This is a genomic window from Epibacterium sp. Ofav1-8 (assembly GCF_022348185.1).
In the GTDB taxonomy this organism is placed as follows: Bacteria; Pseudomonadota; Alphaproteobacteria; order Rhodobacterales; family Rhodobacteraceae; genus Epibacterium.
The window spans coordinates 166,144-357,213 of the sequence record NZ_JAKRFD010000005.1 but is presented as its reverse complement, the minus strand read 5'-3'; the positions used below and the strand labels follow the sequence as shown (position 1 = coordinate 357,213).

Below are 191,070 nucleotides of genomic sequence, written 5' to 3'. Positions count from 1 at the left end.
TCCACCGAGGCCACCGGCCCCAGCATCAGCTCCACCGATCCACCCGCCCCGGGCACATGAGGAAAGCTCTGCTGCCAGACCTGATGCACCAGTGCGAGGCCCAGTTCGCCATCGTCGCCGTCAAACTTCGCCACCGCCACCTCCAGACAATGCTGCAGGTGGCCATCCTCTTCGCCCTCTTCCAGCCGCAGATGCGCGCGCAGTTGGGCGAGATCCACCGGCGCCTCCGCCGGTGGGACAAGACGCTCCATCGCCATGGCTCAGGCCGCTTTCATCTGCAGGACCTTGATGGCCTTGCTCTGCGCCGGGGCCCCATCGATGCGATGCACCCCCATGATGGCGAGGTTGGGGAAGAACTTCTCGCGCGCCACGCCAAGGAGCGGATTGCCCACCTTGCGCACGTAGTATTCCGAGAAGTCACCGTAAGCGATGGGTTTGGTGCCCGCGCCGATCTGCGCCATCGCCTGGTTGAAGGACACGGGCCGCCCGTTGAGCGTCGCCGGCACGCCCTTGGTGACATCCCCATCGGACCACAGATAGCGGCCATTGCCATCCTTGAGTTTGCGCAGCGCCTTCACCGACTGATCATGCATCTGGTAGCGCACCTTGGGCCCGCCGCGATAGGCCGGGTCGACGGAGTGCTCCAGATCGAAGATCTCATCAAAGGTAATGGCATCCGTGGCGGTGGCCACATGGCCCACCGGCGCGCCGGTCACAAAGCCCAGGGGCTCATTGTTGCCGTTGCCGGTGGTCAGCCAGGCATTGCCCTTGCGCCCGATCCGCTCGCCGATCAGCTTGCCCAGCAGTGGCTCAAAGCCAAAGGCGGAATCCTGCGCCAGCTCAAAGGACCATTTGATCCAGGGCGTGGCCAGCGCATAGGCCAGCAATGTGGTCTTGCCAAGCGCGATGTCGCCGCTGTCATCATCCACGCCCTCATCGCCCTCGCTGTGCGGATTGGCCTCCTGGTCGGTGTCATCCACCGTCGGCAGGTCAAACGGCGCGCCATTGGCGAGGTTGATCTCGGTGGCGATCTGCCCGTCCATCATCGGGCCATGGGCGGCCGCGGCTATATTGATAAAGCCCGCCAGCGTGGTGGGCACCAGAAAGCCCCCCTGCGCCCCGGTGCCGGCGTTTTGCGCCCGGTCCTCGCGGTAGCCCCGGCGCAGCGCCGCGCGCACGTCCCGGTCCAGCTCCGACAGATCCGCCCCGGTGGCGAGGTAAAGCCGGAAGGCCTCGCGGTATTCCTCGCTCACATCCCCATCGGGCTGATGGCGGCTCTCTTCCTGGCCCGGACGGCGGCTCTCGCGCTCTTCGCGCTCCTGCTGTTCCTGGCGCGCCTCGGCCTCGCGCTGCGCCTTCAGGGCCCGCTCTTCGCGATCCGCCTCTTTTACCAGGGCGTCATATTGATCCATCATCGCGTCGAACTTGTCATTGGCGGCGCGCGCCTCTTCCTCCGGTGTTTTGTCAGTGATCCCGTCGCGCAGGCTGGTGGCCTCGGTCAGAACGGTTTGCGCCTTCTCGCGCAGCTCTTTGATCTTGCTCATGATATCCTCATTGAATGTGGGGGTGTGCGCTTGCCCAGGGCGCGGCATGGAAAAGGGCAGGACAAAGCGCCAATCAGCGCAGCCCCGACAGACGCCCGCGCATCTGCATCTGGCGGCGATAGCGCTGCGCGCCGCCGCCAAGGGCCGCCGCTTTGGAGCGAAGGCCAATCTCTGTGCCCTGGTAGGCAGGGTCGGTGACAATCGAGACATCAAAGAGCCGCACCGAGCCGATGCTGCGCAGCGCATGCGCGCCGCTCTCGTCCCAGGACTCTTTCTCGGCAATGAAGGCAAAGCTCATCTTGGAGAGATCGCCGCGCCGCATCTTGGGCAGGATCCGCTGCACATCCGGATCCTGCGGATCCAGCTCCGTCTCCACCCGCAGACCGCGCTGATCCTGCGACAGCATCAGCGTGCCGGAGCTGGTACGCGCCAGCGGCAGCCCCTCGTGGTCGATCAGAAAGGTCACATCATCGCGCCGGTCCAGCGCGGCGCTGAAGGCTCCGGCCTCCACCACCTCTTCCCAGCCCCATTTGTCGAGCGGGCCGATGGCGGTTCGTTCGCCAAAGACCGCCGCATAGCCAAGCACCCGCAGGGGCTGGCCGCTGTCCTCGCGCAGCTCTATGGGCGCGACGGCGCAATAGCGCACCTCGCGTGTTGGATCGCTCATCCAAGCCTCCGTCAGTTTGTGTTGGGTTCCGCGTCGCCGGCGTCCGGTTCAGGCGCGGCATCGTCATTCAGGTCTGGCGCAGCCGCGCCCCTGGCAAAGGCCTTGCCCGCCAGCTCAATCGGCACGGTGGCGCCCTGCACCAGAAGCACATCGCCCCCGGCCTTGGGCGCGCGGTTTTCCAGCGCGCGGCCCTCGTTTGGGGTCATCAGCCCGTTCTGGATCGCTTTGACAATCGCCTCGATCCGGGTCTTGAAGTCGCCCCGCATGATGCCATCGAGGTTCAGTTTGACATAGCGTTTGGAGCCGCGCCCGAAGATCTTCAGCGTCAGCTCCTGTTCGAACTTCTTCACCCAGCGCCGCAGCGTGTGTTTGACCAGGTGAAGATCCTGATGCTCGATATTGTTGTAATTGCCCTTGCTCAGCTCCTGCAGGAACACCGGCGGCAGCTGATAGATCCGCGCCACCTGCCCCACCGCAAAGACCTGCACCGGCGTGAGCTGCATCTTTTCCGGATCATCGCCGAGCCGCTTCAGCTCATGCCCCGCCGGCAGCGGCAGCACCGGCTTGCCCTCATCCGCCGCCCGCCGCGTCACCCGCATCAGATCCGCCGCCGAGCGCATCATCTCCCTGGCGGCCTGGAACGGCCCCGTCAGCACATAAGGCGGCACGCCGTTCTTGCCAAAGACTGTCAGCGCATAGCGATTGGCATTGAGCCCCTGGCGGATGGCGCTGGCGCAGGTCATCACCGGGTTGTGGCTGCCCACATGATCCGGTTTGAGCAAAAAGGCGATGTCGATCACATCCCGACCCGGGTAGGTCTTCACCCGCCCCGAGGGCTCGCGGTAGTCATAATAGAGCCGCCCCTGCTCCTTGCGCACCGTGGTTCGGTGATACTCCATCGGAAAGAGGTTGATCACCCGTCCCTGTGCGTTGCGCTCGATGTAGGTATAGGCGCGCCCGGGGCCAAAGACCTCGGCAAAGAAAGTCTCGCGCCAGCTGAAGGACGTGGTGCTGTCATTCACCGCCGCGCCCAGCACATCCACCACACCGCCTTTGAGCTTCCTGTCGCCGCCCTCATCAGAGGTCGCTTCAAAGACCTCGATGGGCAGACCGGCCATGGCCGCCGACAGGAAGTTGATCGCAGCCCAGACCCCGGGCAGCGACAGCGCCTCGCGCATGCTCACCCCTTCGCCCACCTCGCCCGAGAGCACCTGCGCAATGGCGGTCTCGCCACTGTCCACCACCTCGGCGCGCTGTTCTGGCGGGCCTGCCTCTTGCGTCGCCGCGCGCCGACGCCACCCCATCAATCCCACAGCATATCCTCCAGAGAGTAGTCCTCATCGCCCCAGGGCGAGTGTTCCTTGCCCGCCCGCTCGCGGCACAGCGCAATCCCCGCCGACATCGCCAGCGAGACCATGCCGTCGATGCGGCCATGGGCCTTTTCCTTGTCAAACATCCGGTGCCCGGTGCGGTTCTCCGCGTAGGTGACCGAGGCCGCCATACTGTCCAGCAGCGGGTTCTGCGCCACGGTCTGGCGGCCGTCATAGATGGCGTTCTCCAGCTTGTTGATGGAATCCGGCATCCACAGATATATCTCCACCTCCTGCCCCGGATTGGTGGGATCCGGCACCTTCTCCAGCACCCGTTTCTGGAAGCCTTGCGGATGCACCTCGGTGGGCAGCACCAGGCCTTTTTCCGTCAGACTGTCTTTGAGCCGCTCCAGCCCATACTGATCGCAGGCGATCACCTCCGGCTGATAGCGGGAGGTGAGATCCGCCAGCGCGTCGGCAAGCCAGGGATATTTAAGCCGATCCCCCGGCACCGCCTCGATGAACCCCTGCCGCACCCAGAGATCATAGGGGGCCTGATCCCGCGCCGCGCGCTCCATCAGCGTGCCCTTGGGCGTCCAGAACCAGGTCTTGGAGACCAGGCGCTCGGCGTCCTTGGTGGCATCGAGCACCCATGTGAGGGTCAGCGCCGAGAAGTCGCGCACCTGGCTCAGGTCCAGCCCGCCAAAACAGGGATAGCCCTGCGCGGTCAGCTCTTCGGGATCCACCGCGCCGTGACAGGCCACCCAGGCCTCGCGCCGGATCGCCGCCGTCACCGATTGCGTCCACTGGCAAAAATGCAGCCGCGCAATGCCGTTGCGCTTGCCCGGCATCATCTTCGCCTGGTTCACCACCTTGGCGAGATATTCCTCATCGATGGTGACCCCCAACAGCGGGTTCACCTTTACCCAGCAGCTTGGGTCATTCTCCCAATCATCGCCCTCATCCAGCGAACAGATGAAGGCAAATGTACTGTCATCCTCAATGGCGCCGGTCACCACATTGACGCCGTGCTGGTGCTCTTCCCAGCAGATCGATTTTTTGTCGGTGCCGGAGTTGGTCGCCATGCACAGGAGCGGCTGTTTGCGGAACTTGAAGCCCCGCTCCAGCATATCGATCACATCCCGGTTGGGATGTTCATGCACCTCATCGGTGAGCGCACAATGCGGTCGCGGGCCGGATTGGGCTTTCTCGGCCGAGAGCGGTTTGAACTTGCGCTTGTCGCCCCCGCGCCCCCGGTAGGTCATTTGCCAGACGGGGTTTTCCCCTTGCTGCTGCACTTTCCGCTTCAGCACCGGCGACTGATCCACCATCGCCACCGCATCCTGGAACAGGATCCCCGCCTGGTCCTTCTTGGCCGCCGCCGCATAGATCTCGGCGCGCGGCTCGCCATCGGCCACCATCATATAAAGCCCAATGCCGCCCAGCATCGGCGATTTGCCGTTGCCCTTGCCTTCCTCATCGTAAAACCGCGTGAACCGCCGCAGCCACGCCTCGTGCTGGGCGCTGTATTTTTGCCAGCCAAAGAGCGAGCCGATGCGGAACGCCTGGCTCGGGTGCAGCTCAAAGGGCCGGCCCTCAAACTGCCCGCCATTGAGCCGCAGCACCTGCGGAAAGAACCGGATCGCCCGCAGCGCCGCCGCCAGATCCCATTTGAGCCCGCGCTTGGGCCCCTCCACCAGATCTCGCAGATGCCGATCCGCCGCCGCCCGCACATAGGGCCCGGCCACAACCTCGCCGGCCTCGACCGCTCGCGCCCAGGCTGTCACCGGATCCTCGCTGGCCGAGACCCAGTCAGAGGATGCGCTCACGTCAGATAGCTCTCGGGCCCATCGGGGTCGGCAAAACTGAACCCCATCTGCCCTGCCCCCGACAGCCCCCGCTCCGCCGCCGGCGTCATGCCAAAGTCATTGGCCAGGCCGCGGATCTGACGAAAGGTCTCATTGAGCTGCGCCACCTCGGGCCGCGCCTTGATCTGCACCCCGTTGCGCGTCTCGCTCTCATAGGTCTCGCCGGTCTCTTCCAGTTCCAGCTCCAGACGTTCAAACCGCAGCACCGCTTTGCAGAGCTGTTTGAACATCATCACATTGCTGGGTTTGAGCCGGTCCACGGTCGGGTGACACAGCGGCAGCGCCAGCCGGTCAAAGGTCCAGCGCAGCTCGCCGGTCAGCCCCTCGGGCCGGATCTCCTCCAGGCGCAGCCGCGCCCGCTCTTCCAGATTGTGAAGCGGCGCGCCCTCTTCCGCGAGGGCCACAACTTTTTCCTCTGCCGGTCTGCGCCCTCGCATATCCCGATCAACTCCTTGTTCATGTGGCTTTTTCTATTCAATTTCCACTTTGCACAGACAAAGGCTCCCCCTCCGGTTGCCACCACATCCGGAATTCCTTCGAACCCTCCCCCCGGGGCATTCGCCCCGCTGCGTCAGCGGTTGGCGGGGTGCTGTGGATCCACCGGCCAGCCATCCGCGCCGCGCTCTTCCGAGTACCCGCGCGCCTCCAGCCGTTGTTTGTTCTGATCATGATCATCCGGGCACAGCGTCTGCAGATTGCCCGGATCCAGAAACAGCGCCGGATCGCCCCGATGCGGGATCACATGATCCACCACCAGGCGGCAGCGCTTTGGGTTACCTTGTCGTGTGCCCGACGCCGTCAGGGTTCCGTCATTGACGATCCCCCGCCGTAGACACGCCCGGCACAGCGGCTCCCGCGCCAGATGCTGAGGCCGCAGCCGACGCCGCCACGCAGACAGGTTGTACAAATGGTGATACTCGCTCCGTGCCGTCATACCATACCCCCGGAACGCAAAAGCGCCCGCCGGTTTCCCGTGGGCGCAATCAGTGATGATGCATATTTAGTGGCACGCCGGTGACAACTGCGTCAAGGGGGAGAAGGAGTACGCAGTTAGAAAAGTTAGGCACTTTTTCCTGCTACCTGCCTGTCGAAATCCGTCTTATGCGGGGGTTCGGCTCCTAGCAGTCCAGAAAAAATGACCTTGCCGCGAAGAATGGAGCTTCCGTAATTTTCGAGCTGCCTCTTCCGCGGTGATCTCCCCTGCTGCGTGGGCCTCACGGATCTTTCGCGCCTCTTTTTTGATTTGGTACAAGTGATTTGAGCGGCTTGATCCAGCTGATTGTACTACCCACTGGCCACTTTCACCTGTTTTTTTCAAAAGGCCCGGCATATTTCTCTCCCTAGAACTGCTCTTCTATATGGTTGATTAGAGGTTCAGTTGTAACCACCAACTGGTCGGCAATGTTCCCATGGAACGCATGCGGTCGGTCACAGTCAATCGAGACAAACCCTTTGATTCGACCGTTTCCAAGCGCTGTGATTGGCAAAATTACTATCGAGCGGTAGGTGCACTTAGACTGCGTTGGACTAAAAAATGCCTCCTTTCCGAACGACTTCAAGTCTGGGACGACACGAGGTTGAGGGCCTGTCTGACATGCAATATGCCCCATCACCTTTTCTAAGTGCTTAAGCCTGCGCCCTTTTGGGCGCTCGTTCCCAGGATTGCGATGACGGATTTTCATGCTTTTGGTGCTCTTCCCATCGTACAGCGCCAAGCTAACAGAGATTGATCGTTTTGGCGACTTTGTAATTTGTCTGGCGTAGGCTTCGATGACGCCCAGAGCCGCTGTGAGCGTGTCTTCTTTGTTCGCCGCCAGTGTGGCTGAAGATTTAACAGAAGTTATGAGGTCGCCGATCCTAACCCAGGCTTCAACCGAAGCCTGTTCAGCAGCGTTGTTTTTAGCCTGCGATCGCTTGTCTAGTAAGCTGCTAAAACTAAAAAGAAAAAACAGAACTCCGGTCGCGATAGTAGCTTGCAAACCATTGATCCGTTCATAAACAAAGTATGCTAGAAAAGGAGCAGACGCGATGAGGCTAAACTTGGCTAGGAAGTGCGTGATGCCAAAAAAACGCAGGCCTCGAGGAACTTTATTGTGCCACCAAAATAATACGCTGTTCTTTAAACTTTGAAACCAGCTTGGGTCTTCTTGGATCCAAGTTTTTATCTTGCGTTCAAATTTATCCAACTTGGCTTGCCTGTTGATTATCTCGGCGCATTCAATCGCAATAAACAGAAAACGCCACCTCTACGACGTCGTTCTGTTAGCATACGCACAAACTGGCAATCAAGGTCAGCACTCAAAGGCTCGAGGTAAAGCTGGAGCGACCGCTTTGCGCGGCTTTGATCCATCACATCCGCTCCAACACCTCCGCCAAAGCCTGCCGCAACGCCCCGACCGTCTGCCCTCGGACACTCCACCCATGCGCCCGCAGCACCGCGCTGATCGGCTTGTCCTCCAGGCACACCATATCCACCAGATGCTGATCCGTGATGTTCACGCGTGAGCCCCGTTTTGAAGGTCTGATCTTGCGCACAGCCATGGCAGTGCCTGTGCCGATGCGCCTGCGGATCCGCTCGATTTCTTCGCGATCCCGCAGCACCGCATCGATGAAGCTGCCATTGCCACCACCGCCACTGCGGAGGGCCTCAACAGACGAACACCGGACACCGGCACACGCGTGGCGTTCGACCAGATCCCGGTAATACCGCCCTGCAGCCACCTGCGCGCGGGTAAAGGGCGCGGGCTTGCCGTTGCTGGCCGCCTTGGCCGCCATGACGTCGAAGACGTCCGCCCGCTGCATTGCCGACCGGCCACGATAACCCGAAGGGCGGGCGACCCAGTCGTTTTCACCTTCGGGAAACAGGCTCATCGGTTGGAACACGCGGATGGCTCCCCGGGCCGGTGCCTCGGGGATCGCATCGCCACAGATCTCCGGCACCTGCCCCCGCGCTTTCACGGCTTCTATACGTTCCGCATCCGCCTGCAGGCGCAGCTGGCGCGCTGCCATGAACTTTGCCACCGGGGTCAGATCTGCCACGCCATCAGATGCCACGATCACAACATGCTCACTCATGCTGCTGCACCCCGCTGCGCCTTGTCTGCAATCTCCCGGCATTTCTGCAGCGCTTCAGACCGCCGCGCGCGAAAGCTCTCATCCTCCATCGACAACCGATCCCCACGGCCAGCGCGCATCTCGATATCCGCCATCCGGCGCACAGCCCCATCCGCCTCATTGCGGATCTGGGTGATTGTGTATGGCCCTGGCCAAACGCGCGCACCGCGCAGGTAACGCAGCAACTCCGGTGCCCAACCCTCAGCAAGTGCCTTATGTCCAAGTTCGTCTGTAAAGGCCTTCAACAACAACGGCGAAGGCCCGCTGTCCGGTAACTGGATATCGCGCGCCTTGTTCAGGATCTTGAGCCCAATGGGGAACCTGTCCTTATCCTTACCGCCCGGGTGCGCCTCAACCCAATCCCGCAAGATCGCAAGGTTTGCCGGGGTCATATACGCCAGCTTCTGACGCAGCTCACGGAGCATCACCGCAAACTGCGCCTTGGTCAGCGTGGAAGGCCGTGCCAGTCCCAACGCCTCCAGCGGCGTGATCAACAAATCCTGCACTCGCGCCTCACCGGCGGCCTGTTCTTTCGTATTCATTCCTGCACCTCTTTTTCTCAGCGTTCCGACATATCCACAGGCTGCTCGGCCCGAGTGGGAGCGGAACGAAATCTCATTTCATATTCTCTCATTTCATTTCCTCTCTTATGTCTGGAACTGTTCCATTCTGTTCGGAACTGTTCTGGTATGTTCCGTTCTGTTCCGCCCACAGGTGGCCGGATTTCTTCAATGATTTCAGGGGGCGCGGCGTGGGCGACCCACAATGCCCTCAGATACGGCCTCTTTGAGGGCACGTCCGATGGAGGCTTGGAACTGCGGCATACGCCTCTGACCGGGGTGGTGTTTGAGCAGCCAGTCATCCACCCAAGCCACGGCCAGCTCATCGGAACACAGATCCTCGCTGCAGCCGATGTCGCGCAGCACCTCGATCAGCCGTTTGCGCCGCGCATAGACCGCCTTGTCTTCATTGCTGGCCTTGTGCTCCAGATGACCGCGTAACGCGCCCTCCATCACCTCTTGCACCACCGGATGCGCCAGGCGAATTTCACCGTTGTCACAGCGCACCGGGTGCCAGTTATAGAGGGGGTTAAACGCCCGCTCTTTCAGCGGGATCCACCGCTCCAGCGGCAACCCCAGCAGAAAGGCCAAGCTGTCATCGTCGCTGGGCAAGGTCCCCAAGGGGGCCTCACCATGCGACTTGAAGAACAGCTCCATACCGAAAAAGCCGACTTCCGGGTCACGGTAGGCCTTGCGCCGGAAGTCGCTGCGATCATAGCGATCATGGTTGAACGGCATGAAGTAATGCGAGTCCAACCGGCTTTCCGCCGAGATCGGGTATTCCGGAAGATCCGAGGCCTCCACCAGCTTGACCTGCGCAACCTGTGTCATTTGACCCTCACCAGGTTACGCGGGCCAACGGCGTCTTTGATCTGATCCAGAGTTTTCGCCATCGAGGACACGCGACCAATAACAGCCTCCAGGCTCTCCACCTCCAATTTCGCAGCGGTCAGACGCGCCTGCGTGTCCTGCATGAACTTGCGGATTTCATCGCCAAGGGCGGCCATGTCGTCATTGCTGCCTCCCGGCCCAAAGAACTCATCGCGGATACTCGCGACCCAGCCGGGCATGACATTCAGCACCTTGGCCACCGTGTCATCGGTTTCGCCACCGCAGTAGCACTGCCGATCATGATCATAGACCTCGCTTAGGATTTCCATGATCTCGCGCTTTTGCACCCGCGTGGGTTCACGCGGGGCCGTTTCGGCAGGTGTTTTCTGCTCTGTTTTTGCTGCCATCTTTTCCACCTTTCTTTTTGCCTCACAGGTGCCGCACCGCAGTCGTTTGCCGATATAGGACCACCCCAACCGTTGAATTTTGGACACCGCCTGGCCGTGCCCGTCGCTGCCATCTCGCCCATGGCGGGCCGCGACCGTGTCCTCGCGCCCGCAATCATCGCAAATGCAGCGGTAGCGTGGTGCGCCGCGCGCATCTCGAACTGGATCAAGCGCCATAGCGGCCCCCTGTTGCGCACAACATCAGGCCGCTTCCCCGAACAGGGCTGACAGCTCGCCATCCAGCGCCTCGATCATCCGCGGGCCGCTCTCTGCCGCGGGTCTCTTCACCATCTTGCGATAGGCCCCGGCCCAGCCGCGATAGCGGCAGATCTGGGTGCAGGTGCGTATCGAGGCGCCGGTAAACTCCGCCATATCTTGCAGGGTGCATTCGCCGGCACTGTCCTGGATCAGCCACCAGATCTGATAGGCAATCCGCTCGATCCGGGGTGAGGAATTCCGTACCATCATGCGGCCCTCGCCAATTGATCCTGAAAGAACGCCGCCGCGCCAGGATCGGTGAGGATCATCAGCAAGGCGGTATGGCTGGCGGGCGCTGTCACCGCGCCCCACCAGTTGAGCGCGGTCTGAAACGAGACATCGCAAAATAGCGCCACCTCTCGCGGACTATGAAACCGCGCGTGGAAATAGGCCGACCAAAGGTCAGGCGCGCTGACCTTCAGCGCATGAGGGTCCAACTGATTTGACCAAGACGCTTGGTCAGCGGACGTGCCAGGCTGGTCGCATGGCACATCATTGTTCACGATCAGGGTTAGACGCGGGCGGCTCATGCGGCTGCGTCCTTTGCATCATTTTCACCCGCAACTGCAAGAAATGAGAAGAGACCTCGATTTGGTTCACAAACCTCAGCCTCCACTGCCATCACACAGAGTGCATCATACCAAGCCGCAGGTAGGACGCCCGCCTGCATATGGGTGTGTACTGTCGTCGGACTCTTGCCGAGACGTGCAGCGACGGCCCTGTACCCGCCAAGCTCATTGATCAGATTTCTTGTGCTCATGCACAACCGATAGTCCGAATTATTCAGACCATCAAGATCCGACGATGAGAAAGTTCAATTTATTCGGACCTGAAGTAGATAGTCCCTATGAACATCGACACCAAAGAACGCCTAGCCCGCACGGGCGATGTATCGCCCGAAGCTATTCGAGTGCGCCTTCTGGCCGCACGCAATTCTCTTGGACTGCAGCAGCTAGAAGTCGCGAAGCAACTTGGCTTGAAGAAGACTACATTCCACAGCCAGGAGAGTAGAGGCGCTCCAAGCATTGCCACCATGAAGTATTACTACCGGCAGCATCGGATCGACTTTAATTTCATCCTCCATGGTGACTTTGCTCAACTTCCGCAGGACGTTCAGGACAGACTCTTCTCAGCACTGCAAGACGAATAGCCCAAAGCGGATCACAAATAAGGTTGAGATCCACCCCAATACGGCGCGCCAACGCCAACACCTGTAACAAACTTACCTCTCCGATTCCCGAATGTTCTGTTTTTGTTCTCATATAATCTAAACTTCCGAACGAACGCCAACAGTAAATTATCCGAATTTTTTGAACCACTGACTTGATCAGTTCACATTTTTCGGATTACGTCATCCCCATCAACCGATGGAGGATTGAATGCAAGACAGACTGGAAACCGTGCTGCGGGACGCGCAGCAGATCGCAGGCTCGCCCGAGGATCACCTCGACAGCCCGCATCTCTTCACAACAGCCTGGGCAACACTGAAGGCCGCGCGCGGCCAGGGCTTTGACCCGGCACGCCTGCGGGCTGCGCATTTGGTCGAGCGCCCGGCGCCGACGCCAGAGCCGACCGAGCAGGTCTTGGAGCGTGTCGGCCACAAGGTGCGCCGCGTCATGGCGGATCGCCAGATCACCCCGCACGGCCCCCATGCGGCGTAAGGCGAGGCGCACCCGCAATGACACACCCTATCTCTCAAGGTTCCGCACCCATGGCGGACGACCCCCACGGGCTCCGCCCGTCTGAGGTCAGTGAACACCTGAGCCGCGTTGGAGGATTGCGCGGCGCAGCCAACACCGAGGTTTCGCATCGCTCCTGCGATGCGGATCTGGCGCGGGCGGATCAATCCTCCAAGTTGCCCACCGCCCGCGCATCATCCGCCGCGATCAACACCCTCGCGCTATATGCCGCGACGGAGACGCTCAGAGCTACACCGATGCATCAGAGGTCCGAACAGTTCACGGATCTTGGCGGATGTATCACTGCGCCCGTGTCAGACGCATGGGTCTATGACGAGGCGCTTTGGCTGGTGGATCTGATGGGCATTCAATGCAGCGGAACATCCCGCCAAGGCGCGCTGAACGGCTGGATCAAGATCGCCTCTGCGCGCGTGTCCCGCCGCGCCAGCGATGGCCGCCCGGATTGCCCATACAGCGGCCAATCTTTAGCGCCAGCAACGCGCTGAACACCACTCACGATACAAACCAAAGACATGATTGCTCCCGCAGCAATGAAGGATAGCATATGACCCAACAACTCATCGCGGTTGATGCTGGCGCGCTCAGTGACCTCATTGATCGCCTCACCAAGATCGAAAAGCTGCTTGCATCGGCAGAGCTGTCGCGTCGTGAGGATTGGCTTTCCATACCCGAAGCTGCCCGCATCTTGAAATGCGATCCGTCCACTATCCGACGCAAGATCAATAGCGGTGAGCTGAAAGCGAGCGGAAGCGGCAAAACCCGCCGCGTCCAACTCAGCTGATCAGACTGTGGCAAAAAGCGAAGAGCGAAATCTCCCTGTATCAACGCTGTTAATGGCCGGTCTGTCAGCGCTGGCGAGCAAGCTCTATCCCTGACGTGAATTCTCCGATCGTTTCAGACTACGGATGTGGGAGACTAACCTGCTGGGTGAAGCAGCCGATACATCCCATTAACGGACCTCCGACCTGTCGCATAGTCGCGACGGGTTCGCATGCAGGTGGGCGGAAACGGGGCTTTCGCTGCAGGAGCGTCGAAATTTGGAGTAACTTGTGGAAGCAGTCACTGGCGAATACTGTGGAAGTCATTGAGCACTTGAGGTTAACTGCTGATATTGTAGCAGCTTGGCCTGGAGACCGTTAGCATTGGCGAGCAAAGAGGCAACGGCCAGAATAAAAATTAATAGGCTCCTAGAGAATGCGGGGTGGCGGTTTTTCGATGATAGTAACGGCCCCGCCAATGTTGTCTTGGAGCCAAACGTAAAGATCACACAAAACGATCTGGATGCACTCGGCAAGGACTTGGAAAAGACCGCCGATGGCTTTATCGATTTCTTGCTCTTGGACGGAAATGGTAAACCTCTCATCATCTTGGAGGCGAAATCCGAAGATAAGAACCCGCTTGTCGGCAAAGAGCAAGCTCGACGCTATGCTCGGTCTCAGAACGCCCGATTTGTCATCCTGAGTAACGGGAATATTCATCATCTGTGGGATCTAAGGCAGGGAAACCCCACAGTGATTTCCGCGTTTCCAGCGCCAGAAGAGATCGGAAACCACTACAAATTCGAGCCTGATGCTGAGCGCTTGGCCAACGAACACGTTGACGAGGACTACATCGCCCTCACACAGATGCCTGGTTTTGTTCAAGAAGCAGCGTGGCGCGTTGAGGCTGAACGTGCCAGCTTCGTTGAGAAGAATAAGCTCCGCTTTTTGCGAAAGTACCAGCTCGGCGCTGTGCGTAGCGTCCAAGATGCTGCAAAGAATGGGGCAACTCGGTTTCTTTTCGAAATGGCTACGGGCACAGGCAAGACGTTAACTTCTGCCGCCTTGATCAAGCTGTTCCTTAAAACCAGAAATGCCAAGCGTGTATTGTTTCTGGTTGATCGCCTTGAATTGGAGGTGCAAGCAGACAAAGCCTTTAAGGGATATTTGAAGAACGATTTCACATCCGTGATCTACAAAGAGCAAAAGGATGATTGGCGAAAGGCCGATATAGTTGTGACGACGGTGCAATCGCTATTGTTCAACGATAAATTCCGTCGTCACTTCGCGCCCACAGATTTTGATCTCGTGATTTCGGATGAAGCTCACCGTTCCATCGGTGGCAACGCGCGAGCTGTCTTCGAATACTTCATCGGTTACAAGCTGGGTTTGACCGCTACACCGCGTGACTATCTGAAAGGTAGCGAGAAAGACCGTGCTGAACGCGACCCACGTGAGACCGAACGGCGCTCGATGCTCGATACCTACAGGACTTTCGGATGTGCGTCGGGCGATCCAACCTATCGCTACTCCCTCATTGATGGGGTGCGAGACGGATTTCTGATCAATCCCTATGTTGTCGACGCTCGTACGGGTGTGACAACCCAACTCCTCTCCGACGAAGGTTTCGTTGTTGAGACTGTCGATGAGGATGGGAATGAAGCCAAAGAAGCGTTTGCAGGCAGGGACTTCGAGAAAAAGTTTTTTGCTGAAGCAACCAACTTGGCATTTTGCAAGACATTGTTGGAGCATGGTCTGCGAGATCCGATCTCCAGAGAGTTTGGCAAGACCATCGCATTTGCTGTAAGCCAAAACCACGCGGCAAAAATTACCCAGGTACTGAATGAAATGGCCGATCAGCTTTGGCCGGGGCGATACAACTCTGATTTCGCCATGCAGGTGACGAGCCACGTCCCTGATGCCCAGCGTATGACCGTGAACTTTGCCAACAACAACCTTGGTGGCCATAGCGGCTTCTTGGAGAACTATCGCACATGCAAGGCGCGGGTCTGCGTTACTGTCGGCATGATGACCACGGGTTACGATTGCCCTGATCTCTTGAACCTCGCCCTGATGCGGCCTGTGTTCTCGCCGTCTGATTTCGTGCAGATCAAAGGACGTGGCACTCGCAAGCACAACTTCGTTGAAGAAATGTTCGATCCTGCCGAGAAAGCGGCACTTGGCGATGTCGCGAAAGACACGTTCAGGCTGTTCGACTTCTTCGCCAACTGCGAGTACTTCGAGGAGAAGTTCAAATACGACGAGGAGTTGACGCTCCCTCCCACACCTTCAATGCCGTTATCTACGGGCGGAGAAGGGGGTGAAGGTGGTACCACGCACGGTGGGATCGGCACCTACGAGCATTTCGATCCTGATGAAGTCGTCTCGCAGGTTGAAACCCAGATCGGCACCGACGGGATGCGGATTGATCGTGAACTGTTCCGCAAGTTTGAAGAACGCGTACGAGGCGACGATACGCTTTCCCAACTGGTGGATGCGCAAAATTGGGAGGCCGCCACTCGCCACGTGATCGAAGAAATCTTCGACAAACCGAGCGAGTACTTCAACCTTGAGAAACTGCGCCGTGCCGCAGGGGTGGACCGCCGTATCTCGGTGCGCGAGCTGATCGAAAAAGCGTTCGGCTTCATCCCCAAATTCAAGAGCAAGTCTGAGCTGATCGAAGACGAATTCCAGAAGTTCCTGACCGACCAGCAGCCCGAGGAAGGCGACCGCATCCGTGAAATGCGTTATTTCTTCGAGGCCTACATCCGTGATGCTCACGTTCGCGCCAAGATCGACGCTGGCCAGTTCGCGGACCTCAATGTACATCCCACCTTCACCACGCGCGATCTCAAGGACGTTCCTCAAGAGTGGCGCAAACGCATCCCCGAATACATCAAGGACTACGTGTCCCTGAACCCGTTCATGTGACGAAAGACCTGCAATGCTCGACGCCGAAACAAAGAGAAGAATTGATACCTGCCGCGACATCCTCGTGGGCAAAGTGCCGGACCCGAAGAGCCAGGTCGAACAGATCACCGTCGCACTGATCTACAAGTTCATGGACGATATGGACCTTGAGGCAGAGGAGATGGACGGCAAACCCACCTTCTTCACTGGCGAATATGAAAAATTCCGCTGGTCCAAGCTGGTCGCACCCGGTGTCACCGGGCAGGACATGCTCAACACATATTCCGAAGCGTTGACCAAGATGGTCGAGAATGACGGTCTCCCCGCGCTCTTCCGACAAATATTCCGCAACGCCTATCTGCCCTACCGCGACCCCGAAACGCTCCGCTCCTTCCTGCGTGAGATCGACAGCTTCAACTATGATCACAGCGAACGGCTGGGCGATGCCTTTGAATACTTGCTGTCCGTCCTCGGCAGTCAAGGCGATGCGGGCCAGTTCCGCACCCCGCGCCATATCATCGACTTCATGGTTGAGATCATCGACCCGCAGAAAAACGAGGTCATCATGGACCCTGCTTGCGGCACAGCGGGCTTTCTGATCTCGGCCTACAAGCACATCCTGAAAATGAACTCCTCGGATGTGGTGAATGGCAATGGGGCCGAGAACGCGGGCGATGCTGCCGAGCAAGCCATCGAGAACCCGAAGCGCTTCAAGGGCGATCTGCTCAGCCAGGAGGACCGCCAGCGTCTTGCCCACAACATCAAAGGTTATGACATCTCACCCGATATGGTTCGGCTCAGCCTTGTGAACCTTTACCTGCATGGCTTTCCCGACCCCAAAGTCGAGGAATACGATACTCTCACGTCCGAGGACAAATGGACGGAAATGGCGGATGTCATCCTCGCCAATCCGCCGTTTATGTCGCCGAAAGGTGGGATCAAACCGCACACCAAGTTTCAAGTGCAGTCCAAGCGCAGCGAAGTGCTGTTTGTCGATTACATCGCTGAGCACCTAACGCCGAATGGCCGCGCGGCGATTGTCGTGCCCGAGGGGATCATCTTCCAAAGCCAGAGCGCCTATGTCGCCCTGCGCAAGATGCTGGTGGAGAACCACCTTGCCGCTGTGATCTCGTTGCCTGCAGGGGTGTTCAACCCCTATTCGGGCGTGAAGACCTCGATCCTGATCCTTGATCGCGCGGTGGCCAAGGCCAGCAAGCATGTTGCCTTTTTCAAGATCGAAAACGACGGTTTCCAGCTTGGGGCGCAGCGCAAGGCGCAGAAGGCATCACAGCTTCCAAAGGTGAAGGCCGAGCTGACCGCATGGATGCAGGCCGCGCGGGGCGGGGCTGGGGAAGAGCTGGAGAGCGTTTTAGGTTACTCCGTTGAGCGTAAGGTCATCGGGGACGACGGCGAGTTTAACCTGAGTGGCGAAAGATACAGACCGGAGAATGACGATCAATTCGAAATCCCGCGTGTGCCAATTGGAGAGATTTGCACCCTTAACCCGCCAAAGCGTGAGGTTCGCGATCTCCCCAGCGACACCGTGGTTTCGTTTGTTCCAATGGCTGACTTGCGCGAGTGGGATATCTCGTTTCGCCCGTCAGAGACCAAGGCGCTCGGGGAAGTCGGGAACAGCTACACCTACTTCGCTGACAATGACGTTTTGCTCGCGAAGGTCACCCCCTGTTTCGAAAACGGTAAAGCCGGGATCGCCAAAGGCCTTGAGAGCGGTATCGGCTTTGGCTCGAGCGAATTCTATGTTCTGCGTTCTGGGGAGCAGGTCTTGCCCGAATGGGTCTATCGTTGTGTGACGCATGAAGCGTTTCGCGCTCAAGCCATCCCGCAGATGACAGGCACGGGTGGGCTGCAGCGTGTTCCAAGAGCGTTCGTTGAGCGTTTCAATATCCCCCTGCCGCCGCTTGAGGTGCAGCGGGAGATTGTGGCCGAGATCGAGGGCTATCAGCGCGTCATCGACGGTGCTCGGGCCGTCATCGACAACTACCGCCCCCACATCCCGATTGATCCTGAGTGGCCAATGGTCCCAATAGCAGAGGCATGCGAACGAATAACGAAAGGCTCATCGCCGAACTGGCAAGGCGTGGAATATACAGATGCAGCAAAGGGCATTCTCTTTGTGACAAGCGAAAATGTTGGTGCGGGGAAACTGCTTCTTTCAAAAAGGAAATATGTTGAACAACGCTTCAACGAGATTGAACAGAAATCGATATTACAGAACGGAGATGTTCTCACGAACATTGTAGGCGCGTCCATCGGCAGGACCGCGATTTTCGAGTTGGATGAAGAAGCAAACGTGAACCAAGCTGTATGCGTGCTTAGAGCAAACCGCGCAAAGTTGGTGCCGCGATATTTAATGACCCTTCTCAATACGCCTGACTACGTCTCTTTGTTGCTTGGTAATTCTGTCGAAAATGCCAGAGCTAATGTGAGTATGGGTGTGCTCGGGAAAATACTCATCCCGCTTCCTCAGCTTGATGTTCAACAAGCTGTCATGGCCGAAGTTGAAGCCGAGCAGTCAATCGTTGATGGCAATCGCGACCTGATCACCCGCTTCGAAAAGAAGATCGACGCCGCCATTGCCCGTGTCTGGGGTGAGGCCAAGGCGGACGAGGAGGCAGCGGCATGATCGAAGGGGCGGAAACGATCCACGATTACCTGCCAGTGTCCTACGACACCGCCAAGGAACGCGACTATGTCCGCTTTCTCTGGGAAGCGTTTGAAACCAACGTCGAGCACGACAAATACCAGTTCGCTTTCCTCGCCTACCACATGCTCGTGATGAGCTTTGTCTATTTCAACATCTGGCAGATCAAGCTGATCCGTCCGGTGCAGTTTGAAACCGCGATGGTCGGGTTCAACAAAAACATGGAAAAGGACCTGATGGCCGCGACATCGCCGTTTGTTTTCAGCGTGGTGAATGAAAGCACGGTATTGCGCTTCCTAAAGTTGATCCAATGTGACAACAGCAAGATCGGGACCTATGCCAAGCTTGTGGGAGAGCGCAACAACACTGCCCATGCCAACGGCAACATCTTCTTCAACTCCGAAAGCGAGTTCGAACGGAAGGTGCGGGACGTGCTGCGAACGGTGGCAGAAATCCAGCGCCACAGCGAAGAGATCATCAAGGAAGGGTACCGCGACTTCCTCATCGCCTCGCAGGATGACGAAGAACGTGAATATGTCGATGTGGCCGAGCAGATCACCGAAGTCCTCGTAAAGCAGCTTTATATGTCGGCTAGCGATTTGGCCTTTTGTCGGGACTACGACATCACCGAGTTGGCCGATCACCCGCGCTTTGACCAGATCGAAGCCCTGCACGCCGCGCTGGCGGAGCAATATCCGCCAGAAGAGGTAGAGGAAGCCGCATGACCTCGCTCTATGCCATATCGGACGGAAAGCTGCGCCCTGCAGTGCGTCGCGCACTCAGCAATGAAAAGCTGATCGAAGATTGGGTGGAGGCTGACCCGAGCCTTCTGGGCCTCGACGCGATGATCATCGGGCGACAGGTGCCAACCGACCACGGAAAATTCATCGACCTTCTGGCGATGGATGCCACCGGCGGGCTGACCATCATCGAGTTGAAGAAAGACCGCACCCCGCGTGAGATCGTGGCTCAAGTGCTCGACTATGCGTCATGGGTGCGTACCCTCAACACGCCAGAGGTTTACGAGCGTGCTGAGAAATATCTGGGCACCCGTCTTGTGACAGCCTTCCGGGAAAGGTTTGGTGAGGGCATTCCCGAACGTTTGAATGCCTCGCACTCCATGCTAATCGTCGCCAGTGAGTTGGACGCAGCGTCGCGCCGGATTGTTGAATATCTCTCTGAGGAGCACGGGCTGGCCATCAACACGGCCTTCTTCAACGTGTTCGAGGCGGATGGCCGCGAATGGTTGACGACTGATTTCCTGCTGGATCAAGACGAGGTGGAGGAACGGTCAGAGCGCAAAGTTCGCGCTCCTTGGTCAGGCTACTATTTCGTGAATGCAGGGCTGGGCGAGCATCGCTCGTGGGAGGACATGAAGCGCTATGGCTTCATCTGTGCCGGTGGCGGCGAATTCTATTCCAAACGCCTGCAACAGCTCAGCGTAGGCGACGAGGTTTTCGTCTATGATAAGGGCAACGGGTATATCGGCTATGGTGTGGTGACGAGCGAGGTCGTGCCTGCCGCCGAGTTCATGACCTCGGATGGCCCGCTGTTCGATCAGCCGCTTGCCGAGCCACGAATGAAGCGGCCCGGAGCCGCGCTGGAGGAAGCTGAGCATGTGGTGGGTATCGAATGGCGCAAGACCGTGGACCCCAGCCACGCCAAGCGTTTCAAGGGTGCGTTTGCGAACCAGAACATCGTCTGCAAGCTCAGGGACGAAGCGACCATAGACTTCTTGATCGGCGAATTTGACGTGGGAATTGCGTGAGTTCGAGTGCGCTAAGATTGCGGCACCGCGGCGAAAGTCGGCTTTGACGGGGCGCGCCGCAGCGACAGTAGTGTTAGGTGGACGGTAGCTCTGGGCTGGTCTGGTTCCGAAGGACGAAGACGGTTCGCAACTTTGCAGCGGCAGCTTCCTGCGCTCAGCGGACCTTTGAGCAAGGTGCAGCATCTAGGTAGATGGATGCTCCGCCAGCAGTCATCTATATCAGGATTACGAGCCGGCGCGCAGACAGATTCCGATAGCATGTAACCACAATCGCTAGCTTCCCACGTTTTATGGCCGATGAAACAACCGTCAATCAGCCATCAAGCCGCTTCGCCAGGTCTTCGGCGCTCTCGTTGTAGTAGGTCAGAAGCTGATTTACATTTCGATGTCCCACCATGCGCGCCAGATCCATAACATCGAGTTTCTTGGCGAGCTGCGTGATCGCCCAATGCCGTGAATCGTGAAACGTTAGTCCCTCAACTGCAGCCCGATCTCTCACCTTGCGCCACAAGACATCCAGTTGCCGTGAATCGAGTGCGAACACAGGATCAGCCTCTGGTAGCCTCTCCAGCATCTCCACGGCGCGGCGCGAAAGCGGAACCTGGCGTGAGGTTCCGTTTTTGGTCATAGGCAGATCCACTACCCGGCGCTCAAGATCGACGTGCTCCCACTTCATGTCGACGATTTCCCCGGCTCGCATCGCGGTTTCTCCGGCAAACAAGAATGCGTGAAACGCGCGGGCTGTCGCATTGTTGAGGTCATTGCCTGCGGAGAGCTCAAGCCGCTCCAGTTCTGCGCTCGTCGGCAAACGATCCCTCGGAGCTGCTTCTTGCGGCTTGCGTACATCGGTCAGAGGCGAATCTCCTATCACCCCCCACTCCCGCCGAGCCACGGAGAACACAGACCCCATGAGAGTCATCTCTCTCCGCACTGTTGAGGGCGCCACTTTTTGCAACCGGGCGTCACGCCACGCAGCGAAATCTGCAGGCGAGAGTTCGGAGAGGCTCTTTTCCCCAAGATCGGATTTGCCCCACCGGTTCAAGCGAAGCGCTTCCCACTTATAGCCGCGTTTCTTCGAGCTCACCTCGCGGGAATACCGCTCAAAGAGGTCACGCAGCTTCATCTTGGCGGAGATCTTCGACCCGTTCAGGATCTCATATTCCTTGCGGCTGGCCCAATCTTGCGCTTCTCTTTTTGAGGGAAAGACCTTGCTGGCACGAACACCGGCCCGTGCTACTTCAGCTCGCCATCCTGTCTTGGTCTTACGAAAAGTTGCCATGAATTACGCACTACTCTCTAAATGCGGAAAATATGCGTAACAACATGCGCGTTTTTACGCTTCATAGGCAAGCGGCAGTCGCGCAACCTTACCAATAACCCATATTTTGCAGATATTTGAGTAAGATTGGCCACCATCAAAAGAGTGGGTGGTGCCTCAAGAGGGACTCGAACCCCCGACCTTGTCCTTACGAAGGACCTGCTCTACCAGCTGAGCTATTGAGGCGGATCGACGGTGGATTTAAACCCAACGGAGCCTGCTTTCAAGCTTAGAATTCAGCGCTCTGGGTGAACCCATGTTTTCCATTTCCGATGGGTAACCGCGTTACCGCTTGGCGATGCGCCAAACTCAAAGGGGCGCGAATGCGCCCCTTTGCAAACTTCGGACATGCCGGGATCAGGCCGCAGCTTCGCCCGGTGTCTTGCCAAGAATGATCATCGACAGAAGATCATCATCGGTCACATCGTCAATGTCGACGGTGCCCACAAGCTGGCCGTTCTTCATGACAGAGGCCCGGTCGCAGAGTTCCATCACCGCATGCACATCGTGGTCGATCAGGAAGATCCCGATGCCCTGCGCCTTCAGCTGTTGGATCAGTTCCGCCACCATCTGCGTCTCATGCGGACCCAGCGCCGCGGTGGGTTCGTCCATGATCAGGATCTTGGCGTTGAAATAGACCGCCCGCGCAATCGCCACCGATTGCCGCTGCCCGCCCGAGAGGGCCGAGACTGGCTCGTTGAACTTGCGAAAATTCGGATTCAGGCGCCCCATGATCTTGCGGCACTCGGCCTCCATCGCGGCGTCGTTTACCAGCCCTGTTGCGGTGACGATCTCGCGCCCCAGAAACAGGTTGGAGGCCGCATCGAGATTATCCGCCAGCGCCAGCGTCTGATAAATCGTCTCGATATTGTGGCTGCGGGCATCGCGGGGGTTGGTGATCTCCACCTTGTCGCCGTTGATGCGGATCTCGCCCGAGTCCATCTTGTAGGCGCCCGAAAGCACCTTGATGAGGGTCGATTTCCCGGCGCCGTTATGGCCCAGCAGGCCGACGACCTCGCCGGGATGCAGATCGACCGAGACGTCGTCCACCGCCTTGATGCCGCCGAACGAGATCGAGATATTGTTCATCTCCACCATCGGAGTTGCGCCGGAGGCGCGGAGTTCCTTGGGAGTGGTCATTATTTGGCCCCCACACGTTTGCGATAGACGATGTCGATATAGACGGCGGCGACGAGCACGGAGCCGACAACGATGTTCTGGAACGGCGCATCGACGCCCACCATGGCCATGCCGGACTGGAGGCTCTGCATGATCAGCGCGCCGAGGATGGCGCCGTAAATGGTGCCAAATCCGCCAGAAAGCGCGGTGCCGCCAATCACGGCTGCCGCGATCACCCGCAACTCGTCCAATGTGCCGATGTCGTTGGAGTGGTTGGCCAGACGGGCCGAGGCCACCACCGCCGACAGCGCGCAGAGGAAGCCCATGATGGCAAAGATCTTCACCGTAAGAAGGCGGGTGTTGATACCCGACAGCTCTGCCGCGTCCGGATTGCCGCCGGTGGCAAAGATATACCGCCCCAGACGGGTGCGGCGGGCCACAATGGTCATCACCACCGCCACTGCGATCAGGATCAGCACGGAAATCGGCAGGCCGTAGCCTTGGGTAAAGCCTTCGGGCATCACCTCGCCGCGGGCCTCGAACATGCGTTCCAGACGACGGGTCGGGATCTCATAGGCGTTCAGGGTGCCGACAAACCCCAGAATGGATGCGGCAATGATCGCGGCCAGCACGCCCTCGGCCCAGAGAGGTTTCACCGGGAAGTCATGTGCCAGCTTGGCGCGGCGGCTGTTCCACAGCGTCAACAATGCAAGCGCGGTCGCCACGAGCCCCAGCACCCAGCTTGCGGTGATCCCGAGGGTGCCGTTGGTGCCGCCAAACATCAGGAAGGTGGAATCGAGCGGGCCAATGGTCTGACCGTCGGTCATGTACCACGCCACGTTGCGCCAGACGAGAAACCCGCCAAGGGTCACGATGAAGGCGGGGATTGTCAGATAGCCGACCATCCAGCCATGAAACGCCCCGATCAGGGTGCCCGCGACCAGGCCGACCACAACCGCAACCGCCCAGGTGATCGGATGGTTGAGGCCCAGCCCCAGCACATTCGGCACGAACTCGGTCTGCGTCATCGCCATGATGGCGGAGCAGGTCGCCAGCAGCGCGCCGACGCTCAGGTCGATGTGGCGGGTGACGATTACAAACACCATGCCGGAGGCCATGATCGCCACGGAGACGGTCTGGATCGTCAGATTGAAGATGTTGCGCGGCGTCAGGAAGCGCCCATCGGTCACCAGGTTGAACCCGATGCAGAGAATGATGAAGGCACCAATCATACCCAATAGCCGCACATCCAGCTCAAGCTGCTGGAAGACATTGCGCTTGGTTTGGGGGGTGATTGGCTGAGACGTGGTGTCGGTCATATCCGGCTCCAGTATTCAGCGAAGTATATCAGAAAAAGGGGGTGGATGGTCCGAAAAACTCCGGACCATCCGATTTGGTTAGATCAGTTGCAGGGGGCCGGGCCGTTTTCCACGCCCTGGCAGAGCGCTTCCTGGGTGATCCAGCCAGCATCCACAACAGCCGACAGGTTGTCCTTGGTCACCGGAACCGGCGCCAGGAATTTGGCGGTCATGGTGGTGCCCGCCGGCGAGGTCCAGGACACGGCACCGTCGATGTTTTCCATCGCTGTGCCGCCGGCCATGGCGACGGCGATCTCGCCTGCGGCATGGCCGAGGTCACGCGCGTCCTTCCACACCGACACGGTCTGAGTGCCCTTGGCAACGCGGTTCAGCGCAGCGTGGTCGCCGTCCTGACCGGAAACCGGGATACCTTCCATGCCTTGTGCGGTCAGCGCCGCCACGACACCGCCCGCGGTGCCGTCATTGGAGGCCACAACCGCGTCGACATTGTTGTCGTTGGCGGTCAGGATCTGCTCCATGTTGCGCTGTGCGTTGGCGGGCAGCCAGCCATCGGTGTAGGCCTCACCAACGATATTGATGTCGCCCGCATCAACCGCGGCCTGAATGATCTCCTGCTGACCACCGCGCAGGAAGTCCGCGTTGGGATCGGTGGGCGAACCCTTGATCATCACGTAGTTGCCCTTGGGCATCGCCTCGAACACCGCGCGCGCCTGCATGCGGCCAACCTCGACGTTGTCGAAGGTCAGGTAAAAGGCGCGGTTGTCCTCGATCAGACGGTCATAGGCGACCACCGGAATGCCTTCATCAGCAGCGGCCTGCACGGCCGGGCCGATCGCCTGGGAATCCTGGGCGAGGATGATCAGCGCATCCACGCCCTGGGCGATCAGGCTTTCGATGTCGGAAAGCTGCTTGGCAGACGAGGACTGCGCGTCGGCGGAGATATATTCAGCACCGGCTTCCTCCAGGGCGGACACGATGGCCGCTTCGTCGGTTTTCCACCGCTCTTCCTGAAAGTTTGACCAGCTGACGCCGACGGTCAGATCCGCGGCAAAGGCCGAGGATGCAGCAAATGCACTGAGTGCGATAACGGAAAGTCCGTTCAAGAATTTCATGTCTTCCTCCCTTGTCATGCAGGCCAATTGCTTTGCCGGGCCCACACTGTGAGTCGTGTGTAGCAATATTTTTTTTGAGTTTCAAATTAAATCATGTAGGCTGCGACTAGGGAGAGATTGCCGGAGGCATTTTATGGTGCCATAACGTGGCGCTGCCGCGTGGAGACGGCATGGGAGGAGGATCAATTTGGCACGATCAGGACGGCTGTCGTCGGGCAGCGACCAGCGTGAAAGCGGACGGCAGCAGATCCTGGACGTGATCCGTGCGGCCGAAAGCATCGCCCGCATCGACATCGCCAAGGCAACCGGCGTCAGCCCGGCAACGGTCACCGCCATCACCGCCGAGTTGCTGGCTGCCGGTCTGATCGAGGAAATCGCACCGGACGGATCTTCCGAAACCAAGCGCGGACGCCCGCGCGTCGCGCTCAAGATCCGCGGGGATGCGCATCGGATTGCCGGTTTGAAGGTGTCGCACCATGTGATCTCCACCGTCATCACCGACTTTGTCGGCACGGAACTGGCCAGCCACGAGATGCCCTTGGTCAAGGGCAACATGCCCGTCCCGGACCTCTGCGCCCAGATCCGGCGGGCGCTGGAGTATACCTGCAAGAAGGGTGGTTTCGGGATCGACGACCTGTCCGGCGTCGGGCTGGGCATGGCCGGCATGATCGATGCGGAACGCAGTTTCATCTACTGGTCGTCCTCGCTCGAGGAGCGCAACGTGCAGTTTGGTGCGGCAATCGCCCGGGATCTGCCCTGCCCGGTCTTCCTCGACAATGATGCCAATCTGGTCGCCAAGGCCGAACACCTGTTCGGCGAGGGCCGCACCTGCGACAATTTCATCGTCATCACCATCGAACATGGCGTCGGCATGGGCATCGTGATCGACGGGCAGATCTACCGGGGCACCCGCGGCTGTGGCGCTGAATTCGGGCACACCAAGGTTCACCTCGAAGGGGCGCTGTGCCAATGCGGGCAGCGCGGCTGTCTGGAGGCCTATGTGGGTGACTATGCGCTCCTGCGCGAGGCCAATATCTCCAGCGGCAGTGAGCGCCACAGGACCATCGCCTCTCTGTTTCAATCGGCCGAGAATGGCGATGCGATGGCGCAATCGATCCTCGACCGGGCGCGGCGCATGTTTGCCATGGGACTGGCGAATGTGGTGAATATCTTTGATCCCAGCAAGATCATCCTCGCAGGCGCACGGCTGTCGTTCGACTATCTCTACTCCGACAAGCTGATCGAGGAGATGCGCCAATGGGTCGTGCAGGTGGATGCGCCCCTGCCCGAGGTGATCGTCCACGATTGGGGCGATCTGATGTGGGCCAAGGGTGCCGCCGCCTATGGCATCGAGGAAGTCACCTCACAGACAGTGAAGGAGTTGGCCAATGCTGCGGCCTGACGCGTGTGCCCTCGCCCTGTTGATGCTGGCCCATCCCGCCCAAGCCGAACCACCGGTGCCAGAGTTCACACCGGTGCCCATCGCAGAGCATGTCTATGACGGCGGATGGGAGCATTACGTGGGGGGCGGGCTGGCGGTGTTCGATTGCAACGGCGACACGCTACCGGACCTTTATGCTGCGGGCGGGGCCAATCCGGCACAGCTCTTTGTCAATGCCACGGCTGAACCTGACGCATCATTGGCGTTTTCCCCACAAACACCCCCGGCGCTGGCGCTCACGGGGGTCACCGGCGCCTATCCCTTGGATATCGACGGCGATGGGCTGGGCGACCTCGCCATCCTGCGCGCGGGGCCAGATGTGCTGATGCGCGGCCTCGGACAGTGCCAGTTCGAACCCTTCGACACGCTGGGCTTTGTCAGTGGCGACCATTGGACAACCGCGTTCTCCGCCACCTGGGAAGGAGACAACGCCCTGCCGACGCTGGCTTTTGGCACCTATGTGGACCGCACAGATCCGGAGGGGCCATTCGGAACCTGCGACGACACGCTGCTGTTTCGTCCCGCCGGAGCATCCTATGCCCCGGTGCAACGGCTGTCGCCGGGGTACTGCGCGCTCTCGCTCCTGTTCAGCGACTGGAACCGCAGTGGTCGCGCCGATCTCAGGGTGTCGAACGACCGGCATTATTATGTGCGCGGCGGACAGGAACAGATGTGGGCGATGGAGGCAGCACCCCGCCTTTATGACGCCGAGGACGGCTGGCGCGAGTATGCGCTCTGGGGCATGGGGATCGCCTCCCGGGACATGAACGGCGACGGGTTTCAGGACGTCTACCTGACCTCGATGGGCGACCAGAAGTTTCAGCTGCAAACCCCCGACACGGACGGCCCGGTCTGGGAAGACGTGACCTATGGTTTTGGCACCACCGCGCACCGGCCCTATACCGGCGGCGATGGGCGCCCCTCGACCGGGTGGCACGCAGCATTCGGGGATGTGAACAACGACGGGCGCGATGACATCTTTGTCACCAAGGGCAATGTCGAGCAGATGCCCGATGCCGCCCAGAAAGACCCAAACAACCTGATGCTGCAACGGGCAGACGGCAGCTTTGTCGAGGTTGGCGCGACGGCGGGCATCGACAGCCTGCATCGCGGGCGCGGCGGGGCTTTGGTGGACCTGAACCGGGACGGTCTCCTCGATATTGCGGTGGTCAATCGCCGTGCGCCTCTGGAGGTCTGGCAGAACACAAACTCCGCAGGTGGCAACTGGCTGCTGCTGCGCCTCAAGGGCGCGGCGCCAAACACCCATGCCATCGGCGCCTTTGTCGAGATGGAACTGGGCGATAGGGACGTCAGCCGCGAGGTGACCGTCGGCGGAGGCCATGCGGGTGGCGATCTCGGTGCCTTGCACTTCGGTCTGGGACCTCACGCCCGTGTGCGGGTCCGCGTGAACTGGCCGGATGGGTCGATCTCTGACTGGCAAACCGTCGCTGCCAATCAACAGATCACCCTGACGCAGTAGTCCGATCTAGCGATCCACCGGCAGCCCGCTGGGGACCTGTTCCGGCACCCCAAGACGGCCCGCCGCGGCGACATCGTCCGTCAACGCGTGCAGGAACGCGACAATATCCGCGATGTCCGCTGGCGTGAGGCGCACCGGCGCGTAGCTGATCGCTTGTGCAAGCGCCTGACGTTCGGATGCGGACTCGTGCACAGCCCAATCCTGTTGTCCGGGCAAGTCAGGCAGGATCGCGGCTGATGTGTCGTAATTATTCAATGATTTCCCCGGATGCAGGTGATGCACCACAATGCCCTCCAGTGTGGCAAATGCACCGGAATGGCCATAAGGCGCGGTCAGGCCAATGTTGCGCAAAGAGGGCGTGCGAAAGGCAAAGGCATCCTGCGCGGCGCCCGTGACGCGGATGCGGCCTTCGTCGCGATTGTGGGTTTCAAACCGCGCCGCCTTGCCCGGCCCGAGCTGCGGCACCGCCAGCGCATGAAAATCATGATCGGTCTGGAACCAGCCGGAGTGGCACTGGCTGCAATTGGCCTTGCCGTAGAACAACTCCATTCCGCGCGAGGCGGGCGCAGGCAGATCGCCCTGCCCCAGCATATAGGCATCAAAGGGGCTCATATCGGCGCGCCACTCGAACCGGATGAAATCCGCCAGCACATTGCCGATGTCGGCAAAGGTGATGGGCGCGCCCTCCCCCAGCACCGCATCAAAACCAGCGCGATAGGCGGGGATGGCCTCGACACGCGCGGCGATCCGGTCCCATGCGCCGCCGGGTGTGGACAGTTGCCCCAGCCGCACCGCCTCTGCGACCTCGTTTTCCGAGTAATGCCCGGCCATCTCATCGGCAGAGAGCACCGGGAACATCGCCTGTGCGGCAAGCGCGTCGTCAAAGCCTGCAACCATATCCTCGCCCAGAGGCGTGCGGATACCGCCGGGGTGATCGGGGTGATCCTCCAGCCGCCCATCGTGAAACATCACGGTGAATTCCGGTGCACCAAGGTTCCACAGACCCGGCGCATTCCGCGGGATGCGCTGCTCGGGCAGATTGGCGGGATCAGCGCGGCGCTCGGGGCCAAGGCCGATACCGCCCTCGCCCAAGCCCAGCGACAGACCGTCGCCGGTGCCAAAGCGCGGGTGGTGGCAGGTGGCGCAAGAAATGTTGCGATTGCCCGACAGGATCGGATCGTAGAACAACAGCTGCCCCAGCTCCACCGCCGCCATATCCGGTGCCGGGAACTGCGGGCGCGGGCCAAGGTCAGGGCGCATCTCCGCCTGTGCGGCTGTGGCTCCCAAGAGGGCAAGCGCGATCATCCGGTGCATCAGATCCTCCCGAGTTCAAGACGCAGGCGTTGACGGTAGGGGTGATCCGGGGTCGCGATCACGCTGGGAAACTGCGGCAGGTTCACCGCGTTGGGAAAGCCCTGCGGCTCAAAACAGACTCCCATGGCGGGGCCGATCTGCTGTCCTGACAGAGCACCGGACTGGGGCGGCAGGGCGGCGGCGGTATAGATCTGCGCGCAGGGCTGATCGCTGACGATCCGCATCTGCAGCCCATCAGGTGCGGTCAGTGTCGCCACCGGCAATTGCGGATCACGGCAGGTGTCGAACACAAGCGCCACATCGCTGCCCCGGTGCTCCGGGTCGAGGTCGGCAAAACTGCGCCCCAGACGAAGGTCATGATGGCTGCCATCCAGCGCTGCAATTTCACCGGTCGGGACATTGGCGTCGTCCAACACGAGAAAGCTGCTGGCGTCCACTTGCAGGCGGTGATCGTGGATCGGCTGCGTACCGCCCATCAGGTTATAATAATTGTGCTGCGCGAGGCTGATCGGGGTCGCTGCGCTGACTTCGGCCCGCATGTCATAGACAATCGCCAGCCCGTCCAGCGTCACGGTCAGCGACACATCCACTGCACCGGGGAACCCCGCCTCCCCCTCCGGTGAGTGGTAGCGCAGGCGCGCGCTGGCGTCAGAGAGCAGTTCAATCTCCCAGAACACATGAGAAAGCCCCTGTGCCCCGCCATGCAGCAGCGTATCGCCTTCATTGGCGTCGAGGTGGTAGCTCTGCCCATCAAGGGCAAAGCGCGCGTTCTTGATCCGCCCGGCCACGCGGCCCGCAATCACGCCGAGATAGCCCGGGTTGTACAGATAGGCGGCCGGGTCCTCAAACCCGAGGATCAGCGGGCGGTCGTCGTACAACAGGCGCAGATCGCGGGTTACGGCACCAAAGTTCAGCAGGCTGACGGAAAGGCCCGCGCTGTGCAGCCGCGCCTCTCTCAGCATGTGGCCTTGGTGGAGGCCGTGATCCACGATCTGCGCGTTGCTCATTCAGACAAACCGGTTGATGACATTTTCCAGATATTCCTGCCGCCCGGACCGCGGTTTCGGGTTGATGTCTTCGACCTCGACCCGCTTTGCGATATCCTCCAGTGACAGCTTGCCCGAGAGCATATCCTGCGCGTCGTCCCGCTGCCATCCGGCGTAGCGGTCGGTGACGAACTGATCCAAAGTGCCGTCCTCGATCATCGCCGCAGCGGCCTTGAACCCACGGGCACAGATGTCCATACCGCCGATATGCGCCATCAGCAGATCCTCCGGGTCGATGGACTGGCGGCGCAGCTTGGCGTCAAAATTGGTGCCGCCCGAGGTAAAGCCGCCGTGTTTCAGGATGTGGTAATAGGCCAGCGCCACCTCCGGCGTGTTGTTCGGGAACTGATCGGTGTCCCAGCCGGATTGATAATCGTTGCGGTTCATGTCGATGGAGCCAAAGACGCCCAGCGCCTGTGCGGTGGCAATCTCATGCTCGAACGAATGTCCCGCGAGGATTGCGTGGCCCTGCTCCAGGTTCAGTTTGACCTCGTTTTCCAACCCGTGGCGCTTGAGGAAGCCATAAACCGTCGCCGCGTCGTAGTCGTACTGGTGTTTGGAAGGTTCCTGTGGTTTCGGCTCCACCAGGATCGCGCCCTTGAAGCCGATCTTGTGTTTGTATTCGACCACCATGTTAAGCATGCGGCCCATCTGCTGGTCTTCTTGCGCAAGATCGGTGTTCAGCAGCGTTTCATAGCCCTCACGACCGCCCCAGAGCACGTAGTTTTCGCCGCCGAGACGGTGGGTTGCATCCATGCAGGTCTTGATGGTCGCCGCAGAGAAGGCAAAGACATCCGGGTCCGGGTTGGTCGACGCCCCCGACATGAACCGCGCGTTGGAAAACAGGTTGGCGGTGCCCCAGAGCAGTTTGACGCCGGTTTCTTCCTGCTTTTGCGCGAAATACTCGACGATCTCATTCAGGTTGCGGGTGTTTTCCGCAAAATTCGCCCCCTCCGGTCGCACATCCGCGTCGTGGAAACAGTAGTAGGGCGACTGCAACAGGGTGAACATCTCAAACGCCACATCGGCCTTGAGCTTGGCGGCCTCCATCGTGTCCTTGAACCATGGGCGGTCAAAGGTCTGGCCGCCAAAAGGATCGCCGCCCGGCCACACAAAGTTGTGCCAGTAGCAGGTGGCAAAGCGCAGATGCTCTTCCATCCGTTTGCCGAGGATCACCTCGTCGGGGTTGTAGTGGCGAAAGGCCAGCGGGTTGGTGCTGTCTGCGCCTTCATATTGGATTTTGGAAACGTCGCCAAAGAAGCCGGTGGTCATGTCATCAGTGCCTTCATGTTGGGATAGAGCGCGCGATACCGGGCGTAGGAGGCATCATAGGCCTCGGTCAGGTCGCGGCGTGGATCAATGGTGTGGGCGATGGGCGGTGCAGTCATCACGGCGGAAACGTCGGCGCCGGTGGCCGTCATCGCCAGTCGGGCGGCGCCCAATGCCGCGCCAAACTCGCCCTTGTCGGGAATGTCGAGGGACACGCCAAGAACGGTCGCGAGGGTTTCCACCCAATAGGGCGACCGGGTGCCACCCCCCACTGCAAGCAGGCGCGTGAGGTGGGTGTCGGTGCCTTTGAGCGCCTCAAGGCAATCGCGCAGCGCAAAGGCCACGCCTTCCATCACCGCCTGTGTCAGCTTTGCCGGGCCATCGCCAATATCAAGACCTGCAAGCGTGGCGCGAATGCGGGCATCGTTATGCGGTGTGCGCTCGCCAGAAAGATAGGGCAGGAACGTCACCGAAGAGGGTCCGGCGATCTGGTCCGGCAGCAGTCCCGCCAATGTCGCCGGGGTCTGCCCAAGCGTGCGCGACAGCCAATTGAGACAGTCCGTCGCCGCAAGGATCACCCCCATCTGATACCACGTATCCGGCACCGCGTGGCAGAAGGTATGCACAGCCGAGGCCGGGTCAGGTTTGTAAGCGGCTTTTGCGGCCAGGAGCACGCCGGAGGTGCCAAGGCTCACAAAGCCCTCACCTTCACGGAAACACCCGGCCCCGCAGGCGGCAACCGCATTGTCGCCACCGCCCCCGGCAATGATCACCGGGCCGTCGATGCCCCATTCATCGCGAAGCACGTCACGCAGATCGCCACCGGCGGCGGAGCCTTCGACGAGATCGGGCATCTGGTCGCGGCGCATGCCGGACGCGTCCAGCAGCTGCTCCGACCAATCCCGCGCGCCTACATCAAGCCACGACGTCCCGGCGCTGTCTGACATGTCAGAGACATAGGCGCCGGTCAGCCAGTAGCGCAGGTAATCCTTTGGGAGCAGAACCTTGGCGACCTGGGCAAAGATCTCCGGCTCATGCGCCTTGACCCAGGCCAGTTTCGGCGCGGTGAAGCCGGGAAACACGATATTGCCCGACAGATCCCGCACGCCTTCTGTGCTATCCAGCTGGGCCGCCTCGGCAGCCGAACGCGTGTCGTTCCACAGGATACAGGGGCGCAGAACCTTGCCCGCCGCATCCAGCAGGGTTGCCCCGTGCATGTGGCCGCTGAGGCCGATGCCGCGCAACGCGGCGAGCTCGGTCGGGTGGTCCCGACGCAGCGCTGCAATCGCGGTCTGACAGGCGGTGATCCAGTCCTGCGGGTCCTGTTCGCTCCACCCGGTATGCGGGTGTGAGACCCCGTAAGCTGCATCCGCCACGCCAATGACATTGCCACCCTCATCGGCCAGCAACGCGCGCAGCCCCGACGTCCCCACGTCAAGACCCAGAAACATTCGATGTCCTCCCAATCGCCCGACGCGCACGACCGCCGGGGTCGTACACATATTTATTTCGGCGATTAAAATAAAACAGAATCTCCGCGCGCTGTCAATCGCGATAGCCGACGCGCCCGATCGCCCCGGCCTGATGGCCCCCGGCCGTGATCGCCAGACGCCAACCGGCGCAGCCTCCGCAGGGCAGCAGCGGTTGAGTTCGCATCTCAAAGCGCCTATGTCGAAGCCAGCTCGCCAGAACCAACCGCAACCAAGGATCGCCCCGTGGCCACGCATCTTTATTCGCAAGATCTTCCGGACGGACTCGACCTTGGACCGGTTGTCGCCATTGATTGTGAAACCATGGGGTTGAACCCCCATCGGGACCGTCTTTGCGTGGTGCAAATGTCGGGCGGCGACGGCAATGCCCATATCGTGCAGATCGCAAAAGGGCAGACGTCCGCGCCAAACCTGACCCGGATGCTGGCCGACCCGAAGGTTCTGAAGCTCTTTCACTTCGGGCGTTTTGACATCGCTGCCCTTTATCATGCCTTTGGGACATTGGCGGCGCCGGTCTATTGCACCAAGATCGCGAGCCGCCTGGTGCGAACCTATACGGATCGCCACGGCCTGAAAAACCTGACCCAGGACCTGTTGGGGCAGGATATTTCCAAACAGCAGCAGATGAGCGACTGGGGCGCCGAGACCCTGACCCAGGCTCAGCTGGATTATGCCGCTTCCGACGTTCTCTATCTGCACCGCTTGCGCAAGGAACTGGACAAGCGCCTGGCACGTGAAAGCCGCACGGAGATCGCTCAGGCGTGTTTTGACTTTCTGCCGGTGCGCGCGCAGCTTGATCTGGCTGGCTGGCCGGACACGGATATATTTGCCCATTCCTGACGGTGCCCGCCGCACCCCGACGACGCCCTGATCCGCAACCCCAACACAGGAAGGACGAGCCATGGATCGCTATTCGCGCACTGTCGCCTACCTGAAGGTTGTGCTGCCGCTGGCGTCGCTCGGGCTGCTCTCCACCCTGTTTCTGATCTCGCGCGGCGTGGAAAACGAACCTGCGATCCCCTTTGCCCAGGTCGACATCGAAAACCGGCTCCGGGGACAGCAGGTCACAGCACCATTTTTCACCGGCACCACGGACTCGGGTCACGAGATCACCATTGCCGCTGCAAAAGCCCTGCCTGATGGCGATCAGGGCACGGCCTCTGCCACCGACCTTGAGGCCGAAATAAAGACCACGGAAGGAAACAGCATTCTGCTGCTGTCCGACTCCGGGTCGATCCGGCCCGACAAGGGGACCGCTACACTCACTGGGAACGTGCGTATCCTGACCGCAAATGGCACCCGGGTCGAAACCGACACACTGGAGGCGCTGCTGAGCGGCATCGAAGCCCGTAGCCCCGGCGCAATCACCGCCACTGGTCCTTTTGGTGACTTTTCCGCTGGCGCCATGCGGATCTTCACACAATCGAAGAACAGTCCCGTACATATAGAGTTCACGGACGGCGTGAAGCTGGTGTACGATCCTGCAAAAGTAGAAAGATAACCCGTGCGACGACTGACATTTGTTATGCTCTTTGGTTTGATGGCCCTGGGACAGGCCCCCGCCGGTATGGCGCAGGGGACAGGGGTATCCTTTGGGATCCTGCAGACGGACACGTCGCAACCTGTCGACATCACCTCCGACAGTATGCGGGTGAACCAGGAAGACGGCTCTGCCTTGCTGACCGGCAGCGTATTGATCATTCAGGGTGATATGCGGCTGAGCGCGGATAATGTTTTGGTCATCAGACGGGCCGAGGGCAACGGGATCAAACGGCTCGAGGCGCGCGGCAATGTCGTGCTTGTGAGCGGCGAGGATGCCGCCGAAGCGCGCGAGGCCGATTACACCATCGAAAGCGGCACGGTGGTGATGCGGGGGGATGTGCTGCTGACCCAGGCCGGCAACACCCTCGGCGCAGAGACCATGACGGTCGATCTTACCACCGGCAACGCGACGCTCAGCGGCCGGGTTCGGACCACCCTCGGCGGCGGTAGCAATAACTGATGACCCATCCAAATCTGACAGTCACCACCGGGTCGTCGGGGCTGCGCGTCAACAAGATGCGCAAGAGCTACCGCAAGAAGGTCGTCATCCGCGATGTCTCGATGGAGCTCAACCGGGGCGAGGTCGTCGCGCTGCTGGGTCCAAACGGATCGGGCAAAACCACGAGTTTCTACACGATTGCCGGGCTGGTGTTTCCCGAGGCCGGCAGCGTCACCATCGACGGGCAGACCGTGACCTCGCTGCCGATGTACCGGCGCGCGCGCTTGGGGATCGGATACCTGCCGCAGGAAATGTCGATCTTTCGGGGGCTCTCGGTCGAGGACAATATTTCCGCGGTGCTGGATATTGCGGTTCGCCACGAACACAAACGGCGCGAACGCCTGGAGGAGCTGCTGTCCGATTTCTCGATCGAACATTTGCGCCGCGCGCCTGCTCTGGCGCTCTCTGGTGGCGAGCGTCGCCGGGTGGAAATCGCCCGTTGCCTGGCGGCAGATCCGAAATATCTGTTGCTTGACGAACCCTTTGCCGGGGTTGATCCGATTTCGGTTGGCGACATCCGCAATCTGGTTGCCGAGTTGAAAACGCGGGGCATCGGCGTGCTGATCACCGATCACAACGTGCGCGAGACCCTGGAAATCGTCGATCGCGCCTACATCCTGCACGACGGTCAGGTGCTGATGTCCGGCACCCCGGAAGAGGTCGTTGAAAATGAAAACGTCCGCCGCGTGTACCTGGGCGATAACTTTCGGATTTCCTAAACACCCCTGACGCAAGATATTCCGGCAAAGGCTCGCCGACTGGTTGTTTGAACCAACGCGATGCACGTGGAATTGCATTGACTCCGTGCCGGGTTTGTCATCGAATTGTGTCATGGCAAACATGCGTCCCGATGCAGTCCCTCCTTTGACCCTGTGTTCAGGGTCCGGCGGGCTGCACGCTGCAGGGTTTGCCCATCCTTCCTGGCGATCCTGATACCGACACCACAGCCCTGCTGTGTCCATTGGTGCGGGCCCAGGCAACACAAAAAGGAGATCACATGCGTTACAAAGTCAGCGGAAAACAGATCGACATCGGCGAATCTCTGCAAACCCACGTGGAGACGGAACTGAGTGCGATCCTGGAGAAATACGCAGGCCGACCGACCGATGCACAGGTCGTCTTCTCCCGCAGTGCGCATGAATATGTCTGCGAAGCAATCGTCCACCTGTCCACCGGGCTGACATGCCAAGCCAAGGCCCATGCCACTGAAATCTACGCCTCTTTCGAGGCCTGCCTGGAAAAAATGGACAAGCAGCTGCGGCGCTACAAGCGTCGTCTGAAGGACCATCACCGGGATCGGGCCGAACCGGTTGAACTTATGGGAGCCAGCTCGTATATCCTCGCGTCTGAACAAGCGGAGTCCGCCGACGAGCCGGACTCACTGCAACCGATTATCGTCGCCGAGATGGAGACAAAAATTCCCTCCTTGTCTGTTGGCGAGGCGGTGATGCAGATGGAACTGGCTGGCTCACCCGTGCTGGTCTTCCGCAATGAAGGCAAGGACGGGCTGAACGTGGTGTATCGGCGTGAAGATGGCAACATCGGCTGGATCGATCCCTGATCGAGAACTGAATGACCAGAGGGGGCCGGCAACAGGCCCCTTCGCCCTGAGTGGAGCAGAGGCAATGCAGATTTCCAACATCCTCACGCAGGAGGCCGTCCGGGTCATTGGTGCGGCATCGAGCAAGAAACGCCTGTTTCAGGAAATCGCAGAAGTCGGCCAGGCCGCCTACAACCTGGATGCCCAGGCCACCGTCGAAGCCCTGCTCGACCGCGAAAGCCTCGGCCCCACCGGCGTGGGCCATGGGGTCGCCCTGCCCCACGCACGGCTGAGCGACGTGGATCGCGTCGTGGGGGTGTTTGTCTCGCTGGAAAAGCCACTTGATTTCGGCGCCGTGGACCGTCAGCCGGTCGACATCGTCTTTGCGCTGTTTGCACCTGTGGACGCGGGTGTCGAACACCTCAAGGCGCTTGCACTTGTCTCCCGCACCCTGCGCGAACAGAGCTTCTGCACCAAGCTGCGGGCCAACCCCGACCCGGCCACGCTGCACACCATCCTGACCGAAAGCCAGTCGGTGCAGGCCGCCTGAGCACCGCAGCGGCATCGGACTGACGGTACAATCCTGATCTGCAGCCCCCCTGTGGCAGGCGCCCTGTGGTAGGCACTCTGTGACACCTGCGACCACATCGCGGAGCGCTCCCCATGCACGCAAAGGGAGCGCATGCGCAGAGATCCTCAGATACCGTAAGCCTTGCGCACAAATCCTGCGCCAAATTCCTGCCCCATCAAGCGGTCGCAAATCCCGCGCATCAGTTTGAAACTATCTGCGCGCAGCGTCTTCTCGCCATCCTTCAGGGCTTTGTCGGTCACCGTCGCATCCTTCTTCACGTAATGCGCAACCAGCGCCTTGTTGGCGTGGTGACCGATATTGTAGTCGTTCCGCGGCCCGTATTTCTTGACGGCCTCGGCGATCTTATTTTTCTTGTGAACCAGGATGTAGGTATCCAGAAAAGGCTCGTCATGGGTCGCCTTCAGCAATGCCGACAGGGCGTTGGTCAGCTTGCTGTCCTTCAGGATCATATCCACCGTCGGCTTATCGGACAACTTGCTCATCTTGCTTTCGAAGGCATGCCGCTTGAGCAGATCGCTATGCGTGTCATCCGCGACCTTCAGGTAGTTGTCCAACCCCGCAATGGTTCCCTTGTGATCGCCGATCTGCTTCTTGCAGACCTTGATCGCCGCCATGATCTTCAGCTTGAGCTTGCCCACGACCATGATTGCATGTTCGACATCCTTGAGGATCGCGGCAAATGTCCCCACCGAATAATTGGCCTTGGCAATGTGTTTCTGCCAGTCATCCAACGCCGCGCCCACACCAAGCCCCTTGAGGAACAGGGGCCGGTTGTCCTGCCACTCCTTGCGGGTCATCTTCTTTGGTTTGAATGATTTGTCCATTGTCTGTCCCCATTGCAGTCTGCAGGAATGATACGATCCCGCGCGATGGTTCCGACGCTAAAATCACAGAAAATTCGAACAGATCAGGCCCAGTCGCCAAACCCCAGCGTCATGTAATCCCGGGCATAGATCGAGCGGCTCAGGGACTCGAGCTTGGCGTCGTAAATGTCCTGCAGGCTGTAAGGGCGGTCCGCCACAACCCGTGGTACCGGCCCCGGCGACAGGCGCCCCAGCTTTCTGGCCAACCAGGGCAGATCATCGGCCATCTCGTGATCGCGAATGATCAGATCCGGCGAACCGAGCTCGGCAAAACCAGCGATCACCTGTGTCTGGCTGGCCCAGCGCGCATCCACGCGGATCGCCGTTTGCCCTGCCAGGTTCGCCTTCAGAAACAACAGGAACTGCTCGAAGGCCGCCCGATGATCCTCCCGCGTGTAGGTGTCATCCGGTTCTGTCGCCGGAATCTGCAGGTCAAACCGACGGCGCAGGGTCTTGCGGATCTGTCCCAGACTGTCAGCCCCGGTGCTGAGGATGCTGCGGCAGAATATCGAATGCGCCCGCGCCAGAGGGTGCCGCACCACGGTAAAGCTCCGGTGCGCCGGATTGTGCTTGCGCCATTGCCGCAACTGCTTCTGGCTCATTCCCGAGATCAGCCCATCGGGTTCGACCTTGTCCAACGCGCCGATCCAGCGGGTGACATCGGCCTCCACCCCGCATTTGATCGGCATATAGAGGATTGGCGTCACCACCCCCGCCACATAGCCCGGCACCGCCGGACCACGCCGGGGTTCGAAATTCGGCGTCCGGGTCAGATTGAACCGATCCAGCCCGGCCACGGCCTCCATCATCTCCTCCGGATTGCTGACCTTTGACACCACCGGCGCCGGGTTCTGGCGCTTCAGACTCTCGTCCAGCGCCCCCAACCGGGCGGAAGTGCCCAGCCATGCCGCAAGGCCGTTCATCACGTCGAGATCCTGAAGATCCTCATAGGCAATGTAGAACGCGGTCTGCCCGTTCCGCTGCAGGCGATTCAGGATGGTGACCTGAAACTCCTGGACCGCCTCCACATAGGCCCCGAATTCGGCGCCATCAAATTCGGCTTTGGCGTCCTTGCGACGGGCAACGTTGGTCAGCTTCCACTGACCGGTGCTCCGCGCGATCTTGAGCGACACATAGCTGTCGAGCGGGTTGCGGGTGAGGACAATCTTGGCGATCCGGGGATCGTCCAGAATGCAATCCAGCACCCGGGGATCATGATCGTGAAAATAGCGAAATCCGCCGAGCACGCCCGGCTGGGATCGGATCGCCGTAAGCACCTGCATCGGGTCGCTATCGCGCACATGTTGGGACACCCCCAGAATGTCATCCTTGTTGGGATAGCCGATGAAATGCGGATTGAATGCCTCCCCATGGCAGGTGACACCCTCCAGTGCATTGAGGTTGGCCTCGAGGAAATTCGATCCCGTGCGCATGTCTGCGAGCACGACAAAGGAGTGGAAGGCACCAGTCATCGGACCTCACTTCACCAGATAGGGTTTGCGGCGCGGGGGCGCACTCTGCTGCGCAAGGCTCTGAACCGGGAAGTCCCCCATGAGATAGGGATGCATGCCCTGGTTTTTCAGGTTTTGCAGGAACTGACCAAACCCGCTCAGGTCGACCAGGCGCGGCGCGGCGCTGAGATGGCCGCCGGTCGATCCGATTTCATCAACAACTGTCTGCAGGTTTTCCATCGGCGCTTCGATGAATTCCGCCATCGACCAGATGCGGATACGCGCCTTGGCCCAGTGCGACCGCAGGATCTTCAGATGCTCCGACTCGATCCGCTGCAACCGGGCGGCCTCCCGCCTCAGGTCGGCAAAGTTCCGGTTGGACTTGAACAAGGGCACCGCCCACGCGCCCGAGATCACCGAAATCTGCGCGTTGGTATCCCGCGCCATGAACCAATTCGCCTGCTGGGTGTCGCCCGGGCCAAACTGAAAGCACTGCCGCTCACCGCGGGTGTTCCAGATCAGATTGCTCAGATAGCTCTCGGGATTGTAGTCGCGCAGCGCCGCCGTATCGCTGAGGCAGCCATTTATCAACTCCTGCCCGCCCGCGAGTTCGGCCCGTCCGGGCGCAAACACATGGCCATGCACCCTGGCCCCCGTGGCACGCGCCAACCAGGTTTCGAAATCCTCGAACAATTCGGTAAACCCTTGCAGCACCGAATAGGGCCCCGACGTGAGGCCGTTTTCCTCGCCGTGCCGCGGATAGCGGCTTTGCATATAGAGCCCCTTGCGCCCCCGGGTGCGACGTTCGACCGCTTTGGCAAAAATGCGGTCGATCTTGCCCGGATTGGGTTCTTTCCGCGTGCCAGCGCCAGCCCCATCCGTCAGAAACGCCTGATAGAGCCGTTCCGCATGTGGCCAGATCTTACGCGCCACAAAACAGTCTGACCGACGCAAAAGCTGCAAATGGTCATCGTAGAAAATATGCGGTTTGCCCTGGTAGTCGAACTTCGACAACGTCAGCGAGCGGCTCTCGATCTGATCGGAATAGAGCCGCGCAAGTGTCTGATAGTAGCTCTCGTCAGGGATCCACACATGCCGGAAATAGGCATCATGCCGGGGCCGCTCCGGATCCTCCAGGATCGCCGACAGGGTTCTGCGCGTCAGGCACCACCATTGGCTGCCCATATGCGGCACCAGCCCCGCCGGTATACGACGGCGCAGTTTGAACCGGCGCTGCAGCGCGACATAGGCGTCAAACAGCTTGCGATGCCGGCGCCAGGAAAACGGGAACCTGAGGGTAAACCGCTCTGCACTGAGCCCGCCCACGATCCACGGCACATCCGCAGTGGTGGCACTTTCGATGAAATCCGTGGCCGGGCGTACATCGAGATAGTCGATCAATTCCTGCACGGGCCGCAGCGGCAGGCACGACCCGGACGCCAGAAAGACATGACGCACCTCCGCAAACTCCGACAACATGTATTCCGAGGCAGCTTGGGATGCGGCAACGATGCCCCAGGTTCCCCATTCGCAGCGGTGGCGCCGGCTGAACCGGATCAGCGGATCATCGGCAAGCGCCCCGCGGAACGCCTGAAAGGTCTTGCGCGGGACATTGCGATCCACATGCAGCACTACCGGGCACCCGGCGGCGGTCCAGTGGCGCGCCACCTGTTCGGCGCGCTCCAGTGCCGTATGCACCAGCATCACGATGCCGACAGTGCTCATGCCCAGTTCCCCTTGGACATCAGCCCCATGATCTCCAGCTGGCGCCAGTTGATGTATTTCTCGCTCCACTTGCACCAAAGCTCGGGGCGATCCTTGAGCGAATTGGCATAGGCCGTGTATTCGACCGACCTGCCATAATGTTGCCGCCGCTTGATCTCCTCCGCGGCCTTTTCGCCGAAGGTATCGAGAAACTTGGTATGCAGGAGTATTCCGCTGGCCTTCTCGCCGCCATTGGTTTCATAGACCTGGTTCAACCCGCGCGGCAGCAGCATGTGCGTTGAGCTCACAAAAGCATATTTGCGATGCCATTTCACCAGCGGGATCTTGTTCAGCGCTGGGGCGAGCTTTGGCTTGTCGGCAAAAAACACCCGTGCGCGCGGGCCACCCTGTATCCACAGGTTGCCGTAGCGATTGTTCCGCTTGATCGTGTAGTTGCCACCATCGAACCAATGCGCGATCTCCAGCGGATCCTGTCCCGCCTGATAGGGCACCTCGTCGATCCGGCCCTTGGGATACATATCCAGCAACATCGCCGCAAAGCTGCGGATCTGCGATGTATCAAGCCAATCCGTCAGCGCGCGGATCGGGCGCGTATCGCAGAACGGGTAGATAAAGAACTCATCCGGATCAACGACCAGGGACCAATGGCCGTGCGCATAGCGCCGCAGCAGGTAGTTGATCCAGTCGACGCCATAGGTTGCGCGTTTGTAGCTGCCGCGGGTGTGCCACACCGAGACATCCGGCATATCAGACAGATACCCCTGCACCCCATCAGTCGAGTCATTGTCGACAAACAGAAAGTGATTGACCCCCAGGCTGCGGTAATACTGCAGGAAATAGGGCAGGCGGATTTGCTCATTCCGGACCGTTGTCGCGAGCAGGATGTCACCGGGGCGGATCCGGTGGGTATTGTCCTGCATGCAGCGCAACTCTCGCGACTTTCGCAAGGCGCGCAGGACCCGACGCTTGCGCCTGATCCGCATCTGGTAGGAATCCCAAAGCCCCAAATAACTGCCCTCAAGTTTCAGGATCGGCCCCACGACCCTGGCACAGGCTTAATGCGCCCGCACAGGTGCAGGCAATATGTCATGTCCACGTTATCGAAACAATGCGTTTAGAAATGGTTACATAGTCGACGAACCGATCGGCATTACCAGGTGATGCGGCTGCACAACCCCAGACCCACCAGCTGCTCCGGTCCCTGATACCGAAGCGCACCCGGATGCCACAGATCCGGGTATTTTTGAATTTCGTTATAATAGTCATCAAAGAGGTCGGGCATGTGAAAATGCTGGCGACGTCCCTGTTCAATCCCGGACTTCTGCACGACCTCCGGCAGGAACTTGGTATGCAACAACACGCCGGACGGCCCGGGCGCACCTGGACCTCCGTAGAGCATGTTCAGATGGCGTGGCAGCAGAGCATGGGTGGAGTTGGTATAGGCGTACCGCCGGTTCCAATGGATCAGGGGGATCTTGTTCAGCGTTGGCGCACGATCCGGGCTCTGCGCAAAAAAGACCCGGTCCCGCGTACCGCCCTGTACCCACAAATTGCCCCGCGGGGCCTGCCGCCGAGACCGGAAGGGACCGGGATCAAACCAGTTCAGCAGGCTGGTCGGATCCTGCCCGGGCGCATAGGTTTGGCGCCCAAGCGGACCCTTGGGAAACAGGTCCAGCAACAAGGCACCAAATCCAATCTGCCCCCGGCGCTCCAGACAGGCCGCCAAATCCCGCAGATCATGGGCCTCGATCCCGTCATAGGTCAGCAATTCGTCCGCATCGACGGTCAGGCACCATCTGCCATGGCCGTAGCGCATCAACAGCCAACCGGCCCAATCCACGCCAAAACGGCTGTCGCGGTAGCTGTCAGCCGTCCGCCAGATCGAGATATCGCCCGTGCCGGCCTGTTGCCGCACATAATCGCTGCTGCCATCCGTGCTGTTGTTGTCGACGATCAGGAAATGGCCCGCGCCCAGATCCCGATAATACTGCAGGAAATGCGGGAGACGCTGCTGCTCGTTGCGCAGCACCACCACGACGACAACATCTCCAGGCTTGATATTCCGCGTATTGTTGACAACCTGTTGCAAGCGATGTCGCGCCCGCAGCGCGCGCCACAGACAGCGCCGCCGCTTCCAGCGCAGCCGATAGGCCGCGCCTGCCGAGATGCGGGGCAGCGCATCAGCTGACACGTCAGCGCTCGTAGGCACCAGTCTGGTGCCAGCGCCAGGCGTCCGCAATCATCTGGTCGAGCGAGGAGCGAACCGGCTCCCAGCCCAGCTCTTCGCCGGCGCGACGTGACCCGGAGACCAGCTTGGTGCAGTCACCGGCACGCCGCGCGCCGATGGTGTAGGGGACATCCGTATTGGTCACCGCCCGCGAATGCTCAATCACCTCCATCACCGAAAACCCGGTGCCGGTGCCGAGATTGAAGACACGGCTGCCCTTGCCCTCCTGCAACCACTTCAACCCGAGAACATGCGCATCCACCAGATCGCAGACATGCACATAGTCGCGAATGCAGGTGCCATCAGGCGTCTCGTAGTCGGTTCCAAACACGGTGAGCGCATCACGCTCGCCGCGGATCGCCTGGATCATCAGGGGGATCAGGTGGGTTTCGGGCTGGTGACATTCCCCCACCTCCGCCTCGGGATCGGCGCCGGCCACGTTGAAATACCGGAAAATGACCGCGCGCAGACCATGCGCAGCTTCGAAATCCTTCAGGATGTCCTCAACCGCGCGCTTGGAGGCCCCATAGGCGTTGAGCGGCTGCTGGGGTGTATGTTCATCCAGCACCACATTGTCATGCTCCCCATAGGTCGCACAGGTCGAAGAGAACACAAAATCGAGGCAGCCCGCAGCCACCGCAGCTTCGATCAGGCACAGTGAGCCGCCCACATTGTTGGCCCAGTACCGCCCGGGCTGGCTCATCGCTTCGCCGACCTGGCTGAGGGCGGCAAAATGCATCACGGCTACGGGCTCGTATTTTTCAAATACGGCATCAAGGCGCGCCCTGTCGGTCAGCTCCCCGTGCTCGAAAGGCCCGAACTTCACCGCATCCTGCCATCCGGTGACCAGATTGTCATAAGTGACCGGCGTATAGCCCGCCCGCTTTAGCGCCTTGCAGGCGTGCGATCCGATATAGCCGGCGCCGCCGGTCACGAGTACATTGGTCACGGTGCTTCCCCAAGTTCGGCTTTGCAAGTGAGAGTGGACTGCTCACCGGGAGTGAAGCAACTCCCTGCAATCGGAGCAACCTCAATCCCGTGTGACGCTGGCGGTTTATTCCGCCGCACGTGTGACCTGTGCCACGTCCTGGATATAGTCCATCAGATCGTCCCGAAGATCCGGCCGCGCCAGGGCGAAGGCGACGGTGGCCTGCAGGAACCCGGCCTTGGAGCCGCAGTCAAACCGCTGGCCTTTGAACCGGTAGCCGTAGACGGGCACATCTGCGGCGATGTCTTCCGCGATCGCATCGGTCAGCTGGATCTCGCCGCCCGCCCCTTGCTTGCGCTGGTTGAGGTTACGCAGCACCGAAGGGGACAGAATATAGCGGCCGATCACCGCGAGGTTCGAGGGCGCATCCTCTGCCTTGGGTTTTTCGACCATCCCGTTAGCAGAAATCACCGCGCCCTTGTCCTCCTTCACATCGAGCACACCATAAGAAGAGGTCTTCTCGGGCGCGACTTCCATCGCCGCCACCATATTGCCGCCGGTTTCCTCATAGGCTTCGACCATCTGCTGCAGGCAGGGTTTGTCCGCTGCGATCACATCGTCGGGCAGCATGACCGCAAAGGGTTCATTGCCGATCAACCGGCGCGCGCACCACACGGCGTGCCCAAGACCGAGGGCCTTGTGTTGCCGGATATAGGCGACCTCCCCGGAATCCATATTGGTGTTTTTCAACACCGAGAGCAGCTCGTCCTTGCCCTTTTTGCGCAGCTCCTGCTCCAGCACCGGCGCGTGGTCGAAGTAATCCTCCAGCGCGCCCTTGCCGCGCGAGGTGACAAAGATGAATTCCTTGATGCCCGCCGCGCGCGCCTCGTCGATGGCGTATTGCACCAGCGGCCGGTCGACCAGGGTCATAATCTCCTTGGGCACGGATTTGGTGGCCGGCAGAAACCGGGTTCCGAGACCCGCAACCGGAAAAATGGCTTTGCTTACTTTTCTACGCATTTGTTCATACTCTATTCTTGGAGACGTCTCGTGCTGCATGGCACCCGGTCTCCGGAAGCGCGGGTCAAAAGAGATCGTCCGTTTTGTTCGGTTTGCGGCTGAGCGGACATTCGCCCCGACCTCCCCGGTCATGGTGCCGAGTCCTGCCGAAACAAGCAGCACAAATCCGGCAGAATTCGCCTAGTCGAGGTTCATTGCACGCATCATGGTCTCAATTTTCGGCACATCCTCCGGGTTGTTCAATTCCCAGAACTCCCGGCCCCGCGCTTCGACTTCGACGCAGAGGATGCGCCGGCCATTCTCCAGAAACCGCAGCTGCTCCAATCCCTCGAGGGTTTCCAGCGGCCCCACCGACCAGGACGGATAACTGCGCAGCGCCTCCGGGCGATAGGCATAGACCCCGACATGATGGAACACCGGTGTCGCATCCGCGTCCGCGTAGCTGCTGGAGGTATAGGGGATCACCTCCTTGGAAAAATACAGGGCGCTCTGATCGCTTGCAAAGACTGCGGTGGTCCCGCCAACGCGTCCCGCCTTGCGATCCGCCAGCAGGCTGTTCAGCGCCGAACCGTCGCAACGCAGGACCGGTGTCGCCAGCCCCATATCCGGTGCGGTGCGCAACCCGGCGACCAGTTCCTCGACAAACCAATGTGGTGTCAGAGGGGCATCCCCCTGCAAATTCACCACGATCTCGTAGCCATCCCCAAGCGCCGCATGTGCTTCGGCACAGCGCTCGGTGCCGTTGGCGCACTCTGGCGCGGTCATCACGACCTCCGCGCCAAAGCTATCTGCGTGTTGTCTGATCCTGTCGTCATCAGTCGCCACAACCACGCGATCAACGCCGGCCACCCCTTGCGCCGCCCGCCAGGAGCGTTCGATCAGCGTGCGCTTCTTCCCGGTCGCCCCTGTCAGCTCTGCCAGCGGCTTGCCGGGATACCGCGTCGATGCGTAGCGTGCCGGAATAACGATCAGAACGGACATTCAGGCCTCTTTCAGCTCAACGGCGGGCGCGTAGGCGATAAAGAATGGGTTTGCGTACCCCTCTTTGCCGTAGACCAGCGGGCTGTGATCATCAAAGCGGACCACCTTGCCGCCCGCACCGCTGAGGACGGCATGTCCCGCCGCGGTATCCCACTCCATGGTGCGCCCCACGCGGGGATATAGATCCGCCTCTCCGGTTGCGATCAGACAGAACTTCAGCGACGAGCCTGCGCTTTTCATGTCCTTGACGTTGTATTTGTTGATGTAGTCGTCAGTGGCCTGGTCGCGGTGCGATTTCGAGGCCACCACCATCAGCGCCGCATTGTCGCTGTCCGCCACACGGAGAGCGGAGGTCTCTCCCACCACATCCTGTGCAAAGGGGCCTTTCTCCTCGACTGATGTGCCATCGGCAAGCGTGTAGAACATCCGCGCGCGCGCCGGAGCATAGACCACCCCGCGCGTCGGGATGCCCGCTTCGACATAGGCGATGTTGACGGTGAAATCACCGCGACGGTTGATGAATTCCTTGGTCCCGTCCAGCGGATCGACGATCAGGAAGGTATCCCCCTTGGCGCTGTGCGACTCGGCCTGCTCCTCCGTCACCAGCATCACACCGGGGAAGGCGGCGCGCAGCCCGGCGGAAATCAGGGCATCTGCCGCTTCATCCGCTTCGGTCACCGGACTGTCGTCGGATTTGACTTTCACATCGAAGTCATCGGCGTTGTAGATCTCCATGATCTTGTCCCCGGCCTCCAGCGCAAGGCGCCGCATCACCACGACCAGTTCGTCATAATTCACTGCAAAAACTCCCAAAGACCCACAAGTTGCCACAAAGATTTGCGTTCCTTATGCTCGCATCGCAATGGATCGGCAAGAAATCCGTGCAACAATGAGCAACGCACTGCTGAAATTGAGGCCATGTTCCAGTATCGCAAAGACAGATCCGCGCTGTCCCGCGCCATAACCCTGGGTGAAGTCGTCTTCCACTCGGTGGTGCGCAGTGTGCGGTCAAAGCACAACAACGCCTTCATGGCGTTGGCGCTGAACATCGTGCAGGCGGTGATGTTCGTGATGTTCTTCTATTTCATGTTCTCCGTGCTTGGCATGCGCGGTGGCGCCATCCGGGGCGATTTCCTGCTTTATATGATGTCGGGCGTGTTCCTGTTCATGACCCACACAAAGACCGTCGGGGCGGTGGTTGGGGCCGAGGGCGCGTCCAGCCCGATGATGCAGCATGCGCCGATGAACACCACCATCGCCATCCTGTCGGCAGCCATCGGCGCGCTCTATCTGCAGGTGCTGTCGATGCTGATCATCCTGTTTGCCTATCACGTGGCCTTCACCCCGATCCACATTGAGGAACCCATTCCCGCCTTTGGAATGCTGCTTCTCTCCTGGGCCTCCGGCGCGGCGATCGGACTGGTGCTCTATGTATTGAAACCCTGGCTGCCGGGCGCGATCGGGATCATCTCGACGATCTACCAAAGATCAAACATGCTGTTCTCGGGCAAGATGGTGCTGGCCAACTCTCTGCCCGGATACATGCTGCCGATGTTCATCTGGAACCCGCTGTTTCACACCATCGACCAGGCGCGCGGCTATATCTTCATCAACTACAACCCCCATGTCACCTGGTGGGAATATGCCGCATGGCTGGCGCTCATCTTCTTTGTGCTGGGTCTCATGGGTGAATTCTACACCCGCCGCGCCGTCTCTCTCAGCTGGAGCGCACGGCGCTGATGCAGTGCCCGCCCTCAGGTGACGACCCGCAGCGTGAGGTTCACCCGACCGCCTTTTGGCAACAAGCGGGAAGAGCGGAATCGGATGCGATCAACCCCGTGATAGGCAAGGCGCGCATCGCCGCCCATCACCACCACATCGCCTGAGTTCAGCCAGATCGATTCCGTCTTTTCCTTGCGCGCGGTCCCGCCCATGCGCAGCAGCCCGTCATCTCCCAGGGAAATCGACACCACGGGATAGGAGAAATCAGCCTCGTCCTTGTCCTGGTGCAACCCCATGCGCGCGCCCTCGCCGTAGTAGTTGAACAGACAGCAATCCGGCATGCGGTCCCGGTCCACCAGATCCGTCCAGACCCTCAGGACATCGGAGGGAATTTCCGGCCAAGCCTGTCCGGACGGATGCTGCTCGATATAGCGGTATCCGCTCTTGTCGCTGTACCATCCAAACCGCCCCGCCGAGGTCATGCGCACCGACATCTGTCCGCCCCCTGGCACGTCGGGTGAAAACAGGGGCGCGGCGCGCAACACCGGGCGCAGGGCGTGAATCAGCGCCTGCTGCGCCTCCACCGACAGAAATCCCTTGTGAATCTCGAATCCGCGCACCTTCAGCCGTGCCATTTACCCAATCTTTACTCTGTTTGCCGCAAAAGCGCTCAGAATTGCCTATGACGGGGCAATGACGCGGTTGCAGGGGTGATTTTCGCTCCCTATATACGCCGGGAAGCGGTTGGATGCAGATCCTACCGCAACTGAATCGGGGCCGGAATGCCAAAACGGGTTTCGGCTTCGGGTAATCGCCTTGTGAAGTAAAAGGGATCGAACACAATGAGCAAAGTGATCGGGATCGACCTCGGTACCACCAACTCCTGCGTTGCCATCATGGACGGCTCTCAGCCGCGTGTGATTGAGAACGCAGAAGGTGCACGCACCACCCCTTCCATCGTCGCCTTCACCGATGAAGAGCGCCTTGTTGGCCAGCCGGCAAAACGCCAGGCCGTGACCAACCCGGACAACACCATTTTTGGTGTGAAGCGCCTCATCGGTCGCCGGTTCGACGACAGTGACCTCGCCAAGGACAAGAAGAACCTGCCCTTCGCCGTGATCGACGGCGGCAACGGCGACGCCTGGGTGGAAGCCAAGACCGAGAAATACTCCCCCTCCCAGATTTCCGCCTTCATCCTCGGCAAGATGAAGGAAACCGCCGAAAGCTATCTCGGCGATGAAGTGACCCAGGCGGTCATTACCGTTCCGGCCTACTTCAACGACGCTCAGCGTCAGGCCACCAAGGACGCCGGCAAGATTGCGGGCCTCGAAGTGCTGCGCATCATCAACGAGCCGACCGCGGCTGCGCTGGCCTATGGCCTCGACAAGGCCGACACCCAGACCATCGCGGTCTATGACCTTGGTGGTGGTACCTTCGACGTCACCATCCTCGAAATCGACGACGGCCTGTTCGAAGTGAAATCCACCAACGGGGACACCTTCCTCGGTGGTGAAGACTTCGACATGCGCATCGTGAACTACCTCGCGGATGAGTTCAAAAAAGAGCATGGCGTCGATCTCACCAAGGACAAGATGGCGTTGCAGCGCCTGAAAGAGGCCGCCGAGAAAGCCAAGATCGAGCTGTCCTCCTCGTCCCAGACCGAGATCAACCAGCCGTTCATCTCGATGGATTCGTCCACCGGCCAGCCTCTCCACATGGTGATGAAGCTGACCCGTGCGAAGCTGGAGACCCTCGTTGGCGACCTGATCAAGAACTCGATGAAGCCCTGCCAGGCCGCGCTGAAGGATGCCGGTCTCTCCGCCTCGGACATCGACGAGGTGGTTCTGGTCGGCGGTATGACCCGCATGCCCAAGGTCATCGAAGAGGTGACCAAATTCTTCGGCAAGGAGCCGCACAAGGGTGTGAACCCTGATGAGGTGGTTGCCATGGGTGCCGCCATTCAGGCCGGCGTTCTGCAAGGTGACGTGAAGGACGTTGTCCTGCTCGACGTGACCCCGCTGTCCCTGGGCATCGAAACCCTCGGTGGCGTGTTCACCCGCCTGATCGACCGCAACACCACCATCCCGACGAAGAAGTCCCAGGTCTTCTCCACCGCCGAGGACAACCAGAACGCCGTGACCATTCGCGTGTTCCAGGGTGAGCGCGAGATGGCATCGGACAACAAGATGCTTGGTCAGTTCAACCTTGAGGACATCCCGCCGGCGCCGCGCGGCATGCCGCAGATCGAAGTGACCTTCGACATCGACGCCAACGGCATCGTTTCCGTGTCCGCCAAGGACAAAGGCACCGGCAAGGAACAGAAGATCACCATCCAGGCTTCCGGCGGCCTGTCGGACGATGACATCGAAAAGATGGTCAAGGACGCCGAGGACAACGCCGAGGCGGACAAGGAGCGCCGCGAGCTGATCGAGGCGCGCAACCAGGCCGAAAGCCTGATCCATTCGACCGAGAAATCGATCGAGGATCACGGCGACAAGGTGGACCCGTCCACCATCGAGGCGATCGAACTGGCAATCGCCGCGCTCAAGGACGACCTCGAAGGCGACAAGGCCAACGCCGAAAAGATCAAATCCGGCATTCAGAACGTCACCGAAGCGGCGATGCGTCTGGGTGAAGCGATCTACAAGGCGCAGGCTGACGAAGGTGGCGAGGCGGAGGATCCATCCGCTGCAGCCGACGAGTCGGCCGCAGGCCCCGGCGATGATGACATCGTGGATGCCGAGTTCGAGGATCTGGACGACAACAAGCGCTAAGGCTGCACCTTGGCCAAAGGTGGGCCGGTCCGATCCCGGACCGGCCCTCTTTCGTTGAGGCAGAAGGGATTTTCCGATGTCAAAACGTGACTATTACGAGGTGCTCGGGGTCTCTAAAGGGGCCAGCGCCGACGAGATCAAGAAAGGCTTTCGCAAGAAAGCCAAGGAACTGCACCCGGACCGCAACACCGACAATCCGGATGCGGAAGCGCAGTTCAAGGAAGCCAACGAGGCCTATGACGTCCTGAAGGACCCGGAGCGCAAGGCCGCCTATGACCGCTACGGCCATGCCGCCTTTGAAAACGGCATGGGCGGCGGTGGTGCGCGCGGCGGTGGCCATCCGGGTGGTGACTTTTCCTCCGCCTTCTCGGATGTTTTTGATGACCTCTTCGGCGACTTCATGGGCGGCGGACGCGGTGGTGGCGGGCGTCAGCGCGCCACCCGGGGCGCCGATCTGCGCTACAATCTGCGCCTGTCGCTTGAGGAGGCCTTCTCCGGCCTGCACAAGACCATCAATGTGCCAACCTCCGTCAGCTGTACCGCCTGCGAGGGCACCGGTGCCGAAGGCGGGGTCGAACCGACCACCTGCCCGACCTGCTCCGGCATGGGCAAGGTGCGTGCGCAGCAGGGCTTCTTCACCGTTGAACGCACCTGCCCGACCTGTTCGGGCCTGGGTCAGATCATCAAGAACCCCTGCAAGGTCTGCCACGGCCATGGCCGGGTGGAAAAGGATCGCTCGCTGTCGGTGAACATCCCGGCTGGCGTGGAAACCGGCACCCGCATTCGTCTTGCCGGCGAAGGTGAGGCCGGCCTGCGCGGTGGTCCCCCGGGCGATCTCTATATCTTTATCGAGGTCACGCGGCACGAGCTGTTTGAACGCGAAGGCAACAACCTGCATTGCCGGGTTCCGGTCTCCATGGCCAAAGCGGCTTTGGGCGGGGCGATCGAGGTTCCGACCATCGACGGTGGCCGGGGCCGCGTGCAAATCCCGGAGGGCAGCCAGTCCGGTCGCCAAATGCGCCTGCGCGGCAAGGGGATGCCGGCGCTCCGCGGCGGCGGCACCGGTGACATGTTCATCGAACTCGCGGTGGAAACCCCCGTGAACCTCACCGCGCGCCAGAAGGAGATCCTGAAGGAGTTTGACGAGATTTCAGAGGAAAACACCAACCCTGAAACCCGCAGCTTCTTCTCATCGGTCAAAAGCTTCTGGGATGGCATGAAGGGCTGATCTTGGTCCACCCGACGGGCGCAAGCCCGTCTCAACCTGTAAAACGCCCTTCGGGGCGTTTTTCTTTTTGGTAGCCTTACGGTTTCGCCACCACACGTTAACACCTCACTAACCAAGATGCCCGCACCCTAGCGACATGGGAAAATCGGGTCGTTTCGAAGAACAGATGCTGCCTCTCTTTGAGGAGCGCGATGCCCCCCTCGCCGCCACGCTGCCGCAGGGGGGGCGCCTTCCTTCCTATATCAAGGACCACCGCTCCCGCCTGCGGGCGCGTTTCATGGCCGGGGGCGCCACCGCCATTCCCGATTACGAGCTTCTGGAGTTGATCCTGTTCCGGTCCATCCCGCGCCAGGATGTAAAACCACTGGCGCGCCAGCTTCTGGACCACTTCGGCGACTTCAACCGTGTAATCACCGCCTCCCCCGAACGTCTCGGCGACGTACAGGGCGTCGGCCAAGCGGTGATCTGCGACCTCAAGATCCTGGAAGCTGCCGCCCAGCGCATGGCCCGCGCCCGGGTGATGCAGCGACAGGTGATCTCCAGTTGGGACGCGCTTCTGGACTATTGCCACACCGCCATGGCCCATCGCGAAACCGAACAGTTCCGGGTGCTCTACCTCGACCGCAAAAACGCTCTGATCGCCGATGAGGAGCAGGCGCGCGGCACGGTCGACCACGTGCCGGTCTATCCGCGCGAAGTTGCAAAACGGGCGCTGGAACTCAATTCCAGCGCCCTGATCCTGGTCCACAACCACCCCTCCGGCGACCCCACGCCATCGCAGTCGGATATTGCCATGACCCGCAAGGTGGAGGCCGCGCTTGAGGCCCTGGGCGTCACCCTGCACGATCACCTCATCATCGGCGCCTCGCAGGAGCTGTCCTTTCGCGCCGAGGGCCTGCTGTGCTGAGCCCCGGCGCGGAACCCTGTCATTCCCCAGCCTCAAGGGCGCGGCGCACAACACCTGCCGCGGGCAGAAGCCCAACCTCCGTCTCAACCGGCGCCGCCGTATGGTTGAACCAGAACTCCTCCGTTGCGGTGCGGCGGGTGCGCACCCCGTCCGGCAGGCGTCGCATGGTCAGACCCGCCGCCGCCCCGACCTGGGCAATCAGGCGATCCAGAGCTTCTGCATCGAGCCATCCTCCGCAGTAGATCTGCTCTCCGTTGCGCATCACCACCGGCGCCCCGGCGGCGGTGCACAGAAGGACCTCCGCATCGCCTTCCAGTTCCTCCAGATACCGCGTGGCGGCGCCGCCCACAGCCAGCGGCACAGGCATATCCGGACGCAAGCTCTCCACCCTCGACACGATGACATCCAGCCCCGGCAAGGCGGGGGGCAGAGGCGCGGTCGGAATGTTGAAATGCGCATCCCGTGCCCCGGTGCGCGGCCCGTAGAGCACGTCACCTTCGCAATCCGCCAGAGCAGCTTTCAGATCTTCGGGCATATGCATCAAACCCGGCGCAAGGATCAGATCATAACCGCCGAACTCCCGCGCGGTCGCGGGCAATATGTCGATGCTCAACCCTGCGCGGCGCAACGCCTTGTAGTGATCAAGGACCAGGCCAAAATAGCTCAGCCCGGCGCCATGTGGCTGCGTCGACCACGCCCAGTCCGCATCATAGTCGAACAGGAGGGCGACGGGGGCCTGCGCAGGCTGAACCATCGGCGCGGTTTGAATCTCCTCTGCCACCTGACGGGCTTCGGCAGCCGCCGGCGCCTCCTCGCTGTCCGGACGCAGGAGACCAGCATGCATCTGCTCCTGGGCAAAGGGCGCTTGTCGCCAGCGAAAGTAGCACACGGCCTCTGCGCCATGTGCAAAGGCTTCCCAGGACCAGAGCCGGACCATGCCGGGCAGAGGCGCAGGGTTATAGGGCGCCCAGTTCACAGGCCCCGGTTGCTGCTCCATCACCCACCAACGGCCGCGCCCCACGGCGCGATAGAGGTCATGATGCAAGGCCTGAAAATCCGGATCTCCCTGCCGCGCATAGGCGCGTTGCTCCTGCGGTGTCGCGCCAACGCGATCTTCGAGAAAGCCCAGCGGATAGCTGTCCCATGTCGCGATTTCCAGATCCTCGCCCAGCTTGAAATGGTCGAAATCCGTAATACGCCCCATGTAGTTATGCGATATCGGCGCGTCCGAGAACTGCTTGATGATCTCGACCTGCGCCCGATTGAAGGCAACAACCAGATCCGAACTGAACCGCTTGAAGGCCAGCACATGTGCCGGATTGGGTTCCGTAACGGTGAGATTGGGCAATCCGATGTCGGAAAAGTCACGGTAGTCCATCGACCAGAAGACATTGCCCCAGGCAGCGTTCAACGCGGATATGTCCCCGTCGAACCGATCCCGCAGCCAGTCCCGAAACGCTACCCGCGCCGCTTCGGAATAACTCAGGGTGGTGTCGTGACATCCGTACTCATTGTCGGTCTGCCACGCCGCCACATGGGGATTGGCGCCATAGCGCTCTGCCATCAGTCGGGTGATCCGCTGGCTTTCGGCAAAATACCCTCTGTGGCTGAAACAATAATGGCGGCGGGAACCGAACCCACGCGGATGCCCGTCAGCATCAACCGCAAACATGTCCGGATACCGGTCCGCCATCCAGCGCGGTGGCGTGGCCGTCGGCGTGCCCAGCACAACCCGCAGCCCATGCCGGCCCAGCACGTCAATGGCGCGGTCGAGCCAGTCCCACTGCAACTGGCCGGGCGATGGTTCCAGTTTTGCCCAGGAAAATTCCCCGATGCGCACCCAGCTGAGCCCCATGTCAGCCATGCGCTTCGCGTCTTGGGTCCATATCTCCTCGGGCCAGTGTTCGGGATAGTAGCAGGTGCCCAGGCTTCGCTTCATGTCATCCTCACAAAATGACCTTGTGTTCATACTGACCGATTGCGCCCGTCAGGGCACAATAGGTCTGGCCGGCGTTTGGGTCGTCCACCCCTTCGGCCGCCGTCGTGATAAAGAGGGTCGACAGGTCTGCGCCGCCAAAGGCCGGACAGGAGCATTGAGGTGTCGACACCTGAACAGTCTCTAACAAGGCGCCTTCGGGACTATAACAGGCCACGCGGCCAGCACCCCACTGCGCGTTCCAGAGGTGTCCAGACCTGTCCACGACGGCCCCATCAACTCCGAAATCTTCCCCGCTGGCATCAACGAAGACATCCGGCTCACCCTCCGGCCAGCCGTCCGCCGCAGCCAGAGGCTGACGCATGATGCGCCCCGCCTTGGTGTCTGCGTAATAGGCGCAGCTTGCATCCGGGGCAAAGCAGATCGCATTCGAGATCGTCACATGCGGCACCAGCTTGCGCAGCTCCCCGCGATAGAAGCGATAGATCGCCCCTGCGCCCGGTTCTGCATTGAACCCCATGGTCCCAATCCAAAAGCCGCCCCAAGGGTCAGCCCGGCCGTCGTTGGACCGGGTCAGCGGATTGTCGGCCTCCAGCGCACAGATCAGATCGCGCTCTTGCGAACGCAGGTCAAAACGCCAGAGCCCGGTTTCACTGGCGATCAGCAAGGCATCGTGGTCCAGCCAGCCCGCCGCCGACACACATTCCTCGAACTGCCAGATACGGTCCTCGGTGTCCTCGACAGTAATGAGACGCTTGCCCAAGATATCGAACCAGAACAGTTGCTGCCGTTCCGGGTGCCAGAGCGGCCCTTCCCCCAAAGTACACCGGTGGGAACTGAAGACCTCCGCCACCGTCATACCGACACCGCATCATAGGCCGAGACCATGTCCCGGGCTCTGGCGGCGATGTCGGCAATGCTCCGCCCGGGTTTGTAGAGGTTGGACCCGATCCCGAACCCGGTGATCCCGGCGGCTTTCCAGTCGGCAAAATTCTCCGGCCCGACACCACCGACGGCAAAGGTTTGCGTCTGTGTGGGCAAGACGGCCTTGACCGCCGCAAAGCCATCAATCCCCAGCTTGAAGGCCGGGAAGAATTTCAGGCCATCCGCACCGGCGCGCAGGGCGCTGAAGGCTTCGGTCGGTGTAAACACTCCTGGAAAGGACAGCATCCCGGCCGCCTTTGTGGCGGCAATCACATCCGGATTGCAATCGGGCGACACCACCAGCTTCGCCCCGATCTCCTGCAACCGCAGAACATCGGCACGGTCCAGGACAGTGCCCGCGCCGACCTGGGCGTGGCCGGTGGTATAGGCGACCATCCGCGCGATGCTGTCGAAGGGATCGGGCGAGTTGAGCGGCACCTCGATCTGGGTGATGCCCGCCTCCAGCAGGGCATCCGTTACCGGGAGCGCTTCTTCCGGCGTCAGTCCGCGCAGGATTGCGATGATGTTGCGGCTCATGGTCTGTTCCTCATGTCATTTGCGCGCGTGCAGCGCCCAATCCGGCAAGCGTGACCTGCTCGGCGTCGAGCACCCGTGCCTCGGCGTTCTCGATCGCCAGCGCTGTGGCATAGGCCTGCGCGATGTCGCTTTCACCCACCAGAATCGTGGTCTTCCCCTGCCAGAGGGGACGCATGCCCGAGACTTCGAGACCCAGCAGCAGCCCCGATGCCCGGGACCTGGCCTCCACCGGGTCGAGATCGGTCAGCAGCGCTTCGGCGCGCAGACCAAACAACAGATTGCCAAGCAGCTGCGGTGACTGGCTGCCGGCACGGCATCCGGCCTCAAATGCGGCGCTATTCCAGCTGTCCTTCGCCAGAGTATGGCGCAGAACAGAGGATGCACTGAGCAGCTGAAACAGCTCGCCCGTCAGAAAGGTCGAGAATTGTCTGATTTCGCCATCCTCGACCAGAACCCATTTGGTGTGGGTCCCGGGCAGGCAGATCACGCCCGACAGGCCGGGAGACAGCGCCAGGACCCCCGCAATCTGTGTCTCTTCCCCACGCATGACGTCGGCGGGATGAAGCTGTTTCACCCCCGACAGGACATGCACCTCGATCCGCGGATCGGATGTCTCAACGCGGGTTGCGGTGTCAAACCCCGGCGGCGCGCAGGGGGCTTGGAGATAGGGGGCCTCGCACCATCCCTGGCGCGAGCCAACCATGCCGCAACAGAGGACATTCAGCGTCCGTCCAGACTCGATATAAGGCTCTAACAAGACCAATAGGGTCTTTTCATAGTCTTCACGCGCCAGACTCGCCATACCCTTGTCAGAGTCGATGCGGCGCAGGGGGCGACCGTTCTCCCCCATGGGCCACAGACGCAGATGAGAGGTGCCCCAGTCCACAGCGACCCAGGCGGCGCTGATATTGGTGTGATCCGTCATCCGGACACCACGACACCGCCATCGACCACCAGCGCCTGACCGGAGATCATGCGGCTGGACTTCGATGCCAGAAAGAGCGTCGACTCGACGATGTCCTGTGGCGCGAGGTGATCCTTGAGACACTGGCGTTCGAGATGAGCCGCCAGCCCCTCGGGCGTCGCCCATTTGTCGAGCTGCTTTTCAGTCAGGACCCATCCAGGTGCGAGCGCGTTGACGCGGATGCGATCAGGTCCGAATTCGCGCGCAAGGCTGCGAGTCATGCCATTGATGCCGGAGTTTGCGGTCGTGTAGGCGGGATACCCGCTGTTGCCCATCATGTAGCTGATCGAGGTGAAGTTCACGATAGCCCCGCCGCCGAGCTGTTGCATCCCCGGCACCACTGCCTGGCAGGCAAAGAAATAGGCCTTGAGGTTCACCGCCTGCGACCAGTCCCAGAACGCCTCATCGACGTCCAAGGTCGCGTGGCGTTGGTCGTTGGCCGCATTGTTCACCAGGATGCCAACGGGGCCATGCGCGTCTGCCGCCTGGGCAATCGCGGCCTGAAGCGCCGAAATATCGGTGATGTCACACTGAATGAACAGCGGTCGGGTTCCGGTCTCGGCGGCCATCCGCTCGACAAACTCACTTGCGTCGGATCGCCCGACAAAGGCCACCCTGGCCCCTTGCCGCAGAAATCCCTCGGTCAGGGCCGCGCCGATACCGGACCCACCGCCAGTGATGAAGACGGAGGCGCCCTCCAGATCGTGAAAAGTTGCGTTCAGATCCATGTCAGTGGCTCTCCCTCGTTACCGGGCGGGTGTCCTTGCCCACCAGGAAATCCAGATCCGCGCCCTGATCGGCCTGAAGGACGTGATCGATATAAAGTTTTGCGTAGCCGCGGGTGTAGTGCGGCGCATCCGGCTGCCATGCGGCGCGGCGCGCGTCCATTTCCTCGACCGAGATCAGAAGCTCCAATTCGCCCTTGGTGGCCGAAACCCGGATGCGGTCGCCGGTCTTGACCAGCGCAAGCGGTCCCCCCGCCTGCGCCTCGGGCGAGACATGCAGGATCACGGTGCCAAAGGCGGTGCCGGACATGCGCGCGTCCGACACCCGGATCATATCCTTCACCCCCTGGGTCACCAATTTGCGTGGGATCGGCATGTTGCCCACTTCCGGCATCCCAGGATAGCCCTTTGGTCCGCAGCCCTTGAGCACCAGAATGCTATCCGCCGTCACCGGCAAATCCTCGCGGTCGATATTGGCTTTCATGTCCTCGATGCTCTCGAACACATAGGCCTCGCCTTCGTGTTCCAGCAGGTGATCGGAGGCCGCCGAGGGTTTCACGATGGCCCCGTTCGGCGCCAGGTTGCCCCGCAGTACCCGCAAACCGGCAGCAGGTTTCACCGGCGCATCGAAACTGCGGATGACATCGTCGTTGAAACACTCCGCCCCGTCGGCGTAGGTGGTGATATCACCACCAAGAACGGTCTGTGAGGATCTCAAGTGGCCCTTGTCCTGCAGCTGCTTCAGCACCACGGGCATGCCCCCCGCGTAGCAGAAATCCTCCATCAGGTATGTGCCGGAGGGCATGCAATTCACCAGCAGCGGAATCTCGGAGCCGATCTCGAAATCCTTCAGGTCCAGTTCCACGCCAACCCGACCGGCCAGCGCCAGCAGATGCACCACCGCATTGGTGGAGCCGCCAACCGCGGCATTGGCAAGAATGGCGTTCTCGAAGGCCTGTTTGGTCAGCACGTCCGAAGGTTTCAGGTCCTCATCGACCATCTCGACGATGCGCTTGCCCGTCAGATGCGCCAGCGCCATGCGACGGGCATCCACCGCTGGCAGTGCCGCGTTTGTGGGCAGCGACATTCCCATCGCCTCGACCAGAGACGCCATGGTCGAGGCCGTGCCCATGGTCATGCAGACCCCTTTGGAGCGGCTCATGCCCGACTCGGCGTTCATGAAGTCCTTCAGCGTCATCTCGCCCGCGCGCACCGCTTCGGAGAATTTCCAGACGTCGGTGCCGGACCCGATGTCCTGACCACGGTATTTGCCATTCAGCATCGGCCCCGAGGAAACAACGATCGCGGGCAGGTCGACGGAGGCTGCGCCCATCAACTGACCCGGCGTGGTCTTGTCGCAGCCGCCGAGCAGCACCACACCGTCGATCCCATAGGCGCGGATCGATTCTTCGACGTCCATCGCCAGAAGGTTGCGGAACAACATCGCCGTCGGCTTCATCTGGGTTTCGCCCAGCGACATCACCGGGAATTCGACAGGAAAGCCACCGGCTTCCCAGACGCCGCGCTTCACCCCTTCGGCAAGGTCCCGCAGACCGGAGTTGCAGGGTGTCAGTTCGGACCACGTATTGCAGATTCCGATGATCGGCCGCCCGTCAAAGGCATGATCGGGAAAGCCCTGGTTTTTCATCCAGGACCGGTGAATAAAGCCGTCCTTGTCCAGCTTGCCATACCAGCCACGGCTGCGACGGTCTTTGGTCATAGTTTTTCTCCTTCGATCACCCAGATCGTTTCAGGAAATTGCCAGGGAAGGGTCAGCCCCTGTTGCATCAGGATCTGACCGCTGAGCGTGAGCGGTCCCCCCTTCAATGCGGTGCGCCCGCGCGACAGGTGGTGCAGCTCCTCCCGGTTCACGAGGTCGATCCGGTAAAGCGCTTGGGGATCGAGACCAGTCAGGCGCAGCGGGCGCGGCATGATCTGATGCGAGGTCCGCGCCTTGCCGGCAAAGACCACAAAGCGGCTGCCATCGGCCGCCCGCTGCTGTTCCGCGATCACAGTGTCATCCGCACTATCGAGGCGCAGAATGTCCGCACCCATCCGCCAATGGCGATTGTGCTTCCACCAAGCCGTCACGCGGGTCAGCACCTCGGCCTCCGCCTCTGTCAGTTCGCGGGGGTTCATCTCGAACCCCATGTGCCGCTGGGCCGCGACCCAGGCGCGCATCGGCATGTCGATGCTCCGTCCCGAGGTATGGCAGATCCGCGGGCCGACATGCGATCCCGTCACGGGTATCGGCAGGAACAGCGCCGCATCATGCTGGATCCGCAAGCGTTCCAATGCGTCGTTGCTGTCCGAGAGCCAAACCCGCTGCGTGAGGCTCAGGATACCTGCATCGATCCGCCCCCCGCCCGAGGCGCAGCTCTCGATTTCAACCTCCGGAAACGCCGTGCGCAGATCCCGCAGCAACGCGTAGACACCCTCTGCCTGAGCCGCATTGGCGATCGGCAGCAGGCGGTTATGGTCCCATTTCAGGTAGTCGATCCGGTTCTCGCTCAGAATCGTCGACAGCTTCCGGAACAGATGCGCCCGCACGTCGTCGCGCGACAGGTCCAGCACCCGCTGTTGGCGCCCCTCAATCTGATCCGCCGGGCCGAGGAGCCAGTCCGGATGCGCCCGCGCCAAGTCACTGTCAAGGTTCACCATCTCCGGCTCCACCCACAGGCCGAAGGTCATGCCCAGGCGTTCCACGTGGTCGATCAGCGGCGTCAGCCCCTCGGGCCATTTCCGCCGATCAATGTCCCAATCGCCCAACGACGACGTGTCGTCATCGCGTCTCCCGAACCAGCCATCATCCAGCACAAAACGTTCCGCACCAAGCTTGGCCGCCCGCTCTGCGATCTCGCTCAGGACAGCGAAATCATGATTGAAATAGACCGCCTCCCAGCAATTGTAGTGCACCGGGCGTGGGGTTTCGGGCTTGGGCCAGACAACCACATGATCGCGTAGCAGACGTTGAAAGGCGACGGCACAGCCGTTGAAGCCTGCCTGCGACACCGCCAGATACAGCGGCGCGGTGCGGAATTTGGTACCCGCCGCACGGGTCCCCGTCGCATGGCCCCATTGGATCTGCCGCCGCCCGGAGGGCAGCTCTTCGGCGAGCATCACATGCCCACCGGACCAGCCGTAGTGCATGGAAAAGACAGTGCCTTGGGTATTGCTGGCGCCGGCTTCGGGAAAATAGGCCAAGGGCGGATGCTCATGGCCGGAGCGCCCCGTGCGCGCCTCGCGCGTGTGGATCCCCGCCCGCCATGGTGCACGTTCGATCTGGAACTCCCCGATCCAGCGGCCGGAGACATCGACGATCTCATGTCCCATCTGCGGCCCCGGCAAAACCGGCGCGGCAAGGTGGTGCAGGGTGACCTCCCGATCCGAGATCAGCGTGGTCGAGGCGGCAATTGTCTCGCCCCTTACCTCGAAATCAAAGAACAGCGTCAGCCCAAGATCGCGATCCCGGCAGGTGAATTGCGCCCCGTTGGTGTCTTCCAGACGGAACCGCGGATGGAGCGGCGCCCCATCGCGGTAGGCCACCAGACCCGGCTGCCCCTCAAACGACAGTGACGCCTCTGGACACAGCGACAGCGGCGGCAGCCGATCAATCATCCCGCCGGTCACCTCCTGTTCGCAGGCGCGGGCCAGTGCGGCCAGGTCCGTCTCCGGCAGCAGCGCAGGCCCCCAGTAGAGCGCGCCGGGAAGACCGCCGTCAGACGACAGCACCAGCGTTTGACCCGGCGCATCGATCCGCCAGAGGTGCAGATCGTCGCTCATTTCACCGCCCCGAGGGTCAGACCGGCGATGAAATGCCGCTGCATCAGGAAGAACATCGCCACCGGCGGCAGCGCCGCCACGATCGAGCCGGCACTCATCAGGTGATAGGCCGCGCGATATTGCGCGTTGAAAGAGGTGATCCCCGCCGTCACCGGCTGGCTTTCAGCCCCCTGCGTCAGCACCACCGCCCAGAAATAGTCATTCCAGATGAAGGTGAAGATCAGCACCGACAGCGCGGCAATCGCGGGCTTCATCAGCGGCAGCACCACAAACCAGAAGATCCGCCACTCCGCGACGCCTTCGACGCGCGCCGCTTCGATCAACTCGAACGGCAGGGCGCGAATGAAATTGCGCATGAACAGCGTGCAGAACCCGGTCTGAAAGGCAACGTGGAACAGCACCAGCCCGGTCTTGGTATTATAAAGACCCAGATCCAGCGTCAGGTCGCGCACCGGAACCATCAGGATCTGAAAGGGCACGAAGTTCCCCGCCACAAACATGAAGAACAACAACAGGTTGCCACGGAACTTATACACGCCCAGCGCAAAACCCGTCATGCAGGACAGCGCCACCGCCCCGATCACCGTCGGCACCGTGATCAGCACCGAGTTCATCAGATAGCGCGGCATGTCGGAGGCAAAGAACACCTTTCCGTAGTTCTCGAACCCTTTGAACGCCGAGGGCCAGCCCCAGTAGTTGCCGGTGGTGAAATCCACATCCGGCTTGATGGAGAACACGGCGACCGCGATCAGCGGCAGCAGCCACAGCACCAGCGCCATCGGCACCATGGCCTGATAGGTGGCGGCCCAGGCGGGCGAGGATTTCTGGATCGGACGCGGGAACATCAGCGGCCCCCTTTCTCTTCTTGGTACATCGACCACAGGAAATAGGCGATAAAGCACAGCATGATCAGGAACAGCACCACGGCAATCGCCGCGCCATAGCCCATGCGGAAGCCGTATTCCGACAGCGCTTTTTCAAACATGTAGAACGACAGCACCCGCGACGATCCAAACGGTCCGCCGTTGGTCATGATGGAGATCAGGTCAAAGGAACGCAGCGCGCCGATGATCGTCACCACAAAGGCAATAAAGGTCGCGGGCCGCAGCTGGGGAATGATCACATACCACAGCATCTTCATGCCCTTGGCCCCATCAAGGCGCGCAGCCTCCACCTGCTCCGGGTCCACCGCATTCAGCCCCGTCAGGTAGAGGATCATACAATAGGCAGTCTGCGGCCAAAGACCGGCAAGAATGATCCCGTAGGTCACAAGGCTGGGGTCGCCAAGAACGTTCAGCGTGCCAAAGCCAAAGAAACCGAGGATCTGGTTCAGCAAGCCAAAGGTTGGATCATAAAACCAGCTGAACACCAGGCCGACGACAACCTGGCTGATGACAAATGGAAAGAAGAACAACGACTTGTAGAGCCGGATACCAACGACATTCTGATTGAGGAACAACGCGATCGCCAGGCCGGCGGGGATCGCCAGAAGGTACAGGAGCAGCCATTTCAGATTGTTCCACAAGGAGACCTCAAACGCGCGATCGTCCATCAGCTCCACGTAGTTTTCCATGCCCACATAAAGCGGCTCTCCCAGTCCATCCCAGCGATAGAAGGAGAGGTTGAAGCTCTGGAGGATCGGAAAGATCACGTAGAACAAGAAGAACAACGTGCCCGGCAACAGGAACAGGAACGGTGCAAGGGCCTGCCGGTTGCGTCGAATCCAACCGGGGGCACGATCTGTGAGCGGCAAGGCTGTGTCAGCCATAGGAGGTCTCCCGGGGTACTTTCCACCCGCCTTCGGTCACAGACGGCGGGACAGGCGAAAGAGGTGATTGGATCTCTGGCAGCGGCATTGCGCGCTGCCCATCCACGGTATCGGGCGGGAGTGTTCCCGCCCGATCGCTTTGGATCAGTAGACCCGCTGACGGGCCTTCTCGAGGCGGTTCAGGATGTCGTCCAGATTGTCCGGGAACACCATGAACTCCTGGAACCCTTCCATCGCAACCGATGCCATCTCGGCCGGGGCGTCGCGGTCGAAGAACTGCGCGATGCCACCGGGGCTGTTGGAAGACAGCAGTTCAAAGCCCTGGGTCAGCATCTCGTCATCATCCACCGACGAGGACGCGTTGACCGGCAACTGGCCCAGTTTATCGCCGCTGTTGATGTCAGTCTGCACATCTGCGGACACGACATAGCGCAGGAATTCGCGCGCTGCGTCCTTGTTCTGCGCCCCCGCCGGGATGTGGAAGGTGTCGGTGGGCGCGTCTTCGGCCATCTCGACATCCGGGTTGATCGCCGGGAACTGATAGAAATCGATCTGATCTTCACCCAGCCCGGCCTCGCGCAGCGGCGCGACGGCAAAGTTGCCCATCAGATAGGCTGCGGCCTCACCATTGACCATGAACGGCAGCGCTTCTTGCCAGCTGTAGGACTGGTGGTTGTCGATGAACGCCCCCATGTCGATCAGCTCGCGCCAGTTGGCAAAGGTCTGTTGCACCCGCTCATCGGTCCACGGAATTTCCCCGTTGGTCAGTGCCATGTGGAAATCGTATCCATTGGTGCGCATGTTGAGGTAGTCGAACCATCCCCCGGCGGTCCAAAGGAATTTCGACCCGATCGTAAAGCACTTGCGACCCGAATCGAGGATCTTCTGGCAGTTTGCCTTGAAGCTCTCCCAGTCCGTCGGCTCCTTCAGACCCAGTTCGTTGTAGATGTCTTCGCGGTAGTAGACGCCCCATTGATAATAGGTATAGGGCACGCCCCATTGCTTGCCGTCGATGGTCATGGCGCCTTTGGTCGACGCAAGATTCTCGGCGATTTCAGGCTCGGCCCACAGGTCCGAGACATCCTCGAACAGGCCAGCCGACACATAGGGACGCATCCGGTTCGCCGCATACCAGTTGGCCACATCCGGGGCATTGGCGGTGAGGAAGTTGCGAATTTGGGTCTTGTAGGCTTCGCGATCGATCACGGTCAGCTCGACCGAGAGATCGGGGTGCATGGCATCAAAATCTTCCGCCAGCTGCTCGATCACGGCGCGTGGCGCCGGATTCGACATATCCGAAAAAATCTTGAGCGTCCCGCTCAACTCCGAGGCCTGTGCAGATGCAGCCAGACCGACGGTCATTGCGATACCCGCGACCGTTCCCTTCAGCAAGTTCATGATGTCCTCCCATATTGACGGCTGGCGTTTGGTTTCACATAATGGAACCAGTTTCCAACTATTGAAACCATGAATGATACTGTCTATGAATGTCAACAGTCTCTTCGCCTCCGGGCGGCGGGACGTCAGGGAGGACAACAATGGCAACGCCGGACACGCCGCAGCGCGGCAACGACGGAACAGTCGGAAAAGCCTTGGAAATTCTGGACCGGGTTGCCGAGTACGGACGCCCCGTGCGCTTTGCCGAGCTATTGGCCGCGTCGCGCCACCCCAAGGCAACGCTGTACCGCCTCCTGCAAACCCTGACGAATCAGGGCATGCTGTGTTTTGACGACGAACAGCAAACCTATGCACCGGGCCTGCGCCTGGTACGGCTGGCCCATGCCGCCTGGCGGCAAAGTTCGCTGGCCCCGGTCGCCCGCGATCACCTGGACGCGCTTTCGATCGAGGTTGGCGAGACGATCCACCTGGCCCAGCTGGATCAGGGGCAGGTGCTCTATGTCGACAAGCGCAACGCCCGCACCCCGATCGAGATGTTCAGCCAGGCGGGCAAGGTTGGTCCGGGATTCTGTACCGGCGTTGGCAAGGCGATGATTGCGCATCTGGACGGAACCGCCCGTGATGATGCGATCCGCCGGCAGGCCTATGTCCAACACACGCCCCACACTCTGGCGAGTGAAAACGCCTTTCGCGCCGAGCTGGACCGGATCCGGACCGATGGCGTGGCGTTCGACCGCGAAGAACATGAACCCGGGATCATCTGCATCGCCGCCCCCATCCTGTCCACCAAGGGCCGGGTCATGGGCGCCCTGTCGATCACATCATCCACCCAGCGGCAATCTCTTGAGGGGCTCGACGCCTTTCGCCCGCTGCTGCTGAAAACCGCCAATGACATCGCGGAGGCTGCCGAGAGCTGGCAGTTCCCCACCTGAGGAGGACCGGCGCAGCGGGCAAGGACCCCGCGCCGCAGAAAGGATCACGATCATGACCGGCGTCACGCTGACCAATGCCGTAAAGAAATACGGCGAAATCCAGACCATCTTTGATGTGAACCTCCAGATTGAGGACGGCGAGTTCTGTGTCTTTGTCGGGCCGTCTGGCTGCGGCAAGTCCACGCTTCTGCGCATGGTGGCCGGCCTTGAAGAAACCACCGCCGGACAAATCCACATCGGCACGCGCGACGTCACCCATGTCGATGCCGCAGAGCGGGGGGTGGCCATGGTGTTCCAGTCCTACGCCCTCTACCCGCATATGACCGTCGAGGAGAACATGGGATTCGGCCTCAAGATGACCGGCCACCCAAAGGCGGACATCAAGGAGAAGGTCGCCGAAGCCTCCCGTATCCTCAAGCTGGACGACTATCTGTCCCGCAAACCCAAAGCCCTGTCGGGCGGCCAGCGGCAACGGGTTGCGATCGGTCGCGCGATCGTGCGCGGGCCGGAGGTTTTTCTGTTCGACGAACCCCTGTCGAACCTGGATGCCGAGTTGCGCGTCGACATGCGCGTGGAGATCGCGCGCCTGCACAAGGAAATCGGCGCCACCATGGTCTATGTCACCCACGACCAGGTCGAAGCGATGACGCTCGCGGACAAAATCGTCGTGCTGCGCGCCGGGCGGGTGGAGCAGGTCGGCACGCCGATGGACCTCTACAAGGATCCCGACAACAAGTTTGTCGCCGGTTTCATCGGCTCCCCGAGCATGAATTTTGTCACCGGCACCGTTCAGGATGGCAAGGTGACCGTCCCCGCGTTTGACGGACGCAAGATCTCAACCGAGGTTGCATTGCCAGCGGAGGGCACGCCGGTCATCGTCGGGCTGCGCCCCCAGAATATCGCGGTCTCGGCAGGTCACACCGCGATGCTTGATCTGCGAGAGCGCCTTGGTGCGGTGGCTTATGACCATCTGATCTGCGCCGATGGCGCCAAGATTATCGTCGAAACACGCGGCGAGGACTCGCTCGAGGAAGGGGCTGCAGTTGCCCTCGATTTCGACGACACGGATGTGTTCCTGTTTGACGCCAGCAGCGAAGCGCGATTGCGCTGACGCCCGGGTCGGGACCAACAGGACACAACACGGGACAGGATTGGACGGTGGCTAGAGGGCGGGCTTTGTCAGCATCAGCCACAGAATGGCCAGCACCGCTGCAAACGCGGGAAAGCCACAGGCGAACCACCAGCGATAGAGGCGAAAATACGCCTCCGGGAGCGCCGCGCCGGCCTCCCGCGCCTGTCGCGCCAGGTTCCGCATCCGGATCTGCATCCACACCACAGGCAGCCAGAACGCGCCGACCACCAGATACAACGCCAGCGACAGGGCAACCCAGCCTTCGGTCAACGCCCATCCGACCTCTTGTGCCAGCAGATAGCCCGTGATCGGCTGCGCCACGGCAGCCGTTGCGGTGAACAGCGTATCCGCAAGCACCACGATACCCGCCACATGGGCAATCAGCGCTGGGTCGCGGCTGTGATGTGAAACCACCATGAAAAAGGCGATGCCTGCGCCGGTTCCCAGCAGAACCATCGCCCCGATGACATGCAGAAACAGCAGGATCTCGTAGGTCATCGCGCCTCCACGACCAGCCAGACAAAGCCCGCCAGCACCATTCCCGGAAACACCTTTATCATCGGACCCACGGGATCGAGCCACAGATCCGGGGCCGCCACGACGCTCCCCAACAGATAGCTGAGCGACAGGGCAACCATTCCAAGCGCCGCCCGCCTGACCCACGGACGCCAAAGGACTGCAGCGCCCAACACAATGTCCAGTACAGCGCCGCCGATCACGGCCAGGGTACTTGCCCAAGGGGCGGCACCCCGCTCGGTCAGGATCGACACCGTTCCTGCATAGTCAAAGAACGGGATGATCCCGGAGAGAATCCAGAACAGCGACAAGGTGGCGATTGCCAGGGGCAGCAGCAGGTAGACCCGGGCAAACATCCGATCCTGTCGCGTCGCCGGCTGCGCCTTGAGGGTATCCGCAAGAGATCGGCACGGCCCTCCTCCGGCCGCGATCCAGGATCCTGGGTCCCCGCGAATGCCCGCCTCAAGACTGCGCAACGCGCTGCGTCGAAGCGGAGACCGCCAGCCCAAGTGGCCAAGAAGATCCGCACCGCAGCTGCTCAATCGGATCATCCAGCCCGGCACGACCGGCCTCCAGCGCGCAGGCGGAAGCCCGAGCCAGGCGCGCACCTGAGACGTGAGCTCCGAAAAGCTCTGCACGCCCGCTTCGGTCAGTGTCGCGGTTGTTCGCGCAGGAATATCCCCGGTCGCGGCACGCACGACCGCCTCTGCAACATCATCGAGGGCAACGGTTTGAACCGGCGCATCCGCCAGCACCTGCGGCTGGACCAAGGGGATCGAAGCGATCGCACGCAACAATGCCGTTCCCCCATAAGCCTCGCGCGCCAGAACCAGCGTCGGCCGCAAAATCACCCAATCCGACAGCCGGTCGGACACCAGTGCGTCGCCGCGCGCCTTGCTGCGAAAGAACGCTGTCGGGGCAGTCTCGGACACGCCCGCCGCCGAAATCTGCACCAGCCGCACCGGCAGATCGCCGATTGCTTCGGTCAGGTTGGCGATAGCGGTTACATGGATGGCCTCCAGGTTGTCCCGCGCCCCATCCTGCAGCGCCCCTGCCGCGTTTACCACCACATCCACGTCTCGCAGCATCTCTTGCCATTGTGCGACGGTGAGCGTGGTTATGTCGCAGATCTCCCATTGCACGGGCAGGTTTGCCGCCTGCGCCGATGCAGCAGAACGCCCCATACCAACGACCTCGAAACCGGCATTGTCGAGCGCCCGCACACAGGCTGCACCAATCAACCCGTACGCACCAAGGACAAGGGCACGGCGTTGCTGCGACATTACTCCACCCAGATCTCCACCCGCCGATTGACCTGTCGGCCCCAACCGCTGTCATCGCAGGCGATCGGAAGCGTTTCGCCATAGGCCTGGGTCTCAATGCGCAGCCGGTCCAGATTGGCCGTTTCCGCCGCGGCCTCGACCGCATGCCGCACGGCCTCCGCCCGCTTCAGCGCAATCGCCAGATTTCCCTCGGCAGGGCCCTCCCCATCGGAGAATCCGACAAACACCAATCGCTTGTTATCATAAATACCGGCCTCGATCTCGCGCGCGAGCAGGTCGATATTGCTGCGGGATTGCGCGTCCGGTCGCGACGATCCGGCCTCGAACCGGAAGGTCAGTGTCAACCGCTGCAATTTGTCGAGCCCCCGGATCAGGCTTTGCAGCGCGTCGAGGCCAATGTCCTCTCCTGCCGCCTTGATCGCATTGCCCAGACGTTCCCCCTGTGCCGCCATCGGGATCCGTTCCGCGGCCTGATCCACAAACCCGGCCCGCCGGATCACCGCCTGCGCTGCCGGCCCGCGGACATAGGTCAGAAAATCGCGGGCCACCCGGGGCAATCTCCGGGCCGGAAGATAGAGGAACATCGGCGCCGTGAGCGGGTAGTCCTCTGTTTTTATCATACGGCGCCCGGCACTCAGCGAGAAGCCGCAGGACCCGGTCAGGGTCAGCATCCGTGCCGTTCCGGTTTCGGCATAGCTGGCAATGCCAATCGCAAACGGATCCGTGGCCACGGTCCGCACCAACGAGCTGCCACGATCATGCCGCCGGATGGCGCGCGACAGCTCCAGCCCCGCCGGGGCCAGCAGGCGGTCTTCGACGGCCTCCGCCAGACCGGAGCCTTCGACTGTCAGATGCATCGAAATTGGCGCATCCGCTCCGCCGAGCTGCTTCCAGTTGGTGAGCTTGCCGGCATAGACGTCAGCCAGTTGCGGCAACGAAATCCGGCGCACGGGGTTGGTGCGTGACACGATCGGCACCATCGCGTCCAGCGCCAGCACCCGCGCGCGATTGGACAATGTCATATCGCCCATGCCCGCGTCCTGCGCGAGGCGGCGCTCGGCATCCCGGATTTCGCGCAACGCCATGACGATGTCGGTCTGATCTGCCAGAAGATCGGCAAACCCCTCGTTGGTGTTGCTCACCAGGAACACGAAACGGGCGGCCGGATCACTGTCACGCAACAGGGTGTATTCAAACTGGCGTGAATCGATCTGCTCCCGCGTGGTTTGAAACCCGTTGCGCAGGGCAAACCCCTCCACCAGCGCGGGCAACAGCACTTCGGCCATGGTCGAGGATCCCGACAGGGTGATCTCGGCCACAAAATCCGACAGGCTGGGACAGCCGGGCCCATCACAATGGACGCCGGAGCCATCAACCGTCAGTTCCCCGAACTGGGTGTCGACTCGATAGAACTCGCCATCGAACCCCAGCAGGTCGCCGGTGACCTCGATCGCGCCATCGGGCGAGGACAGTGTCACATCCTGGCCTGCAACCGGGACGCCTGCGCCGAACAAACAGAGTGCGGCGCAAATCGCCGCACGAAAATAGCTCATGAGAAATCCTGGTGTCGTCGCCGTCAGTTGGCGGCGATTTTCAAGCTTTCGACGAGATTATTCAACACCAGAAAATCACCAACCGCAGAACAGTCTGGCATGTTCAGGGTCAGATCCCGTGTCCGCAGGTGGTCCCCGCGGCGTTCCACCAGTTGGGCAGAGATCGTGCGATCACAATTCATCGCGGTAATCTCCGCTTCGACGGAGACGTCAGAATCGCCAAGAGCCGCGCTCTGCGGCAGGGTGTAGACCTGCAGCAGATGGGGGGCAATCTGATCGGGGTCGCCCAACAGCTCGACGGAGCCCGCGCCCCGACCGGGTTCGGACCCGGCCCAGACATGACCCTCTTCGCCATAGGTGGCACCAAATTCAAGCGCATGCAGCTCAAGCCCGCTGTGTCCCTGCCATTGCAGCGCAACACGTTCGACGCGGTCAAAATCCACAACCCGCGCGCTCGCCTCCAGATCGCGCCCGGTTGCAAAATCCGCCAGCACCACGGAATGCGCCGCCATGGCAGGCACCTGGCCGGAGTACGTTCCGGCAGGTGACAGGGATTCGGTGATCATCAGACCGCTGTGATGCAGGGTGAACCGCTCCCCCGCATGGCACGGTGCGTCAATTTCGACTTGCAGGAAGGCATCTTTGGCAGGGGTCACCGTCATATCCGCGGGACATCCCGCAGCCGGATCCGTCACCGCGCCCGCATCGGGCCGAGAGGGGCGCACAACGGGCGCGGCCGAGGTAAAAGTGAGATCCTGCAACACCAGCTTTCCGGTGTCCGGTTCGCTGGGCAGTGTGCCTGGGGCCGAAACCGCGACGGGTCCAGGGCCGCGCATGTCATCGGCGCGCTTTTGCATGTACAACCCTGTGCCCAATGCGCAGCTGACCGTGGCCGCCACAATCAGCACTGTCACTCGTGTACCCATAACCACTCTCCTTACCCCAAAAGGTTAAGGATTCGTATCTCTCGAAGGAGGCCAGACTGTGGCAGGGGCCGGGAGGAATATCGGCGATTGCCACAGTCTTTAATGAAATCGTCGCTTGTCGCGATCGTCTGCGTCAGCCCAGGCGGCCGTGGCAGTGTTTGAACTTCTTGCCCGACCCGCAGGGGCATTTGTCGTTGCGCGAGGGGTTGCCCCAGGTCGAGGGGTCATCCTCGACAAAGCCCGCAAGCGGTTCTTCCACGGGGTCTGCCGCGGCGGAAGCCGGGGCCGCAGCCTGTTGCATGGCAGACTGGCGGGCCGCCATCTGCATCATCATCTCACGCTGCTCTTCTTCGCTCAGCGGGCGCACCCGGGACAGTTGCTGTGTCACGGTTTCGCGCAGCGAATCGAGCATGGATTCGAACAGCTGGAAGCTCTCGTTCTTGTATTCGTTGAGCGGATCGCGCTGCGCATAGCCCCGGAACCCGACCACAGAGCGCAGGTGCTCCAGCGTCAGCAGATGTTCGCGCCATTTGGCATCGATGGTCTGCAACAACACCTGCTTTTCGATGTTGCTCATCCCCTCCTCACCGAAGGCATCGACCTTCTCGGCCATCAGCTTGTCAGACGCCTCGATCAAGCGTTCACGGATCTGCTCGTCATCCACGCCTTCTTCTGCGGCCCAGTCGGCCACGGGCACGTCAATGCTCAGCTTGTCCTTGACGTCCTCCTGCAGCCCTTTGGTATCCCATTGGTCGGCATAGGTCTTGGGCGGCATGTAGATATCGATCAGATCGTCGATCACCTCGTGACGCATATCCGTCACGATCTCGTGGGTGTCCTCCGAGGCCATGATTTCACGACGCTGGGCAAAGACCACCTTGCGCTGGTCGTTCATCACGTCGTCGAACTTCAGCACGTTCTTGCGCATGTCGAAGTTGCGACCTTCGACCTTGGCCTGCGCACGTTCCAGCGATTTGTTCACCCAGGGGTGCACGATCGCCTCGCCCTCTTGCATGCCGAGCCCGGAGAGCAGTTTCTCCAGCCGTTCGGAGCCGAAGATGCGCATCAGGTCGTCTTCGAGGCTGAGGTAGAATCGGGTGCGCCCCGGGTCGCCCTGACGACCGGACCGGCCCCGCAGCTGGTTGTCGATGCGGCGGCTCTCGTGGCGTTCTGAGGCCATGACAAAAAGACCGCCAGCGTCGAGAACCTTCTGCTTCTCTTCGGCGTGTTTGGCTTCTTCTTCCGCGCGCAACGCCGCCGGATCCGCTTCCGGATTGGCCTCCAGCGCCTCCATCACCTTCAGGTCGACGTTGCCGCCCAGCTGAATATCGGTGCCGCGCCCCGCCATGTTGGTGGCGATGGTGACCGCACCATAACGCCCAGCATCAGCGACGATCTTGGCTTCTTGCTCGTGATGGCGTGCGTTCAGAACATTGTGTTCAATGCCTTCCTGTTGCAGCAGGTGGCTCAGCAGTTCGGATTTCTCGATCGACGTGGTGCCCAGCAGAACCGGCTGCCCCTTTGCATGGGCGACCTTCGCCTCCGCAATCATCGCTGCGTATTTTTCGCCAGCGGTGCGATAGACCTGATCATCCTCATCCACGCGGGCGATCGGCCGGTTGGTCGGAACCTCGACCACACCGAGACCGTAGATCTCCGCAAATTCCTCCGCCTCGGTCATCGCAGTGCCGGTCATGCCGGACAGCTTGTCATAGAGGCGGAAGTAGTTCTGGAACGTGACCGAGGCCAGGGTCGTGTTCTCAGGCTGGATCTGAGCGCCTTCCTTGGCCTCGATCGCCTGATGCAGCCCCTCTGAGAGACGCCGGCCCGGCATCATCCGACCGGTGAATTCGTCGATCAGCACTACATTGCCGTCCCGCACGATGTAGTCCTTGTCGCGCTGGAACAGCTTGTGCGCACGCAGCGCCTGGTTCACGTGATGCACCACCGTGGTGCTCTCGGGATCATAGAGGCTGGCGCCCTCTTCAAGCAGACCCGCCTGTTGCAGCGACTGTTCGAGGAACTCGTTGCCCTCGTCGGTAAAGGTCACGCCGCGGGTCTTTTCGTCGATCTCGTAGTGATCTTCATCCAGCGTCGGAATCAGCGTGTCGATGGTCTCATAAAGCTCCGAGCGATCCTCGGCCGGGCCGGAAATGATCAGCGGCGTCCGCGCCTCATCGATCAGGATCGAGTCGACCTCGTCGACGATCGCGAAATTGTGCTGCTTCTGGAACACCTGATCCAGCGAGGGCTTCATGTTGTCGCGCAGATAGTCAAAGCCCAGCTCGTTGTTGGTGGCATAGGTGACATCGCATTCGTAGGCGGCCATCTTCTCCGCCTCGGGCTGGTTCGAATAGATCACGCCGGTGGTCATCCCCAGCGCCTCGAACACCTTGCCCATCCATTCACTGTCACGCTTGGCGAGGTATTCGTTCACCGTGACCACATGCACACCCTTGCCGGTGAGCGCGTTCAGATAGGCCGGGAAGGTCGCGACCAGCGTCTTGCCTTCACCAGTCTTCATCTCGGAGATATTGCCCTGATGCAGGAAGGTGCCGCCCATCAGCTGCGTGTCGAAGGCCCGCAGCCCCAGAGCGCGGCGTGCGGCCTCGCGCACATTGGCAAAGGCTTCGGGCAGGAGCGCATCAAGGCTCTCACCGGCAAGAGCCCGCTTGCGCAGGTCCTCGGTCTTGTCCTTCAGCCCCTGGTCACTCAACGCCTCGAACTCCGGCTCCAGCGCGTTGATTTTTGCAATCAGCGGCCGTGTCGCCTTGATTTTGCGGTCGTTCGGCGTGCCGAAGACCTTTTTGGCGAGAGTTCCGATACCCAGCATGTGCGCTCCAAAAGTCCTGTTCACGGCCTTGTTTTGCGGCAGGCTTGCCCGCCGTGTTCGCAACCCATAAACAAAGGTGGAAAGACGGTCCTGCCGCAGGCCCTATGGCGATGTAAGGGGCAGGAAAATAAGTGTCAACGCCACGACCCTCCGTGGCAGGAATATAGGAAGGTTTCCATGCGCAAAGGTCTCACTTTTTTGCGGGGCGTCGTTGCAGCGACTGTTTTCGGCCTCACAGTACCCGCTCATGCCGAACAGACCGCCAATACCGTCATCGCGAAGGTGAACGGCGAAGAGATCACTCTGGGTCACATGATTGTGGCGCGATCCAAACTGCCGGCTCAATACCAAAGCCTTCCGGACGATGTGCTGTTCAATGCGCTGCTGGACCAGCTGATTCAGCAGACCACGCTGAAACAACAGCTGCACGGCGATGTGCCGGAGCTTGTGCGGCTGAGCGTAGAGCACGAGAAACGCTCGCTTCTGGCCTCGACGGTGATCGAAACGATCATGGAAAATGCCCAATCCGAAGACGCGATTCGTGAAGCCTACGACGCCCGCTATTCCACCGGCGACGGCGGCGACGAGTTCAACGCCTCGCATATTCTGCTGGAGACGGAAGAAGCCGCGATCGACATCAAGGAACAGCTGGATGCCGGCGCGGACTTCGCATCGCTGGCGAAAGAATCCTCCACCGGACCGTCCGGACCCAATGGCGGCGCACTGGGATGGTTTCAAAACGGGCGCATGGTTCCCGAGTTCGAGGCCGCAGTCACCGAAATGCGGGCCGGAGAGGTCTCCGACCCGGTGCAGACCGAATTTGGATGGCACGTCATCAAACTGCATGAGCGTCGCAAGCTGGAGGCACCCGACTTTGACGAGGTGCGCGAAGAAATCGCGCAGGAACTGGCGGTGCAGGCCGTCGAAGACCGCGTCAATCAGCTGACCGCAAATGCGATGATCGAGCGTTCCGAGATCGAAGATCTGGATCCGTCGGCGCTGCGCGACATGAGCCTGATCCAGAACTGATCCCACCCCCTGCGTTTGCAACTGGAGGCCCAAGATGGCTAAATCCCTGCCCCGTTCACCGCTTGCGCCCGCAACGTTTCCGGATCTTCCGGTGATCGGCGGTGTGCGCTTTGCCGCGGCTGCCGCGGGCGTCAAATATCAGGGCCGCACCGACGTGATGCTTGCGGTGATGGACCCGGGCACGGCGGTTGCGGGTGTTTTCACCCGATCCGCCACCCGCTCTGCCCCCGTTCTGGATTGCCAGGCAAAGCTGGGCGGCGATCCGGGCCAGGGTGCGGCCATCCTGGTCAACTCCGGCAATTCCAACGCCTTTACCGGTCACTACGGGCAAACCTCGGTTGCAGAGATCACCGCTGCGGTCGCCCAACGCACCGGGCTGCCGCAGGAGCGGGTCTTTACCGCCTCGACCGGTGTCATCGGTGAACCGCTCCCCCACGACCGTATCGTGACAAAGCTGGATGACCTGCACGGCGCCCTGTCCGATACCGCGCTGCAACAGGCTGCCGAGGCCATCATGACCACGGATACCTTTGCCAAGGGGGCCTCCGCGACGGTCGAGATCGACGGCGCGCCGGTGCAGATCGCCGGCATCGCCAAGGGTTCGGGCATGATCGCGCCGGATATGGCCACGATGCTGGTCTATATCTTTACCGATGCTGTGTACGATCAAGGTAAACTTCAGGCGCTGTTGTCGGCAGAGAATGATACCTCATTCAACTGCATCACCGTGGACAGCGACACCTCGACCTCCGACAGCCTGATGCTCTGTGCAACGGGCGCGTCCGGTGTGGATGCCACCGACCACCCGGCCTTTGCCACCGCTTTGCGGGGCGTCATGCTGGATCTGGCGCATCAGGTGGTGCGCGACGGTGAAGGCGCGACCAAATTCGTCGAGATCCAGATCACCGGCGCGGCCAGCGACGCCGACGCCAAGGTACATGGCCTGGCCATTGCCAACTCGCCGCTGGTCAAGACCGCCATTGCCGGCGAGGATCCCAACTGGGGTCGCGTGGTGATGGCGATCGGGAAATCCGGCGCAAAGGCCGACCGTGACCTGCTGTCGATTTCCTTTGGCGATATACGTGTCGCGGAAAAGGGATGGGTTGCCCCGTCCTACAAAGAGGAACTGGGCGCCGCCGAAATGAAGAAGGACGAGATCACGCTGAAGGTTGATCTTGGCCTTGGCGATGGGTCCGCAACCGTCTGGACCTGCGATCTGACCCATCAGTACATCACCATCAACGCGGACTATCGCTCATGACGGATCAGAAAAAAGTCGTTCTGGTCTCTGCCGTCGCACTGATCGATGTCGAGGGGCGTATCCTTCTGGCGCAACGTCCCGAGGGCAAGTCCATGGCCGGCCTGTGGGAGTTTCCAGGCGGCAAGGTCGAACAGGGCGAAACCCCCGAGGTCGCCCTGATCCGTGAACTTCAAGAGGAACTGGGCATCAACACCTGGTCAAGCTGCCTGGCGCCGCTGACCTTTGCCAGCCATTCCTACGAAAAGTTCCACCTGCTGATGCCGCTCTTTGCCTGCCGCAAATGGGAAGGCATCCCGCAGGCCCGCGAAGGTCAGGTGCTGAAATGGGCACGTCCGCAAGAACTGCGCGACTACCCCATGCCCCCCGCGGATATACCGCTGATCCCGATCCTGCGGGACTGGCTCTGAACACACCCGCATCCCCAGCACGCAAAAACCCCCGGCTGTTTCCAGCCGGGGGTTTTTTGTTGTCTCATCCTATCCTCAGTCGAGGGTGCGGGTGACTTCCTCACGCTCGAAGATCTCGATGACATCTTTCGGGCGGATGTCTTCGTAGTTCTCGAACGCCATACCGCATTCCTGACCGGACTGAACCTCGGACACTTCGTCCTTGAAGCGCTTCAGGGTCTTCAGCGTGCCTTCGTGGATCACCACGTTGTCGCGCAGCAGACGCACACCGGCAGAACGGCGGGCCACACCTTCGGTGACGAGACAGCCGGCAACCTTGCCGACGTTGGACACTTTGAAGACGTCCTTGATCTCGGCATACCCGATGAAGTTCTCCCTGATCTCTGCCGAAAGCAGACCGGAGGCCGCAGCTTTAACATCGTCCACCAGATCGTAGATCACCGAATAGTAGCGGATTTCCACGCCCTTCTGGTTGGCGGTGTTGCGGGCAGAGGCATTGGCACGGACGTTGAAGCCCATGACCGGCGAGCCGGAGGCTTCGGCAAGGCCGATGTCGGTTTCGGTGATCGCGCCCACACCGGAGTGCAGCACGCGCACACGCACCTCGTCGTTGCCGATCTTTTCCATCGCCTGAACGATGGCTTCGGCAGAACCCTGCACATCCGCTTTGACCAGGATCGGCAGCTCGGAGACGTTCTCGTCTTCCTTGGCCTTCTGCATCAGCTGTTCAAGCGTCGTCGCAGCCCCGGCAGCAGCGCGTTTGTCCTTCGCCGCCTGTTCGCGGTATTCGGCAATCTCGCGCGCCTGTGCTTCGGTCTCTGTCACGTTCAGCACATCGCCCGCTTCGGGGGTGCCGTTGAGGCCGAGAACCTCGACCGGAACCGAGGGACCGGCTTCCTTGACGCGTTCGCCTTTGTCGTTGATCAGCGCGCGGACCTTACCGTATTGCTCACCCACAACAAAGATGTCGCCCTGGCGCAGAGTCCCGGTCTGAACCAGAACGGTTGCAACCGGACCACGGCCCACGTCGAGCTGTGCTTCGATCACGGCGCCTTGCGCGGCACGATCGGGGTTCGCCTTCAGCTCCAGGATCTCCGCCTGAAGCGCGATCGCTTCGAGCAGTTCGTCCAGACCCTGGCCCGTGTGGGCGGAGACTTCGACGTCCTGAACATCACCGGACATCGCTTCGACGATCACTTCGTGTTGCAGAAGTTCGGCGCGGACCTTGTTCGCATCGGCGGCGGGTTTGTCGATCTTGTTGATCGCCACGATCATCGGCACTTCGGCCGCTTTGGCGTGATTGATCGCCTCGATCGTCTGCGGCATGACCGAGTCGTCCGCCGCAACCACAAGAACCACGATATCCGTCACCTGCGCCCCGCGAGAGCGCATCGAGGTGAAGGCCGCGTGGCCGGGGGTGTCGAGGAACGACAGCACGGCACCGCTGTCGGTGGTCACCTGATACGCACCGATGTGCTGGGTGATGCCACCTGCTTCGCCTGCAACAACCTTTGCATCCCGGATCGCATCGAGAAGCGAGGTCTTACCGTGGTCGACGTGACCCATGATGGTAATGACCGGCGGACGCGGTTCCAGGTCTTCTTCCTTGTCCTGGACCTCCTTGATGACGTCCTCGACGTCAGCATCGGAGACACGAACCACCTTGTGGCCGAATTCCTCGATGATCAGTTCGGCGGTGTCGGCGTCGATGGTCTGGTTCTGCGTGACCATCATGCCCATGTTCATGAGCGATTTGACCACATCCGCAACCCGTTCTGCCATCCGGTTCGCCAGTTCGGACACGACGATCGCTTCGGGCAGCTGCACGTCGCGGATCACCTTTTCACGCTCGACCGAGCCGCCCATGGCCTTCTGACGCGCGCGCTCCTGCTTGCGCTTCATGGCTGCAACGGAACGATGCCGCCCGCCTTCGCCGCCAGTCGCCTGGCTCAGGGTCAGCTTGCCAGAGCGGCGTCCGCCGTCATCACGACCCTTGCCACCGCGACCACGCTCTTCGCGTTCGCGTTCCGCCTTGCGCGGCTGCGTGGTCGGTTTCGGCGCACCGCCCGCCGGGCCACGTGCCGCCGCAGGCGCACCGGCGCCCTTGTCAGCCTTAGGTGCCGCAGCTTTCTCGGCTGCCGCGCGCTTGGCGGCCTCTTCGTCTTCCTTGCGCTTGCGCTCTTCTTCTTCGGCTTTCTGGCGCGCCTTTTCTTCGGCCTCGCGCTGTTCGCGCTCCTTGGCCTCCTGTTCGGCACGGCGGCGCTCACGCTCCTCGGCGCGGGCCTTTTCTTCGGCCTCACGCTGGGCGGCCTCTTCGGCCTCGCGCGCCTTGGCGGCCTGAAGCGCCTTCAGGCGGCGGTCCATTTCCGCATCAGAAATACCAGCAGGGCGCCGCGAAGCATCGCCGGCAGCAACGCCACCGGCGCCGCCTTTGCCTGCGCCCGGCTTGGGGACAACCACGCGCTTACGCTTGGTTTCCACCACAACATTCTTGGTCCGACCGTGGCTGAAGCTCTGTTTCACATTGCCGGGCCGAGACCCGCTACCACGAAGACCCAATGTCTTTTTGCCGTCACTATCGCTCATAAAGCTCTTTATCCTTCCGTGCGGCCGATGCCGCCCTTTTCGCGCAAACCCTGCAATCGCTGGGCTTCCTCTACAACACGTTGGCTGAGTCCACCAGAGGCGAGCGCGGCATGTATGACAGTTTCACGCCCAAAAGCCATCCCAAGCTCGTCTGCCGTCATGCATCCGATGTATTTGCCGCGGTGCGGCGTACTCAGTTTCGACTTCCCTCGCCCGGACCCGTCAGACGCCTGGATCAAGATCCGTGCCTCTTCCTTGTCCAGCCAATCCTTGACCTTTTCATAGCCACCCACGGCATCGCCCGATTTCCGGGCAAGGCTGATCAGGTCGACCGTGCGGCGCAACACCTGACGCTCCACCTCGTCAACCAGCCCGTCCTGAACCGTGACCTGCGCCTTGAACCCGCGTGCGAAGAGTTTCTTCTTCACCGCTTGTTCCAGCGCAGCCCTCGTCGCGGTCACATAGACACCACGACCGGGCAGCTTTCCCATCACATCCGGGTAGACCTGATTGTCAGGCCCCAGCACAAAACGGATCAGCCCGGCCTTGGGCTGTGTCTCGCCAGTCGCGATACATTTCCGTTCCGGCCCGTCAGCACGGGTTTTTTCTGCACCACCACGGGTCATTCATATCTCCTGGGCGTCAGGAAGCCGATCAGGCTTCCGTTTCCCCTTCGGCTTCTTCTTCGGGATCTTCGGCATCGGCTTCAAGTTCTGCCGGGTCCACCCAGCCGAGCATGATGCGTGCCGTCATCACCAGATTTTGCGCCTCTTCAAGGCTCACGTCGAAGGGTTCGAGAAGACCTTCATCCTTCACACGTTCGCCATTGACCGTGGTCCAGCCGCCCGCCAGTTCCCAGTCAGCGCAGGTGGCGAAGTCGTCGAGAGTCTTAACGTCATCCTTCGCCAGTGCTTCCACCATCTGGGGTGTCAGGCCCTCAAAGTCAATAAGGCTGTCCTCGGCCCCCAGGCTGCGTGCATTGTCGAGCGCCGCCTTGGCCTGCGCTTCGAGGTAGTCACGGGCCCGCGCCTGAAGCTCTTCGGCGGTACCTTCATCAACGCCGTCAATGACCAGCAGCTCGTCAAGCTCCACATAGGCAACCTCTTCGAGGTTGGTGAAGCCTTCGGAGACCAGCAGCTGGGCGAAGAACTCGTCCAGGTCGAGGGTCTCCATGAACAGCGCGGTGCGTGCCTCGAATTCTTTCTGACGGCGTGCGGATTCCTCCTCTTCCGTCATGATGTCGATGTCGAGGTTGGTCAGCTGAGACGCCAGACGCACGTTCTGACCACGGCGGCCAATGGCGAGCGACAGTTGCTCGTCCGGCACCACCACTTCGATCTTGCCGGCTTCCTCGTCCAGAACCACCTTGGAGACTTCTGCGGGTTGCAGCGCGTTCACAAGGAAGGTGGGCTGATCTTCGTTCCACGGGATGATGTCGATCTTCTCACCCTGAAGTTCGTTCACAACCGCCTGCACACGGGAGCCACGCATACCGACGCAGGCGCCAACCGGGTCGATCGAGCCGTCATAGGACACAACGGCGATCTTTGCGCGCGAGCCCGGGTCACGGGCCACGGCCTTGATCTCGATGATGCCGTCATAGATTTCCGGCACTTCCATCTTGAAGAGCTCGGCCATGAATTCCGGCGCGGTGCGGCTGAGGAAGATCTGCGGGCCGCGCGGTTCGCGACGCACATCCTTGATGAAGCAGCGGATACGGTCGTTGGGGCGATAGCTCTCGCGGCCGATTTTCTCGTTGCGACGCAGGATGCCTTCGCCGGAACCGATATCGACGATAACGTTGCCGTATTCCTCGCGCTTGACGACACCGTTGATAATGGTGCCGTTGCGGTCCTTGAACTCTTCGTACTGGCGATCCCGCTCCGCTTCGCGCACCTTCTGCAGGATGACCTGCTTGGCCGATTGCGCCGCGATCCGGCCCATCTCGACCGGAGGAACCTCATCGATGATGGTGTCGCCGACGCTGGGGTTTTCCATGTACTGCTTGGCTTGCGCCACGGTCAGTTCGGACTGGTAGTTTTCCAGCTCCTCGTCCTCGACCACGGTGCGCACGCGGGTGAAGGTCGCCTTGCCGGTCTTGCGGTCGATCGAGACCCGAATGTCCATCTCGCTGCCGTAGCGGCTCTTGGCGGCACGGGCGAGGGATTCTTCCATCGCTTCGACCACCAGACCGGGGTCGATCATCTTTTCACGCGCCACGGCCTCGGCGGTTTGCAACAGCTCCAGCTGGTTTGCAGAGGTGATAGCCATTACTTGTTCTCCTCTTCGGACCCTGTGGTCCCTTCTGCGGACCCTTCGGTCTCGATGTCGTCAAAGGCGTCTTCGTTCAGAACACCAGCGGCCTTGCGCTGGCGCAGCATTTCCTTGATCAGATCGTCGGTCAGAACCAGCTTTGCATCACTCAGCCAGTCGAATTTCAAACCGATGGTCACGGTCTCGCCGTGTTCCTCGATATTGATGAGAACCTCATCCTCTTCGACGCCGGCCAACTCTCCTTTGAAGCGGCGGCGACCGTCGATCAAATCGGCGGTTTCCAGCTTCGCCTCATAGCCTTCGAACGTGTCGAAGTCCTTCAGGCGGGTCAGCGGGCGGTCGATGCCGGGGCTCGAGACCTCCAGCGTGTAAGCATCGAGAATCGGGTCCTCGACATCAAGCGTGGCGCTCACGGCGTTCGAGATCGCCGCACAGTCATCGACCTCGATGCCGCCATCAGGACGGTCAGCCATGATCTGTAGCGTCGTGGTCTTGCCGGACATCAACCGGATGCGGACCAGCTCATAGCCCAGATCCTCGATCACCGGGGTGATGATCTCGGCCAGGCGGCGGTCGATCGCGGCTTTGGCTATCAGGTCGTTGCTCATCAGACTTCCAAACACAAAAAAACGGGCCTGCGGCCCGTCGAAATCAATCAAAGGTGCCTCAGGCCCAGAGCCCGACGCGCCGCTGTTGAGCGTGGATATACGCCTGCGGTCACCGTTTTGCAAGCCTTTCCTCCGAAGCGGGCGATCAACCCTGCCCGAGGCGCTGCTTCATGGCGTCGGCCAGGGCACGGGTACGCGCGGGATCCTGCCCGCCGATCACCAGGTAGCCGACGCCATCTTCGACCCAAGACGTCGCCGCCAACCCCTGCGCCATGCGGTCATTGGGCGCGCTGTCATCATTGGTGGTGGTCAGGACACACAGGGCAAAAGGTGTCCCATCTTCACCAAGATAGGCCATTTGCATCAGCGGTTTGCCCTTGAACCCCAGAACCTGCGCGCGGCGAAACTCCACGCCCTCGACCGCAGTGGCCGCCGCAAGCTCCACGCCGACCCGGCTTTGGAAATCCTCCAGAACGCCCAGCGCAACCTCTGGTGCCTGGGTGGTCTCTTCCACCGTCTCGGTCATGTAGAGGCTTTGATAGCTGGCCACCACATCGATCCAGCCCGGCGCAGCTTGCTCTGGTTGCGACAGATATCCGCCTGCGAACCCGATTCCCAATGCCAGCACAACCGAGGCCGCAAGCTGCATCGGACGCCAGTTGCGATTGGCGGCAGGGCGCGGCAGGGCTGGCGCGGGCGGGGGGGCAATACGCTCCATCGCGAATGCTGCGCGCAGCGTCTCCATGGGCAGGCTCAACCCTTCCACACGTGCGACCAGGGCAGGGTCGCTCTCCAGCCCGGCCTCGATCCGGGCCGCAAGTGCGGCGTCCGCCTCGCCATCGAGAAAGGCGGTCAGATCCTCATCGGTGAAACTGTTGCTTACCTCGGTCATTCTCCGGCCTCCACCGCAGACAGGGCGCCTGCGATCTTCTTGCGTGCGCTGGCCAGACGGCTCATCACCGTCCCGATCGGAATCCCAAGCGTGTCCGCGGTTTCCTGATAGGTGAAGCCTTCGACATAGGCCAGAAGCACGACGACACGCTGACCTTCCGGCAGCGCTCCTATCTTGGCAAACACTTCAGCGACGAAAATATTCTCTTCCGACGTCGCAGATCCGTCGGCAATCTCGGTGTCTTCCAGCGCCACGATCCCGGTTCCGGTTCGCACCGCCGTCGCCCTGATCTCGTTCAGCCACAGCCGGTGTGCCATGGTGAAAAGCCAACGATCAAGATGCGTACCGGGTTGATAGCTTTCGTGTTTTTCCATGGCGCGCAGGCAGGTGTTCTGGGCCAGATCATCCGCCCGATCCCGCTTGCCCGTCTGCACTAGGCAGTAACGCCAGAGCCGCGGATAAACCGCTGCGATGCCCTCCCGGATCTCTTCAAGCGCCGTTTTTTTCAAAAAACCGAGAATGAATCCCACTCCTGCGGACTGCGCAATCTATCACGTCATAGGTAATTGGCGCTACTCTAACGATATTCCGAGAGCGATCTCAACTCATTGTTTGGCCAGCGCGCTCATGCCATCCACCAGCGCTCGGCAATCCGGTGATCGTCCAGTGGTGCGCGGGAGGACACCCGGTGCGGCAGCATCACATGCGGCGCGGCGGCCAGCGCCATATCCCCCTCCGACGGGTGAAAGCGAAAGCTGCCGCGACCGCGCAGCCCATCCGGCAGCGGCAATGTCGCAACGTCGACAAAGCCGTCGCGCAAGGCTTCTGCCCGGACCGCAGAATCCGGAATCACAATCAGCTCGATGGCATCAAACCATCCGGCCTGCTCGCCCTTGAAATGATGCGCGCGGCGCGCGGCGCGAAAATGATGCTGCTCACGCGCCCGCTCGACCTCATAAAGCCCGCTGCCGACACTGCTGGCGAGCGGCATCGCAACCGCGCCCTCGGGCGCAATCACCAGGCCGGTATCCGCCAGCCGATATGGCAGATGTGGATTCCCCTCCCGCAAGGACAGAACCACCGCGCCCTCTGGCGACAGGAAGATGTCATCCAGCGCCTCCAGATGCAGCTCACCCCGCACCGCATGCGCCTCCAGCGAGGCCACAACATCCGCCCCCGAAAGCAAACGCCCGTCATGAAACGCCACATCGCTGCGAATATCCAGCGACCACAGGCGCGCGGCATCATCGCTGCGCCAGCCTGTCGCCAGCTCACCGCGCAACACGCCATCTGGGGCAACCTCGGTCAGTTGGTTATACACCGCGCCACGCGCAACGCGGGACATCAGATCGTCTTCGCGCGGCACCGCCAGACGCAGCGTCCCGCCCCGCTGGGGATGTTGCGCCAACCCCGCCCCCGTGGCAGCCAGCAGCGCAGCTGCGGCACCGGTGGCAAAAAGCGCACGTCGATCCAGCCGCTTCATGACAGCAGATCCTCGCCCAGCTGATCCATCGTCTTGACCAGCGCGGCACTGATTCCGGGCTCGGAAAGCGCATGACCGGCGTTACGCACCATGATCAGATCCGAATTCGGCCAGGTCTGGTGAATGCTATACGCCGATTGTGGCGGGCAGATCATGTCATAACGCCCCTGGACGATGACGCCGGGAATATGGGCGATCCGGCCCATATTGGCGAGGATCTGACCATCCATGTGGAGAAAACCGGCATTGGAAAAATAGTGGTTCTCCAGACGGGCAAACGCACGCGCGTAATCGCCGGGGCTCTCTCCCGATACGCCGTTCGAATAGACCGAGGCGAGCGCATTCTCCCACGCCGACCACGCACGCCCATACCGGATTTCCTCCTCGCGATCCCCGGAGAACAAGCGCCTGTTGTATGCGGTGATCAGATCGCTCTGCTCATCCTCGGGGATGAGATCCGTGAACTTTGCCCAGGTCTCTGGCCAGAATTTCCCAGCCCCGCCACCATAGAACCAGCTCAGCTCCGCCTGCGTCATCAGGAACACGCCGCGCAGGATCAGATGCGTGACGCGCTCCGGGTGGGTCTGCGCATAGACCAGCGCCAGCGTCGCGCCCCAGCTGCCGCCGAACAGCATCCAGGCATCGATGTCCAAAAGCTCGCGGATCATCTCCATGTCTGCCACCAGATGCCAGGTGGTATTGTCCTCGCAAGACGCATGCGGACGCGAGCGGCCACAGCCGCGCTGGTCGAACAGGATGACGCGATAAATGCTCGGATCGAAATAACGCCGCATTGCGGGGCTGGTGCCGCCACCGGGGCCGCCATGGCAGACAATCACCGGAATCCCGTCCGGATTGCCACATTGCTCCAGATAGATCCGGTGCCCCTGCCCCACATCCAGCATTCGCTGATCGAAAGGCTCGATCGGCGGGTAGAGAAACTGCACTGCGCGCTTTTGATCCGGGTATTTGTCCATTACTGACCTAGCTAACAACTGAACCCACAAGAAAACACACGGAGACAGGAATGCAAGCGCAACAGTCCACGGTAGACCCCTCCGAAATCGCCAAGTTCGAAGCGATGGCGGCTGAATGGTGGGATCCCAACGGAAAATTCAAGCCCCTGCATATGCTCAACCCCTGTCGTCTGGACTATATCACAGACCAGATCGCGGGCGAATTTGATTGCGACCTGAGTGCTGAGGCACCGTTCTCAGAGCTGCGCGTCCTCGACATCGGCTGCGGGGGCGGCCTGCTGAGTGAGCCGATGGCCCGTCTGGGGGCCACCGTGGTCGGGGCCGATGCGGCCGAAGGCAACCTGCCCGTCGCCCGCATCCATGCCGAACAATCCGGGCTGGAGATCGACTACCGCCACACCACCGCCGAAGCCCTGGCCGAGGCTGGTGAGACCTTCGACGTGGTGCTCAATATGGAAGTGGTGGAACATGTCGCCGATCCGCTCAGCTATCTGACCGCGACGCAAAAGCTCCTGAAGCCGGGTGGCCTGCAGATCTGCTCCACCATCAATCGCAACCCCAAGAGCTACGCCATGGCCATTTTTGGCGCCGAGGTGGTAATGCGCTGGCTGCCGCGCGGAACGCATGAGTGGTCAAAGTTCATAACCCCGGATGAGCTGTTCGGCCTGCTGGAACAGGCCGGCCTGAGGCCTGTGGACCGCAAGGGGTTCGTCTTTAATCCACTGCTTTGGAAATGGTCGATCTCTGATCGTGACCTCAGCGTAAACTACGTCACCGCAAGCATAAAACCGTGATCTGTTTGCGCCGCGGGGTCCGCGCAGCGCATCTCCATCCCCTTGCGACGCCTGATAATCGAGGTGCGCTATACTTTAGTATAGGTGCTCATCCTTCCGCGCGATTGTGCTTTGACCCGCGGATGCATACTCTCGAAAGACATTCGATCGCGACAGGCGTTCACACCGCGCAGGTCGCATGGACACTCGAATGACAGTCTTGGGGACGCACTCACACCACTCACGGCCCCTGAATAGAAAAGAGCGCCGGAATTTCCCGGCGCTCTTTTTTTGGGGTCCGCTCCCGATCAGGCTCGGCGTCAATCCTCGGTTTCCAGTTTGCCGCGAAACTCGCGCAGGATCGGCAGCGCCGCGCGCACCCGGTCCCCGCCCAGCTCTGTCACGACTTCTGAAATCATCGGAATGATCGATGCCAGCGCCGAGTCGCGTGCCTTGCGGCCGGCCGGGCTGATCGCGACCATCTTGCGACGCGCATCGTCCCAGTCGGGGCGCACATGCACATAGCCCGCCACCTCAAGCTTGTTGATGGTGTTGGTCATAGCGCCACGGGTGACGTGAAATGCCTTTGCCAGCTGTGCCGGAGAGCGCTCCAAACCGGCGCGCGCAAGATGATTGAGAACGGAGAAATGCGACAGCTCCATCCCCTTGGGCAAGGCTTTCCCAAGCCGGGCACGGGCCAGTTGGTCCGCCATCAGGATTTCGCTGAACAGCGAAATGGCAAGGGAATGGTTCTCGTCCATCAGGGTCCATCAAACTCCCGGTCATGAGTCAGCGAAGGTACGCGTTTGCGCGCCTTTTTCACCGCTTCAAGATCAAGGTCAACGCAGATCACCCCGACATCGGTGCCCGCATCGGCCAGCACTTCGCCCCAGGGCGCAACCACCAGGGAGTGGCCGTAGGTCTGGCGGCTGGCGCCGCGACTCGCGGAATGGGTCCCGGTCTGCGCCGCGGCCAGCACAAAACAGCCGGTCTCGATTGCCCGCGCCCGCAACAGGCTGTGCCAGTGGGCAGCACCTGTCACATGGCTGAAGGCAGCGGGTGCGGTCAGGATCTCGGCGCCGCCCTTGGCAAGACGGCGATGCAACGCGGGGAAACGAACATCATAGCAGATGGTCATGCCGACTTTGGCAAAGCCTGCATCAGCGACCACCGCCTGCGTTCCGGGCCGATAGCCATCAGATTCGCGATAGGTTTCCTCTGGCGTGACCTCCACATCGAACATGTGGATTTTATCGTAACGCGCAGAGATTTCACCCGTGGGTGAAATCAGGAACTGCCGATTGGCGAAACGGCCGTCGACATCCGTTGTTTTCACCCCGATCGACCCGATAGAGAGCCAGATCCCGTGATGCGCAGCAGTCTCGCGCAGCCCCGCCAGCGTCGGGTCATCGCCTTCGTGGTGCAGAACCGCGCCCTGATGGGTGCGGCTGGTGGACAGGCAGTTGGTCACCTCGGGCGTCAGGACAAACTCCGCCCCCTCGGCAACGGCGCGGGCGATCATGTCGCGTGCCGTTGCAAGGTTCTCCTCGGGCATATCCGAGGAGCACATCTGAAGGAGGCCAACCCGCACCATCTGCTCAGGCCGCCAGCAGCGGGTCGAGCTTGCCGGCGCGATCCAGCGCGTAAAGCTCGTCACAGCCCCCGACGTGGATTTCGCCGATAAAGATCTGCGGCACCGTGCGGCCCCCATCTGCGCGCTGGATCATCTCCGCCTTGCGATCAGGATCGGCCAGCACATCAATTTCGGAAAAGCTCACACCCTTTTGATTCAGCAGACGCTTTGCCGCGTGGCAAAAACCGCAAAGGGGAGAAGTGTAGATTTCGACCGGTTTCATAGGGGGCTCCGTAGGCATTGCTCATGGGTTTTGCGGCATGTGGGTGTTTTTATCAAGCATTGCCAGAGATTTCACGCCGCCGTGACCCGTGCGAGAACAAGGACGCTGACCTTCGCGGCACCCGCTGCGACACAGGCCCGCGCGCAGGCAGACAGCGTCGATCCGCTGGTCATCACGTCGTCCACAAGCAACACCCGCTGCCCATCGAGGCGCGACGTCATCCGCGGGTTGGGCCGGATGGCCTCATCCAGAAGCATCATCCGCTCTTCCCGGCTGCGGCCCTCGAGCATCGGTGTCTTGGTGACCCTCACCAGCGCATCCGGGCAGCAGTCACAGCCTTCGCGCGCCGCGAGTGCCTGCGCCAGCAGCGCGGATTGATTGTAGCGTCGGCGCAGAAGGCGCGTCCAATGCAGCGGTACCGGCACCACCAGGGGTTTGTCCGCCAGAAGCTCCGGCGCCGCGCGCGCCATCCACGATGAGGCGGGCCGCGCCAGATCGGTTCGGTCGCCGTGTTTCAGTGCCAGCACCAATCGACGCCCCTGCCCGCCATAGAGCAGCGCGGCGCGGCCCTGGCTCCATTCCCGTGGTGTCCGCAGGCAGGCGTCGCACTGCACAATCTGGTCGTCGGCCTCTCCGGGGAGGGGGGCGCCGCAGGAATCGCAGACCAACCCGGAAATAAACGAGGTGTCACGCCAGCAGGCGCTGCACAGGCCAAAATCGCTCTCGACCAACCCGCCGCAGTTCAGACAGCGCGCGGGGTAGACCAGTGAAACTGCCGTTTGAATCCGTGCCCGCAACGTCATAGGTACACCTCATGACAAAAGAACCGATGGCTCATCCCCAGATCTTTGACCGAGAGGCGCTGAAACTGCGTCGCGCCCGGCGCAAACCGGAGGCGATGTTCCTGCACGACTTGGCCAGAGACGAGATCGAGGATCGGCTCAGCATGGTTAAGAGAGTCTTTACCAAACCCGCGATTGTTGCGCCTTTTGCGGAGCCCTGGGCGGACCTGCTGCCGGAGGCAAAGATCATCTCGGATGACGACATGCTGGATCTGGACCCGCAGGCGCATGATCTGGTGATCCATGTGATGGCGCTTCATTGCGCCAATGACCCGGTCGGGCAGTTGATCCAGTGTCGGCGCGCGCTAAAGGAGGATGGCTTGCTGCTGGTCGTGACTCTGGGCGGTCAGACCCTGCACGAGCTGCGCAGTGCCCTTGCGGAGGCAGAGACCTATGTCAGCGGCGGTCTGTCCCCAAGAGTCGCGCCCATGGGTGAAATCCGTGATCTTGGCGGGTTGCTGCAACGGGCGGGGTTTGCCCTGCCGGTCGCAGATCTTGTGCCCTTGACGGTCCAGTACCGCGACCTTTCACATCTGATGCGGGATTTGCGCGATATGGGGGAAACCAACACGCTGACCGAGAGGCTGCGCAGCCCCACCCGTCGTGCAGTGTTCACGCTTGCCGATCACATCTATGCTCAGAATTTCGCCACACCGGAGGGCGCGCTGGCGGCAACCTTCGAACTCGTATGCCTCACCGGCTGGTCCCCCGCCGACAGTCAACCGCAGCCCCTGCGTCCCGGCTCCGCCAAGGCGCGGCTTGCGGATGCGCTGAAGGTGCCGGAAACCAAACTGCCCGAGACGTGATGATAACCTGAGCCAATGGTCGCAGTGAGATGATCCAATTGGCCTTTCCCACCGTACCGACGTAACAATCGACGAAACATCTATTTTTCCGAGACACAGGACACTTGCCCATGCTGGATGCGACCTCACCTGCGACCCGCCCTGACCATGCGCCCGCGGATCACCCGCCGGTCAAGGCGGAAAAGGTCGGGATTCTGCTGGCCAATCTCGGCACTCCGGATCACTACAGCTACTGGCCGATGCGCCGCTATCTGAACGAGTTTCTCTCGGACAAGCGGGTGATCGACTATCCGTCGTGGAAATGGCAGCCGCTGTTGCAGCTGATCATCCTCAGCAAGCGCCCCTTTGCCTCTGGTGAGGCCTACAAGTCGATCTGGAATCACGACAAAGGCGAAAGCCCGCTGATGACGATCACCAAGGACCAGACCAAGGCCATGGCACAGGCGATGGAAGAGATCTACGGCGACCGTGTGATGGTGGATTTCTGCATGCGCTACGGCAATCCTTCCACCAAGTCGAAGGTCGAAGAGATGATCGCCGCCGGGTGCCGCAAAATCCTGTTTGTGCCGCTTTATCCGCAATACGCTGGCGCGACCTCGGCAACCGCAAATGACCAGTTCTTCCGGGTGCTGATGGATCAGCCCTGGCAGCCAGCGGCGCGCACGATCGAACCCTATTTCGATCACCCCGAATACATCGACGCGCTGGCAAAGTCGGTCGAGGACGCCTATGCCAAGATGGAGAAGACGCCGGACATTCTGGTCTGCTCTTACCATGGCATGCCCAAGCGCTACCTGATGCAGGGCGATCCCTATCACTGCCAATGTCAAAAGACGACGCGGCTGCTGCGCGAGCGCCTCGGCTGGGACGAATCACAGATCACAACGACATTTCAGTCGGTCTTTGGGCCCGAGGAGTGGCTGCGCCCCTACACGGTCGAACATGTGGCGGAGCTGGCGAAACAGGGCAAGAAGAACATCGCGGTGATCGCACCGGCCTTCTCGGCGGACTGCATCGAGACGCTGGAAGAGATCAACGAGGAGATCTGCGAGAGCTTTGAGCACGCAGGCGGTGAGGACTTCACCTATATCCCCTGCCTCAATGACAGCGACGCGCATATCTCTGCCCTGTCGAGCGTCATTCGCAACAACCTCAAGGGCTGGCTCGACTGAGCCCCCTTGTGCAGCACGACATGGGGCCAAGCAGGCAATAAAAAAGGCGGCTGGAGATCCAGCCGCCTTCCTTGTTCTTTAGGGCAACGATTAGTTGCTTGCAGCAGCAGCGGCCACGATGACCAGCAGCAGCAGCGGCAGCAGGATGCCGGAAGAAGAACCGGTTGCTTCTTCAACAATAACCGGCGCTTCAACGATCGGTTCTGCCAGGGAGCCAGCGGATGCAGCGGATGCAGCAGCGACCAGAGCGGCAGCGATAACGAGTTTCTTCATGTTAACCTCCAGAATACGCGCACAGCACACATATGATGTGCGCACTCAAGACTTACCTCGTGGTTTTTTTCTAAGCAGTAAACCCACCGGATTGCAATTGCTTGTTAAATCCCTTTGACCCGCCCCGACGCGGTTGTCGTCAAATTAGCAACACCTGTGTGCCGTTTCGTGCCAACTCAAAAAGCTGGGCGATATGTTCGTTGTAGAGGCCGATGCAGCCATTGGAGGAGCGGCGGCCGATCTTGCGCGTGTCGTGGGTGCCGTGGATACGATAGTACTTCCAGCTCAGATAAAGCGCATGGGTGCCCAGCGGATTGTCCGGTCCCGGCGGGATATAGGCCGGCCATTCCGGGTTGCGCTTGCGCATGTTGGGCGTCGGCGCCCAGCCCGGCCCCTCGACCTTGCGGACAACCCGGGTGCGGCCACGCCGCGTCAGGTCATCACTCAGAGGAACCGACGACGGGAACAGTTTGTAGACCGATTGGTCCTCGGACCAGTAGTGCAACGCGCGACTGTCGATATCCACCAGGATGGCGCCCCGCTTCAGGTTATCGAAATAGGGCCGCCAGTCCTTGGCGCGGAAGGCCGAAATGTTGCGAACAACATTGGGCTCGGGCTCCGGCGGTGGCCGCAGCGGATCATAGGAGGGATCTTCTGCCTCGCTCAGGTCCTGCGCCAGCGCGGGTGCGGCCAGAAGAGATGTCGTGCCTGCAAGGAATTGCCGACGGGTCGGGGTCAAGAATGGTTTGCGTGTCATGACATGCTTCTCTGCAATGAATCTGCGGGATTTCGCTACAGTTTATGGCCGGAATGCCTCAGTCGCAATTCAATCCCCCCATATCTCGCCAATGTGACCGGGCCGGGTTTGCCTATAAGTCACAGGAGCGTTAAGGGACGCTGTGATCCAACACTTAGGGTTTAGAATGACACGCGTATTCCTGATTCTGGCTACACTGACGAGTTTTGTCCTGGCGGCCTGTACCACCGGCAATGATGGGTCCGCGACCGGGTCGGGCGTCTATAGAATTCGCAACGAAGAACGCGTTCAGTTCCGCATGCTCGATTCCGTCAACGCATTGCGCGAAGCCGCCGGCAGCCCCGCCGTGCAGCTGAACGCGCAGTTGAATGCCGCAGCCGCCACCCATTCCCGCGATATGTCGGTGCAAAACCGCCCCTGGCACTTCGGGTCGGATGGCTCCTCGCCATTGGATCGGGTCGCGCGTGTCGGATACAGCGGCGCCCTGCTGGGCGAGGCGATTTCGGAAACCTATGAAAACGAACAGCAGACGCTGGCGGCCTGGATGCAGGACAGCGGCACCCGCTCCGTTATCATGGACCCCAAAGCCACCAACATGGGGTTTTCCTGGTTCCAGGAACCCAATGGCAAGATCTGGTGGACCCTGGTGATGGCCAACTGACGCCGATCCCGACGACCTCTGATACAAAAAGGCCGCTCGTGACATGAGCGGCCTTTTTTGGTGTCTCGTCTTACCTACGCCGGGCCGAGCTAGGCTCTGAGCGTGATCAGCGTGCCGTTGTTGACCATTGCCCAGATTTCCTCGATCTCATCGTTACGCACAGCGATGCAGCCAGCGGTCCAATCCTGAACCCTGGAGGCGCGGCGCCGGTCCGACCTGTCGTTGGGTTCACCGTGAATGAAGATGTCGCCGCCCGGGCTTGCGCCGAGCGCGCGCGCATAGGCCCGATCTGCGGTGTTGGGATAGGAGATCCCGAGGGACAGGTGGAACTGGCTGCGCGGGTTGCGCCGGTCAATCAGATAGCTGCCTTCCGGTGTGCGCCCGTCGCCTTCGATCTGCTTGTGCCCGATGGGGGCAAACCCCAAACCGACGCGGTATTCACGCAAGACATTGCTGTCATTCAGCAGGTAGAGTTTTCGCGCGCCCTTGTTGACCACGACGGACGTCACGGGTGGTCCGTTGTAGCGCGAAATATGGGGGCCGCTGGAACACCCCGCTGTCCCGAGAGCAGCCAGGACGCCTGCTCCAAATGTTCGCCTGTGCATTGTTGTGCTCTGTCCGCTCTTCTAGGCTTTGTGCTCTTTGATTAGCACTACATCAAACTTGGTTAACAAATCCTAATCACTTTTGCGTCGAACTGTCCTGGAGCTGCGAAATGCGATTTTCGATCACCTCCAGCCGGGAAATCACCTGGTCCCGATAGGCATCGGTGCGCTCGCCCTCTTCCTCCGAATGGGCATCCTGCATCGAATTCACGATCAGGCCGACCAGCAGGTTCACCACCGCAAAGGTCGTCACCATGATGAATGGCACGAAGAAGGCCCAGGCATGGGGGTAGACCTCCATCACCGGGCGCACGATGCCCATCGACCAGCTTTCCAATGTCATGATCTGGAACAACGAATAGGCCGACAGCCCAAGGGTGCCAAACCACTCCGGAAAACTGTTTCCAAACAGTTTCGTCGCCATCACCGACCCGATGTAGAAGATGATCGCCATCAACAGAAAGACCGAGCCCATGCCGGGCAGCGCGGTAATGAACCCCTCGACCACCCGCCGCAGCCGCGGTGCCACGGAAATGACCCGCAACACCCGCAAAATCCGCAAGGCCCGCAGCACGGAGAACCCCTGTGCCCCGGGGACCAGGGCGATGCCCACGATCAGAAAATCAAAGATGTTCCAGCCACTGAGAAAGAACCGCAAGCGCCGCACAATGAGCTTTGCCGCGATTTCCAGCACAAAGATCAACAGGCACAGCTTGTCCACGAGGTGAACGATACCGCCCGCATGCGCCATGATGACATCTGAGGTTTCCATGCCCAGTGTCACCGCATTCACCAGAATCACAGCGGTGATAAACCGGCTAAAGCTGTCGCTCTCCAGCACGGCGGTCAGGCGGTCGATCATCGGGCACTCCTCGGGGCAGGTTTCACGATAGGGTCAGACTTGCTGCAAGCTCCGTATGCGATGACCAGCGGAACTGGTCAACGACCTGTACCCAATTCAGCGTATAGCCCGCGTTAACAAGCCGTTCCGCATCCCGGGCAAAGGTAATCGGATTGCACGACACATAGGCGATGGTCGGAATGCGGGCCTGCGCCAGCTCGATCACCTGCGCCTCTGCGCCAGCGCGCGGAGGATCGATCACGACTGCGTCGAACTCTGCACCAAACGGTTTCAGGTCTTCGGGCAACATCGGGTTGCGGAATAGATCGCGGGTTTCGGTGGTGACTTTCTTCAGCCCCTTCGCCTTGCGCCAGCCCAGCTCCAGCGCGCTCAGCATATCGCCCTCGCCCTCGACGGCATGCACCTCCGCCGCCCGGGCCAAGGGCAGGGAAAAGGTCCCGCAGCCTGCAAAGAGATCGACCAGCCGGCGGGCGTCTCCGACGATGTCCTGCACAGCCTCGACAAGCGCGGCCTCTCCCTCCGGTGTCGCCTGCAAGAAGGCACCGGGCGGCGGGCAGACACGGGCGGGTCCAAAGCTCTGTACCGGCGGCTGCTCCATGCCGACAGGTTCGTCATCCCAGGTCAGCCGGGCCAGCCGATAGCGCTCAATCGCCTGCGCCAACTCTATCCGCAATGTGCCATCCAACGGCTTGCCATTGCGCACCAGGACATCGAGACCGGCATCGGAGCTGGTCAAGGTCACAGACAGCGGCGCCTTGCGGCTTGCCCCGATCACAGCGAGCTCTTCGGCCATGGGCAGCGCGGACAACAACTCCGGCGCCAGCAGCTGGCACTCCGGGATTTCAGTGATGATGTCGGACGCGCGGCCATGGAACCCCGCCATCGCCCCTTTCTTTGTGCGCTTGACCGACAGCACCGCGCGGCGGCGGGACCGGGAGGGCGACGTCTTGATCGGACGAAAATCCGTCTCTAACCCGCGTGTTTTCAGGGCCTGACGGACAACATCCGTCTTCCAGTCGGCGACAAACCCGTCGCTTGCGTGTTGCAGCTGGCAGCCGCCACAGGATTTGTAGTGGCGACAGGGCGCCTGCACGCGGTGCTCCGAGGGGGTTTCGATCCGGATATCCGAGAGCACCTGTCCCTCCACCCGGCCGGACACGATTTCTCCCGGCAGGATGCGTGGCGCGTACAGGGGACCCGGGGCGATTCCATCTCCCTGATGTCCTAAACGTGTGATCGTGGCTCTGGTTCTGGCTGCGTCTGTCATGCCCCTGCCTTAGCGCGGAGTGCGCTTGGGCAAAAGACTGAAACGCACCCCGGGGGCCTATTGGGCCGCCGCCGCCGACTCCTCCTCGGTGCGAATGAACCCGCCGGATTGCCGGCTCCAGAACTGCGCATAAAGCCCGTCTTGCGCTAGCAGGCTTTCATGGCTTCCCTGTTCGACAATGCGTCCTGCATCGACGACGATGATCCGGTCCATCTCCGCCAGGGTCGACAAGCGGTGCGCGATCGCCAGCACGGTCTTGCCTTCCATGACCCGGGTCAGAGCCGACTGGATCGCGGCCTCGACCTCGGAATCGAGCGCCGATGTCGCCTCGTCCAACACCAGGATCGGCGCATCCTTGAGAATGGCACGGGCCAGCGCGATGCGTTGCCGCTGCCCCCCCGACAGCTTGACCCCGCGTTCGCCAAGAAAGGCCTCGTAGCCTTCCCGACCCTGACCGTCCTGCAACTCCGTGATGAAGTCATGCGCCTCCGCAGCCTTGGCGGCGGCGATCACCTCCTGTTTGCTGGCGTCGGGCCGACCATAGAGGATGTTCTCCATCGCCGAGCGGTTGAACATCGCCGTTTCCTGGGTGACCATCCCGATCTGGCTGCGCAACGAGTTCTGACTGACCGAGGAAATATCCACATCGTCGATCAGGATACGGCCCTGTTCCGGCTCATAAAGGCGCAGGAGCAACGAAACCAGCGTGGATTTTCCCGCCCCCGATGCGCCCACAATGCCGAGCTTTTCGCCCGGCTTGATGGTCAGGGACAAATCGGCAATCCCCCCGATGTCGCGCCCATAGGTGAACCGCAGATCATCGAAGGTGATCGCGCCATCGCGCACCGTCAGGTCCTTGGCGTCGGTGGCATCTTCGATCCGGTCCGGTCGCGCCAGCGTCTTCATCCCGTTTTCGATCTCGCCAATGTTGGAGTAGATCCCCATCAGGGTGAAGCTGACCCATCCGGTCATTTGCGCAATCCGGATCGAAACCGCACCGGCAGCAACGATGTCGCCCTCGCTGGCCCCGCCCCCCTGCCACAACCAGAGTGTCGCCCCGATCAGCAACACTGGCAACACGCCGGCCAGCGTCATCAGGCAGAACCGGAAGGACGCGGAAAGATATCCGAATTCCAGCGCCTTGTCGCGAAAGGTCACCATCGCGTCCTGAGCGCCGCGCTCCTCGTGGTCGGCATGCGCAAACAGCTGAACGGTCTTGATGTTGGTGATCGTATCCACAACCTGGCCGGTCACATTCGCCCGGGCGCCCGCGCGTCCGGCGGAGCGTTGGCGAATCCGCGGCAGGAACCAGCGGATCATCGCAAAATAGGCCGCCAGCCAGATCAGAAACAGCAGCGTGATGCGCAGATCGACGGCCCCCAGCAAAATCAGTGCCCCCGCAAGCGACGCCAGAGCAAAGGCAACAACATTGATGATCTCGACGACCACCGTGGTGACCGCGGTTGCCGTCTGCATTTGCTTTTGGGCGATGCGGCCTGCGAAGTCATCATCGAAGAACCGCACCGATTGCCCCAGCGTCCAGCGATTGAGGCGGGATAAAACCAGCGGGCTGACATTGGGTTGCACGATGATCCCGTTCGACGCCGCCGAAAGGCCGAACAGCAACGGGCGGACCAGGATGAAAAAGGCCAGCGCCGCCACGATGACCACCGTATTGGTGGCAAAGAACCCCTCCGGGCCGCTGGCAATGGCGGTATCGATCACCAGACCGAGGATATACGCCGTCCCTGCCTCCATTCCGCCCGCCAACGCCGAGCAGACCGCGGCAACCAGCAGTATCGGCCAGGCCCCCGACAGGCACCAGCGCATAAACGCGCGCAGCGTCTGCGGCGGCGGACCATCAGCCGGTTGAAAGGCGTCGATCAGATTTCCAAGCTTCATTCTGCTGCCTCTATGTTCAGGAATCCTCCGGACTGGCGCGCCCAGAATTGTGCATATAGGCCATTCGCCGCCAAAAGCGCCTCGTGCGTGCCCGCTTCGACAATTTTTCCCTGATCCAGAACCAGGATCCGGTCCATCTGCGCAATGGTGGACAGGCGGTGCGCAATGGCGATCACCGTTTTTCCCTCCATCATGCCGTAGAGCGTTTCCTGGATCGCGGCCTCGACCTCGGAGTCCAGCGCCGAGGTGGCTTCATCCAGCAACAGGATCGGGGCATTCTTCAGGATCACCCGTGCCAGCGTCACCCGCTGCCGCTGACCGCCAGAGAGCTTCACTCCGCGCTCACCGACATGGGCATCATAGCCGGTACGGCCCTGCGGGTCTTCGAGATCGAGAATGAAATCATGGGCATGAGCCTTGCGCGCAGCAGCGATCATCTCCTGTTCGCTGGCGTCCGGCCGACCATAGAGCAGGTTATCCCGCACCGATCTGTGCAGCAACGAGCTGTCCTGCTGCACCATACCGATGTTCTGGCGCAGACTGTCCTGCGTCACGGTGGAGATGTCCTGACCATCGATCAGGATACGCCCCCTTTCGATATCGTAAAACCGCAGCAGCAGCTTGACCAATGTCGATTTCCCGGCACCCGAACGTCCAACCAGGCCAACCTTTTCGCCCGGCTTGATCGTCAGATCCAGCTGGTCAAGCCCTCCGGCACCACGTCCATAGTGATGCGACAGCCCATCAAAGGTGATCTCGCCCTTTGTCAGCTGCAGGGGGGTGGCCCCTTTGGCATCGACCAGCTCGATCGGCTGCGCGATCGTTTCCATCCCTTCGGACACCACACCGAGCTGCCGAAAGAAACTGGTCAGCGCCCACATGATCCAGCCGGTCATGGAATTCAGCCGCAGAGTCAGCGCCGTTGCAGCAGCAACAACTCCGACAGAGGCCAGCCCCTGCATCCAGAGGGCAATCCCCCAGCCCACAACGCCGACGATCAACAGACCGTTCAGCATCACCAGGGCTCCGTCCATGATCGTGAAGATCCGCATTTCGGCCTGAAAGGTGGTGCGGGTTTTCTCGATAGCGTCGCGGGCATAGTCCAGTTCGCGATCATGATGGGCAAACATCTTGACCGAGTGGATATTGGAATAGCTGTCCACGACGCGCCCGGTCACGGTTGAGCGGGCATCAGAGGCCGCCTGGCTTGCAGGGCCAACCCGCTTTACCGTCCAGCGGATCAGCGCCCCGTAAAGGACAAACCAGATCACCAGCGGCAGCAGCAGCCTGGGATCTGCGCCCCACAGCAACAGCGCCGCCCCCACGAGGTACGCAAGGGCAAAGGTGATGGCATCAAAAACCTGAAACACCACTTCTCCGGCCGCCGGTGGAGTCTGCATGATCCGGTTGGCAATACGCCCGGCAAAGTCATTCTCGAACCAGCCGACGGATTGGCGCAGCACGTGCTTGTGCGCCCGCCAGCGGATCAGGGTGCCAAAGTTGGGCAGGATGGTGTTGTTGAGGAGCAGCACATCAACCAGCTGAAGCGCCGGACGCACCAGCAGAATGAACAGCGCCACCAGGATCAGTTCGGTGCCGTGACGGGCCCAAACATCTTCGGGAGACCCGGCGAGAAGATCGACCACCCGCCCCATGTATGAAATCAGACCGATTTCGATGGCAGCAACAACGATCGACATCAGACCAGCCGCCCAGAACACGGATTTGAACGGCTGCGCGTAGTCCCGCATGAACGGCCAGAGCCGGGTCGGCGGAGTGTCCGTTTCCGGATAGTCGCAATAGGGGTTTATGAGGTTTTCAAAGAATCGAAACATGGTGTTGCTCCGTCAATTCGAGCAAAGAATAAGAGAAAATGCGATGCGCATGGCAAAAGGCGGTGACCGAGGCCCCCGACCTACCCTACGGGCGGGACTCGGATGTCAATCGTCGTTCCAGATCCCGTAATACATCAGCATTCCTCCGGCCAGTTCCGTTTCACGCTTTATGGGTAGCGCGAGAGAACGGCTTTGTCACGCCCCTGGGGTCATGAAGATTTCCTGACACCCGGGTCAGCTCAGATCGGGCAGGCGCTGCAGGAGCGCCTCTTTGTCGGCTTCAAAACCGCTTGCGATCCACTCCGCCTCAAGCGTCCTGAGCGCACGGCCCAGGGCGGCCCCCTGCACGACCGGCATCAAATCCTGCGCGCAGATCGGAAAGGACGCGGTGGCACCCCGGTCAATATCAGTGTCTAATGTGGGCGAAACAGGCGTTTCCAGCAGCGCGGAGCGCAACAGCATGGCACGCTTCGCGATCTGCGCATCATGACGATACGCAAGCTCTGCCGCGCTTGAACCGTCCGTTGCCAACTCGCGCAGGAGCGCAACACGCGTCGCCGAGGCCTTGCTCAGGCGCAGGGCGTCCCGTGGCTGATCACCGCCCAGCGCTGCAAGGCGGAGTTCCGCCTCGACCGACAAGCCGGCCTCCAGATGGATCAGGGGCGCGAGGGCGCGATCATCGGCACCGGGCAGGATCTGCGCCAACACACCGATCTGGCGCATGGTTGCAACCGAGGGCGCGGGATTGGCCGCAGCCAGCAGTTTCATCATCTCGGCTCCGACCCGTTCGCGCGACAGCTCCGCAAGTCCGTCTTGCGTCTCGGCAATGGCGCCCAGCGCCTCGGGATCAAACCCCTCGTCCGCGTCGCCATACCAGCTGTGAAACCGAAAGTAGCGCAGGATGCGCAGATAATCCTCGCGAATACGCTGGCGGGCTTCGCCGATAAACCGCACCCTGCGCGCATACAGATCATCCAGACCGCCCAGCGGATCGACAACCTCGCCATCCGGGCGCGCATAAAGCGCGTTCATGGTAAAATCGCGCCGTCGCGCATCCTCGGCAATATCGGTCGCAAAGGCCACAACGGCGCGACGCCCATCCGTTGCCACATCCTTGCGGAACGTGGTGACCTCATGCGGGACACCCTCGGCCACGATCGTTACCGTCCCATGATCGATTCCGGTCGGGATCGCTTTGAGGCTGGCGTCGGCCGCGATCTGCATCACACGCGATGGCGCGACATTGGTGGATAGATCCAGGTCCGAGCTGGGTTCACGCAGCAGCGCATTGCGCACGCAACCCCCGACAAAGTAGATCTCGGCCCCCGCAGCAGTCAGCGCCGCGCAGACCGCGCGGGTGGAGGGCGTATACAGCCAGGGCGCATCGATCTTCATTGCAGATCCATCATCGTCGCAAAGCCTCGCAACATGCGCGCAGTTGCCCCCCAGATGTAATAGGGGCCGAAAGGCGCAGTAAAATAATGCCGCCGCGTGCCCCGCCACCGGCGCGATTGTACCTGATAGCGTTCCACATCAAGCACATGTGCAAGCGGCGCGCGAAAGATCTCGGCGACCTCACCCGCTTCGGCACGCGCGTCAAAGGGCTGCTCGATCAGCGCGATCACAGGGGTGACCTGGAACCCGGTCACGGTTTCATGGCACGGAAGATGTCCGAGGACCCGCGGCAATGCCCGTGGGAGTGCAACCTCCTCCCAGGCTTCGCGCAGCGCGGCGTCCGTGACATCCCGATCACCGGCATCCACCTTGCCACCGGGAAACGCGATCTGGCCCGGGTGATGTTTCAGCGCCGATGACCGTTTCGTCAGGAGGACCTGCGGCTCGGCGCCATATGTTTCGATCCCGACCAGCACGCCGGCCGGTCGCAACCTGCGGCCCTCCGGCAATACGGTATCCGGGTTGAGGTCGAAATCAGACGTCACCGTCTGAGCGCGGGCCAGCGCCTCGGCAATCTTCTCCGCAAGCGCTGACACGGGGGTCACTCCTTCGTGGCATCAAAACCAAGCGTGGCGGGATCGAGATCGTAATGCGCCCCGCAGAACTGACAGTCCGCCGTCACCCGGCCCTCTTCGGTGGTCATCGTTTCGATGTCCCGGGCCGAGTAGATCGACAGGCTTTGCCGCACACGGTCCTCCGAACAGGTGCAGCCAAAGCGCACGGATTGCGCATCATACACCCGGGGGCGTTCCTCGTGGAACAGACGCAAGAGCAACTCGCTTGGCGACACCGACGGCCCGATCAGTTCCAGGTCCTCGACCGTTTCGAGCAGGATATTGACGCGGTTCCAGTTCTCTTCTTCCTCGCCGGAGACAAGATCCGCGGCGGTCAGCACCTCACCGGTCCCCTCGCCCTGCGCCGCAAAGGGCGAGGCCTTTGGCATATGCTGCAACATGATGCCGCCCGCGCGCCAGTGCTCAGGCTTGCCCGGTTCGGAGGATTTTCCGAAACTGAGGGAGAACCGCGTCGGCAGCTGTTCGGACTGCGCGAAATAGGCTTCGGCACACTGCGACAACGAGGTCTCCGCCAGCGGCGTGATCCCCTGGTAAGGCTGCGTACCCTCGCCCTGATCAATCAGGATTGCGAAATAGCCCTCGCCCACCTGCTCAAACGGCGCACCATCGGTGATGCGCTCGGGGTCAAAACTGGCATAGGCCCGAATACGGGCGGGCTCGCCTTCCTTTTCCGGGGCGTAGTAATCGGTCGCGATCATCCGCACCGCACCCTTGGACTGGACCTGCAGCGACAGTTTCCAGCGCAGGCTCATGGTCTGGCCGATCAGCGCGGTCAACAGCGCCATCTCGGCCACCAGGGCCTCTACCGGTTGCGGATAGTTGTGTTGTTTCAGGATGCCATCCAGCACGCCGTCCAGCCGCGCCACACGGCCGCGCATGTCGGATGCATCAAGCTGGAAGGGCAGGACGGTATCGTCCCACGCGATTTTCGTACCAAGTGTCATGGGGTTTCCTTAACGGCCGGCTATTGGCATACCGACGCTATATAGACTTTTCAGCCTCAGAGTGAAGGGGAGTCCGGTGATCAGACGGTTTGGAGAGGCACCACGCAGGGATCAGACCTACCGTCTGCGCCCCGGCGCCTATGCGTTGCTGCCACGAGATGGCCAGTTGTTGTTGACCTGTCAACATACCCCGGGGCCGGACATCCAACTGCCGGGCGGCGGGATCGATCCGGGCGAATCACCGATCCCCGCGCTGCATCGCGAGGTCTATGAGGAGACCGGCTGGAAAATCGCAGTCCCAAAACGGGTCGGCAGCTTTCGCCGGTTTGTGTTTATGCCGGAATATGACCTCTGGGCGGAGAAACTCTGCCACATATATGTCGCCCGCCCGGTCTTGCGCCTTAGTGCCCCGATCGAGCCGCATCATAGTGCGCTTTGGCTCCCTACGGAGGATGCGGTCAGAGTGCTCGGGAATGTGGGAGACCAGCATTTTGCCGCGCTGCTGGCACGCTTGGGCTGACCGGCGTCAGGGACCCTGAAACTCAAACAGGGTGGCGGATATGTCATCCTCCAGCCCCTTGTCATCGCCCATCACCTGGGTGAGATGCCAATACAGATCGTCAAGGAATTCCTTGCCGCTGCGCTTCCGGTCGCAGCGCTTGACCAGTTCCACCAGCCCCTCGGTATCGAGCATGGAGCCATCCTTCAGATGCGCTTCGGTGAATCCGTCGGAATAAAGAAGCAGCCTGTCGCCCTTCTCCATTACGAATTCTTCCTGCTCGTAATCCACATCGGGCACCAGCCCCACGGGCACACCACCCCTGCCGATAAACTCCATCGACCCATCGCGACGCAACAGGAGCGGGTGCGGATGCCCGGCCTGCACCATCTTGATCACGCCCGTGCGCAGGTCGGCGATGCAATAGGCCATGGTAAAGTATTCTTCGATGCCGGTATCGGCGATCAGGCGCGCGTTGAGCACACCTGCAACCTCTTCTGGCGGGCGCAGCGCGTAGAAGCGATTGAACTTCTTTTCCATCCCGACATTCTGATCGAAATAGGTCGAGGACAGATAACCGCCCAGCCGCGCGGTCATCATCGCCGAGGTGATCCCGTGGCCGGACACGTCGATGGAATAGAACCCCAGCCGGTTGATCCCGGGCGAGAACATTCCCACCAGGTCACCGCCGATATGGCCGCAGGGTTTCAACAGCAGATTGACCTCGGACTCTCCGAAGGAGCGGGTCAGTTCCGGAACAAGCGATTCCTGGATCTTGCGCGCCTGCATCAGATCCTTGTCGATGGCGTCATATACGGTCTGCAGCTCATCCAGCGTTTCAGACACGATGCGGTTCTTCTCGAACAGCTCGCGCTGCATGCGCAGAATCCGCTCCCCGGCCGAGATCCGCGCCCGCAGCTCGTCCGAGCTGACCGGCTTGGTGAGAAAATCATCCGCGCCCGCATCAAGCCCTTCGGCGACCTCGTTTTTTTCGCTCTTTGAGGTCAGCAGGATGAAGTAGCTGTACGCCTCGTTGGACTTCGCACGAAAGGCCCGGCAAAACTCGATGCCGTTCATCCCGGGCATCATCCAGTCGCTGAGGATCAGGTCGGGCGGATCGACACGACAGATGTCCATTGCCTCCTCGCCGCCCTCGGCCTCGACGACGTCGAAGCCCCACTTCTTGAGCGAGGCCACGAGGATGCGTCGTTGCAAACGGCTGTCATCCACCACCAACACACGTCGGATGGACCCGCTCACAGGCACCTCTTCGCTTTCAACTGAATGCTCTGGCAGCACCGACAATCCCTCATTAACGCGGCGTGTCCCCTCGTGACCTTCTTAGAAAACACTTGATCGGCTTAATAGCTGATGAAGAATAAAATTTTACTCAAGTTTTTTTCCTTTACTATACTTTTACCCGATTTGACATAGGATACGCGCGTCTCCCCCGGAAGTTTGGAAGAAGACGATGATTGACTGGCCACGTGTACGCGAATTGAAAGACGAAGTCGGCGAAGACGGCTTCGAAGAGGTGATCGAACTGTTCCTCGAAGAGGTGGAGGGCGTCATCGACAAATTGAAGTCGGGCGACCGGTCCCAGCTTGAACAGGACCTGCATTTTCTCAAGGGCAGCGCGCTGAACCTCGGCTTTCGGGATTTTTCCAACCTCTGCTTTGAGGGGGAGCGGCTGGCGGCCAACGGGCAGGACAGCACGATCGACCTGCCCGGCGTGTTCTCCAGCTATGACCTGTCTAAGGCCCGCTTCCTTGCCGAAGTGGACCAACAAGCCTGACAGGGATCAGATCACGAACTGCGCCAGCGTTTCATCGTTGGTGATATCCGTATAGGTGAAACCGGCCGCATCCAGCTGTGCAAACAGCGGTGCGAAGTTCTCCGGCCGTTTCGTTTCGATCCCGATCAGCACCGACCCGAAGTTGCGGGCGGACTTCTTCATATATTCAAACCTCGCAATGTCATCTTCGGGACCGAGGATATTGAGGAATTCCTTCAGCGCACCGGGCCTCTGGGGCAGGCGCAACAGGAAATATTTCTTCACCCCGGAATAGCGTTGCGCCCGTTCCTTGACCTCGGGCAGGCGTTCGAAATCGAAATTGCCGCCAGAGGTCAGGCAGACCACCGTCTTGCCCTTGATCCACGTGCGCAGGTCGCCCAGCGCCTCCACGGCCAGCGCACCTGCGGGTTCCAGCACGATGCCTTCGACGTTGAGCATCTCAAGGATCGTGGTGCAGATCCGATCCTCGGTCATGGTCAGCACATCCGGCAACGGCACGTTGCGCAGTATGTCAAAGGGGCGTTCCCCGATCTTTCCGACCGCAGCCCCGTCGACAAAGGTGTCGACCCGCCCCAGCGGAACAGGGTGACCCGCCTCCAGCGCGGCCTTCAGACAGGCGCCCCCTTCGGGCTCCACAAACAGCGCATGCACATCCTCGCCAAAATACTGCGACACGCCTGACGACATGCCGCCGCCGCCAACCGGCAGAACGATATGATCCGGGGCCCTGCCCAGTTGTGCCTCGATCTCGACCGCGATCGACGCCTGCCCCTCGATGACATCGGCATCGTCAAACGGCGACAGGAAGCAGCCGCCCTTTTCGGCACACCAGGCCTGCGCGGCGGCCAGCGTGTCATCGAAATAGTCGCCGATCAGGTGAACCTCGACATTGTCGCCGCCGAACATGCGGGTTTTCTGGATCTTCTGCTGCGGTGTCGTCACCGGCATGAAGATCACACCGCGCTTGCCCATCTGACGGCACATATAGGCCATGCCCTGCGCATGGTTCCCGGCCGAGGCGCAGACAAACAGATCCTTGCCTGCCTGCTTGCGCATGGCATTGAGCGCGCCGCGGATCTTGTAGGAGCGCACCGGGCTCAGGTCCTCGCGCTTGAGGTATATGTCCGCGCCAAAGCGCTGGGACAGGAGTTCGTTGCGTTGCAGCGGCGTGGGCGGGAAGACATCGCGCATCGCCGCCTCGGCCGCTTTGGCCTGGGTCCGGAAGTTGGTCATGGGGATTTGGTGACCCAAAGCCGCGCCCAAGGCAAGAGGGCGCGGCAAAGCATTCCTTGGTATGCCGTCAGCGGCGCTCAGATCGGGCGTTTTTCAACGTAGTGGCCATACAGCGTGGTGAGGATACTGACCTGGATCAGGCCAAACACCACGGAGGTAAGCGCCCACCACACAACCACCACAGGTCCGGTCAGCAAGAGCAGCGATTGTTCGATCGCAAATTGCATCACGACCGTAATCAGCACCAGACCGAACACCGGGCCAAAGGCATCGGATGTTGCCTTCCACGCATCGGTGATGCTCAACCGCGTCTTACCAAGGGCAACATTCGGCAATGTGATAGACAACCGCAGGAACACCCAGGCCGGCAACAAGGCCAGACCCGGCTCCAGGATCGGCAGGACGTGAACAAAGTTCCCGCCGAGCACGCTGGCCAGCACCGCAATCACGATCAGAACCGGGATCATGGCCAGAAGCACCAGAAGCGCGATCAAGATCCCCTGAAACGCATAGGCCAGGATACGATCAAGTTGGAGCGGCGGCAGAAATCCCGGATTCTGCTCTTCCTCCAGGACATAGCGATGCCAGGCCACGATGGGCCACATTGAAATCAGCATGACGACAATGGCGGTCAGCAACACGCTGCCCACAAGGCCGCCGCCGGGAGTGACCTCCGATGCGGCCCCGGGAGACAGGAGCGCCAACACCCCGGTTTGTTGCGCCAGAACCCCGAGGATCACGCCAACCAGCACCGTCGGCAGGAGGAAAATCCGGATGACCATTTGCCAGTTTCGCACCAACATCGACACCGCGTGTTTGAATAAATACCAGCCCGTCATGGAAATGCTCCTATTGAATACAGCTTGCCGTCGCCCCTTCATAACGGAAGGATTCTGGACGAAAAGCCCCGAAAACCTTGCACCCACGTGCAAAAGGCGCTACGGCGCTTGACGTTCTGACCAAGAGGAAAACCCATGTCCGCGCCCAAGAAAGTTGTGCTGGCCTACTCCGGTGGCCTTGATACTTCGATCATCCTGAAATGGTTGCAGACCGAATACGGCTGCGAGGTTGTCACCTTCACCGCCGATCTCGGCCAGGGCGAGGAACTGGAACCGGCGCGAAAGAAGGCAGAGCTTCTGGGCATCAAACCGGAGAACATCTTTATCGAGGACATCCGCGAAGAGTTCGTGCGCGATTTTGTCTTCCCGATGTTCCGCGCCAATGCGGTCTACGAGGGCCTCTATCTGCTGGGCACCTCGATCGCGCGTCCGCTGATCTCCAAACGTCTTGTCGAGATCGCGGAAGCCACCGGCGCCGACGCCGTGTCGCACGGCGCGACCGGCAAGGGCAACGATCAGGTGCGGTTCGAACTCTCGGCCTACGCGCTGAACCCCGACATCAAGGTGATCGCGCCCTGGCGTGAGTGGGATCTGACCTCGCGCACCAAACTGCTGGAATTTGCCGAGGCAAACCAGATCCCGATCGCCAAGGACAAGCGCGGCGAAGCGCCCTTCTCGGTTGATGCCAACCTGCTGCACACCTCCTCCGAGGGCAAGGTGCTGGAAGACCCGGCCGAAATGGCGCCAGACTACGTATTCCAGCGTACCGTGAACCCCGAAGACGCGCCGGATGAACCCGAATTCATCGAGATCACCTTTGAACAAGGCGATGCGGTTGCGATCAACGGTGAGGCCATGAGCCCGGCAACGATCCTGACCCAGCTCAACGAATACGGCCGCAAGCATGGCATCGGTCGTCTCGATTTCGTCGAGAACCGCTTTGTGGGCATGAAGTCCCGCGGCATCTACGAGACCCCCGGCGGCGACATCCTGCTGGAAGCGCACCGCGGTATCGAACAGATCACGCTCGACAGCGGCGCTGGCCACCTGAAGGACTCGATCATGCCGCGCTATGCGGAACTGATCTACAACGGCTTCTGGTATTCCCCGGAGCGTGAGATGCTTCAGGCACTGATTGATGAGAGCCAGAAGCATGTCACCGGCACCGTCCGTCTGAAACTCTACAAAGGCTCCGCCAAAACCGTTGGCCGCTGGTCCGAGCATTCGCTCTATTCCGAGGCGCATGTGACGTTTGAAGAAGACGCGGGCGCCTATGACCAGAAAGACGCACAGGGCTTCATCCAGCTCAATGCGCTGCGCCTGAAGTTGCTCGCCGCACGCAACAAGCGCGTGAAATAATATGGCCGGGGACGACTTCGAAGACGACTTTCCAGAGGACGATCTGGAAGAGGAGCTCGACATGTTCGTCGAGGCCCAGGACGCGGTCTGGGGCGATGTCGTGGCCGAACTCAAGGCTGGAAAGAAGACGAGCCACTGGATGTGGTTCGTCTTTCCGCAGCTGGCCAGCCTCGGGCAATCCCACATGGCGCAGCTCTACGGTCTGGAAGATCTGAAAGAAGCGCAGATCTATCTGGATCACCCGGTCCTGCGGCAACGCCTGATCGAGGTTTGCGATCTGATGCTGGGTCATGCCGGCAAGGACGCCGCAGAGATCCTGGGCCCGGTGGATGCCAAAAAGCTGCGCTCGTCCATGACGCTCTTTGCCGCTGCACCGAATGCGCCCGATCACTGCGCCCAGATCCTGCAACTGTTCTACGCCGGTGAACCCTGCTCCCATACTGCGGATGAAATCGGCTGAACTCGGCTGTTCCTGTGCAAAACCGGGCAACTTGCAGGCAAAAGACCTGTCGCGCTCCGGGCAAGTTTTGCTAAGCTTGGCATGACCTGAGACACAAACCGGGAGTGGCGCAGTGAAGCCTATGATCCTCAGCGGCCTGATGCTTTGTCTGGCCTCGCCTGTGCTTGCAGATTTCAACATCTGCAACAAGACAAACAGCAAGGCCTTTGCCTCCATCGGCTACAAGGATGGCGACACATGGGTGTCAGAGGGCTGGTGGACGATCGAACCGGGCGATTGCAGCATTCCTGTCGTTGGCGATCTGAAGAACCGCTACTACTACATCCGCGCCGAGAGCGAGACCGGGAACTGGACCGGTGATTATTCCTTTTGCTACATCAACGACGCCTACACCATTCGTGGCGACGAGAACTGCACCTCTCGTGGCTACAAGACCGGAGGCTTCTTTGAGGTCGACACCGGCAATGCTCTGGACTGGACCCAGAACCTGACGGATTGAGCCGTCCCGCTGCCCCTTGGTCACGCTTGTCAGTTTATGCCCCGACCCCCTAAGCCTGTGCGCATCACCGCAGTTGGGGGGGGGCGCAATGATGGAAGAGATCGCAACGGATATTCGCAACGGTCTGGATGGCAAGAGCTTTGACGGGTCGTTGAAGTTCGACTGTGGCTCCGAGGGTGTGATCGTTCTCGACAACGGCAATGTCACCACCCGGGAACAAGCCACCGATTGCACATTGCGCCTGAGCATCGAAAACCTGAAAAAGCTCCTGCGCGGGCAGCTGAATCCGATGACCGCCGTGATGATGGGGAAGATCAAGATTTCCGGCGACATGGCGGTCGCGATGAAGCTCGGCAAACTGATCGGCTGACCGCTGCGGGCTCAGATCTTGATCGCCCGCATCTCCTCGTAGATTTCCATTGCCTGTTCCAAAACCGGTTGCAGACGCGCCGGAGCCTCGGGCAATGCCCCTTCTGGCCCGGCGAAACCGGTCGAGTTCCACACCGCCCCGTACCAATGCGGCGCCCAGACGCCGTCATCCTTGTGGCCGCCCTTCGGCCAGCTCAACATCTCGGGCGAAAACGGCAAGCCGATCGCCTCGCACAGCTGTTCCAGCTTTTCCCTGGGGTTCTGGCGGATATCGTAGCTGTCGATCACCAGCGGTTTCTGTCCCCATCTGCGCACAAGCTCGATCAGCTCCATCTGCTGGCTGAACCCGATGTCGTCGAGGCCAATCTGGTCATATTTCGCGGCAAAGGAGGCGATCACCCGCGCGGGATGGCGGATGAGAAAGACATTGGTGACATCACGCAGCCACTCACGGGGCACCTCCGCGATCATGTGCTGGCACATGTGTTTCTGATAGAAATGCGGCCTGGCGCCGGGCACCGGTCCCAGGAGCTGCTCTGCGACGACCGATGGATCCTGCGGTTGGCTGTCCAGAATGTCGTCGCGCATCGGATGCTCAAGGCCGGTGCGGGCCAGATAGGCGGCGTAGAACGGTTCGTCCACAACCGCGCAATCGCTGCGCGCCCCAAAGGCATACATCATGGCGGTAGACAGGTTCCTCGGTCCCGACCACATGGCAATCCGCATCACTATACTCCCTGACCTCATGCAATTTTTGCCGACGCTAGAAGAAACTCCCCGGCGCGCCAACCGGTAAACTGCCGTCACCGATGCGTGACATTCGATGTCACTCCCTTGGCGCAGCACGTCGCGTCAGGCAGGCTCGTCGCAATGCAGGAACCCCTTCATTCAGGAGGATGCCATGGGTCGTCTGGATACACTGAAACACATCACGCTCGCCGCGTTCATCATGATCGGATCGCTGGCAAAGGGCATCGAAGCACGCGCCCAGTCGCAACAGGAACTGATTGTGGCAGGCGGCTGTTTCTGGTGCGTCGAGAGCGATTTTGAATCGGTAAAAGGTGTCTCGGAGGTGATCTCCGGTTACACCGGCGGCACCACCAAGAACCCCACCTACAAACAGGTCGGACGCGGCGGCACCGGGCATTACGAGGCGGTTAAAATCCTCTTCGATCCCTCTGTCATCCGGCGCGAGAGCCTACTGGAGTTGTTCTTCCGTTCGATCGATCCGACCGACGCCGGCGGACAGTTCTGCGATCGGGGCGAGGTCTACCGAACCGCGATATTCGTCTCTAACAAGGCAGAAAAGGCTCTCGCCGAGCAAGTCCGATCCGACGCCCAGAGGGAGCTTGGCCAGAAAATCGTCACACCGATCCTGGATGCCAAAACATTCTACGACGCCGAGGACTATCATCAGGACTACTACAAGGGCGACGGGCTGGTGTTGACCCGTTTTGGCCCGCTGCGCCAATCCAAAGCCTACAAACGCTATCGCACCGCCTGTGGTCGTGATGCGCGGGTTGCAGACCTGTGGGGCGACGAGGCGCCCTTTGTCGGAACACATTAAACCCTGCGCAACAGGTGCAGAAAAGGGGCCTCAGAGGGCCCCTTTCTACAGGTTGAAATGTCCAGGCCTCAGAAACTGGCCTCCTGCACCTCTTTCAAATCTGGGATCACATCCGCGGCCCCGTGACGTGTGACCATCAACGCACCGGCGCGCGACGCCTGCGCCATAGCTTGTGCCATCGGCAGGCCACGGTCCAATGCGGCGAGCACGTAGCCGGTAAAGGTATCGCCCGCGCCGGTGGTATCCACGGGCGTCACTTTCTGCGCAGGAATATCTGTAGCGGTCCCGGTACGGCCATCAAAATGGCGCGCGCCCTCGGCACCAAGTGTGACGATCACATCGTCCACGCCCAGATCCTGCGGTGCTTTGCCGGTCGCATCCTGAAGCTGCGCCGCCTCGACTTCATTGAGGAACAACAGATCCATGAATGGCAAAACCGCCTGCACCGCCGCTGCATCAAACGGCGCTGCCGCATAGGCTACACGCAGGCCAAGCTTGCGACCGATCTCGGCTGCCTCGGCCTGCATGTTCGTCTCATTCTGCATCAGAAGAATGTCACCGGCATGCGCAGCGGTCAGGGCCTGACCGATTTGATCCGCGCTCAGGGCCCGGTTCGCACCGGGATAGAGAATGATCTGGTTCTCCCCCGCCGGGTCGACCGCGATGATCGCATGCCCGGTGGCGGTATCCATCTGCGCGATGTGGCGCGTATCGACGCCGTATTCGGTCAACCGATCAACGCACCATTTGCCCTCCGGGCCGACTGCACCGATGTGACAGGCATGCGCACCGGCCCGCGCCGCCGCAACCGACATATTCGCGCCCTTGCCGCCAAGCCCCTGTTCCAGAGAGTTGGCGGCCAGCGTTTCGCCGGGGGCCGGCATATGCGGCAGGGCATAGACCATGTCTATATTGATCGACCCAAGGTTCCAGATTGCCATGATGCGTGCCCCCTCGTGGTTCAGCCGATGTTGCAGGCCGCCAGAACGGCCATGTTCAGCACGTCATTGGCGGTCGAGCTGGTAGAGCAGATCTGGATCGGCTTGTCGACGCCCGACAGGATCGGCCCCACAACAGTCGCCCCGCCCATTTCCTGCATCAGCTTGACCGAGATCGAAGCCGAGTGCCGTGCCGGAACCACCAGGATATTGGCCGGACCGGACAGGCGCTGGAACGGGTAATGCTCCTGCGACTTGGCATTCAGCGCCACATCCACGGTCATCTCACCCTCATATTCGAAATCGACGCCGCGTTTATCCAGAACGGTCGGCGCGATATGCATCTTCTCCGCCCGCTCCGACACCGGATAGCCAAAGGTCGAGAAGCTCACGAAGGCCACCCGGGGTTCAAGCCCCATGTGGCGGGCCACACCGGCGGCGCGTTCCGCAATGGTGGCAAGGTCGTTCTCGTTTGGCCATTCATGCACCAGCGTGTCGCCGATCAACACGATCCGCCCCTTGTGCAAGAGCGCCGTCACCCCGGCCACACCGTGGTCCGCATCGGCGTCGAACACATGGTTGATGCGTTCCAGCACATGCGCGGATTTCCGGGTCGCCCCGGTCACCAGACCATCGCCGTGCCCATGTGCCAGCATCAGCGCAGAAAACACATGCCGGTCACGTCCCACCAAACGGTGGATATCCTTGCGATCAAAACCCTTACGGTTCAGGCGGTTATAAAGGAATTCCTTATAGGCATCAAAGTGGTGCGTATTGGCCGCGTTGACCACCTCCAATTCGCGCACCGCATCGCCCAGACCGGCCTCTTCGAGCTTGGCTTTGACATCCTCCTGACGGCCAACCACCAGCGCCTTGCCAAAGCCCGAGCGCTGATAGGTCACAGCCGCACGCAGCACACGCGGATCATCCCCTTCGGCAAAGATCATACGAGACTGTGCCGCACGGGCGCGCGCGTTGAGGCCGCGCAGGATCGATTGCGTCGGGTCCATCCGTCCCCGCAGGCCGTGTTCGTAGGCGTCCATGTCGATGATCGGACGGCGCGCCACGCCGGTATCCATACCGGCCTTGGCAACCGCAGGCGGGATGCGGTGGATCAAACGCGGGTCAAACGGCGTCGGGATGATGTAGTCGCGACCAAAGGACAGCGATTTGCCGTAGGCCAGCGCCACCTCATCCGGCACATCCTCACGGGCCAGACGGGCCAGTGCGTGGGCACAGGCGATCTTCATCTCGTCGTTGATGGCGCGCGCATGAATGTCGAGCGCCCCACGGAACAGGTAGGGAAAGCCCAGCACATTGTTCACCTGGTTCGGATAGTCCGAACGCCCAGTGGCAACGATGGCATCCACACGGACCTCATGCGCCTCTTCGGGGGTGATCTCGGGATCGGGGTTCGCCATGGCAAAGATGACCGGATTATCGGCCATGGATTTCACCATCTCTTGGGTCACAGCGCCCCGGACCGACACGCCGAGGAAAACATCCGCGCCGTTCATGGCGTCTTCGAGGGACCGCAGCTCGGTCTTGACCGCGTGGGCCGACTTCCACTGGTTCATCCCTTCGGTCCGACCCTGGTAGATCACGCCCTTGGTGTCGCAGACGATGCAGTTCTCATGCCGCGCGCCCATGGATTTCAACAGCTCGATACAGGCGATGCCTGCAGCCCCTGCCCCATTGAGGACAATCCGGACATCTTCGATTTTCTTGCCAGACAGATGCAAAGCATTGATCAGGCCAGCGGCACAGATCACCGCGGTGCCGTGCTGGTCATCGTGGAAGACCGGAATATCCATCTCTTCCTTGAGCTTCTGCTCGATGATGAAACACTCGGGCGCCTTGATGTCTTCGAGGTTGATACCGCCAAAGGTCGGCCCCATCAGCTTCACAGCCTTGATGAACTCGTCCGGGTCCTCGGTGTCGAGCTCGATGTCGATCGAATTCACATCCGCAAAACGTTTGAAAAGGACCGATTTGCCTTCCATCACCGGTTTGGAGCCGAGTGCGCCGAGATTACCAAGCCCCAGAACCGCCGTCCCGTTGGAGATCACCGCAACAAGATTGCCCTTGTTGGTGTAATCATAGGCAAGTTCGGGGTTTTCGGCGATCGCCTCACAGGGGACCGCCACGCCGGGGCTATAGGCCAAGGACAGATCCCGCTGGGTGGTCATGGGGACCGTCGCGGTGACCTCCCATTTGCCGGGGCTGGGTTCCAGGTGAAAGGCCAGCGCCTCTTCATTGGTGATCTTGGCTTTGGGCATGTCGGTCTTCGTCCTCTCCTAGTCGAAAACTGTCATATCCCAGCGGCCGCAGCCTCTCAATCCACCGCTTTCACAATTCACTCTTTTGCATTTCTTTCAAATCACGGCTTAAAATCGAAAGGGTTTGTCAAAGTTTGGCCCCAATCCAGACCCGTCTTTGCTACACTTCCTTGGTGTTTCTTAACTGCACTTGCTGCCCAAGTGGCGCAGCGACTCATCTGTCGACTGCATATGTCAGAATGGCATCCCCCGTCCGTTCGGGCCTTTTCCGCGCGGGCCAATGAAGCATGCATACCAGGTATTGGGTTATATAGGGGTGCACAAATGACAAGTATCAACACCAACCCGGGCGCAGAGATCGCGCTTCGGGTTCTCACCGACAAGCAGGTGGAAAAGGAGGATGTCCAGGACGACATCTCCACCGGCAAAGAGGTCGACAAGGCCAAGGACGCTCCGGCGATCTGGGCCATTTCCGAAATCATGGGGTCTGATCTAGCCGGGTTCGAAGCCACCTCCAGTGGCTTGAACGTCGGCGAGGCCACCGTCTCCGTTGCCTCTGCCGGTGCGGAACAGATCACCTCGATCCTCACCGACATGAAGGAGCTGACGGTCCAGGCCAGCTCCGGTGTCGGCGACTACTCGATGATCGAGGAACAGCTGGCCCAGAAGACAGAGCAGATCAACACGATCATTTCGTCCTCTGGCTTCAACGGCGTCAATCTTCTGGCAACCGACGCCGATGGCAATGGCGGCACGGGTCTGACGGTCGCGGCGTCTCAGGATCGCTCCGGTGACGCGGCGCCGACGCAATCCACGATCACCGTCGACAGCGTCGATTTCGAAAGCAGCACCAGCTTTGACATCAACAATCGTACCACGGTGACAGATGCAGCCTCGGCCCGTACCGCCCTTGGCGAAATCGAGGGTTTCTTGCGCTATGCCACCGACAGTGCCGCGGCTCTCGGTGCCGGTGCGCAGCAGATGGCAGAGCAGGATGTCTTTCTCAACAAGCTGAGCGACGCCGTGAAAATGGGCATCAGCGAGCTGACCGATACGGACATGGAAGACGCCGCCGCCCGATACGAGGCCCTCAGCGCTCAGGAACAGCTCAGCGGGCTGTCGCTCTCGATCGCCAACGCCTCACCGGGATCCTTGCGGTCGCTCTACTCCTGATCGCCCTGAAAACAATACCTCTGGCCGAGTTCCGCAGATGCGGGGTTCGGCCTTTGGATTGCCGGGTTTTCCTCGCGACTCGAGCCATGTAAACGTCATGCGACCTGACGAATGGGGGCTCGCATGTCTGTCACGCCGATGATGGCGCAATATCTCGAGATCAAGGCGCAATACCCGGATGCGCTGCTTTTCTATCGCATGGGCGATTTCTACGAGATGTTCTTTGAGGACGCGGTGAACGCCGCCGAGGCGCTTGATATCGCCCTCACCAAACGCGGCAAACACGAAGGTGAAGACATCCCCATGTGCGGCGTGCCCGTGCACGCGGCAGAGGGCTATCTCCTGACCCTGATCCGCAAGGGGTTTCGGGTTGCTGTCGGGGAACAGATGGAAAGCCCGGCCGAGGCCAAAAAACGCGGTTCCAAATCCGTTGTGAAACGCGATGTGGTGCGTCTGGTCACCCCCGGCACATTGACCGAGGATTCCCTGCTGGAGGCCCGTCGGCATAATTTCCTCGTGGCCTATTCGGAACTGCGCGATCAAGCCGCGCTTGCCTGGGCCGATATTTCCACCGGTGTGTTCCACGTGATGCCGGTCGCCCGTGTACGGCTCAGCCCGGAGCTCGCGCGCCTTGCTCCGTCAGAGTTGATCGTCGCCGATGGCGCAGTTTATGACGCCACGCTACCGCTGGCGGAGGAATACAAGATCCCGCTGACCCCGCTGGGCAAGGCCAGTTTTGACAGCACCGCCGCCGAAAAACGTCTCTGTAGCCTGTTCAACGTGGGCGCACTCGATGGGTTTGGCACCTTCAGCCGCGCCGAAATTTCCGCGATGGGCGCTGTGGTGGACTATCTGGAGATCACACAGAAGGGCAAACTGCCGCTGTTGCAGCCGCCCTTGCAAGAGTCCGAAGATCGCACCGTTCAAATCGACGCCTCGACGCGGCGCAATTTGGAGCTCACCCGCTCACTTTCTGGGGGGCGCGCCGGATCGCTCCTCGCGGTCGTGGATCGTACCGTGACCCCGGGGGGCGCGCGTCTACTGGAACAACGGCTGTCCAGCCCCTCGCGCAATCTCGATGTGATCTCTTCGCGTCTTGCTGCGCTCGATGCCGCCGTTGAGGACCCGACGCGAAGCGATGCGCTGCGGGGTCTTTTGCGCAAAACGCCTGATATCGACCGGGCCCTGTCGCGACTTGCGCTGGACCGCGGCGGCCCCCGCGACCTCGCCGCCATTCGCAACGCGCTGAGCCAAGGCGAAGAGATCGAGCGCGAACTTCAGGGCGAAGATCTACCGCCTCTTCTGACAGAGGCCAGAAACGCCCTTGGCGGCTTTGATGAGCTTCTGTCCTTGCTGGATGCAGCCTTGATCGCAGAGCCCCCCTTGCTCGCCCGTGATGGCGGTTTTATCGCGGCAGGATATGACAGCGAATTGGACGAGGCCCGGACCCTGCGCGACGAGGGCCGCTCCGTCATCGCAGGTCTCCAGAAGAAATACGCGGAACACACCGGCATCAGCTCGCTGAAGATCAAGCACAACAACGTGCTTGGCTATTTCATCGAAACCACCGCGACCCACGCCGCCAAAATGCAGTCGGCACCGATGTCGGAAACCTACATCCACCGGCAAACCACCGCAAATCAGGTGCGGTTCACAACGGTGGAGTTGAGCGAGATTGAAACCAAGATCCTCAATGCCGGAAACCTGGCCCTGGAGATCGAAAAGCGGCTCTATCAAAGGCTTTCCGGCGCAATTCTCGACTGCGCCGCGCGTCTCAACCAGGCTGCACGTGGCTTTGCCGAGATTGATCTGGTGACCGCATTGGCCGATCTGGCCCGCGGTGAAAACTGGACCCGGCCACGGGTTGATACCTCGCGCGCGTTTCACGTGGACGGGGGCCGCCATCCGGTCGTGGAACAGGCGCTGCGCCAACAAGGGGGCGAGACTTTCGTTGCCAATGACTGCGACCTCAGCACGGACGATGGCGCCGCTGTCTGGTTGCTGACCGGTCCGAACATGGCTGGTAAATCAACCTTCCTGCGTCAGAATGCGCTGATCGCAGTTCTGGCCCAGATGGGCAGCTATGTACCGGCTGAATCCGCCCACATCGGCATGGTCAGCCAGCTGTTCAGCCGCGTCGGAGCTTCCGACGACCTCGCCCGGGGGCGCTCAACCTTCATGGTGGAGATGGTGGAAACTGCCGCCATCCTGAACCAAGCCGATGACCGCGCGCTGGTGATCCTTGATGAAATCGGACGTGGCACGGCCACCTACGATGGCCTGTCGATCGCCTGGGCGACGCTTGAACATCTGCATGAGGTCAACCGCTCCCGCGCGCTCTTTGCCACCCACTACCACGAATTGACCCAGCTCGCCGCAAAGCTGCCCGGTGTCGACAATGCCACGGTGTCGGTCAAGGAGTGGGAAGGCGAAGTAATCTTCCTGCATGAAGTCAAAAAAGGCGCCGCAGATCGCTCCTACGGTGTGCAAGTGGCGCAACTGGCGGGCCTACCCGCTTCCGTCGTGGAACGCGCACGCAGCGTCCTTGATATGCTGGAGAAAAGCAGCCGCGAAGGCGGCGGCGCGGGCAAGGTACAAATCGATGACCTGCCACTGTTCGCCGCAGCGCCAGCGCCGCAGCCCAAACCCGCCAAAGGCCCCTCGCCGGCAGAAAAGCTCCTCGAAGAGATCTTCCCCGATGATCTCACCCCGCGTGAAGCACTCGAAGCACTCTACCGGCTCAAAGACGCCAGCAAGAGCTAAGAAAAAAAGGCGGTCCCAAACGGCCGCCCTTTCATCTTTTTAAAAATACCTCCGCCGGAGGCATGGGCCCATCAGGGCCCATTTCTATTAGGACGCGGGCGTCGACGACACACCAACCTGTGCGGGTCGCAGCAGGCGGTCATGCAGCATAAAGCCCTCCGCGGACACCTGAATGATGTCACCGGCCTTTGTTCCGGGCACGGGTGCCTCGAACATGGCCTCATGCACCTGCGGGTCAAACCGGTCTCCAACCTCAGGTGTTACCACCTGAATACCGTGCTTTTGGAACACGTCCAGCAGCGCGCGCATGGTCAGTTCGACCCCTTCGATCAACGCAGCGGACACGGCCTTCTGCTCTTCGGTTGCAGCCTCAACCGCACGCTTCATGTTGTCATAAACCGGCAGCATGTCCCGCGCCAGTTTGGAGCCGCCATACTGCTCCGCCTCACGCCGTGCTTTGTCGCCACGCTTGCGCGCGTTTTCCGCATCGGCCAAGGCGCGCATGAAGCGGTCCTTGTATTCATCACGCTCCGCACGCAAGCTGTCCAGCTCCAGCGCTTCGTCGTCGAATTCCTCGGTCTGAGCCGACAGCTCCTCGGCTTCGGCTGCCTCGATATCGTCCAAAAAGTCTTCGTTCTTGGGCTCTGCCATAATCCACCTCTAGCTCCGGTCGGATACCATTTTCCCGACCAGTTGTGCCGTGTAGTCCACGATCGGCACAATCCGTCCGTAGTTCAGGCGCGTGGGGCCGATGACCCCGACCGCACCGATGATCTTTCGATCAGCGTTCATATATGGAGACACCACCAAAGAGGAACCCGAAAGTGAGAAAAGTTTGTTCTCCGAGCCGATAAAAATGCGCACACCGTCGCCTTCTTCGGTCAGTTCAAGGAATTCGGCGATGTCACGTTTGCGTTCCAGATCGTCAAACAGGCTGCGGATCTTCTCCAATTCGTCCGGCGCACCGTCTTCCGAGAGGAGATTCGCCCGTCCCCGCACGATCAAACGTGCCTGATCGCCGTTCTCATCTTCCCAGGCCGCAAGCCCGCTTTCGATCATGTCGCTTGCAAGCGTGTCGATCTCCTGACGGCGCTTTTCGATCTCGACCTGCACATCCTTGCGCACGTCGCTCAATGTGCGCCCCTCAATCAGCGCATTGAGGAAATTGGCCGCTTCCCGCATCGAGCTTGGCGTCTGCCCCGGCGGCGGCGTGAACAGCCGGTTTTCCACATGCCCGTCCGAGAACACCAGAACCACCAGCGCACGATCCTGCGCCAGAGACACAAATTCGATATGGCGCAGTTCCGCCTCGTGCTTGGGCGTCAGCACCAGCGATGCTCCATGCGTCACACCCGAAAGCGCAGCCCCCACACGATCCAGCATGCCGCCCACATCGCTGGAATTGTCCCCCAACGTACGGTCGATCATCTCGCGATCCTGCCGGCTCGGATCGCCCATCTGCAACAGGCCATCAACAAACAACCGCAACCCCATCTGCGTTGGAATACGGCCCGCGCTGACATGCGGGCTGTCGAGCAGGCCGAGATATTCCAGATCCTGCATGACATTCCGAACAGTCGCGGCGCTGACCTTCTCACTCAGGGATCGCGTCAGGGTCCGGCTGCCGACAGGCCCACCGGTATCCAGATAGTTCTCCACCAGTATCCGAAACACCTCGCGTGAGCGATCATTCATATCCTGGAGAATGGAATTCGCGTTCGTCATCTCTTACCCGATGTTTCCGACCCGAAGGCCTTCATACCCCTCATTTGTCACTAAAGCGCATCCTCAGATATGGTCAATGACCCTTGCATCGCCAACCCCACGGGCGGTATCGACGGGGCAACAACAAAAGGATATCCACATGCGACCCTCCGGACGTGCCCTGAATGAAATGCGCAGCGTTTCCATTGAAACCGGCTTTACCAAACATGCAGAAGGATCCTGCCTGATCAAGATGGGCGACACCCACGTTCTGTGTACCGCAACGATCGAGGACCGCGTTCCCCCCTTCATCAAAGGCTCTGGCCTGGGTTGGGTCACCGCTGAATACGGCATGCTGCCCCGCGCGACCAACACCCGTATGCGTCGTGAGGCTGCGTCCGGCAAACAAGGCGGGCGCACCGTCGAAATTCAGCGTCTGATCGGCCGTGCACTGCGTGCAGGTGTTGACCGCGTCGCCCTGGGCGAACGCCAGATCACCGTTGACTGCGATGTGCTTCAGGCCGACGGTGGTACCCGCTGCGCGTCGATCACCGGTGGTTGGGTGGCGCTGCGTCTGGCTGTCAACAAGCTGATGAAAGCGGGCGACGTCACAATGGACCCGCTGGTTGATCCGGTGTCCGCCATTTCCTGCGGCATCTATGCGGGCCAGCCCGTGCTTGATCTCGACTACCCCGAGGATTCCGAGGCCGGCGTCGATGGCAACTTTATCATGACGGGTTCGGGCAAACTCATCGAGGTTCAGATGAGCGCCGAGGGCTCTGTTTTCTCTCGCGATCAGATGAATGAGCTGATGGACCTTGCGGCCAAAGGCACATCCGAACTCGCAGAGATGCAGAAGGCAGCCTGCGCATGACCCGCAAATTCGAAGGCGATACCTTACTGGTCGCCACACATAACGCAGGAAAGCTGGGCGAGATCACCGAGATCCTCGCGCCCTTTGGCGTGAAGGTTGTCGGTGCGGGCGAAATGAACCTGCCCGAACCCGAAGAGACCGAAGACACTTTCGTCGGCAACGCCCGCATCAAGGCGCATGCCGCGGCAACGGCCACCGGCCTCCCAGCCCTTTCGGATGACAGCGGCATCACCATCGACGCGCTCGATGGTGCGCCCGGCGTCTATACCGCAGATTGGGCCGAGACCGATCAGGGGCGGGACTTCATGATGGCGATGACCCGCGCCAATGATGAAATTACCGCAAAAGGCCCGGATGCCCCCCGTACTGCGCAATTTCGCTGCACTTTGGTTCTGGCGTGGCCCGACGGTCACGATGAGGTCTTTGAGGGCGTGATGCCCGGACGCCTTGTCTGGCCCATCCGTGGCGAGGGCGGCTTTGGCTATGATCCGATGTTCATGCCCGAAGGCTATGACGTGACCTGCGCGCAGATGGACAAGGCGGAGAAAAACCGCATCAGCCATCGTGGCCGCGCATTGGCCCAGTTTGTACAGGGGTGTTTTGGTGGATGATTGGCGCAACGGGGGCTTTGGTCTCTACGTGCATTGGCCGTTCTGTCAGGCCAAATGCCCCTACTGCGACTTCAATAGCCATGTGGTTTCCCAGATCGATCAATCGGCCTGGGTGACCGCCTATCAATCCGAGCTGCGCCGCATGGGCGAGCTGCTCCCGGATCGCCTGCTGAATTCCATCTTTTTTGGCGGTGGCACACCCTCGCTGATGCATCCGGATACCGTCGCTGCGGTGATTGAAGCGGCGCGCGAGAACTGGACCTTTGCCAACGACATCGAGATCTCGCTAGAGGCCAATCCGGGTTCCGTCGAGGCGGGGCGATTTGCCGGTTATCGTGATGCTGGCGTAAATCGCATCTCGATGGGAGTACAGGCGCTGAACGACGATGACCTGCGTCGCCTGGGCCGCATTCATTCTGTCGATGAGGCGCGGACAGCCATTGACGTGGCGCGGAATTGTTTTGATCGCGTCAGCTTTGATCTGATCTACGCACGTCAGGGTCAGACCTTGGCGGCGTGGAAGGCAGAGCTTTCCGAGGCCCTCAGCATGGCGATCGACCACCTCTCCCTCTACCAGCTCACGATCGAGGACGGCACCGCCTTTGGGGATCGCTACGCACGTGGCAAACTCCGTGACCTCCCCACAGACGACAACGCCGCCGATATGTATCTTGCGACTCAAGACATCTGCGACGCCTACGGTCTTCCCGGATATGAGATTTCCAACCACGCCCCTCCCGGCGCGGAAAGCCGCCACAATCAGATCTACTGGCGCTATGGCGATTACGTTGGGGTTGGTCCCGGCGCGCATGGCAGAATCACGCTGAATGGTCAGCGGTATGCAACCGAAGCCCCTCGCGCGCCCGGTGCTTGGCTTGACGCCGTGAAAAAGGGGAGCGGCCTCCTCCCTTTCGACCCGCTGTCCCAAGAAGATCAAGTGGCTGAACACATGATGATGGGGATGCGTTTACATGAGGGCCTAGACCTCGATCGCCATTCCAGTCTCGCGGGTCTCCCGCTCTCCACGACCAAAATTCACCAGCTCCTTGAGCTGGGAATGATTGACGTGGACGGATCACGGCTCAAGGCTACTTCTGAGGGACGAGCGGTTTTGAACGCTGTGCTCCGTGAACTCCTAATGGATTGATTTATGAAGATTATCTACCTCTGCCTTGGTCTGTTCTGCGTCCTGATGGCGATGGTAGGGATCGCACTTCCATTGCTACCAACCGTTCCGTTTCTCCTATTGGCTGCCTTCTTTTTCGCGCGCTCCTCTGATCGCTTGCATGACTGGTTGCTCTCCCACGCCACCTTTGGCCCAATGATCTCGGACTGGAACGAACACGGCGCCATTCGCATTGGCGCAAAAAAAGCGGCCACCGTGTCGGTCGCCGCTGTCTTATTGCTCTCGATCTTTCTTCAACTTCCCGGCCACATCCTGTTGATACAATCGGTGACCTTGGCCGCGGTGATGATCTTTATCTGGACCCGCCCTAACGGCTAAGCAGATTGCACAGCTCGTCCAGCTGATCCAAAGTCTCATACGAGATTGTCATTGTACCGGACTCTTCGCCCGGTTTGTGATCGATGGAAACCTTCATGCGGATCATCGCTGACAAATCGCCCTCCAGCGCACGCGTGTCTGCATCCTTCTCCGCCTGGGACTTTGGCTTCTTGGTCCCGGTGCCACCAGAGATCCCCGCCGCATCCTTTTTCACCAGAGATTCTGTCGCACGGACCGACAAGCCGCCTTTGACAATTTTCTTCGCGAGTTCAGACGCATTGTCAGATGTAATCAGCGCGCGCGCGTGACCTGCGGACAACTTGCGATCCAGAACAAGACCTTGGACATCCTCTGGCAAGTGCAGCAACCGCACCAGATTGGCGATGTGGCTCCGGCTTTTACCAAGAGCCTCGGCCATCTTTTCCTGCGTATGGCCGAACTTGTCCATCAGCTGCTTGTAGCTCTGTGCTTCTTCCAACGCGTTCAGATCCGATCGCTGGATATTCTCGATGATCGCGACTTCGAGCATCTCCACATCGGAGTAGTCGCGGATCAGAACCGGAACCTCGTGCAGCTGCGCGGCCTGAGCAGCCCGCCAACGACGTTCGCCCGCGACGATCTCGTAGATACCACCCTCTCGCGGCCGCACGATCAGGGGTTGAAGCACCCCTTTTTCCTTGATCGATGCTGTCAGATCATCCAGATCTTCTTGCAGGAACTGGCGTCGGGGCTGATCAGGATTGGCTTGAACCTTCTCGATCGGAACAAGAACAACGGCGTTCCGAGGCGCAGTGCCACCCTCGGTACTCACCGGTTCCGCATTCACATCCGCCATCAATGCCGACAATCCGCGGCCAAGGCCGCGCGGTTTCGGTTTCTTATCTGCCATTTCTGCCCCTCTTGTTCTTATTCCGCCGCAACATCTTCATGGTTTCCAATGATCTCACCCGCAAGTTGCCGATAAGCCTTTGCGCCGAGCGACCCGGGATCATAATTCAGCACCGGCATGGCGTAGGATGGAGCTTCGCTGACCCGGACGTTGCGCGGAATCTTGGTACGAAAGACCAGATCACCGAGATTGTCTCTCGCATCCTGTTCAACCTGCTGAGAAAGGTTGTTCCGCCGGTCGTACATTGTCAATACGACCCCCTCGATCCGAAGATCGGGGTTTGCGGCCTGGCGGACTTCTCGAATTGTCAGCATCAGTTGCGACAGACCTTCAAGCGCAAAAAACTCGCTCTGAAGCGGAATCAGTACCGAATGTGCCGCAACCATCGCATTCACAGTCAATAGGTTTAACGATGGCGGGCAGTCGATCAGGATGTAATCCCAATCGTATTCGCCCATGGCCGGCTGTCGCAAAGCATCATGAAGAAGGAAACTGCGCTTCTCGTTGGAAAACAACTCAATGTCTGCAGAGCTTAAATCAACGGTTGCAGGGATTATACAGAGATCTTCGAGGTCGGTTTCGCGAATGCATTGCGATAGCTCGGCTTCCTCGACCAGAAGATCATACGTCGTATGATCCCGCTCATCCGCCTCAACACCCAAGCCGGTGGAAGCATTTCCCTGCGGATCGAGGTCAACAAGAAGCACCCGCATCCCCTCTTCCACCATCGCAGCGGCGAGGTTGATGGCTGTGGTTGTCTTCCCTACCCCGCCTTTCTGATTTGCAATTGCAACAATGCGGGGGTCTCCCGAACGGGACACTTCAGACACGCTCTACTCCCTTGATTTTGAGAATGACAGCCTCTGGCTCAGTAAGACTTGTAATCTCTTCACACTCAAACCGCCATTGTTTGCGTGCGTTATCCACTTCTTTTTTCCAACTGGCGCCCTTTGGGAACACAGAAACGCCACCTGGATGCAAGTGACGCTCAGAAAAACTCAGAAGATCAGACAGATCGGCCAACGCGCGCGCGGAAAGAACCCCTGCACCCACTGGTGACGCATGTTCAATTCTCTCGGCTTTTACCGCGACGTTCACTCCACATTCTCTGGCCACGCTGCGCAAGAACGCGGACTTGCGCTGATCACTCTCCATCAGCGTGACAGACATATCCGGCGCTTGTTCTGCAGCCATGATCGCCACGATAATGCCCGGCAGCCCGCCACCGCTGCCAATGTCGAGCCATGTCTCGGCTGGTTCGACTGCTTCAAATACCTGCACGCTATCAAGGATATGCCGTGTCCAAAGATCCTCGAGGCTCCTTCGCGAAACCAGATTGATCTTGGGGTTCCATTTGGTCAGCGTATCCGCATATATCTTCAAGCGTTCTGATGTTTCACGTGAAACATTGAAGCGCTCCGTTACCATTTCGAGGCTCATGCAGATTGCGCTCCAACTCTCTGTAAACGCTTTAGGTTCCCGAGAATAAGCGCAAGCGCTGCCGGTGTCATCCCGTCAATTCGTGCGGCTTGCGCGAGATTCGACGGGCGCGCGCGCTCGAGCTTTTGCTGTAGCTCAAACGACAGCCCCTCGATTTGGTAGACGAATTCAGCTGGGATAATTTGAGATTCATCCTTCTTGAGAGCGAGCACTTCGCGCTCTTGCCGGGAGATATAGTTCGCGTACAACGAATCTCTTTCGAGTTGTGTTCGCACCTCTTTCGAAATGGTGCCCAACTCTGGAAAGAGCTTAAGGATATCCTCAAAGCCGACGTTCGGAAAAGCCAGGACATCTACGCCATTTCGACGCTTACCATCCTGATTGACCTCAAGACCAGCTTCGACCAGTTGCTTGGGCGTAAAGACTGACGAAGTGAGAACGCGCTTTGCACGTTCAAGTGCTTCTCTCTTCTCTTCAAACACCACCTTGCGATGTTCACCGACACATCCAATAGAAAGACCAAGCGGCGTCAGCCTCTGGTCCGCGTTGTCTGCTCGCAGCGATAGCCGAAATTCAGCGCGAGATGTAAACATCCGGTAGGGTTCACTCACCCCGTTGGTGATGAGGTCATCAATCATGACACCAATGTAGCTGCTGGAGCGTCCCAGCACGATGTCATCACCGCCCAATGCATGTCTCGCCGCGTTCAACCCGGCGATCAAGCCTTGCGCCGCCGCCTCTTCATAGCCGGTGGTACCATTGATTTGCCCAGCAAGATACAAACCATCGATTTTGCGGAGCTGAAGCGTCGCATGCAGGGCTCTGGGATCTACATAGTCATATTCGATCGCATATCCTGGCTGCAGGACCTTGGCCTGTTCCAATCCAACGATGGACTGCACGTAGTCCAGCTGAACTTCCTCGGGAAGACTCGTCGAGATACCATTTGGATAAACCGTATGGTCATCGACACCTTCGGGCTCCAGGAAAATCTGATGCGAGGACTTTTCTGCGAAGCGCACGACCTTGTCTTCGATCGATGGACAATACCTAGGGCCCACCCCTTCGATATGCCCACCATACATCGCCGAACGATCAAGATTTCCGCGAATAATCTCGTGCGTACGCTCGTTCGTATGCGTGATCCCACAGGAGATTTGCTTTGCCGATACCCCAGTACTGAGAAATGAGAACAGCGTCGGCTCCTCATCACCAGGTTGGGCATCCAAAATGTCCCAGTTTATCGTGCGCCCATCCAGACGCGGTGGCGTCCCGGTTTTCAAACGTCCCATTGGCAACGCAAACGCCTGCAATCTCTCAGCGAGCTTGATGGAAGGCTTATCCCCCATACGGCCGCCGGAGACAGCAACATCCCCGATATGGATGACGCCGTTCAGAAACGTTCCGGATGTAAGTACGACCGAAGGAGCACAGATTTCGGAACCGTCCGCAAGCTTGACTCCGGTCACCCTCTGATCACCAGACATCAGGAAATCCGTGACCTCTGCTTCGACAATATCCAGATTTTCTTGCTGCTCCGTCGCCTTAAGAATCTCTCGGCGATAGATCTCGCGATCCGCTTGGGCACGGGGGCCTTGGACCGCTGGTCCCTTGCGGCGATTCAGTAGCCGAAACTGAATCCCAGCGAGGTCGGCGACCTTGCCCATCACGCCATCTAGTGCGTCAATCTCGCGGACGAGGTGCCCTTTACCGAGACCTCCGATCGCAGGATTACAGGACATAATCCCGATTCCATCCTTACGGAGGGAGATCAGCGCAGTCTTTGCACCCATGCGCGCTGACGCATGGGCCGCTTCGGTCCCTGCATGCCCACCACCGATAACCACAACATCATAGTCCGGATGTTTCACGTGAAACACTCCTCACTTTCCCAGGCAAAAACTTGAAAAGATCTCGTCCAAAAGATTTTCAACATCGATACGCCCCACCAGAAGTTCCAACGCGCGTATCGCCGACCTCATATCTTCAGCCGCGAGATCATAGAATTCGGAACCATTCTCAAGCATCGTGACCGCCTGATGCAAGCTCTCCAGAGCAGTTTGCATCGCATCGCGGTGACGGGCGCGCGTCGCAATCCCAGCATGAGCAGACCGATTCTTCAATGTCGACGAAATGTGCAAAACCAGTTCGTCTATTCCTGCACCGGTTTTTCCCGACACCGCACCCGCCGCGTCTTCTCTCTGGTCCGCCTTTGGCAGCAGCCGCAAATCACCTTCTTTCATAGGGACATCCAGAACATCATCTGGCTCGGCAAGAAAAACGCGTAGATCGGCGGCCTCTGCCCGTTCCTGTGCCAACTTGATGCCGATCCCTTCGACGTGATCGTCAGTGGCACGAATTCCTGCGGTGTCCAAAAGCGTTACCGGGAGTCCGGCGAGATCCATGCGAACCTCGATCACGTCTCGCGTCGTGCCTGCATATTCTGATGTGATGGCCGCATTTCGGCCCGCCAGCGCGTTGAGAAGGGTGGATTTTCCGACATTCGGAGCGCCGACGATCGCGACTTCAAATCCAGTGCGGATTCGTTCAGCGATCCCGACACCTTCGACCTGTGTTTTTAATCCGGTCAGAACGTTCTGCAGCAGCGCTGTCACTTCGGGTGTCACGTCAACAGGCACATCCTCATCGGCAAAATCGATCGTCACTTCGATCAACGACGCTGCCCGAATCAGATCCGATCGCCAGCCATCCGCGATTTTTCCCAGACCGCCAGACAGGATGACCTGGGCCTGTTTGCGCTGCGCCTCGGTTTCGGCATCAATCAGGTCTGCAAGACCCTCGACCTGCGTCAGGTCGAGCTTGCCGTTATCCAAGGCGCGGCGCGTAAACTCTCCGGGATCAGCCAAACGGGCTCGCTCTGTTGCCCGGATTGCATCCAGTACGGCATCGGCGACGGCCACGCTTCCATGTATTTGAAATTCAACAATATTTTCACCGGTAAAGCTATCCGGAGCCGTGAACGACAGGACCAGGGCCTCATCCAAGATCTGGCCATCTCTATCTTTCAATTTCGAAAATATCATGCCCCGCGCAGGAAGCGTCCGACGCGTCAGAAACTCTCCGATCTCAGGTGCATCTGGGCCGGAGACACGAATGACGGCGACACCGGCCTTTCCCTGGGCGGTGGCCAACGCAAAGATCGTATCCATGAGATGGCCTCTTTCCTCGCCCTGCTCCGTTTACGTGTTCATCGAGTCGAAGAACTCAGAATTTGTCTTTGTTTGCTTAAGCTTAGAAAGCAAGAACTCGATCGCATCCGTGGTGCCCATCGGATTCAGGATACGACGCAGGACAAAGGTTTTGGCCAGATCCGCCTTGTCAACCAGAAGGTCCTCTTTCCGCGTTCCGGACTTAAGAATGTCGATGGCGGGGAACACGCGCTTGTCGGCGATCTTACGGTCCAGAACGATCTCAGAGTTACCCGTACCTTTGAATTCTTCAAAGATAACCTCGTCCATCCGGCTGCCTGTGTCGATCAGCGCGGTTGCGATAATGGTGAGCGAGCCGCCCTCTTCGATGTTCCGCGCAGCCCCAAAGAAGCGCTTGGGACGTTGCAGGGCGTTTGCGTCGACACCACCGGTCAGGACCTTACCAGACGACGGCACAACCGTGTTGAAGGCACGGCCGAGACGCGTGATCGAGTCGAGCAGGATCACCACGTCACGCTTGTGCTCAACCAAGCGTTTGGCTTTTTCAATGACCATCTCGGACACCGCCACGTGACGCGCTGCGGGCTCGTCAAAGGTGGAGGATACGACCTCGCCTTTGACGGAGCGCTGCATGTCGGTGACTTCTTCGGGACGTTCGTCGATCAGAAGGACGATCAGATAGCATTCCGGGTGGTTCTGCTCGATCGAGTGGGCGATATTTTGCAGCAGAACAGTCTTACCGGTCCGCGGCGGCGCCACGATGAGCGAACGCTGACCCTTACCGATCGGCGAAACCAGGTCGATCACACGTGCGGAGCGATCCTTCACGGTGGGATCCTCGATCTCCATGTTCAGGCGCTCATCCGGGTACAGCGGCGTCAGGTTGTCGAATGCGATCTTGTGACGGGCCTTCTCAGGCTCTTCGAAGTTGATCTTGGTCACTGTCGTCAGGGCGAAGTAACGCTCGTTCTCCAGTGGTGCCTTGATCTGCCCCTCAACCGTGTCGCCGGTGCGCAGCGAGAACTGGCGGATCATGTCAGGAGAGACGTAGATATCGTCCGGACCGGGCAGATAGTTGGCCTCTGGCGAGCGCAGAAAGCCAAAACCGTCCTGGAGCACTTCCAGAACCCCGTCCCCACCGATGTTCCAGCCCTCATCCGCGCGTTCACGCAGGATCTGGAACATCATCTCGCCCTTGCGCATGGTGGAGGCGTTTTCGATCTCCAGCTCCTCGGCCATTGCCAGGAGGGCTTTTGGGCTTTGCGCCTTGAGATCGGAAAGGTTCAGGGATTGCTCGGTCATATGCACACGGCCTTTATTCCCTCAGGGTGGAGGGCGTCACAGTATCAAATACGGAAAATGCGGGAATCCCGGACGGGGCCGCTTTATCGCTAGATAGTGAGTCTCCGAAGGTGAGTCAAACCCCGCGTCAGAACTTGAAGATCACAGAGACCACGATCACCACCATCAGAAGGGTCGGAACCTCGTTCATCAGGCGATACTGACGCCCTGTGAGGGTGTTCTTGCCCGCTTTGAAGTCCTTGTGACGAAACATCAGCCAATGATGGAACCATGTCATCGCAAGCACCGATGCGCCCTTGGTCCAGGGCCAGATGTAGGACCAATCCACCAGCCCCGGCGTGAACACCATAAACAGCCCTGCAACCCAGGTCACAACGCTTGCTGGGCCCATGATCACTCTGAGCAGCTTGTGTTCCATGGTGAGGAAGATCGGCGCTACATCCTGGACCTTCTCAGCCTCCTCCACGTGATACACAAACAGACGTGGGAGGTAGAAAAGACCCGCCATCCAACTGATCACTGCCATGATGTGAAGAGATTTCACGTAAGGATAGAGGGTGAACATCAGATCAGTCAGATCCATGGAAGGCTTCCTTGGTGCAGTCGGGTCGGTGGGCCACCCTAATATAATTAATAAGTTTTATAAGGATGATGTTTTTGTAGTGCACCCCGGAATCCGTGGATTATCGAGTCTTCACACCGGTTCTGCACAGGGTGGACAGTTTTCCTGCCTTATTCCCGCCAGAAGGGTGAACAACTCCTTAACGCCCTTAAAATTAGAGGCGTTAACAAAATATTTACATATGAGACTCTGGGGATAACATCGGGACAAACCGGGAGAGTGCGACTTATCCACGTGGTCAAAGTTATCCCAATCCCCGATGGAGGAATCGCGGAGGAATCACCTGAGATTTCGGGAGTTGTCCCACCCTTGCGCTGAGGGTGGAAAATCATACAAAACGTCCCTGAATGATCAGACGTTTTCCCATAGGGTTGTCCACATGAGTACCCACATCCTGCTTGCTTCCGGATCGGAGATCCGCGCTCACCTGCTCCGTCAGGCGGGGGTTGCGTTCCGTGTGGAGGTCGCGCGCGTCGATGAAGGCGCAATCAAGGCTGCGCTTCTGGCCGAAGGGGCAGCGCCACGCGACATTGCTGACACGCTTGCAGAGGCCAAAGCCCGCAAAGTGTCGGGAAAACATCCCGGCGAGATGGTTCTGGGCTGCGATCAGGTGCTCGATTTTGAGGGCACGCTGCTGTCGAAGCCCGACACAAAGGACCAGGCGCTGGATCAGCTCAAGGCGATGCGCGGCAAACGTCACATGTTGTTGTCGGCCGCAGTGATCTACCGCGATGGGGAGCCGCTCTGGCGCCATGTCGGACAGGTACGGCTGGTGATGCGCATGGCCAGCGACGCCTATCTGGAGAGCTACGTGGACCGCAACTGGGAGAGCATTCGCCGCGCGGTCGGCGCCTACAAACTCGAAGAAGAGGGCGTGCGGCTGTTTACAACCATTGACGGCAGCTACTTTAATGTCTTGGGATTGCCGATGTTGGAACTCATAAACTATCTGGGATTGCAGGGGATTATCGAACAATGACAGAGCAGAAAGTCCCCCTCGCCGGTGTGATCGGCTGCCCCATCGCGCATTCGAAGTCGCCGCAGATTCATCGTCACTGGCTGACGACCCATGGCATCAACGGTCATTACATGCCGATGCACGTGGAGCCCGAAGACCTCGAAACCGTCGTCCGGATGATGCCGCGGATGGGGTTTGTCGGTGCCAATGTCACCATCCCGCACAAGCAGGCGATCATGGACATCGCCGACAAGGTCACGGACCGGGCCAAGCTGATGGGCGCGGCCAACACGTTGATCTTTCGCGAGGACGGATCTGTTGTCGCTGACAACACCGACGGATACGGTTTTATCACCAATCTGCATGACGGGGCGCCGGAGTGGGATCCCAAGTCGGGGCCGGCGACGGTGTTTGGCGCAGGCGGGGCCAGCCGTGCTGTCGTTGCGTCCCTGATCGAGGCGGGCGTTCCCGAAATCCGCCTCACTAACCGTACCCGCGCGCGTGCCGATGATCTGGCCGAGGCCTTTGGTCAGAAAATCAAGGTCGTAGACTGGGTCCAGGCCGGGAATATCCTCGAAGATGCCGCGCTGGTGGTGAATACGACGTCCCTTGGCATGGTTGGTCAACGCGCGCTGCGCGTGCCTCTCGATGGGTTGCAGCCAGGGACCGTGGTGACGGATCTGGTATACGCTCCGCTCAAGACCGGATTGTTGCAAGCCGCTGAGGATGCGGGCTGCACGGTGGTCAACGGCCTTGGCATGCTGTTGCACCAGGCGGTTCCGGGGTTTGAACGCTGGTTCGGCCAACGCCCGGACGTTGATGACGCCGCCCGCGAAGCGGCATTAAAATGACATTTGCACTGGGGCTGACCGGTTCGATCGGCATGGGCAAATCGACCACGGCCGATCTCTTTGCGCAGGCCGGGTGTGCCGTTTGGGATGCGGACGCTGCGGTGCACCGGTTGTACGACGAGGGGGGCGCGGCGGTCGGCCCGATCACGGCGCTGTTTCCGCAGGCAACGGTTGGCGGGATGGTTAACCGGTCGGTCCTGAAAACACTGATCGCGGAAGATCCCTCCGCCCTTCCGAAGATCGAGGCGATCGTGCATCCGCTGGTACAGGCAGACCGGCAAAGGTTTCGCGAAACCACGCAGTCCGATGTGCTTGTCTTCGACATCCCGCTTCTGTTCGAAACCGGGGGGGACGCCGAAATGGATGCTGTGGCCTGCGTCCACGTCCCACCGGCGGTGCAGCGAGACCGGGTGATGGCTCGCGGGACCATGAGCGACGAACAATTCCGCCAGATCCTTGCAAAACAGATGCCGATCTCCGAGAAGCTGGCCCGCAGTGACTACAGGATCGAAACCGATACGCTCGACCATGCCCGAAGCCAGGTCGCAGAGATATTGGCGGACATAAGACGGAGGACAGAGCATGCGTGAAATCGTACTTGATACGGAAACCACCGGTTTTGACCCGTTTTCCGGCGACCGCATCGTCGAAATCGGGGCGGTTGAACTGCTCAACCACATGCCCACCGGAGAGACATTTCACGTCTATATCAACCCGCAGCGCTCAATGCCGCAGGAGGCGTTTGGCGTACATGGCATCGGGCCGGACCTGCTGGAGCCGCCGCAGCCGCCGGGCCCCGGACAGGTGACCCTGAAGGACAAGCCGCTGTTTGCCGAAGTCGGGCAGGCGTTTCTGGATTTTGTGCGTGATTCCAAGATGGTCATTCACAATGCCAGCTTCGATATGAAGTTTCTGAACGCCGAATTGGGCTGGATGAACCTGCCGCAGCTGCCCATGGATCAGGCGATCGACACCCTGGCGATGGCGCGCAAACGGTTTCCCGGATCGCCGGCGACGCTGGATGCGCTGTGCCGGCGTTTCAGCATCGACAATTCCAACCGAACGCTGCACGGCGCGCTTCTGGACTCTGAAATTCTTGCGGATGTCTATCTGGAACTGATCGGTGGTCGGCAGCCGGATTTTGGTCTGTCGTCCCAGTCAGATAGCGGACCCAGCGCCGGGGACCTCGACTGGCGCCCGCAACCCCGCGCCACCGCCCTGCCCTCCCGGCTCACCGCCGATGAAAAGGCGGAGCATGAGAAATTTGTGGCAAAGCTCGGGGAAGACGCGCTCTGGAACGCGGCGCCCGACACGTAAAAAGCGCCGCGACCTGAAGTCGCAGCGCTTTGTGTTCAATTCAACAAAACCCAAACGGGATCAGTTGGGCGTCTCGCTCGCGGCAGCGCCTTCGGACTGGCGGCGGGCCAGTTCATTGCGATAGATTGCGACAAAGTCGATATTGTCGAGGTTCAGCGGCGGGAAACCACCGTCGCGGCTGATGTCGGAAACGATACGACGCAGGAACGGGAACAGCATCCGCGGGCATTCGATCAGCAGGAACGGATGCAGCTGGTCTTCGGGGACGCCAGCGATGTTGAAGATGCCGACATATTCCAGCTCCAGCACGAACAGAACTTCGCCGCCGGACTTGTTCTTGGATTCGATGGTCAGCTTGGTGATGACTTCATACTGGTTCTCGGTGCTGCGCTTCTTGGCATCAAGTGCAACCTGAACGTTGACGTCCGGCTGCACTTCACCGCCGACGCCCTTTTGCGCCATCACATTTTCAAAGGACAGATCGCGAATGAACTGTCCGAGAATATTCATCTGGACTTGCTGCTGACCTGTGCCTTCGGCTGCGCCATTTTCGGCCATGGAAATCTCCTGAATTTAACGTGTCGCAGCGTGCTTACCAGCTTGGGGAAACATCCTCAAAGTCTTATTTCGGGCCCTCAACCCAGCCGGACCGGTCTTCGGGACGGCGACGTGGGGTGACCTCTTCGAAATCGCCGTCGATCACGTCACCTTCTGGGCCGGACGGATGCATGGTTGACCGCGGATGGCTGTGCTGGGAGCCCATCTGAAACGAGGTCACATGCACCTTGGACCGCAGATAGGCGAAGGCGCGGGTGCGAAATCCCGGCATCAGCAACAGGAACCCGAAGGCGTCGGTAAAGAAGCCGGGGGTCAACAACAACGCGCCGGCCAACAGGATCATCGCACCATGGGCCAGCGGTTCGGTGGGATCAGACAGCCGTTCGAATGATCCGCGCAGCTGCCCCAGCGCCAGTTGACCCTGCGTCCGGACCAGCCACGTGCCCAACACCGCCGTCAGGATTACGATCCCGAGAGTGGGCCACAGGCCAATCAAGCTGCCAACCTGAATGAACAGGGCGATCTCGATGATGGGTACCAGCATAAAAGCCAGAAAAAGGGGCATGATAGGCGTCCTCTCGATAGGGCAGAACGGTGGACTTGGTCCCGCCTGTCACCTACATAAGAGCAGAGTGCGTCGGTTTCAAACCGACAGGTCCTGATGGACGAAGAGGTATAAATGGAGTCGCCCTTGATAGAGCTTTTGGTCCTGGCTGGCATCGCGGTCTTCCTGATCCTGCGCCTGAAAAGCGTTCTGGGTACACGCGAAGGGTTCGAGAAACCCCCGTTGGCGGGGAGCGAGCCCCGTACGCCGCAACGCAAGTTTGAGGTGATCGAGGGGAGTCCTGATGATGACATCGTCGCCTATGTCGATGAGGGCAGCCCCCAGGCGCAGGCGCTTGCGGAAATGAAGCGGGCAGAGCCCTCTTTCCACGTGGCTGAATTCGTGCAGGGTGCCCGCGGCGCCTACGAGATGATCCTGATGGGGTTCGAAACCGGGGAACTTGACGGGATTCAGCCGTTTATCTCCGATGAAATCTTCCAGAGCTTTGTTGACGCCGTTGCCGCGCGCGAAGATCAGGGGCTGACGATCGAAGCCGAATTTATTGGCGTCCGGGAAACCGTGATCGAGGATGCGACCTTTGATGCGGCCACCTCGACGGCTGACATCACGGTTCGGTTTGTCGGCGAGCTGACCTCTGCCGTGCGGGATCGGTCGGGCGAAATTGTCGAGGGTGACCCGAAGGCGGTGAAGCGCCAGAAGGACACCTGGACGTTCTCCCGCCAGATGGGCGGCGACGATCCGAACTGGCAACTGGTGGCGACGGACGCATGATCGGGGCGCTCCGGCGGGGACTGGGCGCGGGCGTTCTGCTCGCAGCCCTCTGTTCCGGCGCCGGAGCGCAACCCGCGACCGGTCCGTCGCATCAGATACTGGAGTTTTCGGATCTTCCGGACTGGGACCTCGACAACCATGTCGAGGCCCTTCGCGTCTTCAGGGAAACCTGCATGGACATGGACGGGGCGGATTGGCAATCGCTCTGCGCCATGGCGCATAATGCGGATGATGGTGGCGCGCGGGCCTTCTTTGAACTGTTTTTCCGCCCGGTGCTGATCGAGGATGGCAAGGCGGGCCTGTTTACCGGCTATTTCGAACCGGAGTTGAACGGCGCACGCACACCAAATGCCCGGTATCGTTACCCGGTCTATCGAATGCCGCCGGAGGCTCGGCAGACCTCTTTGTGGTTGTCTCGCCGCGATATTCTGACCTCGGGGGTGATGAAAGGCCGGGGGCTGGAGATCGCCTGGGTCGATGACCCGGTCGAGCTGTTCTTCTTGCAAATTCAGGGCTCTGGCCGTATTCGGCTTGAGGATGGATCAACCATTCGGCTGGGCTATGGCGGCGCAAACGGGCACCCCTACCGTTCGATCGGGCAAGAGCTGGTCCGACGCGGCATCTACAATCTGCATCAGGTCAGCGCCCAAGTGATCCAGAACTGGGTGCGGCGAAATCCGGGACCGGGCGCAGAGCTGCTGATGCACAATCCGTCTTATGTTTTCTTTCGGGAAATCAAACGTGTCGCGGCACACAGAGGACCTCTGGGCGCGATGAACAGGTCGATTACACCCATGCGGTCGATCGCGGTCGATCCCGCCTATACGCCGCTTGGTGCCCCGGTCTGGATCGAGAAAAACGGTCAGTCGAGGATGCATCGATTGATGATCGCGCAGGACACAGGCTCTGCCATCAAGGGGGCGCAACGTGCCGATATCTTCTTTGGGGCTGGCGACGAGGCCGGGCGGAAGGCCGGACAGCTGCGTGATCCCGGCAGGATGCTGGTCCTGATGCCGATACAGCGCGCCTATGCCCTGTTGCCGGATGATCTGTGATGACCCGGCGCAAACTGACAGATGACGAGATCGACCTCTGGCAAAAGGTTGTTAAACACGCCGAACGCCTGCATGCGGATCGCGACAAGAAGGCGGGGGATCATGCGGTCCCCCCTGCCCCGAAACCAAAGCCAAAACCGCAACGCGCCCCGAACGCCGCCCTGCCCCATTTCGAAGTGGGCAGCCAGGCGCGTGACAAGGCGATGGGTCATGACCTGAAGCCCTCTCCCGGTCGTAAACTGGCAACGGCCCCCTTGCGCATGGATGAAAAGGCCTATCGCCGGATGAAGCGGGGCAAACTGAAGCCGGAAGGCAAGCTGGATCTGCATGGCATGCGGATAGATGCGGCACATGGGGCGCTGACGCGCTTTATCCTGACGGCGCAGGCCGCTGACAAACGGTTGGTCCTGGTGATTACCGGCAAGGGCAAGGATCGCGATGTCGAGGGGCCGATGCCGGTGCCGCGCGGGGTCCTGCGCCATCAGGTTCCACAATGGCTGACAATCCCGCCGTTGGCCCAGGCGGTGCTGCAAGTCACCCCTGCGCATCTCAGCCACGGCGGAGAGGGCGCCTATTACGTCTACTTGCGCCGAAACCGTTAAGCTCAGCCTAGCGGTTTTCGCGGCGTTGCTGACGTTCGATCATCAGTTTGCCCTGCGTGTTCACGACCTTTTGGGATTGGGGCAGAATCTGCTGGAGCAGGCTGGGATCGACGGGGCCAAAGACACGGCTCACGTTGCCCGCTGATCGCAGCACGGCGAGCAGGCTTGGTGATGTCGCGGCCACAAAATGCCCGGATGCCGCATCGGCATTGAACGCAGTCAGGTCGATCACCTCGATCGGCCATTTCTCCAGCCGATCCGCGGATTTGATATTGCCGAGGCGTTCGCCCTGATTGGTGCCGCGCAAGCGACCGGAGATATTGAGGATGCGATCCTTCTCCGACACCATCACCGCAAAAGGTTGCGGGACTGTCCGCAGATCCGCCATCTGGCTCTCGAACAGATCCACGTCGAGGTCGGGCGAAATCAGCATCACACCGCCATTGAGCGTGCGTGCCGCCCAGCCGGGATCATGCAGATCCGCCTGTCGCAACATTTCCATCGTCAGCGCAGAGCCCATGGAATGCGCCACCAGAATGATACGCTGCGCCCCTGCCCGTTTGACCCGTCTGATGGTTTCTTCCAACCCGTCGCGGGCAAAGAGCATGCTGTCGATGTCGTAGGCGTATCCGAAGGCCCGGCCTCGACTGGGCCAGGAATACATCACCAGCGATCCCGGCAGATCCACATCATGCGCCATTTGTGCGGCGCGATAGGCGGTCTCGGGATGGGTGCTGTTGTAGCCATGCACAAAAATCGTCACCTCACGCAGCGGCCAGTTGTTTTCCTGCTGCTCTCGAATGAATCGGCTGCGCAACTCCGCAACAGAGGCAACGGGGTGCTCTGCCGCGATCGCGAAGTTCTTGTGCGGATCAGGATTCTTGTGCCGGTAGGACAGCTCTCCGGGGCTGTGGGTCGGCGGGATGGTGACGGTCAGCTCCATCATCTGCAACTGATCGGATCTGCCGAACCCGAAGGTGCCATCCGGTTCCATCTCGCGCGTGGTGGTCGCAAACACGGTAAGAGGCGTGCCGACCTGAACGGCGTCAGGCAAGATCGGCATCAGATCCCGATCCGCACAGCCTGTCAGCAGGACGGCCATGCAGATCGCCAGCACGTGTTTTATCATCTCATGACCCTTTACACCTTGATCGCCGACCACGTCGCGATCTGCGTGCGAAAGGTAGCGAATGAGACGCAAAGATCTAGCCCACGAGTGCGGGGAAAGCCCCTGATCCTACGTCATCAGGGGATCAAACCACATCCGGCCGGGATCGAGGAGACGCCGCCCCTTACGCCTAGAGGACGTAGCGGCTGAGATCGGCGGATTTTGTCAATTCGCCAAGGTTCTTGTTCACAAAGGCCTCATCGACGGTGATCTCTTCGCCGGACCGGTCCGGTGCAGCAAAGGATAGCTCCTCGAAGACACGTTCCATCACCGTATAAAGGCGCCGCGCGCCGATGTTCTCAACGCTGTGGTTGACCTCTGCCGCAATCTGGGCAAGCGCGTGAATGCCGTCCTTGGTAAAGGTGACCTTGACCTTCTCGGTGCCGAGGAGGGCTTCGTACTGACGGGTCAGCGCATTGTCGGTTTCGGTCAGAATACGGACAAAATCCTCTTCGCTGAGCGCACGCAGGTTGACTCGGATCGGCAAACGCCCCTGGAGTTCTGGCAGCAGATCCGAGGGTTTGGCGATGTGAAAGGCACCCGAGGCGATAAACAGGATGTGGTCGGTCTTGACCGGGCCATGTTTGGTGCTGACGGTGGTGCCTTCGATCAGGGGCAACAGGTCCCGTTGGACGCCTTCGCGGCTGACATCACCACCGCGTGCGTCCGTGCGCGCACAGACCTTGTCGATCTCATCAAGGAACACGATGCCGTTCTGCTCCACAGAGGTCAGGGCCGCCTTGGTGACGGTTTCATCATCCAGCAGCTTGTCCGCCTCTTCGCCGATCAGCACGTCATAGCTTTCGGCCACTGTCATCTTCTTGCGCGTCGTGCGGCCACCCATGGCTTTGCCAAAGAGGTCACCAAGGTTCATCATCCCCATATTGCCGCCCGGCTGTCCGGGGATCTCGAACATGCCCCCCATCGGGTTCGAGGTGTCGGCGATGTCCAGCTCGATCACGGTGTCATCCAGTTCCCCCGCTTTGAGCTTCTTGCGGAACATGTCCAGCGTGCTGTCACGGGCATCTTCGCCTGCGATCGCGTGCAGGACGCGGTCCTCTGCTGCCTTGTGCGCCTTGCTTTTTACATCATTGCGCATGTGCTCACGGGTCTGAACGATCGCCGCATCGACCAGATCACGCACGATCTGTTCGACATCGCGGCCGACATAGCCAACCTCGGTGAACTTGGTGGCCTCGACCTTGATGAAGGGCGCGCGGGCAAGCTTGGCGAGGCGGCGCGAGATCTCGGTCTTGCCGACACCGGTGGGGCCGATCATCAGGATGTTCTTGGGGTGCACCTCGTCACGCAGATCATCCGGCAGCTGCTTGCGCCGCCAGCGGTTGCGCAGGGCCACGGCGACAGCGCGCTTGGCGTCTTTTTGGCCGATGATGAACCGGTCGAGTTCGGAAACGATTTCGCGGGGGGTCAGATCAGTCATGTCTATCCCTTGAGGTCAGTGAGAAGGCGGCAGCCGATGCAGCGGCAGCACGCCGGAAAGAAGCGAGAGCAGCGCGGCGCGAATCCGGGCCCAGAAGGCACCGAGGATCACCAGCACCACGCCAAGCGCCAGGATGCTGATCCCGGTGCCCTCGCTGTCGAAGACGGTTGTGCTCAGCGCCACGATATAGCCGATGGCGGTGATCAGGAACGATCGGCGATCGATTACGATGGCAACGAGCGCAAAGAACGCCAGCACCAGCGCCAGCAGCAGCCCCTGATCGCCTTCGAGGAGCGATAGCGCGATGGTGTTCACCAGCGCCGGTGCCGCCACCACATGGAGCCAGAACCCTTGGGCGGAGCGGCGGGTCACGCGATGCGGGTCGCTGAGGTCAAAGGCCATGGCGACCGCAAAGACCAGCAGACCCACCGCCAGCGTGATCCACGCAAATGGCCCATTGGCGCTGAGGCGGAACAGATCACCCAGCTCGGTGGGGACACCTGATTGATCCGCCGCGACAATCAGCGCCACTGCAAACAGGCCAAGCGCGATCAGCGCCATGGCAAAGGGCACGCGGAACCGTCCCCAGAACGCAAACAGCGCCAGCGTCGACAGGCTCAATGCTATCGGGAGCGAGGAATAATCCTGCTGCGCGATCATGAAAGGCTGGGCGTATTGGGCAATAAACCCGGTTGCGGCATTGCCTGCAAACATCACCGACAGGGCAATGGCAGGTGCCACCATCCGGCGGCGGCGGATGAAATACTCGGCAAGCCCCCAGAGCACAGCAGCGCCAATCAGCGCGGCGGTGGTGGCTTGGGTGCGATAGTTGACGATCTCGGTCAGCATCGAGGCGGTGTTCACAGCGATCCACCCCATGGCGAGGATCCCCAGCCCGACAACGATGAAAATCTCGTTGAAGCCCTTGAACAGCTCAAAGGGCTCATCGCCTGGTGCCAAATTCTCGCGCGCCCCGCGCCGACTGTCCGCCAGCGCCGACAGCGACGCCGCCTGCGCTTCGGACAGCAGCCCGGAGCCAACCGCCGCCCGGAGATCGTCACGCGAAATCATTTGGCGATGCGCTCCACGGTGAGGTTGCCGTTGGTGTAAACGCAGATGTCGGAGGCGATCGCCATTGCGTCACGGGCCACTGTTTCTGCGTCACGGTCGCTGTCCATCATGCCGCGCGCGGCGGCCAGCGCGAAATTGCCGCCAGAGCCGATCGCCGCGACGTCATGTTCCGGCTCCAGCACGTCGCCTGCGCCGGTGATGACGTAGAGATCCTTGCCATCGGTGACGATCAGCATGGCCTCGAGCTTTTGCAGGTATTTGTCGGTGCGCCAGTCCTTGGCCAGCTCGACACTGGCACGCTGAAGCTGCCCGGGCGTTGCCTCCAGCTTGGCTTCGAGCCGTTCCAGCAGGGTAAAGGCATCGGCGGTCGATCCGGCGAATCCCGCCACGACGTCATATCCGCCCGGCGACAGCCTGCGGACCTTCCGGGCACTGCCTTTGATCACGGTCTGTCCCAGCGATACCTGCCCGTCACCGGCCACCACGACCTCACCGCCCTTGCGGACGCCGATGATGGTGGTGCCGTGCCAGCCGGGGAATTGATCCTCTGCCATAAAAGCCTCCGTTTCTTTGCCGACCTATATGGAAGTATCGCTGGCCCGGCACAAGGGCAGGGCCAAACTCCACCGGATCTTCGCAAGCACGTGCGCGCGTTAACAAACTGCTCATTTGCTATGCATCCGGTGCAATTCGGGGCTGAAGAATGGGCAATTGTGAGACTCAGCAGACGCGCCTACATGGTCATCAACAACCGACAAGGGGTCGGCTGGATCTATCAAGGAACACGATCATGGCAAACGCAAGCACCATCATTGCACCGGCCGGCTCCGTCGCAGTTCTGCGCGCAGTCGATTTCTTCTTCAACCTGCGCAGCAACTTTGCTGACTGGAACGAAGCCCGCATCACCCGCAAGGCGCTGTCCTCGCTGACCGATGCACAACTCGAAGACATCGGCCTGACCCGCGCCGAAATCCAAGCGCTCTAAATCCAGATGACATATCCGGTAGCGTAAAAGCCGTCCTGACGCAGGGCGGCTTTTCCTTTGTCCGGGCCTGGCGAGTCGATCCGCCATGAAAAAAGGCGCCTCCCGCGGGACGCGCCTTTCTCTATTTCGGTGATCTGGAGGATCAGATGGCCTCGTCGATCCAGCTTTTCAGCGCAGCTTTTGGGGCGGCGCCGGCGCGGTTGGATACCACCTGGCCATCCTTGAAGACGAAAAGCGCAGGAATGCCACGCACGCCCATTGCGGCGGCGGCGTTCGGGTTGCTGTCAACGTCGACTTTGGCGATTTTCACCTTGTCGCCGTATTCGGCGGCCAGCTCTTCGAGAGCGGGGCCGATCTGTTTACAGGGGCCGCACCATTCGGCCCAGAAGTCCACCACAACGGGGACATCGGAATTCTTGACTTCGGCGTCGAAGGTCGCGTCGGTAACGGCTACGGTGGACATGGGTATGTCTCCTGAGAAGTTTGGCAACTGGACCCGGAACCTATGGACGCCAGCAGGCGGCGTCAAGGTTCCAGCCGCTGGAAAGCAGCGCGTTCACGCGCCTGTGTGATCAAGGTGACCGGAAGCGGCATCAGAGTGGCAGTGCGCGTCCACAGGATCGCGGTCTCAATCTGGCGATCCGGATAGATCTGGCGCAGTGCGGCGTCATAGGCCCCCATCTGCCGCAACAGACCTTCGGGACAGGTTTCAGGGCTTTGGGGAACAACCGCATTGGATTTGAAATCGACCGCAAGCACCCGGTCTGGCGTGACCACCAGTCGGTCGATAATGCCATGCATGCGGGTCTCACCCAGATCTGCGGTGATGGGCACTTCGGCCAGCGTGTTCGGGGCGAACACCTCCTTGCACTCCGGGGCGTTGAGAACCCGCCGCGCCTCTGTCAGCAGAGCCTGCCAGTCGTCATGTTGCGCGATATGTTCGGCGCGACTGTGCCACTCTGCCTGCGGCACAGTCGGCAGATGTTCGAGCAGGAGGTGCAGTGCTGTGCCGCGGGCCTTGGCCTCCTCTTCGCTGAGGCCGCTGTCACCGGGCAAGGCCTTGGCCCCGCCCAGATCTTCGGACGGGCGCAGGGTCGCTGTGGGCGCCACATAGGCGGGGGCTGCGCGGCGAAAGACGTCTGGAAGTTTGATCTCTTCTTCTTCGGTCAGATCGGACGGTACAAACGGCGGGGCATTCCAGTCCCCATGCGCCCACCGCAAGCCGTCTCCGCCGGGGGCATCAAAGGGCAGGGCGCCCATGGTTTTCAGGGCCGCTTCAACCCGCTGATACCAGCTGTCTCCGCCCTTATCGAGATCACCGGCCCCGGCGACGATCAGCCATTTTTCCGCCCGCGTCAGCGCCACATAGAGCAGTCGCAACCGTTCGTTGGCCTGTTTTTCCTGTGCAAACGCGCGGGCGGCATCCATGGCCGGTGGCATCTGGTCACTGCTCATGCGCCATAGGGGCGTGCCTTCGACCTCCATTACCTCTGGTGCAGGCGAAGGGCGGCGCTTGGTGGTGTCGGGCAGGATCACGATCGGGGCCTCCAGCCCCTTGGAGCCATGCACCGACATCACCCGGATCATCGAACTGGCAGCCCCCATCTGGCGCTTGATCTCCAGATCATCGGTCTGCATCCAGACAAGGAACCCGGTGAGGCTTGGCACCTCCGTGCGTTCATAGGCCAAGGCCTGCGACAACAGCGCGTTGATGCCATCCTCAGCCTCGGTGCCCAGACGCCCCAGCAACTTTGCACGGCCCAGATGGCGGGTCAGGATACGTTCGATCAGATCATAGGGGCGCAGGAAATCCGCCTGACCCCGTAGATCATCGAGGATCGCCATGGTTTCGGGGAATGCCTCTGATCGCGCACGCAACGCAGGCCAGAGGTGCATCTCTGTGCGTCGATGCGCGAGGTCGAAGAGCTGTTGCTCGCTCCAGCCAAAGATCGGTGATTTCAGGGCTTCGGCAAGCGACAGAGAATCCTCGGGCAGCGCGAGAAACCGCAGCAAGGCTGCAATATCCTTTACCGCGAGCTCGGCCCCAACCTTGAGGCGGTCGGCGCCCGCGATTGGCAGCCCGGCGGCCTTGCAGGCGCGAATGATCTCGGAAAACAGGTCCGACCGGCGCTGCACAAGGATCAGGAAATCACCTGCGTGCACGGGGCGGCGCTGGAACGTGCCACGCTCGGGGCCATCTTCGGGGATGGTGACGCCGCTGTCGATCATCTCCTTGATCTGCCCAGCGATCCGTTCGGCGAGGATTACGGAATGGTGACGTGGGCTTGGGCGGTCGACCGGGTCTGTCCAGTCGCGGTCTTCCTCATCCTCTGTCTTTTCCACCAGCGGCCACAGGTCCACCCGTCCCGGCAGGTCGGATTTAAACGCCTGGTGTTTGGCATCGCGCGCAAACCCGGCCCGGTCCTGACCATCAAACACCACGTCAACCAGACCAAGGATCGCCGCAGAGGAGCGGAACGAAAACGCAAGACTTGCGTTCTGCAAGCCCTCGCCGGTCTCCTCCAACCTGCGCCCGAACTCCGCCTGCATGCGATCAAAGGCATCCGGGTCGGCCCCTTGAAAGGAATAGATCGACTGTTTCTTGTCGCCGACCACAAAAATGGTGCGCTCAACATCAGCGCGGGCACCTTCGCCGGCGGTGAACTCCTGCGCCAGTTTTTCCACCACATCCCATTGCACCGGGCTGGTGTCCTGGGCCTCGTCCACAAGGATATGGTCGATGCCGCCGTCCAGCCGATAGAGCACCCAAGCCGCCACCGCTGGATCATTCAGAAGGTTACGGGCCTTGACGATCAGGTCGTCGAAATCAAGCCAGCCACGCAGCTGTTTGCGCCGCTCATATTCCGGCAGGAACACCCGGGCAAAATCATGCAGGACGAGCGATTTATGCATCGCATCCAGCGCCAGGCGACGGGGGCGGGCTGTTTCGACCCGCGCCATGAAGGGCTCCAGCTGATCCATCAGCGTGCCATGGCTTTCGCGCAGTTTCTTGGTGGGAAAGCTGCCGATTTTGGCGCTGAAGGGCTCTTTTGCGCTTTTCCCGGTGAGGAACACATCCTCCAGAATGGGCAAGACCTCGGGCGTGACGGAGGTAATCCGCGCGAGTTTCTCGGCGTTCTTGGCATCCGTCGCCCCGCCAGTCTTGAGCATCTCGATGGTGCGCGACAGGATGTCGGCCTCATTGCCGAGAAACACCTCGGATCTCAGCGCCTCCAGATCATAGCCAGCGGGCAGATCGAACACTTCACCCAGCGCATTGCGGTTGAGGTCGGGGTCAAATCCAGCTTGCCGGCGGCAAATCTCGGCGGTCAGGCTCTCAAAATCCAGACCACCGATATGAAAGGAGGCAGCCTCAACCAGATGCGCGTCAGGGCCTTGCGCCATATCCTCGGTTATTTCCGCACGCAGCATGGCGGCCGCGCGATCTTCCATTTCGGAAAACTGCGGGCTGACACCGGCCTCCAACGGAAAACGGCGCAGGAGCGATGAACAAAACGAGTGAATGGTCTGGATCTTGAGACCACCGGGCGTCTCGATCGCGCGCGCAAAAAGGGTGCGTGCCTGCGCCAGCCCGTCCCCGACAGAGGCATCTTCGGCGCCGAGGTCCACCAGTGCCGCGCGCAGTTTGGCATCGGGCAGCATCGCCCATTCCCCCAAGCGCTGAAACAGCCGGTTCTGCATCTCGCTGGCGGCGGCCTTGGTGTAGGTCAGGCAGAGAATATGTTGCGGTTCCACCCCGCGCAGCAGCAGCCGTGCAACCCGGTCGGTCAGAACCTTGGTCTTGCCCGATCCGGCATTGGCCGCGAGCCAAGTGGAGGCATCGGGGCGGGCGGCGCGAAACTGCGCCTCGGACGCGGCGTTGCGGCTCATGTCAAATCCTCCGGCACAGGGTCCGAGCTGCGATCCCATTCGCCGTAACGGGCGAGGTGGTCGTAATCCCCGGCAAAGTCATCCCGGTGCACCATGCGGCGGCTGCTGTAGCCCTGTTCGGCGTCAAAATAAGCCTCAATCAGGCTGCGCAACTCTTTCCAGACTTTGGCGGGTGGTTCATCCAGAATAGGGGCCGCGACCTCTTTCACCGGAGGCTTCAGCCCGATGTAGAGCGACCGTTCCACCCGTGCTGCACCATAGTCCTCGAATGCGCCTTGCTCTGCCATGGCGGTCTCGATCAAGAGCTGCTTTTCAAAGGATTTCTGTTGTTTTTCCGAGGGCGGATCCCCTGTTTTATAGTCATAAAGATGCAGCATGCCGCGTTCATCCACATCAATCCTGTCGGCCTTTGCGGCAATCTCGAAATCGAGGGGATGAAGGCGGACCTGACCGGATTTCTCAAACCCCGACGGGCGGGCACGCAATTGGCGCTCCCGCTCACCAGCGACAAAATCCTCGGCCACTTTTTTCAAGCGTGTCAGCCAGAGCGTGCGGGCAACCGGCCATGGCACCTCCGCCTCCAAGACGCGCTGCGATTGTTCGATAAACGCACGGGCGGTGAGAGTTTCTGGCTGTTCCTGAGCGGACTTTATGAAATCTTCCAGCACCTTATGGATGATGGTGCCGCGCAGCAGGGCGTCTGGTTCTTGCAACAAAGGGTCCACAGGTTTCAGCCGCAACACGTGTTTGGCGTAGATCGCATAAGGGTCGCGGATCAGTTTGGGGATCTCCGTCACAGTCAGACGACGGGGCCGTGCCGCAACCGGCGGGCGCGGCGAGGGCCGGGGGCTGAGCGGTGAGGGCTGCGGCGCGTCCAGAACGCTGGCCCAATCCAGCCAGACCTGCCCCCGCATGCGCATCGCGGACAGCGCGGCCTGACCGCCCTGATCCGGCAACCCACCCAGGAGGTTGGTCATTCGATTGAGCCAACGCGAGGGCACTGTGTCGGCCTCTTCGGACCGCACCGCGCGGGTGAGCCAGACTTCGGGTGCGGCGACCGCCTGCTGGAAATCATGCGCCGACAGACCGATGCGCCGCTCTGGCAAGAGCAAACCAGCCTCGTGGCGCAGTTTGCGGTTGAGCCATGGATCGGGGCTTGCGGCTTCGGGCCAGCTGCCCTCATTCAGGCCGCCAAGGATGACCAGATCAGCGCCTTGCACCCGTGCCTCCAGAGTGCCCCAGATCATGATAGACCCATAGGGCGCATCGCGATCACGCACTTCGCCTTGTGACAGCAGCGCGCCCAGAAGGTCCGCAAAATCGCGTGCGGTCATCTCGCCGCCATGAGGTGCCTCGGCTTCAAGCTCTTCAAAAATCTCAAGCGCCTTGCGCCCGGCCTTCTTGTCCCAGAGTTCGCCAGTTCCACCTGTTTGCGATCCCGCAGCGATAAACTCGGCGGCTGTACGCAGGTCAGCGACCCAATTGCTCAATGCGCGCGGGCCCGTCTGCTCGCGCCCGGCAAAGCTCTGTGCGAGCCAGTCAGACCAGCCCGGTTGCAGGTCGCGCGTGGTTCCAAAGGTGCTCAGGCTCTCATGATCCGGGAAGGGTGGACCGTAGCGACGGGTATGCAGTTCCAGATCGTGGGTGTGCAGCAGGTGCAAACCACGCCCCTCGCCGGAGTGGGTCAACGGGTGTTTCAGCAGCGTCAGCAGCATATCGGCCTGCAAGGGCCGGCAAAACAGATCCGCGACATGGCGCAGGAACCGACCCGGTGGCGACAGCTGTAGCGGCAGACCCGCGGAATCGTCCGGCAGGATGTTCCAGCGATCCAGCGCGGCAGAGACCTGACGGGTGAGCATCCGATCCGGTGTGATCAATGCCGCCGTCTGCCCGTCCTCGGCGGCCTGACGCAGACGCAGTGCAATTGCCAAGGCCTCGCTGCGGGGGCTTGCGGCCTCGATGAGCGTCAACGCGTCTGTGGCTTGATCCAGATCGGTCAGATGCGGGCCTTCGGTCATCCATGCATCGGTCACGGGCGCGGGGCGCAGAGCCAGCGAAATCAACTTGTTACGCGGTGGGGACACGGGTATCGTATCGACCCAAGCGCGTATGTCGCGCGGGCGCAGATCGAGATCGCGCATCAACTTGAAAAAGCGGTATTGCGGATGATCCTCTGCAACCAACCCGTCGGCCAGACTGTCCCAGACAGGGTCCGGTTGGTCGAAATCGAACCCCGGCAGGACCACGGCGCCCTGCGGCAGGCGCGCAATGGCTTCCATCAGCAAAAGCGTGGTGCCACGCGAACCGGTGGAGCCCGCCAGAATGATCGGGTGTTGCGGGGGCGTGTGTTCCCACTCCGCAATCAGATCCAGAACCACCTGCCGTTGCCGCGCATTCACATCAAGCGCGCCGTCGTGCATCTCGACAAACTGATCGGCGATGCCGATGAAATCCTGCGCGCGTTTCCAGTGCCCGGACATATCCGACACATCCAGCGCGCGGATCTGGTCGGTGGTCACGCCTTCGCTTTGCATCTCGTCGATCAACTCGGCCAGACTGTCCGAGAGATCATAGAGCGACGAGCGCGCCGCCAGATCGGGCTGCGCATCAAGGAGTTTTGCAATCAGTTGTGACAGCTCCAACCGGCGGCGCAGCGGCGGCAATGCCGGGGGCAGACCGCGCAGATTGGCCTGTTTGCTGAGGCCTGACAGCAGCGAAATACGTGGCAAAAGCCGCGCCGGGCCGCTGTCGAACAGGTGACGCACCCGGCGCTGCATACGTTCTGTGTTCAGGATCAGCTCAACCCGGGCCAGCGCCTCTGGTGGTTGATCTGCAAATCGCTGGCTTAGCCCATCCACAAGCGCGCGCGGGAAATCCACACCACAAGGAACGGCGAACAGACGCGGTGTGGTCTGGCTGGGGTCAAACATCTGCATGCGCCATCATGTTTTCGGCCAAGGTGATCCCCTCGGGGCGGCCCACGTCGCACCAGTGGCCGGGGTATTCAACCGCCGAAACGCGTGCGTCGGGAATGAGAAGGTCCCACAAGGCGTTGAGGGAGAAGACCTTTTCAGTCACGCGATCCAGCTGGTCGAGTTTGATGATCTGCGCACCCGTGTAGACGAGATCGCCCCCACGGGTGATGTGACCTGCGTTACTGGCGGTGAAATCTCCAGCCCCCAGTCGCCCTACGGCGCGCGCGGTCGGCACGCAGAGCAACAGCGCATCCATGTGTTCCGGTCGCCAAGCGTCCCGCAGCACCATGAGAGGATTGGGCCCTCGCCATGCAACATCGGGGTTCAGCGTATAGCTGCAGGTCGCATCGAGCAGGGGGCGCGCATGTTTCAGCCCACCACCGGTATCAAGGATTTCGTCCCCCTCATGACTGATGAGGACATCACGCCCTTCTAGGTGGGTCGCCAGAACCTCGGCCTTATAATGCGTATTGATAACAACGCGCTGGGGCGTGATGTCAGAGACCAGATCCAGCGCATGATCAATCAGCGGCCGCCCAGCCACGGGGATCATCGGCTTTGGTCTGTCGGCGGTGAGCGCCCCCATGCGGGTGCCAAATCCGGCAGCAAAGATCATAACAGCAGTTGGGGCAGTCATGCGCGCAGCCTCTCCATGGCCTCGGGGGTTGGGGCGGGCAGGGCGGAGAGCAATTCCTCCGCCACGCTGGCGAGGGCGGGGTGGCTCAGCCCGCGTTCGAAATGATCCCAGACGCGCGGTACAAGATCGATATAGTGGTGTTTGCCAAACTGCTGCGACAGGCGCGCAAAAATGCCAAGGATACGCATATTGCGCTGAACACCGATCACAGCATAGGCGCTGCGAAATCTGGACTCATCCACACCCGTTTTACGAATATAGTGGTCAATCATCTGCATCTCGACGCCAGCAGGGACATCGCGGCGGGCGTCCTGCAACAGCGACACCAGATCATAGGCGCGATGACCGGCTTTGGCGTCCTGAAAGTCGATGACCCCGACTTTGGCAATCCCGTCCCGTTCCGGCAGCCAGAGCAGGTTCTGGGCGTGAAAATCGCGATGCACAAACACCATGTCGCCTTGCAGGTGGTTGCGCAGGATATCCTCGAACCTGTTCTCGAACCGAATACGGGCCGCCTCTGCGGGATCGCCGAGGATGGCGCTGCGGTACTCACTGAAGGCAAGTCCGGTCATTTCCGCCATGATCCGCGGCCCGAGCGGGGGCAGGGCCGGCGCTGGGGTGTCATGAAGATGCACCAGCAGATCTACAGCCGCGCGGTAAAGCGGCAGTTCGGCGGTCGCATCAGCGGCGATCACCTCCGTGAACAGCGCGTCGCCCAGATCCTCGATCAGCAGCAGGCCCTTTGCGTGATCCTCTGCCAGGATCTCCGGTGCGGATACGCCACGCGCGCGCAGGTCTTCCGCAAGCTCCGCAAATGGCCGGGTATCGCCGCCATCTGCGGGGGGCCAATCCATCAGGACCGCAGGTGTGCCACCGGTGGAGGTCAGCCGCTGATAGCGGCGGCTGGAGGCATCACCGGCAAGCGGGGTGACGTTCCAGCCCGCGTAGCCATGTGCCGCCAGAAAGCTGTCGATTTCGCTCTTGCGCGTGGTCATGGCATGATCCCTTTCAGCCGCGAGTCCCATTTGTCCGCGCTCCAGACAAGCTCCATCTGCCGCGCGTCCTCGCTGTCCTCGTCCAGTGAAAAGCGCAGCGTGAGAGCGTTTTCGGGGCGCAGATCTTCGAGTTTCTCCGGCCATTCGACCAGGCAGATTGCGTCGTCAAAGGCGGCGATCAACCCGAGTTCCTCGACCTCGTCCACATGCGATAGCCGGTAGAGGTCCGCATGCCACAGCTCACCCGTGGGTACCTCATAGGTTTGCACCAGCGTAAAGGTGGGGGAGGGCACATCCTCGGGCACCTCCATGAGGGATTGGATCAGGCTGCGGGCGAAATGGGTTTTTCCGGCGCCGATCGGCCCGTCAAGCAAGACAACATCGCCCGGAACGAGGATCCGGGCGATGGTCTGGGCCAATTCTGAAGTTGCCTCGCTACTGAGCAGCCGGCAGGTTGCGGAGCGTTTTGTCATGGCGCCACAATGACGTTGCGCGCAGGGCTCCGCAAGCGGGTTCAGCCTTCTCTGGAGGCCGCGAAACGCTCATCTTCCGGCGGGGCGAGGGGCAGTCCAACCTGCTGGAAACGCACCATGGTGGATCCGTTCTGAAGCGATTGCACCCGGCAGAGCAATTGATCGCCGTTTCGCATGTTCACACGCGACCACCAGTCCGACCGATCCTCCGTTCCACCGGCGATGAAGTCGCGGATTTCGCCCCAGGTCGGGGTTGGTCCCGACAGTTCCTGCCAGGTGCGGCAGGCATCGGTCACGGTGATCTTGGCAAAGCTTGCCTCGGGATCGGTTTTCCACATCTTGTGGTAGGCCGTGTTGGAGTAGACCATGTTGCCGTCGGTGCCAAAAACCGCAAAGGCGTCGTCCATGTGATCCAGGATCGACTGGCCAAGCTCCAGTTCAGAGCGGAATTGACGGGTCAGCGTGATCTCTGCGGTGATGTCTTCGAACAGGAAGGCAATGGCCCCATCGGGATGCGGGCGGCCGGACACCGAGTAGACCGAGCCGGACGGCAGGGACCAGGTTTCCTGATAGCGTCCCTCTGCCGCCGCTTCGAGCAGATCCGCCATCTGGTGCCGCCAGCTGGAATAATTCTTTGGTTCCGGCATCATGCGCTGGTCGCGCAGGCGGTCGAAGAAGGACATCATGTTGGGCCGCGAGCTGAGAAAACTGGCGGGCAGCGCGGTCAGGTCGATCAATACCGGGTTGAACAGCACCAGTTGCCGATTGCGGTCAAAGATCGCAAGCCCGATCGACAGCTGGGCAAAGGTTTTGGCCAAGGTCTGCACGAAATTGCGCTGGGCGACTTCGGCGTCCACCACGGCGTTCACATCCATCGCATGGCACAACCAGCCCGCTTCGGTCTCGGTGGTAGACACATTGTACCAGAGCTTCTTGTCGGTCTCGGGCAATTCGACAGAGATCCGCTCCGCACGGCCACTGTTCATCGGGGCATCAAGATTGGGAAACAGCGGCGCAGAGGTATCATTGCCGCGCCCCCGGATTTTCTGGTTCAGCCGGTCATAGGCGAGGTTGGTCCAGGTGACACGGGCATCGTCCGATTGCAGCCAGACCGGGTAGGGTGCCTGATGCACGGCTGCCCGCAGGGTGGTCAGTTCCTGGTCGTCGCCGGGTTGGCCAAGCTCCGAGGCGCTGCGGCGCAGCTGCACCCGGGTGACACCGTCGATCCATTCGCAATGTGCTTCGCGGCTATCCGCCTCTGCGGTGCCCGAAAGCGTCAGGGAGCCAACATCGCGTAGAAATCCCGGAGATTGCGGCAGGCCCGGGTAACTGCGCGAAAGCTTGTCGCGCAGTTTTGTCCAGCTGAAGCTCTCGGCATCGTCGCCCAGGAATTTGCGCGCGCCAGAGGACCAGGCGATCAGGGTCTGATCGTCAAACAGAAACACGGCGTCTGTGCGACCGTCTGCAATCAGCAGATCATGTTCCATTCCCTTGCGCTCGGTGCGGGGGCTGAGGAACCAGACGGCGACCGCGGCGCTGGCGATACATAGGGTCACCAGAACGAACCACTCTACGGACATCAAATTCTGCATGGACACTGCCTCGCTTGTTCTCCTTGAGCGTATGTTCCCCCACAATGGTTAAACGAAGTTTAATTGGTTTCCCAAAAGTGAATACTTAAAACTGTATGGGAATATTTTCTCCGGAGGGAACCGGGGTATCGCCGTGGATCGCATCGATCTTGCGGCGCGGCCAGGTGACGGTGATCAGCGCGCCCTGCTGCGTTGGTGTCAGGTTTTGCGAGATCCGTACATCCCGTCCATTGGCGAACTCCAGCCTGGCGCCGGTGCGCTCCAGCAGTGTTTTTGCGATGAACAGACCAAGCCCCATGCCTTCGTATTCCGGGCGTTTGCCGCGATCCGCATGCGGTGCGCGACGGCGCATGAACGGATCGCCGAGCCGCCCGAGCAGGTGCCCCGGAAACCCGTTGCCATCATCGCAGATCCGCACCGACACGCTGTCCTCGCTCCAATGCAGTTCGATCCAGACCTTGGCCTGTGCAAAATCCACAGCGTTCTGAACCAGGTTGCGCAGCCCGTGAATGATCTCCGGTTTGCGCAGGATGCTGGGCTGATGCAGGTCGTCCCCCGCCGCGGGGTGTTCGCTGAAATGAATGTCCTTGCCGCGATCAAAATGCGGCTCCGCAGCCTCGTGCACCAGGGCGGACAGAGGGGTCTGGCGCAAGTGCAGATCATCCTTTCCCGCCCGTCCCATGCTGCGCAGGATGTCACGGCAGCGGTCGGCCTGCTCGCGGATCAATCGCGCGTCCTCCTGCAGATCCGGATGATCGTCCAGTTCTTCGATCAGTTCAGAGCTGGTGAGCTTGATGGTGGCCAGCGGGGTGCCCAACTCATGCGCTGCCGCCGCGATGACGCCGCCCAGATCGGTGAGCTTCTGTTCGCGGGACAGGGCAAACTGGGTGGCGGCCAATGCGTCCGACATCGACCGGATCTCGGCGCTGATCCGATAGGAATAGGCGCCAATGAACAGAATCGCGATGATCAGTGCCGCCCAGTGTCCGAACACGAACAAGGTCGGCATGTGCAGGATCTCTCCCTGCGCGGTTTCAAGCGGCATGTGGAACGGCACCAGCAGCGAAACCAGGATGATGGCACTGGTGCCGATGATGAGCGTGGAGCGCAGCCCCATCACCGAGGCTGAGATTGTCACCGGGCCAAGCACGAGCAAGGCAAAGGGGTTGTTCAGCCCGCCGGTCATATAGAGCAGGAAGCACAGTTGCAGCAGGTCAAACAGCACCATCAGGAAGTTCTGGAACTCCGTCAGGCGCTTGTTTTCCGGGAACACGATCAGCGCGACCAGATTGGCCAGCGCGGAAATCCCGATCGCCAGATAGCATGGCAAGACCGACAGCTGGAGGTCGTACTGCATCTGAGCCACGCCAATGGCAGTGGCCTGTCCGACGATCGCCACCCAGCGCAGCAAGATCAATGTGCGCAGCCGGATCCAGTGGCTGCGTTTCTGGCCGGACATCAGTCCAAAGGTGGTCTCACTCATGTGACGTTTGCTCCCGTTGCATCGCCGGTAATTGTTGATAGGTCTGGCGCGGATCGGGATCAACTGCGGCACGTTTTCCCTGCGTGCTTGTCCCGCTGGGCTCAATGAGGAAACGAGACATGGTTCGAAACATTGCAATTCTGGCGTTTGCCGGCGTCGTCGCCCTGTTGGGGGGGATCTGGTACATGACCTTGCGCGGAGGATCCGGCGATAGCTTTGCCCAATGCCGTGCCAGCAGCGTTGCGGGTGGCACCGATGCGATCGGCGGGCCCTTCGAACTGGTGAATGCAAAGGGAGAGACGGTCACTGACGCAGATGTGATCACGGAACCCTCGATCCTCTATTTCGGCTATACCTTCTGCCCCGATGTCTGCCCGCTGGATACGGCCCGCAATGCAGAGGCGGTGGATGTGCTGAACGAACGTGGCTACTCCACCACGCCGGTCTTCATCTCGATCGACCCCAAGCGCGACACACCCGAAGTGGTTGGCGATTTTGCCTATAACCTGCATGAAAAGATGATCGGGCTGACCGGATCGCCGGAACAGGTCAAGGCTGCAAGCCAGGCCTACAAGACCTATTACAAGGTGCAGGAGGGCGATGAGGATTACTATCTCGTGGATCACACCACCATGTCCTATCTGGTGCTGCCCGAGCACGGGTTTGTGGATTTCTTCCGCCGTGATGTGACGCCGGAGCAGATGGCCGACCGTGTGGCCTGTTTCATCGACAACAGCTGATGCCGGTGGAGATTTGACGTTTTTCTTGCGGGACGTAATATCTCTGGAAACAAATGCGTTTGACGCTGGAAGGAAAGTGAATGGCCGAAGCAGTTCAGTCCGAGGTTGGACCTGACCCCTCGCTCCTCTTGGTCGATGATGACGAACCGTTTCTGCGCCGTCTGGCCAAGGCGATGGAGAAACGCGGCTTTGCCGTGGAGACAGCGGACTCCGTGGCCTCCGGGCAAGCGATCGTGACCGCGCGGCCCCCCGCCTATGCGGTGGTGGATCTGCGCCTCGAAGATGGCAATGGTCTTGATGTGGTCGAGGTGCTGCGGGAAAAACGGCCCGACAGCCGCATCGTCGTGTTGACCGGCTATGGTGCGATCGCCACGGCCGTTGCGGCGGTCAAGATCGGGGCGACGGATTACCTGTCCAAACCGGCGGATGCGACCGACATCACCAATGCGCTGCTCGCCGGCGATGACGCCTTGCCGCCGCCGCCGGAGAACCCGATGAGCGCGGATCGTGTGCGCTGGGAGCATATTCAGCGGGTGTATGAGCTCTGTGATCGCAATGTCTCGGAAACCGCGCGCCGTCTGAACATGCATCGCAGGACCTTGCAGCGCATTCTTGCCAAACGCAGCCCCAAGTAAGGTCAGCGTATGCGCACAGCCGGCGAGCCCGATCCATTGAACCGTCCTTCGCCAAAGGGCGGTTGGTCCGAGGAGACGACGGTGTTGCGCAATGTCACCGTCGTGCCGCCGGTCGAGAGCGGAATGGTGCAAGCTGCGGGGCTGTTGCACGCGGACGGCAGCTATTGCCCCGAGGGCGCCCTGTGGCGGCGCCACCGCCCCATAACCACCGAACCGGATATGCCGGAGGAGATTTCACAGGAAATCTCCGGGCGTTGGCTCTGGGGTGGGGTGCTCTGGGCGCATTTCGGGCATTTCCTCGTGGAGAGCACTGCCCGTCTCTGGGCGCTGGCCAATCTGGATGCGCCGGTGGATGGCGTGTTGTTCATCCCCAAACGGCCCGCCGTGGGGGACCAGGTGCGCGGATTTCAGTCCGAGTTCGTCCATTTGATGCAGCCGGGCCTGCCGGTGCGCGTGGCGGCGGAGCCGTCCCGGGTTCAGGAACTGGTGGTGCCCGGGCAGGGTTTCGGACTGGGCGAAATTACCCAGGCGACACGCAGCTATCGCAATGCCATTCACGCGCAGTTTGCCCGCGATATTACCCCCGAGGGGCCGGAGAAACTCTATATTTCGCGCTCGAAACTTGGGCTTGGCAAAGGCGGGCTCCTCGGGGAAGAGCAGATGGAAGCCTATCTCGCGGCCGAAGGCTACGAGATTTTCCACCCTCAGGAGCACAGCCTGTCCGCACAACTGGCGCGCTACAAGGCGGCGCGGAAGATCATCGCGGCTGATGGCTCCGCGCTGCATCTCTATGCGATGGTGGGACGGCCGGACCAGAAGGTGGCAATGGTGCTGCGGCGCAAGTCGACCGCGCATACCTTGCTGACCGACAATGTGCGGCACTTCTGCAAATGTGATCCCCTGGTGATCGGGGCCCTGCGCACGGAATGGGTGCCCAAGGGCAAGCAGCGCTCCAGTCGCCTGAGTTTCGGAGAGCTGGACCATTCCGTGATCGGACGGGCGCTGAAGGCCGGCGGGTTCATCAAGGGCGGTAAAAACTGGCCAGTGCTGGATGACGCCGCACGCCAACAGCTGCTCAGGGACAAGGGCATCAAGAGCCACCGTTTTGTCGAGTCGCCCGAGTTTCGCAAGGCGCGTGAGGAGCAGGAGCGCGCGGAACGTCGTGCCCGCCGCGCGGCACGGCGCGCGCGGCGCGAAGCCAGGCAGGCCGCGCAGAATGACGGATGACTGTCAGAGCTGCTGCAACAGCGCCTCGTGACGGCTGACAAAATCCCGACGCACCTCGACGGGCGGGCGCAGGTGAATCTCCAGCCCCTCGATCAACTCGGCATTGGGTCTGCCGAAGAATTTCGTCGCCTCGGCCTCTGAAAACCCGGCAATCTGGACCGCTTCCATCCAGGCGGAGACCTTGTCCGCGCGTTTGATCTGCGCCTTGACCGTCTTGGGAAGCGCGGCCGGAAGACCGAACCGGATGTGGATCGCCGACGTCAGCCGCGCATCCAGCTCTCCATAGCCGGAGCCGACCGCTGCCTTGACCGGCGAAATCATGTCGCCGATCACATATTCCGGCGCATCGTGCAAAAGCGCCGCAAGTTTCCATTTGACCGGTGCCTTGGGATACATACGGCCGTGAATATCCTCCACCAGCAGCGAGTGTTCGGCGACGGAATAGGCGAAATCTCCGCGCGTCTGCCCGTTCCAGCGCGCCACAAAGGCCAGTCCATGCGCTATATCCTCGATCTCGATGTCGACCGGCGTCGGGTCCAGCAGATCAAGGCGGCGCCCGGACAGCATTCGTTGCCAGGCACGGGGGGATTTAGGGGGCATGAGGTCATCCGTCGTTGTCGCGCTGGGCACTAGCTACCCCCGTCGTCAGCCGGTTGCAAACCCACAATGCCCGGGCAAAACGGGCGTGAAATCTCCATAAATCTTCACATCCAGAAACGATGAGTTGACGAGGATGCTGGTTGATACAGGCCAGTTCAGACATCAAATATAGATTGAAAGGGGCGCGTCCCCGACATGGCTTGCCCTTTTCCGGTGCTCACACAGGAAAGGAGAAGCACAGTGTTCAAACGTCTCATATCCGCGGCATTGGTATTTGGCATGGCGGCGATCGCGCCGCCGGCACAGGCACAGACCTGCGCCCCGCGCGAGGTGATCGTTGAGCGGTTGAAACACCAGTTCGATGAAAGTCTGAGTTCGGCGGGGTTGCAGAAAGGGCGACCCGTGGACGTGATCGTCGAGATCTGGTCCTCGCAGGGAAGCGGTACCTTTACCGTATTGCTGTCCCATCCGACGGGACTGAGCTGTCTGGTGGCCTCGGGTCAGCACTACTTCATCGTCCCGGAGCATGACCGACGCAACGATCCGGCCAGCTGACGCGGTCCGGTGCGATTCCGGAGATCGGTATGGCAGATGTCCGACGCCATCTTCGTTGCTTATCAACCTTTGCGGTGTTACCTCCCAAAACCAAGAAACCTGTTGAAATCTCAAACGGAGCAGAACATGGCCGGAGATTATATCGTCAAGGACATCGCGCTGGCGGGCTTTGGCCGCAAAGAGCTGGACATTGCAGAAACCGAAATGCCGGGCCTGATGGCGCTGCGTAAGGAATACGGTGAGGAAAAGCCGCTGAAGGGCTCCCGCATTGTCGGCTCGCTGCATATGACGATCCAGACCGCTGTGCTGATCGAAACGCTGGTGGCGTTGGGTGCCGATGTGCGTTGGGCGTCGTGCAACATCTTTTCGACCCAGGATCATGCTGCTGCGGTCATCGCCGAAGCGGGTGTTCCGGTTTTTGCGATCAAGGGTCAGAGCCTTGAGGAGCATTGGGACTATCTCGACCGGTCCTTCCAGTTCCCCGAAGGCCCGAACCTGATCCTTGATGATGGCGGCGATGCGACCCTCTATATTCTGCTGGGCGCGCGTGCCGAGGCGGGTGAAGACGTGATCGCGGTTCCGACCTCCGAGGAAGAAGAGGTCATCAAGGCGCAGATCAAGAAGCGGATGGAACAGTCCCCCGGCTGGTTCACCAAGATGCGCGATCAGATCAAGGGTGTTTCCGAGGAAACCACCACCGGTGTGCACCGTCTCTATGAGCTGGTGAAACAGGGTCAACTGCCTTTCCCGGCGATCAACGTGAACGATTCTGTCACCAAGTCGAAGTTCGACAACAAATACGGCTGCAAAGAGAGCCTCGTGGACGGTATTCGCCGCGCCACCGACACCATGATGGCGGGCAAGGTTGCCGTTGTCTGTGGCTATGGTGACGTGGGCAAAGGCTCTGCCGCGTCGCTGAGCGGTGCCGGTGCGCGGGTCAAAGTGACCGAAGCAGACCCGATCTGCGCGTTGCAGGCCGCCATGGACGGTTATGAGGTGGTTCTGCTGGAAGAGGCGCTGGACGCGGATATCTTCATCACCACCACCGGCAACAAGGACATTCTGCGCATCGAACACATGCGCGAGATGAAGGATATGGCCATCGTCGGCAATATCGGCCACTTCGACAATGAAATTCAGGTGGCGAACCTGAAGAACCACAAGTGGACCAACATCAAGGAACAGGTGGATATGGTCGAGATGCCTTCGGGCAACCGGATCATCCTGCTCTCTGAGGGGCGTCTGCTGAACCTCGGCAATGCGACCGGGCATCCGTCGTTCGTGATGTCTGCCTCCTTTACCAACCAGGTTCTGGCGCAGATCGAATTGTGGACCCGGGGCGATGAGTACGACAATAAGGTCTATATCCTGCCCAAGCATCTTGATGAGAAAGTCGCGGCGCTGCATCTGGAGCGTGTCGGTGCAAAACTGACCAAGCTGACGCCTGAGCAGGCCGCCTATATTGGCGTCAAGCCTGAAGGCCCGTTCAAGCCGGAACACTACCGCTACTGAGCGACCGGATATTTGAAGAATTGGAAAACCCGGCCATTGCGCCGGGTTTTTTCGTGATGTTGTCCGGCGCTCGTTCCAACGGAACATCGCCCCGCCCACCATCCCAAACCGCATTTCTGATGTGGACTGCGAAGAAAAACCCCTTTGTTGGATTTTGGAATCTTCCTACCGTCACGCCATCGCAACGCTGCCAAAGAGGCAGCAGATCCAGGACAGGAGAATGTGACCATGGGCAAACGTGAAGAGCTGATTGCGCAATATGCGGATGATCTGCAGGCCAAATGCGGTGTGACGCCGGACATGGATCTGCTCACCAAGGTGACGATCGGCTGCGGCCCGGCCATTTACAATGCGGATGCGTCTACGGTTGCCTCCAGCCAGCCCGAGGAGCTGGAAACGGTAAAAAACAACTTTCTGATCAAGAAGCTTGGCCTGACGGACGGACCAGAGTTGATGGCGGGGATCAACGAGGTCATCGAGATCTATGGCAAGTCCGAGCGCAACAAGTACCGCGCCGTGGTCTATTACCTCCTGACCAAGCATTTCGGCAAAGAGGCGATCTACGGCTGACTCAGCCCCTGTGGCCGACAGCTGCGTTTGGGGTGGACATTTTGACCAGTCGGTCAGGTTTTAACCAGATTGCCGCGCACCGGGAATTGTGGCCGTTGGCGGCCTCGGGTAGAAGCCTCTCGGCGCAGTGACGGCGCAATATCCAACGCGCACGGTGGGAGTGGGTGTTGAGTGACGAGAAGGCCGCGGCGGATGTCTGCGGTCTTTTTGTTTCGCCACCTCTGCCGGCAGATCAGAATACGGTCAGGACAAGGCCCATGGTGGCACAGGCAAGCGTTGCGTATCCGCCATCGATCACCGTCAACAGGCGCGGCCGCATGCCATAGAGGTTGTTGAGCGCAATCCAGGGCGTGATGAAAAACAACCCTATGCCCAGCCCCGCCACAACACCGGCGCCGAGTGTTTCAATACCGGACAGGCTGAACACATGGCGCATCATGCCGCAGACCACCAATTGGCAGAGGAAACCGATGGCAAACATGGCCGGGGTCTGGCCGCCTTTGGGTTTTCCCGCTGCATCGCGTTCGATGCCAGAGGCTGTCATCCAGGGGTCTGCCAATGCGCCGTAATAGGCCGCCCCTGCTGCAAAAGCGGCGAGTGTCGCCACAAGCACACCAAAAAGTTCCAAGCCGTTGTCCCTCCCTGACACTGATCCGGGACAAGAATGCCAGATCGGGTGATCCGGTCAATCGGCTTGCGTGTGTCCCATCTTGCAGATTTCGTTCCACTCGGCCTCTGTCACGGGCTGGACCGAGAGCCGCGAGTTCTTGACCAGGACCATGTTTTCCAGGGCGAGGTTGGACTTGATCTGGTCCAGAGAAACCGGCTGTACGAAGGCGCGAATGGCCTTGATGTCCACGCATTCCCAGCGTGGATCATCCGTTTTGCTGTCTGGGTGCACCTCGGCGCAGACCTCGACGATCCCGACCACGGATTTTTCCTTCAGGGAATGATAGAAGAACCCGCGATCCCCCAGTTTCATCTCCCGCATGAAATTGCGGGCCTGATAGTTGCGCACGCCGTCCCATTCCTCGCCAGCATCCCCTTTGGCGACCTGGTCGTCCCAGCCCCAGGTGTTGGGTTCGGATTTGAACAGCCAATACGCCATCAGCCGACGACCTTCTTCCAGGTGATCAACTCGACCGCTTCAAAAAGACCGGCCTTGTTGTAGGGATCATTTGCGGCCCAGGCTTCACCAGCCGCCATATCTTCGACGTCCAGAATAACCAGTGAGCCAACCATCTCGCCGTCCTGATCCAACAGAGGGCCCGCTTGGGCGACAACTCCGGTCTCCTCGATATAGGCCAGATGAGCCGCACGATTGTCGAGACGGGTTTGCAGATGGTCGGGTTTGTCGCGGGCAATCAATGCAATGAGCATTTTATTCCTCTTTGAGTGGTCTTTTAAGCAATTGATCCGCAGCGTCGGAGATCGTCAACCTTTGATCCAGCAAATTGGTTACCGTTTGCGTGATCGGCATCTCCAGTCCCATCACCTGGGCGGCTTTTGCCGTTGCGCGAGCGGTCGCGGCGCCTTCAACGGTGATCGACGGGTCAAAAACTTCGCCACGCCCCAGGCTGAGGCCAAGGCGGAAGTTGCGCGACTGCTCCGAGCTACAGGTCAGCGTCAGATCGCCAAATCCGGAAAGTCCGGCGAGGGTTTCCGGCCGCGCACCGCGCGCAAGGGCCAGTCGCTGCATCTCTGCATAGCCGCGTGTCATCAGCGCCGCACGGGCACTGTCGCCCAACTGTGCGCCGATGACGGCACCACAGGCGATCGCGATGACGTTCTTCAGCGCGCCACCAATCTCGGCACCGACCAGATCCGTGGTGCGGTAGAGCCGCAGATTGTCCGTGGAAAGGCTGGATTGCAACGTCTTGCCGGTCTCGTCCGGGTCGCAGGCCAGCGTCAGCGCGGTGGGCAAACCCTTTGCGATATCTGCGGCAAAACTGGGGCCAGTGAGCAAGGCCGCTGTTGCCTCGGGAGCCGCTTCGCGCAGCACGGAAATCGGACCCAACCCAGTGTCGAGCTCGATCCCTTTGCAACAGGCCACCAGTGTCTTGGTCGCAAGTGCCGTGCGATGCTGCGCCAGAAAGCTGCGCATTTTCTGCATCGGCACCGCAAGGAGGATCACATCATGCGCCTCGAAACAGGCGGTGTCCGAGGTGACGGTCAGGGACGCGGGCAGGGGCGCGTCCGGCAGGCGGCGGGTGTTTTCCCGAGAGGCCTGCATTTCGGCCGCATGGGTCTCATCACGACACCAGAGCGTTGCAGGTGCTTTGCGCGCCAGTGAAATCGCCAGGGCGGTGCCAAAAGCACCTGCGCCGAGGACCGCGACGCTCATGCTTTTGCTCCCTTTTTCCCGCTGCCAATAAGCGCGGGGCTGGTCTGGTCCAGCGGCCAGCGCGGGCGGGCAACCAAATCCATGCCGTCGCGTGCGCCGGTGCGAAATCGCTCAAGCCCGGCGTAGGCGATCATGGCCGCATTGTCCGTGCATAGATTTAAGGGTGGTGCGAGGAAATCAGTCTCTAATTGGGCGCAAAGCGCCATTAGGCCAGCGCGAATTTCCGTATTGGCGGCAACGCCTCCTGCCACCGCCAGCCTGGGGTGCGTGGGGTTCTCATCCAGGTAGAGCCTGAGCGCGCGGCGTGTTTTTTCAACCAATGTATCGACGATGGCAGCCTGAAAACCGGCGCAGAGATCGGCGCGGTCTTGCCGGGTCAAGCCGCCTTTCTCCGTCACGATCTGATCCCGCATCCGCATCAAGGCGGTCTTCAGTCCGGAAAAGGACAAGTTGCAATCGGGGCGGTCCAGCAGGGGGCGTGGAAAACGGAACCGAACCGGGTCGCCGTGCTCCGCTTCTTTTTGCACGGATGGGCCGCCGGGCTGTGGCAGGCCAAGCAGACGTGCGGTTTTGTCAAACGCCTCACCCGGCGCATCGTCAATCGTTCCACCGAGGCGAGAGAACGACTCTGGCCCGCGCGCAATCAGATATTGGCAATGGCCACCTGACACCAACAGCATCAGATAGGGGTAAGCGACATCATCCGTCAGCCGGGGCGTCAGCGCATGCCCCGCAAGGTGATTAACACCCACCAAAGGCAGCCCCTTTGCCGCCGCGATCCCCTTTGCACACATCACACCCGACATCACGCCGCCGATCAGGCCCGGACCTGCGGTCACGGCAATGGCGTCAAGATCATCCAGCGTCAGATTTGCCTCAGACAAGGCATCCCGTACGCACGTATCGAGCTTTTCCGCGTGAGCGCGGGCGGCGATCTCCGGCACGACGCCGCCAAAGGCGCTGTGCAACGCGGTCTGGCCAAAGACCACCGACGACAGGATCTCTGCCCGCTCGTCCGCTGTTTGGCGCACAACGGCTGCCGCGGTATCGTCGCAGCTGCTTTCCAGTCCGAGAAGAGTGAGCGTTTGGGTCATGGGCCTACCGTTGCATCCTTTGTGCTGCGGGGCTACCACCATGAAGTGATGCAAACAATCCCGGGAGCGCGCAGGTGCACAGGAACGGGCCAGCTCTTCTGATGACGCGCCCGCGCGAGGCGGGAGAGCGTTTTTTGGAGCTTCTTCCAGTGGCGCTGCGCGCGCAGTTGCCGGTGATCCATTCCCCGTTGATGCGTATCTCTGCCTTGCCGGTCAAAATCGATCTCGGCGGTATCGAGGCGGTGATCTTCACCTCGGGCGAGGGCGTGCGGGTCACATCCGAGGCACAACCTCATCGTATGAGAGCTTATTGCGTTGGGGAACGCACAACCCAGGCGGCGCGCGATGCGGGGTGGCAGGCGGATTGTCTGGGAGACACCGCTGATGCGCTGGTTGCGGCCTTGCTCGCGGATCAGCCCGCGGGCGCTTTGCTGCATCTGCACGGAGAATACACCCGTGGCGCGGTGGCCAAACGTCTGACCGATGGTGGGATTTTGTGCAGGGGGCAGGCGATTTACCGTCAGGATCTCTGTCCTTTGACGACAGAAGCGTCGGATGCGCTGGCGACGCAGGTCCCATTGATCGTGCCGCTTTTTTCACCGCGCACTGCGGCGCATTTTGCCAGCTTATGTCCGGAAACCGCGCATTTGTCGCTGATTGCGATGAGTGACGCGGTGGCAGAGGTCATGCCGCGCTTGCAAAGTGGGGCACGACACGTAAGTAAGTTTCCATCAGCCGAGGCGATGGCGGATTTGGTGCGTGATGTCGCACAGGATTGGCTTCGGGTTGAGGCGGAGCGACCCGGAGACTAGGGTCATCCTGTATTGTGTTGAACACGTTTGGGGAATCGGGGGAGGCCAGAGTGGCTGAAGGCAAGAAATCAGGAGACGCGGCAACACCGGCCCCGGGGGACTCCGCGGATGATCTGAAGAAGGATCACGAGGCGGCCTCCGAAACGGTCAGCGCAGAGGAAGTTGAGGAGCGGCTCGCGACAGAAGAGCTTGACGACTTTGCGGAAACCGAGGTGCCTGTTTCCGAGACCGAGACCGAGACCGAGACCGAGACCGAGACCGAGACCGAGACCGAGACCGAGACCGAGACCGAGACCGCTGCGCAGGACGCGCCGGCAGAGGACCCGGCGCCGGTGCCTGTGGTTCAGGAGCGCATCGTCGAGAAACGCGGCGGTTTCGGGGCTGCGATCCTTGGCGGTGTTGTGGCCGCGCTCATCGGGTTTGTCGCGGGTCAGGGGGGCGCTCTTGATGGCATCCTGCCCCCGTCCTTGCGCGGATCCAGCGTCGATCTTGAACCCTTGCAAACCGCCCAATCCGATCTGAAATCGGACGTGGCAGATCTGCGCAGCAGCGTGGCGGCGATCGAGGTGCCTGACCTGGACCCGCTTCGTGCGCGGTTGTCCGATCTGGAGGCTGCACAACAAACGCAGGAGCAGCCTGCATCCGGCATCGACGAGGAACTGGCGCAAACGCTTCGGGACCTCACCGACCGCGTGGCTGCGCTGGAGGCGCGTCCCATCACCGAGGGGGCTTCCGCGGATGCCGTCGCGGCGTTTGAAACGGAACTCCAGCGTGTGCGCGACAGCCTGAGCGAACAGCAGGCCGAGGTGGAGCGCATGGTGACCGAGGCGCAGGAGATGGAACGCGCAAGCGCAGAGGCCGCCCGTATCGCAGCGGCACAATCCGTGGTGTCGCGGCTGCGGTCGGCGCTGGATGCCGGTGCGCCCTATGCCGACCTGGTGGACGAGCTTGGCCGGCTGCAAGTCGAGGTTCCCGACGATATTCGGTCCGCAGCGGATACAGGTGTTGCGACCCTGGCGGGGCTGCGCGACGGGTTCGCCCCGGCCGCGCGCGCGGCACTTGCGGCTGCACGCGAGGAAACCAAGGGCAGCGGGGGCCTCATGGCCTATGTGAACCGTCACCTGGGGGCCCGTTCCGTTGCGCCGCGCGAAGGGGATGATCCGGATGCGATCCTGTCGCGGGCCGGTGCCGCCGTGGAGAGCGGAGACATTTCCGCCGCGCTTGATGAACTCACCGCCCTGCCCGACAGCGCCAAGGAGGAGCTTGCCCCGTGGCAGAACTCGGCGCGCACGCGCCTTGATGCCGAAGCCGCCACCGACGCGCTCTCGCAAAGCCTGAACGCCAACTAAGGACGTCGCCATGCTCTGGTCATTGTTGAAGATTCTCGTATTCGTCGCGATCGTCGCGCTTCTGGCCTTTGGCGCGGGCGTCCTGATGGAAACCGCCGGAGGCGTGCAGATCACCCTTGCGGGCACGGAGTACACGCTTGGTGCATTGCAATCGGTGATCGCCCTCTTGGCTCTGATGGTGCTGACGTGGCTGTTTTTCAAGCTGCTGTCGCTGTTGATCGCAACGTTGCGGTTTCTGAACGGCGATGAAACGGCGCTGTCGCGCTATTTCGACAAGGGACGTGAGCGCCGTGGCTATCAGGCGCTTGCCGACAGTCTGATGGCGCTGGCAGTTGGCGAGGGACGCACCGCACTGACCAAAGCGGCACGCGCCGAACGCTACCTTCAGGATCCGGCTCTGACCGATCTGGTTGTGGCGCAGGCGGCGGAAATGGCCGGTGACAGCCGCAAGGCGTCGGAAGCCTACAAACGCCTGTTGTCGGATCAGTCCACCCGTTTTGTGGGTGTGCGCGGAATCATGAAGCAAAAATTGTCGGAGGGGGATACCGAGACTGCGCGGCACCTGGCGGAAAAGGCGCTTGCTTTGCGACCCAAGCATGAGGAAGTGCAGGATACCCTGCTGAAACTGCAGGCGCAGGCCGAAGACTGGGCCGGTGCGCGACAGACGCTGGCGACAAAGCTCAAGACCGGGACACTCCCGCGGGAGGTGTTCAAGCGTCGGGATGCGGTGTTGGCGCTGTCGTCGTCCAAGGCGCTTCTGTCCGAGGAGGCCTCACCGGAGCAGCAGGAACAGGCCATCGAAGCCAACCGCCTCTCGCCGGATCTGGTTCCCGCCGCGGCGCTGGCGGCCCGCAGCTATATCGCCAAAGGCAAGCCGCGCAACGCCGTGCGGATCCTGAAAAAAGCCTGGGAGGCGCAGCCGCATCCCGATCTTGCCCATGCCTTTGCCGAGATCGAGCCGGATGAGACCGCACAGGACCGGGTAAAGCGGTTCGAGACCCTGCTGCGTGTGAAACCCGACCATGATGAAACCCGTCTGGTCAGGGCAGAGCTTTTGATTGTGGCAGAGGATTTCCCCGAAGCGCGCCGGGCGCTGGGCGATCTGGTTGATCGGGCGCCGGATGCACGGGCGTTGACGCTGATGGCCGCGATCGAAAAGGGCGAAGGTGGCCCGGACGCCATGGTGCAGGGCTGGCTGACCAAGGCGCTGTCGGCACCGCGCGGTCCGCAGTGGGTCTGCGAGAGCTGCAATCATATTCAGGCGGCATGGACGCCGACATGTGAAAACTGCGCCAGCTTTGATACGCTGACCTGGAAGCGCCCTGATGCGCCGGAGTTCAGCACTGCCACCGGGGCAGCCATGTTGCCGTTGCTGGCCGGGCGCGCGGAAAACAGCACCGGTGCATTGACCATTGTCGATCCTGACCCGGGTCCTGATCTCAAGGACGTGACGGAGGCTCCTTCGTCCGAGGGCGCATCGGAGAGCGACGCGGAAGATCAGCGCCCGAATGCGTCTGACGGCACCAAATAGAACCAACACCCCCTGGCCACGTCCTTGGCTGGCCGGGGGCAGCAGTTGGGCCAGGGTCCCGTGACCTGAGCCGTCGCACGGCTTCTTGCGGGCAGCGGCGGCGCGGTGTTGTGTTTCTGCGGTGATCGTCGCACCCGGGGCATGGGCGTCATTCGTGTATCGCTCAAGCTAGGCGACCGAAGTGATACGCTCATAATCCATGAGGCGGTGGCGAAAACTGGATTGGGGAAGGTCCAAATTGGTGCCCAGAAGAGGACTCGAACCTCCACGTCCATACGGACACTAGCACCTGAAGCTAGCGCGTCTACCAATTCCGCCATCTGGGCACGGGTTGGTGAAGGGCCGTATAAGGAGAGTCGGGCGGGGCGTCAAATGGATTTTTGACATTTTTCCAAAATACGATGACGGAGCCGGACCCCGGTCGCGGCTCAGGAACAATCAGCGACGTTTTGCGCCTTGTTTCAAAGGGCTTGGAGGGGTAAATCGGAACAACAGCTACGTGAGAGGAGCCAAGTCATGTCCAAACTGGTCACCATCTATGGCGGATCGGGCTTTGTCGGTCGTTACATCGTACGCCGCATGGCAAAGGCAGGCTGGCGCGTCCGTGTGGCGGTCCGGCGCCCCAACGAGGCGATGCATGTCAAACCCTATGGCGTTCCTGGCCAGGTCGAGCCGGTGTTCTGCAATATCCGCAATGACGAGTCCGTTGCGGCTGTCATGGCTGGCGCCGACGCGGTGGTAAACTGCGTTGGCGTGCTCAACGAGGTGGGCAAGAATACCTTTTCGGCGGTGCAGGCGGAGGGCGCGGGGCGCATCGCCAGCATTGCAGCGCAAAACGGTGTTGGAAAACTGGTCCATGTTTCTGCGATCGGCGCGGATTCGCAGGCCGAGAGCGTCTATGCGCAAAGCAAGGCCCGTGGTGAGGATCTGGTCCTCGAAGCCTTCCCTGAGGCGATGATCCTGCGACCGTCGGTCATTTTTGGTGCGGAAGACCAGTTCTTCAACAGGTTCGCCGCCATGACCCGTTTTGGCCCCATCCTGCCGATCGCCGGTGGGGAAAGCCGGTTTCAGCCCGTGTATGTCGATGACGTGGCGCAGGCAGCGGTTGCGGGACTGACGGGGGAGATCACGCCCGGCGTCTACGAGCTTGGCGGTCCCGAGGTAAAGTCGTTCTCAGCATTGATGCAGGATATGTTGGCGGTCATTCACCGCCGTCGTCTGGTCGTGTCCCTGCCGCATGTCGTAGCCCGCGTGATGGCATGGAGCTTTGACCTGGCGCAGTCGATCTCTTTCGGGCTGTTCGAGAATACGCTGCTGACGCGCGATCAGCTCAAGAATCTCAAGAACGACAATGTGGTGGCTGAAGGGGCCAAGGGCTTTGCCGAGCTTGGCATCGAGCCAGTGGCCTTGGTATCTGTGCTACCGGACTACCTGTGGAAGTTCCGCCCCTCGGGCCAGTATGACGAACTGATGCGATCCGCCCGGAACATTCGCGGCGACGTTTGAGGCTTTCGCTCTGTCGCAACCGTCGCAGAACTGCGGACGCTGGTTGTTCGGCGGTTGGCGCGTCAGCTGTAGGCGATGCTCAGAAGCACCAGGCCCAGGATGACCCGATAGATCACATAGGGCGTGAAGCTGACCGATCTTAGCAGCCGCATCATCAGGGTCAGCGCGGCAAGCGCAGACAACATGGCGAGGGCGGCGGCGATGCCCATGTCCCGCATCAGCGCCGTATTGGCATCCAGCGCCACCTCCGTGCCCAGGAACAGACCGGATGCCGTGATCGTCGGGATCGACATCAACATGGCAATCCGTGCCCCCTCTTCCCGGCTATAGCCAAGCTGGCGGGCACCGGTGATTGTAATACCGGAGCGGGATGTGCCCGGGATCAGGGCAATCATCTGCCACAGGCCCATGATAAGGGCGTCACGCAGCCCCCAGTTCTCCAGTGTTTTCTCTGTGTGGCCGCGCTGGTCCGCAACATAGAGAACAAGACCAAACACCAGCATTGCCCAGCCGATCACCGCGATCGAGCGCAACATGTCGCTCAGGCCGGTGAGGTGCAGGAAAATGCCGAACACCACCGTCGGTACGGTGGCCACGATCAGCCCCATCGCCAGCCGTGTTCCGGGCGTGTCCATATGGCCGCAGAGGGCTCTTGGCAGGCCGGCAAGCCCGGTTTTCACATCTCGCCAGAAGTAGAGAATGACCGCCAGTAGGGTCCCGACATGGACTGCGACGTCGATGGCCTGACCTTGATCTTGCAGGCCGGTCAACGCGGGCAGGAGAATCAGGTGGCCGGAGGATGAGATCGGCAGAAACTCTGTAATGCCTTGAATCAAAGCGATGAGGATCAACTGAAACAGAGGCATGGATAGGTCGTCCGCTGCGGTTTCGGCAAAAGGCACGTGATTTCACCTCTTGTATAACCCCTTTATTTTTATAAGAAAGTCGCAATTTAGGTCCGAAACGGACCTGAAATGCCCTGTACAAGCCTGTCAAAAGCAGTATTCACAGACAGCTAGCCCATAAATAGGTCAGTAGCACTGACTTTAATTGGAGCTTCAAGGTATTCATACTGTCGCCGCCAGCCAAAAGGAGAGTTTCGCCGTGGCCAAGCAACCGATGCTGAAATTCGTGAACATTGATCGCGATATGCCCGAGAAACGAACTGCCGAGACTCGCAGGGAGGATTTCGACGAAATCTACGCGGAATTCGCGGCGGTGAAGGCAGAGGAACAGGCGAGCCGGTGCAGCCAGTGTGGCGTGCCCTACTGCCAGTCGCACTGCCCCTTGCACAACAACATCCCCGACTGGCTGCGTCTGACCGCAACCGGGCGGCTTGAGGAAGCCTATGCAACCTCGCAGGCGACAAACACGTTTCCCGAAATCTGTGGTCGCATCTGCCCGCAGGATCGCCTCTGCGAGGGCAACTGTGTGATCGAACAATCCGGCCATGGCACCGTGACCATCGGTGCGGTCGAAAAGTACATCACTGACACCGCCTGGGACAAAGGCTGGGTGAAACCCAATGCGCCACGGGCCGAGCGCGAGGAATCCGTCGGTATCATTGGCGCAGGTCCCGGTGGTCTGGCGGCCGCCGACATGCTGCGCAAGGCCGGTGTCCAGGTCACCGTCTATGACCGCTATGATCGTGCGGGCGGTCTGCTGACTTATGGCATCCCCGGCTTCAAGCTGGAAAAAGAGATCGTCATGCGCCGCAATGAGCTGCTGGCAGAGGGTGGCGTGACCTTCGTGATGAACTGCAACATTGGCGAAGATATCTCGTTTGAGGAGATCCGGGCCAAGCATGATGCGGTCATCATTGCCACCGGCGTTTATAAATCCCGTGATCTGAACATGCCGGGCTCCGGTGCGACGGGAATCGTCAAGGCGATCGACTTCCTGACCGCATCCAACCGGGTGGCGAACTTTGGTGACACCGTGCCCGAGTATGAGGACGGCACCTTCAATGCCAAGGGCAAGAAAGTCGTGGTCATCGGTGGCGGTGACACCGCGATGGACTGTGTGCGGACATCGGTCCGTCAGGGCGCCGAGTCGGTGAAATGTCTCTATCGTCGTGACCGCGCGAATATGCCCGGCTCGCAGCGTGAAACGCAAAATGCCGAGGAAGAGGGTGTGATCTTTGAGTGGCTCTCCGCCCCCAAAGGCTTCACCGATGACGGCGGCAAGGTTTCGGGCGTCATGGTGCAGAAGATGCGTCTGGGACAGCCCGATGCGTCGGGTCGCCAATCCCCCGAGGTGATCGAAGGCGCTGACTATGTCGAAGACGCCGATCTGGTCATCAAGGCGCTTGGCTTTGAACCCGAGGAGCTGCCGACGCTCTGGAACCAACCAAATCTGCCCGTGACCCGCTGGGGAACCATCAAGGCGGAGTTCAAAACCGGCGCGACCAATCTCGATGGTGTTTATGCCGTGGGCGACATCGTGCGCGGCGCGTCGCTGGTGGTCTGGGCGATCAAGGACGGTCGCGACTGTGCCGAAGCGATCATCGAGCGTTTCAACACAAAGGCCGCCGTCGCCGCCGAGTAATCAACAGGTTTCCCCGAGCGGTCTGGCGCCCCTGACAAGAGGCGCGGCGCCACCGCCAGGCAGAGGAGAATGAACATGACGAAATACGATGAAAACTGGGTGCGTGCCGAGGAAGCAAAGCGCCAGTGGATGGCTGAAAACGGTCTCTATTCCGAGGAAGAAGAGCATTCCTCTTGTGGTGTGGGCCTCGTGGTTTCGGTCGACGGCTCCAAGAGCCGCAAGGTGGTCGAGGCCGGCATCGACGCGCTCAAGGCGATCTGGCACCGCGGCGCTGTGGATGCTGATGGCAAGACCGGCGATGGCGCCGGCATCCACGTGCAGATCCCGGTGCCGTTTTTCTGGGATCAGGTGAAACGCACCGGGCACGAGCCGCGGGTCGACGAGTTGCTCGCTGTTGGACAGGTGTTCCTGCCCCGCACGGATTTCGGCGCGCAGGAAACCTGCCGGACCATCGTGGAAACCGAAGTCCTGCGCATGGGCTACTACATTTACGGCTGGCGCCACGTGCCGGTGGATGTGACCTGCCTCGGTGACAAGGCGAATGCGACCCGTCCGGAGATTGAGCAGATCCTGATCTCCAACTCCAAGGGCGTGGACGAGGAGACCTTTGAGCGCGAACTCTATGTGATCCGTCGCCGCATCGAGAAGGCCGCCGCTGCCGCGCAGGTTGGCGGGCTCTATATTGCGTCGCTGTCCTGCCGATCGATCATCTACAAGGGCATGATGCTGGCCGAACAGGTTGCGGTCTTCTACCCCGACCTGATGGATGAGCGGTTCGAGAGCGCATTTGCGATCTATCACCAGCGCTATTCCACCAACACCTTCCCGCAGTGGTGGCTGGCGCAGCCGTTCCGCATGCTGGCCCACAACGGCGAGATCAACACGCTCAAGGGCAACGTCAACTGGATGAAGAGCCACGAGATCCGCATGGCCTCCTCGACCTTTGGTGACCACGCCGAGGACATCAAACCGATCGTGGCGTCGGGGTCCTCCGACTCTGCGGCTCTGGATTCGGTGTTCGAGGTTCTGGTGCGTGCCGGTCGGTCCGCGCCGATGGCAAAGACCATGCTGGTGCCGGAAAGCTGGTCCAAACAGGCCGAGGAACTGCCGCAGGCCTGGCGCGACATGTATTCCTATTGCAACGCCGTGATGGAGCCCTGGGACGGTCCCGCCGCGCTGGCAATGACCGATGGCCGCTGGGTCTGTGCCGGTCTCGACCGCAACGGTCTGCGCCCGATGCGCTATGTGGTCACCGGCGACGGTTTGGTCATTGCGGGCTCCGAGGCGGGCATGGTGCCGATCGACGAGGCATCTGTCGTGGAGAAGGGCGCGCTTGGTCCCGGCCAGATGCTTGCCGTCGACATGAAAAAGGGCGAACTCTACCACGACGTTGAAATCAAGGACAAACTTGCCCGCGCACTGCCGTTTGGCGACTGGGTGGCAAAGGTCAATGATCTGGATGCCGTGCTCGGCGGGGTGACGGAAACCCCCCTGTTCTCGGGCGAGGAACTGCGCCGCCGCCAGATTGCCGCCGGCTACACGATCGAGGAGCTGGAGCAGATCCTGGCGCCGATGGCCGAAGACGGCAAGGAAAGCCTGGCCTCCATGGGCGATGACACGCCCTCTGCGGTTCTGTCCAAGCAATATCGCCCGCTCAGCCATTTCTTCCGCCAGAACTTCTCCCAGGTGACCAACCCGCCGATCGACAGTTTGCGCGAATTCCGGGTGATGAGCCTCAAGACCCGGTTCGGCAACCTCAAGAACGTGCTGGACGAGGACAGCTCGCAAACCGAGATCGTGGTGCTGGAAAGCCCCTTTGTCGGCAATGCGCAGTGGGACAAGCTGGTCGACAACCTCGGGTCCAAACTGGCGGAGATCGACTGTACATTCGCCCCCGGCAAAGGATCTCTGCACGCTTCGCTGGCGCGGATTCGGGCCGAGGCAGAAGAGGCCGTGCGCTCCGGTGCGGGGCACATCGTGCTGACGGATCAATATTCCGGCGATGGCAAGGTCGCGATGCCGATGATCCTGGCCACCTCGGCGGTACACTCGCATCTGATCCGCCAGGGTCTGCGCACCTTCTGTTCGCTCAACGTGCGTTCGGCGGAATGTATCGACCCGCATTACTTCGCGGTGCTGATTGGCTGCGGCGCAACCGTCGTGAACGCGTATCTGGCCGAAGATTCACTCGCCGACCGCATTGAACGCGGTCTTCTCGAAGGGACGCTGACGGAAAACGTCGCCCGCTACCGCGAAGCGATCGATCAGGGCCTGCTGAAGATCATGGCGAAGATGGGCATCTCCGTGGTGTCCTCCTACCGGGGTGGCCTGAACTTCGAGGCGGTGGGCCTGTCCCGCGCCATGGTGGCGGAGTATTTCCCCGGCATGACCTCGCGGATTTCCGGCATCGGTGTCTCTGGTATTCAGGTGAAAGCCGAGGAAATCCACGCCAAAGGCTGGAATGCGCCCGAGGGCATCATGCCGATCGGCGGCTTTTACAAGGCCCGCAAATCCGGCGAAACCCACGCCTGGGAAGCCACCTCGATGCACATGATGCAGATGGCCTGCAACCGTTCGTCGTATGAGCTGTGGAAACAGTATTCGGCCAAGATGCAGGCGAACCCGCCGATCCATCTGCGGGATCTGCTGGACATCAAACCGCTGGGCAAGGCGATCCCGATCGAGGAAGTGGAATCGATCACGTCGATCCGCAAGCGTTTCGTGACCCCGGGCATGTCGCTTGGTGCGCTCTCGCCCGAGGCGCACAAGACGCTGAACGTGGCGATGAACCGAATCGGAGCCAAGTCCGACTCGGGCGAAGGCGGCGAAGATCCGGCGCATTTCGTGCCCGAAGCCAATGGCGACAACCCGTCGGCAAAGATCAAACAGGTCGCCTCGGGCCGCTTTGGTGTGACCGCCGAATATCTGAACCAGTGCGAAGAGCTGGAAATCAAGGTCGCGCAGGGTGCCAAGCCCGGTGAGGGCGGCCAGTTGCCCGGCATGAAGGTCACCGACCTGATCGCGCGCCTGCGTCACTCCACCAAGGGGGTGACCCTGATTTCGCCGCCGCCGCACCACGACATCTACTCGATCGAGGATCTGGCGCAGCTGATCTACGACCTGAAGCAGATCAACCCGCGCTGCAAGGTGACGGTGAAGCTGGTGGCCTCCTCCGGTGTTGGCACCATTGCTGCCGGCGTGGCCAAGGCCAAGGCCGACATCATCCTGATTTCGGGCCACAACGGCGGCACCGGGGCCTCTCCTGCGACCTCGATCAAGTACTGCGGTCTGCCGTGGGAGATGGGCCTCACCGAGGCGCATCAGGTGCTGGCGATGAACAACCTGCGCGGCCGTGTGACCCTGCGGACCGATGGCGGTCTGCGCACCGGGCGTGACATTGTCATGGCTGCGATGATGGGCGCCGAGGAATACGGCATCGGCACCGCCGCGCTGATCGCAATGGGCTGCATCATGGTGCGTCAGTGCCAGTCGAACACCTGCCCCGTTGGTGTGTGTACTCAGGACGAGGCCCTGCGTGGCAAGTTCACCGGCAATGCCGACAAGGTGGTGAACCTCATCACCTTCTACGCGCAGGAAGTTCGCGAAATCCTCGCCTCCATCGGAGCGCGGAGCCTTGATGAGGTGATCGGTCGTGCGGATCTTCTGGCGCAGGTGTCGCGTGGCTCTGCTCACCTTGATGACCTCGATCTGAACCCGCTGCTGATCACCGTCGATGGTTCTGCCAGCATCGTCTACAACCGCGACAAGGACCGTAACGCGGTGCCGGACACGCTCGATTCGGAAATCGTGCGCGATGCCGCGCGGTTCCTCAAGGATGGCGAGAAGATGCAGCTGTCCTACGCGGTGCAGAACACGCATCGGACCGTGGGCACGCGTACCTCCAGCCATATCGTGCAGAACTTCGGCATGCGCAACACCCTGCAACCCGATCACCTGACGGTGAAGTTGCAAGGCTCGGCGGGTCAGTCCTTGGGCGCCTTTGCGGCCCCCGGTCTGAAGCTCGAAGTCTCCGGCGACGCAAACGACTATGTCGGCAAAGGTCTGTCGGGCGGTACGATCGTCGTGCGCCCGCCGATGGCCTCGCCGCTGAATGCGGCAGAGAACACCATTGTGGGCAATACCGTTCTCTATGGTGCCACCGATGGCTATCTCTTTGCGGCCGGTCGCGCCGGCGAACGGTTTGCGGTGCGGAACTCGGGCGCCAAGGTGGTGATCGAGGGCTGTGGTACCAACGGTTGCGAATACATGACCGGCGGTGTGGCCGTGATCCTTGGCAGCATCGGCGCGAACTTCGGCGCCGGGATGACGGGCGGCATGGCCTATCTCTATGACCCGGATCAGTCCGCTGAGACGCTCATGAACATGGAAAGCCTGGTGACCTGCCCGGTGACCGTGGACCATTGGGAAGCGGAGCTGAAAGGCCTGATCGAACGCCACGTTGCCGAAACCGGAAGCCGCAAGGCAGCGGAGATCCTGCAACATTGGGAGAGCGAGAAGGGGCATTTCCTTCAGGTTTGCCCGAAGGAGATGCTGGACAAGCTGGCGCATCCCATCGCGACGGAAGCATCGGCAATCCCGGCAGAGTAATCGAATAATCCCCGAGAATAAGAGACCCTCTTATTCCTGAAACTGAACCCCGCAGTGTTTCGGCCTGCGGGGTCCTTTTTTTGCGCCGCGCGTGTGCGCGGGCAGATGCCTGCGGGGCGATTTTCCCTGTTGGAGTGTTTGGATGCTCTGTCCTATAGAGAGGCCATGGCAAAAGCAGCGCGCAAGACAAAAACAAAAAAGACCACCTCCAAATCCGCGCGGCTTGGTCTCCGGGCCGTGGTGGCGCGGGTCCGGCGCTGGATCCTGCGGGGGCTGTTGGGCAGCCTTGCGTTTGTGCTTGCGCTGATCCTTTTGTATTCGGTGGTGAACCCTCCGATAACCCATACGATCTGGACCGAGAAACGCCGGCTTGGCGATGTGGATCGCGAATGGGTGCCCTTAGAACAGATGGCCCCTGTGCTGGCGCGATCCGTGGTCGCGGCAGAGGATGCGCGGTTTTGCGAACATTGGGGGTTCGATGTCACGGCGATCCGTGATGCGCTGGAATCCGGTGGCAAGCGCGGCGCGTCCACCATTACCCAGCAGGTGGTGAAGAACGTCTTCCTGTGGCAGGGGCGCAGTTGGGTCAGAAAAGCGCTTGAGACCTTTATGACGCCGGTGGTCGAGGCCACCTGGAGCAAGCAACGCATCGTCGAGGTCTACCTGAACGTGGCCGAGATGGGCGAGGGGATCTTTGGCGCGGAGGCTGCGGCACGGCACTATTTCGGTACCGGTCCCGATCAGCTCAGCCCGCAGCAGGCGGCATTGATTGCAGCCCTGCTGCCAAATCCAAAAGAGCGTTCTGCCGCCGATCCCGGCAATTTCATGCGCAAACGAGCGCGTCAGATCGTGGATGGCGCTGCCACGATCGAGCGCGATGGCCGTGCTGCCTGTTTCGAGCATTGAAGTTTCCGTTCTGGCAAGGCATTGCTGGAGGAACAAGATCCCTTAACAACCGGAGAGCTCAGGACGCCCATGGCTCGTCTCTATCATGTCCCCCTGTCCCCCTTCTGCCGCAAGGTGCGCCTGTCCCTGGCGGAAAAGAAGATCGAGGTGGAGCTTGTCGAGGAGCGCTACTGGGAGCAGGACGCCGATTTCCTGCGCCGCAACCCGGCGGCCAAGGTGCCGGTCCTGCGTCTGGATGGCATGCTGATGGCCGAGAGTGCCGCGATCTGCGAATATATCGAGGAAACCCGCCCCGACCCCAGCCTGATGCCAAAGAAACCGGCCGAACGTCTGGAAGTGCGCCGGCTGGTGAGCTGGTTTGACGACAAGTTCCATCATGAGGTCACGTCGAAGCTGCTTTATGAACGGGTGAACAAGAAGATGACCGGCGAAGGCTATCCGGACAGCAGCAATGTCAAATCCGGTGCCAAAGCGATCAAGTATCACATCGATTACCTGTCGTGGTTGCTGGACCATCGCCGCTGGCTGGCCGGCGATAACATGACGCTTGCGGATTTTGCGGCCGCTGCGCATCTGTCGTCGCTTGATTATATCTCTGATGTGGACTGGAACCGCTCGGCGGTGGTGAAGGATTGGTACGCCAAGATCAAATCCCGCCCTGCCTTCCGGTCAATTCTGGCGGATCAGGTTCCGGGCTTTCGCCCTCCGTCGCATTACGCGGATCTTGATTTCTGAGATGGTGCAGGGGGCTGTCTGCCCCCTCCGGGCCTTGCGGCCCGTTCACCCCCGAGGATATTTCTGAGAAGATGAAAGCGGCAGGGGATATCAAGGCGCGTCTGATCGCGCAGGCCCGGGCGGAGGGCTTTGTCTCCACGCGCATCTGCCGACCGTGGGATGTCCCCGAAGTGCCCGAACGACTGCGTGCGTTTCTGGACGCCGGGTATCACGGTCAGATGGCATGGATGGCGGAGCGAGTGAACTGGCGCGAAAACCCGGCGGCGCTTTGGCCGGAGGCGCGCTCGGTCATCATGCTGGCAGAAAGCTACACGCCCGAGGAGAACCCGATGGCGGTGGTGGGACTGCCGGATCGCGCGGCGATATCGGTCTATGCGCGCGGCAAGGATTATCATGACCTGGTCAAGAAGCGGCTAAAGCGGCTGGCGCGCTGGTTGATCGCCGAGGCGGGTGATAAGGCTGAGGTAAAGGTTTTTGTCGACACTGCCCCAGTACCAGAGAAGGCGCTCGGACAGGCGGCGGGGCTTGGCTGGCAGGGTAAGCACACCAATCTGGTGAGCCGGGATTGGGGCAATTGGGCCTTTTTAGGCTCTATTTTTACCACATTGGATCTGCCGGTAGATTCGGTAGAGCCAGATCATTGTGGGTCCTGTCGGGCCTGTTTGTCGGCGTGTCCCACAGATGCCTTTCCTGCACCCTATCAACTGGATGCACGGCGATGCATTTCCTACCTGACGATCGAGCACAAGGGGCCCATTGAGGAAGAGCTGCGCGCAAAACTCGGCAATCGAATCTATGGCTGTGATGATTGTCTTGCAGCCTGCCCATGGAACAAATTCGCCGTGGAGGCCTCGGACATGCGCTATGCCGCGCGTGAGGGCACGGTTGCGCCGCCGCTTGCGGAATTGTCGCAACTGAATGATGCAGCGTTCCGCGAACGGTTTTCAGGATCTCCGATCAAGCGGATTGGCCGGGATCGCTTTGTGCGCAATGTGCTCTATGCGATCGGAAATTCTGGGGAGGCGAAGTTGCGCCCCTATGCCACGCAGCTCTGTGATGATCCTGATCCAACGGTCGCAGATGCGGCGCGCTGGGCTGTGATGCGGTTGTCATAATGACGCAAACAGAGTGGACGTGACGCAGCCAGCCGTTACAACCGAGCATGCGTGAGTGAAAATCGAGGATAAGATGGCGCTTCTGCTTGGGGTCGATACCGGGGGAACATATACCGACGCGGTGCTGATCCGTGACGAGAGCGAGGTGATCGCCTCGGCCAAGTCGCTGACCACACGGCAGGACCTGGCAATCGGGGTTGGCGGCGCGGTGCGGGCCGTGCTGGAACACACCGGCGTGGAACCTGCCGAAATCTCGATGGCGGCGCTGTCAACGACACTTGCGACCAATGCGCTGGTCGAGGGGCAGGGTGGTCGTGTGGCGCTCATCTATATCGGGTTCAGCGCGCAGGATCTGGAGCGTCACGGGCTGCGGGATGCACTGAAAGGGGATCCTGCCCTGATCCTGGTCGGGGGGCATACCCATGCCGGCTCAGAAGCCGCGCCGCTGGATAAAGAGGCACTCATCGCCTTTTTAGAGACTGAATCAGCCGGGGTCAGCGGGTTTGCTGTTGCTGGCGTTTTTGCCACGCGCAATCCCGCGCATGAGCTGGAGGTTGCGCGGATCATCCAGGAGCGCACCGACGTTCCGGTCACCTGCTCTCACCAGCTTTCGGCCAAGCTCAATGGACCCAAGCGCGCGCTGACGGCTGTACTGAATGCGCGTCTGATCGGCATGATCGACCGGTTGATCAACCGTGCGGCAGAAACGCTTGTGACGCTTGGTATTGAGGCGCCGATGATGGTGGTTCGGGGCGATGGGGCGTTGATGTCGGCGGAACAGGCGCGTGCGCGCCCGATCGAGACAATCCTGAGCGGGCCGGCGGCCTCGATCGTGGGGGCGCGATGGATGACAGGGGCTGAGAACGCCTTGGTCAGCGATATCGGCGGGACGACCACTGACGTTGCGCTGATCGAGCGAGGTTTGCCGAAAATCGATCCGGATGGCGCACAGGTCGGCGGCTTCCGGACCATGGTGGAGGCTGTGGCCATGCGCACCACGGGCCTGGGGGGAGACAGTCAAGTTCACCTGAATGGCGATGGTCTGCGCGGTGGGGTCACGCTTGGGCCGCGGCGGGTGTTGCCGGTGTCCCTGATCGCGACCGAAGCCCCCGAGCTTGTGCATGCGGCGCTGGATGCACAACTCAACGCTCCGGTGGTTGGGGAGTATGACGGGCGTTTTGTGCGTGGTGTGATCGGGCAAGCGGCGGTTGGCCTGTCGGAACGGGAGGCGGCGCTGCTGGCCCGGATCGGTACCGCGGTTCTGCCACTGGGCGACGTTCTGCGCACGCGTATGGAGCAGGGCGCGCTCAGCCGTCTGGTGGATCGCGGCCTGGTGCAGGTCGCCGGGATCACGCCGTCCGATGCCAGTCACGTCCTGGGCCGTGTGGCCGCATGGGATCGAGACGCCGCAGACAAGGCGCTTACCGTCTTTGCCAGACGTCGTGTCGGCAGCGGGGATGCGGTGGCAAAAAATGCCGAAGCGCTGGCGCAAATGATCGTGGATCAATTGACCGAGCAAACGGCTTTGACCTTGTTAGAGTCTGTTTTCTCCGAGGAGCAGGCTACTTTTGGGGGACCTGCGGAAGATCTTGCACGGCACGTGCTGCTGCAACGGGGCCTGACGGCACATAGCAGTTTGTTGGTGATCGACGCACGTGTGAATGTGGATGTGATCGGTTTGGGGGCCTCGGCACCTAGCTACTATCCCGCGGTCGGAAAACGTCTGAGGTGCAATATGATCCTGCCGGAACACGCCGGGGTCGCCAATGCGATCGGCGCCGTGGTGGGGCGGATCATTCAGCGCCGTTCCGGTACCGTCACCGCCCCCTCCGAAGGCAGGTTTCGCGTGCATCTTTCCGACGGGCCAAAGGATTTCACAGCCCGTGCCGAGGCGCTGGACATGTTAGAAAGCGTCTTGCGTGCCGAAGCTGTGGCAGCGGCCGAGGATGCGGGCGCTGGCGATATTCACGTGCATGTCACCCGCGATCTCCGCATGGCCGAGGTCGAGGCGCAGCAGGTCTTTGTCGAGGCCACCCTCACCGTCGAGGCCAGCGGTCGGCCACGGGTGGCACACGGCTGATTACATGATACAGGCCGCTCCCGTCCGGAAGCGGCCTGCATCTGGTTGATCTGAGCCATACTCAGGCTCTAACAAGGATTATTCAGCGGCTTGATCGCGCTTTGGCAGCACCCAATCGGGGCGTGGGAAGTGGCAGGTATAGCCATTTGGCAGCCGCTGGAGATAATCCTGATGTTCCGGCTCCGCCTCCCAGAAATCGCCGACAGGTTCCACTTCGGTCACGACCTTGCCGGGCCAGATGCCAGAGGCCTCCACATCGGCGATGGTGTCCTCCGCGATCTGTTTCTGGCGCGCATCTTCATAGTAGATCGCAGAGCGGTAGCTCATGCCGATGTCATTGCCCTGACGGTTGGTCGTCGTGGGGTCGTGGATCTGAAAGAAGAACTCCAGCATCTCGCGGTAAGAGGTCTGCTCGGGATCAAAGGTGATCTCGATGCCTTCGGCGTGGGTGCCGTGGTTCTGATACGTTGCATTCGGCACATCGCCGCCCGTGTAGCCGACGCGGGTGCTGAGGACACCTTTGCGGTGACGGATCAGCTCTTGCATGCCCCAGAAGCAGCCGCCTGCGAGAATGGCGCGTTCGGTCTTGCTCATCGGTGGTCCTCCACTTGATTGATGTAGGCGCCATAGCCTTCCGCCTCCATATCGTCGAGATGGATAAAGCGCAGCGACGCCGAGTTGATGCAGTAGCGTAGGCCGCCGCGATCCGCGGGACCGTCGGGGAAGACGTGGCCGAGATGGCTGTCACCATGGGTGGAGCGCACCTCGGTGCGGATCATGCCAAGGGTCCGGTCTTCGAGTTCCTGCACATGTGCGGGTTCGATCGGTTTGGTGAAACTTGGCCAGCCACACCCGGATTCGTACTTGTCGGAAGAGGCAAACAGCGGTTCTCCGGACACGATGTCCACGTAAATGCCCGGCTCCTTGTTCGAAAGCAGCTTTCCCGTGCCGGGACGTTCGGTGCCGGAATTCTGGGTCACGTAGAATTCTTCTTCGGACAGCGCGGCGATGACATCAGGGTTCTTGAAATATTTGGTCATGGGGCCCTCCCACCTGATCTGATGCGGCATTAAGTGGGGTTCGACACTGCGCTTTCAATGCCTGAAGCGCAAGTGCCCTGGCCTGTAATCGGCGCATCATGCGTAAACGTGATTGTGCGTGTGTGGGCACCCTGTGGTGGACCCGTGTCAATCCGCTTGCGGATGCAGCGATCTGGGCAGCGGTTGCTTTGGCGGTGCGGGGTGGCGGGCGAGTTGAACCGCGAGGATGCCCAGTGTCACCACACCGACGCCCAGGATATCCAGCGGGCCGAGCCGCTCTCCCAGCAGGAAGCTGGCGATCGCAACACCAAACACCGGATTGAGAAAGTGGAAGGTGGCCGCCCGCACGGCTCCGATCCGGTTCAGGAGCATCACCCAGATCAGGGTCGCCGCCAGCCCCGGCACAAAGGTGGTATAGGCAAAGGCGATTGCCAGCGGCCAGCTGGGCTCGACGCGGATGGTTTCAAACGCAAAGGCCGCCGGGAAAAGCGCCGCAGCGCCCACCAGCATCTGCAATCCCACCACCATCATGAAATTGCCGCCGGAAGTCGCGCCCCGCAGCGCGAGTGTGGCGGTGGTCAGCGCCAGAACCCCAATCCCGCAGAGGGCAAGGCCGAGCAGGTCGACACCGGCTCCGATCCGGGTGCCCATGATCAGCGCCACGCCGGCAATCCCCGCGACCAGCCCCAGCAGGCCAAGCGGGCGGATGGGTTCGCGAAAAAACGCCAGGGACGCCAGCGCCACCAAGAGCGGCATGGTGGAGGCAATGATCGCCGCCAGGGACGCCTCTATCCATTGCATCGCGACAAAGTTCAGACCGAGGTAGAGCGCATTCTGGCAGATCCCAAACAGGATCGTGGCCTTCCACTGGCCCGGCGTCAGTCGCCAGGTCTGCCCCATGGCACGGGCGATCATGACGCCGATCAGGCCGGAGATCAAAAACCGCAGCGCCAGAGAGAACAGCGGTGAGGCGTCCGCCACAATGATCCGGGCCGAGGTAAAGGCCGAGGACCACATCAGGGCAAAGGCGAGCCCCATGGCAAGTGCGCGCAGATCCATCCGTCAGTCCCTCCTGGTCGTTGGCGGCACGCTACCCAGTAATCACCGGGCTGAATAGGGAGAGCGGAGGAATTGGTACAATCAAAAAAATGGGCCGCCCGATAGGGCAGCCCCGAAGCCGTCGCCGGACCAAAAGGTCTATCAGGCGTCGCCGTTGACGCTGTCTTTCAGCGCTTTGGCGATGGTCATTTTCACGACCTTGTCTGCTTCTTTCATGAACTTCTCGCCGGTGGCCGGGTTGCGCACTTCGCGCTCGGGACGCTCACGGCAATAGATCTTGCCAACACCCGGCAGGGTCACGGCACCGCCGCCGGACACTTCGCGGGTGATCAGGTTGCAAACGGCATCCAGAGCGGCACCAGCGGTTTTCTTGTCGCTGTCCATTTCCTCAGCCAGTGCTGCCACAAGCTGAGTTTTGGTCATCGGTTTGGACATTCTTAGCTCTCCTTGAAACTGCCCGACGTGTTGGGGCCTCATCGCGTAACATTAGCGTTATGTTGTGGGACAACACAACGCGTAGCGTGCAAGATCAAGCGCCAAACAAGCAAATTTCCGTGGAAAACAGCATATTTTCGCCATTACAGGAAGGCCGTTTCGTCAAAGGAGCGCAGTTTCCGGCTGTGCAAGCGTTCCAGCGGCATGGTTCTGAGCCGTTCCATCGCCTTGATACCGATCAGAAGGTGCCGAGAAACCTGCGTGCGATAGAAGTCCGAGGCCATGCCGGGCAGCTTCAATTCACCGTGCAGGGGCTTGTCGGAAATGCATAGGAGCGTGCCGTAGGGCACCCGAAAGCGGTAGCCGTTTGCGGCGATGGTGGCGCTCTCCATATCCAGTGCGATGGCGCGGGATTGGCTCAGGCGTTGCACCGGGCCGGACTGATCCCGCAGCTCCCAGTTGCGGTTGTCGTGGCTGGCAACGGTGCCGGTGCGCATGATCCGCTTGAGGTCGTACCCTTCAAGTCCGGTTTCCTGAGCTACGGCTTCTTCCAGCGCCACCTGAATTTCCGCCAGCGCCGGGATCGGCACCCAGACTGGCAGGTCATCATCCAGCACGTGATCCTCGCGCAGGTAGGCATGGGCCAGAACAAAATCGCCAAGCGCCTGAGAGTTTCTGAGCCCGGCGCAATGGCCGACCATCAGCCACGCATGCGGACGCAGCACGGCGATGTGGTCGGTGGCGGTTTTGGCATTCGACGGTCCCACCCCAATGTTGACCAGCGTGATGCCGTTCCCGTCCGGCCGCTTGAGGTGGTAGGTCGGCATTTGCGGCATCTTGGGAGAGATGGGCAACTCGCCGTCGGCCTCGGTGATCTCGGCGTTGCCGGTTGATACGAAACTGGTGTAGCCGCTGGCGGGATCGGCCAATTGCGCGCGGGCGTAGGCTTCGAATTCAGTGACGTAGAACTGGTAGTTCGTAAACAGGACGTGGTTCTGGAAATGATCCGGGTCCGTCGCCGTGTAATGCGCCAGACGCGCCAGGGAATAATCCACCCGCTGGGCGGTAAACAGCGACAGCGGCCCCACGCCATTCTCGGGCACGTAGGTGCCATTGACGATGTCATCGTTGGTGGTCGCCAGATCCGGGACATCAAACACATCGCGCAGGGTGAAGCGTGCCGCGCCTTCCTGCGGCACGGTCAGTCCGGGACGGGACGCAACGGCAAAATGCACCGGCATCGGGGTATCGGACACGCCGACAATCACCGGCTGGCCATGGTTCTTGATCAGAAGCCCGATCTGCTGCTCCAGATAGTGTTCGAACAGATCCGGGCGTGTCACCGTGGTGGCATAGGTGCCCGGATCGGCCACGTGGCCAAAGCTGAGGCGACTGTCCACCTGCGCGTAGGTCGTGGTGGTAAAGCGCACCTCCGGGTAAAAGGCCCGCATGCGGCTGCCGGGCGCGGCGCCGGCGCTCATCGCGGCGATGAACTCATCACACAGGAAATTGGTCGCGCTGTCATAAAGCGCGATCAGGCGCGCAACCGCAGCCTTGGCATCGGTGAAGCTCTCTGCTTCGGGGAGGGCGGGTGTTTTTACATCATTCATTAAACGGCTCGATCACTGGAATTTTCTTGAATGTGCGCACATCGACAAGGCCGAGGTCGCTGATCCTCAGTTCCGGGATCACGACCAGCGCCAGAAGCGAGTGCTGCATATAGGCGTTGTTCAGTTTGCAGCCGCAGGCCTCCATCGCCTCGACCAGTTTCTGCGCATTGGCGGCCACCGTGGACGCCGGGCTGTCGGACATCAACCCTGCAATCGGCAGTTCCACCAGCGCCAGTTCCTCATCGTCGCGATAGATCGTGATGCCGCCGCCGACCTCCGCCAGACGGTTGGCCGCCAGGGCCATTTGTGCGCGATCCGTGCCGACCACGATCATGTGGTGACTGTCATGCGCCACGGTCGAGGCCATCGCCATGCGGCCTTCGTAGCCGAAACCCGAGACAAAGGCATTGGTGACGCCACCCGTGGCGCGGTGACGTTCGACGAGGGCAATCTGGCAGACGTCGTCCTTGCCTTCGACGAGACCGTTCTCGACCGGCAGTTCAGCTTTCAACGCCTTGGTCGGGGCCTGGTTTTCCACCACACCGATGATATTGGCGGTGACGGCATTTGCGCCTTCGGGCGCGGCGAGTTCAAAGTCTTTCGCCGTCAACTCATGCCCAAGATGCACGGTGCCGCGCGCGGTGTCGGGCCAGTCCAGATGTGGGCAATCCACCTTGATAGAGCCTGATTCCGCAACAATCTGCCCGCGCGCGATCACCACCTCGATCGGCAGGGTCTTCAGATCAGAGGTCAGGATCACATCCGCGCGGCGACCCGGGGTGATGGAGCCGATCTCGCGCTCCAGCCCAAAATGCGTGGCGGTATTGATCGTTGCCATCTGGAGTGCCACCAGCGGATCACAGCCGCAGTCGATTGCGTGACGCACCACCCGGTTCATATGGCCATCATTGACCAGCGTGCCGGAATGACAGTCATCGGTACACAGGATGAAGTTGCGCGGGTCGAGGCCCTTTTCCGTGATTGCGGTGATCTGCGCTTCGACGTCGTACCAGGCGGACCCCAGACGCACCATAGCCCGCATGCCCTGTCGCATCCGCGCGATGGCATCCGCCTCGCAGGTGCCCTCGTGGTCATCCGCCGGGCCGCCAGCCACATAGGCCGCGAAATCTGGGCCAAGATCGGGCGAGGCATAATGCCCACCCACGGTTTTGCCCGCGCGTTGGGTGGCAGCGATCTCGGCCAGCATCTTGGCGTCGCCATTGGCCACGCCGGGAAAGTTCATCATCTCGCCCAGGCCGATAATACCGGGCCAGGTCATCGCCTCTGCGACGTCCTCGGCAGAGATTTCATACCCCGTGGTTTCCAACCCCGGTGCCGACGGCGCGCAGGAGGGCATCTGGGTATAGATATTGACGGGCTGCAAGAGCGCCTCGTCATGCATCAGACGCACGCCTTCAAGGCCCAGAACATTGGCGATCTCATGCGGGTCGGTGAACATGGTGGTGGTGCCATGGGGGATCACCGCGCGGGCAAATTCCGCAGGCGTCAGCATACCCGATTCAATATGCATGTGCCCGTCACAGAGGCCCGGCACCAAATAGCGGCCCTCAGCCTCGATCACCTGCGTGTCCGGACCCATACAATAGGACGCATCCGGTCCCACATAGGCAATGCGACCGGCCGTGATTGCGATGTCATGCCCGTCGAGAATCTCGCGCGTGTGCACATTCACCCATTTGCCGTTGCGGATCACCGTATCGGCAGGGCTGCGTCCGGCAGCGGTTTCGATCAGTTGGGGGGCGACGTCGGGCCAGCTTGGGAAGGTCTTGTTTGTCATGGCCTAGTGTTGATGATTGCGTTCCGGCGTGCAAGACCCCTATTGGGCGATCATAACACTGTCATGAACCAGACCAACCTGCGTCCCGCTGGCACCGGAACAGAGGTCCCTGTCGCGACCTCCCGTTACTGCCGGTTCGCACTTATCCCCGCTCCGGGCCAGGTGCTTGTCGCAACGCTCTGGGTGTTGTGGCGAATTCCGATCTGAACGCTCTGGTGAGCGCGCTTGGGTTGTCATATCCACAGCGGGCCGCCACTTCGGAGACACTCATATCAGTCTCTAACAAGAGCTTTCTGGCCTGAATCAACCGCAACCGCCGATACACGGCCGCGGGTGTCGCGCCCAGATCCGCCTTCATGCGCGCTTCCAGATCCTTGCGCGGGCGACCGATGCGACGGGCAATTTCCGGGATCGCTAGCGGAGTTTCCAGGTGGCCTTGCATGAGGACCACGGCGCGCGCCACGACGCGTGTGCGGGCGAGCGAGATTTCCGATGTCGCACCGCCACCTTCGGTGCTCATGAACAAGGCCGCAACCTCCAGGCGCAGCGCTTGCCCATGGCGCGCGCCGATCCGTTCCAGCATCAGGTCAAAGGCGGCCAGCGCCCCGGTGCAAGTGGTCCTGTTGCCATCCTGTACATATCGCCTGCGCTGCACCTCAACCTCTGGGAATGACTCTCTCAGCCGGTCCAGTTCGTCCCAGTGGATGGTCGCGACACGCCCGTCCAGCAACCCTGCGGCGGCCATCAGCCACGGCCCAGTGTCAAACCCGGCAATCTCGCGATAGCGTTTGGCGGCAGCGCGCAACCCGCGCCGGGTCGCGGTCCCGTCCTGGCGCAGGAAATTATAGCTCGGCATCACGGCGAGCATATCGCCGGAAAAATCCGCAAGCCGCCCGTGCGCGGTGACTTGCATGCCGGAAGAGGACACCACCTGCGCGCCCGTCAGCGACAGGAACCTCCAGCGATAGAGCTCCCGCCGCGCGAGCGTGTTGGCCGCCCGCATCGGCTCCACCGTGTTGGCAAGGCAATGGGCAGAGAAATCGTCGAACAAGAGGACATCCACTTGCTGCGCTGCCGCGAATTCATTTGTCCATTTCTGCATGATTTCGGCCACCTTTGCACGATACACACGCTAGGCGACCTCTACCCTCCCGTGCAAGCCACCACATCAAAAAGGAGACGCCCGGTGCAATTCGGCATGACAGAAGAACAGGCGATGATCGTCGAAACCACGCGCGCCTTTGTGGAAAAAGAGCTCTATCCGCATGAGCTGGAAATCGAGCGCAGCGGCCATCTCGACATGGATCTGGTAAGGGAAATCCAGAAGAAGGCGATGGAAGCCGGGCTTTATGCTGCCAATATGCCCGAAGAGGTGGGCGGTGCTGGTCTCGATACGCTGTCCTGGCTGCTCTATGAAAAGGAACTCGGTCGCGCCAATTACGCGCTGCATTGGACCAGCGTCGCGCGTCCCTCCAACATCCTCTTGGCGGGCACGGAGGAGCAGAAGGAGAAATATCTATTCCCCTGTATCCGCGGTGAGAAATGGGACTGCCTGGCGATGACGGAGCCGGGCGCGGGCTCTGACCTGCGCGGCATGGCCGCTTCGGCCCGCAAGGATGGCGACGACTGGATCCTGAACGGCACCAAGCATTTCATCTCCCACGCGGATGTGGCCGATTTCGCCATCGTCTTCATGGCCACGGGTGAGGAGGACACGCCGCGCGGCAAGAAGAAAAAGATCACCGCCTTCTTTGTCGACAAGGGCACACCCGGATTCTCGGTCCGTGCCGGCTATCGCAACGTCTCGCACCGGGGCTACACCAACGCGGTGCTGGAATTCGACGATTGCCGCCTGCCGTCCTCCGCCGTTCTGGGCGAGATCGACAAGGGCTTCGAGGTCGCCAACACCTGGCTGGGCGCCACCCGCCTGCAAGTGGCCGCAACCTGTCTGGGCCGCGCCGAACGGGCGCTGCAACACGCCGTCGAATACAGCGCTGAGCGCAAGCAGTTCGGCCAGCAAATCGGCAAGTTTCAGGGGGTTTCGTTCAAGCTCGCCGATATGGCCACCGAGTTGAAGGCCGCAAACCTGCTGACTTGGGAAGCCGGCTGGAAGTTCGATCAGGGCACCGTCACCGAGAGCGACATGTCGATGGCCAAGCTGAAGGCGACCGAGATGCTCGCCATGGTTGCGGATGAAGCGATCCAGATCCACGGCGGCATGGGGCTGATGGACGAACTTCCCCTCGAACGCATCTGGCGCGACGCGCGAGTGGAGCGTATCTGGGAGGGCACCAGTGAAATCCAGCGGCACATCATCAGCCGCGAGATGCTGAGACCGCTTGGAGGCTGACCTTGTCCGATCCCACTGAAACCGCTCGGAAACCTGTTGTGACCATCACTTATTGCATTGGCTGCAACTGGCTGTTGCGCGCCGCCTGGATGAGCCAGGAACTGCTGTCGACCTTTCAGGAGCAGCTGGGCGGTGTCACTCTGGTGCCGGGCGAGATCGGCGGAACTTTTGAGATCACCCTCGACGGAGAGGTGATCTGGGAGCGCAAGCGGGACGGCGGATTTCCGGATGTGAAAGAGCTGAAGACCCGCGTGCGCGATCAAATCAACCCGGATCAGAGCCTTGGGCATCTGGACCGCGAAACCTCGGGTGAATAACGTCAAATGCAGTCTCTAAAAAGGCTCTTTCGCCCCAAAACCATTGCCGTTATCGGTGGTGGTGCCTGGTGCGCTGCCGTGATCGAGCAATGCCGCAAGATGGGGTTTGAGGGCGAAATCTGGCCCGTACATCCCAAGGCCGAAGAGGTCGCGGGCCTGCCAGCGTTCAAGGACGTGGCTGCCCTGCCCGCGGCGCCGGATGCCAGCTTCATCGGGGTAAACCGCTTTGTCACCATCGACATCGTCACGGCGCTGGCCACGCGCGGCGCCGGCGGGGCGGTTTGTTTTGCCTCCGGTTTTCTGGAGGCGGAGGCGGAAGACGCCGAGGGCGCTGACCTGCAACAGCGTCTGCTGGCGGCGGCCGGGGACATGCCGATCCTCGGGCCGAACTGCTACGGGTTCATCAACTACCTCGACGGGGCGCTGTTGTGGCCCGACCAGCATGGCGGCAAGCGGGTGGAAAAGGGCGTGGCGATTGTCACCCAGAGCTCCAATATCGCGATCAACCTGACGATGCAGACCCGGGCGCTGCCGCTGGCCTATGTGGTGACCTGCGGCAACCAGGCCCAGACCGGGTTGGCGGCAATCGGCGAGGCGCTGTTGGAAGATGACCGTGTCACCGCGCTGGGGCTGCATATCGAGGGCTTTGGCGATCTGCGCGCGTTTGAGGCGCTGGCGCTGAAGGCGCGTCAGCTGGGCAAGCAGATCATCGCGCTGAAGGTCGGACGTTCTGCGCAAGCCCGTGCCGCAACAGTCTCGCACACGGCCTCGCTGGCTGGGGGCGATGCGGGGGCCGGGGCCTTGCTTTCGCGTCTTGGCATTCCGCGCTTGTATGATCTGCCCTCGTTCCTTGAGACATTGAAGCTGATGCATGTTGTGGGGCGTCTGTCCTCGACCCGCATCGCAACGATCAGCTGTTCCGGTGGCGAGGCGAGCCTGTCTGCGGATACTGCCCATGGCCGCGGAGTCAGCTTCCCGCCGCTGAACGACCGCCAGCGCAGTGACCTGCGCGCGGCCCTCGGCCCGATGGTGGCGCTGGCGAACCCGCTCGACTATCACACCTATATCTGGCGCGATACGGAGGCGATGACGCGCGCCTTCTCTGCGATGGTCGACCCGCAACTGGCGCTGACGATCCTTGTGGTGGATTTCCCACGCTCCGACCGGTGTGACGCCTCTGACTGGGATTGCACGATCCAGTCCGCCATCGCGGTGCGGCAGCAGACCGACCAGCCGATCGCCATGCTGGCCACCCTGCCGGAACTGCTGCCCGAAGAGGTGGCCGAACAGCTGATCGCTGCCGGGGTGGTGCCGATGCTGGGTCTGCCCGAGGCGATCACTGCCATCGAGGCGGCCGGCCAGCCCTTGCCGGAACTGGCGCATCCGCTGTTGTTGCCCACCAAGACCCATGACGAGCCGGATCTGGTGCCCGAGGGTGAGGCCAAGGCCTGGCTTGCGCGCTTTGGCCTCCGGGTACCGCGTGCAAAACCTGCCCGCACCGTCGTGGCCGCCCGCGCGGTGGCAGCGGATATCGGCTACCCGGTGGTGCTCAAGGGCGAAGGCATCGCCCATAAGACCGAAGAGGGCGCGGTAAAGCTGAACCTCTGTTCCGGACAGGAGGTCAGCGATGCCGCCGTGGCTATGCCCACCGACCGTTTTCTGGTCGAGGAGATGGTCACCGGTGCCGTGGCTGAGTTGCTGGTTGGCGTGGTGAAGGACCCCGCGCATGGCTTCGTGCTGACCCTCGCCGCGGGCGGAACACTGACCGAGATCATGCAGGACAGCGCCTCGGTGCTGCTGCCCGCCTCGGACGCTGCCTTGAACGCGGCACTCGACGGGTTGAAGATCGCGCCCTTGCTGACAGGCTATCGCGGCGCGCCGGCGGCGGATCGCAATGCGATCCTGCGCGCGATCCGCTCCATCGAGGCCTATGTGGTCGCCGAGGCTGAAGGTCTGGAAGAAATCGAAATCAACCCGTTGCTGTGCACCCCGACGGATGCGGTGGCAGCGGATGCGCTGATGCGCAGAAAGGACATGTTGCGATGAGTGAAGAAAATCCCGTCAAAACCCGCCGCGAGGGTGGCATCCTCGAGGTCACGCTGG

At 60.8% G+C, this 191,070-nt stretch carries 182 protein-coding genes and 2 tRNA genes (1 of these 184 only partly in view); 70 read left to right on the top strand and 114 right to left on the bottom strand.

What is annotated here, in order from left to right; genetic code table 11:
- The 14 genes from MHM97_RS10905 to MHM97_RS10840 all read right to left on the bottom strand — a co-directional run.
- A partial coding sequence (locus MHM97_RS10905) for a head-tail connector protein (RefSeq protein ID WP_441316273.1) occupies positions 1–257 on the bottom strand: 257 nt, incomplete at its 3' end.
- 3 nt (positions 258–260) lie between these two features.
- Positions 261–1,544: a phage major capsid protein gene (locus MHM97_RS10900; protein WP_239322391.1), complete on the bottom strand. Its 1,284-nt coding sequence runs from the start codon at positions 1,542–1,544 to the stop codon at positions 261–263.
- 73 nt (positions 1,545–1,617) lie between these two features.
- Positions 1,618–2,211, bottom strand: coding sequence for an HK97 family phage prohead protease (locus tag MHM97_RS10895; RefSeq protein ID WP_239322390.1), 594 nt, complete (start codon positions 2,209–2,211; stop codon positions 1,618–1,620).
- Positions 2,212–2,222: 11 nt separating this feature from the next.
- Complete coding sequence (locus MHM97_RS10890; protein WP_239322389.1) at positions 2,223–3,515, bottom strand: phage portal protein; 1,293 nt, start codon at positions 3,513–3,515, stop codon at positions 2,223–2,225.
- A complete protein-coding gene (locus tag MHM97_RS10885) occupies positions 3,515–5,350 on the bottom strand; it encodes a terminase large subunit (RefSeq protein WP_239322388.1) in 1,836 nt (611 codons plus the stop codon). The genes MHM97_RS10890 and MHM97_RS10885 overlap by 1 nt, the downstream gene beginning before the upstream one ends.
- Positions 5,347–5,826, bottom strand: a complete 480-nt coding sequence (locus MHM97_RS10880; protein WP_239321439.1) for a P27 family phage terminase small subunit — start codon at positions 5,824–5,826, stop codon at positions 5,347–5,349. The genes MHM97_RS10885 and MHM97_RS10880 overlap by 4 nt, the downstream gene beginning before the upstream one ends.
- 134 nt (positions 5,827–5,960) lie before the next feature.
- Complete coding sequence (locus tag MHM97_RS10875; protein ID WP_239322387.1) at positions 5,961–6,323, bottom strand: HNH endonuclease signature motif containing protein; 363 nt, start codon at positions 6,321–6,323, stop codon at positions 5,961–5,963.
- 406 nt (positions 6,324–6,729) lie between these two features.
- Positions 6,730–7,575 (bottom strand): hypothetical protein, encoded by an 846-nt coding sequence (locus MHM97_RS10870; RefSeq protein ID WP_239322386.1) that lies wholly within the window; start codon positions 7,573–7,575, stop codon positions 6,730–6,732.
- Between the two features lie 163 nt (positions 7,576–7,738).
- The gene (locus MHM97_RS10865; protein ID WP_239322385.1) at positions 7,739–8,464 is read right to left on the bottom strand and encodes a hypothetical protein; all 726 of its coding nucleotides are present in this window, start codon (positions 8,462–8,464) and stop codon (positions 7,739–7,741) included.
- Positions 8,461–9,045, bottom strand: coding sequence for a hypothetical protein (locus MHM97_RS10860; RefSeq protein WP_239322384.1), 585 nt, complete (start codon positions 9,043–9,045; stop codon positions 8,461–8,463). The genes MHM97_RS10865 and MHM97_RS10860 overlap by 4 nt, the downstream gene beginning before the upstream one ends.
- A gap of 195 nt (positions 9,046–9,240) precedes the next feature.
- Positions 9,241–9,894, bottom strand: coding sequence for a hypothetical protein (locus tag MHM97_RS10855; protein ID WP_239322383.1), 654 nt, complete (start codon positions 9,892–9,894; stop codon positions 9,241–9,243).
- A complete protein-coding gene (locus MHM97_RS10850; RefSeq protein WP_239322382.1) occupies positions 9,891–10,301 on the bottom strand; it encodes a hypothetical protein in 411 nt (136 codons plus the stop codon). The genes MHM97_RS10855 and MHM97_RS10850 overlap by 4 nt, the downstream gene beginning before the upstream one ends.
- A 240-nt stretch (positions 10,302–10,541) precedes the next feature.
- Positions 10,542–10,808, bottom strand: a complete 267-nt coding sequence (locus MHM97_RS10845; RefSeq protein ID WP_239322381.1) for a hypothetical protein — start codon at positions 10,806–10,808, stop codon at positions 10,542–10,544.
- Positions 10,805–11,128, bottom strand: coding sequence for a hypothetical protein (locus MHM97_RS10840; protein ID WP_239321455.1), 324 nt, complete (start codon positions 11,126–11,128; stop codon positions 10,805–10,807). The genes MHM97_RS10845 and MHM97_RS10840 overlap by 4 nt, the downstream gene beginning before the upstream one ends.
- Positions 11,129–11,445: 317 nt before the next feature.
- Here MHM97_RS10840 and MHM97_RS10835 point away from each other — a divergent pair, with 317 nt between their 5' ends.
- The 8 genes from MHM97_RS10835 to MHM97_RS10800 all read left to right on the top strand — a co-directional run bounded on the left by MHM97_RS10835 (position 11,446) and on the right by MHM97_RS10800 (position 20,396).
- The gene (locus tag MHM97_RS10835) at positions 11,446–11,748 is read left to right on the top strand and encodes a transcriptional regulator (protein WP_065321304.1); all 303 of its coding nucleotides are present in this window, start codon (positions 11,446–11,448) and stop codon (positions 11,746–11,748) included.
- Between the two features lie 229 nt (positions 11,749–11,977).
- The gene (locus MHM97_RS10830; RefSeq protein ID WP_239322380.1) at positions 11,978–12,259 is read left to right on the top strand and encodes a hypothetical protein; all 282 of its coding nucleotides are present in this window, start codon (positions 11,978–11,980) and stop codon (positions 12,257–12,259) included.
- Between the two features lie 50 nt (positions 12,260–12,309).
- Entirely contained in the window at positions 12,310–12,783 is a 474-nt protein-coding gene (locus tag MHM97_RS10825; RefSeq protein ID WP_239322379.1) for a hypothetical protein, read from the top strand.
- Between the two features lie 59 nt (positions 12,784–12,842).
- Positions 12,843–13,079: a helix-turn-helix domain-containing protein gene (locus tag MHM97_RS10820; protein ID WP_110365856.1), complete on the top strand. Its 237-nt coding sequence runs from the start codon at positions 12,843–12,845 to the stop codon at positions 13,077–13,079.
- 361 nt (positions 13,080–13,440) lie between these two features.
- Positions 13,441–15,987, top strand: a complete 2,547-nt coding sequence (locus MHM97_RS10815) for a DEAD/DEAH box helicase family protein (RefSeq protein WP_239322378.1) — start codon at positions 13,441–13,443, stop codon at positions 15,985–15,987.
- Positions 15,988–16,000: 13 nt separating this feature from the next.
- Positions 16,001–18,610 (top strand): N-6 DNA methylase, encoded by a 2,610-nt coding sequence (locus MHM97_RS10810; protein ID WP_239322377.1) that lies wholly within the window; start codon positions 16,001–16,003, stop codon positions 18,608–18,610.
- The gene (locus MHM97_RS10805; RefSeq protein ID WP_239322376.1) at positions 18,607–19,353 is read left to right on the top strand and encodes a hypothetical protein; all 747 of its coding nucleotides are present in this window, start codon (positions 18,607–18,609) and stop codon (positions 19,351–19,353) included. Before MHM97_RS10810 ends, MHM97_RS10805 begins: the two co-directional genes overlap by 4 nt.
- A complete protein-coding gene (locus tag MHM97_RS10800) occupies positions 19,350–20,396 on the top strand; it encodes a nuclease (RefSeq protein WP_239322375.1) in 1,047 nt (348 codons plus the stop codon). The genes MHM97_RS10805 and MHM97_RS10800 overlap by 4 nt, the downstream gene beginning before the upstream one ends.
- Positions 20,397–20,709: 313 nt before the next feature.
- Here MHM97_RS10800 and MHM97_RS10795 read toward each other — a convergent pair whose 3' ends face one another.
- From MHM97_RS10795 to xylF, 5 genes are all read right to left on the bottom strand, one after another.
- Positions 20,710–21,675, bottom strand: coding sequence for a tyrosine-type recombinase/integrase (locus tag MHM97_RS10795; protein WP_239322374.1), 966 nt, complete (start codon positions 21,673–21,675; stop codon positions 20,710–20,712).
- 149 nt (positions 21,676–21,824) lie between these two features.
- Positions 21,825–21,900, bottom strand: a tRNA-Thr gene (locus tag MHM97_RS10790).
- A 171-nt stretch (positions 21,901–22,071) separates the two neighbouring features.
- Positions 22,072–22,854 carry an ATP-binding cassette domain-containing protein gene (locus MHM97_RS10785; RefSeq protein WP_239322373.1) on the bottom strand — a complete coding sequence of 261 codons (783 nt, stop codon included), beginning with the start codon at positions 22,852–22,854 and terminating at the stop codon, positions 22,072–22,074.
- Positions 22,854–24,152, bottom strand: coding sequence for a sugar ABC transporter permease (locus MHM97_RS10780; RefSeq protein WP_239322372.1), 1,299 nt, complete (start codon positions 24,150–24,152; stop codon positions 22,854–22,856). The genes MHM97_RS10785 and MHM97_RS10780 overlap by 1 nt, the downstream gene beginning before the upstream one ends.
- Before the next feature lie 83 nt (positions 24,153–24,235).
- A complete protein-coding gene (gene xylF, locus MHM97_RS10775) occupies positions 24,236–25,264 on the bottom strand; it encodes a D-xylose ABC transporter substrate-binding protein (protein ID WP_239322371.1) in 1,029 nt (342 codons plus the stop codon).
- Positions 25,265–25,451: 187 nt separating this feature from the next.
- Between xylF and MHM97_RS10770 the strand changes: the two genes are divergently transcribed.
- Positions 25,452–26,666: an ROK family transcriptional regulator gene (locus MHM97_RS10770; protein ID WP_239322370.1), complete on the top strand. Its 1,215-nt coding sequence runs from the start codon at positions 25,452–25,454 to the stop codon at positions 26,664–26,666.
- Positions 26,653–28,185 carry a CRTAC1 family protein gene (locus MHM97_RS10765; RefSeq protein WP_239322369.1) on the top strand — a complete coding sequence of 511 codons (1,533 nt, stop codon included), beginning with the start codon at positions 26,653–26,655 and terminating at the stop codon, positions 28,183–28,185. Before MHM97_RS10770 ends, MHM97_RS10765 begins: the two co-directional genes overlap by 14 nt.
- Positions 28,186–28,191: 6 nt before the next feature.
- Here MHM97_RS10765 and MHM97_RS10760 read toward each other — a convergent pair whose 3' ends face one another.
- The 4 genes from MHM97_RS10760 to xylB are packed head-to-tail and all read right to left on the bottom strand — an operon-like array spanning position 28,192 to position 33,265.
- Positions 28,192–29,499 carry a cytochrome-c peroxidase gene (locus tag MHM97_RS10760; protein WP_239322368.1) on the bottom strand — a complete coding sequence of 436 codons (1,308 nt, stop codon included), beginning with the start codon at positions 29,497–29,499 and terminating at the stop codon, positions 28,192–28,194.
- Positions 29,499–30,506 carry an aldose epimerase family protein gene (locus MHM97_RS10755; RefSeq protein WP_239322367.1) on the bottom strand — a complete coding sequence of 336 codons (1,008 nt, stop codon included), beginning with the start codon at positions 30,504–30,506 and terminating at the stop codon, positions 29,499–29,501. The genes MHM97_RS10760 and MHM97_RS10755 overlap by 1 nt, the downstream gene beginning before the upstream one ends.
- Positions 30,507–31,817, bottom strand: coding sequence for a xylose isomerase (gene xylA, locus MHM97_RS10750; protein ID WP_239322366.1), 1,311 nt, complete (start codon positions 31,815–31,817; stop codon positions 30,507–30,509).
- Positions 31,814–33,265: a xylulokinase gene (gene xylB / locus MHM97_RS10745; protein ID WP_239322365.1), complete on the bottom strand. Its 1,452-nt coding sequence runs from the start codon at positions 33,263–33,265 to the stop codon at positions 31,814–31,816. The genes xylA and xylB overlap by 4 nt, the downstream gene beginning before the upstream one ends.
- A gap of 264 nt (positions 33,266–33,529) precedes the next feature.
- Here xylB and MHM97_RS10740 point away from each other — a divergent pair, with 264 nt between their 5' ends.
- From MHM97_RS10740 to MHM97_RS10715, 6 genes are all read left to right on the top strand, one after another.
- Positions 33,530–34,144, top strand: coding sequence for a ribonuclease D (locus MHM97_RS10740; protein WP_239322364.1), 615 nt, complete (start codon positions 33,530–33,532; stop codon positions 34,142–34,144).
- A gap of 61 nt (positions 34,145–34,205) precedes the next feature.
- Positions 34,206–34,805 carry an LPS export ABC transporter periplasmic protein LptC gene (gene lptC / locus MHM97_RS10735; RefSeq protein ID WP_239322363.1) on the top strand — a complete coding sequence of 200 codons (600 nt, stop codon included), beginning with the start codon at positions 34,206–34,208 and terminating at the stop codon, positions 34,803–34,805.
- Between the two features lie 3 nt (positions 34,806–34,808).
- Positions 34,809–35,306: an LptA/OstA family protein gene (locus MHM97_RS10730; protein ID WP_239322362.1), complete on the top strand. Its 498-nt coding sequence runs from the start codon at positions 34,809–34,811 to the stop codon at positions 35,304–35,306.
- Entirely contained in the window at positions 35,306–36,064 is a 759-nt protein-coding gene (lptB, locus tag MHM97_RS10725) for an LPS export ABC transporter ATP-binding protein (protein ID WP_239322361.1), read from the top strand. Before MHM97_RS10730 ends, lptB begins: the two co-directional genes overlap by 1 nt.
- Positions 36,065–36,342: 278 nt before the next feature.
- Positions 36,343–36,906 carry a ribosome hibernation-promoting factor, HPF/YfiA family gene (gene hpf, locus MHM97_RS10720; RefSeq protein WP_239322360.1) on the top strand — a complete coding sequence of 188 codons (564 nt, stop codon included), beginning with the start codon at positions 36,343–36,345 and terminating at the stop codon, positions 36,904–36,906.
- 64 nt (positions 36,907–36,970) lie between these two features.
- Entirely contained in the window at positions 36,971–37,435 is a 465-nt protein-coding gene (locus MHM97_RS10715) for a PTS sugar transporter subunit IIA (RefSeq protein WP_239322359.1), read from the top strand.
- Between the two features lie 146 nt (positions 37,436–37,581).
- Here the strand turns inward: MHM97_RS10715 and MHM97_RS10710 are convergent, their stop codons facing one another.
- From MHM97_RS10710 to cysQ, 9 genes are all read right to left on the bottom strand, one after another.
- On the bottom strand, positions 37,582–38,301 hold the full coding sequence (locus tag MHM97_RS10710; protein WP_239322358.1) for a hypothetical protein: 720 nt from the start codon (positions 38,299–38,301) through the stop codon (positions 37,582–37,584).
- Positions 38,302–38,384: 83 nt separating this feature from the next.
- Entirely contained in the window at positions 38,385–39,812 is a 1,428-nt protein-coding gene (locus MHM97_RS10705; RefSeq protein WP_239322357.1) for a sulfotransferase family 2 domain-containing protein, read from the bottom strand.
- Between the two features lie 6 nt (positions 39,813–39,818).
- Positions 39,819–41,516 carry a beta-1,6-N-acetylglucosaminyltransferase gene (locus MHM97_RS10700; protein WP_239322356.1) on the bottom strand — a complete coding sequence of 566 codons (1,698 nt, stop codon included), beginning with the start codon at positions 41,514–41,516 and terminating at the stop codon, positions 39,819–39,821.
- Positions 41,513–42,499, bottom strand: coding sequence for a glycosyltransferase family 2 protein (locus tag MHM97_RS10695; protein ID WP_239322355.1), 987 nt, complete (start codon positions 42,497–42,499; stop codon positions 41,513–41,515). Before MHM97_RS10695 ends, MHM97_RS10700 begins: the two co-directional genes overlap by 4 nt.
- Before the next feature lie 167 nt (positions 42,500–42,666).
- The gene (locus MHM97_RS10690; RefSeq protein ID WP_239322354.1) at positions 42,667–43,707 is read right to left on the bottom strand and encodes a glycosyltransferase family 2 protein; all 1,041 of its coding nucleotides are present in this window, start codon (positions 43,705–43,707) and stop codon (positions 42,667–42,669) included.
- A gap of 1 nt (position 43,708) precedes the next feature.
- Positions 43,709–44,692: a UDP-glucose 4-epimerase GalE gene (gene galE, locus MHM97_RS10685; RefSeq protein ID WP_239322353.1), complete on the bottom strand. Its 984-nt coding sequence runs from the start codon at positions 44,690–44,692 to the stop codon at positions 43,709–43,711.
- 105 nt (positions 44,693–44,797) lie between these two features.
- On the bottom strand, positions 44,798–45,691 hold the full coding sequence (gene galU / locus MHM97_RS10680) for a UTP--glucose-1-phosphate uridylyltransferase GalU (protein WP_239322352.1): 894 nt from the start codon (positions 45,689–45,691) through the stop codon (positions 44,798–44,800).
- A gap of 180 nt (positions 45,692–45,871) precedes the next feature.
- Positions 45,872–46,672 carry a 3-deoxy-manno-octulosonate cytidylyltransferase gene (locus MHM97_RS10675; RefSeq protein WP_239322351.1) on the bottom strand — a complete coding sequence of 267 codons (801 nt, stop codon included), beginning with the start codon at positions 46,670–46,672 and terminating at the stop codon, positions 45,872–45,874.
- Positions 46,673–47,470 carry a 3'(2'),5'-bisphosphate nucleotidase CysQ gene (cysQ, locus tag MHM97_RS10670; RefSeq protein WP_239322350.1) on the bottom strand — a complete coding sequence of 266 codons (798 nt, stop codon included), beginning with the start codon at positions 47,468–47,470 and terminating at the stop codon, positions 46,673–46,675. It lies immediately after the preceding gene.
- 120 nt (positions 47,471–47,590) lie between these two features.
- Here cysQ and MHM97_RS10665 point away from each other — a divergent pair, with 120 nt between their 5' ends.
- Entirely contained in the window at positions 47,591–48,412 is an 822-nt protein-coding gene (locus MHM97_RS10665; protein WP_239322349.1) for an ABC transporter permease, read from the top strand.
- A gap of 14 nt (positions 48,413–48,426) precedes the next feature.
- Here MHM97_RS10665 and MHM97_RS10660 read toward each other — a convergent pair whose 3' ends face one another.
- Positions 48,427–49,029, bottom strand: a complete 603-nt coding sequence (locus MHM97_RS10660; protein WP_239322348.1) for an alpha-ketoglutarate-dependent dioxygenase AlkB family protein — start codon at positions 49,027–49,029, stop codon at positions 48,427–48,429.
- 207 nt (positions 49,030–49,236) lie between these two features.
- Here MHM97_RS10660 and dnaK point away from each other — a divergent pair, with 207 nt between their 5' ends.
- The 3 genes from dnaK (at position 49,237) to radC (ending at position 53,303) form a co-directional block, all read left to right on the top strand.
- A complete protein-coding gene (gene dnaK, locus MHM97_RS10655) occupies positions 49,237–51,168 on the top strand; it encodes a molecular chaperone DnaK (protein WP_239322347.1) in 1,932 nt (643 codons plus the stop codon).
- Positions 51,169–51,244: 76 nt separating this feature from the next.
- Positions 51,245–52,396: a molecular chaperone DnaJ gene (gene dnaJ, locus MHM97_RS10650; RefSeq protein WP_239322346.1), complete on the top strand. Its 1,152-nt coding sequence runs from the start codon at positions 51,245–51,247 to the stop codon at positions 52,394–52,396.
- Between the two features lie 136 nt (positions 52,397–52,532).
- The gene (gene radC / locus MHM97_RS10645) at positions 52,533–53,303 is read left to right on the top strand and encodes a RadC family protein (RefSeq protein ID WP_239322345.1); all 771 of its coding nucleotides are present in this window, start codon (positions 52,533–52,535) and stop codon (positions 53,301–53,303) included.
- A gap of 19 nt (positions 53,304–53,322) precedes the next feature.
- Here radC and MHM97_RS10640 read toward each other — a convergent pair whose 3' ends face one another.
- From MHM97_RS10640 to MHM97_RS10595, 10 genes are all read right to left on the bottom strand, one after another.
- The gene (locus tag MHM97_RS10640; RefSeq protein ID WP_239322344.1) at positions 53,323–55,242 is read right to left on the bottom strand and encodes a beta-galactosidase; all 1,920 of its coding nucleotides are present in this window, start codon (positions 55,240–55,242) and stop codon (positions 53,323–53,325) included.
- 7 nt (positions 55,243–55,249) lie between these two features.
- Complete coding sequence (locus tag MHM97_RS10635) at positions 55,250–56,098, bottom strand: SMP-30/gluconolactonase/LRE family protein (protein WP_239322343.1); 849 nt, start codon at positions 56,096–56,098, stop codon at positions 55,250–55,252.
- The gene (locus MHM97_RS10630) at positions 56,095–56,700 is read right to left on the bottom strand and encodes a 2-dehydro-3-deoxy-6-phosphogalactonate aldolase (protein WP_239322342.1); all 606 of its coding nucleotides are present in this window, start codon (positions 56,698–56,700) and stop codon (positions 56,095–56,097) included. The genes MHM97_RS10635 and MHM97_RS10630 overlap by 4 nt, the downstream gene beginning before the upstream one ends.
- A gap of 10 nt (positions 56,701–56,710) precedes the next feature.
- Entirely contained in the window at positions 56,711–57,625 is a 915-nt protein-coding gene (locus MHM97_RS10625) for a 2-dehydro-3-deoxygalactonokinase (protein ID WP_239322341.1), read from the bottom strand.
- Positions 57,622–58,392 carry an SDR family NAD(P)-dependent oxidoreductase gene (locus tag MHM97_RS10620; RefSeq protein ID WP_239322340.1) on the bottom strand — a complete coding sequence of 257 codons (771 nt, stop codon included), beginning with the start codon at positions 58,390–58,392 and terminating at the stop codon, positions 57,622–57,624. The genes MHM97_RS10625 and MHM97_RS10620 overlap by 4 nt, the downstream gene beginning before the upstream one ends.
- Position 58,393: 1 nt before the next feature.
- Positions 58,394–60,109, bottom strand: coding sequence for an IlvD/Edd family dehydratase (locus tag MHM97_RS10615; protein ID WP_239322339.1), 1,716 nt, complete (start codon positions 60,107–60,109; stop codon positions 58,394–58,396).
- On the bottom strand, positions 60,106–62,172 hold the full coding sequence (locus tag MHM97_RS10610) for an alpha-galactosidase (protein WP_239322338.1): 2,067 nt from the start codon (positions 62,170–62,172) through the stop codon (positions 60,106–60,108). Before MHM97_RS10610 ends, MHM97_RS10615 begins: the two co-directional genes overlap by 4 nt.
- Positions 62,169–63,017: a carbohydrate ABC transporter permease gene (locus MHM97_RS10605; RefSeq protein ID WP_239322337.1), complete on the bottom strand. Its 849-nt coding sequence runs from the start codon at positions 63,015–63,017 to the stop codon at positions 62,169–62,171. Before MHM97_RS10605 ends, MHM97_RS10610 begins: the two co-directional genes overlap by 4 nt.
- Positions 63,017–63,940 carry a carbohydrate ABC transporter permease gene (locus MHM97_RS10600; protein WP_239322336.1) on the bottom strand — a complete coding sequence of 308 codons (924 nt, stop codon included), beginning with the start codon at positions 63,938–63,940 and terminating at the stop codon, positions 63,017–63,019. The genes MHM97_RS10605 and MHM97_RS10600 overlap by 1 nt, the downstream gene beginning before the upstream one ends.
- Positions 63,941–64,084: 144 nt before the next feature.
- Positions 64,085–65,338 carry an ABC transporter substrate-binding protein gene (locus MHM97_RS10595; protein WP_239322335.1) on the bottom strand — a complete coding sequence of 418 codons (1,254 nt, stop codon included), beginning with the start codon at positions 65,336–65,338 and terminating at the stop codon, positions 64,085–64,087.
- Between the two features lie 140 nt (positions 65,339–65,478).
- Here MHM97_RS10595 and MHM97_RS10590 point away from each other — a divergent pair, with 140 nt between their 5' ends.
- Both MHM97_RS10590 and MHM97_RS10585 read left to right on the top strand, forming a co-directional pair.
- Positions 65,479–66,270, top strand: coding sequence for an IclR family transcriptional regulator (locus tag MHM97_RS10590; protein WP_239322334.1), 792 nt, complete (start codon positions 65,479–65,481; stop codon positions 66,268–66,270).
- 52 nt (positions 66,271–66,322) lie between these two features.
- Positions 66,323–67,381 carry an ABC transporter ATP-binding protein gene (locus MHM97_RS10585; protein ID WP_239322333.1) on the top strand — a complete coding sequence of 353 codons (1,059 nt, stop codon included), beginning with the start codon at positions 66,323–66,325 and terminating at the stop codon, positions 67,379–67,381.
- A gap of 51 nt (positions 67,382–67,432) precedes the next feature.
- Here the strand turns inward: MHM97_RS10585 and MHM97_RS10580 are convergent, their stop codons facing one another.
- The 5 genes from MHM97_RS10580 to secA form a co-directional block, all read right to left on the bottom strand.
- Positions 67,433–67,900, bottom strand: coding sequence for a DUF2269 family protein (locus tag MHM97_RS10580; RefSeq protein WP_239322332.1), 468 nt, complete (start codon positions 67,898–67,900; stop codon positions 67,433–67,435).
- Entirely contained in the window at positions 67,897–69,201 is a 1,305-nt protein-coding gene (locus tag MHM97_RS10575; protein ID WP_239322331.1) for an SDR family oxidoreductase, read from the bottom strand. The genes MHM97_RS10580 and MHM97_RS10575 overlap by 4 nt, the downstream gene beginning before the upstream one ends.
- Positions 69,201–70,754, bottom strand: coding sequence for a phosphate ABC transporter substrate-binding/OmpA family protein (locus tag MHM97_RS10570; protein ID WP_239322330.1), 1,554 nt, complete (start codon positions 70,752–70,754; stop codon positions 69,201–69,203). Before MHM97_RS10570 ends, MHM97_RS10575 begins: the two co-directional genes overlap by 1 nt.
- 23 nt (positions 70,755–70,777) lie before the next feature.
- Positions 70,778–71,680: a hypothetical protein gene (locus MHM97_RS10565; protein WP_239322329.1), complete on the bottom strand. Its 903-nt coding sequence runs from the start codon at positions 71,678–71,680 to the stop codon at positions 70,778–70,780.
- 133 nt (positions 71,681–71,813) lie between these two features.
- Positions 71,814–74,513, bottom strand: coding sequence for a preprotein translocase subunit SecA (gene secA / locus MHM97_RS10560; protein WP_239322328.1), 2,700 nt, complete (start codon positions 74,511–74,513; stop codon positions 71,814–71,816).
- A gap of 177 nt (positions 74,514–74,690) precedes the next feature.
- Between secA and MHM97_RS10555 the strand changes: the two genes are divergently transcribed.
- From MHM97_RS10555 to mutT, 3 genes are read left to right on the top strand one after another with little or no spacing between them, the layout of a single operon-like run.
- Positions 74,691–75,542, top strand: a complete 852-nt coding sequence (locus MHM97_RS10555; RefSeq protein ID WP_239322327.1) for a peptidylprolyl isomerase — start codon at positions 74,691–74,693, stop codon at positions 75,540–75,542.
- Between the two features lie 34 nt (positions 75,543–75,576).
- Entirely contained in the window at positions 75,577–76,803 is a 1,227-nt protein-coding gene (argJ, locus tag MHM97_RS10550; protein WP_239322326.1) for a bifunctional glutamate N-acetyltransferase/amino-acid acetyltransferase ArgJ, read from the top strand.
- Positions 76,800–77,210 (top strand): 8-oxo-dGTP diphosphatase MutT, encoded by a 411-nt coding sequence (mutT, locus tag MHM97_RS10545; protein WP_239322325.1) that lies wholly within the window; start codon positions 76,800–76,802, stop codon positions 77,208–77,210. Before argJ ends, mutT begins: the two co-directional genes overlap by 4 nt.
- A 75-nt stretch (positions 77,211–77,285) precedes the next feature.
- On the opposite strand, the gene infB is transcribed toward mutT, so the two are convergent.
- The 8 genes from infB to pip all read right to left on the bottom strand — a co-directional run bounded on the left by infB (position 77,286) and on the right by pip (position 86,030).
- Entirely contained in the window at positions 77,286–79,796 is a 2,511-nt protein-coding gene (infB, locus tag MHM97_RS10540) for a translation initiation factor IF-2 (protein ID WP_239322324.1), read from the bottom strand.
- A gap of 8 nt (positions 79,797–79,804) precedes the next feature.
- Positions 79,805–80,422: an RNA-binding protein gene (locus tag MHM97_RS10535; protein ID WP_239322323.1), complete on the bottom strand. Its 618-nt coding sequence runs from the start codon at positions 80,420–80,422 to the stop codon at positions 79,805–79,807.
- A 28-nt stretch (positions 80,423–80,450) separates the two neighbouring features.
- Positions 80,451–82,067, bottom strand: coding sequence for a transcription termination factor NusA (gene nusA, locus MHM97_RS10530; protein ID WP_239322322.1), 1,617 nt, complete (start codon positions 82,065–82,067; stop codon positions 80,451–80,453).
- Complete coding sequence (gene rimP / locus MHM97_RS10525) at positions 82,067–82,678, bottom strand: ribosome maturation factor RimP (RefSeq protein WP_239322321.1); 612 nt, start codon at positions 82,676–82,678, stop codon at positions 82,067–82,069. The genes nusA and rimP overlap by 1 nt, the downstream gene beginning before the upstream one ends.
- Before the next feature lie 145 nt (positions 82,679–82,823).
- Positions 82,824–83,570 (bottom strand): anti-sigma factor family protein, encoded by a 747-nt coding sequence (locus MHM97_RS10520; protein ID WP_239322320.1) that lies wholly within the window; start codon positions 83,568–83,570, stop codon positions 82,824–82,826.
- The gene (locus MHM97_RS10515) at positions 83,567–84,100 is read right to left on the bottom strand and encodes an RNA polymerase sigma factor (RefSeq protein WP_239322319.1); all 534 of its coding nucleotides are present in this window, start codon (positions 84,098–84,100) and stop codon (positions 83,567–83,569) included. The genes MHM97_RS10520 and MHM97_RS10515 overlap by 4 nt, the downstream gene beginning before the upstream one ends.
- 95 nt (positions 84,101–84,195) lie before the next feature.
- The gene (locus MHM97_RS10510) at positions 84,196–85,053 is read right to left on the bottom strand and encodes an ABC transporter substrate-binding protein (protein WP_239322318.1); all 858 of its coding nucleotides are present in this window, start codon (positions 85,051–85,053) and stop codon (positions 84,196–84,198) included.
- Entirely contained in the window at positions 85,050–86,030 is a 981-nt protein-coding gene (gene pip, locus MHM97_RS10505; RefSeq protein WP_239322317.1) for a prolyl aminopeptidase, read from the bottom strand. Before pip ends, MHM97_RS10510 begins: the two co-directional genes overlap by 4 nt.
- A gap of 50 nt (positions 86,031–86,080) precedes the next feature.
- Between pip and ubiG the strand changes: the two genes are divergently transcribed.
- A complete protein-coding gene (gene ubiG, locus MHM97_RS10500) occupies positions 86,081–86,824 on the top strand; it encodes a bifunctional 2-polyprenyl-6-hydroxyphenol methylase/3-demethylubiquinol 3-O-methyltransferase UbiG (protein ID WP_239322316.1) in 744 nt (247 codons plus the stop codon).
- Positions 86,825–87,123: 299 nt separating this feature from the next.
- On the opposite strand, the gene MHM97_RS10495 is transcribed toward ubiG, so the two are convergent.
- From MHM97_RS10495 to MHM97_RS10480, 4 genes are all read right to left on the bottom strand, one after another.
- On the bottom strand, positions 87,124–87,564 hold the full coding sequence (locus MHM97_RS10495; RefSeq protein ID WP_239322315.1) for a MarR family winged helix-turn-helix transcriptional regulator: 441 nt from the start codon (positions 87,562–87,564) through the stop codon (positions 87,124–87,126).
- Positions 87,564–88,397 carry a carbon-nitrogen hydrolase family protein gene (locus MHM97_RS10490; RefSeq protein ID WP_239322314.1) on the bottom strand — a complete coding sequence of 278 codons (834 nt, stop codon included), beginning with the start codon at positions 88,395–88,397 and terminating at the stop codon, positions 87,564–87,566. Before MHM97_RS10490 ends, MHM97_RS10495 begins: the two co-directional genes overlap by 1 nt.
- 4 nt (positions 88,398–88,401) lie before the next feature.
- Positions 88,402–88,659: a glutaredoxin 3 gene (grxC, locus tag MHM97_RS10485; protein WP_239322313.1), complete on the bottom strand. Its 258-nt coding sequence runs from the start codon at positions 88,657–88,659 to the stop codon at positions 88,402–88,404.
- A gap of 71 nt (positions 88,660–88,730) precedes the next feature.
- Positions 88,731–89,462: a double zinc ribbon domain-containing protein gene (locus MHM97_RS10480; protein WP_239322312.1), complete on the bottom strand. Its 732-nt coding sequence runs from the start codon at positions 89,460–89,462 to the stop codon at positions 88,731–88,733.
- Positions 89,463–89,473: 11 nt separating this feature from the next.
- Between MHM97_RS10480 and MHM97_RS10475 the strand changes: the two genes are divergently transcribed.
- Both MHM97_RS10475 and hemH read left to right on the top strand, forming a co-directional pair.
- Complete coding sequence (locus tag MHM97_RS10475) at positions 89,474–90,307, top strand: class I SAM-dependent methyltransferase (RefSeq protein ID WP_239322311.1); 834 nt, start codon at positions 89,474–89,476, stop codon at positions 90,305–90,307.
- A gap of 110 nt (positions 90,308–90,417) precedes the next feature.
- Positions 90,418–91,479 (top strand): ferrochelatase, encoded by a 1,062-nt coding sequence (hemH, locus tag MHM97_RS10470; protein ID WP_239322310.1) that lies wholly within the window; start codon positions 90,418–90,420, stop codon positions 91,477–91,479.
- Positions 91,480–91,569: 90 nt separating this feature from the next.
- On the opposite strand, the gene MHM97_RS10465 is transcribed toward hemH, so the two are convergent.
- Positions 91,570–91,752 carry a hypothetical protein gene (locus MHM97_RS10465; RefSeq protein ID WP_239322309.1) on the bottom strand — a complete coding sequence of 61 codons (183 nt, stop codon included), beginning with the start codon at positions 91,750–91,752 and terminating at the stop codon, positions 91,570–91,572.
- Positions 91,753–91,891: 139 nt separating this feature from the next.
- A complete protein-coding gene (locus tag MHM97_RS10460) occupies positions 91,892–92,509 on the bottom strand; it encodes a L,D-transpeptidase (protein WP_239322308.1) in 618 nt (205 codons plus the stop codon).
- A gap of 166 nt (positions 92,510–92,675) precedes the next feature.
- Here MHM97_RS10460 and MHM97_RS10455 point away from each other — a divergent pair, with 166 nt between their 5' ends.
- Positions 92,676–93,170: a CAP domain-containing protein gene (locus MHM97_RS10455; RefSeq protein WP_239322307.1), complete on the top strand. Its 495-nt coding sequence runs from the start codon at positions 92,676–92,678 to the stop codon at positions 93,168–93,170.
- Between the two features lie 89 nt (positions 93,171–93,259).
- Here the strand turns inward: MHM97_RS10455 and MHM97_RS10450 are convergent, their stop codons facing one another.
- The 8 genes from MHM97_RS10450 to hslO form a co-directional block, all read right to left on the bottom strand.
- The gene (locus MHM97_RS10450; RefSeq protein WP_239322306.1) at positions 93,260–93,775 is read right to left on the bottom strand and encodes a L,D-transpeptidase family protein; all 516 of its coding nucleotides are present in this window, start codon (positions 93,773–93,775) and stop codon (positions 93,260–93,262) included.
- A 76-nt stretch (positions 93,776–93,851) separates the two neighbouring features.
- A complete protein-coding gene (locus MHM97_RS10445) occupies positions 93,852–94,637 on the bottom strand; it encodes an ion transporter (protein ID WP_239322305.1) in 786 nt (261 codons plus the stop codon).
- Between the two features lie 22 nt (positions 94,638–94,659).
- On the bottom strand, positions 94,660–95,904 hold the full coding sequence (locus tag MHM97_RS10440) for a class I SAM-dependent RNA methyltransferase (protein WP_239322304.1): 1,245 nt from the start codon (positions 95,902–95,904) through the stop codon (positions 94,660–94,662).
- A gap of 57 nt (positions 95,905–95,961) precedes the next feature.
- On the bottom strand, positions 95,962–97,806 hold the full coding sequence (locus tag MHM97_RS10435) for an ABC transporter ATP-binding protein (RefSeq protein WP_239322303.1): 1,845 nt from the start codon (positions 97,804–97,806) through the stop codon (positions 95,962–95,964).
- Positions 97,803–99,641, bottom strand: a complete 1,839-nt coding sequence (locus MHM97_RS10430; protein ID WP_239322302.1) for an ABC transporter ATP-binding protein — start codon at positions 99,639–99,641, stop codon at positions 97,803–97,805. Before MHM97_RS10430 ends, MHM97_RS10435 begins: the two co-directional genes overlap by 4 nt.
- A 234-nt stretch (positions 99,642–99,875) precedes the next feature.
- Complete coding sequence (locus MHM97_RS10425) at positions 99,876–101,036, bottom strand: CCA tRNA nucleotidyltransferase (protein ID WP_239322301.1); 1,161 nt, start codon at positions 101,034–101,036, stop codon at positions 99,876–99,878.
- On the bottom strand, positions 101,033–101,632 hold the full coding sequence (locus MHM97_RS10420) for a CoA pyrophosphatase (protein ID WP_239322300.1): 600 nt from the start codon (positions 101,630–101,632) through the stop codon (positions 101,033–101,035). Before MHM97_RS10420 ends, MHM97_RS10425 begins: the two co-directional genes overlap by 4 nt.
- Before the next feature lie 5 nt (positions 101,633–101,637).
- Positions 101,638–102,615 carry an Hsp33 family molecular chaperone HslO gene (gene hslO, locus MHM97_RS10415; protein ID WP_239322299.1) on the bottom strand — a complete coding sequence of 326 codons (978 nt, stop codon included), beginning with the start codon at positions 102,613–102,615 and terminating at the stop codon, positions 101,638–101,640.
- Between the two features lie 76 nt (positions 102,616–102,691).
- Between hslO and MHM97_RS10410 the strand changes: the two genes are divergently transcribed.
- A complete protein-coding gene (locus MHM97_RS10410; protein ID WP_239322298.1) occupies positions 102,692–103,135 on the top strand; it encodes an NUDIX hydrolase in 444 nt (147 codons plus the stop codon).
- A gap of 6 nt (positions 103,136–103,141) precedes the next feature.
- Here the strand turns inward: MHM97_RS10410 and MHM97_RS10405 are convergent, their stop codons facing one another.
- A complete protein-coding gene (locus tag MHM97_RS10405; protein ID WP_239322297.1) occupies positions 103,142–104,413 on the bottom strand; it encodes a PP2C family protein-serine/threonine phosphatase in 1,272 nt (423 codons plus the stop codon).
- Positions 104,414–104,585: 172 nt separating this feature from the next.
- Here MHM97_RS10405 and MHM97_RS10400 point away from each other — a divergent pair, with 172 nt between their 5' ends.
- Positions 104,586–104,909, top strand: a complete 324-nt coding sequence (locus MHM97_RS10400; RefSeq protein WP_239322296.1) for an Hpt domain-containing protein — start codon at positions 104,586–104,588, stop codon at positions 104,907–104,909.
- Positions 104,910–104,915: 6 nt separating this feature from the next.
- Here MHM97_RS10400 and ilvA read toward each other — a convergent pair whose 3' ends face one another.
- Together ilvA and MHM97_RS10390 are read right to left on the bottom strand one after the other, a co-directional pair.
- On the bottom strand, positions 104,916–106,142 hold the full coding sequence (ilvA, locus tag MHM97_RS10395) for a threonine ammonia-lyase IlvA (protein WP_239322295.1): 1,227 nt from the start codon (positions 106,140–106,142) through the stop codon (positions 104,916–104,918).
- Between the two features lie 77 nt (positions 106,143–106,219).
- Complete coding sequence (locus MHM97_RS10390; RefSeq protein WP_239322294.1) at positions 106,220–106,981, bottom strand: hypothetical protein; 762 nt, start codon at positions 106,979–106,981, stop codon at positions 106,220–106,222.
- Between the two features lie 135 nt (positions 106,982–107,116).
- On the opposite strand from MHM97_RS10390, the gene MHM97_RS10385 reads away from it, so the two are divergent.
- From MHM97_RS10385 to MHM97_RS10370, 4 genes are all read left to right on the top strand, one after another.
- Positions 107,117–108,340 carry an argininosuccinate synthase gene (locus MHM97_RS10385; RefSeq protein WP_239322293.1) on the top strand — a complete coding sequence of 408 codons (1,224 nt, stop codon included), beginning with the start codon at positions 107,117–107,119 and terminating at the stop codon, positions 108,338–108,340.
- Between the two features lies 1 nt (position 108,341).
- Positions 108,342–108,800, top strand: a complete 459-nt coding sequence (locus MHM97_RS10380; protein ID WP_239322292.1) for a DUF1810 domain-containing protein — start codon at positions 108,342–108,344, stop codon at positions 108,798–108,800.
- A 121-nt stretch (positions 108,801–108,921) separates the two neighbouring features.
- On the top strand, positions 108,922–109,299 hold the full coding sequence (locus MHM97_RS10375) for a DUF1036 domain-containing protein (protein WP_239322396.1): 378 nt from the start codon (positions 108,922–108,924) through the stop codon (positions 109,297–109,299).
- Between the two features lie 88 nt (positions 109,300–109,387).
- Positions 109,388–109,669 (top strand): SCP2 sterol-binding domain-containing protein, encoded by a 282-nt coding sequence (locus MHM97_RS10370; protein WP_239322291.1) that lies wholly within the window; start codon positions 109,388–109,390, stop codon positions 109,667–109,669.
- A gap of 11 nt (positions 109,670–109,680) precedes the next feature.
- On the opposite strand, the gene MHM97_RS10365 is transcribed toward MHM97_RS10370, so the two are convergent.
- On the bottom strand, positions 109,681–110,394 hold the full coding sequence (locus MHM97_RS10365) for an HAD family hydrolase (RefSeq protein ID WP_239322290.1): 714 nt from the start codon (positions 110,392–110,394) through the stop codon (positions 109,681–109,683).
- Positions 110,395–110,569: 175 nt separating this feature from the next.
- On the opposite strand from MHM97_RS10365, the gene msrA (MHM97_RS10360) reads away from it, so the two are divergent.
- A complete protein-coding gene (msrA, locus tag MHM97_RS10360) occupies positions 110,570–111,235 on the top strand; it encodes a peptide-methionine (S)-S-oxide reductase MsrA (RefSeq protein WP_239322289.1) in 666 nt (221 codons plus the stop codon).
- Between the two features lie 68 nt (positions 111,236–111,303).
- Here msrA (MHM97_RS10360) and MHM97_RS10355 read toward each other — a convergent pair whose 3' ends face one another.
- The gene (locus MHM97_RS10355) at positions 111,304–112,176 is read right to left on the bottom strand and encodes a ribokinase (RefSeq protein ID WP_239322288.1); all 873 of its coding nucleotides are present in this window, start codon (positions 112,174–112,176) and stop codon (positions 111,304–111,306) included.
- 20 nt (positions 112,177–112,196) lie between these two features.
- A complete protein-coding gene (locus MHM97_RS10350; protein WP_239322287.1) occupies positions 112,197–114,452 on the bottom strand; it encodes an NADP-dependent malic enzyme in 2,256 nt (751 codons plus the stop codon).
- A gap of 324 nt (positions 114,453–114,776) precedes the next feature.
- Here MHM97_RS10350 and MHM97_RS10345 point away from each other — a divergent pair, with 324 nt between their 5' ends.
- Both MHM97_RS10345 and mutS read left to right on the top strand, forming a co-directional pair.
- On the top strand, positions 114,777–115,625 hold the full coding sequence (locus MHM97_RS10345; RefSeq protein ID WP_239322286.1) for a flagellin: 849 nt from the start codon (positions 114,777–114,779) through the stop codon (positions 115,623–115,625).
- A gap of 123 nt (positions 115,626–115,748) precedes the next feature.
- Positions 115,749–118,388, top strand: coding sequence for a DNA mismatch repair protein MutS (gene mutS, locus MHM97_RS10340; RefSeq protein ID WP_239322285.1), 2,640 nt, complete (start codon positions 115,749–115,751; stop codon positions 118,386–118,388).
- A gap of 87 nt (positions 118,389–118,475) precedes the next feature.
- Here the strand turns inward: mutS and MHM97_RS10335 are convergent, their stop codons facing one another.
- A complete protein-coding gene (locus MHM97_RS10335; RefSeq protein WP_009177390.1) occupies positions 118,476–119,039 on the bottom strand; it encodes a nucleotide exchange factor GrpE in 564 nt (187 codons plus the stop codon).
- 9 nt (positions 119,040–119,048) lie between these two features.
- Positions 119,049–120,113 (bottom strand): heat-inducible transcriptional repressor HrcA, encoded by a 1,065-nt coding sequence (gene hrcA, locus MHM97_RS10330; RefSeq protein ID WP_239322284.1) that lies wholly within the window; start codon positions 120,111–120,113, stop codon positions 119,049–119,051.
- A gap of 139 nt (positions 120,114–120,252) precedes the next feature.
- Here hrcA and rph point away from each other — a divergent pair, with 139 nt between their 5' ends.
- From rph to MHM97_RS10310, 4 genes are read left to right on the top strand one after another with little or no spacing between them, the layout of a single operon-like run.
- On the top strand, positions 120,253–120,966 hold the full coding sequence (gene rph, locus MHM97_RS10325) for a ribonuclease PH (RefSeq protein ID WP_011540185.1): 714 nt from the start codon (positions 120,253–120,255) through the stop codon (positions 120,964–120,966).
- Complete coding sequence (gene rdgB / locus MHM97_RS10320; RefSeq protein WP_239322283.1) at positions 120,963–121,577, top strand: RdgB/HAM1 family non-canonical purine NTP pyrophosphatase; 615 nt, start codon at positions 120,963–120,965, stop codon at positions 121,575–121,577. Before rph ends, rdgB begins: the two co-directional genes overlap by 4 nt.
- Positions 121,570–122,724 (top strand): radical SAM family heme chaperone HemW, encoded by a 1,155-nt coding sequence (gene hemW, locus MHM97_RS10315; protein ID WP_239322282.1) that lies wholly within the window; start codon positions 121,570–121,572, stop codon positions 122,722–122,724. Before rdgB ends, hemW begins: the two co-directional genes overlap by 8 nt.
- A gap of 3 nt (positions 122,725–122,727) precedes the next feature.
- Entirely contained in the window at positions 122,728–123,081 is a 354-nt protein-coding gene (locus tag MHM97_RS10310) for a YbaN family protein (RefSeq protein ID WP_239322281.1), read from the top strand.
- Here MHM97_RS10310 and MHM97_RS10305 read toward each other — a convergent pair.
- From MHM97_RS10305 to MHM97_RS10275, 7 genes are all read right to left on the bottom strand, one after another.
- Positions 123,071–123,970, bottom strand: coding sequence for a ParB/RepB/Spo0J family partition protein (locus tag MHM97_RS10305; RefSeq protein WP_239322280.1), 900 nt, complete (start codon positions 123,968–123,970; stop codon positions 123,071–123,073). The two genes, MHM97_RS10310 and MHM97_RS10305, sit on opposite strands and share 11 nt — an antisense overlap.
- A 17-nt stretch (positions 123,971–123,987) precedes the next feature.
- The gene (locus MHM97_RS10300) at positions 123,988–124,800 is read right to left on the bottom strand and encodes a ParA family protein (protein ID WP_239322279.1); all 813 of its coding nucleotides are present in this window, start codon (positions 124,798–124,800) and stop codon (positions 123,988–123,990) included.
- Complete coding sequence (rsmG, locus tag MHM97_RS10295) at positions 124,793–125,410, bottom strand: 16S rRNA (guanine(527)-N(7))-methyltransferase RsmG (protein WP_239322278.1); 618 nt, start codon at positions 125,408–125,410, stop codon at positions 124,793–124,795. Before rsmG ends, MHM97_RS10300 begins: the two co-directional genes overlap by 8 nt.
- On the bottom strand, positions 125,407–127,281 hold the full coding sequence (mnmG, locus tag MHM97_RS10290; protein WP_239322277.1) for a tRNA uridine-5-carboxymethylaminomethyl(34) synthesis enzyme MnmG: 1,875 nt from the start codon (positions 127,279–127,281) through the stop codon (positions 125,407–125,409). Before mnmG ends, rsmG begins: the two co-directional genes overlap by 4 nt.
- Before the next feature lie 12 nt (positions 127,282–127,293).
- Positions 127,294–128,580 carry a tRNA uridine-5-carboxymethylaminomethyl(34) synthesis GTPase MnmE gene (mnmE, locus tag MHM97_RS10285; protein WP_239322276.1) on the bottom strand — a complete coding sequence of 429 codons (1,287 nt, stop codon included), beginning with the start codon at positions 128,578–128,580 and terminating at the stop codon, positions 127,294–127,296.
- A 30-nt stretch (positions 128,581–128,610) separates the two neighbouring features.
- On the bottom strand, positions 128,611–129,882 hold the full coding sequence (rho, locus tag MHM97_RS10280; protein WP_239322275.1) for a transcription termination factor Rho: 1,272 nt from the start codon (positions 129,880–129,882) through the stop codon (positions 128,611–128,613).
- A 127-nt stretch (positions 129,883–130,009) separates the two neighbouring features.
- On the bottom strand, positions 130,010–130,465 hold the full coding sequence (locus tag MHM97_RS10275; protein ID WP_239322274.1) for a CopD family protein: 456 nt from the start codon (positions 130,463–130,465) through the stop codon (positions 130,010–130,012).
- A gap of 418 nt (positions 130,466–130,883) precedes the next feature.
- Here MHM97_RS10275 and MHM97_RS10270 point away from each other — a divergent pair, with 418 nt between their 5' ends.
- Genes MHM97_RS10270 through dnaQ form a run of 4 tightly spaced genes read left to right on the top strand, consistent with a single transcriptional unit; the run spans position 130,884 to position 133,630 of the window.
- Positions 130,884–131,483, top strand: a complete 600-nt coding sequence (locus MHM97_RS10270; RefSeq protein ID WP_239322273.1) for a Maf family protein — start codon at positions 130,884–130,886, stop codon at positions 131,481–131,483.
- On the top strand, positions 131,480–132,313 hold the full coding sequence (locus tag MHM97_RS10265) for a shikimate dehydrogenase (protein WP_239322272.1): 834 nt from the start codon (positions 131,480–131,482) through the stop codon (positions 132,311–132,313). The genes MHM97_RS10270 and MHM97_RS10265 overlap by 4 nt, the downstream gene beginning before the upstream one ends.
- Positions 132,310–132,903 carry a dephospho-CoA kinase gene (gene coaE, locus MHM97_RS10260; RefSeq protein WP_239322271.1) on the top strand — a complete coding sequence of 198 codons (594 nt, stop codon included), beginning with the start codon at positions 132,310–132,312 and terminating at the stop codon, positions 132,901–132,903. The genes MHM97_RS10265 and coaE overlap by 4 nt, the downstream gene beginning before the upstream one ends.
- Positions 132,896–133,630, top strand: coding sequence for a DNA polymerase III subunit epsilon (dnaQ, locus tag MHM97_RS10255; protein WP_239322270.1), 735 nt, complete (start codon positions 132,896–132,898; stop codon positions 133,628–133,630). The genes coaE and dnaQ overlap by 8 nt, the downstream gene beginning before the upstream one ends.
- A 60-nt stretch (positions 133,631–133,690) precedes the next feature.
- Here the strand turns inward: dnaQ and secB are convergent, their stop codons facing one another.
- Both secB and MHM97_RS10245 read right to left on the bottom strand, forming a co-directional pair.
- The gene (gene secB, locus MHM97_RS10250; protein WP_239322269.1) at positions 133,691–134,188 is read right to left on the bottom strand and encodes a protein-export chaperone SecB; all 498 of its coding nucleotides are present in this window, start codon (positions 134,186–134,188) and stop codon (positions 133,691–133,693) included.
- Between the two features lie 64 nt (positions 134,189–134,252).
- Positions 134,253–134,753, bottom strand: a complete 501-nt coding sequence (locus MHM97_RS10245; RefSeq protein ID WP_239322268.1) for an FxsA family protein — start codon at positions 134,751–134,753, stop codon at positions 134,253–134,255.
- Between the two features lie 114 nt (positions 134,754–134,867).
- Between MHM97_RS10245 and MHM97_RS10240 the strand changes: the two genes are divergently transcribed.
- From MHM97_RS10240 to MHM97_RS10230, 3 genes are read left to right on the top strand one after another with little or no spacing between them, the layout of a single operon-like run.
- On the top strand, positions 134,868–135,524 hold the full coding sequence (locus MHM97_RS10240; RefSeq protein ID WP_239322267.1) for a Tim44/TimA family putative adaptor protein: 657 nt from the start codon (positions 134,868–134,870) through the stop codon (positions 135,522–135,524).
- Entirely contained in the window at positions 135,521–136,579 is a 1,059-nt protein-coding gene (gene mltA / locus MHM97_RS10235; RefSeq protein WP_239322266.1) for a murein transglycosylase A, read from the top strand. The genes MHM97_RS10240 and mltA overlap by 4 nt, the downstream gene beginning before the upstream one ends.
- Positions 136,579–137,181 carry a Smr/MutS family protein gene (locus tag MHM97_RS10230; RefSeq protein WP_239322265.1) on the top strand — a complete coding sequence of 201 codons (603 nt, stop codon included), beginning with the start codon at positions 136,579–136,581 and terminating at the stop codon, positions 137,179–137,181. The genes mltA and MHM97_RS10230 overlap by 1 nt, the downstream gene beginning before the upstream one ends.
- A 7-nt stretch (positions 137,182–137,188) precedes the next feature.
- On the opposite strand, the gene MHM97_RS10225 is transcribed toward MHM97_RS10230, so the two are convergent.
- From MHM97_RS10225 to hslV, 4 genes are all read right to left on the bottom strand, one after another.
- Positions 137,189–138,310: an alpha/beta hydrolase gene (locus tag MHM97_RS10225; RefSeq protein ID WP_239322264.1), complete on the bottom strand. Its 1,122-nt coding sequence runs from the start codon at positions 138,308–138,310 to the stop codon at positions 137,189–137,191.
- Between the two features lie 169 nt (positions 138,311–138,479).
- Positions 138,480–139,790 carry an ATP-dependent protease ATPase subunit HslU gene (gene hslU, locus MHM97_RS10220; protein WP_239322263.1) on the bottom strand — a complete coding sequence of 437 codons (1,311 nt, stop codon included), beginning with the start codon at positions 139,788–139,790 and terminating at the stop codon, positions 138,480–138,482.
- 15 nt (positions 139,791–139,805) lie between these two features.
- On the bottom strand, positions 139,806–140,861 hold the full coding sequence (locus MHM97_RS10215; protein WP_239322262.1) for a hypothetical protein: 1,056 nt from the start codon (positions 140,859–140,861) through the stop codon (positions 139,806–139,808).
- Entirely contained in the window at positions 140,858–141,415 is a 558-nt protein-coding gene (gene hslV / locus MHM97_RS10210; protein WP_239322261.1) for an ATP-dependent protease subunit HslV, read from the bottom strand. The genes MHM97_RS10215 and hslV overlap by 4 nt, the downstream gene beginning before the upstream one ends.
- Before the next feature lie 236 nt (positions 141,416–141,651).
- Between hslV and MHM97_RS10205 the strand changes: the two genes are divergently transcribed.
- Positions 141,652–141,846, top strand: coding sequence for a DUF1127 domain-containing protein (locus tag MHM97_RS10205; protein ID WP_239322260.1), 195 nt, complete (start codon positions 141,652–141,654; stop codon positions 141,844–141,846).
- A 142-nt stretch (positions 141,847–141,988) separates the two neighbouring features.
- On the opposite strand, the gene trxA is transcribed toward MHM97_RS10205, so the two are convergent.
- From trxA to regB, 8 genes are all read right to left on the bottom strand, one after another.
- Entirely contained in the window at positions 141,989–142,336 is a 348-nt protein-coding gene (gene trxA, locus MHM97_RS10200) for a thioredoxin (protein WP_227512115.1), read from the bottom strand.
- Positions 142,337–142,371: 35 nt separating this feature from the next.
- Positions 142,372–145,737, bottom strand: a complete 3,366-nt coding sequence (gene addA / locus MHM97_RS10195; RefSeq protein WP_239322259.1) for a double-strand break repair helicase AddA — start codon at positions 145,735–145,737, stop codon at positions 142,372–142,374.
- A complete protein-coding gene (gene addB / locus MHM97_RS10190) occupies positions 145,734–148,667 on the bottom strand; it encodes a double-strand break repair protein AddB (protein ID WP_239322258.1) in 2,934 nt (977 codons plus the stop codon). The genes addA and addB overlap by 4 nt, the downstream gene beginning before the upstream one ends.
- A complete protein-coding gene (locus MHM97_RS10185) occupies positions 148,660–149,349 on the bottom strand; it encodes a nucleotidyltransferase family protein (protein WP_239322257.1) in 690 nt (229 codons plus the stop codon). The genes addB and MHM97_RS10185 overlap by 8 nt, the downstream gene beginning before the upstream one ends.
- A complete protein-coding gene (locus MHM97_RS10180; protein WP_239322256.1) occupies positions 149,346–150,344 on the bottom strand; it encodes an aminoglycoside phosphotransferase family protein in 999 nt (332 codons plus the stop codon). The genes MHM97_RS10185 and MHM97_RS10180 overlap by 4 nt, the downstream gene beginning before the upstream one ends.
- Positions 150,341–150,817: a tRNA (adenosine(37)-N6)-threonylcarbamoyltransferase complex ATPase subunit type 1 TsaE gene (gene tsaE, locus MHM97_RS10175; protein ID WP_239322255.1), complete on the bottom strand. Its 477-nt coding sequence runs from the start codon at positions 150,815–150,817 to the stop codon at positions 150,341–150,343. The genes MHM97_RS10180 and tsaE overlap by 4 nt, the downstream gene beginning before the upstream one ends.
- 41 nt (positions 150,818–150,858) lie before the next feature.
- Positions 150,859–152,409 carry a PAS-domain containing protein gene (locus MHM97_RS10170; protein WP_239322254.1) on the bottom strand — a complete coding sequence of 517 codons (1,551 nt, stop codon included), beginning with the start codon at positions 152,407–152,409 and terminating at the stop codon, positions 150,859–150,861.
- 85 nt (positions 152,410–152,494) lie between these two features.
- On the bottom strand, positions 152,495–153,892 hold the full coding sequence (gene regB / locus MHM97_RS10165; RefSeq protein ID WP_239322253.1) for a sensor histidine kinase RegB: 1,398 nt from the start codon (positions 153,890–153,892) through the stop codon (positions 152,495–152,497).
- Positions 153,893–154,011: 119 nt separating this feature from the next.
- Between regB and MHM97_RS10160 the strand changes: the two genes are divergently transcribed.
- The 3 genes from MHM97_RS10160 (at position 154,012) to MHM97_RS10150 (ending at position 156,494) form a co-directional block, all read left to right on the top strand.
- The gene (locus tag MHM97_RS10160) at positions 154,012–154,632 is read left to right on the top strand and encodes an SCO family protein (protein ID WP_239322252.1); all 621 of its coding nucleotides are present in this window, start codon (positions 154,012–154,014) and stop codon (positions 154,630–154,632) included.
- Between the two features lie 80 nt (positions 154,633–154,712).
- Positions 154,713–155,267, top strand: a complete 555-nt coding sequence (locus MHM97_RS10155) for an ActR/PrrA/RegA family redox response regulator transcription factor (RefSeq protein ID WP_239322251.1) — start codon at positions 154,713–154,715, stop codon at positions 155,265–155,267.
- A gap of 9 nt (positions 155,268–155,276) precedes the next feature.
- Positions 155,277–156,494 (top strand): glycosyltransferase 61 family protein, encoded by a 1,218-nt coding sequence (locus MHM97_RS10150; protein WP_239322250.1) that lies wholly within the window; start codon positions 155,277–155,279, stop codon positions 156,492–156,494.
- 3 nt (positions 156,495–156,497) lie between these two features.
- Here MHM97_RS10150 and MHM97_RS10145 read toward each other — a convergent pair whose 3' ends face one another.
- Complete coding sequence (locus MHM97_RS10145; protein ID WP_239322249.1) at positions 156,498–157,094, bottom strand: HD family hydrolase; 597 nt, start codon at positions 157,092–157,094, stop codon at positions 156,498–156,500.
- A gap of 240 nt (positions 157,095–157,334) precedes the next feature.
- Between MHM97_RS10145 and MHM97_RS10140 the strand changes: the two genes are divergently transcribed.
- The 3 genes from MHM97_RS10140 to MHM97_RS10130 all read left to right on the top strand — a co-directional run bounded on the left by MHM97_RS10140 (position 157,335) and on the right by MHM97_RS10130 (position 159,731).
- Positions 157,335–157,649: a hypothetical protein gene (locus tag MHM97_RS10140; protein ID WP_239322248.1), complete on the top strand. Its 315-nt coding sequence runs from the start codon at positions 157,335–157,337 to the stop codon at positions 157,647–157,649.
- Between the two features lie 126 nt (positions 157,650–157,775).
- The gene (gene ahcY, locus MHM97_RS10135; RefSeq protein WP_239322247.1) at positions 157,776–159,161 is read left to right on the top strand and encodes an adenosylhomocysteinase; all 1,386 of its coding nucleotides are present in this window, start codon (positions 157,776–157,778) and stop codon (positions 159,159–159,161) included.
- 228 nt (positions 159,162–159,389) lie between these two features.
- Positions 159,390–159,731, top strand: a complete 342-nt coding sequence (locus MHM97_RS10130; RefSeq protein ID WP_239322246.1) for a DUF2853 family protein — start codon at positions 159,390–159,392, stop codon at positions 159,729–159,731.
- Positions 159,732–159,963: 232 nt separating this feature from the next.
- Here the strand turns inward: MHM97_RS10130 and MHM97_RS10125 are convergent, their stop codons facing one another.
- The 5 genes from MHM97_RS10125 to tsaD are packed head-to-tail and all read right to left on the bottom strand — an operon-like array spanning position 159,964 to position 163,169.
- Positions 159,964–160,359 carry a DUF1761 domain-containing protein gene (locus MHM97_RS10125; RefSeq protein WP_239322245.1) on the bottom strand — a complete coding sequence of 132 codons (396 nt, stop codon included), beginning with the start codon at positions 160,357–160,359 and terminating at the stop codon, positions 159,964–159,966.
- A gap of 57 nt (positions 160,360–160,416) precedes the next feature.
- Positions 160,417–160,839, bottom strand: coding sequence for an EVE domain-containing protein (locus MHM97_RS10120; RefSeq protein ID WP_239322244.1), 423 nt, complete (start codon positions 160,837–160,839; stop codon positions 160,417–160,419).
- Positions 160,839–161,111, bottom strand: coding sequence for a YciI family protein (locus tag MHM97_RS10115; protein ID WP_239322243.1), 273 nt, complete (start codon positions 161,109–161,111; stop codon positions 160,839–160,841). The genes MHM97_RS10120 and MHM97_RS10115 overlap by 1 nt, the downstream gene beginning before the upstream one ends.
- A gap of 1 nt (position 161,112) precedes the next feature.
- Positions 161,113–162,075 (bottom strand): NAD(P)H-dependent glycerol-3-phosphate dehydrogenase, encoded by a 963-nt coding sequence (locus MHM97_RS10110; RefSeq protein WP_239322242.1) that lies wholly within the window; start codon positions 162,073–162,075, stop codon positions 161,113–161,115.
- Positions 162,072–163,169 carry a tRNA (adenosine(37)-N6)-threonylcarbamoyltransferase complex transferase subunit TsaD gene (tsaD, locus tag MHM97_RS10105; RefSeq protein WP_239322241.1) on the bottom strand — a complete coding sequence of 366 codons (1,098 nt, stop codon included), beginning with the start codon at positions 163,167–163,169 and terminating at the stop codon, positions 162,072–162,074. Before tsaD ends, MHM97_RS10110 begins: the two co-directional genes overlap by 4 nt.
- A gap of 134 nt (positions 163,170–163,303) precedes the next feature.
- Here tsaD and MHM97_RS10100 point away from each other — a divergent pair, with 134 nt between their 5' ends.
- The 3 genes from MHM97_RS10100 to MHM97_RS10090 are packed head-to-tail and all read left to right on the top strand — an operon-like array spanning position 163,304 to position 166,861.
- Positions 163,304–163,981 carry a uroporphyrinogen-III synthase gene (locus tag MHM97_RS10100; RefSeq protein ID WP_370645715.1) on the top strand — a complete coding sequence of 226 codons (678 nt, stop codon included), beginning with the start codon at positions 163,304–163,306 and terminating at the stop codon, positions 163,979–163,981.
- 50 nt (positions 163,982–164,031) lie between these two features.
- Positions 164,032–165,330: a COG4223 family protein gene (locus tag MHM97_RS10095; RefSeq protein ID WP_239322239.1), complete on the top strand. Its 1,299-nt coding sequence runs from the start codon at positions 164,032–164,034 to the stop codon at positions 165,328–165,330.
- A gap of 10 nt (positions 165,331–165,340) precedes the next feature.
- Entirely contained in the window at positions 165,341–166,861 is a 1,521-nt protein-coding gene (locus MHM97_RS10090) for a heme biosynthesis protein HemY (RefSeq protein ID WP_239322238.1), read from the top strand.
- A gap of 239 nt (positions 166,862–167,100) precedes the next feature.
- On the opposite strand, the gene MHM97_RS10085 is transcribed toward MHM97_RS10090, so the two are convergent.
- Positions 167,101–167,187, bottom strand: a tRNA-Leu gene (locus tag MHM97_RS10085).
- Between the two features lie 190 nt (positions 167,188–167,377).
- Here MHM97_RS10085 and MHM97_RS10080 point away from each other — a divergent pair.
- Positions 167,378–168,367, top strand: coding sequence for a complex I NDUFA9 subunit family protein (locus MHM97_RS10080; protein ID WP_239322237.1), 990 nt, complete (start codon positions 167,378–167,380; stop codon positions 168,365–168,367).
- Between the two features lie 62 nt (positions 168,368–168,429).
- Here the strand turns inward: MHM97_RS10080 and MHM97_RS10075 are convergent, their stop codons facing one another.
- Positions 168,430–169,233: an undecaprenyl-diphosphate phosphatase gene (locus MHM97_RS10075; protein ID WP_239322236.1), complete on the bottom strand. Its 804-nt coding sequence runs from the start codon at positions 169,231–169,233 to the stop codon at positions 168,430–168,432.
- A 238-nt stretch (positions 169,234–169,471) separates the two neighbouring features.
- Between MHM97_RS10075 and MHM97_RS10070 the strand changes: the two genes are divergently transcribed.
- The 6 genes from MHM97_RS10070 to MHM97_RS10045 all read left to right on the top strand — a co-directional run bounded on the left by MHM97_RS10070 (position 169,472) and on the right by MHM97_RS10045 (position 180,358).
- Positions 169,472–170,914: an NAD(P)-dependent oxidoreductase gene (locus MHM97_RS10070; protein WP_239322235.1), complete on the top strand. Its 1,443-nt coding sequence runs from the start codon at positions 169,472–169,474 to the stop codon at positions 170,912–170,914.
- A 75-nt stretch (positions 170,915–170,989) separates the two neighbouring features.
- A complete protein-coding gene (gltB, locus tag MHM97_RS10065; protein WP_239322234.1) occupies positions 170,990–175,522 on the top strand; it encodes a glutamate synthase large subunit in 4,533 nt (1,510 codons plus the stop codon).
- Positions 175,523–175,687: 165 nt separating this feature from the next.
- A complete protein-coding gene (gene mtgA / locus MHM97_RS10060) occupies positions 175,688–176,428 on the top strand; it encodes a monofunctional biosynthetic peptidoglycan transglycosylase (RefSeq protein ID WP_239322233.1) in 741 nt (246 codons plus the stop codon).
- 69 nt (positions 176,429–176,497) lie between these two features.
- Entirely contained in the window at positions 176,498–177,163 is a 666-nt protein-coding gene (fzlA, locus tag MHM97_RS10055; protein WP_239322232.1) for an FtsZ-binding protein FzlA, read from the top strand.
- Between the two features lie 71 nt (positions 177,164–177,234).
- The gene (gene queG / locus MHM97_RS10050) at positions 177,235–178,278 is read left to right on the top strand and encodes a tRNA epoxyqueuosine(34) reductase QueG (protein ID WP_239322231.1); all 1,044 of its coding nucleotides are present in this window, start codon (positions 177,235–177,237) and stop codon (positions 178,276–178,278) included.
- 73 nt (positions 178,279–178,351) lie between these two features.
- Positions 178,352–180,358, top strand: coding sequence for a hydantoinase/oxoprolinase family protein (locus tag MHM97_RS10045; RefSeq protein WP_239322395.1), 2,007 nt, complete (start codon positions 178,352–178,354; stop codon positions 180,356–180,358).
- Positions 180,359–180,436: 78 nt separating this feature from the next.
- On the opposite strand, the gene msrA (MHM97_RS10040) is transcribed toward MHM97_RS10045, so the two are convergent.
- The 7 genes from msrA (MHM97_RS10040) to MHM97_RS10010 all read right to left on the bottom strand — a co-directional run bounded on the left by msrA (MHM97_RS10040) (position 180,437) and on the right by MHM97_RS10010 (position 187,402).
- Positions 180,437–180,952: a peptide-methionine (S)-S-oxide reductase MsrA gene (gene msrA / locus MHM97_RS10040; protein WP_239322230.1), complete on the bottom strand. Its 516-nt coding sequence runs from the start codon at positions 180,950–180,952 to the stop codon at positions 180,437–180,439.
- Positions 180,949–181,398 (bottom strand): peptide-methionine (R)-S-oxide reductase MsrB, encoded by a 450-nt coding sequence (gene msrB, locus MHM97_RS10035; protein ID WP_239322229.1) that lies wholly within the window; start codon positions 181,396–181,398, stop codon positions 180,949–180,951. Before msrB ends, msrA (MHM97_RS10040) begins: the two co-directional genes overlap by 4 nt.
- 147 nt (positions 181,399–181,545) lie before the next feature.
- Positions 181,546–182,457 carry a DMT family transporter gene (locus MHM97_RS10030; RefSeq protein ID WP_239322228.1) on the bottom strand — a complete coding sequence of 304 codons (912 nt, stop codon included), beginning with the start codon at positions 182,455–182,457 and terminating at the stop codon, positions 181,546–181,548.
- Between the two features lie 141 nt (positions 182,458–182,598).
- Positions 182,599–182,892 (bottom strand): HU family DNA-binding protein, encoded by a 294-nt coding sequence (locus MHM97_RS10025; protein WP_005618395.1) that lies wholly within the window; start codon positions 182,890–182,892, stop codon positions 182,599–182,601.
- 143 nt (positions 182,893–183,035) lie between these two features.
- Positions 183,036–184,502 carry an AMP nucleosidase gene (locus MHM97_RS10020; protein WP_239322227.1) on the bottom strand — a complete coding sequence of 489 codons (1,467 nt, stop codon included), beginning with the start codon at positions 184,500–184,502 and terminating at the stop codon, positions 183,036–183,038.
- Positions 184,495–186,300, bottom strand: coding sequence for an adenine deaminase (gene ade, locus MHM97_RS10015; protein WP_239322226.1), 1,806 nt, complete (start codon positions 186,298–186,300; stop codon positions 184,495–184,497). Before ade ends, MHM97_RS10020 begins: the two co-directional genes overlap by 8 nt.
- 142 nt (positions 186,301–186,442) lie before the next feature.
- Complete coding sequence (locus tag MHM97_RS10010) at positions 186,443–187,402, bottom strand: GlxA family transcriptional regulator (protein ID WP_239322225.1); 960 nt, start codon at positions 187,400–187,402, stop codon at positions 186,443–186,445.
- An 84-nt stretch (positions 187,403–187,486) separates the two neighbouring features.
- Here MHM97_RS10010 and MHM97_RS10005 point away from each other — a divergent pair, with 84 nt between their 5' ends.
- The 4 genes in view from MHM97_RS10005 to MHM97_RS09990 are tightly spaced (at most 6 nt apart) and all read left to right on the top strand, a layout consistent with a single transcriptional unit that may run on beyond the window.
- Entirely contained in the window at positions 187,487–188,650 is a 1,164-nt protein-coding gene (locus MHM97_RS10005; protein WP_239322224.1) for an acyl-CoA dehydrogenase family protein, read from the top strand.
- Between the two features lie 2 nt (positions 188,651–188,652).
- The gene (locus MHM97_RS10000) at positions 188,653–188,967 is read left to right on the top strand and encodes a SelT/SelW/SelH family protein (RefSeq protein ID WP_239322223.1); all 315 of its coding nucleotides are present in this window, start codon (positions 188,653–188,655) and stop codon (positions 188,965–188,967) included.
- Positions 188,968–188,973: 6 nt separating this feature from the next.
- On the top strand, positions 188,974–191,013 hold the full coding sequence (locus MHM97_RS09995) for an acetate--CoA ligase family protein (RefSeq protein WP_239322222.1): 2,040 nt from the start codon (positions 188,974–188,976) through the stop codon (positions 191,011–191,013).
- Positions 191,010–191,070 carry the start of a carnitinyl-CoA dehydratase gene (locus MHM97_RS09990; protein ID WP_239322221.1) on the top strand. It continues 728 nt past the right edge of the window, so only the first 61 of its 789 coding nucleotides appear in the window; it begins with the start codon at positions 191,010–191,012; the stop codon falls past the right edge of the window. The genes MHM97_RS09995 and MHM97_RS09990 overlap by 4 nt, the downstream gene beginning before the upstream one ends.

What these genes read in the sequence shown, in the direction of transcription:
- MHM97_RS10900 (WP_239322391.1), bottom strand. Translation starts at nt 1,544, where the DNA reads ATGAGCAAGATCAAAGAGCTGCGCGAGAAGGCGCAAACCGTTCTGACC.
- MHM97_RS10895 (WP_239322390.1), bottom strand. Translation starts at nt 2,211, where the DNA reads ATGAGCGATCCAACACGCGAGGTGCGCTATTGCGCCGTCGCGCCCATA.
- MHM97_RS10890 (WP_239322389.1), bottom strand. Translation starts at nt 3,515, where the DNA reads ATGGGGTGGCGTCGGCGCGCGGCGACGCAAGAGGCAGGCCCGCCAGAA.
- MHM97_RS10880 (WP_239321439.1), bottom strand. Translation starts at nt 5,826, where the DNA reads ATGCGAGGGCGCAGACCGGCAGAGGAAAAAGTTGTGGCCCTCGCGGAA.
- MHM97_RS10875 (WP_239322387.1), bottom strand. Translation starts at nt 6,323, where the DNA reads ATGACGGCACGGAGCGAGTATCACCATTTGTACAACCTGTCTGCGTGG.
- MHM97_RS10865 (WP_239322385.1), bottom strand. Translation starts at nt 8,464, where the DNA reads ATGAGTGAGCATGTTGTGATCGTGGCATCTGATGGCGTGGCAGATCTG.
- MHM97_RS10860 (WP_239322384.1), bottom strand. Translation starts at nt 9,045, where the DNA reads ATGAATACGAAAGAACAGGCCGCCGGTGAGGCGCGAGTGCAGGATTTG.
- MHM97_RS10855 (WP_239322383.1), bottom strand. Translation starts at nt 9,894, where the DNA reads ATGACACAGGTTGCGCAGGTCAAGCTGGTGGAGGCCTCGGATCTTCCG.
- MHM97_RS10850 (WP_239322382.1), bottom strand. Translation starts at nt 10,301, where the DNA reads ATGGCAGCAAAAACAGAGCAGAAAACACCTGCCGAAACGGCCCCGCGT.
- MHM97_RS10845 (WP_239322381.1), bottom strand. Translation starts at nt 10,808, where the DNA reads ATGATGGTACGGAATTCCTCACCCCGGATCGAGCGGATTGCCTATCAG.
- MHM97_RS10840 (WP_239321455.1), bottom strand. Translation starts at nt 11,128, where the DNA reads ATGAGCCGCCCGCGTCTAACCCTGATCGTGAACAATGATGTGCCATGC.
- MHM97_RS10835 (WP_065321304.1), top strand. Translation starts at nt 11,446, where the DNA reads ATGAACATCGACACCAAAGAACGCCTAGCCCGCACGGGCGATGTATCG.
- MHM97_RS10830 (WP_239322380.1), top strand. Translation starts at nt 11,978, where the DNA reads ATGCAAGACAGACTGGAAACCGTGCTGCGGGACGCGCAGCAGATCGCA.
- MHM97_RS10825 (WP_239322379.1), top strand. Translation starts at nt 12,310, where the DNA reads ATGGCGGACGACCCCCACGGGCTCCGCCCGTCTGAGGTCAGTGAACAC.
- MHM97_RS10820 (WP_110365856.1), top strand. Translation starts at nt 12,843, where the DNA reads ATGACCCAACAACTCATCGCGGTTGATGCTGGCGCGCTCAGTGACCTC.
- MHM97_RS10810 (WP_239322377.1), top strand. Translation starts at nt 16,001, where the DNA reads ATGCTCGACGCCGAAACAAAGAGAAGAATTGATACCTGCCGCGACATC.
- MHM97_RS10805 (WP_239322376.1), top strand. Translation starts at nt 18,607, where the DNA reads ATGATCGAAGGGGCGGAAACGATCCACGATTACCTGCCAGTGTCCTAC.
- MHM97_RS10800 (WP_239322375.1), top strand. Translation starts at nt 19,350, where the DNA reads ATGACCTCGCTCTATGCCATATCGGACGGAAAGCTGCGCCCTGCAGTG.
- MHM97_RS10795 (WP_239322374.1), bottom strand. Translation starts at nt 21,675, where the DNA reads ATGGCAACTTTTCGTAAGACCAAGACAGGATGGCGAGCTGAAGTAGCA.
- MHM97_RS10785 (WP_239322373.1), bottom strand. Translation starts at nt 22,854, where the DNA reads ATGACCACTCCCAAGGAACTCCGCGCCTCCGGCGCAACTCCGATGGTG.
- MHM97_RS10780 (WP_239322372.1), bottom strand. Translation starts at nt 24,152, where the DNA reads ATGACCGACACCACGTCTCAGCCAATCACCCCCCAAACCAAGCGCAAT.
- xylF (WP_239322371.1), bottom strand. Translation starts at nt 25,264, where the DNA reads ATGAAATTCTTGAACGGACTTTCCGTTATCGCACTCAGTGCATTTGCT.
- MHM97_RS10765 (WP_239322369.1), top strand. Translation starts at nt 26,653, where the DNA reads ATGCTGCGGCCTGACGCGTGTGCCCTCGCCCTGTTGATGCTGGCCCAT.
- MHM97_RS10760 (WP_239322368.1), bottom strand. Translation starts at nt 29,499, where the DNA reads ATGCACCGGATGATCGCGCTTGCCCTCTTGGGAGCCACAGCCGCACAG.
- MHM97_RS10755 (WP_239322367.1), bottom strand. Translation starts at nt 30,506, where the DNA reads ATGAGCAACGCGCAGATCGTGGATCACGGCCTCCACCAAGGCCACATG.
- xylA (WP_239322366.1), bottom strand. Translation starts at nt 31,817, where the DNA reads ATGACCACCGGCTTCTTTGGCGACGTTTCCAAAATCCAATATGAAGGC.
- xylB (WP_239322365.1), bottom strand. Translation starts at nt 33,265, where the DNA reads ATGTTTCTGGGTCTTGACGTGGGGACGTCGGGGCTGCGCGCGTTGCTG.
- lptC (WP_239322363.1), top strand. Translation starts at nt 34,206, where the DNA reads ATGGATCGCTATTCGCGCACTGTCGCCTACCTGAAGGTTGTGCTGCCG.
- lptB (WP_239322361.1), top strand. Translation starts at nt 35,306, where the DNA reads ATGACCCATCCAAATCTGACAGTCACCACCGGGTCGTCGGGGCTGCGC.
- hpf (WP_239322360.1), top strand. Translation starts at nt 36,343, where the DNA reads ATGCGTTACAAAGTCAGCGGAAAACAGATCGACATCGGCGAATCTCTG.
- MHM97_RS10715 (WP_239322359.1), top strand. Translation starts at nt 36,971, where the DNA reads ATGCAGATTTCCAACATCCTCACGCAGGAGGCCGTCCGGGTCATTGGT.
- MHM97_RS10710 (WP_239322358.1), bottom strand. Translation starts at nt 38,301, where the DNA reads ATGGACAAATCATTCAAACCAAAGAAGATGACCCGCAAGGAGTGGCAG.
- MHM97_RS10705 (WP_239322357.1), bottom strand. Translation starts at nt 39,812, where the DNA reads ATGACTGGTGCCTTCCACTCCTTTGTCGTGCTCGCAGACATGCGCACG.
- MHM97_RS10700 (WP_239322356.1), bottom strand. Translation starts at nt 41,516, where the DNA reads ATGAGCACTGTCGGCATCGTGATGCTGGTGCATACGGCACTGGAGCGC.
- MHM97_RS10695 (WP_239322355.1), bottom strand. Translation starts at nt 42,499, where the DNA reads ATGCGGATCAGGCGCAAGCGTCGGGTCCTGCGCGCCTTGCGAAAGTCG.
- galU (WP_239322352.1), bottom strand. Translation starts at nt 45,691, where the DNA reads ATGCGTAGAAAAGTAAGCAAAGCCATTTTTCCGGTTGCGGGTCTCGGA.
- MHM97_RS10675 (WP_239322351.1), bottom strand. Translation starts at nt 46,672, where the DNA reads ATGTCCGTTCTGATCGTTATTCCGGCACGCTACGCATCGACGCGGTAT.
- MHM97_RS10665 (WP_239322349.1), top strand. Translation starts at nt 47,591, where the DNA reads ATGTTCCAGTATCGCAAAGACAGATCCGCGCTGTCCCGCGCCATAACC.
- MHM97_RS10660 (WP_239322348.1), bottom strand. Translation starts at nt 49,029, where the DNA reads ATGGCACGGCTGAAGGTGCGCGGATTCGAGATTCACAAGGGATTTCTG.
- dnaK (WP_239322347.1), top strand. Translation starts at nt 49,237, where the DNA reads ATGAGCAAAGTGATCGGGATCGACCTCGGTACCACCAACTCCTGCGTT.
- dnaJ (WP_239322346.1), top strand. Translation starts at nt 51,245, where the DNA reads ATGTCAAAACGTGACTATTACGAGGTGCTCGGGGTCTCTAAAGGGGCC.
- radC (WP_239322345.1), top strand. Translation starts at nt 52,533, where the DNA reads ATGGGAAAATCGGGTCGTTTCGAAGAACAGATGCTGCCTCTCTTTGAG.
- MHM97_RS10640 (WP_239322344.1), bottom strand. Translation starts at nt 55,242, where the DNA reads ATGAAGCGAAGCCTGGGCACCTGCTACTATCCCGAACACTGGCCCGAG.
- MHM97_RS10635 (WP_239322343.1), bottom strand. Translation starts at nt 56,098, where the DNA reads ATGACGGTGGCGGAGGTCTTCAGTTCCCACCGGTGTACTTTGGGGGAA.
- MHM97_RS10630 (WP_239322342.1), bottom strand. Translation starts at nt 56,700, where the DNA reads ATGAGCCGCAACATCATCGCAATCCTGCGCGGACTGACGCCGGAAGAA.
- MHM97_RS10625 (WP_239322341.1), bottom strand. Translation starts at nt 57,625, where the DNA reads ATGACGGATCACACCAATATCAGCGCCGCCTGGGTCGCTGTGGACTGG.
- MHM97_RS10620 (WP_239322340.1), bottom strand. Translation starts at nt 58,392, where the DNA reads ATGGATCTGAACGCAACTTTTCACGATCTGGAGGGCGCCTCCGTCTTC.
- MHM97_RS10615 (WP_239322339.1), bottom strand. Translation starts at nt 60,109, where the DNA reads ATGACCAAAGACCGTCGCAGCCGTGGCTGGTATGGCAAGCTGGACAAG.
- MHM97_RS10610 (WP_239322338.1), bottom strand. Translation starts at nt 62,172, where the DNA reads ATGAGCGACGATCTGCACCTCTGGCGGATCGATGCGCCGGGTCAAACG.
- MHM97_RS10605 (WP_239322337.1), bottom strand. Translation starts at nt 63,017, where the DNA reads ATGTTCCCGCGTCCGATCCAGAAATCCTCGCCCGCCTGGGCCGCCACC.
- MHM97_RS10600 (WP_239322336.1), bottom strand. Translation starts at nt 63,940, where the DNA reads ATGGCTGACACAGCCTTGCCGCTCACAGATCGTGCCCCCGGTTGGATT.
- MHM97_RS10595 (WP_239322335.1), bottom strand. Translation starts at nt 65,338, where the DNA reads ATGAACTTGCTGAAGGGAACGGTCGCGGGTATCGCAATGACCGTCGGT.
- MHM97_RS10590 (WP_239322334.1), top strand. Translation starts at nt 65,479, where the DNA reads ATGGCAACGCCGGACACGCCGCAGCGCGGCAACGACGGAACAGTCGGA.
- MHM97_RS10585 (WP_239322333.1), top strand. Translation starts at nt 66,323, where the DNA reads ATGACCGGCGTCACGCTGACCAATGCCGTAAAGAAATACGGCGAAATC.
- MHM97_RS10580 (WP_239322332.1), bottom strand. Translation starts at nt 67,900, where the DNA reads ATGACCTACGAGATCCTGCTGTTTCTGCATGTCATCGGGGCGATGGTT.
- MHM97_RS10575 (WP_239322331.1), bottom strand. Translation starts at nt 69,201, where the DNA reads ATGTCGCAGCAACGCCGTGCCCTTGTCCTTGGTGCGTACGGGTTGATT.
- MHM97_RS10570 (WP_239322330.1), bottom strand. Translation starts at nt 70,754, where the DNA reads ATGAGCTATTTTCGTGCGGCGATTTGCGCCGCACTCTGTTTGTTCGGC.
- MHM97_RS10565 (WP_239322329.1), bottom strand. Translation starts at nt 71,680, where the DNA reads ATGGGTACACGAGTGACAGTGCTGATTGTGGCGGCCACGGTCAGCTGC.
- secA (WP_239322328.1), bottom strand. Translation starts at nt 74,513, where the DNA reads ATGCTGGGTATCGGAACTCTCGCCAAAAAGGTCTTCGGCACGCCGAAC.
- MHM97_RS10555 (WP_239322327.1), top strand. Translation starts at nt 74,691, where the DNA reads ATGCGCAAAGGTCTCACTTTTTTGCGGGGCGTCGTTGCAGCGACTGTT.
- argJ (WP_239322326.1), top strand. Translation starts at nt 75,577, where the DNA reads ATGGCTAAATCCCTGCCCCGTTCACCGCTTGCGCCCGCAACGTTTCCG.
- mutT (WP_239322325.1), top strand. Translation starts at nt 76,800, where the DNA reads ATGACGGATCAGAAAAAAGTCGTTCTGGTCTCTGCCGTCGCACTGATC.
- infB (WP_239322324.1), bottom strand. Translation starts at nt 79,796, where the DNA reads ATGAGCGATAGTGACGGCAAAAAGACATTGGGTCTTCGTGGTAGCGGG.
- MHM97_RS10535 (WP_239322323.1), bottom strand. Translation starts at nt 80,422, where the DNA reads ATGACCCGTGGTGGTGCAGAAAAAACCCGTGCTGACGGGCCGGAACGG.
- nusA (WP_239322322.1), bottom strand. Translation starts at nt 82,067, where the DNA reads ATGGCTATCACCTCTGCAAACCAGCTGGAGCTGTTGCAAACCGCCGAG.
- rimP (WP_239322321.1), bottom strand. Translation starts at nt 82,678, where the DNA reads ATGAGCAACGACCTGATAGCCAAAGCCGCGATCGACCGCCGCCTGGCC.
- MHM97_RS10520 (WP_239322320.1), bottom strand. Translation starts at nt 83,570, where the DNA reads ATGACCGAGGTAAGCAACAGTTTCACCGATGAGGATCTGACCGCCTTT.
- MHM97_RS10510 (WP_239322318.1), bottom strand. Translation starts at nt 85,053, where the DNA reads ATGAAGCGGCTGGATCGACGTGCGCTTTTTGCCACCGGTGCCGCAGCT.
- pip (WP_239322317.1), bottom strand. Translation starts at nt 86,030, where the DNA reads ATGGACAAATACCCGGATCAAAAGCGCGCAGTGCAGTTTCTCTACCCG.
- ubiG (WP_239322316.1), top strand. Translation starts at nt 86,081, where the DNA reads ATGCAAGCGCAACAGTCCACGGTAGACCCCTCCGAAATCGCCAAGTTC.
- MHM97_RS10495 (WP_239322315.1), bottom strand. Translation starts at nt 87,564, where the DNA reads ATGGACGAGAACCATTCCCTTGCCATTTCGCTGTTCAGCGAAATCCTG.
- MHM97_RS10490 (WP_239322314.1), bottom strand. Translation starts at nt 88,397, where the DNA reads ATGGTGCGGGTTGGCCTCCTTCAGATGTGCTCCTCGGATATGCCCGAG.
- grxC (WP_239322313.1), bottom strand. Translation starts at nt 88,659, where the DNA reads ATGAAACCGGTCGAAATCTACACTTCTCCCCTTTGCGGTTTTTGCCAC.
- MHM97_RS10480 (WP_239322312.1), bottom strand. Translation starts at nt 89,462, where the DNA reads ATGACGTTGCGGGCACGGATTCAAACGGCAGTTTCACTGGTCTACCCC.
- MHM97_RS10475 (WP_239322311.1), top strand. Translation starts at nt 89,474, where the DNA reads ATGACAAAAGAACCGATGGCTCATCCCCAGATCTTTGACCGAGAGGCG.
- hemH (WP_239322310.1), top strand. Translation starts at nt 90,418, where the DNA reads ATGCTGGATGCGACCTCACCTGCGACCCGCCCTGACCATGCGCCCGCG.
- MHM97_RS10465 (WP_239322309.1), bottom strand. Translation starts at nt 91,752, where the DNA reads ATGAAGAAACTCGTTATCGCTGCCGCTCTGGTCGCTGCTGCATCCGCT.
- MHM97_RS10460 (WP_239322308.1), bottom strand. Translation starts at nt 92,509, where the DNA reads ATGACACGCAAACCATTCTTGACCCCGACCCGTCGGCAATTCCTTGCA.
- MHM97_RS10455 (WP_239322307.1), top strand. Translation starts at nt 92,676, where the DNA reads ATGACACGCGTATTCCTGATTCTGGCTACACTGACGAGTTTTGTCCTG.
- MHM97_RS10450 (WP_239322306.1), bottom strand. Translation starts at nt 93,775, where the DNA reads ATGCACAGGCGAACATTTGGAGCAGGCGTCCTGGCTGCTCTCGGGACA.
- MHM97_RS10445 (WP_239322305.1), bottom strand. Translation starts at nt 94,637, where the DNA reads ATGATCGACCGCCTGACCGCCGTGCTGGAGAGCGACAGCTTTAGCCGG.
- MHM97_RS10440 (WP_239322304.1), bottom strand. Translation starts at nt 95,904, where the DNA reads ATGACAGACGCAGCCAGAACCAGAGCCACGATCACACGTTTAGGACAT.
- MHM97_RS10435 (WP_239322303.1), bottom strand. Translation starts at nt 97,806, where the DNA reads ATGAAGCTTGGAAATCTGATCGACGCCTTTCAACCGGCTGATGGTCCG.
- MHM97_RS10430 (WP_239322302.1), bottom strand. Translation starts at nt 99,641, where the DNA reads ATGTTTCGATTCTTTGAAAACCTCATAAACCCCTATTGCGACTATCCG.
- MHM97_RS10425 (WP_239322301.1), bottom strand. Translation starts at nt 101,036, where the DNA reads ATGAAGATCGATGCGCCCTGGCTGTATACGCCCTCCACCCGCGCGGTC.
- hslO (WP_239322299.1), bottom strand. Translation starts at nt 102,615, where the DNA reads ATGACACTTGGTACGAAAATCGCGTGGGACGATACCGTCCTGCCCTTC.
- MHM97_RS10400 (WP_239322296.1), top strand. Translation starts at nt 104,586, where the DNA reads ATGATTGACTGGCCACGTGTACGCGAATTGAAAGACGAAGTCGGCGAA.
- ilvA (WP_239322295.1), bottom strand. Translation starts at nt 106,142, where the DNA reads ATGACCAACTTCCGGACCCAGGCCAAAGCGGCCGAGGCGGCGATGCGC.
- MHM97_RS10390 (WP_239322294.1), bottom strand. Translation starts at nt 106,981, where the DNA reads ATGACGGGCTGGTATTTATTCAAACACGCGGTGTCGATGTTGGTGCGA.
- MHM97_RS10385 (WP_239322293.1), top strand. Translation starts at nt 107,117, where the DNA reads ATGTCCGCGCCCAAGAAAGTTGTGCTGGCCTACTCCGGTGGCCTTGAT.
- MHM97_RS10380 (WP_239322292.1), top strand. Translation starts at nt 108,342, where the DNA reads ATGGCCGGGGACGACTTCGAAGACGACTTTCCAGAGGACGATCTGGAA.
- MHM97_RS10375 (WP_239322396.1), top strand. Translation starts at nt 108,922, where the DNA reads ATGATCCTCAGCGGCCTGATGCTTTGTCTGGCCTCGCCTGTGCTTGCA.
- MHM97_RS10370 (WP_239322291.1), top strand. Translation starts at nt 109,388, where the DNA reads ATGATGGAAGAGATCGCAACGGATATTCGCAACGGTCTGGATGGCAAG.
- MHM97_RS10365 (WP_239322290.1), bottom strand. Translation starts at nt 110,394, where the DNA reads ATGCGGATTGCCATGTGGTCGGGACCGAGGAACCTGTCTACCGCCATG.
- msrA (WP_239322289.1), top strand. Translation starts at nt 110,570, where the DNA reads ATGGGTCGTCTGGATACACTGAAACACATCACGCTCGCCGCGTTCATC.
- MHM97_RS10355 (WP_239322288.1), bottom strand. Translation starts at nt 112,176, where the DNA reads ATGGCAATCTGGAACCTTGGGTCGATCAATATAGACATGGTCTATGCC.
- MHM97_RS10350 (WP_239322287.1), bottom strand. Translation starts at nt 114,452, where the DNA reads ATGCCCAAAGCCAAGATCACCAATGAAGAGGCGCTGGCCTTTCACCTG.
- MHM97_RS10345 (WP_239322286.1), top strand. Translation starts at nt 114,777, where the DNA reads ATGACAAGTATCAACACCAACCCGGGCGCAGAGATCGCGCTTCGGGTT.
- mutS (WP_239322285.1), top strand. Translation starts at nt 115,749, where the DNA reads ATGTCTGTCACGCCGATGATGGCGCAATATCTCGAGATCAAGGCGCAA.
- MHM97_RS10335 (WP_009177390.1), bottom strand. Translation starts at nt 119,039, where the DNA reads ATGGCAGAGCCCAAGAACGAAGACTTTTTGGACGATATCGAGGCAGCC.
- hrcA (WP_239322284.1), bottom strand. Translation starts at nt 120,113, where the DNA reads ATGACGAACGCGAATTCCATTCTCCAGGATATGAATGATCGCTCACGC.
- rph (WP_011540185.1), top strand. Translation starts at nt 120,253, where the DNA reads ATGCGACCCTCCGGACGTGCCCTGAATGAAATGCGCAGCGTTTCCATT.
- rdgB (WP_239322283.1), top strand. Translation starts at nt 120,963, where the DNA reads ATGACCCGCAAATTCGAAGGCGATACCTTACTGGTCGCCACACATAAC.
- MHM97_RS10310 (WP_239322281.1), top strand. Translation starts at nt 122,728, where the DNA reads ATGAAGATTATCTACCTCTGCCTTGGTCTGTTCTGCGTCCTGATGGCG.
- MHM97_RS10305 (WP_239322280.1), bottom strand. Translation starts at nt 123,970, where the DNA reads ATGGCAGATAAGAAACCGAAACCGCGCGGCCTTGGCCGCGGATTGTCG.
- rsmG (WP_239322278.1), bottom strand. Translation starts at nt 125,410, where the DNA reads ATGAGCCTCGAAATGGTAACGGAGCGCTTCAATGTTTCACGTGAAACA.
- mnmE (WP_239322276.1), bottom strand. Translation starts at nt 128,580, where the DNA reads ATGGATACGATCTTTGCGTTGGCCACCGCCCAGGGAAAGGCCGGTGTC.
- rho (WP_239322275.1), bottom strand. Translation starts at nt 129,882, where the DNA reads ATGACCGAGCAATCCCTGAACCTTTCCGATCTCAAGGCGCAAAGCCCA.
- MHM97_RS10275 (WP_239322274.1), bottom strand. Translation starts at nt 130,465, where the DNA reads ATGGATCTGACTGATCTGATGTTCACCCTCTATCCTTACGTGAAATCT.
- MHM97_RS10270 (WP_239322273.1), top strand. Translation starts at nt 130,884, where the DNA reads ATGAGTACCCACATCCTGCTTGCTTCCGGATCGGAGATCCGCGCTCAC.
- MHM97_RS10265 (WP_239322272.1), top strand. Translation starts at nt 131,480, where the DNA reads ATGACAGAGCAGAAAGTCCCCCTCGCCGGTGTGATCGGCTGCCCCATC.
- coaE (WP_239322271.1), top strand. Translation starts at nt 132,310, where the DNA reads ATGACATTTGCACTGGGGCTGACCGGTTCGATCGGCATGGGCAAATCG.
- dnaQ (WP_239322270.1), top strand. Translation starts at nt 132,896, where the DNA reads ATGCGTGAAATCGTACTTGATACGGAAACCACCGGTTTTGACCCGTTT.
- secB (WP_239322269.1), bottom strand. Translation starts at nt 134,188, where the DNA reads ATGGCCGAAAATGGCGCAGCCGAAGGCACAGGTCAGCAGCAAGTCCAG.
- MHM97_RS10245 (WP_239322268.1), bottom strand. Translation starts at nt 134,753, where the DNA reads ATGCCCCTTTTTCTGGCTTTTATGCTGGTACCCATCATCGAGATCGCC.
- MHM97_RS10240 (WP_239322267.1), top strand. Translation starts at nt 134,868, where the DNA reads ATGGAGTCGCCCTTGATAGAGCTTTTGGTCCTGGCTGGCATCGCGGTC.
- mltA (WP_239322266.1), top strand. Translation starts at nt 135,521, where the DNA reads ATGATCGGGGCGCTCCGGCGGGGACTGGGCGCGGGCGTTCTGCTCGCA.
- MHM97_RS10230 (WP_239322265.1), top strand. Translation starts at nt 136,579, where the DNA reads ATGACCCGGCGCAAACTGACAGATGACGAGATCGACCTCTGGCAAAAG.
- MHM97_RS10225 (WP_239322264.1), bottom strand. Translation starts at nt 138,310, where the DNA reads ATGATAAAACACGTGCTGGCGATCTGCATGGCCGTCCTGCTGACAGGC.
- hslU (WP_239322263.1), bottom strand. Translation starts at nt 139,790, where the DNA reads ATGACTGATCTGACCCCCCGCGAAATCGTTTCCGAACTCGACCGGTTC.
- MHM97_RS10215 (WP_239322262.1), bottom strand. Translation starts at nt 140,861, where the DNA reads ATGATTTCGCGTGACGATCTCCGGGCGGCGGTTGGCTCCGGGCTGCTG.
- hslV (WP_239322261.1), bottom strand. Translation starts at nt 141,415, where the DNA reads ATGGCAGAGGATCAATTCCCCGGCTGGCACGGCACCACCATCATCGGC.
- MHM97_RS10205 (WP_239322260.1), top strand. Translation starts at nt 141,652, where the DNA reads ATGGCAAACGCAAGCACCATCATTGCACCGGCCGGCTCCGTCGCAGTT.
- addA (WP_239322259.1), bottom strand. Translation starts at nt 145,737, where the DNA reads ATGAGCCGCAACGCCGCGTCCGAGGCGCAGTTTCGCGCCGCCCGCCCC.
- addB (WP_239322258.1), bottom strand. Translation starts at nt 148,667, where the DNA reads ATGTTTGACCCCAGCCAGACCACACCGCGTCTGTTCGCCGTTCCTTGT.
- MHM97_RS10185 (WP_239322257.1), bottom strand. Translation starts at nt 149,349, where the DNA reads ATGACTGCCCCAACTGCTGTTATGATCTTTGCTGCCGGATTTGGCACC.
- MHM97_RS10180 (WP_239322256.1), bottom strand. Translation starts at nt 150,344, where the DNA reads ATGACCACGCGCAAGAGCGAAATCGACAGCTTTCTGGCGGCACATGGC.
- tsaE (WP_239322255.1), bottom strand. Translation starts at nt 150,817, where the DNA reads ATGACAAAACGCTCCGCAACCTGCCGGCTGCTCAGTAGCGAGGCAACT.
- MHM97_RS10170 (WP_239322254.1), bottom strand. Translation starts at nt 152,409, where the DNA reads ATGCAGAATTTGATGTCCGTAGAGTGGTTCGTTCTGGTGACCCTATGT.
- regB (WP_239322253.1), bottom strand. Translation starts at nt 153,892, where the DNA reads ATGAGTGAGACCACCTTTGGACTGATGTCCGGCCAGAAACGCAGCCAC.
- MHM97_RS10160 (WP_239322252.1), top strand. Translation starts at nt 154,012, where the DNA reads ATGGTTCGAAACATTGCAATTCTGGCGTTTGCCGGCGTCGTCGCCCTG.
- MHM97_RS10155 (WP_239322251.1), top strand. Translation starts at nt 154,713, where the DNA reads ATGGCCGAAGCAGTTCAGTCCGAGGTTGGACCTGACCCCTCGCTCCTC.
- MHM97_RS10150 (WP_239322250.1), top strand. Translation starts at nt 155,277, where the DNA reads ATGCGCACAGCCGGCGAGCCCGATCCATTGAACCGTCCTTCGCCAAAG.
- MHM97_RS10145 (WP_239322249.1), bottom strand. Translation starts at nt 157,094, where the DNA reads ATGCCCCCTAAATCCCCCCGTGCCTGGCAACGAATGCTGTCCGGGCGC.
- ahcY (WP_239322247.1), top strand. Translation starts at nt 157,776, where the DNA reads ATGGCCGGAGATTATATCGTCAAGGACATCGCGCTGGCGGGCTTTGGC.
- MHM97_RS10130 (WP_239322246.1), top strand. Translation starts at nt 159,390, where the DNA reads ATGGGCAAACGTGAAGAGCTGATTGCGCAATATGCGGATGATCTGCAG.
- MHM97_RS10120 (WP_239322244.1), bottom strand. Translation starts at nt 160,839, where the DNA reads ATGGCGTATTGGCTGTTCAAATCCGAACCCAACACCTGGGGCTGGGAC.
- MHM97_RS10115 (WP_239322243.1), bottom strand. Translation starts at nt 161,111, where the DNA reads ATGCTCATTGCATTGATTGCCCGCGACAAACCCGACCATCTGCAAACC.
- MHM97_RS10110 (WP_239322242.1), bottom strand. Translation starts at nt 162,075, where the DNA reads ATGAGCGTCGCGGTCCTCGGCGCAGGTGCTTTTGGCACCGCCCTGGCG.
- tsaD (WP_239322241.1), bottom strand. Translation starts at nt 163,169, where the DNA reads ATGACCCAAACGCTCACTCTTCTCGGACTGGAAAGCAGCTGCGACGAT.
- MHM97_RS10090 (WP_239322238.1), top strand. Translation starts at nt 165,341, where the DNA reads ATGCTCTGGTCATTGTTGAAGATTCTCGTATTCGTCGCGATCGTCGCG.
- MHM97_RS10080 (WP_239322237.1), top strand. Translation starts at nt 167,378, where the DNA reads ATGTCCAAACTGGTCACCATCTATGGCGGATCGGGCTTTGTCGGTCGT.
- MHM97_RS10075 (WP_239322236.1), bottom strand. Translation starts at nt 169,233, where the DNA reads ATGCCTCTGTTTCAGTTGATCCTCATCGCTTTGATTCAAGGCATTACA.
- gltB (WP_239322234.1), top strand. Translation starts at nt 170,990, where the DNA reads ATGACGAAATACGATGAAAACTGGGTGCGTGCCGAGGAAGCAAAGCGC.
- mtgA (WP_239322233.1), top strand. Translation starts at nt 175,688, where the DNA reads ATGGCAAAAGCAGCGCGCAAGACAAAAACAAAAAAGACCACCTCCAAA.
- fzlA (WP_239322232.1), top strand. Translation starts at nt 176,498, where the DNA reads ATGGCTCGTCTCTATCATGTCCCCCTGTCCCCCTTCTGCCGCAAGGTG.
- queG (WP_239322231.1), top strand. Translation starts at nt 177,235, where the DNA reads ATGAAAGCGGCAGGGGATATCAAGGCGCGTCTGATCGCGCAGGCCCGG.
- MHM97_RS10045 (WP_239322395.1), top strand. Translation starts at nt 178,352, where the DNA reads ATGGCGCTTCTGCTTGGGGTCGATACCGGGGGAACATATACCGACGCG.
- msrA (WP_239322230.1), bottom strand. Translation starts at nt 180,952, where the DNA reads ATGAGCAAGACCGAACGCGCCATTCTCGCAGGCGGCTGCTTCTGGGGC.
- msrB (WP_239322229.1), bottom strand. Translation starts at nt 181,398, where the DNA reads ATGACCAAATATTTCAAGAACCCTGATGTCATCGCCGCGCTGTCCGAA.
- MHM97_RS10030 (WP_239322228.1), bottom strand. Translation starts at nt 182,457, where the DNA reads ATGGATCTGCGCGCACTTGCCATGGGGCTCGCCTTTGCCCTGATGTGG.
- MHM97_RS10025 (WP_005618395.1), bottom strand. Translation starts at nt 182,892, where the DNA reads ATGTCCAAACCGATGACCAAAACTCAGCTTGTGGCAGCACTGGCTGAG.
- MHM97_RS10020 (WP_239322227.1), bottom strand. Translation starts at nt 184,502, where the DNA reads ATGAATGATGTAAAAACACCCGCCCTCCCCGAAGCAGAGAGCTTCACC.
- ade (WP_239322226.1), bottom strand. Translation starts at nt 186,300, where the DNA reads ATGACAAACAAGACCTTCCCAAGCTGGCCCGACGTCGCCCCCCAACTG.
- MHM97_RS10010 (WP_239322225.1), bottom strand. Translation starts at nt 187,402, where the DNA reads ATGCAGAAATGGACAAATGAATTCGCGGCAGCGCAGCAAGTGGATGTC.
- MHM97_RS09995 (WP_239322222.1), top strand. Translation starts at nt 188,974, where the DNA reads ATGCAGTCTCTAAAAAGGCTCTTTCGCCCCAAAACCATTGCCGTTATC.